Genomic DNA, 170,939 nt, shown 5'->3' on the forward strand with positions numbered 1-170,939 from the left:
TTTAGATTTGGTAAATTCTTCTTTGAATATAACGAATCAATTTTTTTAAGAGCAAAATTCTTATAGGGTTCTTCTTTTAGATATTGGTTAGCATATTGCCTAGCCTTTTCATGAGCTGTATCCCATCTTTTCATTTCATTTAAAATAAAAATTTCAATCAGCTGGGTCTCTTTAGGAAGTGTTTTAGCTTTATGTTTAAGTTGTGTTATTTGCATTTGAGCTTTTTGTAGCTTGTTGTCCAAGTAATAGCACAGGCTTAATTCTCTTTTAATATCAATGTAATTATCAATATTTTCTCGAAAGAGATTAATACGCTCAAGTGTTTTGCATGCCTTTGCGAATTCATTTAGTTGTTTATAACATAGGGCTTTCTTATACAGGCAATTAAGGTTGGATTGTTCTGTATCAGAAAAATACAAAAAACGCTCATACTCAATGGCAGCCGATTGGTATTCTTCCATTGAGAATAAACTATCTGCCTTTATTAAAATCTGATTATTTTTAGCTTGACTAATTGAAAATGTTCCGCAAAGGAATATGTAGATTAAATAATATCTTTTGATCCATTTCATGATTAAACTCTTCGTTTGATATTTTTACTGAAAATACTGAGCCGTATATATTACCCACATAAAATATAGTGAATATCGATCCAAATAGAATTGTTTTAAAATTTCTTATTCCTAGTTTTCTATGGTTCTCCAATGTTACTACGCCTGTTGAGGCAACCATAAGAAACGATGCTATACCTTCGCCAGTTTTACCTGCATATATTTTACCCGATCCTGGTATAGCGGCAGACATTAGTCCTGCTAACCACATTTTTTTTTGCTTTCTATTTTTAATTGAAGAATACAACTTGTTCAGATTCTCAACTTCGGTTTGTAAGGCAGGGAGAATTGCTTCTGAACTTAAATTTAAATGTGTATTTTCATAAATATCAAAATTACGTTCTAGAAGTGCAATACCCGATGATTCAAAATTCTTCAACTGTTTGAACCTTGCATTTGTTTCAATATCACTTAGAATTTTTTTAGCTTCTTTATAGTTTCGGGTGTGAGTATAATTGTATGCTGCAAAAAAATGACTTTTATTGTAGAAGTTCGAGTTTTTGCTGACCCTTTTTAAATTATAGGCAGAATTAGTTAATTGTTTAAGAGAGTATAAGCTCCATCCTTTTAGATAGTGTAAACTGTCGCTATTGGTTTTACCCTCTAAATCATTTAACTCAATTAGGGCCTCTTTGAAATCATCGGATTTGACTAAATGGTGAATAAATTCAAATCGTTGTCTGGTAGAATACTGAGCGGATAGACTTATCGATAATATGCAGAAAATAATTAATACGAATGTTTTTTTCACTTTGATTCGAACTTTATTGTAGGTTTGATTTTATAGTAACTCACACTATCGTGGGCATGATGGTTTTTTTGATCGATTTTAAAGTAGTTGATACTGGTAGCAGCTATTCTATTACATCTACATATTCTGTCAGAGCTAAGAAATATGCCTTTGATTAGGCCATATTCTCGAATGGCATCCTTACTAAAATCGGAACAGGTTGGATAGTAGAGGCAGTCAGCCGAAAATTGTTGTGATATGACGTTTTGATAGAGATAGAGAAGTGATCCAAATCCTAAACTGATTGGGTTGTATTTTTTCAACCAACTTTTTTCATTTTTGTAAATGTAATCTCGATGATGTTTATGCTTATCTAAAGTGTTAGTCTTAGTTTTTAGAATCAGTTGAATATTAGTTTTATTTTGGGCATTTAATATGCAATTTGAAGACCAGACAATAATAAGTATGAGAATAAGTTTACAAGCCAAATTTGCTAACTTTTGCATTGTCAGGAATTTTAAAGTTAAAATAGGATGAAGTTGGTGTATCTGCAACATTGATATTTGAAAATACGCTTCGTTGAACAGTCGAATCTCTTTCTGAAGTAAAAATAATTTCAGTCACCTTAGTCGGCATTTTGAAATATGTGGTTGCAAAATAATCATAGTAGTAAATTTTCTTAAGAATATCTCCATTAAGATTAAAATAGGCTGCGTAGATTGGGTAATCACCGTCATAAACAATTTCAATCTTTTTGATTGTTTTCATTGCCTGTGGCGCTTCCCAAACAAATATCAAATACTGATCATCTAAACGAGAATCTACCATAGTAAAGCCTTCTCGTTCTAGGCCTAAATCTTGTTGCTTGTTATTCGCAAAGTAATAAATCAACTCATTTTCGCTTGATAAGGTAATATCTTGTGTGTAAGTAACTGTATTAGTTTTAGGAATATAGAGTTTTAACTCTCCTTTTCGATTGCTTATTTTTATGAATTTGTTAGGCGAACTGTACGATGATACTAAAATTCCTTGTTCTCTATCGTAGAAAAAATCGGCGTGAGCTTTCGTTGATAAACCTTTTTTATACGACTGATTATCCATACTATAACTAATATAATTCGAACTCTTTTGAGAAAAAGTAAGCGTTGGAAGTAAGATGAAAAGGAGTAATGAGAATCTAATAAACAACATATTGTATTATTTGATAATTAAAAATAAAATTGCTGTTATGAACCACAAATGAATATTGGTTTATAACAGCAATTTTTATTTAACTTTTGTGGGATTACCACATGAAAAATTTAGGATTGTCTACGAATTGATCCATGTTTGCAGTACCATTTACAGCAAGAACTACAAAATCAACAAGTGGCATTATTCCAAAAAATCCACCGCAAGTTAGGATATATCCAATCCCTGTCATTACTTTAGTTCCTAAGTAAAAACGATGAATTCCAAGTCCACCTAAAAAGAAATCTAAAACAAGTGCAGCAGCAAGACTTTTAGATTTAACGCTTGAATTAAAAGTAGCTGCAGGTGTCATCATGTCTGAAGACATATCAGCTAAATTCATCATGATAGTTGATGAAGCGTTTTGAAACAATACATCAATCTTTGCATCATTAACCTGGTAGTTAGATGCTTCTACATTTGAGAATGTAGCCATGCTGCAAATTAATGCAACAACGAATAAAATTTTTTTCATCAAAATATATTTTTTATGTTCGAATCAAAATTAAGAAAATAATTGTACTTAACAATTCCGTATCGTTATATTTTATTGAATAAGTTTATTAAAATCATCACCTGTAGGGTTTTGAAAAACCTTGAGGTTAAATTCTGGAACAATGGCTAATATATGATCGAATATGTCTGCTTGTATTGCTTCGTAATGAGCCCATTCTTGATCTTTAGAAAAAACATAAATCTCAATAGGAAGACCTTTTTCCGAAGCCTGTAGTTGTCTGACCAAGAAAGTCATATCCTTGTTTATGTTTGGATTACTTTCAAGATAAGCTTCAATATATTTTCTAAATGTTCCAATATTAGTTAAACGTTTTTGGTTAACTGGAATTTCATTTTCAGAATTTGCTTTATTAATTTCGGCCTTTTTTTCTGCGATATAATTTGAAATAAGGTTCACTTTCTCAGCCATCTCAATTTCTTCATCACTTAAAAAGTGAATTGATTTGACATCTATATTTAAGTGACGTTTAATTCTTCGTCCGCCAGAATCTTCCATGCCTTTCCAATTGTTGAAAGACTCTGAAACAAGAGAATAAGTAGGTATTGTACTAATCGTTTTATCCCAATTTTGAACCTTTACCGTGTTTAGACTGATGTCGATAACGGTTCCATCTGCATTCTTCGAAGGCATACTAATCCAATCTCCAATGTTAACCATTTTGTTTGCAGAGAGCTGGATAGATGCTACGAATCCTAAAATGGTATCCTTAAATATCAAGAGGAGGACGGCAGCAAAAGCCCCCATTGTAGTTAATATTTTTAATGGAGATTCACTTATGAAGATTGCAATGATGGAGATGCCCCCCATTGCATAGAAGAAGATCTTTACAATTTGGATATAGCCTTTTATGGGACGTGTTTTACTTACAGGAAGTGTGTTGTAAATATCATTTGCTGCACTAAAAAAAGAGTCAATGAGCATCACGACCAGAATAATCATGTAGATATGAGTGATATTCTGTATGAAATCTCCAGTTGGTTCATGAGAAATCATTCCGGCACTAATATTTATAATAATTGCAGGAGCAAAATGCGATATTTTATTAAAAACTTTTCTCTCTAAAAGGATATCATCCCAATGTGTCTTGGTTTTTCTTACGAGTTTTGTGATAATTGTAATTAAAACTTTTTTAGAAATAATATCGGAAATCCAAGCTAGGAGTAATACGACCACAACAGCGATGGCTGATTGTAGAATGATTGCAAAATTTTCAGCAAGACCTTGATTGATTAACCAATCTTTTAAATGAGCTCCAAATAGTTCTTTCATGCTTAATAATTATAATCTGTTTGTCTTTGGTAATAATTTGACGACTTTTATTTAAAGTAATGACAAATGTATTGAATCGGCTTATCAAAACGAAACATGTTTATAAATACTTCCAAAATGTAAGTTCTTTTGAAATTTATTTGATGAGATGGGAAAGATTATTTATTTGGTTTAATGATTCTTATATCTTTGTGTTAACCTTAAATAAATAATGAACATGAAATCTATTACATCAATTTTAATATTGTTATTGCTAGCGACCAAACTGAGTTTTGCCTCAGTAGATTTTGATACTTATTTTGAGCACAAGACCTTGCGGGTTGATTATTTGCTTGGAGGAAATGCAAAAAGTCAAAGTGTATTTTTTCAGAATATAAAGAAAGAACCTTATTGGGGAGGAACAACTGTGAATATGGTTGATACCTTTAATTATGGTAATTTCCGATTTAAGTTAATTGATAAAGCATCGGGTACTTTGATTTATTCTCGAGGATTTAGCTCATTGTTTCAAGAATGGCAGGCAACTCCAGAAGCTAAGACTCTGAATAGATCATATTATCAGGTAAACGTGATGCCGTTTCCTAAAAATACGGCACAATTTTTTGTTGAGTATAGAAATAGAGATGGTGAGTTTGTGAAGCTTTTCGAATATGAAATAGATCCTACAAATTATTTCATACAAGAAGAAACTGTGATGAAAGTAAAGCATTCTAAGCTATTGGGAACTGGAGATGTAAATAAAAGTGTTGATATTGCCTTTGTGGCCGAAGGATATACTCAAGAAGAAATGGGTAAATTTAGAGCAGATGTTAAACGAATTGCTGGCTATATATTGAATGTTGAACCCTTTAAAACCTATGCTGATCGTTTTAATATTTATGCATTGGAGTCGGTATCTGAAGAATCGGGACCTGATATTCCTGGAAAGCATATTTATAAGAATACTGTTTTAAATTCGAACTTTTATACATTTGATTCGGAGCGATACTTAACGACTTCTGATTTAAAAAGTATGTATGATATTGCTGCGAATGTGCCTTACGATCAAATTTATGTTTTGATAAATACTGATAAGTATGGTGGGGCAGGTATTTATAATTATTATACTTCTTGTGCATCAGATCATAAGCTATCTAAGGAAGTTGCAAGTCATGAGTTTGGTCATGGATTTGCTGGCTTGGCTGATGAATATTACACCTCAGATGTATCGGTTGAAGATTTTTACAACTTGAAAGTAGAACCTTGGGAGCCCAACATTACTACACTTGTTGATTTTGATAGCAAGTGGAAATCGATGATTGAAGATGGAGTCGTAACACCCACTCCTAGAACCAAGAAATATGAAGGGAAAGTTGGCCTTTTTGAAGGTGGTGGATATATGAGTAAGGGGATTTATTCGCCTGTTCAAGATTGTAAGATGAAAAGCAATAATACAGATGAGTTTTGTCCTGTTTGCCAAAGAGCTTGCGAAAGAATGATCAAGTTTACTATTGGAGAATAGTTTTAATTAAACTGTCTCGTCCTAAATAAGTGTCACAGATTTATTTAGTAAAATTTAATTTTCTCAACCAATATCATCAAGACTAGTCTTGATGATATTGGTTGTTTTTATAAGTTCGAATTTTCACTTTTCTTTGTTTATGCATATATTCTGGAGTATTCATATAGCAAGAATAATGAGGTCTAAAAGTATTATATATATCGATACTTTGTTTAATAATCTTCTTCATCACGTCTATATTAACAGTAAATCGCTCCAATTCAAACTCACTTTTTAATATCCCATTTACTCTCTCTGCTACTGCATTAGCATATGGATCATATGATTCTGTCATACTGCAATTTAAATTCTTCCTCTTTAAAAGTTTTTGGTAGTCAGTACAACAATACTGAACACCTCTATCAGAGTGATGTATCAATGGCTCTGTTTGATACATTCGTTGCTTAACTGCCATCTTTAAAGCTCCTATAGCACCAGATGCATGTAAGCTATCAGAAAGATCATAACCAACTATTTTCTTCGAATAGGCATCTGTAACCAAAGCTAAATAACTATGATTAGGTCTATTCCCAATATATGTTATATCTGTAACCCATACTTGCTCTGGCCTTGTTGGAACAAGATTTTCAATCAGATTTTTATGTTTCTTAAATCTATGATGAGAGTTAGTTGTTACATGATAACTCTTCTTCGGTTTAATCAGTAAATTGTTAGCTTTAAGGATCATATGTAGCTTGTCACGTCCAAGTTTGAGTTCCTTTAATGGTTCGTTCAATATATGATATAGTTTCTTGGTTCCAATGCGTGGCATCAGTTCACGGAGAGGAACTACCAAATCGAGAACCTTTTGGGCTTGAGTTTGACTCTTTAATTTAGATCGATTGGCTCTATAATAAACCTGTCTATCAACCCCGAGTAATCTACAGGTAGAAACTATCGTTTCATTTTGTTCTGCTTTAAATTGATTGATTACTCGGGTAATGATTTTTTTCTGATTGGAATATTGAGCTCTTTTTCTGCCACATCAATCATCATATCGAATAATATGACCTTCTTATTAGATCTCTCAGCCTGGAACTCCCAGTAATTCTTTTGTTTTTCTAAAAGAATTACTTTTTGCTCCAATTCGAGAATCTTCTGTTCTGCGGATTTCGACATAGAATGAGGTTTTTGATTATACCAATCAAAGTTACCATATTTTCGTAACCAATTACTTACAGTGCTATGGGATTGAATCCCATATTTACGTGCGGCGGCTTTTATTCCTAAATCTCCACGCTCAACTTCTTCAACTACACGAAGCTTAAAAGACATAGAATAGTCCTTTTGCGTTCGTTTAACATACTTGCTCTTAAATATATCTGTCATAGCAATACGTTTTGTGTAACACTATATCAGGACGAGACAAACCATATAAAAAAAATGCATTCATCAAGATGAATGCATTTTTTATAGTTTTAAACCAAACTAACTATTTTGAAGCTTTATTCCTTATCCTTTTTGGCAAGACTATAAAAGGCTAGTAAGCCTAATCCTCCAAATAAGAATATCATAGAAAAGTACGACACTTCTTCTCCCATACGAGTATATTCTGTTAGAATATTCCCAATTAGAATTCCAACGGCTAAGCCAACTAATAGAATTCCATATTTTAAACTTTCTTGAGTTCGGCCTATTTTAGCGCTATTTAATAATCCGGCACTTAGACCTTTTTCAATAAGTGCTTTTCTCTCACGATGACGGTGAACAAGAAAAATGATTAAAGGAATAAATCCAATTGAACAGATGATTGCTACGATTGCTGTGATATCCATATTCATAATGTTAAGTTTTAATTTAAATTTTTAAAGCACTTTTCCTGTACTAAACCTTTCATGTTTTTTGCTTTCAACTTTATGACGCCATGAATTAAGATTGGGTTACAGATAAAACCAAGTTTTTTGTGTTAAGTATTTATTTGTCTGTAAATCATTATCTTGTGTTTTAGTTGAATGTTTTATCTATTAATCTGTAACCAATGCTAGTTTGATGCGTCTAATTATTAGTAGTTCGAAACAGATGCAACATTCAATGACTTTATGTCGTTTATTATATTGTGGGGAGAATTGAAGTAATTTAAATCTCGCTCTATAGGTTTGTAAGTCTAGTTTCTAAACGTTAGAACATGAAATCGAACAAGGATAGCTATTATATACAAAAAATTAAGAATGGCGATGTTGGTGCATATGTCTACTTGGTTGATCGTCATAAAAAAATGGCTTTTAATATCGCTATGCAGATAATTGGCAATAGAGAGGATGCCGAAGAAATTACACAAGACGCATTCTTAAAGGCATATCAAGCATTGGATAGTTATAAGGGAGAATCGAAATTTTCAACTTGGCTCTATCGAATTATATACAATGCATCTATTTCTAAGATGCGTAAAAAAAAATTAGATCAGGTTTCAATTGATGATAATTATAATGCATCGGTGAGTATTAAATCGACACAATCGGCACTTCAATCTCTAACGAATAAGGAGCAGAAACTCTATATAAATAGAGCGCTTAATAAAATGAATGCTGATGAAAAGACGATAATTAATCTTTTTTATTTGGAAGAGAATTCTGTTAGTGAGCTGAGTGATATTACAGGTTTAAGTGTTGCCAATGTTAAGGTTAAATTACATCGGTCACGTAAAAAGTTATACGGTATTTTAGAGCAGTTTTTACAAAAGGAGTTAAAAACGATTCTTTAGTAGTGATATTAGTAGATAACCATAATATAATTGCTTTTTCTAATTGATTAAATTTAGAACTCATGCAAAAAGATGATATATATAAAGACAAATTTATTAAACAGCTATTGAGCGACGTTGAACTTGAGCAGCCATCGAACGATTTCACAAAAAATGTGATGGATGATGTGATGCAAGATTGGTTGACTAATTCGGTGAGCGTAAAAAAGAAAATGCCAATTAAAAATTTACTTATTATAATTGGAATTGTTTTTTTAGCTGTTCTTATCCTTTTGGGAACCGATGTTCACAGTCTTGTTGCGTCTTGGGAAAATCCTTTTGTCAAGCAGTTAAATTCTATTCTAATTCAACCTATCCATGATGTATTACTAAGCGTGGTTGATCGCATGTTCAGTTTACCTCGAATTGTATATATAATTATAGTAGCAGGAATCTCTTTAGTTGTATTTGATGGTTTTGCTAAAAAGATGTTGCATCAGTCATAAAAGCTTGTTTTTAAAGCCAAAAAAAATGCTGTCGATAATTCGACAGCATTTTCTTATGTGTTTTTCAGTTCTAGAAAGGAAGATCGTCTTCTTCTGGAGCTGGAGGCATTTCATTAGCATTGAATTCTGGCATTTCAGCAGCTTTGGCAGCTTGCATTTTTTCAATTCTCCAAGCTTCAAGATTTGAGAAGTAATTTACTTTCCCATCTTTTTCCCATTTTCTACCTTTAATATTGAAAGAAACTTTAATTTCTTCGTTAACAGAAACAGTCTCTAATAAATCGCAACGATCTTGAGTCAATTGAAATTTAATGAAGTCATTCCAATCAGAATTTCTTTCATTTTCAACTTCAATAACAAATTCTCTTTTCTTAAAACGATCGCTTATTTGTTGAGTGTCATCTTTAAGGATAACCTTACCGTTAATTTCAAAATTCATAATAATATCTTTTGTTTATTAGGACTTACTATTGTTTGGTTATTGTAAAATTCTTGTTGAGAATTAGTCTCTGATGATTACGATTTTCTCAATAACATCACCAGCTTTAATTTGATCGATGACTTCAAGACCTTCGAATACTTTACCGAAACAAGTGTGTTGACGATCTAAGTGAGCTGTGTTTTCGCGACTATGGCAGATGAAAAATTGAGATCCTCCAGTATTTCTTCCAGCGTGAGCCATAGAAAGAACACCTCTATCGTGAAATTGGTTTCCTCCTGTTAGTTCACATTTTATAGTATAACCAGGTCCACCTGCTCCAGTACCATCAGGACATCCTCCTTGAATAACAAAGTTAGGAATAACACGGTGAAAAGTTAATCCATCGTAAAATCCTTTTTCTGAAAGATCAACAAAGTTTTGAACGGTGGTCGGTGCGTCTTCTTGAAAGAATTCAACTTTCATTAGACCTTTGGCTGTGTGAATTTCTGCTTGTAACATATCTTTAATTTTTATTTATTTCTATTTATTAAATCGGAGATTGAAAGTACTCATTTTCTTTCTAAATGCCTTTCCTTCACGAAAAAGAATCGAAATTGTAGATTATATCTAGTTTCTGACTTCGATTTAGCTTAATCAGTAAATGTCTTATTTGTAGATAATTACCATCTTGGTAAATCTCAGTTTTAAATTAAACTCATTAATTTCAATCAGTATACAAAGCTAAGAAAAGAATTGTACTCGCAAAAACAAAAAATCCCTTTCCAATATATATCGGAAAGGGAATGTATTATAGAAATCTGTAAATAAAAGGTCTTGAATTTATTTGTCAGATTTTCAAAATTATTTTTTAGCAGTAGCTTCTTCTTTAACAATTTCAAGAAGTTCTACTTCGAAAATCAAAGTTGAATTTGGTCCAATGTTAGCACCTGCTCCACGAGGTCCATAAGCTAATTCAGAAGGAATATAAAGCTCCCACTTAGAACCTACAGGCATTAATTGTAAAGCTTCAGTCCATCCTTTAATTACACGAGAAGCTAGGAATGTAGCAGGCTCGTTACGTTTGTATGAAGAATCAAACTCTACACCATCGATAGTTGTTCCGCGGTAATTAACTTTAACTTTTTGATCTTTTGTTGGAATTTCACCTGTTCCTGCAGTTAGAACTTTGTATTGAAGTCCACTTTCTGTTGTTACAACACCTTCTTTTCCTTTGTTGTCTTCAAGAAATTTCTTTCCAGCAGCGATATTAGCTTCAGCTGCTTTTTCTTTAGCCGCTTTAATGTATTTGTTAATTATTTCAGAACCAGCACGAGGCTCGATTCTTAAATCTTCCTTAGCTAAAGCAGCGTTTAAACCAGCTAAAAGGGCATCTTGATTAATGTTGTCTAGGTTATTTTGTAACAAGTTACCACCAAAACTAGTACCTATACTATAGCTAATAGAGTCAACAGTTGTGTTTAAAGCCATGTTTGTGTCTACTTTCTTGTCGCAAGAGCTAAATGCGAATACACCTAGTCCTAAAACTAGTGTTAATGCTTTTAATTTCATGTTTTTAATGTTTAGTTTATCTGTGAAAAAAAATTATACGATTTCTAATAACTCTACTTCAAAAATAAGAGTTGTGTGTGGTCCAATTAGGTTACCAGCACCTTGAGCACCATAGGCAAGGTTCGAAGGAACAAATAATTTCCATTTAGAACCAAGAGGCATCAATTGAAGAGCTTCAACCCATCCTGGAATTACACCATTTACAGGGAATGTAGTTGGTTCGCCACGATCTATTGAACTATCAAAAACAGTTCCGTTAATCAAAGTTCCGTGGTAATGACATTTAACATTATCGGTAGCCTTTGGTTTGTCGCCTTTTCCTTCAGTAATAACTTGGTACTGAAGACCACTTTCTAGTTCAATAACGCCTTCTGCTTTTTTATTCTCTTCTAGGAAAGTTTTTCCTTCACCTATAGCTTGTCCAGCTTGCTCTTCTTGCAATTTACCAAAAAACTCCTGCAAAATAGCATTAGCTTCTTCTGGTGATAACTCAGGCATTTTGCCATTAAATGCAGCCTCAAGAGCTTCAACAAATGGTTCAGTGCTTAATGTCTTTACACCTGAAGTAATTAAATTACTTGCAATGCTTAAACCAAGGCAGTAGCTTACCTTATCTTGTTCTTCTGTATATTTCATCTATTCAAAATTATTTTTCTTAAAAATAACAATACGCATTGCAAATTGCAGATAATAAATCACTTGCAGTTAAAATGTTTATTGTAGATTTTTAAAAATATCAATATTTACTTACTTTGTTGTTTCTCAATGAATTATGTCAACTCAAAAAAACAAAGGCCTAAGTTAATAGTTTTCTCCAAGAATGAGAGAAATGAACTTGTTTTTTAAGCTTTTTTAATTTTGATAACTAAAATCAAAATCATCAATTTTGGTCGCTCTTAAAATATGATGTTTACCAGGAGGACCTGCTAGTCTTTTAACATCGAAGCCTGATGCTCGTAATGCTCGTTTTACAATTCCTTTAGAGCAATAAGTCATTAATATGGCATTGGTATCTGCGCAGTTATATAACTTTTTAAAAATTGTTTTTGTCCACAATTCAGGTTGAATGTCAGGAGCAAAGGCATCGAAAAATATTAGATCGTATTTATCTTCAAATTCTATCTCTTTTAGGTCGCCACTTATTTTTTTTAGGCTAAAATTATTAGAGATTTCACACGTTTTATTCCATTCTATTTTGTGTAGTTTCTTAAATAAATCGCGTTTCTCAAATTCGATTAAGTCAGGATAATTGAGAACTTTTAATTCTTCTTCTTCTACAGGATAACGCTCTAAACTGTGATATACAATAGATCTATTCGTATTTTCAGCTTCCACAAGACTTAAGTAGGTGTTAAGACCTGTTCCAAAACCAATTTCGAGAATGTGAATAGGGTTCTTATCCACAAATTTTAAACCAGCATTTATATAGATATGAATAGCTTCTTGTATGGCTCCATGAGTTGAATGATAATGTTCGTTTAACTCGGGAATAAATATGGTATGAGAACCATCTTCAGTTAATTTAATCTCTCTTTTCAGCATGATAAAATTTATTGATGGTATTGTTTCTTATTTTTAAATTTACTTTAAAAGTCTTTATTCGTCTCTTGATCTAGCGGTGCAATAACAGTTTGTTGTCTTATTCTACTTGGCAAGAGTTTGATCCATTTCTTTTGAAAAGGTAGTTCTTGATCGTTTTCTGGATGACGAACCAATAGAATTATGAATCCAAAGAAAAGAAAAATACCTTTTAGAATACTTGTGATGGTCATTCCCCACCAAACGCCCGTAACTGGTACTAAATCTTGACTGATGTATTTTGAGAAAAGGGGTAGTATGTCAACAAAATTAAAGGCTAAAATAAAAGCAAATGGTATTCGAAGTACGTTTCCAATGATTCCAATTATTGTAGGAGGCATAGCTTTACCAACGCCGTTAAATGCTCCTGTTGCTGTAATCTCAATACTCATAAAAACCTGCGAAAAGCTTAAAATCATTAGATAAACAACGCCCATTTTTAGAACCTCAGGCTCACTTTGTTTTATGAATAAACTAAAAACTTCAGCACCAAAAAAGTAAAATAAGGCTGTACTTAATAGGCCTAAAGTAGATGCAATACCCAGTGTGATAAAGAATCCTTTTTGAATTCGATCCCAGCGTTTGGCACCATAATTTTGACCCGTAAATGTGCCAAGTGCAGATGAAAAGCCTAAGGCTGTCATCCACGAAAGTGCTTCAACTTGCGCACCTATTGATTGTACTGAAAAAGGAATGTTATTTCCGTGGGCAATATTATTCATAACTCGTGCAAGTATCATTGCGAGTGCTGCAAAACCAGCCGATTGAAGAGCAACGGGACCGCCAATTTTAATGATTGGTTTTAAAAATTGCTTTTGAAATTTGCCTAAATACTTTTTTGTGTTGAGAGGATTATTTTTACCCTTTAGGAGCAACATAAATAGTCCGAAAACTAAAATTTGCGATGCGACGGTTGCTATTCCTGCACCTTCAGCACCCATTGCAGGAATGCTTCCCCATCCAAAAATTAGAATTGGATCTAGAATCATATTTAAGATTAAACCTACAGCGTTAACATAGAAAGGAACTTTTGAATTCCCCGTTCCGTTATAAATTCCCGATAATGTAATGTTGGAATAGGTAAACGGCATTCCTATGGCTACGATTCTTAGATAAACAAAGGCTGTTTCGTTTACAAAGTCACTTTCAATCTGAAAAAGATCTACAATTGGTCCAGTTAATAACCAAACTAGGAACCCAAAACCAATGGCAATAAGAAATGATAAACTGAAAGCATTACGAGTATACGCTTTGGCGTCATCCATGTTTTTTCGTCCAATAGATTGTGAGATAAAAACCTCAGCACCAATTTTTGGAATAAACATGAGAGATGAACCTAACCAAACGATGTAAAGTGCTATACCTACAGCACTAACAGTTTCGCTACCCACACGACCAAGCCAAGCCATATCAGTCATATTATACGCCATTTGCACAAATGAAGTAGCTATAATAGGAATAGCAAGCTTGAGTATTTGTGAAAATATATTTCCGGTAGTAAAATCTTTTATCTGCGACACTAAATTGACTTTAATTGATTGAAATGGAGAATGTAAGTAAACTTATTAAAATTGAATGAAATAAGTCTTTTTTTTTATAGTGCTGCAAAATTAAGAAATTGAAGCAATAATATTGAAATTAGTACGATTAATTCAGATCTTGTAGCCATTATGAGTGAAGAGGTAATCAGAAAGATAATTCATATTGACATGGATGCTTTTTTTGCTTCGGTTGAACAAAAAGATCAACCAGAGTTGAAAGGAAAAGCAATAGCTGTTGGTGGTGGAGGAGATAGAGGTGTTGTTGCAGCTGCTAGCTACGAGGCACGCAAATTTGGTGTGCGATCTGCTATGCCATCCAAGTCTGCTATAAAGCGTTGCCCACATCTTATTTTTGTAACGCCTCGTCATGCTAGATACAAGGAGATTTCGAATCAAATAATGGCAATCTTTCATGAATATACCGATTTGGTAGAACCCTTATCAATTGATGAAGCTTTTTTAGATGTGACCCACAATAAGAAAGGCTTATCATCGGCCACAGCAATTGCTGAGGAAATAAGGAAGCAAATAAAAGAAGAAACGGGCTTGACTGCCTCTGCAGGCATTTCGGTAAATAAATTTTTGGCAAAAATTGCATCTGATTATCAAAAGCCTGATGGTTTGTTTGTTGTAAAACCAAAAATGGTTGAATCCTTTATTGAAAAGTTGAGTATCGAGAAATTTTTTGGCGTTGGGAAAGTAACAGCTGACAAAATGCATAAAATCGGGATTTTCCATGGGAAAGATTTGAAGAAACGATCTTTATTGGAATTAACGCGATTATTTGGAAAAAATGGAGTTTACTATTATAACATTGCTCGAGGTATTGATCAGAGAGAGGTCAATCCAAACAGGATAAGAAAATCGGTGAGTACAGAAAATACTTTTTTAGACGATATAAGAACTAAGGAAGCGTTAAAAAAACGACTCGAAGAATTGACTTTAGATTTACATAGACGTTTACAAAAGGCTAAATTCAAAGGTCGTACCATAAGTTTGAAAATTAAGTATAGTAATTTTGAGCAAATTACTCGCTCGAAAACGGTTTTTCATGAGATTGTTGACTATGATGAGATATTAGAATTATCAAGCAGTTTACTTTCTCAGCTCGAATTGGTTGACAGTGTTCGTTTGTTAGGAATAGGCATATCTAATCAAATAAAACCTAACGAAATTATTCAGCTAACTTTTGATTTCTAGCAAAGGAATTATATTGTTTATGCTTTCATTCAGAATGATTTTTCTACTTTTGTTCTCCATATAAAGATATTTAAGTATTTTATTTTAAAAAAGGATGCAAAAACACCTAAATAGGTTATTATTGGCAACTTACTTCTTATTAGTAATTGCCTGTAGCACTCAACCTAATCAGCAAACTGGAGTCAATGATTCAATTTTTAGTGTCGATTCAAGTCTAGATCAACAAGCTCTTAAGGATACGGCTTTTACTAATATTATTAATAAGTATAAAGTAGGTCTTGATACTCAAATGAATGAACTTGTTTCTGTGACAGATGAAGCGATGATGAGTGGGAAACCTGAATCATTATTAAGTAACTATGTAGCTGATGCGATGTTATCTATTGGTAATAAATATTGTTTAGATAATAAACTTGATCACGGTGTTGATATATCTATTATTAATAATGGTGGCTTAAGAACTAGTCTTCCCAAAGGGAACATTACTACTGGAAAACTATTTGAACTTTTACCATTTGAAAATAAACTTGTGATTGTAGGAATGAAAGGTTCCGATCTTAAAAATGTTTTGAAATATCTTGTAGCCAGACATGGTGAAGGAGTTGGTGGAATTAAGATAGGAATTAAAGGAGACGAAGCTGTTGATGTGAAAATTGGTGGCAAAAAACTAGATTTAAATAAGGTGTACCATATTATTAGCATTGATTACCTTGTAAATGGCGGCGACGGGATGAGTTCTTTTGATAAGAGAGAGAATTTTCGTCATATGCACATGAAACTTCGTGAAGCTATAATTAATCATGCCAAATTTCTATATAAATCAGGAGTAGGTATTAAGGCCGAATTAGATGGGAGGATTTACTATGAAAAGTAGAAGAGATTTTTTTAAGAAACTAGGAATGGGTGGCTTATTTCTTGGATTGGGCGGATACGCTTTGCCATCGAAAGCTGCTAAAAATAAGCTAACTAAGATTACCTTATTACATACGAATGATATACATTCACATATAGATCCGTTCCCAAAATCAGATCCTAAATATCCTGGTTTGGGTGGTTTTGCTCGAATAAATGCACTGGTTAAAAAAATTAGAGGTGAGGAGGAGAATCTTTTATTGCTCGACTGTGGTGATATTTATCAAGGCACACCTTATTTTAATTTCTTTAAAGGAGAAGCCGAATTAAAATTAATGTCGCAAATGGGCTATGATGCCGGAACGATTGGTAATCATGAATTCGATAATGGACTAGTTGGTATCTCTTCTCAAATGGGACATATGAATTTTCCATTCATCAATTCGAATTATGATTTTACGGGTACTGTGCTTGATGGAAAAATTTTGCCTTATAAAACTTTTGATAAAGGTGGTATAAAGATTGGTATTTTTGGTTTAGGCGTTGAGTTGGAAGGCCTCGTTTCAAGTAAAAATTATGAAGGGGTTGACTACATTGACCCGATTTATATGGCAGAAAAAATGGTTGCTATCCTTAAAGAAAAAGAGCAGTGCGATCTTGTAATTTGTCTGTCACATATTGGTTATTCAAGCCGAACAGAAGGAATGTGTGATATCAAGTTGGCTAAAGAAACGAGTGGTATCGATGTTATTTTAGGAGGACATTCGCATACACTTTTGGAAACTGCAACTCGTGTTCGTAATTTAGATGGAAAGGAAGTTGTTATCAATCAAGTTGGCTGGGCAGGAATAGCTCTAGGTCGAATTGATTTTTATATAGATAAAGAAGAAGGAACAAAGCTTGCGAGTTCTACTTTACATTCGATAGATAAGAGATTGGAAGCATAATAAGAACCCTGTTTCTAAACCAACATCAGATTTTGTAGGATATGAATAAGTTGTCAAAAAAACTGGATAAGAATAATTTACCCTATGTTGAAGGTATTCTTTCAATCATAGCCAATATCCTATTGTTTGGCCTTAAATATTGGGCAGGTATTGTTAGTGGCTCTATTGCTATTATGGCCGATGCTTGGCATACTCTGTCGGATAGTTTGAGTTCGGTTATTGTATTGCTAGGAACCAAATTTTCAAAGAAACCTGCTGATAAAGATCACCCTTTTGGTCATGGGCGAGCCGATTTAATTGCTGCTTTTATCATAGGAATAATGCTTCTTTTAGTTTCCTTCGATTTTATGTTGAAATCGTATGATGCGCTTAAAAATAGAGAAAGCTCTATGTTTGGAAGCTTGGCGATTTATGTCATGATTACTTCTGTGGTTCTGAAAGAGCTCTTAGCTCAATTTGCTTTTTGGGCTGCTAAAAGGTCCGATTCTAAAGTTTTAAAAGCTGATGCTTGGCATCATAGGAGCGATGCTATTTCATCTTTAATTATTCTTGTAGGTATCTTTTTAGGTAAGTATTTCTGGTGGCTCGATGGCGCTTTAGGACTCATAGTCGCTCTCTTAATTGGACAAGCTGCTTATAATATTATTAAAGATTCAATTTACACTTTACTTGGAGAAAGCCCTTCAGAAGAAATAGTTGATAAATTGAAGCTAACTTGTAAACGTTGCTATCCTGAAGATTTATACCCACATCACTTTCATGTTCATTCCTATGGCGATCATAATGAAATCACCTTTCATATTTGTTTGCCTCCAGAAATGACTATTCGAGAAGCTCATGAAATCGTTGATTATATTGAAAATCAAATTGCAGAGGAACATTCTTATTCGGCAACTTTACACATCGATCCGAATGATGAAAAGTATACAAGTATAGATTCTTAAGGATTTATGCTTTTGTAAGTTTGTTTTTTTTAGCAAAGAAAACAGCAATTATAGCACCTCCAATTACACAAGCAGCTCCAACCATTGAAATAGGGTCTAAGGTTTCAGTTTTAATCCAATCTACCTGAAAACCCGAAAGTATTGCCATAGTTATAAGCGTAATAATTGGATTTAAAGTTACTATGATACTCACTTTGTAGGCTTCGGTGTATTTAAAGGCAAAGGCTAAAGATCCGTATGCAATAAGTGTATTTAAGCCCAGGAATATAACAATTAACCATACAGGAAAGCTCAAGTTGGTGAAGGCTGTAAAATCAGCACTTGGGGTATAAAGTAAAGCGGGTAGACAATATAGAAACATATTAAGTGTTTGAGCTGGGTGTTTTTGTACTAGCTTTTTTTGTAAAGCAGCATAAAGAACCCACGCTACAGCTCCAATTTCAATCCAAATAAAACCTGTATTAAAAGCTTCAGGATCATCGATAAAACCTTTTAATTGATTCTGATAGAAAAGCATTAGTCCAATTGCAGCGATAATAAAACCGCCTATTTGCTTTAAGTTCAGACTCTCTTTATAAACGATAAATCCGACTAAGGCTAGTAAAATAGGACCTGTTTGAATGATAATTTGAGCATTACTAGGACTTGTATAGTTTAGTCCTTGCAAGAATCCAATATAGTTTAATCCCAAAGCTAATGCTGCAATTATCAGAAGGACAGGAGGTCGTCTAAATATTTGAAGTTGTTTTCTATCCGTAAATAAATAATAAATAAGGAGAATACCTCCTGCAAAAGTAAATCGAAACCAAACAATTGAATTGGGATCAATATATTTAAGAGCAACTTTTAAAAAAATGGGCAAAAATCCCCAAAGAAAAGCCGTTAGGCAGGCAAATAAAACGCCCTTTAAATTTGTTGATATGCCTGAATTCCCCATTTTGATTGGATTGTTTTATTTTGAACGAATTTAATCGGAGCGAAAGTAATCTATATTTTAGAATACTAAGACGCTTAAAATATAATTTTAGTCTTGGTTTTGAGCGTTAGGTAATTCAAAACAGACATAGCCTAAAGCTTTCCAAACCTCTAGCACTTGATTTAAGCTAATTTCGAAACTAGAATATTCTATATTATCTGAGTGAAGGACGAATTGGTTATTCTCAATATCCTTCTGAATTCTTTTATATACGATACCTTCGTCAGAGCTCACAAGCACATTGCATGAACCATTGCGAATGAGTTCCCAATCTTGCACATATTCACAAATAATGTATGCACTAGAAGGAATAGGTAACATACTTTCCCCTTCAATTTGAAAAGCACGATAACTTTTATTCTCGGCTAATTCAGCGAAAGGCATTCTGAAGTTTGGTAATTCGCTTATGAATTCTGTGTCAGAATAACCATTTAAATAGCCAGCTGCTGCTTTTACAGGAACTAGAGTTATCATTTCTTCATTCTTGTTATCTACAACAATAGGCAAAATTCTTAGTTTATCGCCTTTAGTATCTTGCAATTTTGCTCTATCCTGTGCACTAATATCATTTGAGACTAATTCATCTAAATTTCTATTATAAAAACCAGCTAACTTTAAAATCGTATCGAGTTTTGGTGTTGATTTTTTTCTTTCGTAAGCCGATATCGATGAGGCTCCAATTCCTGTTTTGAAAGATAGTTTTGTTTGAGATAAGCGTTTTCGAATACGGAGATATTTTAGATTCTGTGATAGATATTGCATATTGATTGTGGTAATAGGGTATAATAAATTTAAAATTGGAACAAAAGTAAAGAATACTTGTTGATATATGTACTCATATGGATGTGTTTTGTTGATACAAAAGCAATTTAGACCATAAAGAAAGAGACTGTCCCAATGGACAGTCTCTTTCTTTATTTTATTTGTAACCTAAACTATTCCATATGCTTTAAGTTGACAGCATAGAGAATAATGAAGAGAATTGTTGTGAAAGCTATAAATCCAAGCATTATCATGCCAATTTCTGGTCCTATGAAATATAGCGGTACAAGCATCCAGAATAGATTCGCTACAGTATATAAATAAAAGCCATTCTTTTTAAGTTTGAACATTAAAAAGACACCTAACAAGCTAAATAAGGCAAACAGAACATTAGTTGCTGTCATAGGAGTTAAATTCTCTTTCGTTTTTTCGAGAGTAATCAAACCATTCACAGCCATGTCATAAAAGATGCCTGAGTCCATTCCTGCATCCTCCATCTGTTCTATGCCCATTTCAATTTGCTCAACTTGTTGAGGATAAGTATCATCAAATGTTGCATATTGGTAAAGGGTTTGCAGTAGACCAAAACCACCACTACCGATGAGTGATAAAATACATAGAACTGTAATAAAAGTTGGCCTTTTTTTAGGTGTTACAACTTGTGTAATGTCTTCCATAGGTTTAAAATTAATGAGTTAGTATAGATTAATATTTGATTATTAGTTATTAAGACATGTTTTTGAGGTTGATGCCATATAATGCAATGAATAATACGGAGAAAAAAGCTGAGAAAAATATCGCAGAGCCTACAAACATATTCCAACCTAAAAAAACTGGTCCTATAAATAGAAAACCAACTTGAGCTACTATGTAAAGATAAAACCCAATTTTCTTCATCTGAAACATCATGATTGCACCAGCTAGGCTTAAGGCATATAAAATAAATTTAGAGAAAACTATGGCAAAAAAGTTATCTATAACCAATAGGACCATGTCTAAAGCTTGTTTTATAAATTCATCACCAGCATTATTCCCTAATTGACTAAAAGTCGCATTAAACATTGATGGTTGAAATAGATCGAGGAATGGGACCGCGATTAGAGCCGTAAGATTAGCCAAAACACTAAAGCCACTTCCAATAAATGTTAAAATACATAATACCGTAAGTAATGTTGGCCGATCTTGTGGACGTACAGATAAAGTTTCCATTTGAAGCTATTATTAGTCTTATTCTTTATTAAAATATGATCTGATTTTTTACTGATATTAAAAGTACAAAAAAGCGAACAATTAATTACATAAAATAGATGAGTATCTTGATTTACTCGAATTTGATAGTTTTTGAATTTCTGAATTCAAGTTACAAATGCACCTTTTTGATTTTTTATAACAATATTATATTTTTCATTGTTGAGTCTGTAAATAATTTAGCTTTTGAGTAGTTTAATCTATTATTTAAAAGGTATTGTAAAAAAGGTCATAATTATTTTTTTAATAGGTCTAATTGTCTATTTTTGAAAATCGAATGGGGAAAATAGACTATCTTTTTAATAGGCAATTATATCTTGTAATTCAGTAGGTTGTATTCAATTTAATTATCCTTATTCTAATTGATTTAAGTTGTGATTTTAGGGCTTGAATTATAAAATAGCACAAACATATATTATAACATAAACAAAATAAAACAACAACAATGGAAAGAGATACTCTTATTTTCGACCTGATTGGACAAGAATACAATCGTCAAAAAGAAGGAATCGAATTGATCGCTTCAGAGAACTTCGTAAGTGAGCAGGTAATGCAAGCTATGGGGTCATGTTTAACAAACAAGTATGCTGAAGGATATCCTGGTAAGCGTTACTATGGTGGATGTCAGATTGTTGATAAAACAGAACAGTTGGCAATTGATAGAGCTTGTGAATTATTTGGTGCAGAGTATGCTAACGTTCAGCCTCACTCAGGTGCTCAAGCGAATGCAGCTGTATTCTATGCTTGTTTGAAACCAGGTGATACTTTCTTGGGATTAGATTTGGCTCATGGTGGTCACCTTTCTCATGGTTCTCCTGTAAATCTTTCTGGTAATTTTTACAATCCAATTCCTTATCATGTAAACGAGGAAACTGGTTTAGTTGATTACGATGAAGTTGAAGCTTTAGCTTTAGAGCACAAACCTAAAATGATTGTTGCAGGTGCTTCTGCTTACTCTCGTGATTGGGATTTCGTTAGATTGCGTGAAATTGCTGATAAAGTTGGTTGTTTATTAATGGTTGATATTGCTCATCCAGCTGGTCTTATTGCTAAAGGTCTTTTGAGTGATCCACTTCCTTATGCTCACATTGTTACAACTACAACTCATAAAACACTTCGTGGACCACGTGGTGGTTTGATTTTGATGGGTAAAGATTTTGAAAACCCTTGGGGACAAAAAACGCCAAAAGGTGTTATCAAAATGATGTCTCAAGTATTGAATTTTGCTGTATTTCCAGGACAACAAGGTGGTCCTTTGGAGCACATTATTGCTGCTAAAGCTGTTGCTTTTGGCGAAGCTTTAACTGATAGCTACAAAGACTATGCTGTACAAATGCAGAAAAATGCTAAGGTAATGGCTGAAGAGTTCATTAAACTTGGTTATAAAGTTGTTTCTGGTGGAACTGATAACCACTCTATGTTGGTTGATCTACGTTCTAAATTCCCTGAAATTACAGGTAAAAAAGTTGAGAATACTTTGGTGAAAGCTGATATCACTATCAACAAGAACATGGTTCCTTTTGATACACGTTCTCCTTTCTCTACTTCAGGTATTCGTGTTGGAACTCCTGCTATTACAACTCGTGGTCTTAAGGAAACTGAAATGCCACTTATCGTTGCTATGATTGATGAGGTTATATCTAATATCGACAGTGAAGAAGTAATTGCGTCAGTTAAAACTCGTGTAAATAAATTGATGACTGAGCGTCCAATGTTCGCTTGGTAATTTTTTATTACTAATATACTTTAAAGGCTGCCTAAAGGGTGGCCTTTATTTTTAGACTTTGTTAATATTTTTTGATTTTTTTAGGATAAATTATGGAATGGTACTCGTATATTTTATATGTGTTAGCCGGTTTATTTGCTGGTTTTATTAATATGTTAGCTGGTAGTGGATCTATCCTAATTCTTGCGCTTTTGATGTTTCTAGGTATGCCTGCTCCTATGGCAAATGGAACTTTAAGAATAGCTATTCTAATGCAGAATATTGTTGGCGTTGCAAGTTTTAAAAAGCAGAAAGTTTTTAACTATAAAGAGGGGATGTCTTTGGCATTACCTGCCATTGTTGGTTCTATATTTGGGGCAATGTTTGCCGTTAATATCGATAAAGAAATTATGGAGAAGACTATAGGTGGAATCCTTATAGTTTTATTTTTTATTGTACTTTATAAGCCAGATGCTTGGGTGAAAGGTCAAGTGGGGAAGATAGGTAAGCGTCCTAGTTTGAGTCAATATATTATTTTCTTTTTCATAGGTTTCTATGGTGGATTTATTCAAGCAGGGGTAGGCTTTTTCTTATTGGCGGGTTTAGTACTTGGTTCAGGATTTAATCTTGTTAAGGCTAACGCTATTAAAATATTTATTATCCTTTTATATACTGTTTTTGCATTAGCAGTTTTTATTTATAACGATCAGGTCGATTATAAAATCGGATTTATTATAGGTTTTGGTAATATGTTAGGCGCTTGGCTTGGGACTAAATTTGCTGTTAGTTGGGGTGCTAAATATGTACGTTATATCCTTATGGGAGTTATTATTCTAGCTTCAATTAAATTTTTAGGTATATTCGATTTAGTTATGACGATGTTGAACTAAGCAGTACACAGCAAAAAAATAGAAGAAGAAAAACCGTTAAAAGGAATTCGAATTACCTTTTAACGGTTTTTTTTATAGGCTTATTACTGAGTTATTATAGAAGTATTTGATTCGGTTCGTTAGCCTATTGCTATTGATTAAAAACTATTATTGAATCCGTGTTTTGAGTTTGTTTTTAGAATAGGTATTTTTTTGTACTCTCAAAATAAGAGGCATTTCCTTTTTAATCTAATTGAAAATGGTAGGTGATTGTTCCTCGCTGATAGGCTGGAGCTTTGCTATCAGAATTGAATTTTGCTTTTAGTGCAGCTCTTTTTGCAGCTTCGAGTAAAGTGATGTTTGTGGTCGTTGATCCAGAAACGCCAGAACGAGCATTGGTGACTTTACCATTACGATCTACTGTTACTTCTACTACAACTTTTCCGCTTTCCTGAAGGTTGTAATTTGGTTTAGGAATAGATATAGAGTTTCGGCCTTTTAAGTCGAAGGAATAGCCTTTATTACCTAATCCGCTACTTGTATAATTGTCAGAGTCTGGAGATCCATTTTCTTGTCCCTGATTGCCTGAAGGGAAAGTTTTTCCTTGTGAATTGGCATTTGAAGTACCACTACCAAAAGCATTTTTAGTTTTATTATTAATGCTTGCTATTTTTTGCTGACGGGCTTCTTCTGCTAATCTTTCACGTTCTAATTCAGCTAATCTTTCTTGTTCAGCCTTTTCTTCTTCAAGTCTTGTTTGTTCAGCTAAACGTTTCTTTTCAAGCTCAATTTTCTTAGCTAAATCTTTTTGTTTTTTTATCTGTTTTGCTTTTTCTTCTCTTGCTTTTTTTATTGCAATTTCTTCAGCAGAAGGTAAAGCTGGAGCATCTTCAGTATTCTGAGTTAATATTTTTTCTTTAGGAGAGCTTGCTGTTTCCTTTATTGGTTTTACAGTTTCTTTCTTTTTAGGACTCGGTTTCGATTTTCGAGCAGGTTTAGATTGTGAAGGAGCTGGTCTTTTATTTCCTGCACCTTGATCAGTATTCCCAAAGTTAATAACAATACCTTCTTCTTCGGGTAAAGGCAGAGGTGTATGAAAACCTAGATAAAATAGGAGTGCAATAATTCCTGCATGAAACAATACCGTCCCAATAAATCCTATTCGTTTACTTCTAGAGTCCTCCATAAATTATTTTGCTGACGTTGCTAAGATCAATTTATATTTATTGTTTTTGGCGATATTCATCACTTTTACAACTTGTTCCATTGGTACCGACTTGTCGACATGAAGCGATATCGTTGGGTCTTCATGTTCTGCAAGTAAGGCTTGTAATTTACCTTCTAGTTTTGAAAATGGAGTAGGTGTTGTTTCTATATAAAAGTTGTAATGCTTGTCTATAGATACAGACGTAATTGGATTTGAAGCTGTTTGGCTGCTACTTTTAGGCAATAATAATTTTAATGCGTTGGGTGCAATTAAAGTCGATGTTACCATGAAAAATATCAACAACAAAAAAACAATATCAGTCATGGATGACATGCTGAAATCGGCGTTAACTTTATTTCTAGATTTTAGTGCCATAGTTTTAATATATTATTAGTAATGAGCTACAAGACTTGCGTTGTATAATATCAAATTTTATCTCTCACATCTAGAAAATTAATTATTTAATTGGTTCATTCAAAAGATCCATAAATTCAGTTGTTGTTGCTTCCATCGTGAAAACAACTTTTTCAACCTTGGCAACTAAAATGTTGTAAGCAAAATAAGCTATAATACCAACGATAAGACCAGCTACAGTTGTAACCATAGCTGTGTAAATACCATTTGCTAAAAGCGAAACATCAATGTTATTTCCTGCGTTAGCCATCGCATAAAAGGCTTGAATCATTCCCATAACCGTTCCAAGAAATCCAATCATAGGAGCAGCACCAGCAACAGTTGCAAGAGTAGGTAAGTTCTTTTCAAGTTTAGAAACCTCAAGATTACCTATGTTTTCGATTGCTGCATTCACGTCGTTCAATGGGCGACCAATTCGTTTAACACCTTTCGATATCATTCTAGAAACAGGTGTGTTATTCGATTCACAAAGTGATAAAGCTGAATCGATTTTACCTTCGTGAATGTAATCTTTAATACGATTCATAAAGTTATCATCCTTCTTAGCAGCTTTTCTTATGGCATAAAAACGCTCAAAGAAAATCCAAATTGCAATAACAGATAAGGCTAATATAGGGATCATTATCCAACCCCCTTTTAAAGCCAAATCAATAAAATTAAGCGTGATTTCAGAAGTTTCTGTTCCTACTTCCTTAATAATCTCCTCATTTTGAGCTATGTTTTGAAGGCTTGCAAACATCATAAGGTAATTCATATTTTCAATTTTCTGATTAGTCGATATATAAAAAAACGAGATATAATAAAAAATATTATATCTCGCTAAATTAAATATTTGAAATTGCTTTTCTGCTATAAAAAGCAATTTTAAACTTAATTTATAAATGGAATATTATTTCCATTTATTTAATACATGTAAATTAGTCTTCATGTCTAAGGCTTCCATCCTCATTTTGTTTTCTAATTTCAAGTGTAAATTCAGTTTCTAATTTGATATGATCGTGATCACCTACTTTTATAATTGATGTAGGAGTTTCTACTTGGTGATGAATTACTTCAATTTCTTCACTAGCTCCTACAATTTTTTCTTGAACAAAGTAAGTACCTACACCAGCAAGATAGCCGATTAATGCTAAAAGACTAATTCTTTTTAAGTACCAAACGAAATCAATTTTTTCCATTCCCATTGCAGCAACACCAGCAGCAGATCCAATAATTAAGATACTTCCTCCTGTACCTGCACAATAAGCAAGTAATTCCCAGAATACACCATCTTGAGCATAAGTTCCAACATGTGCAATTTCATACATACCCATGGTTCCAGCTACTAGAGGAACATTATCTACAATTGATGATAGAACACCAATAGTTGAATCAATAATGTAGATGTTTTTGTTTGTTACTTCATCTAACCAAACTGATACTTGTGAAAGATGACCTGCAGTTTGTAAACTGGCAACGGCTGTTAAAATTCCAAGGAAAAACATGACAGTTGGAATATCGACACGTTTTAAAATGTTTACAACTGATAGATGTGCTTTATCTTCTTCTTCTTTGCCTTTGTTATTAATTTCTGAAAGTACCCAAATAACACCTAAGCCTAACAACATTCCCATATAAGGAGGTAGGTGAGTTATTGTTTTAAATACTGGTACAAATAGTAATGCTGAAACGCCTACGATTAAGAATATTTTTTTCTCTTTATCAGTAGTGAAATCTATTTTTTTACCACCATGTAAGTTAGGTCTAGTAACTTCACCTTTTAAAATAAAAGACATAATTACTAAAGGAACAAGCATAGCAACGAGACTAGGAATGAAAACCATTAGTATAATATTCGCAGCAGTAACTTGTCCACCAATCCACAACATGATAGTGGTAACATCACCAATTGGCGACCATGCCCCACCTGCATTTGCAGAGATAATAACCATACTTGCAAATAACCATCTAGTTTCTTTATCATCAATAAGTTTCCTTAAAAGAGTAACCATTACAATCGTTGTCGTAAGATTATCTAGTGCAGCAGACATAAAGAATGTTAGTAGGCCTAAAATCCACAGAAGTTTTACTTTGTTCTGTGTTTTTATTTTATCAGTAATAATCTTAAAACCTTGGTGATGATCAACAACTTCTACGATTGTCATAGCACCTAAAAGGAAGAATAATATTTCTGAAATATCAGAAAGATGATGTGCTAGCTCGCTTTTAATAAAATTATGACTGAGTTCAGAAATTTGATGTGCATTTAATTCAAATCCACTGATTAGATTACTCCATTCAAAATTAAAGCCCATAGATAGAATATCTGTGCTATTAAGCGCAAGTATTGTCCATGTAATTGCTCCAATTAGAAGAGCCGAAGCCGCTTTGTCAACTTTTATAGTGTGTTCAAGGGCGATCGCAACATACCCCAGAACAAACACCACTACCATTAATGTAAACATATATCTTTTTTTTAGTTAATTTAGTCATTTTTAACAGGCACCAATATAATAATATTTCTTTATCTAAAGAATGTTATGAAATAGTCTGAATTTTAATGGTTATTTCAAATGTTTATTTATGAATATACTATCTTGAACTAAGATGATTAATATACGAGTGTATAAAAGAAGTGAGGCTGTTAAAGTGTTGTTAATCTGATTTTTTAGTGTTTTTGTTGCGTCTTAAAAAGTTCATGTATTTTCTGAATAGTTCAGAAACAGTATTGAATTCTTCTTTATAAAAAACACCTACACCTTGAGTGTTTCTAGACGCATAATCAGATAAATATTCATTAGATCGGGTGAAAGCTTTCATTTGTAGCTTTCCTTTTTTATCAAGTTTTATATTTACATCAAAGTCACCAACAATATCATTGTCTTGATTTTCGTTGGAGTTGGTTCCTAAATTACCATTGATTGTTACTTTATCATCAAAAATTTGAGTTGAAAGAGCAAATTCTATTTCATCACTAGTTACATTATCACCTGGACGATAACTGAATCCAACATCAAATTTATTACTGATTTTACTTAACCAGTTGGACAATTGATTGGATAAAAGCTCACTGGTAGTTACACCTACAGCATAACTTGAATTTTTATTTTCAAAATCAGAGTCTGTAGATCGCATATATTCTGGTGTGTAAAAACGATTTAAGACTAAAAGGGAAAGTATCTGTTTGTTCATTTCATCTTCAGTAGAGAAAAGAGCGTCTAGCATACTTTGAGTTTGTTGATCTAGTGTTGGAAAATCAATATCAAAACGAATGTTTGGATTACTAATTTGCTGACTCAAATTCATATTACATTGAACTTGTATTTTTTTGCTGCTTTCAACGTAAGGTGTGTTTAATAAAAGATCATACAGACTTGTTTTTACACCGTATACAGCGTTTATGTCAATCACTGCACTATATGGATCACCATTCCATTTTATGGTACCTCCATTTGATAAATCGAATTTTTTATTGATTACATTCTGGAGTGTGAACAAATAACTACCCGTATTAATCGTGTAATTCCCATAAATATTAAAATCACCTTTTGTATCAACACTAAGTTTTAAATTACCGCTACCATTTGCTTTCAATATGTCTCCAACTTTTGGATCGAATATGATTTGAATATCTGTCTCTGGTGTAATTTCAAGGTTGCAGTTCAGTTTGATCCCATCTAAATCGATATCGTATTTTTCTTTTCCAATTTCAGATGTTTCAAACGTGTTAACAAAGGTAATGAAATCACTTTTTTCGATATCACCTGTTTTGTTTAGAGGGATGTAAATACGCGTGTTTTTATCTGTTCTTGCGTCTATTTCAACTTCTAGATCATTAGAAGAACCCGATAAATGTGTTATTCCTGTCATATAAGCTTTACCATATAAAAGCTCATTATCTGTGATTTTTGTATTAAGAAGTTTGAAGTTATAGGTGCTTATAGCAATATCTAGATCAATATTTTCGAAGTTATTTAGAGTGATTGCACCATAAATTTCAGCTAAATTATTCTCAGAATCATAGAGTCTAAAATTATTGAATTGAATCTCTTGTGGTGTTAAAATAATGCTATCGTTGCAAGTATATTTTGTTTGTAATTCGTCGACTTTAAAACTTGTATTTAAGAATTTGAGTTTGCCGTAAACTTTAGGTAAACTAGTTAATCCTTCTACTTTTATAAATCCACCAACTCGACCATCCAATTCTGATATTTTTCCTTCCAAATATGGTCGAAAAACATTCATTCGCATTGAGTCCAAGTTGAGATCTAAATTAATCGAATCTGTTGTAGGAAAATAGTCCCCTTTTATATCAATCTTACGCTTATTGTTATGAATTGCATACGATTCTATGGCTAATTTTTGTTCATCTTTAACCCAATCGCTTTTTAGATAAAAATCGCCAATTGTATCATTATTGAAAGTTAAATTGTCGAGTACGATATCTGCTTTTGTTAAACGATCGCCATAAAAATCAGAAAGTTGAAAATAACCGTGAGTATTTCCATCAATTCCTAGACTTTTATTGCCCGAAATTGTATTAATATTGTTTAAGCTAATGTCCTGAATTTGGCACTTAATCATATCTTCAATTCGTGAAGAAACTTTCCCTTCAATTGAGAAAAATTGCTGATTTTGACTGATTTTAAAATTTTCGACACTATAGCTAGTACTATCTATTTGAATATGTGAAGGACTTATGTGCCAAGTACTATCAGCTAAAATAATTGTACTTGGTAGAATGTCAATTTCCCATTTAGGATCTGAATTTAGGCTTTTAGAACTAGCCGTTCCTACTACTGCAAGGGAGCCACTGTAGGTGCTGGTTCCCCAATTGTTCCAATTTAAATCGTACTTAACTTGGTTGTTTTGAACTTCAATTTGGTGAGACAGATTGAAAATATTGTAATTATCAGTGAATGCTAATTTATCACTACGTCCTTTTAAACTAAGCATTTTGTTATCTGTATTTAAACGAACCCTTATGCCATCTATCGATTTTGAATCGTAGATTAAAGAAGGAATATCTAAATTAAGGTTTAGTGAGTGTTCTTTTGCATTAACTTTTCCACTTAGTTTACTTTGCGGAGCTAAAACCAGTTCAGGATAAATTAATTCAGTAAGCGCTAAGTTCTCTTTTACTAAAAGGTCGAATTCAAAATTATTTATTGTATCTATTTTTGTATATGTAGAATCTGTTGCATATGCTGGTATGTAGTGATAAATTAGATTAGATAATGAAGAAACAAGTTCATCAATTCTGTAATTACCCTTCACATTTAAATCAGCTAAGTCAGACTTTAACTCTAATTGATTATGTTGAGGTGTCGTTTTAGAATCAATTATAATTTTATCTAAATTATAGTTACCTCTACTATTTTTATACCCAATACCATTAATAAGAATATTACCATTTGCATTATCAATTCTGTTACCCGTAAAATTAGCATCCAAGCTTAGGTTCAGTTCCGATAATTCATCTTCGGTGTTAAGGTTAAGAGGGTATAGTTTAGCATTTTTAATATGAGATTGAAAGTTAACCTCTGGCGTTTCTTTTGAGAAATCTATTTTACCTGAAAAGTCAAGCCCAATATTAGGGTCAAGAAGAGCTATTTTACCATCGAAGTATTTATCAGAAAAATAGCCATCTAGAGATAGATTTTCGTATTCATAATCATAGAAATTGAATTTTCTGATGTTTCCCCTCATTGTACCTTGAGTAATATTTTTTGAGGTAGATCCCTTTACAGCGACATCCATTGAAACATTCCCAATTTTTTTTTGACCCAATAAATGGCCTAGATTAAAATCATTAGTTGTAATATCTCCAGTAAAACTTAGGTTATTATCTATAAGACTCGGTTTAAGAAGAATATCAGTTCTTATATTTCCTTGATCGGTTTGAAAATCGCCATAAAAAACAAAGTCATTAATGTAACCATTGAAATTTCCTTGGTAGTGTATTAAACCTAAATTATCAAGTTGATTAGGAATCTCGATATAATTATCTTTTATATTGGGGAAATAAATATTTTCAATGTCAGAGATGCTGGTTGTTAATTCTTTAAAATCAGCTTCGAGATAGGAATTCTCAATACTAGGAAGACCATTCATATAGAACTGACCTTTGAAGCTAGTTTGATTCCCATATAGAATATTAATATTTTGTCCTTTTAAGTCATATATGGTACCATATATTCGCCCAGATAAGAATCCGGTTTCTTTAAAGCCTAATAATCTATCATTGAAGTAGGCAAGATCTTCAAAACTAATTTTTGATGATTTAATTAGAAAATCAAGCTTCATTTTTTTTGTAAATCCAGACCAATATCCTTGTCCTGATTTGTAATTGAAAAGTAGATGCTCAGCCGAAGCACGACTTTTAGGTGATACTATAGTTACTTTTGACATTCCCCACTGAGTTGGTGTTACCCAGCAGTGAGTCTTCAGATTTTTCAGAATAAAACCAGATTTTTCAATACAGCTCAAATGTTTTACATCAAAATCAACAGAGTCGCCAATGATTTTAATGTTACGAGCTTGCAGTTTAATATTTTTAACATCAATGTCGTCGTAATTCATTCCAAAGGCTTGTTTTTTAGCCTCTATGGTAACATAACTAAAATGGGAATTAATTATGTCAAGATTGGATATGTTTATATTCCACGACTTTTCTTGTATTTCTTCGTTTATAGGTTCTTCATTTTTGAATAGAGAATCGATAAAAACCTGTAGATTTTGTTCTCGGTTTTTTCCTTCGTATAAATTAAAATAAGTTTTGTCTAAAATGAGTTTGCCTATATAAGCTTTCTTTGTTTTAAAATCTATTGAATCTAATTTTGAACTTAACTCTCCTATGTACATTAAGGTGTCTTGTCTATGATCCTCTATATAGACATTTTTTAGTATAATGCTTTTCAATGGTGAAAAATCGACACCTTGAATAGTAACTGGTGTATGAGTTTGTTCAGAAATTGCTTTTGCAATCTTTTGACTGATATAAGTCTGTACTCGAGGGCTTAAAAATATTAGATATGATAATATAAGCAGTATAATGATACTTGCTATGAACCAAATTGATATTTTGAAGAATTTTTTAATAGTTTTGTGCTTTTGAGTGTAATCGTTCAAAATTAGATAAAAAGAAATAAAAATCAGCAAGTGTGAGCTGTGTTTATAGTCTTTTTAATGTTTTTACATTAATTTTAAATTTAATGAGTATAACTATATTAGGAATTGAATCATCTTGTGATGATACATCGGCTTCGGTTTTGCGTGATGGTGTTATATATTCTAACATTATTTCCACTCAAACAGTGCATATGGCTTATGGTGGAGTCGTGCCTGAATTGGCATCTCGTGCCCATCAGCAAAATATTATTCCAGTTGTAGATCAAGCTCTTAAGGAGGCAGGTGTGACTGCCGATGAGATTGATGCTGTCGCTTTTACTAGAGGTCCAGGTTTATTGGGATCTTTAATGGTAGGAACTTCTTTCGCTAAGGGTTTTGCTCTATCCAAAAACATACCTTTAATCGAAGTAAATCACCTAAAGGCACATATTCTTGCTCATTTTATCGATGATTTGAAAAATACTTACGATCATCCTAATTTTCCTTTTATAGCACTTCTCGTATCAGGAGGTAATTCACAAATTATTATTGTGAAAGATCATATGGAGATGGAAGTAATAGGTGAAACTATTGATGATGCTGCGGGAGAAGCTTTTGATAAATGTGCAAAGGTAATAGGGATTCCTTATCCTGGAGGACCTATAATTGATAAAAGATCGAAGGAAGGTAATCCTTTGGCATTTGAGTTTAATAAACCAAGAATTCAAGGCTTAAACTATAGTTTTAGTGGTCTTAAAACATCTTTTTTATATTTTATTCGAGATAGGATGAAAGAAAATCCTAATTTCATTGAGGAAAATATGAATGATATTTGTGCATCAATTCAATATACCATTGTTGATGTTTTGATGAATAAGGTTAAACGTGCAGTTAGGGAAACAGGTATTAAGGAAGTGGCAATAGCTGGAGGTGTTTCAGCTAATTCAGGACTTCAAAATGCGATGAAGGAAACGGCAAGCAAACAAGGATGGAAAGTTTATATTCCACAGCTTGGTTATTCAATGGATAACGCTGCTATGGTTGCCATAACAGGTTACTTTAAATATTTGAAAAAAGACTTTGTGGAACAAGATACAGCACCTTTTGCACGAATGACAATAAAATAAATAACGAACAGCCTTGAAACGTATTTCAAGGCTGTTTTTTTATTCTGTTGTTATATTAAGATAGCCTTTTAAAACTAAAATGCCTTTTTCCGAGAAATCTTTAAGAGATAGTCTATATTCGTCTTGCTCTTTTGTAATAACAATAAGTTCGTGATTGACGATTTTAAATTCTCTGACATCTTTTCTGTAAATTTTAGTTCGTCGTTTTAACCACCCAATTTTATATTCTATTTTTCTTGAGTTTATCCTCAAATATTCACGAGGGTACATAAATTTACAACCTAATAGAATTCCAGATATGTAAATCAATATGACGATAATTACAAATGTGGTGAAATATTTACAGAGTGAAATGATTTCCAAATATCTGACAAAAAATACCATAACAACTGCCGTGATGATAAAAGCAAGGCCTATAGCTAGCTGTTTGCTTTTACCATTAAGAGCTTTAACCTTATGACTTCGGATATCGTATTCGAATTGAAGCATGGTTTAATGAATTAAGATTTAATTCAAGTTAATCAAAAATGGAACAATATAAAACCTTTGGTTAAAATCAATCTTCGTCAATAAGTATTTGAGAGAATAAATTGTTGCGTTGAATCATATCAGAGTATGAATCTGCTATCAAATCCTTAGAATTAATTTTAAGTCGTTTAATATAGAAATTACATTGCTCCTGAAGTTTATCTTTAGTTAGTTCATTATCCTTGTTCGAGGCTTCAATCTCGACAAATGTGCCTAAGTCTTTAACGGTGTCAAGGTGGAATTTTACATTATCAATAGAATAAATTTCACGTGTTTTTTCAATTGTACACTTGTTATCCAATGTAGCTTTTAATATTGCTTTTAGCTTAGAATCTTTTTCTGTTTTGTAAAGGGTGAATTTACTTTCTTTACTTCCTATTGTGTTTTCTCTTTCGTAATGAATCAGAATGCTACCCATATCTCCTTCACGCAACTTTAAACGTCCTCTTTTGGAATTAAAATAGGTGTCAATTTGATGATCGGTTCCTTTAAATTCAGCATTTTCTTTTTTTAGAATTTCTCGTACCTTATTTAAATCTTGACATTGACATTTTATTTCTATGTTTATTGGCATGGGCTATTTTGAATAAATTTTAAGTTTAAAAGTAGAGATAAATTTGATATGACTATGGTTAATTTATCTGTTTTGTAAAGATACAATATTAACTTTCTTAGCAACTTTATACATGGCTTGGAGACATTGATTAAGCGAATACTTTCACTTTTTTTATATTTAAATAACAAACAGCTTGATAAGACTGTATTAAACTTTAGCTTTATATTTTGATTTAAAACCAAATTTAAGGAAACTATGAAATCTATTTTAATCATAATTATTCTTTTTTTTAGCTTAAATATTCAAGCTCAACATAAAGACCTAAATAAACTTTACACAAAGGGAAAATACGATCGAGTTATTGATGAGGGAGTAGCTAAACTTAAGCAGCAGCCTGATGATGCCGTATTGAATTTGCTTGTTGGTAGAGCAAATGTTGCTTTACAGAATTATAATGGAGCTATTCCTTTTTTGAAAAAAGCATATCATAGTGAAAGTGCTGATTTGTCGGTTAAATCATGGAGTTTAGCAGAGTTGGGAACTGCTTATTATCATATTGGGCAAATAAAATTGGGTGTAGAGAGTCTACAAAAAGTCATTGAAATGGATGCTAATAGAAATTGTAGGCATTTTGCTAATAATCAATTGTCTAAGTTTCAAGAAAACGAGTTTTTTCAAACATGGACTATTAAAGAATCTGAGCATATTCGTTTTCATTTTCAAGATGAATCTGTAATCGAAAATTTTGAGACTTATATAAATAAGCATGAAGAAGCTTATCAAAATATGAACAAGTTTTTTAAGACTAACTTGTCTAAGAAAATTGATTATTTTGTTTGGAAGGATAGGGATGAAGCCTATGACTTATTTGAAAGACCACTAAATATTGTTGATTCTAAACGTAGAATTATAAACGTATGGTATAAGCAAGCCAAGGGTAATGAAATTTGTAATGTGCTTTGTGATGTTGCGATTAAGCCTGTAAAGAAAACGATGTTGATAAATGGAGGTATTGGCGTTTATTTCGACCAACTTTCAAAAAATATAATGGATGAAGCTAGAAAAGTAACCCCTAAGGGTGAGTTTTTCTTGATAGAATTATGGGAATCGCCAACTCATTACGATAGAGATTTATCGTATCCTATAGGTGCTGCTTTTATCGAATTCCTAATTCGCAAAGAAGGTAAAGCAAAGATTAAGGCACTTTTGAAAGATCAAACTATTGAAAATGCTAAAATAATTTATCCTGATTTGATGGAATTAGTGAAGGTTTTTGAAGCGATGTTGAAAGCTTAATCAGTATAAGAATGGAATAAAAAAAGAGCGCAACGTATTTTATTATACTTTGCGCTTTTTTATTTTAAAATTTAAACTGGTTATTGTTTTGGGAAAGTCATTATGAATTCACTACCATTACCTAATTCACTTTCAACCCATATATTTCCCTTGTGCTTATCTACAAATTCTTTGCAAATTAGTAAACCTAAGCCTGTTCCTTTTTCGTCGCTAGTGCCTGATGTTTGAACTTTAGCATCGGTTCTAAATAGTTTCTCAATATTCTCTTGACTCATGCCGACTCCTGTATCCTTAATCGATATTTTAATCTCTTTCTCTAATTCTTCCGTTTTGATTTGAATTTCACCATTTTCTGGCGTGAACTTAATCGCATTGGATATTAAGTTACGGAGTACACTAGTAAGCATGTTTTCATCAGCAAAAATGGAGGTGTTTTCACTGCTTATATTTTTTATTTTTATCTTTTTTTGGTTGGCTTGATAGGAAGCAAAAGAACTCGAGTCGTTTATTATGCTGTGTAAATCAAGGTTTTGAGGTTTGTATGGTATTTGGTCTGATTGACTCATAGACCATTCAAGCATTTTTTCAAGCAAATTGAAGTTCAGCTTAGCTGAATGTTGAATATCCTTTATGAGCTCTAGTTTCGTTTCATCATCTAACTCAGTATAGCTAGAACATAACAAATCAGAAAAGCCAACAATCGCATTAAATGGATTTTTTAGATCATGAGCTAAAATGGATAAAAATTTATCTTTAGTTTGGTTAGCCTCTTGCAATTTATCGGCTGTAATATTTAGTTCTGTGAGTGTTTTTGTAAGCTCAGTTGTATCATAACCAACTCCAATTAATAAACCAGATGCGTTTTTGAATCCTGCCCAAAATTGGTTTCGTTCTTCTTTGTTTCTGTCTATAATGGTATATTCAAAGAATTGTCCATCAGGATTAGATAAATGAGAGAGCAGTTTGGCGTATTCTTTATCATACTTCATCATTACTTTCATTGGCTCATCTATCTTCTGAATCTCAGATAAAGAATAGCCAGAAACCCTTTTACATTCATTATTCCAAAGGGAGATTTTTTTATTAGAATCTAATCCAATAATCATAATTGGGGCAATTTCGAAGAGGGACTTGAATTGCATTTCACTTTTTCTCAATTCTTCATCAGCTAATTTTTTGTTTTCGATTATTTCATTAGTAGCATTGGCAATAGTATGAAATTCTGAATAGTTCAGTTCTTCTTTTTCAATATTCGTATTAGTATGAATTGCTTTTTTTAGTAATTGAATAAAGGTTGCTGTATTTTGTTTGGTTTTGTTAGCTATGTGTTTGAAAATAAGAAGAATTATAATGTGCATAAGAAAAATTAGCGCTAGAATACCTGCAGCTTCTTTTATTTGAGCTTTTTTCATTTGCTGAATATTCTCATTAATCTGAGTTTCTATTCTAGTTAGATCAAACCATGCCCCAACTACCCAGTTCCATTGAGAATAAGCTTTTACAAAAGACATGTTTTTTTCTATTTGTCCATTTTCATCGTTAATCCAATCGAAAGTTGTAAAACCACCTTCAGGTTTTTTTGATTTTTCAATTTCGGTCCTAATTAGCTCGAGTCCTTTTTGATCCTTTAAATTGAGAATATTATCACCTAGGGCATATTGAGTTGTGTTGGAGACAACTACATTTCCTGCTGTATCGTTAATAAACAATTGTTGATTATAGCCATATTTTACATTCTTTATATACTCAATAGCTTCTTTCTTAATATCATTTTCTATGTCATCGTAAAATTCTCCCGTACCAATAATAAGATCTAAAGGTTTAAAGTACTTAATATATATTTTAGATTCTACACTTAAAGATTTATTGTCGTTGTTTATTGATTTGAAATAACCGTCCACAAATCCTTTCCCATTTTTCAACGCAATGCGAATTTCTTCTTTAATAATATCTTTTTCTGGTGAGTTTGGTCTGTTTAATAAATTCGTGCCTTCTGATTCAGGGGATGAGGGAAATAAAATTTCTAAACCGCTTGTTTGAAGAAGAAAGTAGTCGCCACGTATTTCTTTTGATCTAAGAGGACGTAGTGCTTCTTTGCACATTTGAATAATTTCATTTTTGCTATATTTCCCTTTTTGAGTTTTGTATAGATTGTCTACTAAAAGATAGGCTTGATCTACACGGTGAGTTAGAATTTCATTAACTTGATCAATACGAATTTTTCTACTAATTGCGATATGTTCTAAAACTTTATCTACTTCTTTTTTTATGAGTTCTTTTTGAACTTCGACATAGGATGATTTTTGAATTTCACTCTCGTTTTTAAAGTCAACGTATTCGATGAAAAGATAAAGACTACTCATTATAATTGCTGATAATGCAAAGAATGCAACAATATATAAGAGAAATGATTGGGGAATGGATAGAATTTTTCTTTTTGACATAGAGAGTACGTAGTTTTTTGAACGGTCTACAAAATACTAATAATAATAATGATTCATCCTTTATTTTTAAAAAAAAGAGACATCATAATATAGCCATTTTTAAAAAGAGTATTATTATGTAGTCTTGTTGTCAAGTTACTCTGTTCATTTTTTTTAAAGAGGTGATTAGCTTTTTTTATGCTAATATATTGTACTATTTTTAGTTTGTTTTATAATATTGTATTACAAATACTTTTGTGATTTAAATCGAGAACAAAAATGTTTGATAATTTAGTAGACTTGAAAGTAAATTCCTAGAATATTAATTCACGATTTGGAAAACAAATTATAATGATTTAAAACGAACTCGACCATGGAAAAAGAGACCTATTTAATTGAAATTTATAAAGGGAATCCAATCAATTCAGAAATTATTAAGGATATTCTAAATGATAATGGAATTATTGCTAATATGACTAACCAGTTGATGGGAAGCATTGCGCCTTTTTATGTTTCGGCAGGAGGTATCGATCCTGTTGGGGTTGAAATTTTTGCCAGAGATAAAGAAAAAGCCTTAGCCTTAATCGAAGAATTTAATAAGGGTATTATAGAAGAATAGATACTAAGGATAAAGGATAATGGAGAGCTGTAGTCATACGATTACAGCTTTTTTATTGTTTTTTTGATAAATATTTAAAATGCCAGGCAACCTTTTACCAGTAATCTGCATTATAAGGGTATTAGACAATTAAAAAAACACTTGTTAAGTGAGGAAATTGATTCAAGCATTAAAGAAAAAGAAACCTAAGGCTCAGGAGCAACTATTCAGTACTTATGCTGACTATTTGTTTCGAATTAGTTTCCGCTATTTAAAAAATAGGGAGGAATGTGAGGACGTTCTTTCTCAAAGTTTCTTGAATATTTTTAATGCTATTGGTAAAACCGATATTAGCGAAGAAGCTCAACTTAAAGCTTGGATGAAGAAGATTGTGATTAACCAATCATTAATGACCATTAGAAAAAATATTCGTTTTGCACCTACGCTTGAGCTGATAGATGAAAGAGAAGAATCGGAAATTACCAGCGATGAACTTTTGTTGGAAAAGGATTTGCTGAATATGGTTCTTGCTCTTCCGCAAGGTTATCGAACTGTATTTTCCTTATATGCTATAGAGGGGTACAAGCATGAGGAAATAGCCGAAAAATTGGGCGTTACAATAGGCACATCGAAATCGCAATTGAGTAAGGCTCGTCGTATTTTAAAAGAAATGATTTGTAAAACAGAAGTGAGTTATGAAGCAGTCCGTTGAAAATCAAATAAAGGAAGCCTTTGAGGCTTGGGATGAGGAGAAGACTGAGATTGGTTTTGATAAAGCTGTTCTTTGGGCATCGATGAATGAAAAAAAAGGAAAGTCTGTCATCTTCTTTTCATGGTATAAAGTGGCTTCAATTGCTATAATCTTATTGCTTTCGGGAGCTCTAGCATTTTCCTACCGAGCTCAGTGCAATTTACATTGTCAAAATCAACAATTAAGCTTGGATTTAAAGCAAGCCAAACAGATTAATAAGCCCATAATAGAGAAACAAATTGAAGAAAAAATTGTTTATCAAACCCAGATAAAAGAGGTTGAATCCTCTGAATCAAGAAAAGCTTTTGCAGATCTTTCGTTGCAATACGATAATTTACAGAAAGAGAATATTCGATTGAAGCAAAATGTTAATCTGTTCCAAATGCAGTATGCTTCCTTGAGTGATTCTTTGAGAAGTATTGAAGGAAATTGGGCAAGAATTGAAAAGAGCTATGTGATGGAATTGGAACAGTTAAAAGCATCTTCTCAATCCAATGGTTTATCAATTGATATTGATGAGGAAGCTTTATTGGCACTTACTGCCGAAATGCCTAAACAAGAAAATAGAAATCAGCAGTCGGCTAAAAAGTTGACTTTGAAATTTAGTAATAGAAGTTCTAACTCAGAAACATCGGCGCCATTGTTTCGAGTTCAGGACAGTAAATAAATGTAATAAGAAACAATAAAACTAGACTCATGAATTATAAAATAGGAATACTCAGTACACTTCTCCTTTTGTTTTCATTTCAGGCCTTCTCTAGCCCAAAAACCAGCTTTTATCCGGATACACTTCGCATGCAAATGTACAATGGAACAACTATAGAGTATAGATGTAATTACAATGGTGATAAAAGTTTGGTTGATAATTTGAATATCAATAAAGCCTTAGATAGTTTTATGAAACGTTGGGCTGTTTTGCATATTAAAAATTTAGATCAGAACAAGGCAATGCATATTAAATGTGGCACAACTCGTGGTTTAGCAGAATCTTATGCAGAAGTTGTTGAAAATACGATAAGCATTGAGGAAATGCCTATTCCCACTAAAGTTATATTTCCAACGGAGGAGTCGGTTGCTTTGCTAATTAAAGGAAAGCATAAGCTCGATTTAAGTCCAGAGTTGGCAATTTACTTCGATAGTCTTGAGCAGTTAAAAGAGCTTGAATCTTATGATTTTTCAAAGATACTGGCTGGAGTAGATTTACAAATGACTAAAAATTCAGGGGATGTGTTTGATAAGGTTCCATTGGTGTCGTGGATGAAAGTGAAGGAAGATGATTCTGTTGATATGATTTACACACGAAGAGTTTTACCTCATCCTAACGATATGATTCTAATTAATGGAGGCGTTACTCTTGAAAATGTAAAAGGAGAGTGGAATGGTGGTTTTTATGCTGATATGATTTTTCAAATGGGAAGCAAGTTACTCTATAAACAAGCTTTTAAGGTAGGTTATGAATGGATGTATGATTTCTCATCGGGCAAGCAAAATATCAACCATTGGGTGAGCTTGGGCTATTCTCGAAATTTCTCATTGAATCCATCTAAACCCGATTGGTATGGCTTAAATATCGGCTACTTGGCTAAAGGAAATGGTGATTTATTTAAGAAAGATTCTTTTCGTTTAGGGGTTAGCTATAGAATACATAATAATGTGACTTTGGTTCCTCAAATGTATTTTAACGATTTATTTAAAAATGTAACACCAGGTTTAAAGCTTAGAATTAATTTATAATTAACCTATAATGAAAATCGCCCTGCTCGTTAAGAATAGGGCGATTTTGTTTATGTATAGGACGTGAGTTTATTCTAAAATCGGGAAGACTCAGTAAGCTCCATTTAAAATTATTTTTTTTGACGCAGATTTAGATGATCAGATATGATCTATGTGCAAGACTGGAATAACTTTTTTTTAATCATATTTAATCAGCCTCTAAGCTGTATGTTGTATTTTATTATTTTGTGAATTTATAAATCATCACTCATAATTCATCATTAAAAGAATTATTTCTTTTTAATATGAGCCAACTTCATTTTTCTAATTCTAGCACGTATAGCTCCTTTAGTTCTGTTTAATCTCGTGGCGATTTCAGAAACAGGTTTACCATCAAAAAAAAGATTAAGCATCTCGTCATCATCTTTTCTATTCCAAGGCTTATAGGCTTCTTTACTCTCTTTTTTTATTTTCTTTATTTTATCGAAGTCGTCTTGGTCCATGTTAGCTTTTATATAAGGTGAATAGATTGTATCTGTCCGCAAAGGTAAGTAGAAGTATTCAGTTTGTGGCTTTAAATGTTTTTTAGACCTTATATCATATTTAATGATAAATAGATAAAGAGCTTTTTGTCCTGTACTATGTTGTTAATGAGTTGTTATATTTCTTGGAAATATGTTTAGTAAGTGATAGGTTTGTTATTCAAAATAAGAGAACTAACAATCTAATTAATCCCAAACAAAATGAAATATTTAAGTCTGTTGGCACTTTGCCTAGCGTTTATGTCGTGTAATTCTACTAAGTCCGATTCAAATAAGAAGAAGACTGATGAAGCGGTATTTGTTCAAACTGAGGCGCAAGTTTTAAGCATTGAACAAGTGATGAAAGTTGCTGCTGATAAAGTAGGACAAGAGATTAAATTTAAAGGAGTCGTTAATCACGTATGTGCTCATTCCGGTAAGCGTTGCATCTTGAATAATGCTGAAGGTAACCTATCACTTAGAGTTGAGGCAACGGGTGAGCTAGAAGGTTTTAATAAGGAAATTATTGGTAACGATTTATTGGTTACGGGCATATTGAGAGAAAAGAAATTAGCTACAAGTGAGATTGATGCCATGGAAAAAAATGTAAAGGAAAAGCATGAGGGCGAAGAAGATGGAGATCATTGTAGTGCTGAAATGAAGAATATTAAGGAAATGCGCGATTGGATGAAAGCTAACAATAAAGACTACTATGCCATTTACTATATAGACGGAACAAGTTATGAAGTTGTGGAGTAAAGCAAACTTAAGAAAATGGCTTCGTTTTATCCATCGCGATTTGGGTTATTTCTTTGTTGGAATAACAATCATTTATGGGGTTTCAGGTATTATTCTGAATCATAAAAAGAATGGTGAAGACCCTGCTTATAAAACCGAATATGTGAATTATAAGTTAGAAGCTAATCTTAAACCAGGACAAGTAAAAGCCTATTGTCAAACGAATTTATCTGATTATTCTTTAAATCGAATTATTCCAGAGGGTAATCATTATAATGTTTATTTAAAAGGAGGTTTAGGTACTTACAATCCGATAAATGGAGAGCTTAAGTTTGAGGTTTATAAAAAGAAACAGTGGGTTTATTTTATAAATAAACTTCATTATAACAGTAAACGAGGATGGACATTTATGGCTGATGCATTTGCTGTTGCCATGCTTGTTTTTGCCATATCGGGTATGTTTATAGTGCCTGGTAAGAACGGAATAAAGGGAAGAGGAAAATGGCTAATTGCCATTGGTATTATTCTACCTTTTTTGTTCTTTTTGTAGAAAAGTAAAAACATAAGAAAAGCTCATTGAACTCGTTGTTCGATGAGCTTTTTTTATATAATATCATTTTACTTGCCGTATTTGTCGATGTATCCTTGCACATTTTGACCTAATTCAAGTGCTCTTCCTACCTTTTGTAAGCAATATATCTCATTGAATCATCTGCTATTTTTACACGATCTAAATTGTAAGTGTCTAATTCTGATGAACAGTTGATTATCTCTTTAGTTTTGATGAATATATCAAGTTGTAATTTAACTTGCTGTCTTATATTTTATTGTTTAGTGATCTGATTTTGTTTAACTTATGTATGGTTTAAGATAATATAATGCGCTTTGTGCAAAATAGCTTTAAATCTGACTATTTAGTTTTGCCAATGTTCTTAGTAAGCTTGTAAATCTTGAATCTATTAAAAAAAAGATAAGAAATTCATTTGTCTCACGCATCGAAACTGTCTCAAATGGGTTTCGATTTATTTATTAATCAAAATTCATTTAAAATGATTACAGAAGAACAAATTATGGCTTGTAAAGCCGAAGTCGCTGTTATTCCTGATGAAAAAACTGAAGAGCTAAACATGCCATGTGATGTTTATGTATCGGAATCGGAAAGATTTGAAAGCTGGGCCAATTATGACAGTGATAAACTGGCCACAGGAGGTGTGAGTGTAGAACGTATTGCTCAAATAGGTGTTCGTGCTTTTGTGCTTCGCGAATACCAATCGGCATGGATTATTGTTCGCCGTACGGGTAAAGATGCCGAGAATGAGTGGAAAACATTTGCTACGGTAGCTTTCGATTTGTGCAACGAAATGAAACATGCCTTTAAATATGCTTTTAGAAATGAGCCTGAGCTTTTGGGGCGTGTCGACGAAATTGCACAGGGGACAAGTGATTCCGACATGATTCAGGATTTGAAAACCTATTCGCTATTGGGACAAAAATACGAAGCTTTGTTAACACCTATAGGTTTTGATTTGACCAAATTGGATACGGCCAGCAGCATGTCGGACGAAGGAGCGAATCTTTTGGCCGAAGCCAATGGCAGTAAGCTTAAGGGCAATGAAAATAAGGTATTGCGCGATAAAGCTTACACCTACCTAAAAGAAGTGGTTGATGAGGTTCGTGCTTGTGGTAAATACATTTTTTGGAAAGACAAAAAACGCCTTGTGGGTTACCAAAGTGATCATTGGAAAAACCAAAATGCCAAAAGAAAACAAGATGAAACTGAAGACTTTGTAGCTGATTAATACAAAGCTAAATAGAAAGAACTCTGCGTAAGTAGAGTTTTTTTATGTCTCAATTTATGAGCTCATGTTATTATATTCTGTGTCATGCTGGTTTTTAGTCTTTCATGTTACTCATTTTCTTCTCATGTTAGTTTTCAAGTACTCATGTTGCTTTTTTAGTAGCCATGTTCAACATGACGACCTAAAATATAACATGGAAGCTTATTTTCTTACATGGCGACCAAAAGACTAACATGAGCGCTTTTTTATTGACATGGCAGGCTAAAAGTTGACATAAGAACTGAAAGGCAAGCATAAGAATGAATCTTAGCACTAGAAGTCTTCTATTTTACTTAGAGTCTGTATTTTACTTTGGTTTATTATTTTGTTTATAATTATCTTTAGGTATATTTGGTAGGCTATTTATCTCGATATAAATTTTATGAAAAAATGCGAAGCATAAGCTCAATTTCACCTTACCGTTTTTGCAAAAACAGGAAGACGATTTGTTGCGGTTTTTATAGTGTAATAGCTATTGGTACAGTGAATTATAAAATCAAACAGATAAGTGATATAAAGTACATAGTACTTTAGCCATACGTTAGCAGCAAGCAAACGAGCATTACATCGAAAGAAAATATAATAACAAATGAATGACAACTTAATACTACAAGCCCAGAAATTTGAACTTCATTATTTCTTTAATGATAAATCGCACTTATTGAATGCATTTGTTCGCAATAAATGTGAGTCTGAGTTGTTAAGCATTGCAAAGGAAGTTGCAAAAATATTAGAAGTTGATATCGAAATTGACAGTGAAGCACTGCAAGAAGGAGGTTTAGTAGATATATGGAAATTTCTAGGAAAGAATAGTGGTCAGATAGCAATTGTTATTGCAATTCTAACATTGATAATGTCACGTGTACCATTGAATAATAGTGAACTAAGTAATTTGCAAATAGAAAATGCTAAATTAGAAAAAATAGAGCGTCTACTTAGAATAAAAAAATTAAAGCAGGAATCAAATCAATCCGAGACTGTTGATTATGATAAGATAAATGATTTGATTGATACAACGGTATCTCATTTAAGTCAGGAAATTAAGGTGAAAAAACACAAATCAAATTTTTTCACCTCTATCTCAAAGACCTCCAAAGTAACACATTTAACTGCAAGAGCTTTAACAGATAATTATATAGAAATAAATAAGACAGAAGTTGTAAAGTCCGATTTTGCTAATCATATTCTAGAAACAGATGATTTACCTACTAAGATAGACGAAGATGCAACTATTGAGATTGTGGCTCCTGTTTTAAAGAAAGGAAAATATAAATGGAAAGGGACATATGCTAAACTTGATAAAATAATAGATTTTTCTATTAAAGACAATAAGTTTAAAACAGAAGTGCAGCAAGGGCAGATTCCATTTATCAGTGGAACATGTATGGATTGTATTCTTGAAATAAAACAAAAGGTTGACGAATTCGGAGAAATAAAAAATAAAGGATATTCTGTAGCTAAGGTTTTAAGAGTGCACGATGAAACGACATCATTTGAGACTGAACAAGGTAGAAAACATAGAAAAGAGAAAAATGCAGAAATAATACAAATGAGTCTTTTTGATAAAGAAAATGATGTATAAAACAAGGAATGCCAGCTGCTTTTGCATTTAAAGAAGTCGGTAATGATTTGGCACATTTAAAATTATGGCAAGATTATTATCGTCGAAAAGTTACAGCAAAGAAAATATGGAACATTGTAATTAAAACAGGAAGCATTCTAGCCATAATACTTTCGTTAATTAAACTGTGGGAAACCTTATTCAATAGATAATGGAAATAAAGAAATACTTAATATATTTAAAAGAACTTTTCATTAAAAAGAGATTCAATTACACTCCTCTCTCGGACGATGAATACATACAACGGTTTGGCGTTAAAATTGAAAATGGAGAGCGAGTAGTCGAGTTTAAGGATAAGCTTGAAAAGGCATATACAAAAGCATGGGAAAACCGAGATTTTGAGATTAATAAATTTTGGACACGAGCCGCTTATTTTTGGGGATTCATTGTTTTGATTTTTGGAGGCTATTTGACCCTGTTGACAAGTGAGCATAATTCAAAGGCTTACGAAATGAATCTTGATTTGTATCTATTATTGCTAGGATTCTTATTCTCTCTCTCTTGGTATTTAGTTATTCGTGGAAGTAAAGGCTGGCAAGAGAATTGGGAAGCACATATTGACCTTTTGGAAGATTTGGTGTCCGGACCTCTATATAAAACTATTCATTATCGTGGGAATAGATTCTATTCTGTTTCAAAACTAAACGAAATATTGGCATTAGTAATAATTTTTGTTTGGTGTGGACTTTTTTATAATTATGCAAGCAAATTAACATATTCCCTGAATATTGTCAAGATTGATTTTCAAATTACTTTACCAATAATTGTAACAATCGTAATTACATTTGTTTTGAGATTTGGGTATTGTAAGGGTGATTATAAATCAGCTAAAAATAAGTTTTTTGACAGATGGAAAAGATAAAGCTCAGTAGCCAACAACTAAGCGTTCGTGTGGCAGGAACTGCCCAACATGAACGGTAGGTTGACGTAACCGATGACAGAATTTCTACTTTATGGGGAATGGTTTACGGTGGACTTTTATCTCAACGAATTTCAAATGTATTAACAAATAGGCGGATTCTATTTGGCTCAGAAAAGTGGCAGAATCTTATAGAATCCATTAAAGAATAGAAGGGGTATGAATTTAGACAATAAGAAAGAAGCTGCTCGAAAGAAATCACTGGGCGAATTAGGAGAACTTTTTGCTTTGAAATCACTTGTTGACCAAAAATTTGACACTATTAGAAATCTTAACGACCAGAAAATGAATGAAAAATTTGCAGATATTGTTGCAGAAAAAGCTGGTAAGAGATATGTGATAAGTGTTAAAGCAAGGAATAAGTATCAAATAAATGGGAAATTGAATACTCGTTATAATCTTGGCTCAAATGCCTACGAAAATGCGAAGTATGCAGAAGAAAAATATGACGCTACAGCATATTGGTTAGCCGTTCAATTTGACAGGACTTCCTTTTCTATATACTTTGGTTCTTTAGATTCATTAAATGGTAGTAAATCAATTCCAGTAAATAAATGTGAAAATGGAATAATTGGAGAAACTTGGGAGTTGAATAAACGACACTATTTCGATTTTGACTACTATTCCAATAAATAAAAGCCCATAACAACTAAGCGTTCGTGTGGCAGGAACTGCCCAACATGTTTCGAAGAACAGTGAGCTCACGACCAGAGGGCGTAAGATCACTAACATACGGTGGGTTGACGTAAAAGTTGACAGAGTTTGTTAGTGTTTGAAATATATAATTTACATCCTTGGTGCGCGATTAGCTTCTCTGATCTTCATTTTGTTTTGGTAATATCGCATTCCTTTAGCTTAAAAATAAAAACACAGGATAGCATCGTGTGGTAGTAAAAAGGGGGTGGTTTTTTAAAACTATCCAATATATTTTGTAGGGCTGTTAGATATAAATAAAACAGCCAGCTCGAAAGTTCGAACTGGCTGAATCAACTATTAAAAAACGACTCACTATTCGGCTAATTCGCCTACTAACCTATTAAACTCAATTTGATTGTCTTGATTTGCTTTTAACTGTATAGCGGTTTCTCCAGTAATAATAACTCCTCTGTAATTAAAAGTTTCTTTTACTAATTCTTCTTCGCTTGCATAAGTGAACAACTCACGAGCTATATAAAATGTTTCTTCCGCACCAAATCTAAAGGTTTCTGTTAGAAGATTTCCTGAAGCTGTTTTACTTGAATTTGGCAATAAAATTGCATGATTGTTAGAATCTATTCTATAAACTAAAACAACACCACTCTCAATTACGTCATCAGTAATCTTGCTAGTAAAAGAAATACGTTCATCATATAAATAAAGTAGATTTTTATCCGAATTTGAAATCCATAAATTCTCATATACACTAAACAAGTAAGATTTTACATTGGCATTTCCATCGGCACCCTTCAACTCTAAACCAGCACCCCAACCTGTGGCTCCTAATAGTGATATACCTCTGTTGCTTTTAGGACCGTAAAGGGTATAAGTTTCTTTATCAAGGTAATAATCTCCCCAGTTACCATCTTCGATGGTAGGTTCTCCGTTACCCGATAGTAATGAAGAGCCATCTGTACCGTCAGTACCATTAGTACCGTCAACACCATCAGTACCATTAGTTCCGTCAGTACCATTAGTACCGTCAACACCATTGGTTCCATTTTCACCTTTTAACGAAAAGCTATCGCTATCTTCCCAGCTAGCATTTTCTTTTTTAGGACCATAAAGCATACCAGTAGCTATGTCGCAATAATAATCACCTTCGATACCTGTATCAGTAGCAGGTTCTCCTTCGCCACTATAAATAATAGAACCATCTGCTCCGGCAGGTCCAACTGCGCCTTGTATACCTTGCATACCTTGTTCACCTTTAAGTCCATCAAGACCATTATCACCATCGTCACCACTACATGCTACGATACTCATGCTTAGAGCTAAAAAAGCTACAAATAAGTAATAAATTTTACGTGTTCTCATTTTTTTGGGTATTTTTAAAATTGATTAGTAAAATGGAATCATGTTTTGATTCCTATTGATTATTTCCGGAGGTTGCACCCTCCGGATTTTTTTAAAATGTAAGTCCAATAGAGACTAGGATTGCACCTAATATCAAGGATAAAATAAGACTAACTCCAATAATAACGATTAGGCTAACGACAAAATAACTGGTCTTTTTATCTTCAGAAACACCTGTCATTACACCAAAACCCGTGTAGAGTATGTATAAGCTGTATATGCTTGCAACAAGTCCGAGTACGCCTAGTGTAGGAACTAAATAGAATACGCCTGCTAGCCACGAGGGTGTATAGGCATATACAACTAGTTTAAGCGTTTTATTCATGCTTGTTTGTGTGCCAAACGATGGAGCTAGCTTGTGAATGCACCAAGCACTAATAAATACACCTAAGAAAGCACCTGCAAAAGCAAGAATCGCTTGATTAAGTCCCCAACTGATGGAAGTTGCCCTAAAAAAAGTGTTTGAACCTATTAGTCCATAACCAATAAATGAGGCTATTGTTGGGATTAAAACAAGAGGAAGCATATAGTCTACAACGAGTTCTTTGCTCGATATGAGTTCATCTTTAATTTTAGCCCATGCTTCTTTGGGATTTATAACGACGATTTTTATTCGGTTTAATAAGTGGTCTATATTTATCATGTTTTTTAGTGTTTTTATAAATTTACGATTCAAGTAAACTGTTTAAAATGCCACCGCTATCCTCTTTCTTACTGTTAGATCCACCTGTACTTAGTTGATTAATTAATTTACTTATTGGCATAGACTGTAACCAAACTTTTCCGGTTCCCTGAAGGGTAGCAAGAAATAAACCTTCGCCACCAAAAACCATCGATTTTAAGTTGCCAGCCTGTTGTACACTAAAATCAATGCCTTCCTGAAAACCAACGACACAACCCGTATCAACTCTTAATGTTTCTCCATTTAAGTCGTGTTCAATAAGAGTTCCTCCTGCGTGAATAAAGGCTTTACCATTGCCTTGCAGTTTTTGAAGAATAAAACCTTCTCCACCAAAAAAGCCCGCACCCAGTTTACGATTAAGATGCATACTAATTTTTGTTCCCAGTGCAGCGCATAAAAAAGCATCGCGTTGTACTATGACAGAACCGCCTATTTGTTTTAAATCAATAGGAATAATTGTACCTGGGTAGGGTGCAGCAAAAGCGACGTGGCTTTTTCCTGTTCCTATATGGGTAAAGTGGGTAATAAATATTGATTCTCCTGTAATTTTACGAGATGCAGCAGAAAGTAACTTTCCGAACAAGCCTTTCCCAGGCTCCGAACCGTCTCCCATTTTTGCTTTAAACTCAATGCCTTCTTTCATATACAACATGGCACCAGCTTCGGCTATTACTGTTTCGTTGGGATCGAGTTCAATTTCTACGAATTGAATATCGTGTCCTTTTATCTTATAATCTATTTCGTGTGAGTCCATAATGACTATTTTTTAATGTATTTATCTTTAATTTGATCTGTTTTAACCTCTTGCTCCTATGAATAGAGCTAATATTACTAAACCTATTTTTTTGATAAGTTGCCATATCATCAATAAACCTATAAAGCCTAAAAGAAATGGTGCATATTTAATGATTTTTGTAAAAAAGTCGGCACCTGGTTCCAATATGGCATTGTTTGGTAATTCAGGATCGTAGTAAACTTTTACATTTGCACCAGTAGGGTAGGCTTGTAAGTCTTTTTTTACTTCACGTATACTACTTGTTGATGAGTTGCCACTCGTTAATGTTATTCTATCACCAGAGTAAGATTTATTATCAACAGTGAAATCGTAATTAATTACAGCTGCATACATTGTGGTCCCATCACTCTCTGATTGGCGAATGTCGGAGTTGGTTATTATACCTGTGGTCGTTGGCCAAGTTTCAGAAACGTTTGCTTCTTCTACCATTGGCACACTAAAGTTTGTATATATCATCCAACTACTTATTATAAATACAACACCTACAATAAAGGTTGTTACTGGGGAGTTTCGTTTATTATTCATAGTTTTAAAATTAGAATCAAACTGTTTTTTAAGTACTGATCTATGATTTGATATTTTAAAATTCGAGTTGATCGAAAATTTCTAATAACTCTTGTTTTGTTTGTGGTACAGGAGAGCCAATGGTTATATAGGTATCGTACTGAGAAATTTCAACAATTAACATCATATTGTTATGATCCTCTTCGTCTTCCTCTTCCTCGTCGATAGCCTTGCCATACATACATTTTTTTCCGTTGTGGGTAAAGTTTTCAAAATTGCCCATTTCATTTGGATGTACATTCTTCCGAGATGTAGCTCCAACGACAAGTATTTCACCAGCTCCTCGCATAAATGCTGCACCATATGAGCCATCGGCACTTTGCGCCATCATTTTCTTATAGCCTTCGTACGAAAAAGCATTAACTTTTTTTAAAAATTTAGCGTAAGGATATTTTACGGGTATCATTGGTGGATAATCATCATCACTATCGTCACTATCATCCATATTGTCCATACCTCCAAACATGCCCTGTTGTTGCTCATCGATATTTTCGTAACTAATGTTTGAGAGAGGCGTAAATTTAGATGAGGGTACAGATTGGTTCTCTTGAAGTTTAATAGCTGTTTCGTTGCTTTCTATGCCCATCATTTTGACTTCAGATTTAAGGCTTAGTCCTTTGTACAGCCAAATTTTAGATCCCATAACCTTTATGACTTCACAGGTTTTGCCCATAAAATTTTCTGTACCTAATTTTTCACCACCCAGTGCAGCGATTGTTTGATTTGCAAAATCTTCTTGTTCTTGCTTAGTCATATTGTCAACTAACTGTCGGCTTGCCTGATAAAATGGAAGCGTTCCTTTATGACCCGATTGATCAGCAAGATTGGCAGTCCAATATTTGTCTTTTACGAGTATCTGTACGGTATGTGTTTTATCAACGTTTTTTATACCAAAAATCTTAGTTGTCGTTTCCGATTGGGTTTCTGTACGTGATTTCTCGCCATAATTATCCCACCATATCTTCTTCGTACCATTCGTGTTGCCACTAAGCGTGTATTCTATATAGCCCGATTTAATGGCATATTGTTGTGTCTTTTGTTGGGCGCTTGCTATGTGTATTATTAGAAAGCCCGCTATAATTAGAATTAGTTTTTTCATAGCTATTTGTATTTTTGGTTAAATTTATTTTTGAATAAGTTGTGTTAGTTCATATATATTGTAATGACCAAAATCTCCACTCTGGTCGTCAATTATTTTGGCGTATACGCCAGGTTTATTATTAATCATCCACAACTTATAACACTTATCATGCGATCCTAGTGCCTCAATAACAGTGCAATCGTAAGCTCCTGCAGGTGTTGTAATTTCTTCACTACCAATTATTCGAAAGGAATTCTGTTCTAATGGATATAATTTACTTCCGTAGTTAAAATTGAACGTATTCGAAGGAAATTCAACATCCTCTGGAAGATTATATCGATCGTATCCGTCGAAAATATTATCAATAGTTAGCATTTGCTCATCTACATTTGTACTTACATCTGCAACGAGTTTTTTTGTTTCAAATACTTTGGTCCCTTCAATAAGGGAAGAGAAACTGTATTCCAATTGCTTTGTATTTACTAAGGTCATTAGCATTTCAAAGGGATCGGTCCAAGGCAATTTATTTTCGTCTTCGTCATATTTAAAGTCGTCATTTTCATCATAAAAATCAGCTTGCGTAAAAGTTAATCTCTCGATCTCATTCTGCTTTTCATCCAATTTACGAATGACTATTTTCTCTCCTGAGTTTTCTAAAACCAATTCTTTTTTATTGATTTTAAGTATTTTGTTTTTACCGTTAATCTTTGTACCACGTGCAAGAATTAATAAACTCTTTTCCTGAGCGTTAAAAATCCACATTCCTCCATTTTTCGACTGCATTCCTGGTTCTTTCTCAACTAGTGTAAAACGATCAGGCGTTTCAAAATTCAAAATTCTCGTTACATCATCATTAGCTTCATTGGCAAATTCCCATGATCCAATAAGTCCCGACTGTGAATTGTTTTTAGCTATTTCATCCATATTTAATCTGGATAAAAACCATTTTTCACCATTCTTTTCAAAGTTTAAATCCTTCTGATTGAGCTTTGTGATTTGACAATCGCCAACAAAATCTTTATCCATATTCGACTTCATAATCAATTTTTCTTCTTTTTGATTATGTGACCATGTTCCCATATTTATTCCTTGAGCTATTATGCCTTCTGTATTGTATTCTAATACAAATAATGGCTCATGTATTTTATCTCCTACCACTATTTTTGTAACTAGCCATGTTCCTTCAATACCTTGAGCACCAGCTGTAACAACCAATACTAATATGGACATTAATAAAAATGTTAACTTTTTCATTTCCTTAAGGTTTAGTTTGTGTAACCTAAATTCTTCATCAATTCATCATATGCAGCTCTAATTTCACTTTCGCTCAATTCAGGCTTCATTTGTTTGGCTTTCTCTTTAAAATCACTGTAAGGAATAAGATCTGGATTTATCTTTATTTTTTCTGCTTCTTTTTGAGCCTCCTTTATCATTTTCTCCATCTCAGGCATAGCATTTTCAAACAGCTCTTCAGCTTTTTTCAATTCCTTTTGCAGTTCACTTTCTGTATTTATATTCGGTTGGGTAGGTTTCTCTTTTCCAATATTATCTTCTGCATTGATATATGCATTAATGAATTGAAAAGCATCTTCTTTTGTCAAACCACTACCATCATTCTTAATTTCTTCGTTTAATCCCATTTGTTTCATCAGTAAATCAAAATCGGCTTGTTTTGGAGCCTTTGTGCTGTCCTTTTCATCGTATTTTAATAAGAACTCTATCATAGGTTTTGCATTATCTATAGACTTCTTATTAATCTTCATATAGGCAGCTTGTATTGATGCATCATCAGTTTTGTTATTTACTTTTTTTTGTTCTTGTGCGAATAATATGCTCGAACTGATCATCAAAAACATCAAAGTGATTATTTGTATCTGTTTCATAATTATTCGTTTTAAATGGGGCGTTGTGTTTTTGTTTATAAGTAAGTACTCATCGAATATCTCGTGATTCAAAAGATATCCGATGAGTTTTAAAATTAGATTTTAAACATAAGTTTAGCACCTATTCTTAGGTAACTACCATCACTAATAGTATAAGTCATTTCAGGAGCAAGAAACATTTTTTCTGAAAGGTCTATTTTTACACCTGCACCTATGTTTACACCAAAATTAGAGTCCGAATCAGAACCGTCAGAAGAATAATCCATACCAGGGATGTCAATTCCATAATCAGAAAATTCTGGATAGTCCCATTTTATTGTTGTAATGTTAATTCCACCTATGGCATATAATTCACCAAAATTCTCGATTTTGTTCAAGTTATAATTTGCGTTAAAATCAATAGCAGACCATTTAATGTCGTCTTTCTCCAAAAAGTGAGTGTAAGATCCTGTAGCTTGCCATGTTTCATCTATTTCGTAACCGACGTTAGCACTAATGCCTATGGTGCTAATGTCACTAGCATAACCTAATCCTGCACCGACTGAAAATTGTGCCTTTGTTTCTTGAATTGTTCCTACTAATAGAATTGCGATAAATGCAACAAATAATTTTTTCATGATTTAAAATTTTAATACGTGATTAATTTTAATAAAAGTTGATTTTATTAGTGTTTGCTTATAAGATTTCTACTTCAATATTAGCTAATGCTGTTGTTTCTATATTAAAAGTTTCTGCTTGTTCAACTGTTCCTGAGAGAATAATTACTAAGCTTTTATCTTCCAATAAGGAATTTGCTATTTCATTTAATTGATCACTCGTAAAACTTACTTTTAGAGCTTCGTCAATAGATAAAGGTGAAATATTAAAGGTGTAATCTAAACTAGGAATAGTAACTTGTAACTTACTGATTAGTCCTTCACCTAAATCGGTTATTTTACATGTAAGTGATGTTATATCCATGTCCTCTAAATGACTCATGTACTTTTGTATTTCACTTATAGTGCTTAAGTCGAGAGTTATTGTTTTAGAAAAAGGGACATCAGTCTCACCACTTTTGACCTGTCCTGATTTAATAACGTCAGCTTGTATTGTAACTGTTTCTGAAATTTCCACATTCGAAATTTCTTTCGTGTTTAAATCGTTTATCTTGTCGCAAGAACTGAATCCTAGTACAAGAAGTACTAATAGTTTTGTTAAATTTTTCATAGTTATTGGGTTTAATAATGATTGATTAGTTGTTTAACCGTTTATAGATGTTGTTTTGTATTCTGGTAGTTCAAAATAACTATCGTTTACAGGTACATTAAATTTAATATCTGTAGCTTCTTTAGTTATTGTTATACCACCTAGTTTTGTTATTATTTTAAGAGTGATTCCCTTGTACATCCATTGTGTAGCTCCTAGAACAAACCATACTTCACAATCGTACCCTTTAAACTCTTCGTTATCCAATTGTTCTCCACCCATTGAAATTAGTGTTTTTCTACCAGCTTCAAGTGCATCATAATCATTTAATCTCATGAGTTCGATTAGAGGATCTTGTTGAGTGTAAATTCTTTGACTATCATAATCTACTGTGTAAATCATTTCATTATCGATTTTCACTGTGGAGTGAATAATGTCCGTTTTAGTAATAGTTTCTCCTGAAATTGGATTTACGACGACAGTTGTTGTTGTACTTTCTTCATTGGCAAGTTCAAGAGCTCCCCACTTTTCAAAGTATAATTGATCTGTTCCCGATCCTGTTATAGTGCCAGTACCAATCGTTCCCGATGTGGTTGTTGTAAACTCTATAATACCAGATTCTACATTGTAACGTTTAATGTTTTTATCATCTGGACTATCATCCTTATCGCATGATGCAAATACGCTTATCAAAACTGCAAGTGTTAAATACTTAAATCTATTTTTCATTGTTTTCAGTTTTATTTTAATAATTTGAATTAGTATTTTTTAGCTTTTCTGACCTTTTTGAGCACCTTATACCCCAATTTACAATATTTGAATTTATATTGTTGAGATGATGTTATAATTAGTCTCCTATTTTTATTAATAACTGCTCAAAATACGATCCACCAGTTAAACTCAATACTGACAAATAAATATTATTTCTATCTACATAATCAATTTCGCCTGCGACATCATAATCTTCGTCAATAACAGCTGATTCATGAAAGGTTTGTCCTCCATCATTAGTTAAAAACAACTGGGTCCCGTTTAAAACAGCACCATTATTTTCATCTGCAAATGATATTTTGATATAAGAACCTGGATCATCAAAAGTGTAAACGGCATTCCATGTTTCTCCTTTATCAATCGTTTTATATAAATTTGAATCATCTGCTAAAGAAAAATACCCCACTTCATCGGTTGGAAATTCGGTTCTTTCGGGTGATTTTTTAGTATTAGCCAATAAAGAAGTAGAGAGAGTCGTTTCGTTTGAACAATAGGCTGTGAATGAGGAATTGACATCGAAAATTACATCATCTTGCATATATACTCCTGTAAAACTTAATGCTCCGTTTTCTGAAAGATGAACAGAGGAATAATGCTGATCTGATCCTGAAGACCCACCAAATAATTCAGCCTTTGGTGTACTAAAAGTAGTTTTGTGATGGAACTGAAAATCACTTTTGTTATAAAAACAAGCACCAATCCTCATCAAAAAATCACTTTCTTCATAAGTATAAGGCATCACAAAATAAGTACTGTTATAAGTAATATCACCGTCTCCATCTCCGATGAAATTTTGCCATGTTACACCTCCATCAGTTGTATAAAAATTTCGGTCTGCTCCATCCCATGAAATACCGATTCCATTGTTGCTATCTATAAATTTAATTTTCCTAAATCTTGGACATGTTTCACTTACAATACTATAGTTTTGAAAACCATCAGTAGAATGGAGTAATTTATACTCTTGATAGCCACCATTTACAGAAACAAATAACCAACCCTCATTGGCATTAATAAAAGACATTTCCAAAATGCCGTATTCACTGAATTTAATTGTACTTTCTTTGTTTACAGGATCCAAATCAGGATCTGAATTATCTTTGTCACAAGAAATTAGCCCAATGCTTATAACGCTTAGAAGTAGGGCTGTTATGTAAAATATTTTTTTCATTACTATTTAATTTGTTTAGAAACCATCCTATCTTTTTGTTGATAACCAGGTCGTTGAATATTGCTTATTCTTGTTCCTTATTTTTATTGAAGTCGTGAGAGTATTTAGTTTCAATCTGCGCCATGCGTTGTTCCAATCTATTACAAGAACTTTCGAGAGCAAGAAGTTCGTCTGCAGTCAGTTGCATATTTAAACTATCTCGTTTATCCATATAATTGACCCACTTAACCATAAGAGGAGCTACTCCAACAGTAATTTCGCCAGTAGCTTTTAACAGTCTTATATTTTCAAACATGCTTAGATCTTCTTCATCTTTACCTGCAAGGTCACCTACATCACTCAGTGCATTGTCTATAATTACGGCATAGTCGTCAACCACTTTGTTCATTCCTTTTATAAAGGCAATTGCCTCTGGTTTATCTTTTAATTCAGCGGGTATTTGAAGTTCCAGTTTCCCCAATTTGTTGTCAGCTTTATTTTTACTGCCACAAGATGTAAGGCCAATTACTACAATGCTGATAAGTAATAAATAAGTCAGTTTTTTCATAATTCAATTATTATTGATGTAATGTGTTTTGTCTTTTTTATTAATTTGGAACCACGTAGAAAACTGTATATTCCCTTTGTACAATTGTTGCTTCTTTAGCTCCCTGTCTACTCAACCAAAAATCCTCTTCCGAGCTAATTAAACCGTCTGATTTTCCTTTGTCTAAATCGCAAGTGTAAGTTCCTTGTATTTCAAGGTGATTGGATTCACTATGTACCGATCCATCATTATTATAGGTGACAAATCGAATTGTTAGTTTGTAGTTGTCTTGTTCATCAACATTAAGGATTTCCATTTTACCCAAATAGCCATCAGACGTACTGTAAATAATGGTTGTCCCATTTTCTAAAACGACTCCCGATTGATTGGCAACTTCAATATTTCCACTTTGCAAGCTGTTCATTTTTGTGTCAATTGCACTTCTATCTAAAGCATCAAATAGTGAATTGCTACTGCTACTACCAACATTTAAAGACGATGATGTAGTATTTCCATCTGTTTTCACAAACTCTACTCTTCGGTTGTTAGCTTTTCCTTCTGGCGTACTGTTGTTATCAATTGGCTTGCTTTCACCATAACCTGCATAACTTAATCTGTTTGACGAGATGCCCATTTGAATCAATTTCTCCATAACAACTTTAGCTCTTGCTTCTGATAAACTTTTATTTGAAGAATCGTCGCCATCACTATCGGTATGACCTTCGACACTAAAGTTTAGGTTTGGCTGTTTCTGCAACAATTCAAATATTTTATTAATTGGTCCCATTGACTCAGGCTTTAAACTTGCCTTGTTAACATCGAATCGAATACCGTTACAAATAATCTTACCGTCTTGCAATACACGATCGTAATACTTAACACCACCTTTTGCTATTCGAATATTTTTTGCGTACATATTTTTAGAACGTGCGCTTAATGTAATTCCTGTTGGGTTACCTTCTAAATGGGGGATGTTTATTAAACGCTGATCGTCTAAATAAGCTTTTAGTTTCCCTTTTGTATAAGCAATTGAGATATGACGCCAACCAGCAACTTCATCGTAATTAGATTTTTGCTTGCCTTTTAACTCTCCTTCGCTATCTCCAAATTTGATTGTATTTACGTGTACATTTAATTGAGATATATTAGATCGATTCTGGTTTTTTCTATCATAAAATGTTAAATACCAAACTTCGTTGTATTTGTTTGGATTAAAATAGGCATCAAGCTCTATGGTGAAAATCTCAGGTAAATAATCTTCTTTGGCATTTTTTAAATATGGCACAATGCCTCTATTATGCATATTTCCAATATCAGTAATGAATGTTATTACCGGAATTCCATCTACTTCTGCAATTTCAGCACCACCTTGATGTAAATCCCATCTGCTTGGAAACTCTCCATTATCTTCAGTAATTGCAGGCCCATCTTCAAAGATGACAACATCACCAGGAACAAAATCGAATTTATTCCAAACTACATTTGGTTTTTTTGAAGTTTGCTGAGTCATCTCACTCTTCTGATTCTGACCTTGACCTGAAGTTGAATTTGTAGATTTTTGGCTATTAGACTTATTCTCATTTTGCTGAGACTGTTTATTTTTCTTTTTCTTCTTTTTACCAAAAAGACTTCCAATACCTTGTTCTAATTTATCAAACCCTTTATCAACACCTTTTTCTATTTTGTTATTAGCACGACGTGTACCTTGTTTCTTTACTACTTTTTCAGGATCTACAATTTGAGCTTGAATCAAACTAAAACTGAATGCAATTAGAAATGCTATACTTATTAATTTTTTCATGAGACTGTTTTTTAATTATAATCCGATAAAACAAATTTAGAGGTAATAGACATTTACCTTTAGGATATATGTTACAGATAATAGGATAGATGTTCCAATTTAATGATTGCAATAAAAGCGAGGTATTTTTATTAAGCATCTAGTAAATTGTGCTTAAGCTTGAAGAAAATAGGATGATGAAAGCTACTATAACAAATGTTCCAAAAGTTATATTATATGTTACAATTGCCCATTTTTAGAGGCTTCTCTGTATTTAGATGGTCGTATACCCGTAATGTTTTTAAAACACTGGCTAAAATAGGAGGGATCCTTAAATCCTACTATTAAACTTACTTTTGATATGGGTAGAGAGGAGGAACTAAGAATTAACTGTGCCAACACAATGCGATGTTGACGTATAAATGCTGTTGTAGAAAGACCTGTGTTTTTTTTTAATTTACGATGTAATTGTGTGCGGCTCATTTGCATCAAACTGGAGAAGCTATTAACATTAAAGTTTGAATTACAAAGGTGCTTTTCTACGATATGAATTAATCTATCGGAGAATCCTTTTTCTGATGTGTTTAGACACAATTGTAGCATGTATGTTTTTTTTGCCATCTTTTTTGTCTTTGCTTAAAACAAAGATCCACTAAAAAAACATTTCTTGCTATTACATATGTTTCAAAGACTATGATGAATGTTGGTCGTTTGTCTCTGTATTCATTTTAATGTATTCGGTTGGGGTTTGTCCTTGAATTTCTTTAAAACATTTTGAGAAATAAGAGGTGTCGTTAAAGCCTGTAGCAAAACAAACATCACTTACTGAGATATCTGGTTTAAGCATCATATTAGCGGCTAGTTTAATTCGTTGCGAACGAATAAATGCAGTAGCAGATAATCCTGTTAAAGCTTTTAATTTTCGGTGTAGCTGAGTTCGACTCATATAAGTTTCCTTGCAAAACTGGTCGACACTAAACTCAGGGTCAGGTAAAAATTTATTTAGAACTTCTTGTAGGGTATTTGCAAATTTTTCGTCTTGAGATTTAAAAACAAGGTTTAAGGGGTTTATTATAAGTTCTTTCTGGTATTTATCTTGTAGGTTTTTTCTTATTTTTATTAAATTCTCGACTTTTACCGTTAGAGATTGAGCATTGAAAGGTTTTGTGATATAATCGTCTGCACCAGATTTTAAACCACCAAGCACATTTTCATCACCAACTTTAGCGGTTAATAGAATTATTGGGATATGACTGGTTTTTATGTCAGTTTTAAGAAATTTACAGAGTTCAACGCCTCCAATGTTTGGCATCATCACATCAGATATAATTAAATCAGGAATGTGTTCTAATGCTAATTTTATACCGATTTTGCCATCTTCAGCTTCTAGAATTGTAAAATTAGTTGCAAAGTTAGATTTGATATATTTACGCATATCAAAATTATCTTCAACAACTAGCAAAACGGGTTTGTCTTCATTGCAATTTACACTATTAGTATCTTTGTATAAGTTAGATGTATCATAATTTGTAATTGTAGTGTTCTTTTGTGGTATTGATAGAAGTTCTGTGGTATTAAAATGTTCTTTAGAAATAGGTAAGTTTAACTCAAACTGTATGATTCGATCACTCGAACAGTTTACACTTATTGGAATACGGTATAGCGAACATAACTCTTTAACTAAAGAAAGACCAATGCCTGTACCTTGTTGTTCGGTTCCTTCAGCACGGTAAAAACGCTCGAATATGCAATTCAATTCTTTATTTGTTAATGTACAGCCTGAATTTGCAATATGTATTTTTAGATTATTGGTGTGATTTGTAACTTTAATTTGTACACTTCCTTTGTTTGGAACGAATTTAAAAGCATTCGACAGTAAATTTGTTATAATTATTTCAACAATGTTTGTGTCATACCAGGCTAGAGTTATCTCGTCAATTTTTACTTCATAGTTAATGTCTTTTTGAGAAGCTTGGAAGTTAAATGAATTTGATATGCCTTTTAATAATGACGTTAAATCGCCTTTTTGAGCCGATATAGAAAAATAACCTGCATCAATTTTCGATAGGTTTAATAGTTGATTAACCAAAGAAAGTAATCTGTCTGAATTTCGCAAAATAAGCTGTAAATCGGCTCTTTGTTCTTCTGATTGTGAAAGTACAAGCTGTTTTTCTACAGGACCTTTTATTAAAGTAAGGGGAGTTCTAAATTCGTGTGAAATGTTACTAAAAAATTTAGATTTCATTTCATTGAGTCTTTGTAATTCACGAGCTATTTTTTGTTTGGTTTGATAGCGATAATAAAAGAATACAGCTAAGCCTGCAATCAAAAAAAGTAAAATACCAAATTGATTACGTTGCATTTTTTTCGACTTTTCTACGAGTTCGTTCTGAGTATTTAGGAGTTCTATTTCTTGAGATTTTCTGTCAGATTGATATTGGTATTCAAGATCATTCAATACACGGGTTTTCTCCATATTGTATAATGTATCAGTATAGGATTTGCTCAGGAATAGTGCGTCACTTGCTTCTTTAAAACGTTTCGTGTTATAATAAACTTCATAAAGAGATTGGTTCGAAGATATCATATTATCCACTGAATGAATTTTCTGAGATATAGCTCTTCCTTCAATCAAATTTCTTTCAGCTTCATCGTAACGATGTAGCTTTGCACAAACACTTCCATGGTGCACAAGTATCGTACTCAAATAACGTTTATCTTTTCTGGCACGTTGAAGTTTAAGAGCTTTTTCAAAGTAAGTATAGGCTTTATTATAGTGTTTTTGTGAAACTTCGATTTCACCTAGGAACTGATAGCATATACCAACGCCAATTGAATTGTTTCTAATTTTTGCTGATTCTAGCGATTTGTTAATATAAAAGGCTGCTGAATCATATTGTTTCAGATTTAGATATGTTTCACCAATGCTACCATTACTAATTTCAAGGTGATGTTTATTACCACTACTGTAGCCGTATTTTTCTGATTCTCTGAAATATGAAAGGGCTTTTTGATATTCTTTTTGCACAAGGTAGATATTGCCAATACCATTTTCGGCAATAGCTTTTCCGTAATAATTTTTACTGTATTTTGTCGTTTTTATTGAAGAAACAAAATAATCAATAGCCTCTTTATTGCGATCCGTTTTTCTACATACAACTCCTAGTTCATTATACAATCTTCCTAGTTTGTAATAGTCTTTTATATGTAGAGTATAGGGTAAGGATTTTAAGTAATAATATTGAGCCGAATCATAAACGTATTTGTATTTATAATTAACCCCCATTCGGTAATATATTTCAGATAAGTTGGTTGTATCCTTGCTTTGTTCAATTCTCTTACGAAGAATATGGTAGTAAGGTGTCAGGTCATTTTTAAGCCTTCTTCTATTCTTTACGACCAGTTCAATTAGACTATCATAGTCTAACGAAACATCTGTTGTTATTAAATTTTTAATAGATTTTTGTAAACTATCTATGTTTGTTTTTGAATTTTCTTGTAATCGATATTCAGCCTTTGACGTACTAGTAAGTAATAAAAGACTTATTATGAGTATAAGATATTTCATAAAGATGATTCTTTGGTTTTATTTTAATATTCCATTGAATATTAAGAGGGTATATGACCTTATGATTTTATAAAGGAAAAGCATATGTATTTCTTAATAAGCATAATTCTAAGTAAATATATTTAATTTTCATTAGAATTATGTTTTTTATTGATATGTGTTTAATTTTTGTTTATCAAGTTAATCTATTTTATGTTATGAGGGTGGGGTATAAAAAAAAATCAGCCAGTTCGAGATATCGAACTAGCTGATTTTTTAGTGTGCTCGGGGCACGATTATATGGGGATTTAGGTTAATTTAAAAACGAAGTACGAATATAGTACATTAATTTTAAAAACCTTAATATTTGTTAAACGATTCCTGAAAATCCCATAAAAGCCATAGCAAGTAAACCTGCTGTTATTAGAGCCGCTGGAGTACCTTTAATTCCTTTAGGTAGTTCAACAAGATCAAGTTGTTCGCGTAGTCCTGCAAATAGCACTAATGCTAATCCAAAACCAATTGCAGTTGATCCAGAGAACACAACAGCTTTAAGTAGTGTATAATCTTTCTGAATAGTCATAATAGCTACACCAAGAATAGCACAGTTAGTGGTAATCAATGGTAAGAATACACCCAATGCCTGAAATAAGGCTGGACTAACTTTCTTAAGGATAATTTCAACTAATTGTACTAAAGCTGCAATTACCAAAATAAAGGTAATAGTTTGCATAAATTCAATACCAAAAGCAACCAAAATATATTTTTGGATTAAGTAGGTTACAATAGTCGCTAGAATCATAACAAAAGTTACAGCTCCAGACATACCAACTGCTGTTGAGATTTTTTTCGATACACCAAGGAAAGGACAAATTCCAAGGAATTGTGCCAATACAACGTTATTAACGAATATGGCTGATATAACAATTAAAATATATTCCATGATATTTATGCTTTTTTAATGCGGTTAATAATAGCAATAAGGTATCCTAATGCGATGAAAGCACCAGGGGCTAATACAAATATCAACATGCCGTAAGTATCGTTGAATAATGTGATGCCGAAAACTTTTCCACTTCCCAATAATTCACGTACAGATCCTAAAAGTGTTAATGCTATTGAGAAACCTAATCCCATTCCTGCTCCATCAAGTATCGATGGAATAACTTTGTTTTTAGATGCAAATGCTTCTGCTCTTCCTAGTACAATACAGTTAACTACAATAAGAGGAATAAATACCCCTAGTTGCGCATGTAATGCAGGTGTGTAAGCTTCCATTAAGAAACTAATTACGGTAACAAATGTTGCTATAATTACAATAAAAGAGGGAATCTTAACCTTGTCTGGAATTTGATTACTTACCATTGAAATTACCATGTTAGACATGATTAGCACAAAACATGTTGCTAGTCCCATACCTAAACCGTTAATTGCTGATGAAGTGACACCCAAAGTAGGGCACATTCCAAGCAATAACACAAAAATGGGATTTTCTTTGATAAGTCCTTTGGTGAAAGTTTGTAAGTTATTCATGACTTATATCCTCCTTCGTTTTGTTTTTAATATACTCGTTATAGCCTGTTTGTATGGCATCCATAAATGCACGAGAGCTAATTGTTGCTGCAGTTATAGCATCTATATCTCCACCATCTTTGCTAACAATAAATTTTGTTTTACCTGGGTTTTTATTGATAACGCTGCTTTTTTCTTTAGCAGGATCAGTTTGTTTAAACCAAGCTCCCATTTTCGACCCCAAACCTGGTGTTTCTTTATGGTCCAAAATTGAATAGTTATTAATCGTACCATCGGGTAAGAAACCCACCATAACCCAAATGTAGCCTGCAAATCCTTTGTTAGTAAAGGTTTTAACTGCAGTTCCAACCAATTTGTTATCCATTTTTGCAGGATAAAATTCAAGCGTATCAGTTGCGTTTATTCCAACTTTGTAAACTTCATCACTAGGGTTGTTATTGAACTCAGGTACAACTTCTTTAATTGCGTTCAATTTTTTTGCCAGCTTTGCAGCTGCAATTGGTTCTTTGGTTAGTTCGTAGAACCCTCCCAAAGCAACTCCTGATATTAGTGTTATTATAAATAACACCAATACCATATTTATAAATGTAGATTCTTTTTTACCAGCCATGATTATTTCCTTTTTTCTCCGAAACGTTTAGGTTTACTAGATATATTAATAAGTGGTACAAATGCATTCATAATTAGAATAGCGAATGATACCCCTTCTGGATAAGCTCCGAATACACGAATCACAACAGTTAGGAGACCAATTCCAATACCGTAGATCAATTTACCCTTATTCGACATTGGTGAAGTCACGTAGTCGGTAGCCATGAATATGGCTCCTAGTAATAAACCTCCTGATAAAATATGAAATGCAGGACCTGCATAAGCTTCTGGGTTAGCCATGTTAAGAATACCCGAGAATATGGCTACTGTTGCAATAATTGCTACAGGAATGTGCCAAGAAATAATTTTTTTAACTAACATGTAGATTAGTCCAAGAACAAGTGCTGCTCCTGCAACCTCACCCAATGAACCACCTGTGCTTCCAAGAAACATATCCATTTTTGATGGAAGTTGAGCCATCAAATCAGTTAAAGAATCTCCCTTGTTTAAGCCTTCTTTGATTATTGCAAGTGGTGTTGCAGCTGTTTCGGCATCTATATAGGATGTATTAAATCCTAAAGCCTTAGGCCAAGAAGTCATTTGAACAGGGAAGGAGATTAATAGGAAAACACGACCTACTAGTGCAGGGTTAAAAAGATTATTTCCCAATCCTCCATAGGTCATTTTACCAATACCGATAGCAACTAAGGCTCCAATTATGATTATCCATATTGGCAGGTTAGCTGGCATATTAAATGCCAAAAGAATACCGGTTATTAAAGCTGAACCATCATTAATGGTAGGTTCTACTTTAAGTAAATATTTTTGAATTGAAAATTCAAAGAAATAACATGATGCAACGGCAGTAAGGGTAACAATAATGGAACCCAAACCAAAGTAATAGAAAGATAATAGAAGAGCCGGAAGCATCGCAAAAACCACACCATACATATTTTTTTGTATGGAATCTCCACTGTGTATGTGAGGAGATGGTGCGACAAGTACTTTGGTGTTCATTTTTTTAGATATTAATTAATTATATTTTTAATACTTAGAGTTAAAAGTATTTATAAGTTTTCATTTCAGTTTATTACTTATTGAAGTAAATATTGCAAGTAATTCAGATGCTTCTTTTATGACTGATTTTATTTCATTGTCATGAATCCAATTGAGATCATTGATTATTTCTAGCCAATAAACTGTTTCACTTGCTTCACTTTCCGAAATTTTGATTTTATTCTTAAAATCAGCTTTACTTCTAGATCTATTTACTTCTCTATAGTTAGCCCCAATACTTGTTCCTTATTTAGTAATTTGATTTTTAATCACTCTATTTTCAGGAGTGTTAGGTAAAGAAATAGATAATTTAATAATGCTTAGAGCAAATTTCTTTGTTCTATTTTCAAGCTGTTTACTAAATTCCTTATTTTCCATAACCTAACTTTAGGCACTTTAAACTTATAAACTTTAAGTACTTATTTTCTAGCTCTTAAAATCTGACCAACTTTACCTTTTCCTAATCGGATGTAATCCAAAAGAGGTCGGTTTGCAGGACAAGTGAAACTACAAGAACCACACTCAATACAATCCATTACAGAATCTGATTCAAGTCTTTCGTAATTCTTTTTCTCAGCTAAAACCATTAATAAGTATGGTTCTAATCCCATAGGACAAACTGAAACACATTTACCACAACGGATGCATGCTTTAATATCTTTACGAGCAGTTTCTTCTTCAGCTAATAAAAGTAAGCCTGAACTACCTTTTGTTAAAGGCACATCAACACTAACTAGTGCTTTACCCATCATTGGACCCCCAGCTATAATTTTAGCTGTATCTTCTGGTAATCCACCAGAAGCTTCAATAATATCGTTAACAGGTGTACCTACTCTGAATTTCCAGTTCGAAGGATTCTTTAATGATTTACCAGTAACTGTAGCTACTCGCTCGAATAAAGGTTTGTTTTTTTGAATAGCTTCGTATACGGCAAATGCTGATCCTACGTTTTGAACTACTGCTCCAACTTCAATTGGAAGAGCTCCAGAAGGAATCTCACGTTTTATAGTTGCTGCTATTAATTGTTTTTCACCACCTTGTGGGTATTGTGTCTTTAGTGGACAAATTTCAATTCCTGGATATTTTGATGAAATTTGAGTCATGTGAGCAATTGCGTCAGGCTTGTTACTCTCAATACCGATTATTGCTCTTTTAACATCAATAGCTTTCATCAAAATTTGGATTCCCACCATAATTTCGTCAGCTTTTTCAAGCATTACTCTATGGTCAGAAGTCAAATAAGGCTCACACTCAACAGCGTTGATAATAAGAACATCAGCAACTTTTCCGGGAGGTAATGAAAGCTTCACATGAGCAGGGAAAGTTGCACCACCAAGTCCAACAATACCAGCTTCTCCAATATTTTTGATTATTTCTTCCTTGGTCTGAGTAATTTCAGTTACAAGGTCTTTACTTCTATCGATAGTCTCTAACCATTCATCACCATCAACTTTAATAATGATAGCTGTACGACGGAAACCTGTTGCATCCATCACATCATCTATCTTAAATACCGTTCCCGATACTGAAGAGTGAATGTTGGCAGATACAAATCCAGATGCTTTAGCTATAAGCTGACCGACTTTAACTTCGTCACCTTTTTTAACGATAGCTTTAGCAGGTGCTCCAATATGTTGAGCAATTGGAATAGTTGCTATTTTAGGTATTGGCAATTCTTGGATTGCACTTTTTGCAGAAAGTTTATTTCCTTCTGGATGAATACCTCCTATTGAAAATGTTTTTAACACTGATTGTCCTCCTTTTGTTTAGTTTCTAAGTGTCTTGAGTGCCTAGAGTATTTGTAAGTTTTACAGTTGCTTACATCTATAAGTATTTTTAAATACTTATAGGACTCTAAGTTCTTCGACTTAAAATTATTTATTATCAGTTGTTTCGTTTTCTTTATTTTCACTGCTAACAGCAGTTTTAGCTACTGGTTTTGCAACAGGTTTAGCCGTTGCGGCAGCAGGTTTGTCAACAGGTTTCTCTTTACGAGGTGGAAAGTTTAATTCCTGAATAGCACCTGTTGGGCAAACAATAACACATTTACGACATAACTTACACTTGTTATAATCGATATATGCCAAGTTGTTTTCAAGTGTAATTGCGCCAAATGGACATTCTTTTACACATTTACCACAACCAATACAAGCTGTAGAACAAGCCTTTCTAGCGATACCACCTTTATCTTTGTTTACACATGAAACAAAAATACGACGACTCTTAGGACCTTTTTTTCTAAGCTCTAAAATATTGTTTGGACAAGCTTCAACACAAGCACCGCACGACACACATTTATCTTCGATAACAACAGGTAAACCTGTTTCTTTATCCATATACATGGCATCGAATTTACATGCATCTACGCATTCTCCTAGGCCTAAACATCCATATTGACATCCAGTATCACCAGAATATAAGGACGCTGCAATGGTACAAGATGCTGCTCCATCATAGGTGTTTGTTTTAGGACGATTGTCGCAAGTTCCATTACAACGTACAACTGCTACTGTAGGATCGCTAGCTTTTATTTCGTGACCTAAAATAGATCCTACTTTGGCCATAACTGGAGCTCCACCTACAGGACAATTCATGCTTGAAATGTCATCAGCTTTAACTAAAGCTTCAGCGAAACTTCTACATCCAGGGTAACCACAACCACCGCAGTTTGCTGCTGGTAATACTTCTTCTACCTCGTCGATACGAGGATCTTCATACACTTTGAATTTTTGTGCTACAAAATAAAGGATAATTGCCGAAGCAACTCCAATAGCACACAAAGCGATAATAGTAATAACTATAGTGTCCATTGTTTTAAATATTTACAATTTGTGTATTGTGAACGTAAATGTTTTTTTCAGTTGTTCTTTAAATGTATAAAGTATGTAGTAATAGGGTATTAATATTGCCAATGACAATAACCCACTTGTAAGTTCATTGGTGAAAAGCGAAGCAATAAATAGAACTATAAGGACTAAAACAAAAGGAATGACATAGGCTAACAATAATGCTATCCAGCCTAAGGATTCTTTACCGGTAATATTTACTTGTTCGCCAAGTTTAAAATTCCCGCTATAGTCAATAATATCGATGTCTTTTTCCTGCATGTCAGACATGGTACATGCAGATTTTGCATGACATGCTGCACAGGCCGAAACATTTAAAATTTTGACTTTTATTTTTTCGCCTTTTATATCTGAAATAGTTCCGACGTGATCTATTTGCTTATTGTTTTGCATTTATCTTTGTCTTGCTTTTATGGCGTGGTTTTTAAATCGAAATTAACTTTTTCTTCACTGGTGTTTATTTGCTTGATTGTCACCTAATTAACTACGTATGATAGTAGTTTAGACACTTGCTTTTTTTTACCACTCGACAACAAAATTAATACTTTAGATCAGATTGTATAATGTGGTAAGTTTATTTATTATTTTTTTAAATAGAGGGAGTTATCCTATTTTGCAAACTAGAGATAGCAATTATTCATCTATCTATATTGAACACAGTCTGTTTGCTTAGTTAAAAAAATGTAATATTTAAGATTATTCGTTTTGCAAACGTGTTAATTTATAATCTATACAAATAGTTGGCGGTGAAATAGTTTGATTGAAGTTAATGACCTACTTCTTTGTTTTGAGTGTGTTTTTATTTACAAAATGATCAGTTAATTTGCTCCTCTTTCTTTATCTATTGTTATATTCTTTGTGCATAAAAATCATAAAAGATGATAACTTTAAGGCATGTTCTATTAAAAATAATAATTATGAAGAAAATTGTATTACTAGCATTTCTATTAATGCCAATAATGTTAATGGCAAAGAGTCACAAATTAGAATCCTTTGATCAAGTAATGGATGCTTTGAAAGAAGGCAATACAGTAAAGGCTGTTTTTTATTATAAGGATTGTCAGATGATTAGTGATAATGAGATTGAAGAGGAGAGTGTTGATGCAATTGGTGGTATGAAAATCGAAACTTGGGAGTTTTTTGCAAAGAATTCGATTCGAAACAAAGAAGCCTTTGTGGTTTGTTCAACTTCTAAATTAATTGCGAATCCTTTAGGAAATGGATATGTGTACAATTATGTGAAAATAAAAATAAAGGAAACTGGAAAAGTTAAAATTACAGCTAATTACGTTGATTCAATTACGCATGAACAAACGATGACTGAGAATTTCTTTACCGAGATAAATAAGGGTGAAGTTGGAGCTGCTCACTTTTTTGTAGTTGACTAAACTGATATTCTAGTTAAAATTAGAAACAGCAAAATCCATTTGAATTTTGCTGTTTTTTTGTATTTATCTACTGAGAACTCTGTCTCCAAGCCATATATCAATGGATTTTAACTTATGATGCTCCAATTGAATTGAGCTTTGCTCAAGCGTTTTACTTGTTTAGCTAGTGTGTGGTTTATTTCTTTTTCCAACAAAGGATCCTTATCGAGTATGCTTTGAGCAATGTCGCGAGCATATTGTAAAATTTGTCCATCCTTTGCTAAGTTGGCTATTTTTAGGTCGTAAGCAATGCCACTTTGTTGTGTGCCTTCAATGTCTCCAGGTCCTCTAAGTTTTAAATCTACTTCGGCTATTTCAAAACCATCGTTGGTTCTCACCATGGTTTCAATTCGTTTTTTCGATTCATTCGATAGTTTGTAGCCCGACATAAGGATACAGTATGATTGATCGCCTCCACGTCCTACACGTCCTCTAAGTTGATGAAGTTGTGATAGTCCAAACCTTTCGGTGCTTTCTATAATCATAACTGAGGCATTAGGTATATTTACACCAACTTCAATTACTGTGGTGGCTACCATTATTTGTGTCTCTCCTGATGCAAAGCGTTGCATCTCGGCTTCTTTTTCGGCAGGTTTCATTTTACCATGAACCATACTTATGCCATACTTTTCTGGAGGGAAAAAACTAGCAACAGATTCATAACCTTCTTCAAGATTTTTGTAATCCATTTTTTCCGATTCCTTAATCATTGGATAAACCAGATAGATTTGACGACCTAAATCTATTTGCTTTTTCATGAATTTGTAAACCTCTTGTCTTTTGTTCTCAAAATAATGAACCGTTTGAATTGGTTTACGACCAGGAGGTAGTTCATCTATTACCGAAACTTCCAAGTCTCCATATAATGTCATAGCAAGTGTTCTTGGAATTGGCGTTGCTGTCATGACTAAAATGTGAGGAGGAATTGGATTCTTCGCCCATAATTTAGCACGTTGAGCAACTCCAAAACGATGTTGTTCATCTATAATAACGAAGCCAAGGTTTTTGAATTGAACCACATCTTCAAGCAGAGCATGTGTGCCAATGATAATTTGAAGTTCTCCACTTAAAAGCTGTTCGTGTATTATTTTTCTATCCTTTACCTTTGTAGATCCTGTTAAAAGAGCATAGTTGACATTTATTCCATCAAGGAATTCGGCAATTGTTTCTAGGTGTTGTGTTGCTAGAATTTCGGTTGGTGCCATTAAACAAGCCTGGCAACCATTATCGAGAGCCATTAGCATACTCATCAATCCTACAAGTGTTTTTCCACTTCCCACATCGCCTTGTAAGAGTCTATTCATCTGTTTTCCCAAACCAACTTCCTTGCGAATTTCTTTCAAAACTCGTTTTTGAGCATTGGTAAGTTCAAATGGGAGGTTATTTTGAAAAAACGAATTGAAATATTCACCAATTTTAATGAATTGATGTCCCTTGAAGAGCATCTTTCTTTTCATCTTCTTTTTCAGAGTAGCCAGCTGAATGTAGAATAGTTCTTCAAATTTTAAACGGTACTGAGCTTTTTTAAGAATTTCAGCATTTTCGGGAAAATGAATTTGAAAAAGAGCGTCGTGAAGATTGATTAAACCCAAATGTTTTACCAAATAGGCTGGAAGCGTTTCGGGAATTTTGCCATTTATCGAATTTAAAATGGCTTCTTGAAACTTCTGAATCGCTTTTGAGTTCACAAACCCAGCTTTCATTTTTTCAGAAGTAGGATAGAAGGCTTGTAGTGAGGCTTGAATTTTATTCTTGGTAGTTTTGCATTCTTCCAATTCAGGATGTACCACATTTATACGGTGGTTAAATTCTGCAGGTTTTCCAAAAATAATGTATTCTGTGTTTACTTTAATATTCGATTTAACATATTTGATTCCCTTAAACCAAACCAACTCAATTATACCATGACCATCGGTGAAATTTGCAACTAAGCGTTGTTGTCTTTTCTCTCCAATGGTTTGCATATCGGTAATTCTACCCTTTACCTGAATGTAAGGAAGCTTAGAATGTATTTCAGTTGTTTTATAAAATTTAGTTTTATCAATGTATTTGTAGGGAAAATGGTAAAGCAAATCCTCGTAACTGTCAACAGAGAGTTCTTGCTTTAGGAGTATGGCTTTTTTAGGCCCAACTCCGGGTAAAAATTTGATGTTTTGTCCTGCTAATTCTGACATTTAGTAATTGGTTTCGGCATGCTAATATTGATTGACTGAATCAAAAATACAATTTAATTTGTAATAGTATTGGTTTGCTTATTTATAGATTTTGATATTTTTTTAATCTTCACCGTATAATCTTTAATAATAGATAAATGCCGTATTTTAAGACCCAAGCACAAAATTTTCTTATGCGTTTAGCTTTCAGTTATTATAGCGGTTTTGGGATAATGTTTTATATGTGAAATTTTATTTTGATAGGTGATTATTGTACTGTTTGTCGTTTTTAGGTCGATTAATAGGTTTGTTTCGATAGAATTTAGCTAATCATGAAAGTGGTTTGAATGAAAAATATTGCCTCTGTTCGAAAATAGTCTTGGCGTTTTTGGGAAATATTTGAGCTGTATGATTGACTAATGAGAAAGAATCGACTTAATGTGAGTTCAGATTTATTTGATGTTGAATTTCTAATTGTTTTAAAAGGCTTGGAAATTCAATGGGTTAACTCATATAATTAGCTCAAAATAATTAATTTAAAATCTTTGTTAATTTGTGATGATATGTGAGCCTAAATTTTATCTTTGTATAAGAGTAGAAAAATTAATTTCGCTTTATTTTGTTTTATAGAAGAGATTTAAAAATACAATTATGACAAAATTTAAAGTATATACAAAAACTGGAGATTCTGGGACCACAGGATTAATTGGTGGAACTCGAGTTCCTAAACATCATTTACGTCTCGAAGCATATGGAACGATTGATGAGTTGAATTCTTATATTGGATTGATTCGATCTCACGAAATTGAAACAAAGTCGAGTGAGACCTTACTTAAGATACAAAATAAGTTATTTTTGATTGGTTCTCGTTTAGCTACTGATGATACAAAATCGGACTTAAAAGAAAAATTGGTGATTCTTGAAGATGATATTCTATTATTAGAAAATGAAATGGATAGAATGGATGAAAGTTTGCCAGAGCTGAATAATTTTGTTTTGGCAGGAGGATCTCCTCTTAATGCTTATTGTCATATTGCTCGTACGGTGTGTCGTAGAGCAGAACGTCGTGTTAATCAGCTTTCTGCCGAAGTAAATGTTAATATATTATTATTGAAATATATAAATAGACTGTCAGATTACTTATTTATTCTCTCTCGTAAAGTTTTGATCGATATGGGGAAAGAAGAAATAAAGTGGGAGACAAACTTGTAGATCCAGAAAAAAAAATTATATTCGCAAACTGTAAAAAAAGCAAAAATAAAACTATGTATTGGACCCTAGAATTAGCTACAAAGCTAGAAGATGCGCCATGGCCAGCATCCAAAGATGAATTGATTGACTTTTCAATTCGTTCTGGAGCGCCATTAGAAGTTATCGAGAATTTGCAAGAAATTGAGGATGAAGGGGATGTTTATGAAAGTATTGAAGATATTTGGCCCGATTATCCAAGCAAAGGAGATTTCTTATTCAACGAAGATGAATATTAAAAAAAAACGTGAGATGTAAATCTCACGTTTTTTTTTGTTTCTATTTCGAAGTAGACTTATTTTTCTAGTTCCTTTGTAATAGCTTTTTCTATTCTTTTTTTGAGGCCCTCTTGGGGTTTGGTAGCTGAAGCTTTCCAGATAAATATTTCATCTTTTGTTTTGGGACGTAAATTGTCTCTCCATTCAAAATCCTTTAGTAATCGCTTTTGATTAACGATATCGAATAACGGATACATATTACCATCTGGTTTTTTAGTAAATAGAATTTGATCTATTTTTTGTCCTATTATGGAGATGCTTATGGAACTACTTTTTGCTACATTCATTCCAATAATGATACCATGTTCGTCTCTTGGGAAATAAAGTGTTTCTCCATTGCCAATAATGTCTAGTGTGTCTAGATGATTTTTATTGACATGACCAAGCATGTTACGCCCTTTAATTTGGTTGTAGAGTGTACTATCTTCTCTTGAGCATAGAAAAGCATTGGTTCTAAAATGCAGGTATTTAACTGCATTATTTTGACTTTCAATGCTTATTGTATCTGCTGTAATCTGATTTCCTTGAGCCCAAACTATTGGATCGTGAAACATTCTCATCGTAGAATCTTGAAGCGAGTAGCTTATAGAATCACATTTCCCTTGAAGATCTTTACGGAAGAATTTAACCTTATTGTAAGCTGATATTCTATTAAAATTATTTGTGTCTTTCTCAATCTTAAGTGTATCGGAATGTAGAAATAAACTGTCTTGTGCGTTTATTTGAATAAAAAGAGTCGAATCGGTTAGGAAAGCTTTTTCAGTATCTTTATGCATTTCAAGGTAATGTCCTCTTGCTATAAGATTGTTAAGCGTATCTTGTAGTTCAACATTTCTATAGATTAGAGCAAGTTCTTTTTGCTTGTCAAGATGAATACTATCGCCTGTTATTTGGTAGTTATCTCTATTTACTTTGTTGTTTTTTAGTAGATGAGAAATGCCAGTTAGCGTGTTATACCAGCCTAATTCACTATATAGAGTTTCCTTCTCATTTTCAATTCGTGTTGGCCCCAGGATGTTAATAATTTTGCTTACCGTGTGGTATTGAAGTGTGTCAGAATATAAGGTGTAATCTTTATTTTCAAGTACAACACTATCCTTAAAGAAGAAAAGATTTTGCTTGGTATAATAACGACCAATTATGCTTGTAAGAACATTCGTTGAATCGACGATGGTTCCTCCTTGATCATAATAGCCCACATTAAGGTCCATATCATAATCAAGCTTATTTGTTGTTAAGCTTACATTCTTATTTTTTAATGTAATGTTATTTTTTAGTGCTGCTCGTCTGCTATCACCTTCGTATTTTAAATAATCGCCATATATATGAATGGTATCAGCATTAATAATATGTACGTTGCCGAAAGCTTCTATTTCATTGTCTTTCTCGTGATTATAAGCACTATCACAGTACATCTTAATGTTTCCATGAGTTAAAAAAACATCGCCTATAAATTTCGTTATATCTGGATGTATATCACGTTCAATTCTAAATGTATTAGAGTTCTTGATATCAATCTTCGATTTTTTTTGTGCAATCGAAGTTTGTGGTAATATAATTACCACTAGTAATATAAGTAATAGATACTTTTTTACAATGTTGGCCATTGATGATAACTTAGAAGTGATTTTATTTAGATATAAAGTTACGGTTTCTTCTCTATTTAAGGAGATCTTCAATAATGTTTTCGATACTAATGCCTTCTGCCTCAGCTTTGTAATTTTTCATTATTCTATGGCGAAGAATAGGTACAGCTACAGCTTTGACATCTTCTATGTCAGGAGAATATTTTCCCGATATAATTGCGTGAGCTTTGGCTCCAATAACTAAATATTGTGAAGCTCTTGGACCTGCTCCCCAGTTTATGTATTTGTTTGTCATTGGGCTTGCAAGTTCTGTGTTAGGACGGGTTTTTGCAGCTAATTTAACAGCATATTCTAGCACATTCTTATTAATAGGCACCTTCTGAATTAAAGCTTGAAAATAGCTAATTTCATTGGCTGACATGATTGTGTCAATCTCAAAGGTTTTTCCAGAAGTCGTGTTTTCAACAATACTTATTTCATCTTCTAAGTTTGGATAGTCAAGGTAGATGCTAAACATGAATCGATCTAGTTGAGCTTCTGGAAGAGGGTAGGTACCTTCTTGTTCTATAGGATTCTGAGTTGCTAGAACAAAGAATGGTTTCTCTAGTGTGTAGGTTTTTCCATTAACCGTAACTTCTTTTTCTTGCATTGCTTCTAGTAGAGCTGATTGCGTTTTAGGTGGTGTTCGGTTAATCTCATCTGCTAAAAGAATATTGGCAAATAGAGGTCCTTGAATAAACTTGAATTGTTTGTCGTTATTTAGAATTTCTGTACCAATAATATCTGAAGGCATTAGATCAGGCGTAAATTGTATACGCTGATATTTTAAGTCTAAAGCTTGAGAAATTGTATTGACAAGTAATGTTTTTGCCAATCCTGGTACGCCAACCAAAAGGCAATGACCATTGCTAAAAATAGAAATTAAGACTTGTTTGATGATATCATCCTGTCCGTAAATCTTCTTTTTGATTTCGGTAAGTAAATTTTCATATTTACTTTTTAAGGCATCTGCAGCCTCAACTTCAGTTTTAAAATTCATTACAGAAAATTTAAATTTTCATGAATAACTAAAACAAAGAATCAGACACAACTAAAGCTGTGTCTGATTTTTGTATGCTTTAATATTACTTAATCCAGTTTTTGAATCTGAATGGAGTATTCTTGTATGAATCATCAATACTAATGTATGTTGATTTTTGTTTTTCGCTAATCCATTTGCTTAATACAGCTTGCTGTTTTTTATTTTTAAGCATGTTTTCAAATTGACTCCAATCATCAGCTAAATTAGCTTTGTGAGGCTTAGTCTGTGATTTAATCTTAATAATTTTGTAGGTTTCCTTACCTCTTTGATCATCAAGAAAAGCTTCAGATATTTCACCAACTTTTAATGTATTAGCAACTTTTGCTATTGATGGAGCTAAACTTTCTTTGGTGAATTTTGAACTTGCATTATTTGGGTTAACAATTAAACCTCCATTTTGCTTTGTGTCTTTATCATCAGAATAGTAGAAAGCTGCTTCTTTAAATTTGATTTTATCATTACGAATCATATCAGCAATACTATCTAATACTTCAGTTGCTCTAACTCTATCTTCTTGCTTAACTTTTGGTTTAAGAAGAATATGACGAACATTAATTCTTTCACCTTTACGGTCGATAAGTTGAATAATGTGGAATCCATATTCTGATTCAACAATTTTAGAAATTTTTCCTGGCTTTAAGTTGAAAGCTTCATTGGCAAATTCCGGAACAAGGTTGGCACGAGGTGTAAATCCTAGTTCACCACCACGTTGAGAACTACCTGGGTCTTCAGAATAAAGAACAGCTAATGTTGCGAAGCTTTCTCCTTTTGTAATTCGGTCACGAAAATTTCTCAGTTTCTCACGAATTCTATCTTTTTCAGCATCGGAGATCTTAGGACTTCTAGTAATTTGCTGAATTTGCATTTCACCAGGAATTGTAGGTAAACTATCTTTAGGTATTTTGTTGTAAAGATCGCGAACCTCAGCTGGTGTTGCCGTGATATTTTTTGTGATTTCGGCCTGCATTTTCTGCTTGATCTTATCATTACGTGTTATATCACGTAATTCATTTTTCATCTCAGCAATGCTTTTCTTAAAATATTGTTCAAGTTTTTCTTTTGAACCAATACGTTGAATATACATATCAACCTTACGTTGAAGATCACTTTCAACTTCTTGCTCTGTAACTTCAATACTATCAATTTGAGCTTGTGCAATCATCAATTTCTCAATCAAAAGATCTTCAAAAATTTCAGATTTTAAATCAACACTTCCAGATTGGTAACCTTGTGATTTGTATTGAATGAAACGATTTTCTACGTCAGATTTCAAGACAACTTGATCGCCAACGACAGCAACAATCTTATCTATCGAATTATCCTGTGCTTGACTCGTTGTAGAAACGATAGCCAATAAGGCTAATGATGTGAAGACTTTAAAAAAAATATTGCGCATATGTGCTAGTTTAGTATATTTTGAATTTGTTCTTTGATTCGGCATCTTTAAAGATACTTTCTTCCATACTCTTTATGAATTGTATTTTTCTTTTATTGATAATTATTTTTCGAATATCAGCACTTACAAACGAAAGAGGAGCTAACTCTTTTTTTAGTTTGTAATCTTGAATGTTTATTAAGTAATGGAATGTGCTATCTTCAGTTTCGAAGTATTTATTTCGTTGTAGAAATTTTTCTTCATTACTAATCTTAATTGGTGTTTGATTAAGTAAGTTTTGAGAATAGATCCATTGGTCGCTAAAATTATCAAATTTTGTGGCATTCTGAAAGCAGTAGTCCTCTAATTTATCCCAATCGGAATCTTTTTTTAATTTATAGATTTGTCTAATCTTTTTAGCTTGAGGTAAAGGTTTGTGTATTTTGATGTAAACAGCCTTAACAATATTACGGTTTAATAGAAAATTGCCAGGGTAATCACGATAGTATTTATCAATTTCTGTACGTGAAACGATAGTATCGAGTTTTTGCTCGATTAAATGCTGTTGGTACTTGTGAATAATAAGGGAGGAGCGATAATCTTCTACCATTTCTTCTACATCTTGATCTTCTTCAGTTAGGTTAAGTTCAGCTCTTGATACAAGAAGTTGTTTGCTTATCCATTGGTGAATGTAATTTTGAGTAATTCTTATGCTATCTTCCTTGGAGCTATTGTTGGGAACAATCTTCCGTATTTGATTCAGGTATAGATAGGAATCATTAATTTTTGCTACTGGAGGGTTATCTATAGTGTTTTTTGAGTTACATGATATAAATCCTAGAAAAATAATTAATATGATGATATTTCTTGTCATAGTTAGGCTTTAATCTATTTTAACTCAAATGTTATCGGCAATCAATACAAAGATTGATTGCCGATGGAAATCTTGATTTTTGAGAATATTATCTGCTGTAATTAGGCGCTTCACGAGTAATTGTTACGTCGTGAGGATGACTTTCAGCCATGCCTGAAGATGTAATTCTTACAAATTTAGCATTGTGAAGTGCTTTTATATTAGCTGCTCCGCAATAGCCCATTCCTGCACGTAATCCACCAAGTAATTGATAAATTACTTCATATAATGTTCCTTTATATGGTACTCGTCCAACGATTCCTTCTGGAACAAGTTTTTTGATATCATCTTCAGTATCTTGGAAATAACGGTCTTTAGAACCTTGTTCCATCGCTTCGATTGATCCCATTCCACGGTACGCTTTAAACTTACGACCATTAAAAATGATAGTTTCTCCTGGAGATTCTTCAACACCGGCAATTAATGAACCTGCCATAATTGAATCTGCACCAGCAGCAAGAGCTTTTACAATATCACCTGAGTAACGTATACCACCATCAGCGATAACGGGAACGCCAGTACCTTCAAGTGCTTTACTTACTTCGTAAATTGCAGTTAGTTGTGGTACACCCACACCTGCAACCACACGAGTTGTACAAATAGAACCTGGACCAATACCGACTTTTACCCCATCGGCACCTGCTTCAACAAGCATTAAAGCTGCTTCAGGCGTAGCAATATTACCAACGATAAATTGCATGTCAGGATATAGTTTCTTCGCTTTTTTCAACAATTCAATGACACCTTTAGAATGTCCGTGAGCTGTATCAATAATAATAGCGTCAGCACTAGCTTTTACTAGAGCTTCAACTCGAACTAGCGTGTCGGCAGCAATACCTACTGCAGCAGCAACTCTTAAACGACCTTTTTCATCCTTGCAAGCAAGAGGTTTATCTTTTGCTTTGGTAATATCCTTATAAGTAATAAGCCCTATAAGTTTTTTATCAGAATCAACTACAGGTAATTTTTCAATTTTGTAGGCTTGAAGAATTGCTGCAGCTTGTTCAAGATTAGTTCCTGCCGAAGTGGTTATGATGTTCTCTTTGGTCATCACTTCAGAAATGGCTTTATTCATTTCTAATTCGAAACGTAAATCTCTATTGGTTACAATTCCAATAAGAACTTTGTTTTCGTCAACAACAGGTATACCTCCAATTTTGTACTCTTTCATAAGAGCAAGAGCATCTTTTACTGCCTTGTTTGGCGTAATAGTAATAGGATCATAAATCATCCCATTTTCGGCTCTTTTAACCGTTATAACTTGTTTGGCTTGAGCTGAAATGCTCATGTTTTTGTGGATAACTCCAATTCCGCCTTCTCGTGCAATAGAAATAGCTAGTGCAGATTCGGTTACGGTATCCATTGCAGCTGAAACAATTGGGGTGTTTAGCGTAATAGATCGTGAGAATCGAGTTTGTAGACTTACGTTTTTAGGCAATACTTCAGAAAAAGCAGGCACTAATAAAACGTCGTCAAATGTTAATCCATCGGAAATAATTTTATCAGATACGAATGACATTATGCAATAATTTTAGATTTTAATTGCATGCGAAATTACAAAAAATACTGCGATAAGTGTCGATAGATAAACTAAAAAAGTGTTAATTGATTTTAGATGTTTAGTTTTGTGTGATAATTAAGCTTTAAAACGACGTATTTGTTGTGGCTTTTTTTGCGTATCTTAAAGTTTTAAAATAACAGTGTAGGCCTTTGTAGTAAAGGCTTGCTTTAAGTTTTGTTTTTGAATTTAGTCCTTAAATGAGTATATATCATAAAATCTTAAAAAAATATTGGGGTTACGATGAATTCCGTTCCTTACAGGAAGATATAATTCTATCTGTAGCTGAGGGGAGAGATACTTTAGGTTTAATGCCTACTGGTGGAGGTAAATCTTTAACTTTTCAGGTGCCAACAATGGCTATGGAAGGACTGTGTATTGTAGTTTCTCCATTAGTTGCTTTAATGAAGGATCAGGTTTTAAACCTGAAAGAGAAAGGTATTAAGGCAGAACTCATTTATTCTGGTTTAACTCGCGACGAAATTGAAGTGGTCTTAAATAAGTGTCTTTATGGCAAGAACAAATTCCTTTATATATCTCCAGAACGAATAAGCACGGCTATTTTTCAAGAAAAACTTTTGAATATGAAAGTTTGCTTGATTGCTATAGACGAGTCACATTGTATCTCTCAATGGGGATATGATTTTCGACCATCCTATTTAAAAATAGTTCAATTACGTGAACTTTTACCAGGTATTCCTGTTTTGGCACTTACTGCAACCGCAACGCCTGAGGTTGTAGATGATATTCAAGACAGATTGGGTTTTGAAAAGAAAAACGTGTTCAGAAAAAGTTTTGAACGTTCAAATCTATCATACCTTGTAAGAAATATAGAAGATAAAAACAGATATCTTTTAAAAATACTTAGAAAACAGAAGGGGAGTTCCGTTGTTTATGTTCGAAGTCGGAAAAAATGTAAAGAAATTGCTGAGTTTTTAAAATTAAGCCAGATAAAAGCTGAATATTATCATGCCGGTCTCGATAATGCTGTGAAAGATATGAGACAGCAGAGATGGAGAGATGGAATTGTTCAAGTGATGGTCGCAACGAATGCTTTCGGGATGGGAATCGATAAATCTGATGTTCGTACGGTTGTTCATCTGGATTTGCCAGATACACTTGAAGCCTATTTTCAGGAAGCAGGGCGGGCAGGTCGCGATGGGGAACGTGCTTATGCGGTATTACTTTATTCAAATCCAGATAAGGTTCAATTGCTAAAAAGAATAAAAACATCTTATCCCGAATTAGAAACTGTGAAAAGGGTGTATCAGGCTGTTGGTAATTTTCTTCAAATTGCCGAAGGTGCTGGAAAAGATGCCGTGTTTGATTTTAACCTAGCTCTTTTTTGTCAGAAATTTAAGTTTAATGTGCTGCATGCATTTAATAGTCTTAAAATATTGCAGAGGGCTGGTTATCTCGAAATTACTGATGATTTAGAGCATTCTACAAAATTACATTTTGTTGTTAATCGTGATGATTTATATCGATATCAGATTGAAAATAAACAGCAAGATGAATTTATAAAGCTACTGCTCAGAACTTATACGGGTTTATTTACAGATTATGTGCCAGTGAATTTAGAATCGTTAGCTTATAGAAAAAAAGTTAATATTAAGGTATTAATTGACAATTTGAAAGATTTGTCTCACTATGGAATTATTAAATATATACCAAGAAAAAAAACACCCTTTATTATATACACACAAGAGCGTTTACCTCTTAAGTACTTAAGGTTTCCTAAGGAAGTTTATCAGGAAAGAAAAGAAAGATTTATAGATAAAATAAATGCTGTTATTCAATATGCTGAATCAACTGATGTTTGTCGTTCAAAAATGTTGTTGGAATACTTTGGACAGTTGAATGCGTCAAACTGTGGCGAATGTGATATTTGTAAGGAAAAGAATAAAAGTATTGGGTCTAAATTGTATGAAAATATTCAGTCTGAAGTGAAAGCTATTTTGGCTAAAGAAGAAAGTTCCGTTTTTGAATTAGTCGAATTAAGCCAGTTTCCTGAAAAGAAACTTCTGGAAGTTATTCGTGTTATGATGGACAATGATGAAGTTAAAACTTCAGAAAATAATAAGATTCGATTAGCTTGAATCTGTGAGATTTGTACTCAGATCAACCATTATTGTCAAAATCTTTTTAATTTTGCAGCATTATACTATAAATTAAGAGATGGAAGATAATTTTGAACATCAGGTTTACGATAAAAATACGATAGAATTTGTGACAGTTGCTAATGAGTTTTGTTTACTCTTAGAATCGAGTGCTAAAATCTTAAAATTGGATTTTATCAATCGAGCACAAAAATTATTACCCTTATTATATTTAAAGGCAAGTTTGTTGCCTAAGGTGGAGAATGAGTTTGCCGAAGAAATTGAGAAATTTGTAGGTGAAGGTGATTGGGAATACATCAGAACTGCTGTAGTTGAAAAAATGGGAGCAAATGATGAATATCTTGAGGTGTTTGATGATGGTATGCGTGATAGCGATGAACCTATTGTAGCTTCTATTTCTGAGAATTTTGCTGATATTTACCAAGATCTTAAGGATTTCTTAACCTCATACCGTATTGCGAGTGTTGAGATTATGAATGAGGCTCTTTGGGATTTGAACAATAATTTCCATGACCATTGGGGACAGGCAGTCGTTAACTCATTGAGAGCTATTCATTATCTTTTGGCTCATCCAGAAAAATTGGAAGACGATTTAAATGATTAAGGATGATTAGTTATCAATTAGATAGGTGTTTCTTAATTTTATCGCAAAATAAGTTGCATTGTGATGATATAGAAAATTTGCTATCAGTTAATATATAAAACGATTAGCCTGCAGAATATTAGCGGACGATGAAAAACATGAAGAATGATTAGTTTTCAGAAGAGCATAACAAAAGACGAAATAAACGAACTCTCATTAGAAGCTTTCGAAGGTGAAATTGTGGTAATAGATAGTGATGAAGGCCTACAGGAAGCAGTTGATTATTTGAAACAATTTCCTGTTTTGGGTTTTGATACAGAGACGAAACCTTCTTTTACGAAAGGGAGTGTAAATCCTGTAGCTTTATTGCAATTATCAAGTTCTGAAAAAAGCTTTTTGTTTAGATTAAATAGAATAGGTTTGCCTGCTCCTGTTATTGAATTGTTAAGCAATTCTGAAATTATAAAAGTTGGTGCAGCTATAAAGGATGATGTTCGAGGTCTTCAAGAGATCACTGATTTTGATGGCAATTCATTTTTAGAACTTCAACAATACGTGACAAGTTTTGGGATAGAGAATTTTTCTCTTAAGAAATTGGCTGCAATTGTATTAAATATTAGAATATCGAAACGTCAGCAAGTTTCCAATTGGGAGGCTTCTGAGTTAAGTGCAGGGCAATTGCGTTATGCCGCTACTGACGCATGGGTTTCATTAGAAATTTATGAAGGCCTAAAAGCTAGTATTTGCAAAGAGGTACTATAAGTACTCTACAATAAATTACAATAATTAAAATTGACTTTAGCGCTAGCTTAGGTTAGTTATAAATAAAAATATTCATGATTAGTTACCCTAAAGTTGTATTAAATAAAGGCAGAGAAAACTCCATTAAACGTTTTCATCCGTGGGTTTTTTCTGGAGCTGTTGCTCGTGTTGACGAAGGTTTAGAAGAAGGAGATTTAGTATCAGTTTATAGCAATGAAGATGAATTTTTAGCCATAGGACATATTGCTATCGGATCTATCGTTGTTCGTATTTTAAGCTTTGAGCCTGTTGAAATTAATAAAGACTTTTGGCTTGAAAGATTAAGTTCTGCTTGTCGTGTCCGTCGTGAAATTGGTTTGTTAGGCATCGAGAATAATAATGTGTGTCGTTTGGTACATGGCGAAGGTGATAACTTGCCAGGTTTAGTAGTCGACTATTATGCAGGAACAGCTGTTGTTCAGGCTCATTCAGTGGGGATGTATTTACATCGAGGCGAAATTGCAGAGGCTTTAAAAGAAATTTTAGGGGATGAATTAACTGCTGTTTACGATAAATCAGAAGGTACAATTCCTTTTAAATCTGGAATTGAACCAACCAACGAATATATTTTGGGAGAAACTAAGGATTTTGTTGCTGTTGAAAATGGCTTAAAATTTAAAGTGGATTGGTTGGCAGGGCAAAAAACAGGCTTCTTTATCGACCAACGTGAAAATAGATCCCTATTGGAACGTTATTCAAAAGGACGCTCGGTATTAAATATGTTTTGTTACACAGGAGGTTTCTCATTTTATGCCATGCGTGGTGGTGCCAATTTGGTTCATTCGGTTGATAGTTCAGCAAGAGCTATTGAGGTAACCAATGAGAATGTAGAGTTGAACTTCCCTGGAGACAAGAGACATGAGGCATTTGCAACTGATGCTTTTAAATATTTAGATGAGTCTGATCAAAAATATGATTTAATCGTTTTAGATCCTCCTGCATTTGCAAAACATAAGAAGGTATTAGCCAATGCGCTTAAAGGTTATAGAAGATTAAACTTGAAAGGTTTTCAAGCCATTAAAAAAGGTGGAATCATGTTTACTTTCTCTTGTTCGCAAGCAGTTAGTAAAGAGGAATTTAGAAAGGCTGTTTTTATTGCAGCAGCTAACGCTGGACGTCGTGTCCGTATTTTACATCAGCTTAATCAACCGGCTGATCATCCTGTAAATATTTTCCATCCTGAAGGAGATTACCTAAAAGGATTGGTATTATATGTGGAGTAAGAAATTGTGATTTGAATTTGGCTTGTTTATTCAAGTCAAATTTTCATATAATAATGAAGATCAGACATGGATGAAGCGATCTTATGATACGTTTCAATTCTTTTTTTGTATCTTCGGGGAAGTCTTAAAAAGTGGTCAAAGCAAATTGACAGATGACGAATTAAGACACCAATTTAGTTTTATATTGTGAGATGGGTTCTGTAAGTCATGGAAGCTAGAAAATTGAAGAAAACTCAGTCTCATATTTCAGAGTATTCATATTAAAATTTTCAGAAAACTTGAAATTTTCAGAATTTGACTTTTGTTCCGACATCATGGATGGTATTGATGCTATGGGCTTTGATACACCATCACCTGTTCAGGAGTTGGCTATACCACAGATTATAGATAATAAGGATTTAATCGTTTGTGCGCAAACGGGAACCGGAAAAACGGCTGCTTATTTGTTGCCGATTATGGATAAAATCCAAAAAAATAAAATTGAAGGATTCAGTACCTTAATATTGGTTCCTACTCGTGAACTAGCTTTGCAAATTGATCAACAAATGCAGGGTTTTGCTTATTTCTTATCTATTTCATCACTTTCAGTTTATGGCGGTGGCGATTCTTCGGTTTGGGATCAGCAAAAAACAGGCTTAATGACAGGTGCCGATGTTATTATTGCAACACCAGGTCGTCTTATTTCTCACCTGAACTTGGGTTATGTGAACACCAAACAGGTAAAACATTTAATTCTTGATGAGGCAGATAGAATGCTTGATATGGGATTCTATGAAGATTTAATGCAAATCGTTAATCATCTTCCAAAAGAGCGTCAAAATCTGATGTTCTCTGCAACCATGCCTAGCCAAATGAGAAAATTGGCAAGCAGTATCATGGATAATCCTGAGAGTATTAATATTGCTATATCTAAACCAGCCGCAGGTGTTTTGCAGGCTGCATATATGGTTTACGATACTCAAAAAATTCCTTTGATAGGAAGTTTACTTAAGGATAAAGACGTTAAATCAGTTATCATCTTTTCATCAACTAAGATGAATGTTAAGGCGATGACTAAGGAGTTAAAACGTCAAAAATTTGCTGTTGAAGGTATTCATTCTGATCTAGAACAAAATGAACGTGAAGAAGTTCTTAGAGGTTTCAGAAATAAGAAATATCAAATTTTAGTAGCAACGGATATTATTGCTCGTGGTATTGATATTGATTCAATTGATCTTGTTATAAATTTTGATGTACCTCACGATGCCGAAGATTATGTGCATAGAGTTGGACGTACAGCTCGTGCTGCTTCCGAAGGAGTTGCTTTGACTTTTATTACTGAGAAAGATCAGTTAGATTTTAAGCACATTGAAGAGCTGATTGAGCAAGATGTTTATAAAATTCCTGTACCTGCAGAATTAGGTGAAGCGCCTGTTTACAATCCCAAAGCAAAGCGAAAAGGATCTCATAAACCTTTCAAGAAAAGACCTTACAAAAGGAAATAACTACTACAAGGTGTGTAAATGACAAGTCTTTGTGCATGGTGTGTGATGGACCGGAATCATAGGCTTAAAAACAAAACTTAATCATATGAATACTCTCTCTGAAAACTACGACATTGCAATTGTTGGTGCAGGAATAAGTGGACTAACAATGGCATTTAAAATTGCCCAATCGGGTAAAAAAGTCGTGTTGTTGGAAGCCAAAAATAAGGCAGGAGGTTGTTTAAATACCTTGTATGGAGAAGATGGCTTTTGGGTGGAAATGGGAGCGCATACCTTCTATTCGAGTTACACAAATACGATTGATCTAATAAAAAATATAGGTTTAGAAGCTGACATACTTGCTCGTGAAAAGTTGAGTATGAAGCTTTTTACGGATAAGCATGTAAAGCTTTTTGCTCCCATTTCGAAGATAGGATTATTAGCCAATGTGCCCAAGTTGTTTTTTTCGAAACGAGATGGGAAAACGGTGAAAGCGTATTTTTCCAATGTACTTGGAAAGAAAAACTACGATAAGGTTTTTACACGCATGTTTTCAGCCGTTATTGTCCAAAATGCTGATGAATTTTCTGCGGAGTATTTTCTGAAACGCAGAAAAACAAAAAGTATGAGCCATCCTAAAAGCTTTATCCTAAAAAATGGGATGTCATCTATTGTACAAGCTATTTTGGCTCATGAAAATATAGATATTGTCTACAATCAAAAGGTCAGTTCATTAGAAAAATCAGAAACCTTTATAATTAATACTAAGGAAGGAAATTCTTATTCTGCAAAAGATATAGCTTTTGCCTCTTCTCCCGATCAGGTTGCTGGTTTAGTTAAAGAATTGAATTCTGATTTAGCTAACTTATTGAATGAATTTCCTATTCAAAATTTAGAATCTACAGCTCTAATACTTGATAAAGATAAGCCAGGTATCGAACCTGTAACCTTTGTTATACCCTTGCAGGGAGCATGTTATTCTATGGTTACACGCGATGTGTTAGCCGATGGAAAATACAGAGGTTTTGCCTGCCATTTTCAAAAGGATGATATAAGTAGTGAAGAGCAAGAAGCTACAATGGCTAAGCTATTAGCAGTAGATGAAATACCTCAAACATTAAAAGAAAATCAGACTTTGCCTCTTATAAAAATTGGGCATAAGGAGCGTATGGCTGGTATTATTTCTCAGTCACAAAAAACGGGAATCTATATTACGGGTAACTATTTTAATGGACTTTCAATAGAAGATTGTGTGGAGCGTTCAAGCCAAGAAGCACAACGATATCTCGATAAGCAATAATTAAGCGGAGTAAGATTATTGAAATCTTATTAGTTAATTATGAGATCTAACAAAAGATCACTAATGCTAGTTGAAAGTAAAATTTTGTAGGTCTAAGCAATGTAATTGCAAACCCATTCGTTCTACTAAAATACAATAATAACATAAATGAATTATATCAATAGCATAGCAAAGAGCTTGGGAATTCAAATTTCTCAAGTTAAAAGTACTGTTGAATTGCTTGACGAGGGAGCAACACTTCCTTTTATTGCGCGTTACAGAAAAGAACGTACGGGTAGTTTGGACGAAGTGCAAATTGGAGATATAAAAGACGAATTTGCTCGATTAAAAGAGCTCGATAAACGACGAGAAAGTATTCTTGATGCCATAGATAAACAAGATAAATTGACTGATGAATTACGAGCTAAGCTTAATGCTTGTGCACAGCTAAATCAGTTAGAAGATATATATTTACCATATAAAGTAAAGCGTAAAACTAGAGCTGTAAAAGCTAGAGAGAAAGGTTTAGAGCCTTTGGCTAAGATCTTAATGTCTCAGAACGAAAATGATCCTGAATCTAGAGCTTCTCAGTTTTTAAACAAAGAAGTAGCTAATGAGGATGAAGCGTTGCAAGGAGCTCGAGATATTATAGCAGAATGGATTAATGAGAATGAGGTAGCTCGAAGTTCTGTTCGAAATATTTTTCAGCGACAAGCATCTATTCGTTGTAAGTTGATAAAAGGCAAGGAAGAGGAAGGCGTTAAATTTAAAGATTATTTTGATTCTGAAGAGCTCCTTAAAAAATCAGCATCACATAGATTATTAGCTATGCGTCGTGGAGAAGCTGAAGGTATTCTTCGAGTTTCAATTGCTCCCGATGAAGATGAGGTTTTAGAGAAGTTGAATCGGATTTTTGTTAAAGGTCAAACATTATCTTCGAAGCAAGTAGAAATGGCTGAGAAGGATGCCTACAAGCGTTTGCTTAATCCATCCATAGAAACAGAGTTTGCTAAAAGCTCCAAGGAAGCTGCTGATGTAGAAGCAATTCGTGTCTTTGCTGAAAATCTACGACAATTATTATTGTCGTCTCCATTGGGACAGAAACGCGTTTTGGCTATTGATCCCGGTTTTAGAACAGGATGTAAGGTCGTTTGTCTCGATGCTCAAGGTAATTTGTTGCATAACGAAACTATTTATCCACATGCTCCCCAAAATCAAGGAAGTATGGCAGCTAAGAAGCTGACTAATATGGTTGAAACTTATGATATTCAGGCTATTGCTGTTGGTAATGGAACTGCAGGACGTGAAACAGAGACTTTTGTAACTAAGCTGCACTACGATAGAAAAGTTCAGGTTTTTGTGGTTAGTGAGGCAGGAGCTTCAATCTACTCAGCTTCTAAGGTTGCTCGAGAAGAATTTCCAGATTATGATATAACAGTTCGTGGAGCTGTTTCCATTGGTCGCCGATTGATGGATCCCCTTGCAGAACTTGTGAAACTTGAGCCAAAATCAATTGGAGTAGGGCAGTATCAGCACGATGTGGATCAGAATTTATTACATCAAAGTCTCGACCAAGTTGTTGAATCTTGTGTCAATAAAGTGGGTGTCAATCTGAATACGGCAAGTAAGCATTTATTGACTTATGTGTCTGGATTAGGACCACAATTGGCTCAGAATATTGTCGATTATCGAACTGAAGAAGGAGCCTTTAAATCACGTAAGCAGTTGATGAAGGTAAAGAGAATGGGAGCGAAGGCATTTGAACAATGTGCTGGTTTCTTACGAATTCAGAATGCAAAAAATCCTTTGGATAATTCAGCGGTTCATCCTGAAGCATACAATATTGTTAAGGGAATGGCGAAAGATCAGAAATGCTCTATTGAAGATTTGATAAATGATAAAGAACTTCGTGCAAAAATTAATTTGAACGATTATGTATCTGCAGAAGTGGGATTACCTACTTTGAAGGATATTATGGAGGAGCTTGAAAAACCAGGACGTGATCCACGTCAGATTATCAAGGTTTTCCAATTTAAAGAAGGAATCTTAAAGATAGAACAATTGGAAGTGGGCATGGAGTTACCTGGTATTGTAACCAATATCACTAATTTTGGAGCTTTTGTTGATGTGGGTGTTAAGCAAGATGGTTTAGTTCATATTTCACAATTGGCTAACCGATTTGTCTCTAATCCTGCCGATGTGGTTCAATTGCATCAACATGTTAATGTTAAAGTGACTGAGGTTGATGTTGCTAGAAAAAGAATTCAGCTCTCGATGAAAGATTTAGAGCAATAGATTAATAAGTTTAAAGTTGTAAGTACTTGAAGTTAGAAGTTACTTTTCAGTAAGAATTAACTTTTAATTTAAGACACTTTAAGTACTTTAGACACTTGTATTAAAAAAATAAGATATGGATTTTAACGATCAGGATGTTATTATTGAATGTCCAAAATGCAAAGCAGAAATTGTAGTTAATATTTTAGAAATTACAAATCATCATACTGTCGCTTGTCCTAAGTGTGGTGCCAAGAATGATTTATCAGCAAATGATCCTTCTGCAAAATTGGGGATACCCAAAACTTATATGCCATTCGAAGGCTTAGATAATTATATTGAAGAAGTAGAGAATAAAAGAAAGAAGAAATAAGACTTTGATTGGTGTACAACCGATCATTGCAATTGCTATAAAAACAAAGAGCCTATTCCATTGGAATGGGCTCTTTTTAGCGATTGAGTATTAGCGTCGATTAACATCTCCACCGCTAGAGGTGTTTACATCAACCTTAGTAGGATTGCCATAATAGCTTACATTCCCACCAGAGCTTGCTGATGCATCAATTTCTTCAGTAGCATTTACACTTACGTCAGCACCACTCGATGCTTTAGCTTTACAGGTTTTTGCTGTTAGTTTATGAGCATCTAAATCACTACCACTACTAGCTTTTGCATAAAAGTAATTTGCAGTTCCCCATAAGTCAGCATCAGCACCAGAACTTACCGAACATGAAAGTTTATCAGCATGAATATCTAGTTTTGCATCAGCACCCGAACTTACTTCAATATCTAACTCTTTAACGTTAAGTGTAGATTTTGTTTCGAAATCGCAACCACTCGAAATATTTATTTTGTTGACATTAACCAATGTGATATATACCGACTTGGCTTTAGCTTTACGAATGCGATCTTCTACTTTAACAATTAATTTACCACCTCTAACTTCGGTGATAATGTTATCCTGAAGATTCTCATCAGCTTCGACTGTAACTGCTTCTGTTTCGCCTTGCACAACAAAAACGTCAAGACCAGTACCGGCCGAAATAGCTGTAAAGTGTCCAATTTCTCTATCTTGTTTTACAACATTGCCATTGCCTTTTTCACCAGAGAACTGTGCGTTTACACATGATGTTGTCCCTAATGCAAGTGCAAATAGGAATAAACTAAATTCTTTAATTCGTTTCATCGTATTTAAATGTTAATTGAGTGAAAATGTTAATCTGTGTATATGACGCTGTTGAGTGAAATAAAGTTACAATTATTATATCCTTTTTTTGAATATAAAAAAAAACGATGTTCATTGGATGTGTCTGATCATATTTGTGTAAATTTTACAAAAAAATAAATATTTATGTCACAAAGAACGTTTTGTTACGACTAAGTATTAAAAGCAACCGATTGGAATCATTCGAAAAAATATATACCGATAATTACGAGGCTATGTTTCGTGTTGCACGAAAAATAGTTTACGATGCTGATGTTGTATCAGATATTGTACAGGAGGTATTTATTTACTTTTTTGATAAGGTAAATCGAGGCGAAGAAGTCCGTTACCCTAAAAGTTGGCTCTATAGAGCAACATACAATAAGTGTATCGATTATTGGAGAGAGAAGAAACGATTTGAATATATAGATTTGATAGAGGCGAATGGAATCGAAGATGACAAAGATGATTATTCAGCCGAGAAAGTTGCTCTCCATGAAGCTTTAAATAGATTAAGGCCTGATGAACGTTTTCTTGTTGTTTTATATAGCGAAGGCTTATCATACAAGGAAATGGCTGAAGTAACAGAGATTAAATTCTCCTCAATTGGTAAGACATTATCAAGAATATTAAAGAAAATAGAGATTGAATTAAAAAGTCAATGTGATGAACTGTATAACTAATGAATTAATTCAAAAGTATATTGATGGTGAAACAAATTTGGAAGAATGTGTTTCTGTAAAGAATCATTTGGCTTGTTGTGAGCTTTGTAAAAACAAATATGACGTTCAACTAAATAGGGCTATTGATATTAAAAAAAGATTGAATTTATTATGCGAAGATCATATTGTAATTCCTCAAATCGTTCTACCTCTTCAGGGAAATAGGAGACGTCTTGTTTTAAAAAAGAGATTGATTTATGCTTTGTCAGCAGCTTGTATTCTTTTACTTATTGTCATGATCTTTCCTTCTAATAAGGGTTTGAATCAAAATGAAATAACAATGATGCAAAGTGTTGATGCGGATTACGATGCCAATTTACCTGTAACTCAGCAAAAACTGAAAATTCAGGTGGTTGATCCTTCAGGTAGATTAAGTGAATTTTATGTAGACTAAGATTCATTCTAAAACGAATCATTTGTTCAACTAAAAATAACAAGATGAAAAAATATGTATTAACAATTTTGATGTCAGCGATACTAATGTCGGTGTCGGCTCAAAAATTAATTGATATTTATAAAAAAGGTCCAGTAAAATTGATTCCAGATATGGAATACGCTCAGAATAACAATTGGAATCAAGTTTTTGAAACCTATTATGATACCATTTACAATACACCTATGGGTAACAGAAAATCTATTAAGTTGCTACCTGATGGTTCGGCTATTGTAAATCATCAATACAGAAACTATTATAGTAAATTTTCTGCTAATGGAAAATTTGTTAAAGAGTTTGGTATTAAAAATAGTAAGGGTGTGAAATTCAAACGTGTTGATCCAATTGAAGGTGTAATTAATAATAATCTATTCACCAAATTGGATAATATGGGAAATATGATTTGCTGTGATTTTGATGGAAATTACATAAAGACATTGAAACTTAATTATATGTCTAAGCAGATGATTCCTATAAGTGACACAAAAATCGCAGTATCAGGTTGGGTTATTTGGAAAGATCAGTTTAGAGACTTTGTTTCAATAGTAGATTACGAAACCAATGAAGAGAAAGTCGTTTGGGAACACTTTACAGACCGATCTTCTGCTAAAGGATCTTCTGCTATGTTCCAGTATAGTTATACGTTTAAGGAACGGGGTGCGTTCTCAATTAATACGATGCCATTGCAAGATGAAGGCTTAAGTTCACATCCAAAAATTGCAGTTTCAGGTGAGGAACTGGTAATTGCGAATCCTGATACGGGAGAAGTTTTAGTTTATGATTTTGATGGAAATTTAAAATCAAAAAATAAAATTGAGTGGGCTCGTAATTATGTGTCAGTGCAAGAACAAAAAGAAATTCAACAAAAGGCTATTAACCGATATCAACAAATAAAGAATCCAACTTTTGCTAGCTGGGTTTCTCCAGAAGAAAATAAAGCGGCTTTGAATAAAATAATTGGAGAAATGGAAGAAGATTTAAAGAATATATCTACGCCTTTACCAGTTCCGGTATTCTCAAATATAATTAAGGATTCAGATGGAAACTTACTGTTTTTTGAGTTCCCTAAAGAAGTAAATGCGAATAAATTCAATGTTTGGATTTACAAAGAAGATGGTGAATTCGTTAGCCAAAGTAGTTTTGTTTGTGATGACTATGATCTGCAAATTACGCCTTCGAAAATGGTATTCCGTGATGGCTATATTTATGCCTTACAGACTTTGAAAAAAACTTCAGGAGTTCCACTTCGTTTAGTTCGATTTAAGTTGACTAATTAGTCATAGAAAAGGCCAACTCTTGTTGGTCTTTTATTTTTTTAATTTAATAGTAATTGTTCGATGGTTATTTTCTTGTATGTTCCTGATAGTTAGTTTTAAGAAAAGCTTGTTTCTTTAAGTTGTTCTATATTTAAGAAAATAGCTGAATTGTACCGATAATTTGAATCCAGTATTTAAATCAGTAATAACGAGTAAAGATCAGAAGAAGATATCAGTTCAATTAAAAAAAAGGCTTGAATTATTTAGTACAATCATTTGAAAGGTAAGGAAATTGAGGCGTATCGGATAATATAATATTTGATGAAAGTAATTTTATGAATTCTCAAGTTTAAAAATATTATTTTTTTGTTTTTTATTTTGAGTTTATTGTCTTTAGAAGATTTCTATGTCTATCTTTGCGAAGCTCTTATAAAACAAAAAATATGCTACCTAAATTTTTATTAGCGGATAATTCTCAAGAATTACCAGACACTTTGTTTATTATTCATACAAAGGAACCTCGCTGCATTATCGAATGTGATGTTGAAGATTTTAACTCTAGTCAAACAGTACATTGGCTTGATGATGAACCTAAAGATAAGGATCTTGTAGAGGATATGATGGATGAGGCTGAAACTTTCTATAATGATGAGTTGGAAAGCCAAGAAGACTTATATGACGAAGAGTTTGACGATTAATTCAAGCGTCTTTTAACCGCCGATAATCTTACATTAATCATTTTTAATGGTTGTAATGTGTGAGATTTTCGGTTATTTAATAAGCTTAAGTTATGAATAAAAAATTAAAAAAGTCATCGAATAAAATGGTTGCTGGTGTTTGTGCTGGCATTGCGGAATATCTAGGTTTAGATGTAACGCTCGTTCGTGTGGCTTATGTTTTGCTTTCTATTTTTAGTGCAGGTTTCCCAGGCCTTATAGTTTATTTGATATTAATGTTCGTAATGCCCGATTATTACGAAGTCATGTAAATGCTTTTCTGTTGTAGATCATTTATCTTTTTAGATTTATGATCTTATTATTTACCCTTATATTTCTTTCTGGATTGTTTTAAATTTAGCTAGTCAAAAATTATATTTTTTGTCTGCTATTTTAGAAAATGAGGTGCTATAAAAACCCTATATTTTTGACTTTACAGCCAGTTTCTGTCATGCTTTAAATTTCGTAATACCAAGCGTTTCAATTCTCTTTATTACACTTCAACGTTTTTAAATTCGATGTTGAATGTTGAAATATTTTGTTTTAATTTTTGAATTTTAGAGAAACATAAAATTGCATATATACTCCATGTAAAGAAGATTATGAAGTCGAATTGCTTCCAAAACTCTAATTCAAACATAAAACATATGCCGCCTAAAAAGGCTAGACTACCTACTAGTATTTGCATAAAACAGATGATTTTGGACTTTATTTTTTTTTCGAGTTCTTCATTAAGAGAATCAGAAACTAGTCCTTCTGTATTCGTTTTTTTATTTAGAATTTGCTTAAGGTAGAGTTTGTGTTTTTCGAGAACTAGATATTTCGCATATCCGAATACCTTAAATAGAAAGCCTGCGGTACATACATAGAATAATCCAGATTTCATCCATCGATCACTAAAAGTAGATATTTGTATAGAGCTAAGAAAAGCGATAATTATTCCAAGAACTAAAAAGAAAATAGAGATGTAATAGATGAAATTGATGCCGAATTTGAGCTGTTCTTTTTGAGAAAAGTATATTGACTTGCTTTTTTCAATTAGATTGATTCTATCCTCTATAAGATTTTCTAAAGTCATTAGTCTGCGTATTTAATTTATAAAATGTTAAGCAATTTATGAATTAAAATTAATTTACACAATGAAAATTATGTATTTATAGCAGAGTGGCATTATTTCTCGTAGAAATGCATCTCCTTAATGTATTGATAAGCTGGAGATGGCAAGAAGAAAGGTATCTCTTTCTTTTCTTTTATAGCTTTGCGAATAAAGCTAGATGAGACTTCCATTAAGGGTGCTGGTACAATATGTATAGTACCTGTTAACTTAACATCTTTATCTTTAAACCCAGGTCGGGGGTAAACATAGAGCTCGTGATTTTGCAATAATAGCTCATGATTTTTCCATTTTGTAAAGCTATTTAAGTTATCAGAACCAATAATCAGTGCAAACTCATGTTTTGCATATTTTTCTCTTAAATAGCTGAGTGTATCTATTGTGTAAGACGGTTGTGGTAAGCCAAATTCAATATCCGAAGCCTTAAACTGAGGATAAGCTTCAATTGATAATTTGACTAGTTCTAATCGTTTATAATCAGCCAAAAGGCTGGCTTTATTTTTTAGAGGATTGTGAGGGCTTACTATAAACCAAATTTCTTCTAAATCGGTGTATTCAGCCATAAAATTAGCAATAGCTAAGTGTCCAATATGAATAGGGTTAAATGATCCGAAGAAAAGTCCAATTTTCATAGTCTATCTAATGGGTTAAATATAAAAACCGTAAAATATGAATGCATCATAAATTACGGTTTAAATTTAATATTTAGTTTAAAAACTGTGTTAAAGTTTGTTCTGCTTTGATTAAGGCATCTTCCAATTTATCATTAATAATGATGGTATCGAAACGCTCAGCAAAGCCAAGTTCATAGTTGAATTTTTCAACTCTGTTTTTAATAACTTCTTCGCTATCGGTAGAACGGCCTCTTAATCTGTTTTCCAGTTCTTTGACTGAAGGGGGTTGTATAAAAACAGCAAGAGCTTTCTCTTTGTAGAATTTTTTGATGTTTAAGCCACCAACGACATCAACGTCGAAAATTACATTGTTTCCTTTTTCAGTAATACGATCAACTTCACTTTTAAGTGTTCCATAGAAACATCCTTTGTAAACTTCTTCCCATTCTAAAAAATCATTGTTGTTGATTTTAGATTGGAATTCTTCAGTACTTAAGAAATGATAATCTTTACCATCAACTTCGTTTGGTCTCATTGGGCGATTTGTTGCCGAAATTGAGAATTCTAATTTGAAGTTTTTTGTCAGTAGGTGCTTAACGATAGTCGTTTTTCCAGCTCCACTTGGAGCAGAAAATATAAGGAGTTTGCCAGACATTTTTAGGATATAAAAATCCCGAACTTAATCGGGATGTGAAAATTAGATAGTTATTAATTGTAATCGTAAAAGTATATTAAAGGACGTTCAATATTTGTTCTTTAATTTTTTCTAATTCGTCTTTCATTTGAATTACAATTCTCTGAAGATTGTTATCGTTAGCTTTTGAACCAAGTGTGTTGATTTCACGTCCAATTTCTTGAGCAATAAAACCTAGTTTTTTTCCAATAGCACCTGAAGTTTGAGCTGTTTCAATGAAATATTTACAGTGATTAGCAAGACGTACTTTTTCTTCAGTAATATCAAACTTCTCTAAGTAATAGATCATTTCTTGTTCAAAACGATTTTTATCGATCTGTTGATTTTCAACAAATTCGTTAATGTTATCGTTTATTCTAGTTCTAACTGTATTTATTCGTTCTTTTTCGAATTGAGGAACCTCAGCCAGTAAGTTTTCAATATTGTGAACTCTAGCGAAAATATCTTCTTCCAAAGCCGTTCCTTCTTGAATTCTAAATTTGTTTAGTTCAGCAATCGCTTCTTGAGTACTTTTATGAATCAATTCCCATTCATTTTCATCCAATGCTTGGTACTCAACTTTTAATGTGTCGGGTAGCTTAATGATTGTATTCAATAGCGGTTCGTTATCAATTGAAATATTCAATTTCTCTGATAAATCTTGAAGTTGACGATAGTATGCTTCAACAATTGGTTGGTTGATTTTAGTTTCTTTTTCAGCACCAACACTTTCAATAAATATCGAAAGTTCAACTTTCCCACGTTCAAGCTGTTTCTTAATATCATTACGAAGCACTAAGTCCTTTTCTTTATAAAGGTTAGGGATTCTAGTAAAAATATCTAGCTGTTTGCTGTTAAGGGATTTTATTTCAATGGAAACTTTTTTGTTTTCCAATTCAAGAGTGGCTTTTCCAAAGCCCGTCATTGATATTAGCATAGTAGTGAAAATTGATTTTGTCAAAGGTAAGGCTTTGCAAGCAATTTGCAAACTGCCGATAGGTTAAGTTGTTGAACTTATTCTAATAGTTTATGAGATGTGAGATTAGGTACAGTTATTATACAATTAAATAATTGTTTTGGGTGCAAAACCAATCTATTAGGATTCCCTGATTTTATGGGTGATAAATTATTAATTCATCATTCGTAATTCATAATTATTGGTTAGTTACGGCTTTTGTTTTCCATCTACCCATTCGGTAATAGATGTATGAGCAAGTCATTCCAATACTCCAACCCATGGGAATTGACCACCATATACCATCAGATCCAATTTCGTTTGATAAAAAGTATGCAGCAGGAATTCTGATGATCCAAAGTGAGAATAAAGTAATAAACATGGGGATAAGTGTATCTCCTGCGCCTCGTAAAACACCCTGTATTGTAAACATTGATGAGAAAATAAGATAGAATGAACTCACAATAATTAAATAGTTTTGACCTATTTCTATAACCTGAGGATCTGTTGTAAACAATCTCATTAGGTTACTGCCAAATAATATGATTAAAGCTGACATTATTAAACAAAATAAATTTGACATGATAAAAGTGGCCTTGAAACCTTTTTTTACGCGATCAATTTTATTGGCACCTAAATTTTGCCCTACAAAGGTTGCTAGGGCTTGAGCAAAGTTCATCGCAGGCATCATTGCCAATGAGTCGATACGTCCAGCGGCTGTATAGGCTGCAATTACATCAGTACCAAAGGTATTTACAATCCCGAGTAAGGTCATCATTCCTACTGCAACAAAAGTTTGTTGTAAGCCTGATGGCAAGCCTATTTTCAAACTCTTTTTAAAAAGGTCTGTATCAAAACGAAGTTTAGCAACAGAAAACTTCATTATTTTGTGTGTGTTATTCAAATAAAGAAGTATTGAGACAAAAGCTATGCCTTGAGCTAATACTGTTGCCCATGCTGCACCTGCAATTCCCCATCTGAAAACCATTACAAAAAGTAAGTCGAATGCAATATTTAAAATGGATGATAGTATTAGAAAATAGAGTGGCGTTTTAGAATCACCAAGACCTCGAAGTATTGAACTGGTACCATTGAAGCCAAAAAATAGAATCATTCCTGACATATAGATATTCAAGTAGGTTATTGCTTGAGGCATAAGTTCCTCGGGTAACTGTAATAACCTAAATAGGTCTTTGCTAAAATAAATGCCTAAAATAGACATTATAAGAGCTGAAATAAATAGAAAGATATACATGGTGTCTATCGATCGTTTTACCCGATCTATGTCTTTGGCACCATAAAATTGAGATATAACAATGGAGAATCCTGATCCGATTCCTATTAATAAGGCAATTAATGTAAAGATAATAGGGAATGATGCACCAACTGAAGCTAAAGCTTCCTTACCAAGTACTTTACCAACAATAATACTATCAACAATATTATATAGTTGTTGAAATACATTGCCCAAAAGCATGGGAAGTGTGAAATTAAATATATGACGAGCTACGTTTCCAGTAGTGAAATCTTTCATTGGAAAATTATTGGATTACAAAGCTCCCAATTTAATCTAGAATCCCAAAATTTGGCTTGATAAATTTAGATATGATTAAGTAAGTTGTTTGATACTGGGGATGGATTATATTTATACTGAAGTTATTGTGAGGTGATTTTATCCTATTTATTTCTTGTTTAGATATTCTAGAACCGATTGCTGATACTCTTTATCTGATTGAATGATATGATTTAAGAACCATTTTTTCATGAAAACAGCCGTTTTTTCGTGTATTAAAGGGTTATTGTAGTCTAGTTCTTGTTTTAAATCGTCTACTTTTTGAATAAGATATTTGTGTTGGTCAATATGTTTTTCTATATCATTATATCCAGATTTTACCATCAATTCTTCTTCTTCTCTAAAATGAGCTTTTATATAATCTTCTAGTTTTTCGATTACTTGAGTCATTTGTATCCTATCTTGTGTGTCAACTTGTTCCATTTCTGTATTCCAAAGGTTAAAAAAAGCTTTGTGTTGCTGATCTATTTTGTCAATATTTAATAAACATTTATCTGTCCACTTGTCTAGCATAGTCATGTCGTTATTTGGTATTATCAAATGCGGTTCTTGTCATTTTACCCCAGCCTTTTTTATCGCGTTTAATAAAAAAGCTGTAATTGCCAAGAAGTGCAAAGTAAACATTTAAAGGGTGATATATAATAATTTCAGCTAACGAAGTTATAATTACAGTAAATAAAAATTTATATCCTTTATATCTATTAAAAAAGAGCGTTTCGTAGAACACTGCAAAAGACGAGAAAAATAAAGAAAAAGAAAATATAAAAACAGTAAGAATTAGAAAAATTTCGACATCAATGTTTCCAAAAATAAGGATCAATATAAAATAGATTACACCTATTGTTTCAATTATTGGGGCTAGCCATTCGAAAACAACCCAATAGGGAAAACTAATCATCCCCATTTTACCATATTTAGGATTTAAAAACATTTTTTTATGCTTCAAAACAGTGTCAATAGAGCCTCTTGTCCACCTGTTACGTTGGTTTTTTAGAACTTTAAATTTTGATGGAACTTCTGTCCAGCAAAGTGGATCGGGTATAAAGGCAACTTTGTATTTTTGTTTTGAAACGGTATGCATATATTTTCTTAAGCGTACAACAAGTTCAAAATCTTCTCCAACACATGTTTTATCATAGCCACCAACTTTTAGTGTGAGTTCACGGTCGAATAAACCAAATGCACCCGAAATGATTAATAGTCCGTTTATTCTACTCCAAGCCATTCTACCAAGCGTAAAGGCCCTAAAATATTCGAGAACTTGAAATTTTGCCCATATATTCTTTGGGTAATTTACTTCAACAATTCGACCATCTTTTATTTTGCATGAATTAGCAACTCTTACGACACCGCCTGCTGCTATTATTTTTCTACCATCTTCTTCCTCAATAAAAGGTTTAACCATTCGTAAAATTGCATCATGCTCAATAATACAATCAACATCAATTGCAAGAAATAATTCGGAGCGAGACATGTTAATTCCAACATTTAAAGCATCGGCTTTCCCTCCATTTTCTTTATCGACAACGATTAAATTAGAATAAGCAACCTCTGTTGATTTGTATATTCTTTTAATCTTTGCTGTTTCTATTGTATTCGTGTAAGCATAATCGACTTCAATCAATCTATAATAATTGATAATCTTTTGTAGACTATTGTCTTTACTACCATCGTTAACAACTATTACTTCAACTTTAGGATATTCGAGAGATAGTAAACTTCTTATATTGTCAATAATTGAAGCTTCTTCATTGTATGCTGGAGCAATAATTGAAATAGATGGTAAAACTTTATATTCCTTGATGGTATTAAATCGAAAATGTTTTGATTTCTTTATGTAAAATGACAGATCTAAAGTTGACAAAATAGCAACAAGAACATAGCTTAAAAATAATAGTAAACCATATACAAAAAAGAAGGAATTAAATATATTGTATAGTGTATTCATATCTATTAGAATTGTTGATTTATATACATACAAGCCGTCTCTTTATAGGCCATTTTAATTTCATCATTCTCCGAGTTCATAAAGTTTTCAAGTAGGTCAAAATCATTTTTAAAAATGATTTTCATTGCTTCTATTTTTACGATAAGGGATTGTTTTCCAATGATTTTTACAAGGAAATTAAAAAACCTTTTACTCATAACATGATGAGATTTTTCAAGTATATTCAATTTGATATTATCAGGCTCATTTTCGAATCGGTCAATTATAATATCTACACAATCATCATCAGGAATAAGTGTTAATAGAGCATCCCAGGCCAAGTTGTTTATCAAGTCATTGGAACTTCCTATGTGTTCAATAATTAGGATTAAATTATTTCTGTTTTTTCTATATCGATACTTTGCAAGGATAAGACCTATAATTATTTTTTGTTGATTAGATGATGAAAGTAATGCCCTATAGTTAATATCCATTTTCTTGTTTTTCAACACTTCATTAACAATTACGTTAATATCTAATATGGATAATTTATGCTTTTCTCCAATAAAATTTAAAAGGTGTTCATCTTTTTCCATTAATCTTACAAGACCTGCATATGCTTCTGTTCTAAGAGCAAAATTGTCACTATCCCCACATACCATTATTTGTTTATCACAAGTATGAATCTGTAAAAAAGAAAGCATTCTTATTGCCAAAATTCTATCATCAAAATCCTTATTGTAAATTAAGGATTCAAGCTTTATTTGCAGGTTTAAATCGTTTAATAAAAGTTTAAAGTCATCACTCAAATTTTTTGTAATCGTATCTTGAATCTTTAGATAAGATTGAAATAAAGCAAGTATTTGTGTTCTTGTTTTTAGATGGGGTTTAATTTTAAGAAAAAGTTTTTTGCGTTGATTTTCATTTCTATACAAATCGATTAAGAAGTAAGATGTAAGAATATAGGTGAAAAATCGATAATACCTATCTCTAATCTTTAAACGTTGGTCTCTTTTGACATTAAAGTAATGACTTAAACTGATAAATACGAAGGTGCTTAAGACTGAAAATACAATAAAATATAAAACAATATATACCCAAAAATACATGTTTTTAACATACTCATAAATTGGGTTAGTAAAGCTAATTCCTAAAATGTTTGATTCCGAATGGTAAAACACATAGATGCAAACGGCAATAATAGCAGCTATGCTTACCCAAAAAAGCATTTTTAATGAAGCGCGTATGTATTTGTAAATTAGATACTTCATTTTAAAATTTACGTTTTAATAATATTTCAAGTCTCAATCTGTTCCTAAATTCGTTGTTAATATATTCTTCATAAGCATATGATGCAGATAATTTAATTTCACCATATTTGAAAATTGCAGTATTCTTTTCAATTTTTATACGATAATTGGTTAGAGTATAAATATCAGGCGATTCTGCTACTAAATATCTTTCGTCAGGTGAGTTGCCATAAGTTAATTCCACGCCCCAATAATTTATTGGATTTAAGCTATAATATCTCGTATTAAAAACTGTAGTTAATGCATTCTTTGTTTCATTAAATACATAAAAGGGTCTAAAAGAAAACCAAAAATTATGATAATATTTACTTATATGTCCTGTAAGCATAAATGTTTCTGAATTCTTGGAATAAAAATAACGTCCACCTAAACTAGATTCATATGATTTTAGAAAGGGAACGTAATATTCTAGTCCAGCTTTTTGTTCTGGAAACAATTCTTTATTAATTCCCAATCCATAATTTGTGTATAAATAATGTCCATTTTTAAATAAATGATAATAATCTGCTTCAATTTGAAAATCGTTTTTATCAAATCTATTGGCAAAATTTAATCGTGGAATTAGCGTATGTCTTCCTATTTTAAATGCATAATCGATGTAAGCCAAATGCTGTGGTTTGACGCCGTTTTGATCAATAAAATCGATTGAATAGTAAAAGCTTATAGCTCTATTTCTATTACGCATCTGCATTTCATTATATACGGCTTTTAGCTTAATAGAGTCTAAGTATATATTATGATTTTCAATTAAATTAACACCTTCATTATATTTGGCTAAGGACTTATATGCAATTGCCTTTTTTAAAACGAGATTGTATTCATTTGGATATTTATTTTGTTCTGCAAGTTCGGCTGTTTTAATAAGTTCTTGGTAATTCTTAGACCAAAGTAAAATATTTAGCCAAGAGTCGTAAAGCTCTGTGTTATTTTTGTTTAGCACATAAGCTTTCTTAATATACGTTAATGCTTTAGTATAATCGCCTTTCCAGGCATTAACATTGGCACTAAAGACCATTACATCGTAACGGTCTGGGAATATTTCTAAAACAGCTGAAGCCTCATTTAGCGCCTTTTCGTATTTTCCTGATTGTGCATTTAATATTGCCGAATTAAATATCGAATCAGTATTAACTTGTCCGCTTAATTGAAGTGCTGATATTATAAAAATAATATTTACTATTACTTTTTTCATTCTAAATCTTGTTAGTTAGACTTGTAGAATCAATTAAGAGTATCTTTTTAATCGTGTTACTCACTTCATCAATATCATAAGGCTTATTGAAAAAATAATTAGCTCCAGATAAAATTGAATTTCTTTCACCGTTATATTCAGCAACTCCAAAATATATAAACGGATAAATAATTTTTTGTTTAAGTCGTAAAAACGAAATCAATTCAAAGCTTGATGCTCCAATAATTGGATCATCAATAATCATTAGATTAATATCATCGTTTTTCAATAAATCATTTGCTTCAGAAAATGAAGAGTACACAATAGTTTTGTGTTGTTTACTAAACTTATCTAAGATACGTTTTATAATTTCGACAAAAACAAGATCCATTGAATATACTATTATTTTAAATTTATCATCCATACTGTTATTTTAAAATCTTATAATAATCATCCAATATTTTGCTCAGTAAGGGGTTGTAATACCTCCAAAAAAAGCTCCTTTTTTGTTTTGAACTTGAATCCTTGTATAAATAATTTATTTCATCTATATATTTATATTTTGATGTCTTCATTGATATTAGGTTGTCTGCAAAATCACCCGCAAAATAGTAGTAGGGGTAGTCCTTCTTTCTTTTTATTACGGCAGGAAATTTTTTGGGGATTTTCCATTTATTCATAATCGAATCACCCTTACTATTTGTTTCAATAAAATAATTTGAAAGCACTTGATTTGAACTGTCTGTAGTGCAGATATCAAACCAATAAGTGAAATTTATAATTGGAGCAATTCCATAATATTCAGCTGTTTTTTTAGGTGTTTTTATTATTGGATATTTAATTTTTAAGTGAGTCTCATTTTCTAAAATGACGACTTTAGCACTATTATTAACAAATGCAATACCGGATTCTTTAAAAGGCCATTCGTTATTATTTTGTTTTTTATAATTCCTTATCAACCAGATAGGAAGATCTTTATTTATTGTTGTATCAAGATTTTCAAAATGGCGCCCAACCCAACCAGTCCAATTTACTTTGAATTCTTTTTCATATTCAGTTCTCAATTTTTTTGATGTTGGAGAAGCAATGATGTTAAATTCGTTAATAATGAGTTTTTTACGACTTTTCATTTTTTTTAAAAGCCCCAATTCATTTTTTGTAAGTCCTCCATATATTAAGGGAGAATATTCACCAACTTTCCCTAATGGTTGGTTGGGTTTTAGTTGGGGGTATTCATTATGCCAATCAAGTGCATATATACCATAGAGATCTGTATAGTAGACCATATCATATTCGTCGGCAAGTGTATTTAAGTCTTCTTCGGTGTCTTGCTTAAGGTCTTTTGTCGAGTATGCACCATTCCCATCGGGGAAGAAGCCATAGTAATCTTCATTTGGTATATAAAACGCTTTATTTTCTTTTACATACCTATTATAATTTAGTACCCAATTAAATGATACATGTTCTTGTACATTCTGATTTATAACCGTTTTATCTAAAATGAAAATTTTCATTTCTCTTTGATCTGAAAAATGCCATTGCAGCCACATATTAAGGGGTAAAGTAAATATGAGTAGTGCTACTATAATGAATAATATTTTGATAACTCTTTTTTCCATATTTTGAATTACAACTTAGTTATATTTTTCTACTTCTAATTTAGATGCTTTTTAGAGAAAGTCTTGAAGTTTATCTTTTGTTTACTTTTTAAGGTTTTAATTTTCTAATGGCATTTAAAATAGATTTTTATGCGCATTAGCTGGTAAAGATTCAATGTTTTGTATATTCAGACCTTAAGTTTTCAACCTATGAAAAAATTAGTACTATGATTTCTATTAAGCGTGTAAATTTATTTTTGCTTTTTTTTCATATTTTTATTTCAGACACTAATGAGTTCTAATATACCGATTTCATTGTAATTATTTTAAATATAAATTAACAATATTTTTTTTCTTATTGGAAAATATTCAATGAAATGGGAAAATCTAATCCCGAATTAATAAATTTCAACTCTCCTAATATTTATCTGGTATAGTTTCTAACTACATTTTGATAGATTCTATTCGTTTTTTTAATTCATGTCTAATCAGTGTATGCTATTGTTATACTCATATCTATTACATTCTTCTTGTTATTATAAAAAAAAACTTAATTGTATTGAGAACTGTAAGAGTGTATTAAAAGCACTTTATTTATTTAAATTAAACTATTTGTCAAATATACTGTCAAGCTGCGAATATAGCATGAAATTTATTTAAATATCAATAAAAAAGATATTTGTTTTAACGATGGTTGTGTGTTTATGTTTAGTTTACAATTATTTTTTTGCTGATTAAATCTTTGCTTGTTTGAATGTTCAGTAAGTATACGCCTTTTGGAAAAGAATGAACATCAATGATATGCTGAGAATTAGATATTTGTTTTTGATAAATTATCGAGCCTTTTAAATTGATTATTCGTATTTGTGTCTGTTTGTTAAAAGATAAATTTATTCGTAAAAATTGACTTACTGGATTAGGATAAATAGTAACAGCTAATTCTTCTTCAAAGTCATCAATAGAAGTAATTGTAGCCACATTGATTGTCACTTTTGTTTTAATCGAGTGTCCTCCATCATCGAAAGCTCGGTAGGAGAAATAATCTTGACCACTGAAACCTGTATCTGGAATGTATTCAAAAGAACCATCCTCCGAAAGGAAAACAAAGCCATTTTCGCAGAATTCTGATAATTCAGAATAAAATGAATTACCATCAAAGTCAAAATCATTGGTTAATAGCCCTTTGTCAGCTTCAACAAGTAGACGTTCATCCTGATTTGTGGTATAGAAATCTGTATATGCAATGGGTTCGTTGTTGAATTTGACCAAACCGTCTTTTACCACATAGTAGGATCGCTTTTTTACTTCTACATAGTTTGATGGTGCACCCCAACTCCAATTGAATCGATTATTTCCTTCTTGCAAAACATCATTATGAAGAATGCTTAAAGCGATACCATCCGAAATGGCTTCCTCAGTTTCATCTGTGGCTCTATCATCATCCATTACTTTTGCATTAGCGGGATCGGTAACTTGTATTAATGACCAGGGAAGATGAATGTCAATTGAATCATTTGAAATGATGACAGCATCTAAACTTGAAGGAGACAATTCTGTTCTCCTAGTTTTTAAATTTCCAACATACTGTATCTCATAATTACTGTCGTTATTCTTCCAACGAACTAAATTCCACGGAGCTCCATCTGTTACTGTTGAATGATAAAGTTGAGTAGATTCGGATACACCATGCCATAAACCGTATAAATCATAAGCTTGTGTTACAAATAATTCGGCAGAATAGTTGGTAATACGAAGTGCAAATTCTGCTCTGTTGGTAATTGTAGTTCCCGATGGTAGTATCGATTCTCCCAAATTAGAATTGTAAGTGTCTATTGCCATCCAAATGGTATCAATGTTCGAAAGCTCATTTTTAAGCATCAAGCGAATGTTCAAAAAGTCAAAATCTGCAGCTGTAAGAATTTTTTTGATTGGTTTGTTAGTACCAAAATCTTCTAATTCAGTGTAAATAGTTTCTAATGGACGGAAGGCTATTAAGCCAAAGTTCTGTTCTGCTGCAGTAACATTGTGCCAAAGTATTCTTGCTTCTGGATTAAAATCAAAGGCATCCGTAATCCAGGTGCGTTTGAACCATTCGTCTATCCATGAAAATTGTATACCACCAGCACAACCGGCTTCTTCTATATTGTCGAGTAGTCTGAGGGTGTTGAGCCCTTGTTCAATTTCGGATGCTCCCCCATGATTCATTCCACTGGATGCATAATGAGCAACTCCCCAACTTGAAGGCGTTCCAACCTCCGCAATAAGAACGGGGATATCTTTGTAATAATTTTTAAGATCGCTGATATAGCCCAAATAACTGTTCTGACCTAGCGGATCGTAGTATTGTTTATAGCTAGGATCTTTGCTTATAAAATCGGGATAGTAGGGGTAAGCATGAAAGCTGGCAAAATAACCAGCAGGTGCTCCATCGAAGTTTAAATTGGATAAATCTAGTGATTCTTTGTCTTCATCAGTTCCTGTTTCCGTTGGATGTGTTAAGGGATCCAATGTAGGCCAACTGGAAATACTCACGGGGCGTTCTGTGTTGTAATTGTTGCGTTCGTAAGTTACTAGATATTCTAAATGTGAAGTTGCCCAAACTTCGGATGGAGAACCTCTTTCTAAATTAAATACTGTGCCAGAAAATGAAGTTTGGTTGGGGTGTTGATCATTGGTTTCTTTAATTTCTGATGGATTAATTTCTCTTCCAATAATATAAGACATGACCCAAGGTGATACATCAACGGTATATGAACCATATGCTTTTCCAAAACGGTGTTCTATAGTGTTATTTCCATGTATACAGTCAAGCATGTCTTTAGCTTCTAAATTGAATACATCGTTTAATTGATATAAATCATTGGTGTACCCACTTTGTTCTTCCTCTAGCCAAACTCCCTGCATTATATACATTGGACTTGCAGGATTTGCATCGTTGAATTCTTTTAACGCTTCGTAAAAGCGGGGATAATGAAGCGTGTAGATTCTGATACAGTTAAATCCAACATCATGAATATCTTCTATCCATCTGCTATATTGATTTTTACTTGCAGCTAGTTCCCCTGGAAATGTTCCAGGAATTGCAACCCCAAGATTTACGCCTTTGATAAAAAATGGAACGTAATTCTCTCCATTCCAAACGGTGAAGTTTTGTTTGTTTGTAGAAAAAGGAACTTGAGTTCTGTTTAGATCACTTTCTTGGGCTTGAGTGTCGTGTGTCCCCAAAATAGATAGCGTTAGAATAAATCCGATTAGTACAGTAATATATTTATTAGAATTCATCATTGTTTAAGTTGTTGTAAGTTAGAGCTTAAGCTAGAATGTCTATAAAAGATTAATTATTGTTTTGACTAATGATTTTTGACTTGTATTACATTAGAGTAATGTGTTTGTAATATTTAATTGTAATTTAAACTTAATAAAAATAACTATATTTACCAATTGATATAGAATCGTTTATCTTAATATTGATTTATAAATATGTTGATTAAAATGATGTTTACGATGTTTTATGATTAGGTGTAAATTGTTTGTGTTATCTATTTTAGAATAAATATGATAGAAATAGATTTTATGAAAAAGAAGCAGCCTATGTTCCTATATGTATAAGGGGGAAGCGTTTTTTTTGAGTTCTATAATTGAGATTTTTTAAATCATAAATTGTGATTTAAGATAAATTTAAAGAAAGATTATGCATACAATTATAAAAGGCAGGCTGTGCTTATGTAAAGTATTTGGTGGGGCTGTATCCAGTTATAAATTTTAATGCCAAAAGTAAATCTATAAAATAAATTAAATGTGCGTATTGTTAATATGTTTAATAAATATATTATATTTGCGTCCTGCTGGAGATCTGTAACAGTTGTCTAATCAATTTTTTATAGTCTATTTATAGGTGTAGGGTATCAGTTTGAAGTCTAATGTAAATTAGGTTTTAAAAGAATGAAACGTGTTACTTTATGTAGCAGATTTATGTAGGGAATTCTGTTTTTTTCAATCTATTACATCAGGTTTTTAAGTGTGTTAGTTTAGAAAAATTTACACTTCGTCAAAGTGTTAACATATTTAACTATTATATATCATTCAATTTAAATTAAATATGTAATTTAGTATTAATATAAATAAGTAACGAAAAGAAAATAATCATGAGGAAATATTTACTATTATTAACAGCAGTTTTCATTATCATTTCATCTTGTTCTGATAATCATGATAATGAAAAAGGAGTTGCAATTAACAATGATACAGCTGATCTTTCGAGCAGAGTAACTACAAAAAACACTTTAGTAATTATAAACAACCTTCCAGCAAGTAAAACTAAAGCAGGTACAGAGGTTGATGAAATTGATTACACTAAAAACTATGCATTTACATTACGTGCTGAAGTTGAAGCGCCTAAGGTTGATGGTGAATATGTGCAATCAACTCATGTAAAAATTGTAGACAATATGGCATTTGTGTCATATAATACAAAAGGTGATGTGTACAGAGGGGGAGTCGAGTTGTTTGATATTTCTGATCCTATAACTCCAGTTCTAAAGACTCAAGCTCTTTTCCCTAATATGGACGTTAGTTCAGTAGAGTATTATGATGGCGTTATTTATTTAGTTGGAGCTCTTGATCCTGACAGTGAAGATTACCTTTTGGAATCTCCTGCAGTTCTAATTACTTTAGAATTGAGTGATTCTCAACAAATTCTGTCTGTATCTGATCCTGTAGATATGCCTTCTTTTGTAGCTACCGATATTGCAGTTGATGATGCCTATGTTTATGTAACTAGTGGTTCTGCTGGAGGTTTAAGTGTTCTTAATAGAAGCGATTTATCTTTAGTTAAAGATATGCCAATGGATGATGTAAGATCTTTAAGTATTAATACAAATAATATTTATGCTTTAAGTGCAGACGAATCTATCCATTCTTTTAATAAGACTAATTTTACTGAATTAGAAAATATTGCGATAGGAAATATTTCTGATGAATCAAAAACTGAAATTGATGCAACAGATGAGTATATTTTTGCAGCTTTAAATAAGTCTGGTTTAGATATTAGAAATCTTGATGGTACATTAAAAGAGCATTTTAATAGACCAGAAACGGCAGAGGGTGGTTTGGATGCAGATTATGTAACCAACTCGGTAAGTCTAAACGGGGAGTTATTATTAATTGGTAATGGTGCTGCTGGTATTTATGTTGGCGCAATGGTTCCTGAAAACGATGATGCTGTAACAATGTTGGGTAGTATGGATCTTTCTGGTTCAGCAAACTTTGTGGAATCACAGGGAAATTACATCTTCGTTGCTGCAGGTACAGGTGGTCTTAAGATTCTTACCTTCGAATTGGACGAAGGTTTACCAGAGGAGATAATTCCTACAAAACCTTGTGAGACTCTTGTAGAGAATATTATTAAGATGTTTCCTGAATATACAGATAATCGTAGTGCTTATCCAGAGTTGTTTAACGATGAAAATAACTTAATTCTTAAGCTGACTAAGGAATCTCCAGTTTATCTTACTTTCGTTGATGAAGGTGCGGGATGGAAAAATTCTTTGGCTTATTATACTTACGATGCCGATAATATTCCTGAAAGTGCTGATGAGATTGAGTTACATATGTTGTTTCCAAATGCTTCAAAAGAAGGTTCTGGAGGTGGCTTAAAGGCTGGAGACCGTGTTCAATTGGGCGATAGCGATTTTCCTGAAAATACAGTAATTGGGTTTTGTCTAATTGCTAACGGATGGAAAAATGGCGCTACAACTGATGGAAATTATCGTCACTATACGAATATTGAGTTAAATGATAATGTTGATGGACAAAAACAACAACACACATTATTCATTGAGCAAGGATGTAAGGATATTGTATTGTGTTTTGAGGATGCAAGATTACCTGGAGGAGATATTGATTTTAACGATATTATTTTCACAGTTAACGATAATGAAACAGATGCTAATGTCGCAACAGCTTTTGATTTGACGAATATTGTTGAGTTGTAAAAATTTAAATGAATATATAGAGTGCCATTCCTTTGGGAGTGGCACTTTTTTTATACCCTAAAATGAATCAGGATATTAGAATGGAAAGAATAAATAGACTATTTCTCCATATAAGAGTTCTTTAGCAGGGTGTGGATAGATGTTATTTAATTTTATATAGATGGTATTTTCTATTAATTATGGTATTAGTAGTACTCTTATTGTGGTTGAAATTAGTTGAGAGAAAAGTAACATAAGAGACAAAAAGAACGAATGTTGAGTTGTAAAGTAATGAGAGTAGGTTTTAATTTTACGACTTTAAAAATTTATAACAAAGGGCGTTTTATAGTATTTATCATAATATATATAATAGTAATTTAAATAGCTTCAGGTTAATATCAATTTCGGGGATGTATTCAAATGTGTAAAGCCTTGTTTGTTTGTTTGTTAGCATTCAACAGATAAATCAGATGAATTGTGTTTTGTTATGATTCGTAGTGTGGATTAGTACTTTGTGTAAATCTACGAGAATAGCATTTTAGTCAACAGAGTTGGTTGTTTTGTCAAATGTTAATGTGTGTTAATGCTGTTGGTGATTTATTTTTTTTATTGCTTTAACAATAAATCTTTTTTTAGTAACTTACAACTTAACAATATTGAATCAGATAGATCATTATATAATTATTTATGAAAAAAAATATACTCTTTAAATTCGAAAGAAATAATCTTCTCAAAAGATTATTTCTGTTTCTTGTTTTAGTTGTACTAACTTCTTTTGGAGTGAATGCACAAGATGCAGCTTTTACCTTTACGTTGAGTAATCAATGTGGTAGTGGTACGGCAAATTTTAATCAAACTTCAGTGGCTGGAGTCACAAATTGGGATTGGGATTTTGGGAATGGTAATAGTCTTACAACTGCTGTTGCTACTGAAGGTCAGAATCCTTCAGCTACTTATGCCAGTCCTGGAATTTATACTGTAAGCTTGTCTGTGAATGGGGGAACTGCTGTTACTCAAGACATAACAATTTATCCTAATCCAGAACCCGATTTTACTGTTTTAGCAGCTAGTGGTTGTGAACCTATGGATGTTACATTAACCGGATCTGGTGGAAATGTAACTGTTGCTGGTTTCACTGTTGATGGCAAGGCTGTTGCTGGTGTCACTGGTGGAGATATTGATAGTTATCAGTGGAGCTTTTTGGGTAAAATAGATGGTGTAACTAAGACTGATCCCGTATTATCACTTTCAGGATTAATAGCTGATACTTATGGAGTTCTATTAATATTAACTGATGATAAGGGGTGTACAGCATCAACTTATAAACCGGCAGTCGTTACTGTAAATCCTACGCCAACAGCTGACTTTTCCATTACCAAAGAAAATGATTGTGGTGTTGGCGATGTTACCTTCGGTGCTTTGGCAACAATTTCTTCTGGTGAAATTGACGAATATCAATGGGATGTCCTAAATGATGACAACATTGAAGCAGTTTCGGAGTCTTATACGCATAATTTTTCTTCTACAGGAACTTTTGATGTTGCATTAACCGTAAAATCTGATGAGGGGTGTCTTTCGAATAAGGTAATTAAGCAGGTTAAATTCAATAGTGACAATACCACCGATTTCTCTTTTTCTGGAAATTGTGTTGGACAAGAGGTCACTTTTACAGCTGTGTCATCAGATCCAACTACTGCTTGGTCGTGGGATTTTGGTGATGGAACGGCTTCCAGTTTGCAAAATCCAACAAAAACATTTTCAACGGCAGGTGATAAAACAGTAACGCTTACGGCAACTCATTCCGATGGTTGTGTTATGGTGATTACAAAAACAGTTACACTTTCAAGCGTTGAAGCGTCTTTTAACTACGATCTAAATTCTGCTTGTCCTCCAACTTATAAAGTTGCTTTTACCGGTTCATCTTCTGCAAGTACTAATACATGGTCTTGGAATTTTGATGGAAAAGGAACTAGCACTGAACAAAGTCCAGATTTTGATTTTTTGAATCCGGGTACACATACCGTTACATTAACGGTAACTTCTGGTGAGGGATGTGTAGATACTTATATCGAAGATATAACAATTGTTGAAAAAACGCTCGACTTTACTATTTCATCGCCTGCCGAAGGTTGTGAAGGATTAGGGGTCGGTTTTACTGGTTCGTATTCCGATGCAACCAATGATCCTGTGACTGATTGGAATTGGACATTTGAAAATGAATCTGAAACAGGAATAGGTCAGAACGCTAATCATACCTACAATACGAGAGGAGTATATGATGTTAGCCTTTCCATTGAAACCACTAATGGTTGTATGCTTACCGAAACAAAGACTAATGCTGTTCAGGTGGGTCAAAAACCAGTTATAACGAATATAACTGCTCCTGATGGCGATTGTGCTAATGTTGGTTTGGGATTTATTACAGACTTTACAGGATTAGCTGATAGTTTGCATTGGGATTTTTCGAATGGCGGAATGCAAACTTCAAAATTTATAGATGGTCTTTCTCCTCAATCCATATCACATGAATTTACCGATGATAGTGATTTTCATTCCTTAACAGTAACTGCTTTTGATAATGGCTGTTCTTCTGATCCTGAAACAATTTCAAACATTGTAATTAAACAACCCATTGCAAATTTTTCTGCTTCAGAAAAGGTAATTTGTTCTGTGCCTTCTACCGTGAACTTCACTAATACCAGTGAATCTGATGATGCGGGGACAATATATGAATGGGATTTTGATGATGGAAGTTCATCTACTGATCAAGCTCCATCTCATACATATGTTACCGCTGGTGATTATACGGTTACGCTTACGGTTACTAATCCTACTACACTTTGTTCCGATGTAAAAACACAAAAAATTAACGTAACAACATCATCGCCCAATTTTGTTACGGATAAAACAGTTGCTTGTCATCCTGCAAAAATCAGTTTCACCAATGAAATCATAGCTAACTCATCTGCCAATTTTAGTATTAAGAAAGTAGAGTGGGATTTTGATAGTAATGGAACAATAGATTCTAGTGAAGAAAATCCTTCTTATACTTATATAAGGCCTGATTCGTATGCTGTTAGCATGACCGTAACCGAAGAAAATGGATGTGAATATAATATTAAAAAGGATGGTTTTTTAAGCATTAATGGACCTGTGGCTTCGTTTACCGAAGCTCCTGTGGAAGCATGTTTGGGTGATGAAATAACATTTACAAATACCACTACAAAATACAGTAGTGATCCTGCCACTAGTAATACTTATTCGTGGAATTTTGGAGATGGAGACATATCAATAATTGAGAATCCTACACATACTTATGGGAGTGAAAATGTTTTTGAGGTAAGTCTTTTGGTGACTGATGATAACGGGTGTTCAAATACTTTTACTGAAACTAACTCAGTTATTGTGCCCAATTTAGTGGCAGGTTTTACCACAACTAGAGATATTTACTGTTTAGAGAATAATATAGAATTTACTAATACAGCAAGTATTACGAATGGCACAGCAAGCATAACAAAATACGAGTGGGATTTAGATGGAGATGGTTCTTATGAAATAAATACGACTTCCAACGGCAATCAAGCGTTAACATTTGCTTCTTCCGGAACATATACCGTCAAACAAAGAATTTCCAGCTCTCTTGGTTGTACCGATGAGTTTATCAAAGAAATAACCATAGTTAATGGCGATGGAACTTTTACGCCTGATGATACTAACTTAGGTTGTGCACCTGCTAGTACCACTTTCCGTGCCAATGATGATGATACTATGGTAGCTTCTTACGCTTGGACTTTTGGTGATGGAGAAATGTCCACTGTAAGAAATCCACTGCATTTCTATGTTTATCCTGGTTCTTATGATGTTACTTTAACAGTTGTATTGACAGGTGGATGTACTAAAACAAGTACCCAAACGGTTACTGTTGCTGGAGCGGTGGGTAACTTTACTTATAATAATTTGACAGGTTGTGCAGATCCTGATCATATCGTGAAGTTTGAAGTTTCAGATATGAGTAGCGTTAACTCCCTCACATGGGATTTTGGAAAAGGCGTTACAGAGAAGGTCGACTTTAATACTACAACTGACTATGCTTCCGTAGATCACGCTTATACGACTAATGGTACTAAACGTCCTTTTTTAACTCTAACAGATAATACTTGTGGAGATTACGCTTATTATCGCGACGATCTGGGACGAATAAATACTAGTATACCACCTACTGTTGATTTTAGTAAGTCTACTACTGCTGCTGTTGGAATTTGCGAAAATGTAGAGTTTCAATTTTTTGATGAATCTACTTTGAATGATGATCGCTATCAGATTACCGGTTGGGCTTGGGATTTTGGTGATGGGAAAGTTTCTAATTTACAGAACCCGAACCATCAATTTACCACGGCAGGAACTTATGACGTAGAACTGGAAGTTACTACAAGTATTGGATGTACTACGACTCTGAAAAAAACAGGTTTCGTTGTGGTTGTTTCTCCTAATAATTTAACGGGTTTAGCTATTGATATTATAGAACCAGGATTAGTGAATAGCAAATTTTGCTCTTCTGATAATGTTATTTTCAACGGTTCTGCCACTACAACCAATGGAGATGGATCTATTGCAAATTGGGTTTGGAATTTTGGTGATGGAAACGATGCTTCCACACAAAGTGCAAATCATACTTATAATACTTCTGATGAAGGCTTAACCAATACAGTTACACTTACAGTTACAGACAATAGCCAGTGTGTTCAAGTAATTACGAAAGATGTCAGTATTTATAAAGTTGAAGCGGATTTTTCAATTACAAATTCACCAGTACTAAGAGGTAATAATATAGCTTTTGCTGATTTATCAACAAGTAAAATAAATTCTGCTACTGATGGAACGATTTCAGATTGGGCATGGACTTTCGAAGAGGGAACTCCAACATCTTCAGTAGTTCAAAATCCAAATATTGCATACAATACAATCGGGAGTAATTACGATGTAGGTTTAACAGTTACTAATAACGAGGGTTGTATAGCCAATACCAGTAAAACGGTAAGTGTTAGCAATAATCCACCTTTGGTAACTAATTTTGGTGTTTCAGGGAATGAGGATACTGATATTGCAATTGCTCAGGCTAATTTTAATTCAAATTTTAATACCTCATTAGATCCTAGCCAGACAATTACTAAAGTTAAAATTATTAGTCTACCAGAAAATGGAGACCTTTATATAGGTACTTCAAAAATTTCGGCGATAGGAACAGAATTGACCTATGCTGAATTGGCAACTTTAATTTTTAAACCTGAAGCAAACTGGAATGGAACATCTTCTTTCGATTACAATGCATCTGATGGTTTAGATTATGCTGTTAATGATGCGACCATTACCATCACAGTGAATGAAATTCAGGATGTGCCTGTTGTAACTAATATTAACCTCAGCAATGATAAAGATGTTAATACAACTTTTGATGCGGCGACTTTCGAGGCTAAATTTTCTGATGTAGATTTAGCTGGCAATACAAATCCTGATTTTAAAAATATTAAAATAACAGATATTTCAGATCTTCTTTTAAAAGGGAGTCTAACATTGAATGGTGTTACAATCCTTCTTGGTGTTGATATTTCAAAGGCAGACATAGCGAAGTTAGTTTTTGAACCATTGTTAGGTTTTGTTGGAACTGCCAGTTTTGAGTGGAATGGATCTGATGGTGCTGATTATGCTGTAGATGATGCTACAGTAAGTATCACATATATCAATACAAAGCCAATACTTACAAGTGTCGATCTTGGAGATACGAAGGAAGATGAAGTAATGACTTTTCCAATGTCTTATTTTTTAGATTATCATTCCGATGTGAATGTAAACGATGATCCTTTTACTCGTTTGAAAATTATATCTCTACCTCCTAGTACAGCTGGTGTGTTTAAGTTGAACCAAACTGTACCTCTCAATTTGACAGTTGGTATGGAAATTCCTTACGAAGCGCTTTTAGAGCTTGAATTTACACCTGCTAGCGGTTACAATGGAGTTATAGAATTAGAATGGGATACTTTTGATGGTACCGAATATTCTGAAGGACCAGCAACAATAAGTTTTACCTATGTAAATACGGCACCAACAGTTTCGAATATAACCAAAACAGCAGTTAATGAGGATACGCAGGTCGATTTTACCACGACCAACTTTACTGATAATTTTAACGATGTTGATATTCATGATAATCTAACTAGAATTACAATTAAAACTCTTCCTGCAAATGGAACTTTAAAATTAAATGGGGTTATTGTTACTGATGAACAAAATATCTCTCTAGTTGATTTGGATGCCTTAAAATATTTCCCAAATCCAGATTTTAATGGAACAGATAGTTTTAAATGGAGGGGAAATGATGGAACCATTAATTCTTCCAATGTAGCAACAGTTAATCTAACAATTAAACCAATTCAGGACAAACCAACTGTTTCTAATATTACAAAACTTGAAATTGAAGATACTCCTGTTCCAATTTTGGCGCAAGATTTTATTGATGAATTCTCAGATGTTGATGCTCCTTATGGAAATCCGAACGGTACTTTGGTGGAAATAATAATCAAATCTCTACCTACCAATGGAACATTAGAATTAAATGGAGTAGCGGTGTTTAATAAACAGGTAATTCTGGTTGGCGATATTGATACTGGTTCTGGTTTAGTTTTTGTTCCTAATGATGGTTACGAAGGAGATTCTTCATTCGATTGGAACGCATCCGACGGATTAGAAAATGCGACTACTGATGCTTCAGTTAATATTAAGCATACAAACACACCTCCAGTAGTTACCAGTTACGATTTTGGAACGAAACTCGAAGATGCTATTTTCACCCTTACACGTGATGATTTTCAAACTTATTATTCTGATGACGATGCAACAGATGTACAATTTAAACATGTAAAAATTGTTAGTTTACCTTCATCTACTGTTGGTGTCTTTACAATTGATATATCTGGAACCGATGAAATTCTTACTACAGGAATTTATTCCTATTCCAATTTATTAGCTGGTTTAAAGTTTACTCCTAAGCTAGGAGCAAATGGAATCGTTAATTTGATATGGAATGCCGAAGATGGAACAGAGTATGCCGCAAGTAATGCTACATTTAGTCTCACCTATATTAATTCAATTCCGGTAGTAACTAATTTTGCAAAACCGGCTGTTGATGAGGATAACAACGTAATTTTTTCTCAGGCAGATTTTGATTCAAATTATCTTGATGTGGACGTCAATGATTCAATGGAGAAAATAAAAATCACAGATCTTCCAGATAAAGGCACATTAAAATATGGAGCAATAACAGTCAGCCTAGGTGATGAAATTGCTTATGCTGATTTAGCCAATTTGATTTATGAGCCAAATGCTAACTATTTTGGACCCGATTCATTTACTTGGCAGGGATTCGATGGAACAGTTTATTCGAGCAATTCTGAGGTTTCCTTAAGTATTCTTTCGGTTAACGATATACCAACAGCAGATAACGAAACGGTTACCGAACTTGAAGATGTAACCTATATATTTACTTCATCTGATTTCTCATCATATAGTGATGTCGAAACTGGTTTTGCGGGTATTAAAATTACGGACTTAGAAAGTCAAGGAACTCTTGAATACGATGGAGCTCCTGTTGCTAGTGGATTGGAAATTGCTACAGTTGATATTTCAAAATTGAAATTTATTCCGAAAGCGAATGAAAATGGTCCTAATTACGATTCATTTACCTTTCAAGTCTTCGATGGAGAAGCATATAGTGCTAGTAGTTATACAATGACTATTGATATTACTGCTGTAAATGATGAACCAACATTCTCTTTAAAGGCTGATTCTGATATTGAGGTTGATGAAGATTCTGGAGCTGCTGTAGTTAATGGGCAATTGATAAATATTAGTGAAGGGCTTGGAGATGAAAGTGCTCAGACTATTACTGTTTTAACGAGCAATAATAACAACAATTTATTCAGTGTTCAGCCAAGTATCGATGTTAGTGGTAATTTAAGATTTACACCTGCTGATAATATGTATGGAACAACTACGGTAAGTGTTTACATTACCGATGATGGAGGAACTTTAAATAATGGTGATGATCAATCAATTTCACAAACCTTCACAATTACAGTGAATGCAGTTAACGATCCACCAGTTGCTAAATATGATTCATTCAGTACAAATGAAGATGTTCTTTTGAGTGGTAATTTGAAATCAGATAATGGAAGTGGATTGGATTCTGATCTTGATAGTGATTCTGCAAATTTCACATACTCTGTTTTGGACGGTGGAACTGCAGCTATTAATGGAACAATTTCATTGAATGCTGATGGAACATTTAGCTATGATCCAAATCCTGACTTTTTTGGAACTGTATCCTTTACTTATCAGGTTTGTGACGATGCCATTTCACCTCTAGTTCGGGAATGTGATATTGCCACAGTAAGCATTGCAGTAAATGATGTGAATGATGCTCCAATTGCTTTGGATAATAATGCTATTACCAAGGAGGATATTCCTATTGTGATTCCAGTACTTGCCAATGATTCCGATGTAGATGGAACACTTGATTTGACAAGTTTGAATGTTGTTATAGAACCATCTCATGGTACAGTAAGTACTAATCTAACAACAGGAGAGCTTATTTATACGCCGGATGCAGATTATCATGGCAACGATGAGTTTACTTACGAAATTTGTGATAATGACGGAGCTTGTGATACAGCAGTTGTTTATATCGTTGTTCAAAGTGAAAATGATAAATTAGTTGCTAATGATGATACGGCTGAAACGGATGAAGATGTTTCAGTAGAAATTTCAGTTCTAACTAATGATGTGGACTTGGATGGAACGATTGATTCTGGAAGTTTAGTTATTGTAGGTCAAGCAGCAAACGGAACGCTTGTAATCGATAATACGACTGGTATTGTAAACTATACACCTAATGAGAATTTCTATGGTGTCGATTCATTTACCTACGAGGTGTGTGATAACCAAGGAGCCTGTGATTTTGCAACGGTAACTGTTACGGTGAATGATGCGAATGATGCTCCAATTGCTTTAGATAATAATGCTATTACCAAGGAGGATGTTCCTGCTGTGATTGATGCACTTGCCAATGATTCCGATGAGGATGGAACGCTTGATTTGACAAGTCTTAAAATTATTGTAGGTCAAGAACCAGTTCATGGTTCAGTAAGTATTAATCCAACAACAGGAGAGTTTACTTATACTCCAAATACAGATTATCATGGAAACGATGAGTTTACTTATGAAATTTGTGATGATGATGGCGCTTGTGATACTGCAGTTGTTTATATTGTTGTTCAGAGCGAAAATGATAAACTGGTTGCTAATAATGATACGGCTGAAACGGATGAAGATGTTCCAGTAGACATTTCAGTTCTAACTAATGATGTGGATTTGGATGGAACTATTGATGTTGGAAGCCTAGTTATTGTAGGTCAAGCAGCAAACGGAACGCTTGCAGTCGATAATACGACTGGCATTGTAAGCTATACACCTAATGAGAATTTCTATGGTGTCGATTCATTTACCTATGAGGTGTGTGATGACCAAGGAGCTTGTGATTTTGCAACAGTAAGTATTACAGTGAATGATGTGAATGATGCTCCGATAGCTTTGGATAACAATGCTATTGTCAATGAGGATGAAGAGGTTGTAATTAATGTACTTGCCAATGATTCCGATGTAGATGGAACACTTAATTTTACAAGTTTGAATGTTGTTACAGGTCAAGAACCGGCTCATGGAACAGTAAGTATCAATCCAACTACTGGAGAGATTATTTATACGCCGGATGCAGATTATTATGGAAACGATGAGTTTACTTATGAAATTTGTGATGATGATGGCGATTGTGATACAGCTAAAGTGAACATTACCGTTAATAGTGTAAATGATATTCTAATTGTTAATGATGATTCAGCTTCAATTCTTGAAGATACTCCAGTTACATTGGATGTTTTGGGTAATGATGTTGATTCTGATGGAACTATTGATATTTCCAGTTTGACAATCGTTAACCAACCAACAAACGGTGTAGTTGCGATAAATCCTGTTACGGGTGAAATAACCTATACGCCGGATGCTGATTTCTACGGTACAGATACCTTTGTTTACAGAGTTTGTGATAACGAAGGTTCTTGTGATACTGCCTCTGTAAGCATTACAGTGAATGGTGTGAATGATGCTCCAATTGCCTTAGATAACAATGCTATTACCAAGGAGGATATTCCTATTGTGATTCCGGTACTTGCCAATGATTCCGATGTGGATGGCACATTGGATTTAACAAGTCTTCAAGTTGTTTCGGGACCAGGCAATGGAACAGTAAGTATCAATCCAACAACCGGAGAGATTACCTATACACCAGAAGCCGATTATCATGGAAACGATGAGTTTACTTATCAGATTTGTGATGACGATGGGGCTTGTACAACAGCTGTGGTTTATCTTGTTGTTCAAAGCGAGAATGATACATTGGTTGCTACTAACGATACGGCTGAAACGGCTGAAGATACTCCGGTAGACATTCCAGTTCTAACGAACGATGTAGATTTGGATGGAACGATTGATCCAGGAAGTCTGGTTATTGTAGGTCAGGCATCAAACGGAACGCTTGTAGTGGATAATGTAACAGGTATTGTAAGCTATACACCAAATGAAAATTTCCAGGGTACCGATTCATTTACCTATGAGGTATGTGATGATCAGGGAGCTTGCGATTTTGCGACGGTAAGTATTACAGTGAATGATGTGAATGATGCTCCAATTGCGTTGGATAATAATGCAATTACCAATGAAGATGTTCCTGCTGTGATTGACGTACTTGCCAATGATTCCGATGTGGATGGCACATTGGATTTGACAAGTCTTCAAGTTGTTTCAGGACCAAGCAATGGAACAGTAAGTATCAATCCAACAACCGGAGAGATTACCTATACACCAGAAGCCGATTATCATGGAAACGATGAGTTTACTTATCAGATTTGTGATGAGGATGGGGCTTGTACAACAGCAGTGGTTTATGTTGTTGTTAAAAGTGAGAATGATACTCTAGTTGCAAATAACGATACTGCAGAAACGGATGAAGATACTCCGGTAGACATTCCAGTTCTAACGAACGATGTAGATTTGGATGGTAATATTGATTTTGGAACTTTAGTTATTGTAGGTCAACCAGCAAACGGAACGCTTATAGTCGATAATACCACCGGAATTGTAAGCTATACGCCTAATGAGAATTTCAATGGTGTCGATTCATTTACCTATGAGGTATGTGATGATCAGGGAGCTTGCGATTTTGCGACGGTAAGTATTACAGTGAATGATGTGAATGATGCTCCAATTGCGTTGGATAATAATGCTACTACCAAGGAGGATGAATCGCAAGTTATTGATGTACTTGCCAATGATTCCGATGTGGATGGCACATTGGATTTAACAAGTCTTCAAGTTGTTTCAGGACCAAGCAATGGAACAGTAAATATCAATCCAACAACCGGAGAGATTACCTATACACCAGAAGCCGATTATCATGGAAACGATGAGTTTACTTATCAGATTTGTGATGAGGATGGGGCTTGTACAACAGCTGTGGTTTATCTTGTTGTTCAAAGCGAGAATGATACATTGGTTGCTACTAACGATACGGCTGAAACGGATGAAGATACTCCGGTAGACATTCCAGTTCTAACGAACGATGTAGATTTGGATGGCAATATTGATTTTGGAACTTTAGTTATTGTAGGTCAAGCAGCAAACGGAACGCTTGTAGTCGATATTACGACCGGAATTGTAAGCTATACGCCTAATGAGAATTTCCATGGTGTTGATTCATTTACCTATGAGGTGTGTGACGATCAAGGAGCTTGTGATTTTGCAACGGTAACTGTTACTGTGAATGATGTGAATGATGCTCCAATTGCGTTGGATAATAATGCTACTACCAAGGAGGATGAATCGCAAGTTATTAATGTACTTGCCAATGATTCTGATGTGGATGGAACACTTGATTTGACAAGCCTTAAAGTTGTTACAGAACCAGAACATGGTACGGTAAGTATTAATTCAACAACAGGAGAGATTACTTATACACCAAATGCCGATTATCATGGAAACGATCAGTTTACCTATGAAATTTGTGATGATGATGGCGCTTGTGATATAGCAGTCGTTTATATTGTTGTTCAAAGTGAAAATGATAAATTGGTTGCGAATAACGATACGGCTGTAACGGATGAAGATAGTCCTGTAAACATTTTAGTTCTAACTAATGATGAGGATTCAGATGGAACTATTGATCCTGGAACTTTGATAATTGTAGGCCAAGCAGCAAACGGAACGCTTAAAGTCGATAATATAACCGGAATTGTAAGCTATACACCTAATGAGAACTTCCATGGTGTTGATTCATTTACCTACGAGGTGTGTGACGACCAAGGAGCTTGTGATTTTGCTACAGTAACTGTTACAGTGAATAATGTGAATGATGCTCCAGTTGCTTTAGATAATAATGCGATTACCAAGGAGGATGAATCGCAAGTTATTGATGTACTTGCCAATGATTCCGATGTGGATGGAACACTTGATTTAACGAATCTTGAGGTTGTTACAGAACCAGCTCATGGAACAGTAATTATTAATCCAACAACTGGAGAAATTACTTATACACCAGATGCAGATTACCATGGAAACGATCAGTTTACCTATGAAATTTGTGATAATGATGGCGCTTGCGATACAGCAGTTGTTTATATCATTGTTCAAAGTGAAAATGATAAACTGGTTGCTAACAATGATATGGCTGAAACCGAAGAGAATATTCCAGTTGATATTGCAGTTCTAACTAATGATGAGGATTCAGATGGAACGATTGATCCTGAAAGTTTAGTTATTGTAGGTCAAGCAGCAAACGGAACGCTTGTGGTCGATAATGCAACTGGAATTGTAAGCTATACGCCTAATGAGAATTTCCATGGTGTCGATTCATTTATTTACGAGGTGTGTGACGATGATGGAGCCTGTGATTTTGCAACAGTAACTGTTACTGTGAAAGATGTGAATGATGCTCCAGTTGCTTTAGATAATAATGCTCTTACCAAGGAGGATGAATCGCAAGTTATTAATGTACTTGCCAATGATTCTGATGTGGATGGAACACTTGATTTGACAAGCCTTAAAGTTGTTACAGAACCAGAACATGGTACAGTAAGTATTAATCCAACAACTGGAGAAATTACTTATACACCAGATGCAGATTATCATGGAAACGATCAGTTTACCTATGAAATTTGTGATAATGATGGCGCTTGTGATACAGCAGTCGTTTATATCATTGTTCAAAGTGAAAATGATAAACTGGTTGCTAACAATGATACGGCTGAAACCGAAGAGAATATTCCGGTTGATATTGCAGTTCTAACTAATGATGAGGATTCAGATGGAACTATTGATCCTGGAAGTTTAGTTATTGTAGGTCAACCAGCAAACGGAACGCTTGTGGTCGATAATGCAACTGGTATTGTAAGCTATACGCCTAATGTGAATTTCCACGGCGTCGATTCATTTATTTACGAGGTGTGTGACGACCAAGGAGCTTGTGATTTCGCAACAGTTACGATTACTGTGGGAGATGTAAATAGTCCACCAGTAGCTTTAAATAATAATGTTGTTACCAACGAGGATGTTCCTGTAGTGATTGATGCACTTGCTAATGATTCCGATGTAGATGGAACACTTGATTTAACAAGTCTTAAAATTGTTGCAGGTCAAGCACCTGCTCATGGTACGGTAAGTATCAATCCAACAACAGGAGAGATAACTTATACACCGAATGCCGATTATCATGGAAACGATGAGTTTATTTATCAGATTTGTGATGATGATGGTGATTGTGCTACAGCAGTAGTTTATATTGAGGTTGTAGAAGTTAACGATCATATGAATGCTGTGGATGATACAAACACAACAGAGGAAGATTCTCCAGTAACAACTCAGGTGTTGCTTAACGATACCGATATTGAAGGTACTGTTGATCCAACTAGTTTGAGTATCTACAGTTCACCTTCGCATGGTACGGTTGTAGTAAATACTGATGGAACCATTACGTATACTCCTGAATCTGGTTTCAATGGGGTCGATACCTATGAATATCAGGTTTGTGATGATGGCGGATTCTGTGATATTGCTACTGTAAGTATTACTGTTAGCTCTATTGATGATGATGTTCCTGTTGCTTTGGATGATACTTATATTACCCCAGAAGATGTGGCCATTTTTATGGATATTTTGGCAAATGACAGTGATCTTGATAATGATTTAGATCCAACAACAGTTTCTATCATTACAGATCCATTGCATGGTGTTGTAACAGTAAATCCAGTAACTGGTCAGTTGTACTATATTCCAAATCCTAATTATCATGGAACTGATGAAATTCTATACCAAGTTTGTGATGAGCTAGGGCATTGTACTACTGCAAAAGTATCTATCATAGTAAATGAACAGTACGATTTACCAGTAGCTAACGACGATGAAGAGACTACGCCTGAGAATGTAGCTATCCAAATTGAAGTGTTAGCAAATGATTGGGATGTGGATGATAATATCGATTTCTCGACACTTGCAATTGTGAATCAGCCTAAAAATGGTACAGTAACTATCGATCCTGAAACAGGAATAATTACTTATACACCAAATGAAGGTTTTAACGGACTAGATTTGTTTAGTTATAATATTTGCGATAATAACGATCATTGTGATCAGGCAACTGTAAGTGTAATTGTAACACCAGTTAATGATCCGCCAGTAGCAGTTGATGACTATGTTGAGACTTTCGATAATACGGAAACGACTATAAGAGTCCTTATTAATGATGAAGATCCTGATGGCGATGATTTAACTGTGAGTATTAATGAGGAGCCTTTACATGGAACTGTAATAGTGGAGAGCTATGGTTCGATAACTTACAAAGCTGATTTAGGTTATTACTGTAATACAGATTCGTTCGTTTATAGTATTTGTGATCCTTATGGCTTGTGTGATACAGCTGAAGTGATGATTGAGATTGATCCTTTAGACAGTGATCAGGATCGAATTCCAGATGCAATTGAAGGTCTTTGGGTTGATCAGGACGCTGATGGTGTTCCTAATTTTATGGATACAGATAGTGATAATGATGGTATATCTGATTTGGTTGAATCACAAATTATTGATTCATGTATCGATCTTCCAGTTGATACTGATGGCGACGGCATACCTGATTATTTGGATGTAGATAGTGATAATGATGGTTATTCTGATAAAGAGGAGGGAGCTGATGATTGTGATGACGATGGTATTGTCAATTATCTTGATGCCTATGATGATTGTTCTGAATATGTATCTGCTCCAGAAGGTTTTTCTCCCAATGGCGATGGTGTTAATGATTTCTTTGTGATTAAAGGAATCAAAGATTTTCCAAATAGTGTATTAAGAATTTTTAATCGTTGGGGTGCTAAAATTTATAGCAAAAAAGGATACCAAAACGATTGGGATGGTAGAGCTGATAATAGTTTAACTGTTGGCTCCGAGGTGATTCCAGAAGGAACTTATTATTATGTGCTTGATCTTAAAAATGGATCGAAAGCTTTGAAAGGATTCATTTACATCAACTACTAATTAAAAGAAGATGAATAGAACAAATATACAAATTCTGAAATGTGCAGCTTTATTGCTGTTGATACTTCCTTTTGGAACGACTTTAAAAGCCCAACAGGACCCTATGTACACGCAATATATGCACAATCCATTAACGGTGAATCCGGCTTATGCCGGAAGCACCAATATGCTAAGTGCAATGTTTCTAGCCCGCGAGCAGTGGGTTGGTTTCGATGGAGCTCCAAAATCGAGAACTTTAACGGTAAGTGCGCCTATTTCAAGATATAATGTTGGTCTTGGATTGTCGTATATTAATGACGAATTAGGTCCTGTAAAGCAGAATAGTTTTTATGCTGACTTTGCTTACCATTTAAAGGTGAGCAATAGGGCAAAATTGGCTTTTGGAATTAAAGGAGGATTCGATATGATTCAAATCAATCTGATGAGCCTGTCGCTTAATCAGCAAAATGATGATGCTTTTTCATCAGATTTTTCGGAGGATTTTATATTGAATTTTGGCTTGGGATTGTATTATTACACCGATCGCTTTTATCTTGGATTAGCAGTCCCTCGATTGTTGAAAAATAATTACGAAAATGATGGTTTCAATACCTCAAGTTATGGTTATAAGGAGCGTCATTATTTTTTGACTACGGGAGCTTTGTTTGATATTAATGAATATTTAAAGGTGAAACCATCTATTCTAGCAAAAGTAGTATGGAATGCTCCAGTTTCAATTGACTTATCGGCCAATTTTATATTGGATGATATGCTTTGGTTAGGAGCAGCTTATCGAATTGAGGATTCCATGAGTTTTTTAATTCACTATCAGCTAACAGATCAATTACGAGTTGGGTATTCATATGATATGACCGAATCGGAACTGAGAAAATACAATCAGGGAACACATGAAATCATGATCGCTTATGATTTCCAATTCAACAAAAAGAAAGTGATGACTCCAAGGTATTTTTAATCCTATTGAATAAAAATTATGAAAAAAATAGCAGGTACAATACTATTCATCGGAGTTTTATTAATGAGCTTTTCGGTGAATGCACAAATGATGGAAAGAGCTAATAAGTATTTTGATTCTTTTTACTATGAAGAAGCCATTGATTTATATGAAATACTTTGGCAGAAGGATAGTTTAAATGAAGATGTGGCTAAACAGCTGGCAACATCTTATCGCTTAACGAACAATTCAGAGAAATCGGAATTGTGGTATGGCCGTGTAGTAGGGTCTTCGGTTGCCGAAAATGATGATCTTTTTTATTATGCGAAGGCTTTACAGAGCAATAAAAAATATGCTAAAGCTAAAGTATGGATGGATAAGTATCTTGAAAGTGGTTCGATAGATAAAGGGGAAAAAATTGAATTGGATTATATATCAGATTTAATGAAGGATTCCCTTCGATACAAAATTGAACCAATTAAAGCCAATTCTAAAGCATCTGATTTTGGCGTAAGCTTTTATAAAAATCAACTTGTTTTTTCATCTGCAAGAGAAAAACATTCTGTGATTAAAAGAAACTACAAATGGAATAATCAAAATTACCTTAGAATGTATCGAGCTACAATTAAAGAGAATGGAGATGTCGAAAATGCATCTTTATTTTCAAAAAAACTAGGTACAAACTATCATGATGGTCCCGTATGTTTTAATGCTAAAGGAGACGAAATGTTTCTGACTCGTAATTATCTTTCTGAAACAAATAGAACGAAAGCAAATGAGGATGGTGTTATAAATATTAAACTCTATCATTCTAAAAAGAAAGGAAATGATTGGACCGATCCGGTATTACTTAAATTTAATATGGAAGGGTATTCTACGGGGCATCCAAGTCTTTCAAAAGATGAAAAAGAGTTGTATTTTATTTCTGATCGTCCTGGAGGATATGGAGGAACAGATATCTATGTTTCCCATAAAAAAGGTTCAGGGTGGAGTAATCCAGTTAATTTAGGAGCCAAAGTAAATACTCCGGAAAATGAGATGTTCCCTTTTGTAACTGAAGATAGTAAATTGTATTTCGCATCTAACGGACATGCTGGACTTGGTGGTTTAGATCTATTTTTTGTTGATTTAAACAATATTGAATCTAAGCCTGTTAATTTAGGATATCCTATTAATACCTCTAAAGATGATTTTGGTTTGATCTTGAAAAATGATCAAGGGTATTTTGCTTCTAATCGATTGCAAGGTGAAAGTTTCGACAATATTTATCACTTCTCTATTTTATCAAAATTGCTTAAAGGTCAGGTTTTAAATTCTGAAACGAAGGAAATATTGGGTTATACTCGAGTGTCTTTATTAAATGAAAAAGGTGATCTTATTGATGAATTTTCAACAGGGAAAGATGGCAAATTTCGATTTTTGATACCAGAAGTTAAAAACTATCAACTTAGATCGGTAAAAAAAGAATTTGAAAATGGAGATGTTGTTCTGACAGCTTCCGATTTTCAGGATGAAACGGAATCGAATGTTTTTGTTTACCAGACTCCTGATAATATTTTACATTTAGATGGTTTGGTTATTTTTAGTGAGGATGAAAAGCCTATTAGTCAGATGACCATCGCAGTTCAAGATAAACAAACCAAAGAAGTGTTTAATTTATTAAGTGATTCTTTGGGGAAATTTACTTGTCAGTTAAAGCGTGAAACCGAATATAATTTAGAATTTAGAAAAAAAGGTCTGATGTCGAAGTACGAGCAAATAAGTACTTTAAAATTATCAGGTAACAATATCTACGTTTGTAAAAAAATCGATCGCTTAGAGGTTGGGAAAACTTTTATTTTAAAAAATATTTTATATGATTTAGATAAAGCTAATATACGAGAAGATGCTGCCGTTGAACTTGATAAGTTAGTTCTTATTATGAATGCTAATCCAAGTTTAAAAATTGAAATAAGTTCACATACCGATTCTCGTGGTAGTGATTCTTACAATATGGCATTATCAGAACGCAGAGCAGAATCTGCAGCAAATTTTATTCTTTCAAGGGGTATTTCTCCTGATAGAATTGTTGCCAAAGGTTATGGTGAAACCAAGCTGATTAACCAATGTTCATATGGTGTGGAATGTAGTGAAACAGATCATCAAGCTAATCGCCGAACAGAAGTAACGGTATTGGAAATGTAGAATCCGTTCATATTAAAAAATTAGAGCCGCACATATAATGTGCGGTTTTTTTTTGTCCAATATTAACGATATCTCCCAGATAATAACTGATCTTGTTTTTAGAAATAGATTTTAAGCTAAACATAAAGTTTAGATGTCTCAAGTTGTTATGTGTCAATATAATTGATGTTGCTGATACGTGATTTTTATATGATATTAAAACATCATTCCGAAATATATTTTTGTACTTTCGAAACCTTTAAAATAAGCCTGCATTAACAGATGTTAAAAAATAATATGACAGTATTCCTATGATTTTAAATCTGTATTTGTTTAGGATCTGATACACTTGTTTTTTTTATTAACGAAGAGCAAAGGCAACTGTTGATTATATGTTATCAGGTGGTGTTATTTTTGACAGAATTGTAATTAAGGTATATGGAGCCTTAAACTAATTAATAGGCGTGAAGTAGGTGATAATTGTAGTAAAGAAGAACATCAAGTTTATAGATGAACGAAAATTTAGTTTTTAGGAAGTATGTTTTCTTTTCTAACTGTCGCAAAAAAGTTACTATGAGTTTCCAAAGTTCTCATTATTCTCTTTCGAATAGAATAGACGCTAAAATACAGATTACAACTACCAGCTATAATGTCATAAATGAGTATTCATATTAAAATATAATAGATATTGAAATGAAGAAACAATGGTACTATGTCGAGAATGGAGATAAAAAAGGCCCATACTTTGCGGATGAATTAAAAGGTAAAATCGAAAAAGAGACATTGCTTTGCTGCGATGGCATGAAAGATTGCGAAAAAGCTGAGTTGATTCCTGAATTTAAAAGCTTTTTTATGCCTATCCCTTCTATGCCTAGAAATATAAAAGTTAGTACAAAGACCTATTCTCGTATATCTAATAGTGTTATAGAATCATGGATTTTTGCTGGATTTAGTATCTTGATTTGCGTTTTAGAACTTACTGGTTATAAAGATTCCAATTATTATACACCTGCAATTTTTTTGAGTGGAACGACCCTTATTAGGGTGTTTTTGGGATTAAAGAGGTATTTCTCTAAGGTGTTACATAAAAATGGTTTAAGCCGAATAATGGGCTGGTTGATTGCAAGTTTAATCCCCATTTACTTTTTTCTGTTAATAGCTAGTAGGAAAAGAGCTGAAGATAATTTGTTAGAAGAAATGGGAACTGTTTTTATTGCTATGCTAATATTAGCATTAATCATACATGTTTATCTGTTTATTCGATTAAGAATTAAGCTGTCCAAGCAAATAGTAGTAGGCATAGAGGAATTGAAGGTCTTTGCTTCTTTGCAATTGTTTCTTTTCCCTATATCGCTAGTTTTAGGAATGGCTTATGGAGAAGTAGATTTTTTCATAATCATGAAAACAATAATGCTTCTAGTGCCGTTTTACTTTTTAATAAAAGGGCTACAAAAAATTGAGAATGGACTTGTTCGTTAGGTTGCACAAGAAGTTTATAAATCGACTTTGTTTCTTTATGAAATAATAAGGCTTTATCTCTAATGGAATTGCGAGTAATAGATGTCTTATTTTCTCTATTTCTGTAAAAAAGACGTTAGGCGTTTTAAGGACAGAATTTAGTTTCCTTTAATTATTTTGGAATCTCAACCTCTATTTTAAACCTGTTCTTTATATCTAGAGGTTCAAGAAGCTTTGTGTTCTCTTAAGTTATGGGAATATCATTTTTTAGGTTTTTAATTAGATTGATATCATGATTTAAAAGATAAAAAAATGATTATTTATTATTAAAATTTCACTTTAAAAGTTGAAATTGTTTTGGTGTATTTTGATGCGAAGTCCTTTACTAAACCTAGATTTAAGTGTGCAGAAAGAATTAATTATTCTGTATGTGCTGTAAATTCAATAGGTTTGGTGTTGTGATTAAAATGTCCATGCTTTTGAGAGAATTGTCCATTGGGCGAAAACGATTTCGAAGTACGTTTGCGTCAAGATTATTTAATAAACCTATAAATCTATGAAGAAATTTAAATTATTAATGCTAGCCTTACTATTAGGCTTATCATCTCACACGTGGGCGCAAACCTTTGAAGTTTCCGGTGTCGTTGTAGATGACCAAAACATAACAATACCTGGTGTATCTGTTATTTTAAAAGGTACAACAATGGGTACATCAACTGATCTTGATGGTAAATTTTCATTTGCTGTTAATGATGGAGCTGGTACTTTGGTCTTTTCTTTTGTAGGATTCAAAACTCAGGAGATCTTATTAGATGGGAGAACGACCCCTTATAACGTACAATTAGCTATTTCAGCAATTGGATTGAATGAAGTTGTGGCAATTGGTTACGGTTCAGTTAAAAAAAGTGATTTAACAGGTTCTGTATCTTCTCTTGATTCGGAAAAATTAACCGAGACGAGCAAGACTGATGTTGGTCAGGCTGTTCAAGGGCAAATAGCAGGGGTTGATGTTCGTAAATTAAGTTCTAAACCTGGTGCTCCACTTTCTATTCGGATTCGTGGTAATACCGTAATTAAAAATAACAATATCAGTAGAGATGGTGTTGACGACAACTTGGATGATGATTTATCGAAACCTTTATTTGTAGTAGATGGAATCTTCATGAGTGATATAGGTGTCATTAATCCTTCGGATATTGAAAAGATGGATGTGTTGAAAGATGCTTCTGCAACTGCAATTTATGGTTCTCGTGGAGCCAATGGTGTTATTATTATTACAACTAAATCGGGTGTTAGTGGTAAAATGAAAATTACCTATGCAGGTAGTTTTGGTGTAAACAGTGCTGTGAATAAACCTGATTTTATGTCAGGTGATAAGTATGTTGAATATGTTTCTGATTATTTAAAAGGTGAGCAATGGGTTAGTCAATGGGCTGATGGTAGTGCTACTGTTGCTGATTATAACGCAACTGTTATTGATACGGATACACAATTCTTTGATGAGAATGAAAGAAATAATATCGCTAATAGAAATTATACCGATTGGGCTGATCTTTTAAGAAATACAGGTATACAAACAAGTCATACTATTGGAGTTTCTGGTGGTAGCGATGGATTGGTTTACAACGCCTCTGTTGCTTATACCAAAGATGAAGGTTTAATGGGAATCGAAGGTTACGAACGTTACAATATTAGCTCTTCGTTGACGAAGAAAATTAATGATGAATTTACTGCTGGTATTCGTACTTATTTTGCTTATTCAGAACGTGAAGAAGGAAGTAAGGAGTTGTTTCGAAGTTCTCTTCGTTTGGCTCCAACAGTAAATCCTTACAATGAAGATGGTTCAATTAAATTAATTCCTGATGCACAGGATGTTCGTTTTATAAATCCTATTTATGAGTCGAATGGTTCATGGGAAACAAATACACGCAAGTATAATATTATTGCCAATGCATTTTTAGAATACAAACCTAATAAGTGGTTTAATTTTAAATCTAATTTTGCTCCAGAATTCATTACTGGGAGAAGCGGAGAGTATAGAGGTTTGTTAACAAAAACAGCTCGTAATGATCAATCTCGTACACGTGCTTACTACGATACGGATTATAGCAATTCTTATGCGTGGGATAATATTGCAAACTTCGATTTTCAAGTTGCCGAAGGTCACAACTTAAAAGCAACTTTAATCTCGTCTATTTATTATCAACAAGAAGAAGGTACAGCTCTTCAGGTTCGTAATATCGATTCTGATTCTTACTCTTTCTATAATACGGGTGGTGGCGATGATGTGAAAACTTATGACACATACTTTTCAAAAGAAACATTGTCTTCTTTTGCAACTCGTATTAATTATAATGTTAATGAGAAATACCTATTCACCTTTACAGGTCGATATGATGGTTCTTCCAAATTAGCTGATGGAAACAAATGGGCATTTTTCCCTTCTGCAGCTTTCGCATGGAGAATGAGCGAGGAAAATTTCATGGCCGATGTTGATTGGGTGTCGAACTTAAAGGTTCGTTTGAGTTACGGTGAATCAGGTAACGATGCTACAGTTAGTCGTTATGCATCTCAGGCATATTTAACTGATGATAGCTATCTGTTTGGTGACAATTCTGCAGCTGCAAAAGTCATTGATGATTTGTCGAATGCTGATTTAGGTTGGGAAAGATCTAAAGAATACAATTTTGGTGTAAATATTGGATTGTTTGGTGGAAGAGTAAGAATGGAAGCTGAATACTATAACAAAAAAACAGTTGATGCTATTTTAGGAAAAACACTAATGGCTGTAACTGGTTTTTCTTCTGCCGAAGGAAACTATGGTTCTGTTAGAAATAAAGGGATTGAATTAGTGTTGAATACCGTAAATATTAAAACTGATAATTTTAAATGGGAAACCAGCATCAACTTCGCAAAGAATAAAAATGAGGTGCTTGCTCTAACGGGTAATGTTGATAAAGAGGTGTACGGAGATCATGGTGTGCTTCAGGTAGGTGAAGCTATTGATGCAATGTACGATTATGAGAGAGCAGGTATTTGGCAAATGGATGAAGCTGCTGAGGCTGCTACTTTTGGACAAGTTCCAGGTATGAATAAATTTGTTGATCAGAACAATGATGGTCAAATTACTGCTGATGAAGATAAGGTAGTGATTGGTTCTAACTCTCCAGATTGGACTGGTGGAATGACGAATAAATTCAAATATAAAAATTTCGATTGTTCGGTAATGATATACACTCGTCAAGGCGTTTTGGGTAGTTCAGAGTTTTATCAGAATTTTTCAACTCAAAATGGAGATGTGGCATTTAACCATCTTGATATGGACTATTGGACTCCAAATAATCAGGATTCTAATAACGCAATGCCAGGTGCTGCTTTATCTGATGGTACAGCTTCAGAGTGGTATTATGAAGATATGTCGTTTGTGAAAGTGGGTAACATTGGTTTTGGTTACAAAGTTCCAAAAGCTTTATTGGATAAACTTCACATCTCAAATTGTAGAGTATCTCTTGACCTTCAGAACCCATTTACATTTACCGATTACAAAGGTCCAGATCCTGAAACAGGTTTGCAAAATTCTTATGGAATGGCTTATTCTGTACGTACTGTATTATTCGGACTTAAATTTAATTTGTAAGACATAACTGATAAAATTAAAACAATAAAACAGGTATAGCTAAGCGAATGAGGAGGAGATGTAATTGAATCTTTTATCGATTAAGCTTTAGAGTTTTAAAAATTTTGAACATATGAAAATAGTAAATAAAATTTTATATACGAGTTCACTGTTAAGTCTTTTAATTGGATTTAACTCGTGTGAAAGTTATTTGGAGGAAGAAAATCCATCCGAAATAACTTCGGAAAGTTATATTACCGAAAGTACTGCTGATGAATTAGTTGTTGGAGTTTATGAGGCAGAACGTGAGGTTTATAAAGACTATGAGTCAATGTTTTTTGGAACAGATATCTTTACTTCACAAAATGCGTTGTATAACTATAATGCATTAAATGAGTATTATAATTTGAATTCATCCTCAGATGGAATAGAAGATATTTGGGATAATAACTACTCAGTAATTAGTAAGGCAAATACAGTGATTAATCGTTACGAAAACGAAATCAATTGGAGTGAATCTAATTTAGAGTCAAAAGCGTCTGGTATTGCTCAAGCTAAAGGTTTGAGAGGATTAGCTTACTACAATTTAGTGCAACAATTTGGCGGTGTCGTTTTGACTTTAGACGAGATAAATAGTATCGATTTTTCCTATACTCGTTCTACTGAAGAGGAAGTTTTTACTCAAATTATTAAGGATTTAGAGGATGCTATTCCTGATCTTGAATCAAATCCTGATTTTGGACGATTCTCAAAAAGAGCAGCTCAGCATGTATTAGCTGATGTTTATGTTACTCGTGGTTATAAATCTTTTGGAAATTCAACTGATTTTACAACTGCTGCAGCACTTGCTGTTTCTGCTATTGATTCTTACGATATCAGAAGCCAATCTTATGCTGAAGTGTTTGACTACGGTAATCAGGAAAATGACGAGATTTTATTCTCAATTCAGTATAGTAGTGGTGGTGAGTCTGATGATCATGATAATGACAAACAAGGTCTTTTTATGAATCAGGTTTTCAACTATGTTGGTATTGAAAGAACAACAAGTACTTATGGAGAATCTCTTACTGGTAAAGAAATTATGCCTACCGACTTCTTTTATGCTTTGTTCGATGATAACGATACTAGAGATGATGCAACTTTTTTCCGTGTATTATTCGCTACCGAAGAAACTTCTTATACTTCTGATAACGGAATTGATCCTATTAGTATTGGTGATACAATAATTTATTATCCTAAAAATAGCTTAGAGACTGCTGATTTGAATGATAAATTAAATAGATACTACGTATATCAACCAGGTCAGTACACTTATGATGCTGTTACTGAAAATGTAGATGGCGCTATTTATCAATATACAAATAATTTTGAGAAAACTAATTTTCCTATTTTCAAGAAATTTAATGATGTAAATTCCCTTGGTACTGATGGTGGTGAAAGAGATACTTACGTATTTCGTGTAGCTGAAACATACCTAATTGCTGCTGAGGCATATTTAGAAGCGGGTAACATAAGCGAAGCTCTAAAGTATATCAATCTGGTTCGTGAGCGTGCAACAGGTGTTGCTAACTATTATACTAGTTTAGATATTGATGATATTTTAAATGAGCGTGCTTTGGAATTAGCAGGTGAATCAAATCGTTGGAATATCCTAAAAAGAACTGGTAAATTAGAGGAAAGAATTAACCTTTATAATCCTCATGTAATTAATCATGGAACTTTTGATGATGCTACTCACTTGGTACGTCCTATTCCTGCGGACGAAATGGAGCTTAGTAATGGTTCATTAGTACAGAATACAGGGTATTAAAATAAATTTAAGTTAGATTTATTAGTAATCTTTCAAGCGGGCAGGCAATAAAGGCCTGCCCGCTTTTTATTTTAAACTAGTGCTAAGCTGAGTCTCTAAATTTAGTATCGGGAATATTGTGTAATTACATATTAACAAAGACTTATTACTTTTCATAACACTAATGAACTTATTGAAACTCCAACTACGAAGTGGAGATTGAATTAACAACGAAACGATGAAGAATAGATTGAACTATAGATTAGCAAGAACATTTTGTTTGTTTAATATTATTGCTTTGTGTTTTGTCTCAGGATTTGATGCATCGGCTAAATCAAAGCACAAAAAATATGTAGTTACTGAGTTTGGTTCTGTAAATGATGGAATAACCATAAATACATTAGCAATCCAAACCTTAATAAATAAGGTGAATAAAAGAGGTGGAGGAACTATTGTTTTTCCTACTGGAGAATATTTGTCTGGTAGTTTGTTGATGAAATCGAATGTGAATTTGTATTTGGAAAAGGATGCCATATTATTGGGGAGTATTAATCCATTGGATTATCCACAGGTTGATATGCCTGGGAGACCAAAATTACCGAGTAGAGATGATAACTCTCAGATGGCATTTTTGGTGGCTCATAAAGCAAATGATTTTACAATTTCAGGCGAAGGAAAGATTGATGGACAAGGCAGAGCTTTGGCTTTAACAATTGATAGTTTGTATCATGCAGGAGAATTAGTTGATCCGAAGTACAGTACACGCAGAAATCGGCCACACGAAACCGCTCGACCTAAATTATTTCGCTTTTCACAATGTAATAATGTGAATATTTTAAATCTAAATCTTTGGAATGCATCCTGTTGGGGACTTTCATTCGAGTTGTGCAAAAATTTGACTCTCGACAGTTTAAAAGTGGTGAATAGAGCCTATTGGAACAATGATGGAATGGATATTACCGATTGTACAAATGTGAGAATTACCAATTGTGATGTCGATTCGGCTGATGATGGAATTTGCTTAAAATCATACTATCCAGGATATTGTAATGACTCAATTTACATTGCAAATTGTACCATTCGAAGTAGTGCTAGTGCGATTAAATTCGGTACAGCTTCTTATGGCGGTTTTAAAAATGTTAGCATTAAAAATATCAATATTTATGATACTTTTCGTTCTGCAATTGCTATTGAATCGGTAGATGGAGGAGTTATTGAGAATATAGAGGTTTCCAATATTGTGGCAGAGAATACAGGAAATGCCATTTTTATCCGATTAGGTCATCGTGATGGTAAAAAACCTGGAAGGATAAAGAATATTTACATTCACGATATTAAAGTGCAGGTACCATTTGGAATTCCTGATCTAGCTTATGACATGCGTGGACCAGCTGTGAATTTCTTTCACAATCCACTTCCTTCTTCCATTTCTGGGATTCCTGGACATTTAGTCGAAGATGTTATGATTGAGAATATAGAAATCACCTATCCAGGCAGATCTTCAAAAGGAATGGCTTATGTACCTCTTAGTCGATTAAATATGGTTCCTGAAAGAATAAAAAGTTATCCAGAATTTACCATGTTTGGTGAATTACCTGCCTGGGCTTTTTATGTGCGCCATGTGAAAGGAATTACGGTGAAGAACGTGAACCTGAAATTAGAAAATGAAGATTATCGACCTGCATTTGTTTTCGATCAGGTGGAAGATATTGAAATGGATCAAGTTAAACTGCCTGCAGTAAAACACAAACAAGTTGTTTTGAAGGAAACAAAAGAGGTGAAGCTTAGTTCTGATTTAGAGGGAAAGAAAAAAGAATTGTAAACGTATAAATTGTATCATGATAAGATTATATAAGTTGCTTTTTTCTGTTTTGTGCCTGCTTTTTTTAAGCTCTGCAGGAATCAAAAAGGACAAACAAAATATTTACAAGAAGGGATGGATTGATTTTAATAAAAATGGATTCAAAGATGTTTTTGAAGATCCAACTCAGGCAAATGATGCCCGAGTACAAGATCTTTTGTCGCAAATGACCATGGAAGAGAAAACCTGTCAAATGGTGACCTTATATGGCTATTCTAGAATTCTGAAGGATGAATTGCCTACCCCAGAATGGAAAAATAGTGCATGGAAAGATGGTATTGCTAATATCGATGAACATCTAAATACCATTGCTTTTCGTCCAAAATCAGAAACACAATATTCTTTTCCTCATAGCAAGCACGCCGAGGCAATCAATACCATTCAAAAATGGTTTATCGAAGAAACTCGTTTGGGTATTCCTGTAGATTTTACCAATGAAGGAACACACGGATTGTGTCACGATAGGGCAACACCTTTGCCAGCTCCAATTGGTATCGGTTGTACTTGGAATAAAGAGCTTGTACGTCATGCAGGTGAAATTATTGGACGTGAAGCCAAAGCTTTGGGATATACTAATGTTTATGCGCCAATACTCGATGTAGCCCGAGATCAGCGATGGGGAAGGATATTGGAGTGCTTTAGCGAAGATCCTTTTCTAATTTCAGAATTAGGAACACAAATGACATTGGGAATTCAATCGCAAGGTGTTGCTTCAACTTTAAAGCATTATGCTGTATATAGTGTTCCGAAAGGAGGTCGGGAGGGAAATGCTCGTACCGATCCACATGTGGCGCCGCGCGAAATGCATCAGCTTTATTTGTATCCATTTAAAAAAGTTATTGAACAAGCGTCACCTCTTGGAATAATGAGTAGTTATAACGATTATGATGGTGTGCCAATTACTGGAAGTCATTATTTTTTAACCGAATTGTTACGAGAGAAATTCGGATTTAAGGGATATGTAGTGTCTGATAGTGACGCGGTTAAGTTTCTATCTTCCAAACATCATGTGGCCGAAGATTATAAGGAATCGGTACGACAAGTTGTTGAAGCTGGATTGAATGTGCGTACGAATTTTAAAACACCAGAATCTTATTTGGAACCCTTGCGTGAATTAATTCAGGAAGGTAAGATTTCTATGAAAACCATTGACTCGCGTGTTGCGGATGTTTTATCGGTAAAATTTAAAGTTGGTTTGTTCGATCAACCTTTCGTTAAAAATCCAGAAGAGACAGATAAATTGGTACACACCGATGAGGACGAGGCTTTTTCCAAGCAAATTAGTAAAGAATCTTTGGTTCTGTTAAAGAACGAAAATAAACTACTTCCTCTCAAAATCAATAAACTGAAAAATGTACTTGTTGTTGGTCCTTTGGCCAATGAAGTACGTTATACATACAGTCGATATGGTCCGTCGAAAAATACGGCGATTTCCATTTATCAAGGCATTAAAAAATATGGTGGTGAAAAGTTAAATGTAGAATACGAAAAAGGTTGTGATGTAATTGATCCAGATTGGCCAGGAAGTGAAATTATTCCAACACCGCTTTCTGATTTAGAACAATCGGGAATAGATGCAGCAGTACAAAAAGCTAAGGAGTCGGATGTTATTATTGCCGTACTTGGAGAAGATGAGAAAAGAGTGGGAGAGTCTCGTTCGAGAACCTCTCTTGGATTACCAGGTAGACAATTTCAATTGATTCAGGCTTTGTACGCTACTGGAAAACCTGTCGTATTAGTACTTGTAAATGGTCATCCACTCACAATTAATTGGGAGAATAGGTATATTCCTGCAATTTTGGAAGCTTGGTTTCCTGGTCCTTCTGTTGGAGATGCAATTGCCGAAACACTTTTTGGTGATTACAACCCGGGAGGTAAACTGTCAGTAACTTTTCCTAAAACGGTAGGCCAAATTCCATATAATTTTCCTTGCAAACCAGGTTCACAGGCTAGTCAGCCAGGCGAAGGGCCGAATGGCTACGGAAATACGCGTGTTTTGGGTTCTTTGTATCCTTTCGGATATGGTTTGAGTTACACCTCTTTCGAATACAGTAATCTACAAGTAACTCCTGAGGAAACTCACTCAAGAGGCGACATTCATGTATCTTTTGCTGTTAAAAACACAGGAGATCGCGAAGGCGATGAAGTGGTTCAGTTGTATGTTAGTGATGAGGTAAGTAGTGTGACGACTTATGAGTCGCAACTACGCGGATTTGAGCGTGTTCATTTATTGACGGGTGAAACAAAAACTGTAGATTTTGTTTTGCATCCAGATGATTTGGAACTGTTGGATATAAATATGAATTGGACCGTAGAACCAGGTACTTTTAAGGTGATGATTGGAAGTTCATCGGAAAATATTCATTTGACAAATGAATTTAAAATATTTGATAAATAGGAGGAAAGCATCTAGTTGTAAAGGCTTAAATATTGTGTTTTTGCTTTTAATAACACATTGGGGAATTTATCCATGCTTGTGGGACAAAAGTCCATATTGGAAATTAATCAAATTTCTATTTTCGTTTTTGATAGGAAATAGAAGTTTCCCTGATCGTTTAGTCATCCTTTGTATAAAGCATTAGATGGTAAAATGTACTTGCAGATATTGAATCTATAAATTGGAATATAATGAGAATATATAAGTTGTTTTTTTCTGTTTTGTGTCTACTATTTTTAACCTCTGCGGGGATAAAAAAAGACAAGCGAAACATTTATAAAAAAGGTTGGATCGATTTTAATAAGAATGGAATCAAAGATGTTTTTGAAGATCCTGAAAATACGATTGATGATCGTGTAGCAGATCTTCTTTCGCAAATGACAATGGAGGAAAAAACCTGTCAGATGGCAACACTTTATGGTTTTTCAAGAGTTTTAAAAGATGAATTGCCAAATGAAGGTTGGAAAAGTCGTGTGTGGAAAGATGGAATTGCCAATATCGATGAGCATTTAAATACCATTGCAAACAGACCCTATACTTATACCGAATATGCTTATCCGTACAGTAATCATGCGAAGGCGATTAATTTAATTCAAAAGTGGTTTATTGAAGAAACACGAATGGGAATTCCTGTCGATTTTTCGAATGAGGGTGTTCATGGATTGTGTCACAAAAAAGCGACACCTCTTCCAGCTCCAATCGGAATTGGTTCTACTTGGAATAAAGATTTGGTTTATCAAGCAGGTAAAATTGTAGGTCGAGAAGCAAAAGCATTAGGTTATACTAATGTATATGCACCCATACTTGATGTGGCGCGTGATCCTCGTTGGGGACGAGTAGTGGAATGTTATAGTGAAGATCCATTTTTAATTGGAGAGTTAGGAACAGAAATGACCAAAGGGATTCAATCTGAAGGTGTTGCTTCGACCATTAAACATTTTGCCGTTTATAGTATTCCTAAAGGAGGTCGCGATGGTGAAGCAAGAACCGATCCACATGTGGCACCTAGGGAAATGCACCAAATGTTTCTTTACCCTTTTAAAAAGGTGATAAAAGAGGCTAAACCGATGGGTGTTATGAGTAGTTATAACGATTATGATGGTGTGCCAATTACTGGTAGTCATTATTTTCTAACCGAACTTTTGAGACAAGAGTACGGTTTTGATGGTTACGTGGTATCAGATAGTGATGCTGTGGAATATTTGAATGAAAAACATCATGTTACTGCAGATTATAAAGAGACCGTTCGTCAGGTTGTTGAGGCAGGATTGAATGTTCGTACTCGTTTCAGAACGCCAGAATCTTTTATTGAGCCTTTGCGCGAAATCATAAAAGAAGGTAAAATCTCAATGAAAACTATCGATTCTCGTGTAGCTGATGTGTTATCCGTAAAGTTCCGATTGGGATTGTTCGATCAACCTTTTGTCGAAGATTGTGAATTAGCTGATAAAGTGGTTCATACAGAAGAAGATGAAGCTTTCTCAAGACAAATCACCAAAGAATCGATGGTTTTGTTGAAAAATGAAAATGAGCTATTGCCTTTAGATATTAAAAAAATACAAAATGTATTGGTGACGGGTCCTATGGCTGCTGAAACCAATTATGCATATAGTCGATATGGTCCTTCTTTTAACGAAGTGGTTTCTGTTTTAGAGGGAATTAAAAATTATGGGGCTGAAAAACTGAACGTGAAATATGTGAAAGGTTGCGAAGTGATTGACGAAAGCTGGCCAGAGAGCGAGTTGATGGAAGTCCCTTTGTCGGCCGAAGAGCAAGCTGGAATCGATGCTGCTGTTGAGCAAGCCAAACAATCAGATGTTGTAATTGCCGTTATGGGTGAGAACGAGAGTCGAGTTGGCGAGAGTAAAACGCGTACAAACTTAGAATTACCGGGCAGACAATTGCAATTTGTGAAAGCACTTTATGCCACAGGAAAACCAATCGTTTTAGTGTTGATAAACGGAAGAGCTTTGACCATTAATTGGGAAGATAAATACATTCCTGCCATTTTGGAGGCGTGGTTTCCAAGTGCTTCTTCGGGAGATGTGATTGCTAAAACTCTTTTTGGGGATTACAATCCGGGTGGAAAACTATCGGTGACCTTTCCAAAGTCAGTAGGGCAAATTCCATTAAATTTCCCTCATAAAGTAGCCTCTCAGGCTGGACAAGTGGAAATTCCAGGGAATGGTTATGGTAAAACTCGTGTTTTGGGTTCTCTTTATCCTTTTGGGTATGGTTTAAGTTATACCTCTTTCGAGTATAGTAATTTAAATGTGAGTCCTAAAAATGCTTATCCTCAGGCAGATATTTCAGTCACATTTTCGGTGACCAATACGGGAAAACGAGCAGGTGATGAGGTTGTTCAACTATACTTAAAAGATGAGGTGAGTAGTGTTACCACGTATGAATCTCAACTAAGAGGTTTCGAACGGGTACATTTATTGCCTGGCGAAACAAAAGAAGTGAGATTTACTTTGCATCCTGAAGATTTGGAATTATTAGATATAAATATGAACTGGACCGTTGAGCCCGGAAAATTTAAGGTGATGATTGGAAGTTCATCTGAAGATATTCATTTGAACGATAGTTTCGAAATTCGTTCTTACTAATAAGCTTGTTTGTTGATAGAACATATAAAGTAGTACTGGTATTGAATATGGAATTCAGTATCGGTACTTCTATTGGTTCTCAAGTTGATCAATTTTTACAGAGATAGAACAACGAATAATGCTTTTTATTAGTTGTAGTTTTTATTGGTGCACCAGTTATAGTAAGGAGAAAACTAATTTGTATTATCCATGCAAATGGTGTAAAAATCCATAACTAAAGTTCTCCAATGTAATATTTTTGAAACAGGTAATATTTAGATATGCATGGTTCACACGAACAAGGATAACTTCGAGAAAATGGCGTTTGAAATTTTTGGTGAATAATGAGATGTAATATAGAAAAGAAAGTGAAGTATGATTTTTAAATCAGGAAATATAATACCGAGAACATTGGTTTTGATGTTGTCTCTATTTTTAATTAATACACAGGTATATTCTGCGACCAAGATTTATTTGGTACAAGGAAAGATGGCTACTCAGGTTGAAAAGAGTACTATTGTCGATCTGCAAAAAGATTTGTCGAAATTGGTCGAGGATGAAATTCTTGTGATTACAGAATCAAAAAAATTACCAACTGATGGAACACTTTTTTTGTTGGGGACCATAACTTCTAATACAAAGATTTTCAAATTAGCTAAATCGAAAAAGATTTGTTTGTCGGAAAATCAGCCAGGTGCTCGTGGAGGAATTTGGGCAAAAGTAAAAGGACGAAAAAATCGAAATCAAATTGTGATTGCTGGCTCTGATGTGCAAGGTCTGCAATATGCTATTTACGATTATTCACATCAAATTTTAGACATTGATCCTTTCGAATATTGGACTGGAAAAGTACCGGAGAAAAAGATGAATTTCGATTTCTTTAATTTTGAGGAGAAAACGATTGCGCCTCCCTTGGTGCCAATTATGTGTTACTTCGAAAACGATGTTGATGAATTGGCCAACTATCGAGGCAAATTACTCGAATACGATTGGGAGTCTTATACCGAGATGATTAATTCATTGGTCCGAATTCGTTACAATGCTATTCAGTTTTTTGATATGTTAGGTCGTCCAGAATTTTTTATTCGACCAGAATATAAAAAACTGAAATCCGATTATCAGATTGATGAGGCATATCTTGACAAAATGATTGATTATGCTCATCTAAAAGGAATGGATGTTCAAATTGATTTATCCCTAGGCTATCAATTGCATCCTTTGCCAGTTGAAGAATCATATTGTTGGACGACCTATAAGGATAAATGGATAAAAGGCTGGAAATATTATTTTGAAAATACGCCTATAGCTAAGGCAGATATCTTTTCATTACGCCCAAGACATCAGGTTTGGGATTGGGAATACATCAGCGCTTGTGGCGAAGATAAAGTTGAGGTTTTTAATGAGATTTACGCAGTTTTGGGAAAATTGATTGATCATTACAAGCCTGAATCCACTAAAATTGCCTTCTGTTATCACGATGGAATGGAAATGTTTAATGAAGGTTTTAATCCTCCCAAAGATTGGATCGCAGTATGGTGCGATGATGGTTTTGGAGATTTTGATTACTTGCCTAAAAGCACCAAAGGATACGATTTTGGAACCTATATGCATGCTGGTTTTTGGAAAAATCATACGGTGCATAACCCGTATCCAATGAAGGTGGATACCATCATGAAAAAAATGTTTCGCGATTATGGTGCTGATAAATATTGTCAGGTAAACGGACAAAATTTCAGACCTTTTTTGTTTAATTTAGAAGCTTATAGCCAAGTATGTAATCAGCCGGAGAATTTTAATGGTGAAGATTTTTACCGAACTTGGTGTGAAAGATATTTTAGTAAGGCTGCAGCTAAATTGGCTGTTGAATCAATGAAAATACTTCACGAAGTTCAGGTGGGACGTAATGGATATGTACAACATTTATGGGAAGTTAACGAAGCAATTTCATACCTTTCAAATTCACCAATTGAACTTCCTGGCAAGGATGCTGTTCCTAATTCTTTCGAGAGAGTAGATAATGATATTGAGAACTTGAGATTGGAAACAGAGAACTTTCAAAAAGCAATTGACGAAGCCGAGAAAGGTCAGAAGTTGAATGTAAAGAATAAGGGCTTTTACTATTCCTATATTCTTCTTCCGGTTCATTTGTATTCCAATTTAATTTCTTTTGAAAGTACACTTCACGAAATGGCTTTGCTAAAAAGAAAGTTTGAACAAACAGGAGATAAACAGTCGGTGGTTAAGGCAGAATTGCTTTTGGAAACAGCCAGAGAAAAATTAAGATTAGTATATAAGAATTGTTACGAAGGCGATCAGAGTCAGAAATGGGATAATTGGTATTCTCCTGAAATTCGTCGCCCAAATAATGGTTTTCCCTCTTTTGAAATGCTCGATAGTATTGGCGAGACTCTTAAATCATTAAATCAGTAAGAAAAATGAGATTTTCTATGAAATTACCATTCACTAGATTTACAACAATTAGTTTAATCGGTTTGCTTCTTTTGGGATGTCAAACGGAAAAAAAGAATGTTGAATACGTAAAATATGTCAATCCATTAATTGGAACAGCGCCATTTACATCCGAAAGTACACTAAAACATAGTGTGGGAACCGAAAATAATTCGCAGGTAGTTCCTTGTGTTACAGTTCCTTTTGGAATGACCAATTGGACACCCCAAACAAAGGATGGAGAAACAAAATGTCAATCGCCATATTATTATACAGATTCTATTATTCAGGGTTTTCGTGGAAGCCATTGGTTGAGTGGATCCTGTGTTCAGGAATATGGAAGTATGACAATTATGCCTATTTCTGGTGCTCTAAAATGTTTGCCTAATCTTCGTGGTTCCTCTTTCTCTCACGATAAAGAAATGGCGAGTCCTTACTTGTATCAAGTTCGTTTAGATGATTATGATATTGATGTAGAAATGACGGCTACTAAGAGATCTGGCTTGTTCAAATTTACTTTCGAAAAAGAAGGTGAAGCACATATTGTTGTGAATCCAAACAGCGACGAAGGACGTGGTTTTATTAAAATACTACCTGAAACAAATGAGATTGTAGGTTACAATCCTGTTCACCGAATTTATCAGGGTTGGGGAGAAGAAGCTGGTTTTAGTGGCTACTTTGTGGTTCGTTTTCAAAAAGATATTGAAACCTATGGCGTTTATCAGGGTAACAAAATTAATGAAGGAGATCGCCAGGTAGCCGATTTAGAAAATCTAGGTGCTTATGTATCTTTCCTTGTTCATGAAAACGAAGAAGTTTTGGCTTCGGTAGGGACTTCCTTTACCAGTATAGAGCAAGCAAGAAAAAATTTAGATGCTGAAACTAGTGAACTTGATTTCGATTTAGCAAAAACTGAATTACAAACTACTTGGGAAAACCTTTTGTCGAAAGTTGAAGTAGAGGGTGAAGTCGAAGATGATAAAGTGAAGTTTTATACTGCCCTGTATCATAGTTCTTTGCAACCGAGAACTTTTAACGATGTTGATGGTTCATACGTGAGTTTCGGTGGTGGAAATGAGCTGATGAATAGTGGCGATCGTGATTATTACGTCGATTTCTCGATGTGGGATACTTATCGAGCATCTCTTCCTTTGTTCAATTTCTTGATGCCAAAAGTGAGTGCTGATATGATGAATAGTCTTTTCTTGAAAGCAGAACAAGGCGGTTGGTTGCCTATTTTTCCCTGCTGGAACAGCTATACATCTGCAATGATTGGTGATCACTCCATTGCTGCTATTGCTGATGCTTACAGTAAAGGCGTTATCGATATTTCAGATAAACAATATGCTTACCTGTTACAAAATGCCTTTAAATCGCCTGATACTTTCGAAGAATACAAGGAGGGAAAAGGACGTCGTGGCTTGAAATCTTATCTTAAATATGGATACATTCCTTTGGAGGATGAGGTAAAAGAATCCTATCACGATGAAGAACAGGTTTCACGAACTTTAGAATATTCTTTCGATGATTTTTCACTGAGTCAAGTTGCTACGAAGCGCGGTGATGTGAAGAATGCAGAGATTTTGAAGAAACGAGCGCAGAATTATCGAAATGTATACAGTGCAGCCGATTCGTGCGTGCGTGGTCGATACATCGATGGAACTTTCACCAAGGAATTCGATAAGTTTATTCGTATGCCTTACATCACAGAAGGAACGCCTTATCAATATACATGGTATGTTCCTCACGATATAGCTGGATTGATGGACTTAATGGGTGGTCAAGATGGCTTTACGGCTAATTTAGATCGTTTTCATGCAAAAGGGCAGTATTGGCATGGTAACGAACCAGGGCACCAAATTCCTTTTCTTTACAATTACAGCGGAGAGCCATGGAAAACACAGGCTTTGGTAAGTCAAATTATGGAAACAGAATACATTACGGGGCCGGGTGGTTTAAGTGGTAACGATGATGCCGGTCAGATGTCGGCTTGGTATGCTTTTGCGGCTATGGGATTTTATCCTGTTTGTCCTTCTGTTCCTGAATACGTTATTTCGGGCCCTCATTTCGATCACATCAAAATTCATCTCGAGAATGGAAAGATGTTAGAAATTAATGCGGATGGAGCTTCTACAGGTGGAAATTACATTCAGTCTTTGAAAGTAAATGGTGTTGAAACAGATCAAAACTTCTTGAATCATTTCGATATGATGAAAGGTGGAGTTCTTGATTTTGAAATGGGAAATATTCCTAATAAAGAATGGGGTGCAAGCAAAGAGTCTCGTCCTTATTCAGAAACAAAATAAAAAAGTCGGCAGCGAATTTTCCTGCCTATTTAATCAGCAATAAAAATGAAAAGATCTATGAAATCATTTGTTTTTATTGCTGATTCTAATTGTAAGTAGTTGTTATTGATTGTTGTAAATGAAAAATAGAAAGTCATGATTCATAAATTACTCTATTCTGTACTATTTCTGCTACTAAGCTGCTTTTCAGTCTCCGCACAGCTTAAAAATAAACCAGTTCTCGAAGAAGAGTTCATGGATATGGGCTTAGGGATTTTTGTTCATTGGAGCATGGATTCGCAACTGGGGAGTGTGATTAGTCACACTTTGGTGGGAGCTTCCGAGGATTATATAGATAAGTACATGAATGAGCTTCCAAAGACTTTTTATCCTGATAAATTTGATTCGGATGAATGGGCTCGATTATTCAAGGTAGCAGGTGCTGAGTATGTGGTGTTTACTACGAAGCATCACAGTGGATTTTGCATGTGGGATACGAAGACTACTGAATTTAATATAATGAACACGCCTTACGGAAAGGATATTACCGCCATGCTTTTTAAGTCCTTACGAAAATATGGATTAAAAGTAGGGGTGTATTTTTCGCCTGAGGACTTTAGTGTGTTACATAGCCAAGGTAAGTTAATTTCCCGCAAACGTTTTGGAAGTCAGGTTACTGATAATCCTGAATTGTTAGCTTATGACAAATCGCAAGTTGATGAGTTACTATCGAATTATGGTTCCATTGATATGATATTTTTTGATGCTTTTAAATCCAAGCCTTTGGTGAACTATGTTCATGATAAATACCCCAATGTTATTGTTACAAGAGGTGAGATGAAAACGCCTGAGCAATCAATCCCTGGTGGATCTATGAAAGGACCTTGGGAAACCTGTATGACTATGGGAACTCAGTGGCAGTACAAACCAACCAATGAAAACTATAAAAGTGGAACTGAGGTGATCGAAAAATTAATCGAGATAAGAGCCAAGGGTGGTAACTTTTTAATGAATATTGGACCTAAGCCTAATGGTGAAATTGCCATTGAACAAGAAGAGAGATTGCGGGAATTAGGTCTTTGGATGTTTGTGAATGAAGAAGGCATTAAGAACATACGACCTTTGCCAGGAATCATTAAAGATGGTTATTTATGGTTCACCCAGAATGAAAAGGAAAATACGGTGTATGCTTTTATTACTGGTCAAACAGAATGGTTCAAAGGAAGAAGGAGAAATTTTCTGATGAAAAATCTTAAAGCAACCGATAAAACAGAAATTTCGGTATTGGGTCAAAATGATTTGGTGGTTGAGTATTGGCCAGAGAATATTCCGGAATCAAGGTTTATTCAGCACAAAGATTTGTTGGAGATTTCAATCTCCAGAGCACAGCGTTTGTATAACGATAAAGTATGGCCTAATCCCGTCGTCGTAAAACTAACCAATGTTGAGATCATAAAATAAGTCGGGACTATTGGGGTGCCGAAAAGAAACTAAAGAGTAGCTTCAAGGCTACTTATATTTTAAAATTTAAAAGCCAATCAATGAAACGGAAGCTGTTATTTATTCTGATATTTGGTTTAATCCCATTTTGTGGAATTAGTCAAACAAATTATCCCTTTAATAATTCAAATTTACCATTACAGGAACGTGTTGATGATTTATTGAATCGTTTAAGTATGGAAGAAAAAGTTTCTTTGCTGGTATCTACTTCTGAAGAAATTTCACGCTTGGGTGTTGCTAAATATTATCATGGAAATGAAGGCTTGCATGGCGTGGTTAAAGGCGGTCGTTTTACCGTATTCCCACAGGCAATTGCGCTTTCTGCAACATGGAATCCGAATCTTATTTATGATGTGGCTACTGCAATTTCCGATGAAGCTAGAGCCAAATGGAATTTCTACAATCAGGGAAAAGATCAATTGAATCCGTATAGTGATTTATTAACCATGTGGTCGCCAACAATTAATATGGCAAGAGATCCACGCTGGGGACGTACGCCTGAAACTTATGGTGAAGATCCATTTTTAACCAGTAGAATAGGGGTTTCTTTTGTAAAAGGATTGCAAGGTAATGACGAAAAATATCTGAAAGTAGTATCTACACCCAAACATTTTGTAGCTAACAACGAAGAGGAAAACCGATTTGCTTGCAATGCTGAAATTTCAGAAAGAGCTTTGCGTGAATATTATTTGCCTGCTTTTAAGGCATGTATTATGGAAGGAAAAGCACAGTCGATTATGAGTGCTTACAATGCTATAAATGGAATTCCATGTACTGCAAATAATTGGTTGCTAAACGATGTTTTGAGAGACGAATGGGGATTTACAGGTTATGTGGTGAGCGATTGTGGTGCACCCACTTATTTAAAAAAATCACATCATTTTGTTAGTAATGATACCTTGGCAGCTAAAGCTGCAATTGAAGCAGGTTTAGATCTTGAATGTGGTGATAATATCTATAGAAAATATCTTATTCCTGCACTTGAGAAAGGTCTAATTACGGAAGAATTAATTAATCAATCAGCCCGTAGAGTTTTGGAAGCTCGATTCAAATTAGGAATATTCGATCCAGTAGAAGGTAATCCGTATTCAAAAATTTCTCCTGATGTAATTGGTTCACAAAAACATCAGGATCTTGCCTTGGAAACTGCTCGTCAATCAATCGTATTACTTAAAAATAAAGAGAATATATTGCCTTTGGATGTAAAGGGAATTAAGAAAATAGCTGTAGTTGGTTTCAATGCCAACCAAGTCGTTTTTGGCGATTATAGCGGATTACCTGTTATCTCTCCCATATCTCCTCTTAAAGGAATTCAAAATAAAGTAGGTGATCAAATAGAAGTTCAATACGTAAAATGGAAAACGGCAGCTAGAAACTTGAACTTATTGGAATCGGAATACTTGCGTAACGATAAGAACGATGAAAAAGGTTTGTTTGCTGAATATTATGACGATAAATTTTTGACAGGAACACCGAGAACCAGAACGGATAAGGTCGTTAATTTTGACCCAGTAAATCAGCCACCCGATTCATATAGCAACTACCGACATAAATCTATGAGATGGACAGGTTATATCGCTCCTAATATTTCTGGTGCTTATAAAATTGGCGTGAATTCCGATGATGGAGTGCGCTTGTGGTTGAATGATGAATTGGTGGTTGATGAATGGCACAATCGAGGAAAAACGACCGACCAAGTAGATATTGAAATGGAAGCAGGTAAGAAATATAGTATCAAGCTGGAGTATTTCGATAATGGTGGCGATGCTATTTGTCAATTACTTTGGAAAGTTCCAGGAGGTTCAACCGATTTATATGAGGAGGATAGAATTGCAGTCAGAACAAGCGATTACGTGATTGCAGTAATGGGAATTAATAAAACCATCGAAAAAGAAGGGAAAGATAGAGTAGAATTGGGTTTACCCGAAGATCAAGTTTCTTACTTAAAAGATATTTACGCTGAAAATAAGAATGTAATTGTGGTGCTTGTCGCCGGAAGTTCATTATCTGTTAATTGGATGGATGCAACAGTTCCTGCTATTGTAGAGGCTTGGTATCCTGGTGAAAGTGGAGGTACTGCTATTGCTGATGTACTGTTTGGTGATTATAATCCTGCAGGTAGATTGCCCTTTACTTTTTATAAATCGGAGAAAGATTTGCCTCCAATGAATGATTATGAAGTTACGAAAGGGAGAACCTATCAGTATTTCGAAGGTGAGCCACTTTATGCTTTCGGATATGGCTTAAGCTATACTTCTTTTGGATACAGTGATATGAAAATTGCTAAAAATCAGGAAAGTGTTACCATTTCTGCAAAGATCAAAAATAAAGGAGACTACAAAGGAGATGAAGTGGTTCAATTGTATGTGAAAGATGTGAAGTCTTCGGTACAGAGACCATTAAAACAACTGGTTGGTTTTAAAAGAACATCCTTGGCAATTGGCGAAACGAAAAGCATAAGTTTTGAAGTACCCGTTAAGCAATTAATGTTTTGGGATGAAGAGTGTAGCGAATGGCATTTTGAAAAAGGAGTCTTTGAGTTTATGATTGGCGCATCATCAAGCGATATCAGATTAAAGAAAACTTGTAAAATAAAATAATATTGAATCATTAAATATTAAGCATGAAAATATCATCAAATAGTAAATTATACCTGTTGTCATGTCTGTTCTTGGCCTTGTGTCCTTTGGCTCAAGCTCAAATTATCAATGTGCCAACTGAGAATGATTTTGAAATTGAGTATAATAAGGCCGAGAGAGTTGTAAAACTCGGTGAAGGTCATTATTTCATCGATTTTGGGAAAGCCTATTTTGGAACAGTAGTTTTGAATTCCAAACAGCTACAGAAGGATAGTTTGATTGTTCGCTTAGGTGAAAAATTAGCTGAATCGAATCAGATTGATAGAAATCCTGGTGGAACAATTCGTTATCAGCAAGTTAAGCTTAATCAGCTTGAAGCCAAGCAGGATGTGGTCCTTAATTTGCCTGCTGATAAAAAAAACACGAAACCTGGAGCCATTCATCTTCCTGCTTCTTTCGGAGTGATCATGCCTTTTAGGTATTGCGAATTGGAAAACCTTCAGGTGCCTATTGAGGATCTTGAAATCTCTCAGAAAGCTTTTCATTATCAATTTAATGATGAGGCAGGAACCTTTACGTCATCGGATACTATTCTGAATGCAGTTTGGGATTTATGTAAGCATACCATTAAAGCAACAAGTTTTACAGGTTATTATGTGGATGGCGATCGTGAAAGAATTCCGTACGAAGCCGATGCTTATATTAATCAGCTAAGTCATTATTCTTGCGATAATGTTTATTCTATGGCGCGTAGAACGAACGAATATTTTGTTCAGCACCCTACCTGGCCAACAGAATGGCTTTTGCATACCGTATTATTGTACTATCAGGATTATATGTATACGGGTGAAACCGAAATGCTTGAGAAATACTATGATGTTCTAAAAATAAGAACCCTTAAGGATTTGGAACGTGAGGATGGATTGATCAGTTCAAAATCGGCTAAATTAGATGGTGAATTTAAATTGAAATTAGGATTTAAAAATGCTAAAACGAATGTGAAAGACATAGTTGATTGGCCTGCTGGACAAAAGGATACGGGTTGGAAGCTAGCAAGAAAAGAAGGCGAACGTGATGGCTACGAAATGGTAGCGATTAACACTGTGGTTAATTCGTTTTACTATTACAATCTATTTTTGATGTCGGAAATTGCTGACTGTCTTGGGAAAACTAAGGATGCTGCATTCTTTCAAAAAAAATCGAAAAAGCTTAAAAAAGTCATCAATAAAAAACTTTTTGATAAATCGAGAGGCGTTTATATCGATGGGGAAGGTTCTAACCATGCTTCCTTGCATGCCAATATGTTTCCACTTGCCTTTGATCTAGTACCTGAAAAAAATAAGAAGTCGGTAAGTGAGTTCATCAAAACCAGAGGCATGGCCTGTAGTGTTTATGGTGCTCAGTATTTGTTAGATGCTTTGTTTAATGCCAACGAATCGGAATATGCTTTGAAATTAATTACCGATACGACACATGATCGTACTTGGTGGAACATGATTGAAATTGGTTCGACTATGGCTTTGGAAGCCTGGGATATGAAATACAAACCCAATTCGGATTGGAATCATGCATGGGGAACTGCTCCTTTGAATATCATTACGCGTCGGATGTGGGGAGTTACTCCTAAAACACCTGGTTTTGCAAGTGTGCAAATTCAACCTCAATTGGCGGATCTTCAATCTTCAGAAATAAAAGTTCCTACGCTAAAAGGGAGTATTGAAGCTAAGTACAGTGTGTCGGATAAGAACGAGCAGATTTATGAAATAAAACTACCTAAGGGTATGACTGGTGAATTCGTTTTGTCGAATAGTAAGACTAAAGTTTTGTTTAATAATGATATGATTAAAAATAAAAAAATACTGAAGCTTAAGGAAGGAGTAAATACCTTAAGAATTAAGCAATAAAAATTTACTGTTTCTTGATAATAATGAGCAGGAAGATGAGCTGAAAAAGCGATTCTTCCTGCTCATTTTGTATATTTAAAGCAACAAATAAACTTATTAATACATGAAACTTACTTTTTCAATATTAGTTCTCTTTTTCTCTTTAGTGAGTAATGCTCAAACAAGGGATACACTTTATTTATGGCCAAATAATGTACCTGGTGAATCAAAACCAAAGCTAGCTGCAGTGGTATCAGATAATTCCAAAGGAAATGTAATTCGTTTGGCCGAGGTTACCAATCCTTCTTTGACCGTTTTTGAACCGGAAAAACCAAATCATTCGGGTGTTGGAATAATTGTTTGCCCTGGTGGAGGATACAGTATATTGGCTGTAGATAAGGAAGGATATGAAATTGCCGAATGGCTCAATACGCTTGGATACACTGCTTTTGTATTGCAATATCGTGTTCCTAAAAAGCAAAAAGGAGCCTTAAATGATGCTCAAAGAGCTGTTCGTTTGGTTCGAAGTAAAGCCTATGAATATGACCTGTATCCCGAAAGAATAGGAATGATTGGTTTTTCTGCAGGAGCGAGCCTGTGTGCTCGTACGTCTACTCAGTTTAATCTCGATTCTTATGCAAAAACAGATGCTGTGGATGAAATTTCCTGTCGTCCGAATTTTTCCATGCTCATTTATCCAGCTTATTTTGATAAAGGTGAAAACAGAAGTTTGACACCAGAATTGACGATTAGTGAATCTACGCCTCCCTTTTTTCTTTTTGGAACAGCTGATGATAAATATGGAAATAGCTCTTTGGTAATGACATCCGCCTTGCGCGATAATAAAATACCAGTAGAATTGCATGTTTTAGCCAAGGGCGGACATGGTTATGGATTGCGAAAAGGAAATATTGCTGGTGAAACATGGCCTGCTTTGGCTGAAAAATGGCTTAATAAAATGGTGAATAGTAGGCAGTTCGAAAAGCATCAAAGAACTATGAATTTTCCCAAAACGACTGTTTATCCGCAGAAAATACCTAAAAAGAAGGATGTTTGGGTTTTTATGATGGCGGGACAATCCAACATGGCTGGAAGGGGATTTGTAGAACCTCAGGACACTCTTACTTCTGAAAGAATTCTAACGATCAATAAAAACAATGAAATCATCCTTGCCAAAGAGCCGCTGAACTTTTACGAACCAAAAATGAATGGTTTAGATTGTGGTGTTTCCTTTGCGAAACAGCTTCTTAAACGGGTACCTGAAAATGTATCTGTTCTGTTAGTACCAACTGCTGTAGGAGGAAGCTCTATCAGTCAATGGTTAGGTGATTCTATTCATCGCGAGGTGCAGCTACTCTCCAATTTTGAGGAGAAGATGAATTTGGCAAAAAAACATGGCAAATTGAAGGGAATCTTGTGGCATCAGGGAGAAAGTGATGCGAATGAAGCGTGCGTTCCTAAATATGAAGAAAGACTCACGCAATTAATGCACCAATTCAGAAGTTTTGCAGGAAATAAAACGTTACCTGTGCTAATTGGAGAATTGGGAAGTTACTCGAAAAATAAAAGCAATTGGTTACTCATTAATAAACAAATTGAACACTTTGCTTCAAAAGATGAACATGCTGAATTGATTCTTACTGACGATCTAATAAATCGGGGTGACAGTCTGCATTTTGATTCTCAAAGTCAGAGAATATTAGGAGAACGATTTGCTAAGGAATATTTAAGGCGTAGTAAATAAACTAACTCTTGTTTTAATTGATTGTAGTTGGCTACTTAGCTTCATTTACTACAAAAAAAAGGATGTATTTGTTAAATACATCCTTTTGTTAGTATATAGGGAAATGATGAAATATTGAGATGAATGAGTTGAATTGTTCACTCGTTCGAAGCCTTTCCTACTAAACAATTAGTTAATCAAAACCAATTGGTTCATCTTTCTTATATCGCCTATCGGATTATGATTTATTGATGAATGAAGCGAAGTAAAGAATGATTCTTTCGTAGCGGTCAAGGTGTGTAAAGGCACGTAAATGGTTCTATTTTAAACGTGTTTAGCTATCTTGAATGATTTGTCCATATCTGTGATTGTTTTATTCATCTTATAATAGTTAAGACAATGTAATTTCACATTTCAACAAAGGTTTGCATTTAAACCATGTATGGGACGAGTTAAACTAAAAATTTTAAGCATGTTGTTCGGAATGAAAAAACAATATTTAATATTCATATTTGCCATTATTCCCTTTATTTTTGGGTGTCATAAATCTGAGATTCCTTTAAACGAAATACAGGTTATTGGTAGTCACAATTCATACAAAATAGCGATAGAAAAACCTCTTTGGAATTACCTTGCTCAGATAGACTCTGCCAAAGCATCGAGTTTGCAGTATGGCCATATTTCTCTTGTTGATCAATTAAAAATGGGGTTACGAAATGTGGAGTTGGATGTTTTTTATGATCCTCAAGGAGGTCATTTTTCAAAACCCAAAGGCTTAGATATTATTAGAGAGTCAGGTTTTGAACCACGGGAATATGATCTCGAACAAAAGTTAGCCCAACCTGGCTTAAAAATGTTTCATATTCAAGATATTGATTTTAGAAGTTACCATTTGCTATTTAAAGATGCTTTGAAATCCTTGAAGCAATGGTCGGATCAAAATCAAGATCACACGCCGATTTTTATATTGATGAATACCAAAGATCAAAAAGTGAAGGGTACTCGTGATCCTTTAATGTTTAGCAAGGAGGCATACAATTGTTTAGATCAGGAAATCCGTTCGGTTTTTGCCGATGACGATCTGATTACACCCGATTTGGTACGTGGCAATTCTGAAACCTTAGAAGAAGCTATTTTAAGCAAAGGATGGCCAAGTCTGAAAGCGCTAAAAGGGCGATTTTTGTTTGTTTTGGATGAAAAAGAAGCGAAAATTAATCGTTATCTTGATGGTCATGCTGGTTTAAAAGGGAGAGTTTTGTTTGTAAATAGTCCCGAGGGAAAACCTGAAGCTGCTTTTCGTATTATCAATAATCCGATAAGAGATTTTGATCACATTAAAGAATTGGTTGAAAAAGGATATATGGTGAGAACTCGAGCTGATGCAGGAACTAAAGAAGCTAGAACCAATGATTACACCAAATTTGAAAAAGCAAAAGAGTCGGGAGCTCAGGTAATCTCAACCGATTATTATATCCCTACAAAATTATTCAAGTCTGATTTTAAAATCAGTTTTGAGAACAACAGCTACGAAAGAATAAAATTAGTAAACCATGATACAAAATAAGATGAGATTAGCAATTGTTAGTATGTTATTGCTGCTGTTTACATCAGGGATTAGTGCACAAAATAAAAATTTCACACTAGTGTCTGAGAATCAAACGGCAAAAATCATCATAGATAAGAAAGATGCCAAAGTCGTTGAGATTGCGGCTAATATTTTATCCGAAGATGTATTTAAAGTCAGCGGAACGAAATTAGTAGTAGAACACAAATTATCAAAAGGGGCAATTATTGCAGGAACCATTGGTAAGAATAAAATAATTGACAAATTGATTGCAGAAAAGAAGCTTGATGTTTCTTCAATACAAAACAAATGGGAATCTTATATTATTCAAGTTGTCGATAATCCGAGTAAAAATGTAAAGAATGCATTGGTGATTGTTGGATCTGACCGAAGAGGTACAGCTTTTGGTTTGTTAGAGATTTCACGAATGATTGGTGTGTCGCCTTGGGAATGGTGGGCAGATGTAACGCCTGATAAGAAACAAGAATTGGTACTTACCATTGAAAATAAGAAATATGGTTCTCCATCGGTAAAATATCGTGGACTATTTTTAAATGACGAAGATTGGGGATTGCAACGATGGGCAGCATTGAATTACGAACCGGAAACTGGAGATATTGGACCTAAGACTTATGCTAAAGTGTTTGAATTGTTGTTGCGTTTACGTGCCAACACCATTTGGCCTGCGATGCATTCTTGCACCAAGTCTTTCTATTCTTATCCTAAAAATAAGCAAGTGGCAAACGATTATGCTATTGTTGTGGGAACATCGCATTGCGAACCAATGCTTTGTAATATAAATGCCGAATGGGATAGCAATACAATGGGCGAATGGCGCTACGATAATAATTCAGAAACCATTAAAACATTATTCCAAAAAAGATCAAAAGAGACTGCCAATTACGAAGGTATTTATACAATGGGAATGCGTGGAAAACATGATTCTCCAATGATTGTGGGTGAAGATGATACAGATTCTCAGGTAAAGCAGTTAGAGAATGTGATTGCAGATCAGCGAGAGATTTTAGAGAAGGAAACGGGTAAAAAAGCTGCAACGCTTCCGCAGATCTTCATTCCTTATAAAGAGGTGTTGACTTGTTATCAGAATGGAATGGAAGTGCCTGAAGATATCAGCTTGGTTTGGACCGATGATAATTACGGATATATCCGTCAGTTAAGTAATGCTGAGGAGCAAAAGCGTTCGGGTGGAGCTGGGGTTTATTACCATACTTCCTATTGGGGACGACCTCATGATTATTTGTGGCTCAATTCTACCAATCCAGTTTTAATGTGGGAAGAAATGAGCAAAGCTTACGAATTTCAATCTCGCGATTTGTGGATTCTCAATTGTGGCGATATTAAACCACACGAATATAATATTGAGCTGTTTTTGGATATGGCTTGGGACATGAGCTCTTTTGATAAGAGTAGTGGTGTGAAAAACCACATGCAAAATTGGGCTGGGCGGGAGTTCGGGGAGCAAAACGCAAATTCAGTTACCGAATTGATGTATGAATACAATCGATTAGCATTCCAACGTCGTCCGGAATTTATGGATTGGAGTCGAGTTGAACCTGTAACAAAATCAGGAGATACAGAATTGAATCAAATTCATTACGGAGACGAAGTTTCATCAAGAATTGAAGATTATCAGAAGCTTATGGATGCATCTGAAGATTTGAAAACTAATATTGCACCCAACAGAAAAGATGCTTTCTACGAATTGGTTACCTATCCTGTAATTGGTGCTGCTAGTTTAAACCACAAATGGTTATATTCCTATAAAAATAAGTTTGCGGCACAACAAGGCCGAAAAAGTGCAGCTTATTTTGGGCAGAAATCCATGGAAGCCTTTCAACAAATCCAGAAAGAAACGCAGTACTTTAATAACAAGTTGCAAAACGGGAAATGGAATTACATCATGAGTATGTCTCCACGTAATTTACCCGTTTTTTCGACTCCTACAATTGCAACTTTCGTTGGTGAAGACAAAGCTCAATTAGGTTTGGCATTGGAGAGTTACGAAATGGAAGTGAATCATGATGTGATTAATTCTTATGCCGATGTATTACCTGTATTTAATGCCTATCTTAATAGTCGTTATTTTGTAGATGTATTTTTAAAAGGAGAAGTTGAAATTGATTGGAAAGCAGAATCTAAGGCCAATTGGATTCATATTTCGAAAACTAAAGGTACTTTGAATAGTAAGAATCAGGAACAGCGTATTTGGGTAAGTATTGATTGGGACAAAGTACCTGTCGGAGTCAATAAAAAAGAAGCGCCTTTAGGACATGATTATCAGCTAATACCGCCAAGTTATAAGGTGAATTCTGCTATCGATTTTGTTTCTGGCGATTCTACTATTAGCATAGGGATTTCTGTTTTCAACCCAAAATATAAGGAGTTGGAGAACTACAAAGGTTTTGTTGAAGATAAAGGTTTTGTATCTATAAACGCAGAAAATTATTCAAGCACAAAATCAGGAAAGCAAGCTAGTTGGGAAACTTTCGACGGTGTGGGCTATACTGGTAAAGTAGTAACAGCTTTGCCTCGTTCTGCTGATTCTCAAACTACGATTCAATCAATTGTAAATAACAGTCCTGTTTTGGAGTACGATTTTTATACCTTTAATTTTGGTGAAGTAAATGTACTTTTACAAGCAGTACCTACACATGCAGTCAATAATGAAAGAGGTGTGCGTTGTGCTGTTTCTATAGATAATGCTGATCCAGTAATCGTCGATTTTCAAACTTTCGGACGAAGTGATGAGTGGATGGAAAATGTATTGAAAAATACCTCGGTTAAGGCGGCACAACAAATTGTGAATAAAGCAGGAAAACATACGCTTAAAATATGGATGGTTGATCCAGGAGTGATGATCGATCAGATATTAATAGATTTGGGAGGATGGAAGAAGAGTTATTCATTTCCTGCAGAATCAAAATTGTAAATTATTGAAATAGATTATGATGAGAAATATTATATATACTTTATTATTGTCCATATTACTTATTGGCTTTTCCGCTTGTGAACAAAAAGTGCAGAAAAAGGATTCTTTTCAAATTGCTTTTATGGCCGATGTTCATTTGAGTGATGTTTATGGTGAATTTCAAGACTCCGATTATAAAGGAGTACTGAATCCGGGAAACGGAAAATATGCCAATGCAAGAACTATGCAAGCACAGTTGCATTCTACTCGAATTTATAACGAAAATTATTTTGCATTTTTAGCTGCTTTAGATGATGTTGCAAACAGAGGAATAAAATATGTGGTTTTGCCTGGCGATTTTAGTGATGATGGACAACCTATAAATATTAGGGGATTGCAACAAATTCTGAATGAGTATTCTGAGGAATACGACATCAAATTTTTGGCAACAACAGGAAATCACGATCCTGTTCGTCCTTTTTTAATGGATGCAGGGAAAAAAGATTTTTTAGGGAAAGACGGAAAGCCTCAGGTAATTATGAGCGCCGAAGGAATGTATGTTCCAAAATCGTCAGACGAAAATTCTGTGGTTATCACTAAGGATATTGCCAAAATGGGGTACGAGCAGATAGTTACGACCTTAGGTCAATTTGGATTTTTCCCTCAGAAAGAAGATTTGTATTGGGAAACTCCTTTTTCAAGTTATCAATACGACGATTATAGCTTTGCTAAAGCGACTGAGGACTCTAAATTGAAGCATAGAAATTATTCGATTCCTCCCTATAATACGACTATGCCTGATGTTAGCTATTTGGTAGAGCCAGTGAAAGATATTTGGTTTTTAGCCATTGATGCAAATGTTTATGTGCCTAAAAAAAATGCTGAGAATGATTCTATGAATTCCTCTAATTATGAAGGGTCTAGTGTTGGTTATTCCAATGTTCTAACACATAAAAAACATTTAATTACTTGGGTTAAAAAAGTAACTGCTGAAGCAGAGAAACGAGCTAAAACTTTAATTGTTTTTAGTCATTATCCGATGATTGATTTTAACGATGATGCTTCAGATCATATTAAAAACCTAATGGGCAAAGGTAAAATGCAATTGCACCGAGTTCCTGCCGAAAGTGTTGCCAAAACTTTTGCCAATGCAGGAGTCAAATTGCATTTTGGTGGACACATGCACATTAACGATACAGGAGTTAGAAAGTTTGACAATGGGGATTTCCTAGTTAATGTTCAGATTCCCTCGCTTGCAGCTTACATTCCTGCTTACAAAATTCTAAAAGTGAAAAGTAAAACTTTAATGGAGATAGAAACAGTTGTGATTGATTCGGTTCCCCGATTTAAAGAGCTTTTTCCACTTTACGAGCAAGAACATGCTTATTTGGAAAAAATTGGAGCGCAGAATATTTGGAATAAAGATATTTTGGGTGCAAAAACTTACCACGAATTTACCAATTGGCATTTGAAAGAATTGGTTCGATTACGATTTTTGAAAAAGGATTGGCCTGTTGAATTTAGAGACTTTTTGTTGAAAGCTACAGGAAAGGAATTATTGAATGTGGCTGGTGTGAAGGTAGCAGATTCAGCGTCGTTTGATAACTGGACAGGTTTCGACATGATCTTTGATTTCTATCGCCTTAGAAGCGCCGATAAATTAGCTATAAAAGATATTGGGATCGATCGTATTAAGCAATATCAAGTCATCATTAAGTCATTATTAAAGGAAGATACTAATTCTAAGATAACGGATGATGTGCGAAAAGACTTTTTTGAATTTACTCGCATTTTCCATCATTTTCTGAATGGAGCTCCTGCAGATCATTTTCAGATTGATCTGAAGAATAATGAGCTTATTGATTTGGCTGAGTAAATTTTATAAATGTATATTTAATTTTTATTTGTAATAATCGGATATGTTGTCAACAGCATTTATTGCTTAAACGTATAAATGATAATATCCTTTGTTTTCTTACCTTACTCCCGAATCCATTAATATCCTGAATATGTTGAGGCAATTTTTTTGTTTTATTTTACTTCTAGTATCGACTTCTACTTTTTCTGAAGAACTTAGATTTGAGCATTACAGCAATGAAAAAGGATTGTCGCACAATTCGGTTCGATCGATATTGCAAGATCAAAATGGCTTTCTTTGGTTTGGAACTTTTGGGGGTGTAAACCGTTTCGATGGAGTCAGTTTTAAACCATTTACAAGTGATATTTATAATCCTAATTATTTACAGGATGATGACATTACTCATATGGTAATGGACGATGATGAAAATATTTGGATTGGAACCAGCAATGGATTAACCCGTTTACACTTACCTACTTCACAATTTAAAACCTTTCATCCGGATTCTGCAGAGACCAATAATATTTGTGGAAATAAAATTAGAGCTTTATTTATTGATAATGATAAAAGAGTGTGGATTGGAACCAAGCACAATGGATTATGTTACTATGATTCTCAAGAAAAAGTGTTTCATAAAATTGATTTAGGAAATGTAGAATATGTTCGATCAATTACTCAAACCGCAGATAATAAAATGTGGATAGGAACCTATGGAGAGGGAATCTATAAGTTTGATATCAATACAAATGGAAAGCTTGAAAATCTTGTTCGTATAGAAACTAAGAATAAGGAAAATACATCATTAAATAGTTTTGTTTATTTTTTATACGAAGATCATAAGTTTGATGTTTTTGCGGGTACTAGAGAGGGGTTGTTTAAGTTGAATAAAATAAAAGATGAGTTTGAATTATTAGAGCAAAAAAATATTGCAATTGATTTTTTTCGATGCATCACCCGTGGACCAGATGGTTTTTATTGGATTGGGACAACCAATGGTTTAATTAAGTGTAATTTATTGGAAGATATCTCTTTAAACTCTTATGAGAGATATGATACTGATCTCTCATATAACAAATCTCTTACTAATAATTATGTCTCTTGTTTGTGTTTTGATAAATCGGGCGTGCTATGGATTGGTACTGAAAATGGGGTGGAAAAGTATGATCCTTTCGATAATCAATTTAAAATGACCCGAATAGAAGGTGTTTCAAGAAAAAATATTCCCATTGTAAGTAGTTTTGGTGAAACTTATGATGGTAATATCTTGATTGGGACACATGCCAATGGGATTCACTTGCTTAAGGATAATAAAATCAATCTTGTTTCCTCAGAAGATGAGCGTATCGTTAGTATATATAGTACTGATGGGAAAATTTTTTATTGTGGGTTATGGGATGGTAGAGTTCTTAAATTTGATTATTTAACATCTGAAATAAAAATTTTAGATGTTGGATTTCAGGATGTTCCTGTTTTTTCTTTTTTAAAGATTTCAAAAAACGATTTATTAATTGGTTCGAATGGAGATGGTTTGATAAAATATAATATCAAATCTAAAAACCATTACAAAATAAAAAATGATATTTTAGGGAAGCAGGATATCAATAAAATAATACAGAATAATTCAGGAATTATTTGGTTGGCAACAGAATATGGTGTTTTTAAATACAATCCGGTAAGTGAATCAATAAAAAATTATACTTATCAGGATAATAAGACTTCAGGACTTTCTAACGATAAAATAAAGGATCTAATTATTGATAGTAAGGGAAAAGTATGGGCTTCTACTCGTCATGGTATTAATTTCTACGATCCGTTAACAGATGACTTTATTGCTGTCACAGAACCCATAGAACTTAAGAATATTTGGGTAACGGACATGGCGATTGATTCTGTTGGGCAAATGTGGTTAAATATGAATTTTAATCAGATTGCGAAATATGATATTAAAAATAAAGAATTACATATTTTCTCTGTTGATAATGGTGTTCGGTCTAATATTTTTAACAAGAGAGGTTTTCTGTATTCTAGTAATAAACAAATTTATCTTGGCGGAGAAAATAGTCTGATTTCATTTAATCCACCTACTCTTAAAGAGAATGACTTTTCACCTGCACCTTTGATTAGTGAATTTAGTGTGCAAAATAACATTGTAATTCCTGGAGATACGATTAATGGACAGGTAATTCTGGAAGAGGACTTGAATTATTCCCGAAAAGTAGATTTGAAATATAACAATCGAATTTTCTCGATTACATTTTCATCGGCATCATATGTTGAGGAAAGGCAGAATAAGTTTCAATATATGCTTGAGGGGTTTGATAAAGATTGGATTAATGCGACAAGTAATTCAAGAACCGTTCAATATACAAATCTTTATCCTGATGAATACTTATTTAAAATAAGGGCTATAAATAGTAATGGGTACTATAGTGATGTCTCATCTTATCAAATTAATATTTTACCTCCTTTCTGGTTAACTTATAAAGCATTTATTCTTTTCTTTATTCTTTTAGCTTTCATAATCTACCTTGTTCAAAACCAATTAAAGAAGAGAACTTATTTAAAGCAGGAGCTTTTATTAGAGAAAGTAAAAAGAGAGCGAGATGAAAAGTTAATCGATGAAAAACTTCGTTTTTTCACAAATATATCTCATGAATTAAGAACTCCAATATCGTTGATTCTTGGACCAACTAAGCAATTGGTAGAGGAGGATGGAGGAACCGATTATCAAAAGAGTAGAGTGAATCTGATTTTGCAAAATTCCAACAGATTACTGTATTTAGTAAACCAGCTCTTGGATTTTCGAAAAGCTCAAACTGGAGAACTAAAATTAAAAGTTTCCAAAACAGATATCTTATTATATACCCGAAATACATTTAATTCTTTTAAAGGTTTTGCAAAAGATAAAAAGATTAATTTCAACTTAATTAGCGAAGAAGATTCAATAAGTGGTTGGGTGGATCGAGATAAGTTGGATAAAGTATTATACAACCTCTTGTCTAATGCAATTAAATTTACGGGTAAATATGGAAATGTCGATCTGTTTGTGGGCATAAAAGATTTGAATCCACTTAATTCGCGAAAATTAGTTATTGAAGTAAGTGATGATGGAATTGGGATTCCTCTAGAAAGCCAAAAGAAAATATTTACACGCTTTTATCAAGCTGAAAATAGCAAGGAAGACAATACGGGCTCAGGAATAGGATTGTCGCTTGTTAGTTCTATTATTAAACTACATAAGGGCGAAATTGAGTTTGAAAGTTTTCCTGAGAAGGGAACTATTTTTACGGTAGAAATACCAATGGATAGGGATTATTATGAGGGAAATGAGATTTTTGATTATGAGTTGAAGCCACAAAGTTTGCCAGCTGTTGAAGAAAAGTCTGTTAAAAAAGTAGTGCAATCAACCCATTTGAAAAATAAAGTGTTGGTTATAGAAGATAATGCTGAATTACGAAAGTTTATTGTTGAGTATTTGTCTGATTATTATAAGGTTTATGAAGCAGAGAATGGAGAGGTTGGATTAAGAGTATGCCGACAAGTGAAACCTATTTTGTGTGTAGCCGATGTAATGATGCCAATAATGGATGGTTTTGAATTTTGTTCAGCTTTGAAAGCCGATGAATTGATTAGTCATATTCCTATTATTCTTCTTACAGCTCTCTCAGATACTGAAAATAAAATTAAAGGATATAAATTGGGAGCCGATGGGTATTTGGTAAAACCTTTCGATCCTTCTCTTTTAAGAACTAGAATTGACAACATTATACAAAACAGAACAGACTTGAAGGGTAAATTCTCAGAGGATGTTGATAGTGATGTGAATTTATTAACGCATTCGCCAATTGATGAGGAGTTGATGAGTAAGTTAACCGGTATTATTGAAGAGAAAATAGGTGAGCCAGAACTAACAGCTAGTTTTCTTTGTAATGAAATGGGTATGAGTTCTTCTAAATTATACCGAAAAGTAAAAGAGTTAACCGATTTGGCACCGAATGAATTTATACGTACAATTCGATTAAAAAGATCAGTGCAATTATTACAACAAAAAAAATATAATGTTTCAGAAGTCGCTATTATGGTAGGATTTAATGATCCACTTTATTTTAGTCGCTGCTTTAAAAAACAATTTGGTTTTCCTCCAAGCAAAGTTATTAGTAAATAATTATTGAATTTAGAAGCATGATAAGTATAGTTGAAACTTCTTGTTTTGGAGTTGTTATTTATCATGCACCCTAAATAGGTGAATTCAATCGGTATAGCTGAAAATTTTCCAACTTTAAATCGTTTTTAGCTGAATGTATGTGTAATTGATTTTTGGCCACCCCAATAATTATTGTTCTATATCTTCAATAAAAAAATGGTATTTATCATGATTTATAAAGCATAAAACACAGTAAGTTCTGTCCGATTATTTCTCCAACTATCAATAGCATATTGGTATTTTTCATCCCACTTGTCCTCAAATTTATCTAAAGCATGTAATGCTGCTTCCTGGTTGAGTGTTGTATAAATCTCTTATACCGCTAGTAAAAGATTTACGATCCTTGTAAGAGACAAACTTACATGTATTTCTAATCTGGTGAATAACACATGCTTGAGTTTTTGATTCTGGGAATACACTATTTATTGTTGATGTAAAACCATTCAGATTATCAGTACAGGTTATTGCTGATGATGATATATTAACATCATAAATCTCGATAAGTTGTTGTTCTATGTCTGAAACCGTCATGCCTTTTGCATATAGAGAGATATTTCGGTTTTCTATACCTAATCTAGTATTACTTCTTTTAGGTATAATTTTAGGGTCAAATGTTCCATTTCTATCTCGTGGAACTTTGAGATCTATCTCTTCAAATGTACTCTTCAACTTCATTTGAACAAAGCCATTACGGCTATTGCCACTTAGGTTGCCCTCGATATTATTCTTGTGATAGCCTAAGAGGTTATCTATTTCTGCTTGGAGAATTTGTTCGGTTCCTCGATTAAATATTGCTTTTTAAAATCCATCAAGTTCTTCTCCTGTTGTAAACTGTTTTAAAAAATCTGATTTTAATAATTCTTCTTTAGTAATCATGATATAAATATAAAAAGGTTGAAAACCTTTTCAACCCATTTACACACTTTACGGGATAGTGTCATTTATTCATAGAATATATTATTCCCTAATAATTGCTCCTTATTCATCGATTATGGAACCAAAACCAATTGGTTTAAATGTTCATTGATTATTCCAATTTCTTCCGTTGTAAGACTCGCTTCAGTCGCTTTGGCATTCTGAATTGCTTGTTCTGCATTTCTTGCTCCAACCAAAGTAATTGAAATAGCAGGTTGCTGAAGTGTCCATAAAATAACCAGCTGTCCTAAGCTTAATCCTTTTGAATCAGCAATGGGTTTTATTTTATTTAGAAATTCATTGGTACGGCTAAGATTTTCATCCTTATAAAAAGGTCTTGTTGCACGTTGATCTCCTTCTCCAAATTTATAACCTGGTTTCATTTTTCCGGTTAGTAATCCTCTTTCAAGCGGACTGTAAGCTATAACTCCTTTTCCATTATTAAGAGAATAGGGAACGATTTCTTTTTCGATATCGCGTAATACCATACTGTAAGGAACCTGGTTTGAGGCAAGGTTTATATATTTCTCTGCTTCTGCAAATTGTTCTGTATTGTAATTGCAAACACCAGCATAACGAATCTTTCCTTGTTTGATCAGCTCATTAAGAGCATCCATTGTTTCTTCAATTGGCGTGGTGATGTCTGGCCAGTGTAGTTGGTAAAGATCAATGTAATCGGTTCCCAAACGTTTTAAGCTAGCTTCGCATTCTTGTATGATGCTTTCTTTCCCAGCATATTTGTAAATATCGATAGCTTTGCCGTTGTTATTCTGGTTTTTGTAGATAAGTGTGCCTTTTGCTGAGTCCCAACGCATTCCAAATTTGGTGAGAATTTGTATTTTATCTCTAGGAATGTCTTTTATTGCTTGTCCAACAATTTGTTCACTAAAACCCTGTCCATATACTGGAGCAGTATCAATGGAGGTCACGCCTAAATCATAAGAAACTTGTATCGCTTTTATGGCTTCATTTTGTTTTGTGCCTCCCCACAACCATCCACCAATAGCAAATGAACCAAATGTAATGGCTGAAAGAGTAAGATCAGTATTTCCTAATTTTCTATATTTCATATATGTAAATAATTAACACTTAATTTGTATTCGTAGCACCACATATTATGACATTAGTTACACTTTGAAATGAGTTTTGAGAATTCATGAGTCAATATCGCTCCTTATTAATGATATAGCCTTGATCTTTAATAACTGAAATGGTATTTATCAAGATTGATAAAGTTTAAAACACTCGTTATTTATAATATCTACAGGAAGGTATTCATCTTTGTTTATTTCATGTTGCAATAAAACGTGTTCAAATAATTTCTTTACTGCCTTAAATCCTTGTTGATATGGATGTTGACCAATCAAAAAGTTAATACTGCCTTTGTTTAGGTAATGAATGTTTTGATCGATAGGATCGAAGCCAACCAATATCATGTCATTTAACTTATTTGCTTCAAGGTATCGGGCAATTTTATAAACTTTAGAACCCGTTGTAAAAATCGCTTTAATGTTTTTGTTTTGCATTAATACGTGATTCAATTTTTCTTTAATCAATTCCGATTTGGATGTTGGAATTTCGATTGTGATTTTTAAACCCTCATTTTTACCTTTATCCATAAAGTAACTCAGGAAACCTTGAGTTCGTTGATTAAGGTGTAGTACATTTTCAAGGTTTTTAGCTAGGTTGATTACCAAAATGTCGCCATCTGTTGGAATTCCAAAATCGATAAGATTAGCCGCTACTCTTCCGCCGTTGTAACCATCACTTCCTACGTATGCTAAGTAATTACTATTCTCTAATTTCGATTCAACAAAAACATAAGGAATACCTATTTTATCCAGTTTCCGGGTGAATTCTATACTTTCTTTAGTGAAAATTGGAGCGAATACAACGCCCGATGGTTTTAATTTTAAAATTGCTTCGGTTTGTTTGATAAAATCTTGCTCATTGTAATGTTCAAAAAAGAATTTTTCAACAAATACTTGGAATTGCTCCAATTCTTCTGCGGCATCATTAATTCCATTTAATGGTTTTTGCCAAAAGATATCTTCTTCGGTTGGAGTAGGTAGTAGAGAGGCGAAAACACTTTGTTTTTTAGACGTTAAGGCTCGTGCAATAAGATTTGGTTGATAGTTATTTCCTTTAGCGATTTCCAAAATTTTATTTTTGGTTTCTTCAGCAACTTCTCCACGATTGTGAAGAACACGGTCCACTGTGCCTACGGATACTCCAGCTTGTTCAGCAATATCTTTTATACGAATTTTCGCCATTTTAGTCCTTTTTCTTAGCACTCAGAATAGAACAGTTGTCTATTCTGAGTAGAAAGTTTACAATTACAATTGGGAAACAAAAGTAAGAGTTCTATATGTATTAATTGAATGTTTGCAGAAGCATTAATCAATTAAAATCCAAATGTATTTGGTAACCACATGCTTAAATCTGAGATGTAAGTAACCAGTAATAAACACACAATCATCGCTATGAACATAGGCAGTAGCGGTTTAATTACTTGTTGAATTTTGATGTTGGCAACACTGCATCCGATAAACAAAACGGAACCTACAGGTGGCGTGCAAAGTCCTACACTAAGGTTTAGAACCATAATAATTCCAAAATGTACTGGATCAATTCCTAGATCTACAACAATCGGTAAAAAGATAGGAGTGAAAATGAGTACAGCTGGAGTCATATCCATAAATACACCAACAACTAAAAGAATTAAATTAATCAGTAGTAAGATAACAATTGGATTATCGCTAAGTCCTAGTAAACCAGCACTTACATTTTGAGGGATATTTTCATAGGCCATAATCCATGATA

General features: G+C 33.7%; 133 protein-coding genes (1 of these 133 only partly in view). 58 read left to right on the plus strand and 75 right to left on the minus strand.

Annotation, left to right across the window (positions count from 1 at the left end; genetic code table 11):
- The 6 genes from EMN46_RS09055 to EMN46_RS09080 form a co-directional block, all read right to left on the minus strand.
- Positions 1 to 572 carry the 5' portion of a hypothetical protein gene (locus EMN46_RS09055; RefSeq protein WP_154200486.1) on the minus strand. Its footprint begins 295 nt before the window's first position, so only the first 572 of its 867 coding nucleotides appear in the window; its start codon is at positions 570 to 572; its stop codon lies beyond the left edge, outside the window.
- The gene (locus EMN46_RS09060) at positions 511 to 1,362 is read right to left on the minus strand and encodes a tol-pal system YbgF family protein (RefSeq protein WP_154200487.1); all 852 of its coding nucleotides are present in this window, start codon (positions 1,360 to 1,362) and stop codon (positions 511 to 513) included. The genes EMN46_RS09055 and EMN46_RS09060 overlap by 62 nt, the downstream gene beginning before the upstream one ends.
- Positions 1,359 to 1,847, minus strand: coding sequence for a membrane protein insertion efficiency factor YidD (yidD, locus tag EMN46_RS09065; protein WP_154200488.1), 489 nt, complete (start codon positions 1,845 to 1,847; stop codon positions 1,359 to 1,361). The genes EMN46_RS09060 and yidD overlap by 4 nt, the downstream gene beginning before the upstream one ends.
- Positions 1,819 to 2,532, minus strand: coding sequence for a hypothetical protein (locus EMN46_RS09070; protein WP_154200489.1), 714 nt, complete (start codon positions 2,530 to 2,532; stop codon positions 1,819 to 1,821). Before EMN46_RS09070 ends, yidD begins: the two co-directional genes overlap by 29 nt.
- Positions 2,533 to 2,626: 94 nt before the next feature.
- Positions 2,627 to 3,046, minus strand: a complete 420-nt coding sequence (locus EMN46_RS09075) for a TM2 domain-containing protein (protein ID WP_154200490.1) — start codon at positions 3,044 to 3,046, stop codon at positions 2,627 to 2,629.
- A gap of 72 nt (positions 3,047 to 3,118) precedes the next feature.
- Positions 3,119 to 4,357 carry a mechanosensitive ion channel family protein gene (locus EMN46_RS09080; protein ID WP_154200491.1) on the minus strand — a complete coding sequence of 413 codons (1,239 nt, stop codon included), beginning with the start codon at positions 4,355 to 4,357 and terminating at the stop codon, positions 3,119 to 3,121.
- A gap of 217 nt (positions 4,358 to 4,574) precedes the next feature.
- On the opposite strand from EMN46_RS09080, the gene EMN46_RS09085 reads away from it, so the two are divergent.
- Positions 4,575 to 5,858, plus strand: a complete 1,284-nt coding sequence (locus EMN46_RS09085) for a M64 family metallopeptidase (RefSeq protein WP_154200492.1) — start codon at positions 4,575 to 4,577, stop codon at positions 5,856 to 5,858.
- Between the two features lie 82 nt (positions 5,859 to 5,940).
- Here the strand turns inward: EMN46_RS09085 and EMN46_RS09090 are convergent, their stop codons facing one another.
- The 3 genes from EMN46_RS09090 to EMN46_RS09095 all read right to left on the minus strand — a co-directional run bounded on the left by EMN46_RS09090 (position 5,941) and on the right by EMN46_RS09095 (position 7,678).
- The gene (locus EMN46_RS09090; RefSeq protein ID WP_368667514.1) at positions 5,941 to 6,843 is read right to left on the minus strand and encodes an IS3 family transposase; all 903 of its coding nucleotides are present in this window, start codon (positions 6,841 to 6,843) and stop codon (positions 5,941 to 5,943) included.
- Positions 6,828 to 7,226 carry a helix-turn-helix domain-containing protein gene (locus EMN46_RS19945; protein ID WP_229130321.1) on the minus strand — a complete coding sequence of 133 codons (399 nt, stop codon included), beginning with the start codon at positions 7,224 to 7,226 and terminating at the stop codon, positions 6,828 to 6,830. The genes EMN46_RS09090 and EMN46_RS19945 overlap by 16 nt, the downstream gene beginning before the upstream one ends.
- Positions 7,227 to 7,342: 116 nt before the next feature.
- Positions 7,343 to 7,678: a DUF6249 domain-containing protein gene (locus EMN46_RS09095; protein ID WP_154200493.1), complete on the minus strand. Its 336-nt coding sequence runs from the start codon at positions 7,676 to 7,678 to the stop codon at positions 7,343 to 7,345.
- A gap of 344 nt (positions 7,679 to 8,022) precedes the next feature.
- Between EMN46_RS09095 and EMN46_RS09100 the strand changes: the two genes are divergently transcribed.
- Positions 8,023 to 8,598 carry an RNA polymerase sigma factor gene (locus tag EMN46_RS09100; RefSeq protein WP_154200494.1) on the plus strand — a complete coding sequence of 192 codons (576 nt, stop codon included), beginning with the start codon at positions 8,023 to 8,025 and terminating at the stop codon, positions 8,596 to 8,598.
- A 62-nt stretch (positions 8,599 to 8,660) separates the two neighbouring features.
- On the plus strand, positions 8,661 to 9,083 hold the full coding sequence (locus EMN46_RS09105; protein WP_154200495.1) for a hypothetical protein: 423 nt from the start codon (positions 8,661 to 8,663) through the stop codon (positions 9,081 to 9,083).
- 70 nt (positions 9,084 to 9,153) lie between these two features.
- Here EMN46_RS09105 and EMN46_RS09110 read toward each other — a convergent pair whose 3' ends face one another.
- From EMN46_RS09110 to EMN46_RS09135, 6 genes are all read right to left on the minus strand, one after another.
- Positions 9,154 to 9,522, minus strand: a complete 369-nt coding sequence (locus EMN46_RS09110) for a DUF3127 domain-containing protein (protein ID WP_154200496.1) — start codon at positions 9,520 to 9,522, stop codon at positions 9,154 to 9,156.
- Between the two features lie 63 nt (positions 9,523 to 9,585).
- Positions 9,586 to 10,023: a peptidylprolyl isomerase gene (locus EMN46_RS09115; RefSeq protein WP_154200497.1), complete on the minus strand. Its 438-nt coding sequence runs from the start codon at positions 10,021 to 10,023 to the stop codon at positions 9,586 to 9,588.
- A 342-nt stretch (positions 10,024 to 10,365) separates the two neighbouring features.
- Complete coding sequence (locus EMN46_RS09120; protein WP_154200498.1) at positions 10,366 to 11,073, minus strand: FKBP-type peptidyl-prolyl cis-trans isomerase; 708 nt, start codon at positions 11,071 to 11,073, stop codon at positions 10,366 to 10,368.
- Between the two features lie 33 nt (positions 11,074 to 11,106).
- Positions 11,107 to 11,709 carry an FKBP-type peptidyl-prolyl cis-trans isomerase gene (locus tag EMN46_RS09125; protein ID WP_154200499.1) on the minus strand — a complete coding sequence of 201 codons (603 nt, stop codon included), beginning with the start codon at positions 11,707 to 11,709 and terminating at the stop codon, positions 11,107 to 11,109.
- 216 nt (positions 11,710 to 11,925) lie between these two features.
- Entirely contained in the window at positions 11,926 to 12,615 is a 690-nt protein-coding gene (gene mnmD / locus EMN46_RS09130) for a tRNA (5-methylaminomethyl-2-thiouridine)(34)-methyltransferase MnmD (RefSeq protein WP_154200500.1), read from the minus strand.
- A 44-nt stretch (positions 12,616 to 12,659) separates the two neighbouring features.
- Positions 12,660 to 14,171 (minus strand): MATE family efflux transporter, encoded by a 1,512-nt coding sequence (locus EMN46_RS09135; RefSeq protein ID WP_154200501.1) that lies wholly within the window; start codon positions 14,169 to 14,171, stop codon positions 12,660 to 12,662.
- A gap of 150 nt (positions 14,172 to 14,321) precedes the next feature.
- Between EMN46_RS09135 and dinB the strand changes: the two genes are divergently transcribed.
- From dinB to EMN46_RS09155, 4 genes are all read left to right on the plus strand, one after another.
- Entirely contained in the window at positions 14,322 to 15,392 is a 1,071-nt protein-coding gene (dinB, locus tag EMN46_RS09140) for a DNA polymerase IV (RefSeq protein ID WP_154200502.1), read from the plus strand.
- Positions 15,393 to 15,486: 94 nt separating this feature from the next.
- A complete protein-coding gene (locus tag EMN46_RS09145; RefSeq protein WP_154200503.1) occupies positions 15,487 to 16,266 on the plus strand; it encodes a 5'-nucleotidase C-terminal domain-containing protein in 780 nt (259 codons plus the stop codon).
- Positions 16,256 to 17,191 (plus strand): bifunctional UDP-sugar hydrolase/5'-nucleotidase, encoded by a 936-nt coding sequence (locus tag EMN46_RS09150; protein ID WP_154200504.1) that lies wholly within the window; start codon positions 16,256 to 16,258, stop codon positions 17,189 to 17,191. Before EMN46_RS09145 ends, EMN46_RS09150 begins: the two co-directional genes overlap by 11 nt.
- 41 nt (positions 17,192 to 17,232) lie before the next feature.
- Positions 17,233 to 18,135, plus strand: a complete 903-nt coding sequence (locus tag EMN46_RS09155; RefSeq protein ID WP_229130322.1) for a cation diffusion facilitator family transporter — start codon at positions 17,233 to 17,235, stop codon at positions 18,133 to 18,135.
- Between the two features lie 4 nt (positions 18,136 to 18,139).
- Here the strand turns inward: EMN46_RS09155 and EMN46_RS09160 are convergent, their stop codons facing one another.
- The 4 genes from EMN46_RS09160 to EMN46_RS09175 form a co-directional block, all read right to left on the minus strand.
- Positions 18,140 to 19,072 (minus strand): DMT family transporter, encoded by a 933-nt coding sequence (locus EMN46_RS09160; protein WP_154200505.1) that lies wholly within the window; start codon positions 19,070 to 19,072, stop codon positions 18,140 to 18,142.
- 87 nt (positions 19,073 to 19,159) lie between these two features.
- Entirely contained in the window at positions 19,160 to 19,873 is a 714-nt protein-coding gene (locus EMN46_RS09165; RefSeq protein ID WP_154200506.1) for a LexA family transcriptional regulator, read from the minus strand.
- 173 nt (positions 19,874 to 20,046) lie between these two features.
- Positions 20,047 to 20,550 carry a hypothetical protein gene (locus EMN46_RS09170; protein ID WP_154200507.1) on the minus strand — a complete coding sequence of 168 codons (504 nt, stop codon included), beginning with the start codon at positions 20,548 to 20,550 and terminating at the stop codon, positions 20,047 to 20,049.
- A gap of 49 nt (positions 20,551 to 20,599) precedes the next feature.
- Positions 20,600 to 21,082 carry a hypothetical protein gene (locus EMN46_RS09175; protein ID WP_154200508.1) on the minus strand — a complete coding sequence of 161 codons (483 nt, stop codon included), beginning with the start codon at positions 21,080 to 21,082 and terminating at the stop codon, positions 20,600 to 20,602.
- 484 nt (positions 21,083 to 21,566) lie between these two features.
- Here EMN46_RS09175 and glyA point away from each other — a divergent pair, with 484 nt between their 5' ends.
- A complete protein-coding gene (gene glyA, locus EMN46_RS09180; RefSeq protein WP_154200509.1) occupies positions 21,567 to 22,847 on the plus strand; it encodes a serine hydroxymethyltransferase in 1,281 nt (426 codons plus the stop codon).
- A gap of 92 nt (positions 22,848 to 22,939) precedes the next feature.
- Positions 22,940 to 23,716, plus strand: coding sequence for a sulfite exporter TauE/SafE family protein (locus EMN46_RS09185; protein WP_154200510.1), 777 nt, complete (start codon positions 22,940 to 22,942; stop codon positions 23,714 to 23,716).
- A gap of 223 nt (positions 23,717 to 23,939) precedes the next feature.
- Here EMN46_RS09185 and EMN46_RS09190 read toward each other — a convergent pair whose 3' ends face one another.
- The 5 genes from EMN46_RS09190 to EMN46_RS09210 all read right to left on the minus strand — a co-directional run bounded on the left by EMN46_RS09190 (position 23,940) and on the right by EMN46_RS09210 (position 32,159).
- Entirely contained in the window at positions 23,940 to 24,881 is a 942-nt protein-coding gene (locus EMN46_RS09190) for a TonB family protein (RefSeq protein WP_154200511.1), read from the minus strand.
- A gap of 3 nt (positions 24,882 to 24,884) precedes the next feature.
- Positions 24,885 to 25,277: a biopolymer transporter ExbD gene (locus EMN46_RS09195; protein WP_154200512.1), complete on the minus strand. Its 393-nt coding sequence runs from the start codon at positions 25,275 to 25,277 to the stop codon at positions 24,885 to 24,887.
- 82 nt (positions 25,278 to 25,359) lie between these two features.
- Positions 25,360 to 26,070 (minus strand): MotA/TolQ/ExbB proton channel family protein, encoded by a 711-nt coding sequence (locus EMN46_RS09200; protein ID WP_154200513.1) that lies wholly within the window; start codon positions 26,068 to 26,070, stop codon positions 25,360 to 25,362.
- Positions 26,071 to 26,233: 163 nt separating this feature from the next.
- Complete coding sequence (nhaD, locus tag EMN46_RS09205) at positions 26,234 to 27,760, minus strand: sodium:proton antiporter NhaD (protein ID WP_154200514.1); 1,527 nt, start codon at positions 27,758 to 27,760, stop codon at positions 26,234 to 26,236.
- A gap of 190 nt (positions 27,761 to 27,950) precedes the next feature.
- Positions 27,951 to 32,159 carry a translocation/assembly module TamB domain-containing protein gene (locus tag EMN46_RS09210; RefSeq protein WP_154200515.1) on the minus strand — a complete coding sequence of 1,403 codons (4,209 nt, stop codon included), beginning with the start codon at positions 32,157 to 32,159 and terminating at the stop codon, positions 27,951 to 27,953.
- A gap of 350 nt (positions 32,160 to 32,509) precedes the next feature.
- Between EMN46_RS09210 and tsaD the strand changes: the two genes are divergently transcribed.
- Entirely contained in the window at positions 32,510 to 33,532 is a 1,023-nt protein-coding gene (gene tsaD, locus EMN46_RS09215; RefSeq protein ID WP_154200516.1) for a tRNA (adenosine(37)-N6)-threonylcarbamoyltransferase complex transferase subunit TsaD, read from the plus strand.
- Positions 33,533 to 33,571: 39 nt separating this feature from the next.
- Here the strand turns inward: tsaD and EMN46_RS09220 are convergent, their stop codons facing one another.
- Entirely contained in the window at positions 33,572 to 34,021 is a 450-nt protein-coding gene (locus EMN46_RS09220; protein ID WP_154200517.1) for a hypothetical protein, read from the minus strand.
- 67 nt (positions 34,022 to 34,088) lie between these two features.
- Positions 34,089 to 34,634: a class IV adenylate cyclase gene (locus EMN46_RS09225; RefSeq protein ID WP_154200518.1), complete on the minus strand. Its 546-nt coding sequence runs from the start codon at positions 34,632 to 34,634 to the stop codon at positions 34,089 to 34,091.
- Positions 34,635 to 34,871: 237 nt separating this feature from the next.
- On the opposite strand from EMN46_RS09225, the gene EMN46_RS09230 reads away from it, so the two are divergent.
- Complete coding sequence (locus EMN46_RS09230; protein ID WP_154200519.1) at positions 34,872 to 35,912, plus strand: hypothetical protein; 1,041 nt, start codon at positions 34,872 to 34,874, stop codon at positions 35,910 to 35,912.
- Positions 35,913 to 35,992: 80 nt separating this feature from the next.
- Here the strand turns inward: EMN46_RS09230 and EMN46_RS09235 are convergent, their stop codons facing one another.
- Positions 35,993 to 38,356 (minus strand): cache domain-containing protein, encoded by a 2,364-nt coding sequence (locus tag EMN46_RS09235; RefSeq protein WP_154200520.1) that lies wholly within the window; start codon positions 38,354 to 38,356, stop codon positions 35,993 to 35,995.
- Positions 38,357 to 38,708: 352 nt separating this feature from the next.
- Between EMN46_RS09235 and EMN46_RS09240 the strand changes: the two genes are divergently transcribed.
- From EMN46_RS09240 to EMN46_RS09255, 4 genes are all read left to right on the plus strand, one after another.
- Positions 38,709 to 38,954, plus strand: a complete 246-nt coding sequence (locus tag EMN46_RS09240) for a DUF2007 domain-containing protein (RefSeq protein WP_154200521.1) — start codon at positions 38,709 to 38,711, stop codon at positions 38,952 to 38,954.
- 148 nt (positions 38,955 to 39,102) lie between these two features.
- Positions 39,103 to 39,645 carry a sigma-70 family RNA polymerase sigma factor gene (locus EMN46_RS09245; protein WP_154200522.1) on the plus strand — a complete coding sequence of 181 codons (543 nt, stop codon included), beginning with the start codon at positions 39,103 to 39,105 and terminating at the stop codon, positions 39,643 to 39,645.
- Positions 39,629 to 40,351, plus strand: a complete 723-nt coding sequence (locus EMN46_RS09250; RefSeq protein ID WP_154200523.1) for a hypothetical protein — start codon at positions 39,629 to 39,631, stop codon at positions 40,349 to 40,351. Before EMN46_RS09245 ends, EMN46_RS09250 begins: the two co-directional genes overlap by 17 nt.
- A 29-nt stretch (positions 40,352 to 40,380) precedes the next feature.
- A complete protein-coding gene (locus EMN46_RS09255; protein WP_154200524.1) occupies positions 40,381 to 41,418 on the plus strand; it encodes a hypothetical protein in 1,038 nt (345 codons plus the stop codon).
- 269 nt (positions 41,419 to 41,687) lie between these two features.
- On the opposite strand, the gene EMN46_RS09260 is transcribed toward EMN46_RS09255, so the two are convergent.
- Positions 41,688 to 41,900: a hypothetical protein gene (locus EMN46_RS09260; RefSeq protein WP_154200525.1), complete on the minus strand. Its 213-nt coding sequence runs from the start codon at positions 41,898 to 41,900 to the stop codon at positions 41,688 to 41,690.
- A 240-nt stretch (positions 41,901 to 42,140) separates the two neighbouring features.
- Between EMN46_RS09260 and EMN46_RS09265 the strand changes: the two genes are divergently transcribed.
- The 7 genes from EMN46_RS09265 (at position 42,141) to EMN46_RS09295 (ending at position 47,670) form a co-directional block, all read left to right on the plus strand.
- Positions 42,141 to 42,677, plus strand: coding sequence for a hypothetical protein (locus EMN46_RS09265; RefSeq protein ID WP_154200526.1), 537 nt, complete (start codon positions 42,141 to 42,143; stop codon positions 42,675 to 42,677).
- Positions 42,661 to 43,206, plus strand: coding sequence for a PepSY-associated TM helix domain-containing protein (locus EMN46_RS09270; RefSeq protein WP_154200527.1), 546 nt, complete (start codon positions 42,661 to 42,663; stop codon positions 43,204 to 43,206). Before EMN46_RS09265 ends, EMN46_RS09270 begins: the two co-directional genes overlap by 17 nt.
- 499 nt (positions 43,207 to 43,705) lie before the next feature.
- The gene (locus EMN46_RS09275; protein ID WP_154200528.1) at positions 43,706 to 44,455 is read left to right on the plus strand and encodes a hypothetical protein; all 750 of its coding nucleotides are present in this window, start codon (positions 43,706 to 43,708) and stop codon (positions 44,453 to 44,455) included.
- A 628-nt stretch (positions 44,456 to 45,083) separates the two neighbouring features.
- On the plus strand, positions 45,084 to 46,076 hold the full coding sequence (locus EMN46_RS09280; RefSeq protein ID WP_154200529.1) for a hypothetical protein: 993 nt from the start codon (positions 45,084 to 45,086) through the stop codon (positions 46,074 to 46,076).
- Between the two features lie 8 nt (positions 46,077 to 46,084).
- Positions 46,085 to 46,267 carry a hypothetical protein gene (locus EMN46_RS09285; RefSeq protein WP_154200530.1) on the plus strand — a complete coding sequence of 61 codons (183 nt, stop codon included), beginning with the start codon at positions 46,085 to 46,087 and terminating at the stop codon, positions 46,265 to 46,267.
- On the plus strand, positions 46,267 to 46,977 hold the full coding sequence (locus EMN46_RS09290; RefSeq protein WP_154200531.1) for a hypothetical protein: 711 nt from the start codon (positions 46,267 to 46,269) through the stop codon (positions 46,975 to 46,977). The genes EMN46_RS09285 and EMN46_RS09290 overlap by 1 nt, the downstream gene beginning before the upstream one ends.
- 216 nt (positions 46,978 to 47,193) lie before the next feature.
- Positions 47,194 to 47,670: a hypothetical protein gene (locus EMN46_RS09295; RefSeq protein WP_154200532.1), complete on the plus strand. Its 477-nt coding sequence runs from the start codon at positions 47,194 to 47,196 to the stop codon at positions 47,668 to 47,670.
- Between the two features lie 372 nt (positions 47,671 to 48,042).
- On the opposite strand, the gene EMN46_RS09300 is transcribed toward EMN46_RS09295, so the two are convergent.
- The 24 genes from EMN46_RS09300 to EMN46_RS09410 all read right to left on the minus strand — a co-directional run bounded on the left by EMN46_RS09300 (position 48,043) and on the right by EMN46_RS09410 (position 69,491).
- Complete coding sequence (locus EMN46_RS09300; protein ID WP_154200533.1) at positions 48,043 to 49,047, minus strand: hypothetical protein; 1,005 nt, start codon at positions 49,045 to 49,047, stop codon at positions 48,043 to 48,045.
- 91 nt (positions 49,048 to 49,138) lie between these two features.
- Positions 49,139 to 49,729: a Yip1 family protein gene (locus EMN46_RS09305; RefSeq protein WP_154200534.1), complete on the minus strand. Its 591-nt coding sequence runs from the start codon at positions 49,727 to 49,729 to the stop codon at positions 49,139 to 49,141.
- Positions 49,730 to 49,751: 22 nt separating this feature from the next.
- Positions 49,752 to 50,522 (minus strand): TIGR00266 family protein, encoded by a 771-nt coding sequence (locus EMN46_RS09310; protein WP_154200535.1) that lies wholly within the window; start codon positions 50,520 to 50,522, stop codon positions 49,752 to 49,754.
- A 42-nt stretch (positions 50,523 to 50,564) separates the two neighbouring features.
- Positions 50,565 to 51,089: a DUF3592 domain-containing protein gene (locus EMN46_RS09315; RefSeq protein WP_154200536.1), complete on the minus strand. Its 525-nt coding sequence runs from the start codon at positions 51,087 to 51,089 to the stop codon at positions 50,565 to 50,567.
- A gap of 55 nt (positions 51,090 to 51,144) precedes the next feature.
- Positions 51,145 to 52,227: a hypothetical protein gene (locus EMN46_RS09320; RefSeq protein ID WP_154200537.1), complete on the minus strand. Its 1,083-nt coding sequence runs from the start codon at positions 52,225 to 52,227 to the stop codon at positions 51,145 to 51,147.
- A 24-nt stretch (positions 52,228 to 52,251) separates the two neighbouring features.
- A complete protein-coding gene (locus EMN46_RS09325) occupies positions 52,252 to 53,463 on the minus strand; it encodes a hypothetical protein (protein ID WP_154200538.1) in 1,212 nt (403 codons plus the stop codon).
- Positions 53,464 to 53,474: 11 nt separating this feature from the next.
- Complete coding sequence (locus EMN46_RS09330) at positions 53,475 to 54,092, minus strand: hypothetical protein (RefSeq protein WP_154200539.1); 618 nt, start codon at positions 54,090 to 54,092, stop codon at positions 53,475 to 53,477.
- A 95-nt stretch (positions 54,093 to 54,187) separates the two neighbouring features.
- Positions 54,188 to 54,709 (minus strand): outer membrane protein, encoded by a 522-nt coding sequence (locus EMN46_RS09335; protein WP_154200540.1) that lies wholly within the window; start codon positions 54,707 to 54,709, stop codon positions 54,188 to 54,190.
- A 58-nt stretch (positions 54,710 to 54,767) separates the two neighbouring features.
- Positions 54,768 to 55,298, minus strand: coding sequence for a hypothetical protein (locus tag EMN46_RS09340; RefSeq protein ID WP_154200541.1), 531 nt, complete (start codon positions 55,296 to 55,298; stop codon positions 54,768 to 54,770).
- Between the two features lie 33 nt (positions 55,299 to 55,331).
- On the minus strand, positions 55,332 to 56,006 hold the full coding sequence (locus tag EMN46_RS09345; protein ID WP_154200542.1) for a hypothetical protein: 675 nt from the start codon (positions 56,004 to 56,006) through the stop codon (positions 55,332 to 55,334).
- Between the two features lie 118 nt (positions 56,007 to 56,124).
- Entirely contained in the window at positions 56,125 to 57,219 is a 1,095-nt protein-coding gene (locus EMN46_RS09350; RefSeq protein WP_154200543.1) for a hypothetical protein, read from the minus strand.
- Between the two features lie 64 nt (positions 57,220 to 57,283).
- The gene (locus tag EMN46_RS09355) at positions 57,284 to 57,766 is read right to left on the minus strand and encodes a hypothetical protein (RefSeq protein WP_154200544.1); all 483 of its coding nucleotides are present in this window, start codon (positions 57,764 to 57,766) and stop codon (positions 57,284 to 57,286) included.
- A gap of 40 nt (positions 57,767 to 57,806) precedes the next feature.
- Positions 57,807 to 59,546 (minus strand): OmpA family protein, encoded by a 1,740-nt coding sequence (locus EMN46_RS09360; protein WP_154200545.1) that lies wholly within the window; start codon positions 59,544 to 59,546, stop codon positions 57,807 to 57,809.
- Between the two features lie 219 nt (positions 59,547 to 59,765).
- Positions 59,766 to 60,146, minus strand: a complete 381-nt coding sequence (locus EMN46_RS09365) for an AraC family transcriptional regulator (protein ID WP_154200546.1) — start codon at positions 60,144 to 60,146, stop codon at positions 59,766 to 59,768.
- Between the two features lie 70 nt (positions 60,147 to 60,216).
- On the minus strand, positions 60,217 to 63,093 hold the full coding sequence (locus EMN46_RS09370; RefSeq protein ID WP_154200547.1) for a response regulator: 2,877 nt from the start codon (positions 63,091 to 63,093) through the stop codon (positions 60,217 to 60,219).
- A 349-nt stretch (positions 63,094 to 63,442) separates the two neighbouring features.
- The gene (gene rsxA, locus EMN46_RS09375; protein ID WP_154200548.1) at positions 63,443 to 64,015 is read right to left on the minus strand and encodes an electron transport complex subunit RsxA; all 573 of its coding nucleotides are present in this window, start codon (positions 64,013 to 64,015) and stop codon (positions 63,443 to 63,445) included.
- Between the two features lie 5 nt (positions 64,016 to 64,020).
- Positions 64,021 to 64,605, minus strand: coding sequence for an RnfABCDGE type electron transport complex subunit E (locus tag EMN46_RS09380; protein WP_154200549.1), 585 nt, complete (start codon positions 64,603 to 64,605; stop codon positions 64,021 to 64,023).
- Entirely contained in the window at positions 64,598 to 65,215 is a 618-nt protein-coding gene (locus tag EMN46_RS09385; RefSeq protein ID WP_154200550.1) for an RnfABCDGE type electron transport complex subunit G, read from the minus strand. Before EMN46_RS09385 ends, EMN46_RS09380 begins: the two co-directional genes overlap by 8 nt.
- 2 nt (positions 65,216 to 65,217) lie before the next feature.
- On the minus strand, positions 65,218 to 66,213 hold the full coding sequence (locus tag EMN46_RS09390; RefSeq protein ID WP_154200551.1) for an RnfABCDGE type electron transport complex subunit D: 996 nt from the start codon (positions 66,211 to 66,213) through the stop codon (positions 65,218 to 65,220).
- Between the two features lie 60 nt (positions 66,214 to 66,273).
- Positions 66,274 to 66,489, minus strand: coding sequence for a four helix bundle protein (locus tag EMN46_RS20420; protein WP_368667515.1), 216 nt, complete (start codon positions 66,487 to 66,489; stop codon positions 66,274 to 66,276).
- 9 nt (positions 66,490 to 66,498) lie between these two features.
- Positions 66,499 to 66,630 carry a hypothetical protein gene (locus EMN46_RS20215; protein ID WP_255447781.1) on the minus strand — a complete coding sequence of 44 codons (132 nt, stop codon included), beginning with the start codon at positions 66,628 to 66,630 and terminating at the stop codon, positions 66,499 to 66,501.
- Between the two features lie 41 nt (positions 66,631 to 66,671).
- On the minus strand, positions 66,672 to 68,000 hold the full coding sequence (gene rsxC / locus EMN46_RS09400) for an electron transport complex subunit RsxC (RefSeq protein WP_368667513.1): 1,329 nt from the start codon (positions 67,998 to 68,000) through the stop codon (positions 66,672 to 66,674).
- 126 nt (positions 68,001 to 68,126) lie between these two features.
- A complete protein-coding gene (locus EMN46_RS09405; protein WP_154200552.1) occupies positions 68,127 to 69,062 on the minus strand; it encodes a Fe-S cluster domain-containing protein in 936 nt (311 codons plus the stop codon).
- 12 nt (positions 69,063 to 69,074) lie between these two features.
- Positions 69,075 to 69,491, minus strand: a complete 417-nt coding sequence (locus EMN46_RS09410) for a SoxR reducing system RseC family protein (protein ID WP_154200553.1) — start codon at positions 69,489 to 69,491, stop codon at positions 69,075 to 69,077.
- A gap of 524 nt (positions 69,492 to 70,015) precedes the next feature.
- Here EMN46_RS09410 and EMN46_RS09415 point away from each other — a divergent pair.
- Positions 70,016 to 70,486: a hypothetical protein gene (locus EMN46_RS09415; protein WP_195715232.1), complete on the plus strand. Its 471-nt coding sequence runs from the start codon at positions 70,016 to 70,018 to the stop codon at positions 70,484 to 70,486.
- Between the two features lie 107 nt (positions 70,487 to 70,593).
- On the opposite strand, the gene recG is transcribed toward EMN46_RS09415, so the two are convergent.
- Entirely contained in the window at positions 70,594 to 72,699 is a 2,106-nt protein-coding gene (gene recG, locus EMN46_RS09420) for an ATP-dependent DNA helicase RecG (RefSeq protein ID WP_154200555.1), read from the minus strand.
- Between the two features lie 630 nt (positions 72,700 to 73,329).
- Here recG and EMN46_RS09425 point away from each other — a divergent pair.
- Together EMN46_RS09425 and EMN46_RS09430 are read left to right on the plus strand one after the other, a co-directional pair.
- Positions 73,330 to 73,890 (plus strand): cob(I)yrinic acid a,c-diamide adenosyltransferase, encoded by a 561-nt coding sequence (locus EMN46_RS09425; protein ID WP_154200556.1) that lies wholly within the window; start codon positions 73,330 to 73,332, stop codon positions 73,888 to 73,890.
- A 53-nt stretch (positions 73,891 to 73,943) separates the two neighbouring features.
- Complete coding sequence (locus tag EMN46_RS09430) at positions 73,944 to 74,165, plus strand: DUF2795 domain-containing protein (RefSeq protein ID WP_154200557.1); 222 nt, start codon at positions 73,944 to 73,946, stop codon at positions 74,163 to 74,165.
- Positions 74,166 to 74,221: 56 nt separating this feature from the next.
- Here the strand turns inward: EMN46_RS09430 and EMN46_RS09435 are convergent, their stop codons facing one another.
- From EMN46_RS09435 to guaB, 5 genes are all read right to left on the minus strand, one after another.
- Entirely contained in the window at positions 74,222 to 75,811 is a 1,590-nt protein-coding gene (locus EMN46_RS09435; protein ID WP_154200558.1) for an OstA-like protein, read from the minus strand.
- Between the two features lie 52 nt (positions 75,812 to 75,863).
- Positions 75,864 to 76,829, minus strand: a complete 966-nt coding sequence (locus EMN46_RS09440) for a MoxR family ATPase (protein WP_154200559.1) — start codon at positions 76,827 to 76,829, stop codon at positions 75,864 to 75,866.
- Between the two features lie 85 nt (positions 76,830 to 76,914).
- A complete protein-coding gene (locus EMN46_RS09445) occupies positions 76,915 to 78,267 on the minus strand; it encodes a peptidylprolyl isomerase (RefSeq protein ID WP_154200560.1) in 1,353 nt (450 codons plus the stop codon).
- 10 nt (positions 78,268 to 78,277) lie between these two features.
- A complete protein-coding gene (locus EMN46_RS09450; RefSeq protein WP_154200561.1) occupies positions 78,278 to 79,120 on the minus strand; it encodes a hypothetical protein in 843 nt (280 codons plus the stop codon).
- A gap of 88 nt (positions 79,121 to 79,208) precedes the next feature.
- Positions 79,209 to 80,678, minus strand: coding sequence for an IMP dehydrogenase (gene guaB / locus EMN46_RS09455; RefSeq protein ID WP_154200562.1), 1,470 nt, complete (start codon positions 80,676 to 80,678; stop codon positions 79,209 to 79,211).
- A gap of 239 nt (positions 80,679 to 80,917) precedes the next feature.
- Here guaB and EMN46_RS09460 point away from each other — a divergent pair, with 239 nt between their 5' ends.
- From EMN46_RS09460 to EMN46_RS09495, 8 genes are all read left to right on the plus strand, one after another.
- Positions 80,918 to 82,816, plus strand: a complete 1,899-nt coding sequence (locus EMN46_RS09460; protein WP_154200563.1) for an ATP-dependent DNA helicase RecQ — start codon at positions 80,918 to 80,920, stop codon at positions 82,814 to 82,816.
- A gap of 79 nt (positions 82,817 to 82,895) precedes the next feature.
- Positions 82,896 to 83,441 carry a DUF5063 domain-containing protein gene (locus tag EMN46_RS09465; protein WP_154200564.1) on the plus strand — a complete coding sequence of 182 codons (546 nt, stop codon included), beginning with the start codon at positions 82,896 to 82,898 and terminating at the stop codon, positions 83,439 to 83,441.
- Between the two features lie 144 nt (positions 83,442 to 83,585).
- Positions 83,586 to 84,182: a 3'-5' exonuclease gene (locus tag EMN46_RS09470; protein ID WP_154200565.1), complete on the plus strand. Its 597-nt coding sequence runs from the start codon at positions 83,586 to 83,588 to the stop codon at positions 84,180 to 84,182.
- A gap of 74 nt (positions 84,183 to 84,256) precedes the next feature.
- Entirely contained in the window at positions 84,257 to 85,444 is a 1,188-nt protein-coding gene (locus EMN46_RS09475; protein ID WP_154200566.1) for a class I SAM-dependent rRNA methyltransferase, read from the plus strand.
- A gap of 278 nt (positions 85,445 to 85,722) precedes the next feature.
- Positions 85,723 to 86,928, plus strand: a complete 1,206-nt coding sequence (locus EMN46_RS09480) for a DEAD/DEAH box helicase (RefSeq protein ID WP_154200567.1) — start codon at positions 85,723 to 85,725, stop codon at positions 86,926 to 86,928.
- 85 nt (positions 86,929 to 87,013) lie between these two features.
- A complete protein-coding gene (locus EMN46_RS09485) occupies positions 87,014 to 88,207 on the plus strand; it encodes an NAD(P)/FAD-dependent oxidoreductase (protein WP_154200568.1) in 1,194 nt (397 codons plus the stop codon).
- 147 nt (positions 88,208 to 88,354) lie between these two features.
- A complete protein-coding gene (locus tag EMN46_RS09490) occupies positions 88,355 to 90,481 on the plus strand; it encodes a Tex family protein (RefSeq protein WP_154200569.1) in 2,127 nt (708 codons plus the stop codon).
- A 115-nt stretch (positions 90,482 to 90,596) separates the two neighbouring features.
- The gene (locus tag EMN46_RS09495) at positions 90,597 to 90,833 is read left to right on the plus strand and encodes a hypothetical protein (protein ID WP_154200570.1); all 237 of its coding nucleotides are present in this window, start codon (positions 90,597 to 90,599) and stop codon (positions 90,831 to 90,833) included.
- A gap of 90 nt (positions 90,834 to 90,923) precedes the next feature.
- Here the strand turns inward: EMN46_RS09495 and EMN46_RS09500 are convergent, their stop codons facing one another.
- The gene (locus tag EMN46_RS09500; RefSeq protein WP_154200571.1) at positions 90,924 to 91,646 is read right to left on the minus strand and encodes a head GIN domain-containing protein; all 723 of its coding nucleotides are present in this window, start codon (positions 91,644 to 91,646) and stop codon (positions 90,924 to 90,926) included.
- Between the two features lie 212 nt (positions 91,647 to 91,858).
- Between EMN46_RS09500 and EMN46_RS09505 the strand changes: the two genes are divergently transcribed.
- The 5 genes from EMN46_RS09505 to EMN46_RS09525 all read left to right on the plus strand — a co-directional run bounded on the left by EMN46_RS09505 (position 91,859) and on the right by EMN46_RS09525 (position 95,063).
- Positions 91,859 to 92,347: an RNA polymerase sigma factor gene (locus EMN46_RS09505; protein WP_154200572.1), complete on the plus strand. Its 489-nt coding sequence runs from the start codon at positions 91,859 to 91,861 to the stop codon at positions 92,345 to 92,347.
- Positions 92,331 to 92,780: an anti-sigma factor gene (locus tag EMN46_RS09510; RefSeq protein ID WP_154200573.1), complete on the plus strand. Its 450-nt coding sequence runs from the start codon at positions 92,331 to 92,333 to the stop codon at positions 92,778 to 92,780. Before EMN46_RS09505 ends, EMN46_RS09510 begins: the two co-directional genes overlap by 17 nt.
- A gap of 44 nt (positions 92,781 to 92,824) precedes the next feature.
- Positions 92,825 to 94,096 carry a hypothetical protein gene (locus EMN46_RS09515; RefSeq protein ID WP_154200574.1) on the plus strand — a complete coding sequence of 424 codons (1,272 nt, stop codon included), beginning with the start codon at positions 92,825 to 92,827 and terminating at the stop codon, positions 94,094 to 94,096.
- A gap of 422 nt (positions 94,097 to 94,518) precedes the next feature.
- Positions 94,519 to 94,773: a hypothetical protein gene (locus tag EMN46_RS09520; protein ID WP_154200575.1), complete on the plus strand. Its 255-nt coding sequence runs from the start codon at positions 94,519 to 94,521 to the stop codon at positions 94,771 to 94,773.
- A gap of 92 nt (positions 94,774 to 94,865) precedes the next feature.
- Entirely contained in the window at positions 94,866 to 95,063 is a 198-nt protein-coding gene (locus EMN46_RS09525) for a PspC domain-containing protein (RefSeq protein ID WP_154200576.1), read from the plus strand.
- Positions 95,064 to 95,284: 221 nt separating this feature from the next.
- Here EMN46_RS09525 and EMN46_RS09530 read toward each other — a convergent pair whose 3' ends face one another.
- The 12 genes from EMN46_RS09530 to EMN46_RS09585 form a co-directional block, all read right to left on the minus strand.
- Complete coding sequence (locus EMN46_RS09530) at positions 95,285 to 95,869, minus strand: hypothetical protein (RefSeq protein ID WP_154200577.1); 585 nt, start codon at positions 95,867 to 95,869, stop codon at positions 95,285 to 95,287.
- 92 nt (positions 95,870 to 95,961) lie between these two features.
- On the minus strand, positions 95,962 to 96,537 hold the full coding sequence (gene nadD / locus EMN46_RS09535) for a nicotinate (nicotinamide) nucleotide adenylyltransferase (RefSeq protein ID WP_154200578.1): 576 nt from the start codon (positions 96,535 to 96,537) through the stop codon (positions 95,962 to 95,964).
- Between the two features lie 73 nt (positions 96,538 to 96,610).
- Positions 96,611 to 97,174 (minus strand): guanylate kinase, encoded by a 564-nt coding sequence (gene gmk, locus EMN46_RS09540; RefSeq protein WP_154200579.1) that lies wholly within the window; start codon positions 97,172 to 97,174, stop codon positions 96,611 to 96,613.
- A gap of 76 nt (positions 97,175 to 97,250) precedes the next feature.
- A complete protein-coding gene (locus EMN46_RS09545) occupies positions 97,251 to 98,129 on the minus strand; it encodes a YicC/YloC family endoribonuclease (protein WP_154200580.1) in 879 nt (292 codons plus the stop codon).
- Positions 98,130 to 98,346: 217 nt separating this feature from the next.
- A complete protein-coding gene (locus EMN46_RS09550) occupies positions 98,347 to 99,681 on the minus strand; it encodes an MATE family efflux transporter (RefSeq protein ID WP_154200581.1) in 1,335 nt (444 codons plus the stop codon).
- 147 nt (positions 99,682 to 99,828) lie between these two features.
- Entirely contained in the window at positions 99,829 to 100,233 is a 405-nt protein-coding gene (locus tag EMN46_RS09555) for a bacteriohemerythrin (RefSeq protein ID WP_195715233.1), read from the minus strand.
- A gap of 10 nt (positions 100,234 to 100,243) precedes the next feature.
- Positions 100,244 to 101,668, minus strand: a complete 1,425-nt coding sequence (locus tag EMN46_RS09560; RefSeq protein WP_154200583.1) for a glycosyltransferase — start codon at positions 101,666 to 101,668, stop codon at positions 100,244 to 100,246.
- 5 nt (positions 101,669 to 101,673) lie between these two features.
- Positions 101,674 to 102,918 carry a hypothetical protein gene (locus tag EMN46_RS09565; protein WP_154200584.1) on the minus strand — a complete coding sequence of 415 codons (1,245 nt, stop codon included), beginning with the start codon at positions 102,916 to 102,918 and terminating at the stop codon, positions 101,674 to 101,676.
- A 1-nt stretch (position 102,919) separates the two neighbouring features.
- Complete coding sequence (locus EMN46_RS09570; protein WP_154200585.1) at positions 102,920 to 104,149, minus strand: YaiO family outer membrane beta-barrel protein; 1,230 nt, start codon at positions 104,147 to 104,149, stop codon at positions 102,920 to 102,922.
- Between the two features lies 1 nt (position 104,150).
- Complete coding sequence (locus EMN46_RS09575; RefSeq protein WP_154200586.1) at positions 104,151 to 104,552, minus strand: hypothetical protein; 402 nt, start codon at positions 104,550 to 104,552, stop codon at positions 104,151 to 104,153.
- Positions 104,553 to 104,556: 4 nt separating this feature from the next.
- A complete protein-coding gene (locus EMN46_RS09580) occupies positions 104,557 to 105,747 on the minus strand; it encodes a hypothetical protein (protein ID WP_154200587.1) in 1,191 nt (396 codons plus the stop codon).
- A gap of 687 nt (positions 105,748 to 106,434) precedes the next feature.
- Positions 106,435 to 109,011 (minus strand): T9SS type A sorting domain-containing protein, encoded by a 2,577-nt coding sequence (locus tag EMN46_RS09585; protein WP_154200588.1) that lies wholly within the window; start codon positions 109,009 to 109,011, stop codon positions 106,435 to 106,437.
- An 860-nt stretch (positions 109,012 to 109,871) separates the two neighbouring features.
- Here EMN46_RS09585 and EMN46_RS09590 point away from each other — a divergent pair.
- From EMN46_RS09590 to EMN46_RS09685, 20 genes are all read left to right on the plus strand, one after another.
- On the plus strand, positions 109,872 to 111,719 hold the full coding sequence (locus EMN46_RS09590; RefSeq protein ID WP_154200589.1) for a DUF4114 domain-containing protein: 1,848 nt from the start codon (positions 109,872 to 109,874) through the stop codon (positions 111,717 to 111,719).
- A gap of 666 nt (positions 111,720 to 112,385) precedes the next feature.
- Positions 112,386 to 127,382 carry a tandem-95 repeat protein gene (locus EMN46_RS09595; protein ID WP_154200590.1) on the plus strand — a complete coding sequence of 4,999 codons (14,997 nt, stop codon included), beginning with the start codon at positions 112,386 to 112,388 and terminating at the stop codon, positions 127,380 to 127,382.
- Between the two features lie 10 nt (positions 127,383 to 127,392).
- Positions 127,393 to 128,337 carry a type IX secretion system membrane protein PorP/SprF gene (locus tag EMN46_RS09600; protein WP_154200591.1) on the plus strand — a complete coding sequence of 315 codons (945 nt, stop codon included), beginning with the start codon at positions 127,393 to 127,395 and terminating at the stop codon, positions 128,335 to 128,337.
- An 18-nt stretch (positions 128,338 to 128,355) separates the two neighbouring features.
- The gene (locus EMN46_RS09605; RefSeq protein ID WP_154200592.1) at positions 128,356 to 130,500 is read left to right on the plus strand and encodes an OmpA family protein; all 2,145 of its coding nucleotides are present in this window, start codon (positions 128,356 to 128,358) and stop codon (positions 130,498 to 130,500) included.
- Positions 130,501 to 131,172: 672 nt separating this feature from the next.
- Positions 131,173 to 131,958: a DUF4339 domain-containing protein gene (locus tag EMN46_RS09610; protein WP_154200593.1), complete on the plus strand. Its 786-nt coding sequence runs from the start codon at positions 131,173 to 131,175 to the stop codon at positions 131,956 to 131,958.
- Positions 131,959 to 132,493: 535 nt separating this feature from the next.
- Positions 132,494 to 135,574, plus strand: coding sequence for a TonB-dependent receptor (locus EMN46_RS09615; RefSeq protein WP_154200594.1), 3,081 nt, complete (start codon positions 132,494 to 132,496; stop codon positions 135,572 to 135,574).
- Between the two features lie 112 nt (positions 135,575 to 135,686).
- A complete protein-coding gene (locus tag EMN46_RS09620) occupies positions 135,687 to 137,363 on the plus strand; it encodes a RagB/SusD family nutrient uptake outer membrane protein (RefSeq protein WP_154200595.1) in 1,677 nt (558 codons plus the stop codon).
- Between the two features lie 217 nt (positions 137,364 to 137,580).
- Positions 137,581 to 139,164, plus strand: coding sequence for a glycoside hydrolase family 28 protein (locus tag EMN46_RS09625; protein WP_154200596.1), 1,584 nt, complete (start codon positions 137,581 to 137,583; stop codon positions 139,162 to 139,164).
- 16 nt (positions 139,165 to 139,180) lie between these two features.
- Positions 139,181 to 141,601 carry a glycoside hydrolase family 3 N-terminal domain-containing protein gene (locus tag EMN46_RS09630; protein ID WP_154200597.1) on the plus strand — a complete coding sequence of 807 codons (2,421 nt, stop codon included), beginning with the start codon at positions 139,181 to 139,183 and terminating at the stop codon, positions 141,599 to 141,601.
- 230 nt (positions 141,602 to 141,831) lie between these two features.
- Complete coding sequence (locus tag EMN46_RS09635; RefSeq protein ID WP_154200598.1) at positions 141,832 to 144,249, plus strand: glycoside hydrolase family 3 N-terminal domain-containing protein; 2,418 nt, start codon at positions 141,832 to 141,834, stop codon at positions 144,247 to 144,249.
- A gap of 354 nt (positions 144,250 to 144,603) precedes the next feature.
- Entirely contained in the window at positions 144,604 to 146,658 is a 2,055-nt protein-coding gene (locus EMN46_RS09640) for a glycosyl hydrolase 115 family protein (protein ID WP_154200599.1), read from the plus strand.
- Between the two features lie 17 nt (positions 146,659 to 146,675).
- On the plus strand, positions 146,676 to 148,982 hold the full coding sequence (locus EMN46_RS09645) for a GH92 family glycosyl hydrolase (protein WP_154200600.1): 2,307 nt from the start codon (positions 146,676 to 146,678) through the stop codon (positions 148,980 to 148,982).
- Between the two features lie 135 nt (positions 148,983 to 149,117).
- The gene (locus EMN46_RS09650; RefSeq protein ID WP_154200601.1) at positions 149,118 to 150,422 is read left to right on the plus strand and encodes an alpha-L-fucosidase; all 1,305 of its coding nucleotides are present in this window, start codon (positions 149,118 to 149,120) and stop codon (positions 150,420 to 150,422) included.
- Positions 150,423 to 150,502: 80 nt separating this feature from the next.
- Entirely contained in the window at positions 150,503 to 153,061 is a 2,559-nt protein-coding gene (locus EMN46_RS09655) for a glycoside hydrolase family 3 protein (RefSeq protein ID WP_154200602.1), read from the plus strand.
- 23 nt (positions 153,062 to 153,084) lie between these two features.
- Positions 153,085 to 154,944, plus strand: coding sequence for an alpha-L-rhamnosidase C-terminal domain-containing protein (locus EMN46_RS09660; protein ID WP_154200603.1), 1,860 nt, complete (start codon positions 153,085 to 153,087; stop codon positions 154,942 to 154,944).
- A 103-nt stretch (positions 154,945 to 155,047) separates the two neighbouring features.
- A complete protein-coding gene (locus tag EMN46_RS09665; RefSeq protein ID WP_154200604.1) occupies positions 155,048 to 156,667 on the plus strand; it encodes a sialate O-acetylesterase in 1,620 nt (539 codons plus the stop codon).
- 421 nt (positions 156,668 to 157,088) lie between these two features.
- On the plus strand, positions 157,089 to 158,210 hold the full coding sequence (locus EMN46_RS09670) for a phosphatidylinositol-specific phospholipase C1-like protein (RefSeq protein ID WP_229130323.1): 1,122 nt from the start codon (positions 157,089 to 157,091) through the stop codon (positions 158,208 to 158,210).
- Complete coding sequence (locus EMN46_RS09675; RefSeq protein WP_154200605.1) at positions 158,197 to 161,160, plus strand: glycosyl hydrolase 115 family protein; 2,964 nt, start codon at positions 158,197 to 158,199, stop codon at positions 161,158 to 161,160. Before EMN46_RS09670 ends, EMN46_RS09675 begins: the two co-directional genes overlap by 14 nt.
- A gap of 19 nt (positions 161,161 to 161,179) precedes the next feature.
- Positions 161,180 to 163,015, plus strand: a complete 1,836-nt coding sequence (locus EMN46_RS09680; protein WP_154200606.1) for a metallophosphoesterase — start codon at positions 161,180 to 161,182, stop codon at positions 163,013 to 163,015.
- A 133-nt stretch (positions 163,016 to 163,148) separates the two neighbouring features.
- Positions 163,149 to 167,162: a hybrid sensor histidine kinase/response regulator transcription factor gene (locus tag EMN46_RS09685; protein ID WP_154200607.1), complete on the plus strand. Its 4,014-nt coding sequence runs from the start codon at positions 163,149 to 163,151 to the stop codon at positions 167,160 to 167,162.
- Between the two features lie 303 nt (positions 167,163 to 167,465).
- Here EMN46_RS09685 and EMN46_RS20220 read toward each other — a convergent pair whose 3' ends face one another.
- The 4 genes from EMN46_RS20220 to EMN46_RS09710 form a co-directional block, all read right to left on the minus strand.
- Positions 167,466 to 167,993, minus strand: coding sequence for a transposase (locus EMN46_RS20220; RefSeq protein WP_368667516.1), 528 nt, complete (start codon positions 167,991 to 167,993; stop codon positions 167,466 to 167,468).
- A 197-nt stretch (positions 167,994 to 168,190) separates the two neighbouring features.
- Entirely contained in the window at positions 168,191 to 169,186 is a 996-nt protein-coding gene (locus tag EMN46_RS09700; protein WP_154200609.1) for an aldo/keto reductase, read from the minus strand.
- Between the two features lie 150 nt (positions 169,187 to 169,336).
- A complete protein-coding gene (locus EMN46_RS09705; RefSeq protein WP_154200610.1) occupies positions 169,337 to 170,389 on the minus strand; it encodes a substrate-binding domain-containing protein in 1,053 nt (350 codons plus the stop codon).
- A 131-nt stretch (positions 170,390 to 170,520) separates the two neighbouring features.
- Positions 170,521 to 170,939: TRAP transporter large permease subunit (locus tag EMN46_RS09710; RefSeq protein ID WP_154200611.1), on the minus strand; the 419-nt coding region annotated here is incomplete at its 5' end.

Source organism: Ancylomarina sp. 16SWW S1-10-2, from assembly GCF_009669305.1.
Classification (GTDB): Bacteria; Bacteroidota; Bacteroidia; order Bacteroidales; family Marinifilaceae; genus Ancylomarina.

Bases quoted from the DNA above. Each gene is read 5' to 3' on its own strand.
- yidD (WP_154200488.1), bottom strand. From the start codon at position 1,847: ATGCAAAAGTTAGCAAATTTGGCTTGTAAACTTATTCTCATACTTATT.
- EMN46_RS09070 (WP_154200489.1), bottom strand. From the start codon at position 2,532: ATGTTGTTTATTAGATTCTCATTACTCCTTTTCATCTTACTTCCAACG.
- EMN46_RS09075 (WP_154200490.1), bottom strand. From the start codon at position 3,046: ATGAAAAAAATTTTATTCGTTGTTGCATTAATTTGCAGCATGGCTACA.
- EMN46_RS09080 (WP_154200491.1), bottom strand. From the start codon at position 4,357: ATGAAAGAACTATTTGGAGCTCATTTAAAAGATTGGTTAATCAATCAA.
- EMN46_RS09085 (WP_154200492.1), top strand. From the start codon at position 4,575: ATGAAATCTATTACATCAATTTTAATATTGTTATTGCTAGCGACCAAA.
- EMN46_RS19945 (WP_229130321.1), bottom strand. From the start codon at position 7,226: ATGACAGATATATTTAAGAGCAAGTATGTTAAACGAACGCAAAAGGAC.
- EMN46_RS09095 (WP_154200493.1), bottom strand. From the start codon at position 7,678: ATGAATATGGATATCACAGCAATCGTAGCAATCATCTGTTCAATTGGA.
- EMN46_RS09100 (WP_154200494.1), top strand. From the start codon at position 8,023: ATGAAATCGAACAAGGATAGCTATTATATACAAAAAATTAAGAATGGC.
- EMN46_RS09105 (WP_154200495.1), top strand. From the start codon at position 8,661: ATGCAAAAAGATGATATATATAAAGACAAATTTATTAAACAGCTATTG.
- EMN46_RS09110 (WP_154200496.1), bottom strand. From the start codon at position 9,522: ATGAATTTTGAAATTAACGGTAAGGTTATCCTTAAAGATGACACTCAA.
- EMN46_RS09115 (WP_154200497.1), bottom strand. From the start codon at position 10,023: ATGTTACAAGCAGAAATTCACACAGCCAAAGGTCTAATGAAAGTTGAA.
- EMN46_RS09120 (WP_154200498.1), bottom strand. From the start codon at position 11,073: ATGAAATTAAAAGCATTAACACTAGTTTTAGGACTAGGTGTATTCGCA.
- EMN46_RS09125 (WP_154200499.1), bottom strand. From the start codon at position 11,709: ATGAAATATACAGAAGAACAAGATAAGGTAAGCTACTGCCTTGGTTTA.
- mnmD (WP_154200500.1), bottom strand. From the start codon at position 12,615: ATGCTGAAAAGAGAGATTAAATTAACTGAAGATGGTTCTCATACCATA.
- dinB (WP_154200502.1), top strand. From the start codon at position 14,322: ATGAGTGAAGAGGTAATCAGAAAGATAATTCATATTGACATGGATGCT.
- EMN46_RS09145 (WP_154200503.1), top strand. From the start codon at position 15,487: ATGCAAAAACACCTAAATAGGTTATTATTGGCAACTTACTTCTTATTA.
- EMN46_RS09150 (WP_154200504.1), top strand. From the start codon at position 16,256: ATGAAAAGTAGAAGAGATTTTTTTAAGAAACTAGGAATGGGTGGCTTA.
- EMN46_RS09155 (WP_229130322.1), top strand. From the start codon at position 17,233: ATGAATAAGTTGTCAAAAAAACTGGATAAGAATAATTTACCCTATGTT.
- EMN46_RS09160 (WP_154200505.1), bottom strand. From the start codon at position 19,072: ATGGGGAATTCAGGCATATCAACAAATTTAAAGGGCGTTTTATTTGCC.
- EMN46_RS09165 (WP_154200506.1), bottom strand. From the start codon at position 19,873: ATGCAATATCTATCACAGAATCTAAAATATCTCCGTATTCGAAAACGC.
- EMN46_RS09170 (WP_154200507.1), bottom strand. From the start codon at position 20,550: ATGGAAGACATTACACAAGTTGTAACACCTAAAAAAAGGCCAACTTTT.
- EMN46_RS09175 (WP_154200508.1), bottom strand. From the start codon at position 21,082: ATGGAAACTTTATCTGTACGTCCACAAGATCGGCCAACATTACTTACG.
- glyA (WP_154200509.1), top strand. From the start codon at position 21,567: ATGGAAAGAGATACTCTTATTTTCGACCTGATTGGACAAGAATACAAT.
- EMN46_RS09185 (WP_154200510.1), top strand. From the start codon at position 22,940: ATGGAATGGTACTCGTATATTTTATATGTGTTAGCCGGTTTATTTGCT.
- EMN46_RS09190 (WP_154200511.1), bottom strand. From the start codon at position 24,881: ATGGAGGACTCTAGAAGTAAACGAATAGGATTTATTGGGACGGTATTG.
- EMN46_RS09195 (WP_154200512.1), bottom strand. From the start codon at position 25,277: ATGGCACTAAAATCTAGAAATAAAGTTAACGCCGATTTCAGCATGTCA.
- EMN46_RS09200 (WP_154200513.1), bottom strand. From the start codon at position 26,070: ATGAATTACCTTATGATGTTTGCAAGCCTTCAAAACATAGCTCAAAAT.
- nhaD (WP_154200514.1), bottom strand. From the start codon at position 27,760: ATGTTTACATTAATGGTAGTGGTGTTTGTTCTGGGGTATGTTGCGATC.
- EMN46_RS09210 (WP_154200515.1), bottom strand. From the start codon at position 32,159: ATGTACATAGGAGAGTTAAGTTCAAAATTAGATTCAATAGATTTTAAA.
- tsaD (WP_154200516.1), top strand. From the start codon at position 32,510: ATGAGTATAACTATATTAGGAATTGAATCATCTTGTGATGATACATCG.
- EMN46_RS09220 (WP_154200517.1), bottom strand. From the start codon at position 34,021: ATGCTTCAATTCGAATACGATATCCGAAGTCATAAGGTTAAAGCTCTT.
- EMN46_RS09225 (WP_154200518.1), bottom strand. From the start codon at position 34,634: ATGCCAATAAACATAGAAATAAAATGTCAATGTCAAGATTTAAATAAG.
- EMN46_RS09230 (WP_154200519.1), top strand. From the start codon at position 34,872: ATGAAATCTATTTTAATCATAATTATTCTTTTTTTTAGCTTAAATATT.
- EMN46_RS09235 (WP_154200520.1), bottom strand. From the start codon at position 38,356: ATGTCAAAAAGAAAAATTCTATCCATTCCCCAATCATTTCTCTTATAT.
- EMN46_RS09240 (WP_154200521.1), top strand. From the start codon at position 38,709: ATGGAAAAAGAGACCTATTTAATTGAAATTTATAAAGGGAATCCAATC.
- EMN46_RS09250 (WP_154200523.1), top strand. From the start codon at position 39,629: ATGAAGCAGTCCGTTGAAAATCAAATAAAGGAAGCCTTTGAGGCTTGG.
- EMN46_RS09255 (WP_154200524.1), top strand. From the start codon at position 40,381: ATGAATTATAAAATAGGAATACTCAGTACACTTCTCCTTTTGTTTTCA.
- EMN46_RS09260 (WP_154200525.1), bottom strand. From the start codon at position 41,900: ATGGACCAAGACGACTTCGATAAAATAAAGAAAATAAAAAAAGAGAGT.
- EMN46_RS09265 (WP_154200526.1), top strand. From the start codon at position 42,141: ATGAAATATTTAAGTCTGTTGGCACTTTGCCTAGCGTTTATGTCGTGT.
- EMN46_RS09270 (WP_154200527.1), top strand. From the start codon at position 42,661: ATGAAGTTGTGGAGTAAAGCAAACTTAAGAAAATGGCTTCGTTTTATC.
- EMN46_RS09275 (WP_154200528.1), top strand. From the start codon at position 43,706: ATGATTACAGAAGAACAAATTATGGCTTGTAAAGCCGAAGTCGCTGTT.
- EMN46_RS09280 (WP_154200529.1), top strand. From the start codon at position 45,084: ATGAATGACAACTTAATACTACAAGCCCAGAAATTTGAACTTCATTAT.
- EMN46_RS09285 (WP_154200530.1), top strand. From the start codon at position 46,085: ATGCCAGCTGCTTTTGCATTTAAAGAAGTCGGTAATGATTTGGCACAT.
- EMN46_RS09290 (WP_154200531.1), top strand. From the start codon at position 46,267: ATGGAAATAAAGAAATACTTAATATATTTAAAAGAACTTTTCATTAAA.
- EMN46_RS09295 (WP_154200532.1), top strand. From the start codon at position 47,194: ATGAATTTAGACAATAAGAAAGAAGCTGCTCGAAAGAAATCACTGGGC.
- EMN46_RS09300 (WP_154200533.1), bottom strand. From the start codon at position 49,047: ATGAGAACACGTAAAATTTATTACTTATTTGTAGCTTTTTTAGCTCTA.
- EMN46_RS09305 (WP_154200534.1), bottom strand. From the start codon at position 49,729: ATGATAAATATAGACCACTTATTAAACCGAATAAAAATCGTCGTTATA.
- EMN46_RS09310 (WP_154200535.1), bottom strand. From the start codon at position 50,522: ATGGACTCACACGAAATAGATTATAAGATAAAAGGACACGATATTCAA.
- EMN46_RS09315 (WP_154200536.1), bottom strand. From the start codon at position 51,089: ATGAATAATAAACGAAACTCCCCAGTAACAACCTTTATTGTAGGTGTT.
- EMN46_RS09320 (WP_154200537.1), bottom strand. From the start codon at position 52,227: ATGAAAAAACTAATTCTAATTATAGCGGGCTTTCTAATAATACACATA.
- EMN46_RS09325 (WP_154200538.1), bottom strand. From the start codon at position 53,463: ATGAAAAAGTTAACATTTTTATTAATGTCCATATTAGTATTGGTTGTT.
- EMN46_RS09330 (WP_154200539.1), bottom strand. From the start codon at position 54,092: ATGAAACAGATACAAATAATCACTTTGATGTTTTTGATGATCAGTTCG.
- EMN46_RS09335 (WP_154200540.1), bottom strand. From the start codon at position 54,709: ATGAAAAAATTATTTGTTGCATTTATCGCAATTCTATTAGTAGGAACA.
- EMN46_RS09340 (WP_154200541.1), bottom strand. From the start codon at position 55,298: ATGAAAAATTTAACAAAACTATTAGTACTTCTTGTACTAGGATTCAGT.
- EMN46_RS09345 (WP_154200542.1), bottom strand. From the start codon at position 56,006: ATGAAAAATAGATTTAAGTATTTAACACTTGCAGTTTTGATAAGCGTA.
- EMN46_RS09350 (WP_154200543.1), bottom strand. From the start codon at position 57,219: ATGAAAAAAATATTTTACATAACAGCCCTACTTCTAAGCGTTATAAGC.
- EMN46_RS09355 (WP_154200544.1), bottom strand. From the start codon at position 57,766: ATGAAAAAACTGACTTATTTATTACTTATCAGCATTGTAGTAATTGGC.
- EMN46_RS09360 (WP_154200545.1), bottom strand. From the start codon at position 59,546: ATGAAAAAATTAATAAGTATAGCATTTCTAATTGCATTCAGTTTTAGT.
- EMN46_RS09365 (WP_154200546.1), bottom strand. From the start codon at position 60,146: ATGGCAAAAAAAACATACATGCTACAATTGTGTCTAAACACATCAGAA.
- EMN46_RS09370 (WP_154200547.1), bottom strand. From the start codon at position 63,093: ATGAAATATCTTATACTCATAATAAGTCTTTTATTACTTACTAGTACG.
- rsxA (WP_154200548.1), bottom strand. From the start codon at position 64,015: ATGGAATATATTTTAATTGTTATATCAGCCATATTCGTTAATAACGTT.
- EMN46_RS09380 (WP_154200549.1), bottom strand. From the start codon at position 64,605: ATGAATAACTTACAAACTTTCACCAAAGGACTTATCAAAGAAAATCCC.
- EMN46_RS09385 (WP_154200550.1), bottom strand. From the start codon at position 65,215: ATGGCTGGTAAAAAAGAATCTACATTTATAAATATGGTATTGGTGTTA.
- EMN46_RS09390 (WP_154200551.1), bottom strand. From the start codon at position 66,213: ATGAACACCAAAGTACTTGTCGCACCATCTCCTCACATACACAGTGGA.
- EMN46_RS20215 (WP_255447781.1), bottom strand. From the start codon at position 66,630: ATGGAAAATAAGGAATTTAGTAAACAGCTTGAAAATAGAACAAAGAAA.
- EMN46_RS09405 (WP_154200552.1), bottom strand. From the start codon at position 69,062: ATGGACACTATAGTTATTACTATTATCGCTTTGTGTGCTATTGGAGTT.
- EMN46_RS09410 (WP_154200553.1), bottom strand. From the start codon at position 69,491: ATGCAAAACAATAAGCAAATAGATCACGTCGGAACTATTTCAGATATA.
- EMN46_RS09415 (WP_195715232.1), top strand. From the start codon at position 70,016: ATGAAGAAAATTGTATTACTAGCATTTCTATTAATGCCAATAATGTTA.
- recG (WP_154200555.1), bottom strand. From the start codon at position 72,699: ATGTCAGAATTAGCAGGACAAAACATCAAATTTTTACCCGGAGTTGGG.
- EMN46_RS09425 (WP_154200556.1), top strand. From the start codon at position 73,330: ATGACAAAATTTAAAGTATATACAAAAACTGGAGATTCTGGGACCACA.
- EMN46_RS09430 (WP_154200557.1), top strand. From the start codon at position 73,944: ATGTATTGGACCCTAGAATTAGCTACAAAGCTAGAAGATGCGCCATGG.
- EMN46_RS09435 (WP_154200558.1), bottom strand. From the start codon at position 75,811: ATGGCCAACATTGTAAAAAAGTATCTATTACTTATATTACTAGTGGTA.
- EMN46_RS09440 (WP_154200559.1), bottom strand. From the start codon at position 76,829: ATGAATTTTAAAACTGAAGTTGAGGCTGCAGATGCCTTAAAAAGTAAA.
- EMN46_RS09445 (WP_154200560.1), bottom strand. From the start codon at position 78,267: ATGCGCAATATTTTTTTTAAAGTCTTCACATCATTAGCCTTATTGGCT.
- EMN46_RS09450 (WP_154200561.1), bottom strand. From the start codon at position 79,120: ATGACAAGAAATATCATCATATTAATTATTTTTCTAGGATTTATATCA.
- guaB (WP_154200562.1), bottom strand. From the start codon at position 80,678: ATGTCATTCGTATCTGATAAAATTATTTCCGATGGATTAACATTTGAC.
- EMN46_RS09460 (WP_154200563.1), top strand. From the start codon at position 80,918: ATGAGTATATATCATAAAATCTTAAAAAAATATTGGGGTTACGATGAA.
- EMN46_RS09465 (WP_154200564.1), top strand. From the start codon at position 82,896: ATGGAAGATAATTTTGAACATCAGGTTTACGATAAAAATACGATAGAA.
- EMN46_RS09470 (WP_154200565.1), top strand. From the start codon at position 83,586: ATGATTAGTTTTCAGAAGAGCATAACAAAAGACGAAATAAACGAACTC.
- EMN46_RS09475 (WP_154200566.1), top strand. From the start codon at position 84,257: ATGATTAGTTACCCTAAAGTTGTATTAAATAAAGGCAGAGAAAACTCC.
- EMN46_RS09485 (WP_154200568.1), top strand. From the start codon at position 87,014: ATGAATACTCTCTCTGAAAACTACGACATTGCAATTGTTGGTGCAGGA.
- EMN46_RS09490 (WP_154200569.1), top strand. From the start codon at position 88,355: ATGAATTATATCAATAGCATAGCAAAGAGCTTGGGAATTCAAATTTCT.
- EMN46_RS09495 (WP_154200570.1), top strand. From the start codon at position 90,597: ATGGATTTTAACGATCAGGATGTTATTATTGAATGTCCAAAATGCAAA.
- EMN46_RS09500 (WP_154200571.1), bottom strand. From the start codon at position 91,646: ATGAAACGAATTAAAGAATTTAGTTTATTCCTATTTGCACTTGCATTA.
- EMN46_RS09510 (WP_154200573.1), top strand. From the start codon at position 92,331: ATGAACTGTATAACTAATGAATTAATTCAAAAGTATATTGATGGTGAA.
- EMN46_RS09515 (WP_154200574.1), top strand. From the start codon at position 92,825: ATGAAAAAATATGTATTAACAATTTTGATGTCAGCGATACTAATGTCG.
- EMN46_RS09520 (WP_154200575.1), top strand. From the start codon at position 94,519: ATGCTACCTAAATTTTTATTAGCGGATAATTCTCAAGAATTACCAGAC.
- EMN46_RS09525 (WP_154200576.1), top strand. From the start codon at position 94,866: ATGAATAAAAAATTAAAAAAGTCATCGAATAAAATGGTTGCTGGTGTT.
- EMN46_RS09530 (WP_154200577.1), bottom strand. From the start codon at position 95,869: ATGACTTTAGAAAATCTTATAGAGGATAGAATCAATCTAATTGAAAAA.
- nadD (WP_154200578.1), bottom strand. From the start codon at position 96,537: ATGAAAATTGGACTTTTCTTCGGATCATTTAACCCTATTCATATTGGA.
- gmk (WP_154200579.1), bottom strand. From the start codon at position 97,174: ATGTCTGGCAAACTCCTTATATTTTCTGCTCCAAGTGGAGCTGGAAAA.
- EMN46_RS09545 (WP_154200580.1), bottom strand. From the start codon at position 98,129: ATGCTAATATCAATGACGGGCTTTGGAAAAGCCACTCTTGAATTGGAA.
- EMN46_RS09550 (WP_154200581.1), bottom strand. From the start codon at position 99,681: ATGAAAGATTTCACTACTGGAAACGTAGCTCGTCATATATTTAATTTC.
- EMN46_RS09555 (WP_195715233.1), bottom strand. From the start codon at position 100,233: ATGCTAGACAAGTGGACAGATAAATGTTTATTAAATATTGACAAAATA.
- EMN46_RS09560 (WP_154200583.1), bottom strand. From the start codon at position 101,668: ATGAATACACTATACAATATATTTAATTCCTTCTTTTTTGTATATGGT.
- EMN46_RS09565 (WP_154200584.1), bottom strand. From the start codon at position 102,918: ATGAAGTATCTAATTTACAAATACATACGCGCTTCATTAAAAATGCTT.
- EMN46_RS09570 (WP_154200585.1), bottom strand. From the start codon at position 104,149: ATGAAAAAAGTAATAGTAAATATTATTTTTATAATATCAGCACTTCAA.
- EMN46_RS09575 (WP_154200586.1), bottom strand. From the start codon at position 104,552: ATGGATGATAAATTTAAAATAATAGTATATTCAATGGATCTTGTTTTT.
- EMN46_RS09580 (WP_154200587.1), bottom strand. From the start codon at position 105,747: ATGGAAAAAAGAGTTATCAAAATATTATTCATTATAGTAGCACTACTC.
- EMN46_RS09585 (WP_154200588.1), bottom strand. From the start codon at position 109,011: ATGATGAATTCTAATAAATATATTACTGTACTAATCGGATTTATTCTA.
- EMN46_RS09590 (WP_154200589.1), top strand. From the start codon at position 109,872: ATGAGGAAATATTTACTATTATTAACAGCAGTTTTCATTATCATTTCA.
- EMN46_RS09595 (WP_154200590.1), top strand. From the start codon at position 112,386: ATGAAAAAAAATATACTCTTTAAATTCGAAAGAAATAATCTTCTCAAA.
- EMN46_RS09600 (WP_154200591.1), top strand. From the start codon at position 127,393: ATGAATAGAACAAATATACAAATTCTGAAATGTGCAGCTTTATTGCTG.
- EMN46_RS09605 (WP_154200592.1), top strand. From the start codon at position 128,356: ATGAAAAAAATAGCAGGTACAATACTATTCATCGGAGTTTTATTAATG.
- EMN46_RS09610 (WP_154200593.1), top strand. From the start codon at position 131,173: ATGAAGAAACAATGGTACTATGTCGAGAATGGAGATAAAAAAGGCCCA.
- EMN46_RS09615 (WP_154200594.1), top strand. From the start codon at position 132,494: ATGAAGAAATTTAAATTATTAATGCTAGCCTTACTATTAGGCTTATCA.
- EMN46_RS09620 (WP_154200595.1), top strand. From the start codon at position 135,687: ATGAAAATAGTAAATAAAATTTTATATACGAGTTCACTGTTAAGTCTT.
- EMN46_RS09625 (WP_154200596.1), top strand. From the start codon at position 137,581: ATGAAGAATAGATTGAACTATAGATTAGCAAGAACATTTTGTTTGTTT.
- EMN46_RS09630 (WP_154200597.1), top strand. From the start codon at position 139,181: ATGATAAGATTATATAAGTTGCTTTTTTCTGTTTTGTGCCTGCTTTTT.
- EMN46_RS09635 (WP_154200598.1), top strand. From the start codon at position 141,832: ATGAGAATATATAAGTTGTTTTTTTCTGTTTTGTGTCTACTATTTTTA.
- EMN46_RS09640 (WP_154200599.1), top strand. From the start codon at position 144,604: ATGATTTTTAAATCAGGAAATATAATACCGAGAACATTGGTTTTGATG.
- EMN46_RS09645 (WP_154200600.1), top strand. From the start codon at position 146,676: ATGAAATTACCATTCACTAGATTTACAACAATTAGTTTAATCGGTTTG.
- EMN46_RS09650 (WP_154200601.1), top strand. From the start codon at position 149,118: ATGATTCATAAATTACTCTATTCTGTACTATTTCTGCTACTAAGCTGC.
- EMN46_RS09655 (WP_154200602.1), top strand. From the start codon at position 150,503: ATGAAACGGAAGCTGTTATTTATTCTGATATTTGGTTTAATCCCATTT.
- EMN46_RS09660 (WP_154200603.1), top strand. From the start codon at position 153,085: ATGAAAATATCATCAAATAGTAAATTATACCTGTTGTCATGTCTGTTC.
- EMN46_RS09665 (WP_154200604.1), top strand. From the start codon at position 155,048: ATGAAACTTACTTTTTCAATATTAGTTCTCTTTTTCTCTTTAGTGAGT.
- EMN46_RS09670 (WP_229130323.1), top strand. From the start codon at position 157,089: ATGGGACGAGTTAAACTAAAAATTTTAAGCATGTTGTTCGGAATGAAA.
- EMN46_RS09675 (WP_154200605.1), top strand. From the start codon at position 158,197: ATGATACAAAATAAGATGAGATTAGCAATTGTTAGTATGTTATTGCTG.
- EMN46_RS09680 (WP_154200606.1), top strand. From the start codon at position 161,180: ATGAGAAATATTATATATACTTTATTATTGTCCATATTACTTATTGGC.
- EMN46_RS09685 (WP_154200607.1), top strand. From the start codon at position 163,149: ATGTTGAGGCAATTTTTTTGTTTTATTTTACTTCTAGTATCGACTTCT.
- EMN46_RS09700 (WP_154200609.1), bottom strand. From the start codon at position 169,186: ATGAAATATAGAAAATTAGGAAATACTGATCTTACTCTTTCAGCCATT.
- EMN46_RS09705 (WP_154200610.1), bottom strand. From the start codon at position 170,389: ATGGCGAAAATTCGTATAAAAGATATTGCTGAACAAGCTGGAGTATCC.